The sequence below is a fragment of the Pseudomonas sp. S3_B11 genome (genome assembly GCF_054667715.1).
The window spans coordinates 5,672,557-5,903,242 of sequence record NZ_CP162749.1 but is presented as its reverse complement, the minus strand read 5'-3'; the positions used below and the strand labels follow the sequence as shown (position 1 = coordinate 5,903,242).

General features: G+C 61.2%; 180 protein-coding genes, 3 tRNA genes, 4 rRNA genes and 5 pseudogenes (2 of these 192 running past the window's edge). 110 read left to right on the top strand and 82 right to left on the bottom strand.

Annotated features, from left to right (window positions below; translation table 11 throughout):
* Positions 1–1,292, top strand: partial view of a SulP family inorganic anion transporter gene (locus AB4O22_RS26410; protein WP_003196286.1) — the 3' portion only. 277 nt of this gene lie to the left of the window's left edge; only the last 1,292 of its 1,569 coding nucleotides appear in the window; the start codon falls outside the window, past its left edge; it ends in the stop codon at positions 1,290–1,292.
* A 129-nt stretch (positions 1,293–1,421) separates the two neighbouring features.
* Here AB4O22_RS26410 and aroE read toward each other — a convergent pair whose 3' ends face one another.
* Complete coding sequence (gene aroE, locus AB4O22_RS26405) at positions 1,422–2,243, bottom strand: shikimate dehydrogenase (RefSeq protein ID WP_013691961.1); 822 nt, start codon at positions 2,241–2,243, stop codon at positions 1,422–1,424.
* A 13-nt stretch (positions 2,244–2,256) separates the two neighbouring features.
* Positions 2,257–3,171 carry an oxygen-dependent coproporphyrinogen oxidase gene (gene hemF / locus AB4O22_RS26400; RefSeq protein ID WP_003196290.1) on the bottom strand — a complete coding sequence of 305 codons (915 nt, stop codon included), beginning with the start codon at positions 3,169–3,171 and terminating at the stop codon, positions 2,257–2,259.
* 163 nt (positions 3,172–3,334) lie between these two features.
* Between hemF and AB4O22_RS26395 the strand changes: the two genes are divergently transcribed.
* Positions 3,335–4,312, top strand: a complete 978-nt coding sequence (locus tag AB4O22_RS26395) for an NADPH:quinone reductase (RefSeq protein WP_013691962.1) — start codon at positions 3,335–3,337, stop codon at positions 4,310–4,312.
* A 202-nt stretch (positions 4,313–4,514) separates the two neighbouring features.
* Here the strand turns inward: AB4O22_RS26395 and AB4O22_RS26390 are convergent, their stop codons facing one another.
* The 3 genes from AB4O22_RS26390 to AB4O22_RS26380 form a co-directional block, all read right to left on the bottom strand.
* A complete protein-coding gene (locus AB4O22_RS26390) occupies positions 4,515–5,072 on the bottom strand; it encodes an L-threonylcarbamoyladenylate synthase type 1 TsaC (RefSeq protein ID WP_003196294.1) in 558 nt (185 codons plus the stop codon).
* A gap of 61 nt (positions 5,073–5,133) precedes the next feature.
* Positions 5,134–6,228, bottom strand: a complete 1,095-nt coding sequence (gene dprA / locus AB4O22_RS26385) for a DNA-processing protein DprA (RefSeq protein ID WP_460097479.1) — start codon at positions 6,226–6,228, stop codon at positions 5,134–5,136.
* An 81-nt stretch (positions 6,229–6,309) separates the two neighbouring features.
* Entirely contained in the window at positions 6,310–7,335 is a 1,026-nt protein-coding gene (locus AB4O22_RS26380) for a LysM peptidoglycan-binding domain-containing protein (protein WP_003196298.1), read from the bottom strand.
* 169 nt (positions 7,336–7,504) lie between these two features.
* Between AB4O22_RS26380 and def the strand changes: the two genes are divergently transcribed.
* From def to AB4O22_RS26355, 5 genes are all read left to right on the top strand, one after another.
* Complete coding sequence (gene def, locus AB4O22_RS26375) at positions 7,505–8,011, top strand: peptide deformylase (RefSeq protein ID WP_003196300.1); 507 nt, start codon at positions 7,505–7,507, stop codon at positions 8,009–8,011.
* A 71-nt stretch (positions 8,012–8,082) separates the two neighbouring features.
* A complete protein-coding gene (gene fmt, locus AB4O22_RS26370; RefSeq protein ID WP_460097477.1) occupies positions 8,083–9,042 on the top strand; it encodes a methionyl-tRNA formyltransferase in 960 nt (319 codons plus the stop codon).
* Positions 9,039–10,349 carry a 16S rRNA (cytosine(967)-C(5))-methyltransferase RsmB gene (rsmB, locus tag AB4O22_RS26365; protein ID WP_460097475.1) on the top strand — a complete coding sequence of 437 codons (1,311 nt, stop codon included), beginning with the start codon at positions 9,039–9,041 and terminating at the stop codon, positions 10,347–10,349. Before fmt ends, rsmB begins: the two co-directional genes overlap by 4 nt.
* A 24-nt stretch (positions 10,350–10,373) precedes the next feature.
* On the top strand, positions 10,374–11,747 hold the full coding sequence (gene trkA, locus AB4O22_RS26360) for a Trk system potassium transporter TrkA (RefSeq protein WP_053161633.1): 1,374 nt from the start codon (positions 10,374–10,376) through the stop codon (positions 11,745–11,747).
* Between the two features lie 141 nt (positions 11,748–11,888).
* Positions 11,889–12,200 carry a tetratricopeptide repeat protein gene (locus tag AB4O22_RS26355; RefSeq protein WP_003196306.1) on the top strand — a complete coding sequence of 104 codons (312 nt, stop codon included), beginning with the start codon at positions 11,889–11,891 and terminating at the stop codon, positions 12,198–12,200.
* A 45-nt stretch (positions 12,201–12,245) separates the two neighbouring features.
* On the opposite strand, the gene AB4O22_RS26350 is transcribed toward AB4O22_RS26355, so the two are convergent.
* The 6 genes from AB4O22_RS26350 to AB4O22_RS26325 all read right to left on the bottom strand — a co-directional run bounded on the left by AB4O22_RS26350 (position 12,246) and on the right by AB4O22_RS26325 (position 20,482).
* Entirely contained in the window at positions 12,246–15,206 is a 2,961-nt protein-coding gene (locus AB4O22_RS26350) for a bpX6 domain-containing protein (protein ID WP_460097473.1), read from the bottom strand.
* Entirely contained in the window at positions 15,193–17,022 is a 1,830-nt protein-coding gene (locus AB4O22_RS26345) for a hypothetical protein (RefSeq protein WP_460105863.1), read from the bottom strand. The genes AB4O22_RS26350 and AB4O22_RS26345 overlap by 14 nt, the downstream gene beginning before the upstream one ends.
* Complete coding sequence (locus AB4O22_RS26340; protein ID WP_460097470.1) at positions 17,022–17,459, bottom strand: bpX5 domain-containing protein; 438 nt, start codon at positions 17,457–17,459, stop codon at positions 17,022–17,024. The genes AB4O22_RS26345 and AB4O22_RS26340 overlap by 1 nt, the downstream gene beginning before the upstream one ends.
* A gap of 5 nt (positions 17,460–17,464) precedes the next feature.
* Positions 17,465–18,586 (bottom strand): AAA family ATPase, encoded by a 1,122-nt coding sequence (locus tag AB4O22_RS26335; protein WP_116643504.1) that lies wholly within the window; start codon positions 18,584–18,586, stop codon positions 17,465–17,467.
* Between the two features lie 349 nt (positions 18,587–18,935).
* A complete protein-coding gene (locus tag AB4O22_RS26330; RefSeq protein ID WP_223472435.1) occupies positions 18,936–19,547 on the bottom strand; it encodes a hypothetical protein in 612 nt (203 codons plus the stop codon).
* An 89-nt stretch (positions 19,548–19,636) separates the two neighbouring features.
* A complete protein-coding gene (locus tag AB4O22_RS26325; protein ID WP_223472434.1) occupies positions 19,637–20,482 on the bottom strand; it encodes a deaminase in 846 nt (281 codons plus the stop codon).
* Between the two features lie 134 nt (positions 20,483–20,616).
* On the opposite strand from AB4O22_RS26325, the gene AB4O22_RS26320 reads away from it, so the two are divergent.
* Together AB4O22_RS26320 and AB4O22_RS26315 are read left to right on the top strand one after the other, a co-directional pair.
* Complete coding sequence (locus AB4O22_RS26320; RefSeq protein ID WP_223472433.1) at positions 20,617–21,030, top strand: hypothetical protein; 414 nt, start codon at positions 20,617–20,619, stop codon at positions 21,028–21,030.
* A 221-nt stretch (positions 21,031–21,251) separates the two neighbouring features.
* Positions 21,252–23,237 carry a M10 family metallopeptidase C-terminal domain-containing protein gene (locus tag AB4O22_RS26315; RefSeq protein ID WP_223472432.1) on the top strand — a complete coding sequence of 662 codons (1,986 nt, stop codon included), beginning with the start codon at positions 21,252–21,254 and terminating at the stop codon, positions 23,235–23,237.
* Between the two features lie 60 nt (positions 23,238–23,297).
* Here the strand turns inward: AB4O22_RS26315 and AB4O22_RS26310 are convergent, their stop codons facing one another.
* Positions 23,298–23,915, bottom strand: coding sequence for a uracil-DNA glycosylase (locus AB4O22_RS26310; protein WP_123351243.1), 618 nt, complete (start codon positions 23,913–23,915; stop codon positions 23,298–23,300).
* 68 nt (positions 23,916–23,983) lie between these two features.
* Positions 23,984–24,346 (bottom strand): DUF6124 family protein, encoded by a 363-nt coding sequence (locus tag AB4O22_RS26305; RefSeq protein WP_223472431.1) that lies wholly within the window; start codon positions 24,344–24,346, stop codon positions 23,984–23,986.
* Between the two features lie 569 nt (positions 24,347–24,915).
* On the opposite strand from AB4O22_RS26305, the gene AB4O22_RS26300 reads away from it, so the two are divergent.
* Both AB4O22_RS26300 and AB4O22_RS26295 read left to right on the top strand, forming a co-directional pair.
* Positions 24,916–26,484, top strand: coding sequence for a J domain-containing protein (locus AB4O22_RS26300; protein ID WP_460097467.1), 1,569 nt, complete (start codon positions 24,916–24,918; stop codon positions 26,482–26,484).
* A complete protein-coding gene (locus AB4O22_RS26295; RefSeq protein WP_460097465.1) occupies positions 26,481–27,494 on the top strand; it encodes a DUF3829 domain-containing protein in 1,014 nt (337 codons plus the stop codon). Before AB4O22_RS26300 ends, AB4O22_RS26295 begins: the two co-directional genes overlap by 4 nt.
* Before the next feature lie 154 nt (positions 27,495–27,648).
* Here the strand turns inward: AB4O22_RS26295 and AB4O22_RS26290 are convergent, their stop codons facing one another.
* From AB4O22_RS26290 to AB4O22_RS26270, 5 genes are read right to left on the bottom strand one after another with little or no spacing between them, the layout of a single operon-like run.
* Entirely contained in the window at positions 27,649–28,284 is a 636-nt protein-coding gene (locus AB4O22_RS26290; RefSeq protein WP_003196316.1) for an SCO family protein, read from the bottom strand.
* Positions 28,281–29,180, bottom strand: a complete 900-nt coding sequence (cyoE, locus tag AB4O22_RS26285; protein WP_069971270.1) for a heme o synthase — start codon at positions 29,178–29,180, stop codon at positions 28,281–28,283. Before cyoE ends, AB4O22_RS26290 begins: the two co-directional genes overlap by 4 nt.
* Positions 29,168–30,247, bottom strand: coding sequence for a COX15/CtaA family protein (locus AB4O22_RS26280; protein WP_003196320.1), 1,080 nt, complete (start codon positions 30,245–30,247; stop codon positions 29,168–29,170). Before AB4O22_RS26280 ends, cyoE begins: the two co-directional genes overlap by 13 nt.
* A gap of 10 nt (positions 30,248–30,257) precedes the next feature.
* On the bottom strand, positions 30,258–30,851 hold the full coding sequence (locus AB4O22_RS26275) for a hypothetical protein (RefSeq protein WP_003196322.1): 594 nt from the start codon (positions 30,849–30,851) through the stop codon (positions 30,258–30,260).
* The gene (locus AB4O22_RS26270; protein WP_028237725.1) at positions 30,817–31,554 is read right to left on the bottom strand and encodes an SURF1 family protein; all 738 of its coding nucleotides are present in this window, start codon (positions 31,552–31,554) and stop codon (positions 30,817–30,819) included. Before AB4O22_RS26270 ends, AB4O22_RS26275 begins: the two co-directional genes overlap by 35 nt.
* Before the next feature lie 70 nt (positions 31,555–31,624).
* Here AB4O22_RS26270 and AB4O22_RS26265 point away from each other — a divergent pair, with 70 nt between their 5' ends.
* Entirely contained in the window at positions 31,625–31,828 is a 204-nt protein-coding gene (locus AB4O22_RS26265) for a twin transmembrane helix small protein (protein WP_003196325.1), read from the top strand.
* Positions 31,829–31,835: 7 nt separating this feature from the next.
* On the opposite strand, the pseudogene AB4O22_RS26260 reads toward AB4O22_RS26265, so the two are convergent.
* From AB4O22_RS26260 to coxB, 4 genes and pseudogenes are all read right to left on the bottom strand, one after another.
* Positions 31,836–32,722, bottom strand: a pseudogene (locus tag AB4O22_RS26260) (cytochrome c oxidase subunit 3).
* A 24-nt stretch (positions 32,723–32,746) separates the two neighbouring features.
* Complete coding sequence (locus AB4O22_RS26255) at positions 32,747–33,298, bottom strand: cytochrome c oxidase assembly protein (RefSeq protein WP_013691983.1); 552 nt, start codon at positions 33,296–33,298, stop codon at positions 32,747–32,749.
* Positions 33,299–33,419: 121 nt separating this feature from the next.
* A complete protein-coding gene (ctaD, locus tag AB4O22_RS26250) occupies positions 33,420–35,012 on the bottom strand; it encodes a cytochrome c oxidase subunit I (protein WP_003196332.1) in 1,593 nt (530 codons plus the stop codon).
* 82 nt (positions 35,013–35,094) lie between these two features.
* Complete coding sequence (gene coxB, locus AB4O22_RS26245; RefSeq protein ID WP_214511187.1) at positions 35,095–36,222, bottom strand: cytochrome c oxidase subunit II; 1,128 nt, start codon at positions 36,220–36,222, stop codon at positions 35,095–35,097.
* Positions 36,223–36,595: 373 nt separating this feature from the next.
* Here coxB and AB4O22_RS26240 point away from each other — a divergent pair, with 373 nt between their 5' ends.
* A complete protein-coding gene (locus AB4O22_RS26240) occupies positions 36,596–37,246 on the top strand; it encodes a hypothetical protein (protein ID WP_014335872.1) in 651 nt (216 codons plus the stop codon).
* A 307-nt stretch (positions 37,247–37,553) separates the two neighbouring features.
* Here AB4O22_RS26240 and AB4O22_RS26235 read toward each other — a convergent pair whose 3' ends face one another.
* The 3 genes from AB4O22_RS26235 to AB4O22_RS26225 form a co-directional block, all read right to left on the bottom strand.
* Positions 37,554–39,080 (bottom strand): SulP family inorganic anion transporter, encoded by a 1,527-nt coding sequence (locus tag AB4O22_RS26235; RefSeq protein WP_003196339.1) that lies wholly within the window; start codon positions 39,078–39,080, stop codon positions 37,554–37,556.
* A gap of 91 nt (positions 39,081–39,171) precedes the next feature.
* Positions 39,172–39,903, bottom strand: coding sequence for a carbonic anhydrase (locus AB4O22_RS26230; RefSeq protein ID WP_003196341.1), 732 nt, complete (start codon positions 39,901–39,903; stop codon positions 39,172–39,174).
* Positions 39,904–40,105: 202 nt separating this feature from the next.
* Positions 40,106–41,164 (bottom strand): PA0069 family radical SAM protein, encoded by a 1,059-nt coding sequence (locus AB4O22_RS26225; RefSeq protein ID WP_003196342.1) that lies wholly within the window; start codon positions 41,162–41,164, stop codon positions 40,106–40,108.
* 183 nt (positions 41,165–41,347) lie between these two features.
* On the opposite strand from AB4O22_RS26225, the gene AB4O22_RS26220 reads away from it, so the two are divergent.
* On the top strand, positions 41,348–42,028 hold the full coding sequence (locus tag AB4O22_RS26220) for a phosphatase domain-containing protein (RefSeq protein WP_003196344.1): 681 nt from the start codon (positions 41,348–41,350) through the stop codon (positions 42,026–42,028).
* 3 nt (positions 42,029–42,031) lie between these two features.
* Here the strand turns inward: AB4O22_RS26220 and AB4O22_RS26215 are convergent, their stop codons facing one another.
* The 3 genes from AB4O22_RS26215 to prlC form a co-directional block, all read right to left on the bottom strand.
* The gene (locus AB4O22_RS26215; protein ID WP_223472424.1) at positions 42,032–44,020 is read right to left on the bottom strand and encodes a M3 family metallopeptidase; all 1,989 of its coding nucleotides are present in this window, start codon (positions 44,018–44,020) and stop codon (positions 42,032–42,034) included.
* A gap of 112 nt (positions 44,021–44,132) precedes the next feature.
* Complete coding sequence (locus AB4O22_RS26210; RefSeq protein WP_003196348.1) at positions 44,133–44,414, bottom strand: YheV family putative zinc ribbon protein; 282 nt, start codon at positions 44,412–44,414, stop codon at positions 44,133–44,135.
* Positions 44,411–46,489 (bottom strand): oligopeptidase A, encoded by a 2,079-nt coding sequence (gene prlC, locus AB4O22_RS26205; RefSeq protein WP_460097462.1) that lies wholly within the window; start codon positions 46,487–46,489, stop codon positions 44,411–44,413. The genes AB4O22_RS26210 and prlC overlap by 4 nt, the downstream gene beginning before the upstream one ends.
* 72 nt (positions 46,490–46,561) lie before the next feature.
* On the opposite strand from prlC, the gene AB4O22_RS26200 reads away from it, so the two are divergent.
* Positions 46,562–47,107, top strand: coding sequence for a gamma carbonic anhydrase family protein (locus AB4O22_RS26200; RefSeq protein WP_003196351.1), 546 nt, complete (start codon positions 46,562–46,564; stop codon positions 47,105–47,107).
* Positions 47,108–47,194: 87 nt separating this feature from the next.
* Complete coding sequence (locus tag AB4O22_RS26195) at positions 47,195–47,845, top strand: HAD family hydrolase (RefSeq protein WP_100263661.1); 651 nt, start codon at positions 47,195–47,197, stop codon at positions 47,843–47,845.
* Positions 47,846–48,130: 285 nt separating this feature from the next.
* Here AB4O22_RS26195 and AB4O22_RS26190 read toward each other — a convergent pair whose 3' ends face one another.
* The 5 genes from AB4O22_RS26190 to aspA all read right to left on the bottom strand — a co-directional run bounded on the left by AB4O22_RS26190 (position 48,131) and on the right by aspA (position 54,435).
* Complete coding sequence (locus AB4O22_RS26190; protein ID WP_223472422.1) at positions 48,131–48,589, bottom strand: REP-associated tyrosine transposase; 459 nt, start codon at positions 48,587–48,589, stop codon at positions 48,131–48,133.
* 127 nt (positions 48,590–48,716) lie between these two features.
* Positions 48,717–49,709, bottom strand: coding sequence for an AraC family transcriptional regulator (locus tag AB4O22_RS26185; protein WP_003196356.1), 993 nt, complete (start codon positions 49,707–49,709; stop codon positions 48,717–48,719).
* 221 nt (positions 49,710–49,930) lie between these two features.
* Positions 49,931–50,935 (bottom strand): asparaginase, encoded by a 1,005-nt coding sequence (locus AB4O22_RS26180; RefSeq protein WP_223472421.1) that lies wholly within the window; start codon positions 50,933–50,935, stop codon positions 49,931–49,933.
* A 136-nt stretch (positions 50,936–51,071) separates the two neighbouring features.
* A complete protein-coding gene (locus tag AB4O22_RS26175) occupies positions 51,072–52,523 on the bottom strand; it encodes an alanine/glycine:cation symporter family protein (protein WP_003196361.1) in 1,452 nt (483 codons plus the stop codon).
* A 487-nt stretch (positions 52,524–53,010) separates the two neighbouring features.
* Positions 53,011–54,435, bottom strand: a complete 1,425-nt coding sequence (gene aspA / locus AB4O22_RS26170) for an aspartate ammonia-lyase (protein ID WP_003196363.1) — start codon at positions 54,433–54,435, stop codon at positions 53,011–53,013.
* A 180-nt stretch (positions 54,436–54,615) separates the two neighbouring features.
* Between aspA and AB4O22_RS26165 the strand changes: the two genes are divergently transcribed.
* The 5 genes from AB4O22_RS26165 to AB4O22_RS26145 all read left to right on the top strand — a co-directional run bounded on the left by AB4O22_RS26165 (position 54,616) and on the right by AB4O22_RS26145 (position 58,338).
* Entirely contained in the window at positions 54,616–55,533 is a 918-nt protein-coding gene (locus tag AB4O22_RS26165) for a LysR substrate-binding domain-containing protein (RefSeq protein WP_003196365.1), read from the top strand.
* 241 nt (positions 55,534–55,774) lie between these two features.
* On the top strand, positions 55,775–56,266 hold the full coding sequence (purE, locus tag AB4O22_RS26160; RefSeq protein ID WP_003196369.1) for a 5-(carboxyamino)imidazole ribonucleotide mutase: 492 nt from the start codon (positions 55,775–55,777) through the stop codon (positions 56,264–56,266).
* A 12-nt stretch (positions 56,267–56,278) separates the two neighbouring features.
* Positions 56,279–57,364 (top strand): 5-(carboxyamino)imidazole ribonucleotide synthase, encoded by a 1,086-nt coding sequence (locus AB4O22_RS26155; RefSeq protein ID WP_003196370.1) that lies wholly within the window; start codon positions 56,279–56,281, stop codon positions 57,362–57,364.
* A gap of 102 nt (positions 57,365–57,466) precedes the next feature.
* Complete coding sequence (locus tag AB4O22_RS26150; protein ID WP_003196372.1) at positions 57,467–57,712, top strand: GlsB/YeaQ/YmgE family stress response membrane protein; 246 nt, start codon at positions 57,467–57,469, stop codon at positions 57,710–57,712.
* A gap of 89 nt (positions 57,713–57,801) precedes the next feature.
* A complete protein-coding gene (locus tag AB4O22_RS26145) occupies positions 57,802–58,338 on the top strand; it encodes a DUF3299 domain-containing protein (protein ID WP_013691991.1) in 537 nt (178 codons plus the stop codon).
* A 126-nt stretch (positions 58,339–58,464) separates the two neighbouring features.
* Here the strand turns inward: AB4O22_RS26145 and AB4O22_RS26140 are convergent, their stop codons facing one another.
* On the bottom strand, positions 58,465–59,364 hold the full coding sequence (locus AB4O22_RS26140) for a D-hexose-6-phosphate mutarotase (RefSeq protein ID WP_003196376.1): 900 nt from the start codon (positions 59,362–59,364) through the stop codon (positions 58,465–58,467).
* A gap of 57 nt (positions 59,365–59,421) precedes the next feature.
* Positions 59,422–59,826 carry an acyl-CoA thioesterase gene (locus AB4O22_RS26135; protein WP_003177184.1) on the bottom strand — a complete coding sequence of 135 codons (405 nt, stop codon included), beginning with the start codon at positions 59,824–59,826 and terminating at the stop codon, positions 59,422–59,424.
* Positions 59,827–60,203: 377 nt separating this feature from the next.
* On the opposite strand from AB4O22_RS26135, the gene AB4O22_RS26130 reads away from it, so the two are divergent.
* The 8 genes and pseudogenes from AB4O22_RS26130 (at position 60,204) to AB4O22_RS26095 (ending at position 71,020) form a co-directional block, all read left to right on the top strand.
* Positions 60,204–61,502 carry an MFS transporter gene (locus AB4O22_RS26130; protein ID WP_003196378.1) on the top strand — a complete coding sequence of 433 codons (1,299 nt, stop codon included), beginning with the start codon at positions 60,204–60,206 and terminating at the stop codon, positions 61,500–61,502.
* A gap of 239 nt (positions 61,503–61,741) precedes the next feature.
* Positions 61,742–62,743 (top strand): phosphate ABC transporter substrate-binding protein PstS, encoded by a 1,002-nt coding sequence (locus AB4O22_RS26125; RefSeq protein WP_003196380.1) that lies wholly within the window; start codon positions 61,742–61,744, stop codon positions 62,741–62,743.
* A 208-nt stretch (positions 62,744–62,951) separates the two neighbouring features.
* Positions 62,952–65,237 carry an ABC transporter permease subunit gene (locus AB4O22_RS26120; RefSeq protein WP_003196382.1) on the top strand — a complete coding sequence of 762 codons (2,286 nt, stop codon included), beginning with the start codon at positions 62,952–62,954 and terminating at the stop codon, positions 65,235–65,237.
* A 15-nt stretch (positions 65,238–65,252) separates the two neighbouring features.
* Complete coding sequence (gene pstA, locus AB4O22_RS26115; RefSeq protein ID WP_460097460.1) at positions 65,253–66,923, top strand: phosphate ABC transporter permease PstA; 1,671 nt, start codon at positions 65,253–65,255, stop codon at positions 66,921–66,923.
* Between the two features lie 175 nt (positions 66,924–67,098).
* A complete protein-coding gene (gene pstB, locus AB4O22_RS26110; RefSeq protein ID WP_003196386.1) occupies positions 67,099–67,932 on the top strand; it encodes a phosphate ABC transporter ATP-binding protein PstB in 834 nt (277 codons plus the stop codon).
* A 97-nt stretch (positions 67,933–68,029) separates the two neighbouring features.
* On the top strand, positions 68,030–68,791 hold the full coding sequence (phoU, locus tag AB4O22_RS26105; RefSeq protein ID WP_003196388.1) for a phosphate signaling complex protein PhoU: 762 nt from the start codon (positions 68,030–68,032) through the stop codon (positions 68,789–68,791).
* 166 nt (positions 68,792–68,957) lie between these two features.
* A pseudogene (locus tag AB4O22_RS26100) lies at positions 68,958–69,904 on the top strand (response regulator).
* Between the two features lie 219 nt (positions 69,905–70,123).
* Entirely contained in the window at positions 70,124–71,020 is an 897-nt protein-coding gene (locus AB4O22_RS26095; RefSeq protein WP_003196393.1) for a peptidoglycan DD-metalloendopeptidase family protein, read from the top strand.
* A gap of 168 nt (positions 71,021–71,188) precedes the next feature.
* Here the strand turns inward: AB4O22_RS26095 and AB4O22_RS26090 are convergent, their stop codons facing one another.
* The 3 genes from AB4O22_RS26090 to phoB form a co-directional block, all read right to left on the bottom strand.
* Positions 71,189–72,529: a hemolysin family protein gene (locus AB4O22_RS26090; RefSeq protein ID WP_003196395.1), complete on the bottom strand. Its 1,341-nt coding sequence runs from the start codon at positions 72,527–72,529 to the stop codon at positions 71,189–71,191.
* Positions 72,530–72,642: 113 nt separating this feature from the next.
* Entirely contained in the window at positions 72,643–73,929 is a 1,287-nt protein-coding gene (gene phoR, locus AB4O22_RS26085; RefSeq protein WP_209311595.1) for a phosphate regulon sensor histidine kinase PhoR, read from the bottom strand.
* Between the two features lie 81 nt (positions 73,930–74,010).
* A complete protein-coding gene (gene phoB, locus AB4O22_RS26080) occupies positions 74,011–74,700 on the bottom strand; it encodes a phosphate regulon transcriptional regulator PhoB (protein WP_003177195.1) in 690 nt (229 codons plus the stop codon).
* Positions 74,701–74,852: 152 nt separating this feature from the next.
* Between phoB and AB4O22_RS26075 the strand changes: the two genes are divergently transcribed.
* Positions 74,853–75,236: a COG4315 family predicted lipoprotein gene (locus tag AB4O22_RS26075; protein WP_460097459.1), complete on the top strand. Its 384-nt coding sequence runs from the start codon at positions 74,853–74,855 to the stop codon at positions 75,234–75,236.
* A gap of 110 nt (positions 75,237–75,346) precedes the next feature.
* On the opposite strand, the gene ubiA is transcribed toward AB4O22_RS26075, so the two are convergent.
* Together ubiA and AB4O22_RS26065 are read right to left on the bottom strand one after the other, a co-directional pair.
* Positions 75,347–76,237 (bottom strand): 4-hydroxybenzoate octaprenyltransferase, encoded by an 891-nt coding sequence (gene ubiA / locus AB4O22_RS26070; protein ID WP_460097458.1) that lies wholly within the window; start codon positions 76,235–76,237, stop codon positions 75,347–75,349.
* Entirely contained in the window at positions 76,237–76,800 is a 564-nt protein-coding gene (locus AB4O22_RS26065) for a chorismate--pyruvate lyase family protein (protein ID WP_092150700.1), read from the bottom strand. The genes ubiA and AB4O22_RS26065 overlap by 1 nt, the downstream gene beginning before the upstream one ends.
* Positions 76,801–76,975: 175 nt before the next feature.
* Between AB4O22_RS26065 and AB4O22_RS26060 the strand changes: the two genes are divergently transcribed.
* The 3 genes from AB4O22_RS26060 (at position 76,976) to AB4O22_RS26050 (ending at position 78,783) form a co-directional block, all read left to right on the top strand.
* Positions 76,976–77,143, top strand: a complete 168-nt coding sequence (locus AB4O22_RS26060) for a rubredoxin (protein WP_003177199.1) — start codon at positions 76,976–76,978, stop codon at positions 77,141–77,143.
* A gap of 24 nt (positions 77,144–77,167) precedes the next feature.
* On the top strand, positions 77,168–78,316 hold the full coding sequence (locus AB4O22_RS26055) for an NAD(P)/FAD-dependent oxidoreductase (RefSeq protein ID WP_003196408.1): 1,149 nt from the start codon (positions 77,168–77,170) through the stop codon (positions 78,314–78,316).
* 191 nt (positions 78,317–78,507) lie between these two features.
* On the top strand, positions 78,508–78,783 hold the full coding sequence (locus AB4O22_RS26050) for an HU family DNA-binding protein (RefSeq protein WP_003177201.1): 276 nt from the start codon (positions 78,508–78,510) through the stop codon (positions 78,781–78,783).
* A 140-nt stretch (positions 78,784–78,923) separates the two neighbouring features.
* On the opposite strand, the gene AB4O22_RS26045 is transcribed toward AB4O22_RS26050, so the two are convergent.
* Positions 78,924–80,015 carry an aminopeptidase gene (locus AB4O22_RS26045; RefSeq protein WP_003196410.1) on the bottom strand — a complete coding sequence of 364 codons (1,092 nt, stop codon included), beginning with the start codon at positions 80,013–80,015 and terminating at the stop codon, positions 78,924–78,926.
* Between the two features lie 58 nt (positions 80,016–80,073).
* On the opposite strand from AB4O22_RS26045, the gene AB4O22_RS26040 reads away from it, so the two are divergent.
* Positions 80,074–80,487, top strand: a complete 414-nt coding sequence (locus tag AB4O22_RS26040) for a PA0061/PA0062 family lipoprotein (protein WP_003196412.1) — start codon at positions 80,074–80,076, stop codon at positions 80,485–80,487.
* Positions 80,488–80,527: 40 nt separating this feature from the next.
* Entirely contained in the window at positions 80,528–80,953 is a 426-nt protein-coding gene (locus tag AB4O22_RS26035; protein WP_003196415.1) for a PA0061/PA0062 family lipoprotein, read from the top strand.
* A 6-nt stretch (positions 80,954–80,959) separates the two neighbouring features.
* On the opposite strand, the gene AB4O22_RS26030 is transcribed toward AB4O22_RS26035, so the two are convergent.
* Both AB4O22_RS26030 and AB4O22_RS26025 read right to left on the bottom strand, forming a co-directional pair.
* The gene (locus AB4O22_RS26030; protein WP_003196417.1) at positions 80,960–81,193 is read right to left on the bottom strand and encodes a DUF1161 domain-containing protein; all 234 of its coding nucleotides are present in this window, start codon (positions 81,191–81,193) and stop codon (positions 80,960–80,962) included.
* 149 nt (positions 81,194–81,342) lie between these two features.
* Positions 81,343–81,774 carry an OsmC family protein gene (locus AB4O22_RS26025; protein ID WP_003196419.1) on the bottom strand — a complete coding sequence of 144 codons (432 nt, stop codon included), beginning with the start codon at positions 81,772–81,774 and terminating at the stop codon, positions 81,343–81,345.
* A 239-nt stretch (positions 81,775–82,013) separates the two neighbouring features.
* Here AB4O22_RS26025 and AB4O22_RS26020 point away from each other — a divergent pair, with 239 nt between their 5' ends.
* Positions 82,014–83,015: an LLM class flavin-dependent oxidoreductase gene (locus tag AB4O22_RS26020; RefSeq protein ID WP_460097457.1), complete on the top strand. Its 1,002-nt coding sequence runs from the start codon at positions 82,014–82,016 to the stop codon at positions 83,013–83,015.
* Positions 83,016–83,069: 54 nt separating this feature from the next.
* Here the strand turns inward: AB4O22_RS26020 and AB4O22_RS26015 are convergent, their stop codons facing one another.
* Positions 83,070–83,294 carry a DUF1161 domain-containing protein gene (locus AB4O22_RS26015; RefSeq protein ID WP_003196422.1) on the bottom strand — a complete coding sequence of 75 codons (225 nt, stop codon included), beginning with the start codon at positions 83,292–83,294 and terminating at the stop codon, positions 83,070–83,072.
* Between the two features lie 115 nt (positions 83,295–83,409).
* Entirely contained in the window at positions 83,410–83,625 is a 216-nt protein-coding gene (locus AB4O22_RS26010) for a dodecin (RefSeq protein WP_003196424.1), read from the bottom strand.
* 155 nt (positions 83,626–83,780) lie between these two features.
* On the opposite strand from AB4O22_RS26010, the gene AB4O22_RS26005 reads away from it, so the two are divergent.
* Positions 83,781–84,107 (top strand): ElaB/YgaM/YqjD family protein, encoded by a 327-nt coding sequence (locus AB4O22_RS26005; RefSeq protein ID WP_003196426.1) that lies wholly within the window; start codon positions 83,781–83,783, stop codon positions 84,105–84,107.
* Here the strand turns inward: AB4O22_RS26005 and AB4O22_RS26000 are convergent.
* Positions 84,080–84,996, bottom strand: a pseudogene (locus AB4O22_RS26000) (LysR family transcriptional regulator). The gene AB4O22_RS26005 and the pseudogene AB4O22_RS26000 sit on opposite strands and share 28 nt — an antisense overlap.
* 112 nt (positions 84,997–85,108) lie before the next feature.
* Here AB4O22_RS26000 and trpB point away from each other — a divergent pair.
* Together trpB and trpA are read left to right on the top strand one after the other, a co-directional pair.
* Positions 85,109–86,341, top strand: a complete 1,233-nt coding sequence (gene trpB, locus AB4O22_RS25995; protein WP_003196431.1) for a tryptophan synthase subunit beta — start codon at positions 85,109–85,111, stop codon at positions 86,339–86,341.
* Complete coding sequence (gene trpA / locus AB4O22_RS25990; protein WP_003196433.1) at positions 86,341–87,153, top strand: tryptophan synthase subunit alpha; 813 nt, start codon at positions 86,341–86,343, stop codon at positions 87,151–87,153. Before trpB ends, trpA begins: the two co-directional genes overlap by 1 nt.
* Positions 87,154–87,236: 83 nt before the next feature.
* Here the strand turns inward: trpA and AB4O22_RS25985 are convergent, their stop codons facing one another.
* From AB4O22_RS25985 to AB4O22_RS25940, 10 genes are all read right to left on the bottom strand, one after another.
* The gene (locus AB4O22_RS25985; protein ID WP_013691997.1) at positions 87,237–89,198 is read right to left on the bottom strand and encodes a DUF7844 domain-containing protein; all 1,962 of its coding nucleotides are present in this window, start codon (positions 89,196–89,198) and stop codon (positions 87,237–87,239) included.
* Positions 89,195–89,515 (bottom strand): DUF2388 domain-containing protein, encoded by a 321-nt coding sequence (locus AB4O22_RS25980; protein ID WP_003187020.1) that lies wholly within the window; start codon positions 89,513–89,515, stop codon positions 89,195–89,197. Before AB4O22_RS25980 ends, AB4O22_RS25985 begins: the two co-directional genes overlap by 4 nt.
* A 27-nt stretch (positions 89,516–89,542) precedes the next feature.
* Positions 89,543–89,851, bottom strand: a complete 309-nt coding sequence (locus AB4O22_RS25975; RefSeq protein WP_003196438.1) for a DUF2388 domain-containing protein — start codon at positions 89,849–89,851, stop codon at positions 89,543–89,545.
* Between the two features lie 106 nt (positions 89,852–89,957).
* The gene (locus AB4O22_RS25970) at positions 89,958–90,275 is read right to left on the bottom strand and encodes a DUF2388 domain-containing protein (protein WP_003196441.1); all 318 of its coding nucleotides are present in this window, start codon (positions 90,273–90,275) and stop codon (positions 89,958–89,960) included.
* 340 nt (positions 90,276–90,615) lie between these two features.
* Positions 90,616–90,831, bottom strand: a complete 216-nt coding sequence (locus AB4O22_RS25965) for a DUF1127 domain-containing protein (protein ID WP_003187014.1) — start codon at positions 90,829–90,831, stop codon at positions 90,616–90,618.
* 319 nt (positions 90,832–91,150) lie between these two features.
* Positions 91,151–92,644: an acetyl-CoA hydrolase/transferase family protein gene (locus tag AB4O22_RS25960; RefSeq protein ID WP_223472793.1), complete on the bottom strand. Its 1,494-nt coding sequence runs from the start codon at positions 92,642–92,644 to the stop codon at positions 91,151–91,153.
* Positions 92,645–92,843: 199 nt separating this feature from the next.
* Positions 92,844–94,280, bottom strand: coding sequence for an NAD(P)(+) transhydrogenase (Re/Si-specific) subunit beta (locus tag AB4O22_RS25955; RefSeq protein WP_003196445.1), 1,437 nt, complete (start codon positions 94,278–94,280; stop codon positions 92,844–92,846).
* On the bottom strand, positions 94,280–94,603 hold the full coding sequence (locus tag AB4O22_RS25950; RefSeq protein ID WP_003196446.1) for an NAD(P) transhydrogenase subunit alpha part 2: 324 nt from the start codon (positions 94,601–94,603) through the stop codon (positions 94,280–94,282). The genes AB4O22_RS25955 and AB4O22_RS25950 overlap by 1 nt, the downstream gene beginning before the upstream one ends.
* Before the next feature lie 15 nt (positions 94,604–94,618).
* The gene (locus tag AB4O22_RS25945) at positions 94,619–95,740 is read right to left on the bottom strand and encodes a Re/Si-specific NAD(P)(+) transhydrogenase subunit alpha (protein WP_460097455.1); all 1,122 of its coding nucleotides are present in this window, start codon (positions 95,738–95,740) and stop codon (positions 94,619–94,621) included.
* Between the two features lie 434 nt (positions 95,741–96,174).
* Complete coding sequence (locus AB4O22_RS25940) at positions 96,175–97,071, bottom strand: LysR family transcriptional regulator (RefSeq protein ID WP_003196450.1); 897 nt, start codon at positions 97,069–97,071, stop codon at positions 96,175–96,177.
* 156 nt (positions 97,072–97,227) lie between these two features.
* On the opposite strand from AB4O22_RS25940, the gene AB4O22_RS25935 reads away from it, so the two are divergent.
* The 14 genes and pseudogenes from AB4O22_RS25935 to pgaD all read left to right on the top strand — a co-directional run bounded on the left by AB4O22_RS25935 (position 97,228) and on the right by pgaD (position 114,805).
* Positions 97,228–98,409 (top strand): acyl-CoA dehydrogenase, encoded by a 1,182-nt coding sequence (locus tag AB4O22_RS25935; RefSeq protein WP_460097453.1) that lies wholly within the window; start codon positions 97,228–97,230, stop codon positions 98,407–98,409.
* Positions 98,410–98,422: 13 nt separating this feature from the next.
* Complete coding sequence (locus AB4O22_RS25930) at positions 98,423–99,643, top strand: CaiB/BaiF CoA transferase family protein (protein ID WP_460097452.1); 1,221 nt, start codon at positions 98,423–98,425, stop codon at positions 99,641–99,643.
* A 629-nt stretch (positions 99,644–100,272) separates the two neighbouring features.
* Positions 100,273–101,809, top strand: a 16S ribosomal RNA gene (locus tag AB4O22_RS25925).
* Between the two features lie 123 nt (positions 101,810–101,932).
* Positions 101,933–102,009, top strand: a tRNA-Ile gene (locus AB4O22_RS25920).
* A gap of 10 nt (positions 102,010–102,019) precedes the next feature.
* Positions 102,020–102,095, top strand: a tRNA-Ala gene (locus tag AB4O22_RS25915).
* 242 nt (positions 102,096–102,337) lie between these two features.
* Positions 102,338–105,229, top strand: a 23S ribosomal RNA gene (locus tag AB4O22_RS25910).
* Positions 105,230–105,394: 165 nt separating this feature from the next.
* Positions 105,395–105,510 (top strand): 5S ribosomal RNA (rrf, locus tag AB4O22_RS25905).
* Positions 105,511–105,617: 107 nt separating this feature from the next.
* Positions 105,618–105,733: ribosomal RNA gene (rrf, locus tag AB4O22_RS25900) — 5S ribosomal RNA — on the top strand.
* Together the 16S, 23S and 5S rRNA genes with 2 tRNA genes alongside form the textbook arrangement of a ribosomal RNA operon.
* A 174-nt stretch (positions 105,734–105,907) precedes the next feature.
* Positions 105,908–106,545 (top strand): annotated as a pseudogene (locus tag AB4O22_RS25895) (NADH:ubiquinone oxidoreductase subunit N).
* Between the two features lie 158 nt (positions 106,546–106,703).
* Positions 106,704–108,209, top strand: a complete 1,506-nt coding sequence (locus AB4O22_RS25890) for a YdgA family protein (RefSeq protein WP_028237210.1) — start codon at positions 106,704–106,706, stop codon at positions 108,207–108,209.
* A 245-nt stretch (positions 108,210–108,454) separates the two neighbouring features.
* Positions 108,455–110,935 (top strand): poly-beta-1,6 N-acetyl-D-glucosamine export porin PgaA, encoded by a 2,481-nt coding sequence (pgaA, locus tag AB4O22_RS25885; RefSeq protein ID WP_460097450.1) that lies wholly within the window; start codon positions 108,455–108,457, stop codon positions 110,933–110,935.
* 12 nt (positions 110,936–110,947) lie between these two features.
* Positions 110,948–112,945 carry a poly-beta-1,6-N-acetyl-D-glucosamine N-deacetylase PgaB gene (pgaB, locus tag AB4O22_RS25880; RefSeq protein ID WP_223471953.1) on the top strand — a complete coding sequence of 666 codons (1,998 nt, stop codon included), beginning with the start codon at positions 110,948–110,950 and terminating at the stop codon, positions 112,943–112,945.
* A gap of 1 nt (position 112,946) precedes the next feature.
* Positions 112,947–114,302, top strand: a complete 1,356-nt coding sequence (pgaC, locus tag AB4O22_RS25875; RefSeq protein WP_013692003.1) for a poly-beta-1,6-N-acetyl-D-glucosamine synthase — start codon at positions 112,947–112,949, stop codon at positions 114,300–114,302.
* The gene (gene pgaD, locus AB4O22_RS25870) at positions 114,299–114,805 is read left to right on the top strand and encodes a poly-beta-1,6-N-acetyl-D-glucosamine biosynthesis protein PgaD (protein WP_223471954.1); all 507 of its coding nucleotides are present in this window, start codon (positions 114,299–114,301) and stop codon (positions 114,803–114,805) included. The genes pgaC and pgaD overlap by 4 nt, the downstream gene beginning before the upstream one ends.
* 55 nt (positions 114,806–114,860) lie before the next feature.
* Here pgaD and AB4O22_RS25865 read toward each other — a convergent pair whose 3' ends face one another.
* Positions 114,861–116,393 (bottom strand): FAD-dependent oxidoreductase, encoded by a 1,533-nt coding sequence (locus tag AB4O22_RS25865; RefSeq protein WP_460105869.1) that lies wholly within the window; start codon positions 116,391–116,393, stop codon positions 114,861–114,863.
* A gap of 139 nt (positions 116,394–116,532) precedes the next feature.
* Between AB4O22_RS25865 and AB4O22_RS25860 the strand changes: the two genes are divergently transcribed.
* The 3 genes from AB4O22_RS25860 (at position 116,533) to AB4O22_RS25850 (ending at position 118,775) form a co-directional block, all read left to right on the top strand.
* Positions 116,533–117,093 (top strand): YbhB/YbcL family Raf kinase inhibitor-like protein, encoded by a 561-nt coding sequence (locus tag AB4O22_RS25860; protein WP_003196468.1) that lies wholly within the window; start codon positions 116,533–116,535, stop codon positions 117,091–117,093.
* Between the two features lie 155 nt (positions 117,094–117,248).
* The gene (locus AB4O22_RS25855) at positions 117,249–117,422 is read left to right on the top strand and encodes a hypothetical protein (protein ID WP_164488486.1); all 174 of its coding nucleotides are present in this window, start codon (positions 117,249–117,251) and stop codon (positions 117,420–117,422) included.
* Between the two features lie 39 nt (positions 117,423–117,461).
* Entirely contained in the window at positions 117,462–118,775 is a 1,314-nt protein-coding gene (locus tag AB4O22_RS25850) for an MFS transporter (protein WP_003196471.1), read from the top strand.
* 9 nt (positions 118,776–118,784) lie between these two features.
* On the opposite strand, the gene AB4O22_RS25845 is transcribed toward AB4O22_RS25850, so the two are convergent.
* A complete protein-coding gene (locus AB4O22_RS25845) occupies positions 118,785–119,663 on the bottom strand; it encodes a LysR family transcriptional regulator (RefSeq protein WP_456006819.1) in 879 nt (292 codons plus the stop codon).
* A gap of 107 nt (positions 119,664–119,770) precedes the next feature.
* Here AB4O22_RS25845 and AB4O22_RS25840 point away from each other — a divergent pair, with 107 nt between their 5' ends.
* From AB4O22_RS25840 to AB4O22_RS25820, 5 genes are all read left to right on the top strand, one after another.
* Positions 119,771–120,772 (top strand): zinc-dependent alcohol dehydrogenase family protein, encoded by a 1,002-nt coding sequence (locus tag AB4O22_RS25840; protein ID WP_223471958.1) that lies wholly within the window; start codon positions 119,771–119,773, stop codon positions 120,770–120,772.
* Between the two features lie 103 nt (positions 120,773–120,875).
* Positions 120,876–121,457: a hypothetical protein gene (locus tag AB4O22_RS25835; protein ID WP_223471959.1), complete on the top strand. Its 582-nt coding sequence runs from the start codon at positions 120,876–120,878 to the stop codon at positions 121,455–121,457.
* 176 nt (positions 121,458–121,633) lie between these two features.
* A complete protein-coding gene (locus tag AB4O22_RS25830; RefSeq protein ID WP_223471960.1) occupies positions 121,634–123,310 on the top strand; it encodes a vWA domain-containing protein in 1,677 nt (558 codons plus the stop codon).
* Positions 123,311–123,494: 184 nt separating this feature from the next.
* Positions 123,495–124,067 carry an RNA polymerase sigma factor gene (locus AB4O22_RS25825; RefSeq protein WP_223471961.1) on the top strand — a complete coding sequence of 191 codons (573 nt, stop codon included), beginning with the start codon at positions 123,495–123,497 and terminating at the stop codon, positions 124,065–124,067.
* On the top strand, positions 124,064–124,681 hold the full coding sequence (locus AB4O22_RS25820) for a hypothetical protein (RefSeq protein WP_223471962.1): 618 nt from the start codon (positions 124,064–124,066) through the stop codon (positions 124,679–124,681). The genes AB4O22_RS25825 and AB4O22_RS25820 overlap by 4 nt, the downstream gene beginning before the upstream one ends.
* Before the next feature lie 62 nt (positions 124,682–124,743).
* Here the strand turns inward: AB4O22_RS25820 and AB4O22_RS25815 are convergent.
* Positions 124,744–124,820: transfer RNA gene (locus AB4O22_RS25815), tRNA-Arg, on the bottom strand.
* Positions 124,821–125,170: 350 nt separating this feature from the next.
* On the opposite strand from AB4O22_RS25815, the gene gabD reads away from it, so the two are divergent.
* The 3 genes from gabD to AB4O22_RS25800 all read left to right on the top strand — a co-directional run bounded on the left by gabD (position 125,171) and on the right by AB4O22_RS25800 (position 129,415).
* Complete coding sequence (gene gabD / locus AB4O22_RS25810; RefSeq protein WP_003196484.1) at positions 125,171–126,613, top strand: NADP-dependent succinate-semialdehyde dehydrogenase; 1,443 nt, start codon at positions 125,171–125,173, stop codon at positions 126,611–126,613.
* Positions 126,614–126,784: 171 nt separating this feature from the next.
* Positions 126,785–128,062: a 4-aminobutyrate--2-oxoglutarate transaminase gene (gabT, locus tag AB4O22_RS25805; protein ID WP_057450589.1), complete on the top strand. Its 1,278-nt coding sequence runs from the start codon at positions 126,785–126,787 to the stop codon at positions 128,060–128,062.
* A gap of 138 nt (positions 128,063–128,200) precedes the next feature.
* On the top strand, positions 128,201–129,415 hold the full coding sequence (locus AB4O22_RS25800) for a response regulator (RefSeq protein ID WP_003196488.1): 1,215 nt from the start codon (positions 128,201–128,203) through the stop codon (positions 129,413–129,415).
* Between the two features lie 148 nt (positions 129,416–129,563).
* On the opposite strand, the gene AB4O22_RS25795 is transcribed toward AB4O22_RS25800, so the two are convergent.
* A complete protein-coding gene (locus tag AB4O22_RS25795; protein WP_027912073.1) occupies positions 129,564–130,553 on the bottom strand; it encodes a GGDEF domain-containing protein in 990 nt (329 codons plus the stop codon).
* A gap of 286 nt (positions 130,554–130,839) precedes the next feature.
* The gene (gene desA, locus AB4O22_RS25790; protein ID WP_223471963.1) at positions 130,840–132,027 is read right to left on the bottom strand and encodes a delta-9 fatty acid desaturase DesA; all 1,188 of its coding nucleotides are present in this window, start codon (positions 132,025–132,027) and stop codon (positions 130,840–130,842) included.
* Positions 132,028–132,173: 146 nt separating this feature from the next.
* Between desA and dibA the strand changes: the two genes are divergently transcribed.
* A complete protein-coding gene (gene dibA, locus AB4O22_RS25785) occupies positions 132,174–134,081 on the top strand; it encodes a phosphodiesterase DibA (RefSeq protein ID WP_223471964.1) in 1,908 nt (635 codons plus the stop codon).
* A 377-nt stretch (positions 134,082–134,458) separates the two neighbouring features.
* Here the strand turns inward: dibA and AB4O22_RS25780 are convergent, their stop codons facing one another.
* Positions 134,459–134,842 (bottom strand): DUF6124 family protein, encoded by a 384-nt coding sequence (locus tag AB4O22_RS25780; RefSeq protein ID WP_223471965.1) that lies wholly within the window; start codon positions 134,840–134,842, stop codon positions 134,459–134,461.
* A 487-nt stretch (positions 134,843–135,329) separates the two neighbouring features.
* On the opposite strand from AB4O22_RS25780, the gene oscA reads away from it, so the two are divergent.
* From oscA to AB4O22_RS25740, 8 genes are all read left to right on the top strand, one after another.
* On the top strand, positions 135,330–135,512 hold the full coding sequence (gene oscA, locus AB4O22_RS25775; protein WP_003186967.1) for a sulfur starvation response protein OscA: 183 nt from the start codon (positions 135,330–135,332) through the stop codon (positions 135,510–135,512).
* 139 nt (positions 135,513–135,651) lie between these two features.
* Complete coding sequence (locus AB4O22_RS25770; protein WP_003196501.1) at positions 135,652–136,665, top strand: sulfate ABC transporter substrate-binding protein; 1,014 nt, start codon at positions 135,652–135,654, stop codon at positions 136,663–136,665.
* A gap of 177 nt (positions 136,666–136,842) precedes the next feature.
* The gene (gene cysT, locus AB4O22_RS25765) at positions 136,843–137,661 is read left to right on the top strand and encodes a sulfate ABC transporter permease subunit CysT (protein WP_013692011.1); all 819 of its coding nucleotides are present in this window, start codon (positions 136,843–136,845) and stop codon (positions 137,659–137,661) included.
* A 12-nt stretch (positions 137,662–137,673) separates the two neighbouring features.
* Positions 137,674–138,543 carry a sulfate ABC transporter permease subunit CysW gene (cysW, locus tag AB4O22_RS25760; RefSeq protein WP_003196505.1) on the top strand — a complete coding sequence of 290 codons (870 nt, stop codon included), beginning with the start codon at positions 137,674–137,676 and terminating at the stop codon, positions 138,541–138,543.
* A 3-nt stretch (positions 138,544–138,546) separates the two neighbouring features.
* Positions 138,547–139,536, top strand: a complete 990-nt coding sequence (locus tag AB4O22_RS25755) for a sulfate/molybdate ABC transporter ATP-binding protein (protein WP_003196507.1) — start codon at positions 138,547–138,549, stop codon at positions 139,534–139,536.
* Between the two features lie 281 nt (positions 139,537–139,817).
* Positions 139,818–141,179: a cytochrome C gene (locus AB4O22_RS25750; protein WP_460097446.1), complete on the top strand. Its 1,362-nt coding sequence runs from the start codon at positions 139,818–139,820 to the stop codon at positions 141,177–141,179.
* Positions 141,176–141,688, top strand: coding sequence for a sorbitol dehydrogenase (locus AB4O22_RS25745; RefSeq protein ID WP_415239429.1), 513 nt, complete (start codon positions 141,176–141,178; stop codon positions 141,686–141,688). Before AB4O22_RS25750 ends, AB4O22_RS25745 begins: the two co-directional genes overlap by 4 nt.
* The gene (locus AB4O22_RS25740; RefSeq protein ID WP_003196512.1) at positions 141,685–143,862 is read left to right on the top strand and encodes a GMC family oxidoreductase; all 2,178 of its coding nucleotides are present in this window, start codon (positions 141,685–141,687) and stop codon (positions 143,860–143,862) included. The genes AB4O22_RS25745 and AB4O22_RS25740 overlap by 4 nt, the downstream gene beginning before the upstream one ends.
* A 71-nt stretch (positions 143,863–143,933) precedes the next feature.
* Here the strand turns inward: AB4O22_RS25740 and AB4O22_RS25735 are convergent, their stop codons facing one another.
* Positions 143,934–144,458, bottom strand: a complete 525-nt coding sequence (locus AB4O22_RS25735; RefSeq protein ID WP_460097444.1) for an Mpo1 family 2-hydroxy fatty acid dioxygenase — start codon at positions 144,456–144,458, stop codon at positions 143,934–143,936.
* 87 nt (positions 144,459–144,545) lie between these two features.
* Here AB4O22_RS25735 and AB4O22_RS25730 point away from each other — a divergent pair, with 87 nt between their 5' ends.
* The gene (locus AB4O22_RS25730) at positions 144,546–145,232 is read left to right on the top strand and encodes a Crp/Fnr family transcriptional regulator (protein ID WP_460097443.1); all 687 of its coding nucleotides are present in this window, start codon (positions 144,546–144,548) and stop codon (positions 145,230–145,232) included.
* 66 nt (positions 145,233–145,298) lie between these two features.
* On the opposite strand, the gene AB4O22_RS25725 is transcribed toward AB4O22_RS25730, so the two are convergent.
* Positions 145,299–146,303, bottom strand: coding sequence for an AraC family transcriptional regulator (locus AB4O22_RS25725; RefSeq protein ID WP_003196518.1), 1,005 nt, complete (start codon positions 146,301–146,303; stop codon positions 145,299–145,301).
* A 100-nt stretch (positions 146,304–146,403) separates the two neighbouring features.
* On the opposite strand from AB4O22_RS25725, the gene AB4O22_RS25720 reads away from it, so the two are divergent.
* Positions 146,404–147,477, top strand: coding sequence for a fatty acid desaturase (locus tag AB4O22_RS25720; protein ID WP_053161678.1), 1,074 nt, complete (start codon positions 146,404–146,406; stop codon positions 147,475–147,477).
* Between the two features lie 127 nt (positions 147,478–147,604).
* Here AB4O22_RS25720 and AB4O22_RS25715 read toward each other — a convergent pair whose 3' ends face one another.
* The 3 genes from AB4O22_RS25715 to AB4O22_RS25705 all read right to left on the bottom strand — a co-directional run bounded on the left by AB4O22_RS25715 (position 147,605) and on the right by AB4O22_RS25705 (position 151,686).
* Positions 147,605–150,109, bottom strand: a complete 2,505-nt coding sequence (locus AB4O22_RS25715) for a TonB-dependent siderophore receptor (protein ID WP_460097441.1) — start codon at positions 150,107–150,109, stop codon at positions 147,605–147,607.
* 85 nt (positions 150,110–150,194) lie between these two features.
* Positions 150,195–151,196, bottom strand: a complete 1,002-nt coding sequence (locus AB4O22_RS25710) for a FecR domain-containing protein (RefSeq protein ID WP_460097439.1) — start codon at positions 151,194–151,196, stop codon at positions 150,195–150,197.
* A complete protein-coding gene (locus AB4O22_RS25705) occupies positions 151,186–151,686 on the bottom strand; it encodes a sigma-70 family RNA polymerase sigma factor (protein WP_003196525.1) in 501 nt (166 codons plus the stop codon). Before AB4O22_RS25705 ends, AB4O22_RS25710 begins: the two co-directional genes overlap by 11 nt.
* A 253-nt stretch (positions 151,687–151,939) precedes the next feature.
* On the opposite strand from AB4O22_RS25705, the gene AB4O22_RS25700 reads away from it, so the two are divergent.
* A complete protein-coding gene (locus AB4O22_RS25700) occupies positions 151,940–153,820 on the top strand; it encodes a methyl-accepting chemotaxis protein (RefSeq protein WP_003196528.1) in 1,881 nt (626 codons plus the stop codon).
* 165 nt (positions 153,821–153,985) lie between these two features.
* Here AB4O22_RS25700 and AB4O22_RS25695 read toward each other — a convergent pair whose 3' ends face one another.
* From AB4O22_RS25695 to AB4O22_RS25675, 5 genes are all read right to left on the bottom strand, one after another.
* Positions 153,986–154,456: an SRPBCC family protein gene (locus AB4O22_RS25695; protein ID WP_003196529.1), complete on the bottom strand. Its 471-nt coding sequence runs from the start codon at positions 154,454–154,456 to the stop codon at positions 153,986–153,988.
* Between the two features lie 32 nt (positions 154,457–154,488).
* Entirely contained in the window at positions 154,489–157,908 is a 3,420-nt protein-coding gene (locus AB4O22_RS25690) for an amino acid adenylation domain-containing protein (RefSeq protein ID WP_460097437.1), read from the bottom strand.
* 10 nt (positions 157,909–157,918) lie between these two features.
* Positions 157,919–158,851, bottom strand: a complete 933-nt coding sequence (locus tag AB4O22_RS25685) for a diiron oxygenase (protein WP_460097435.1) — start codon at positions 158,849–158,851, stop codon at positions 157,919–157,921.
* Positions 158,848–159,624 carry a DUF3050 domain-containing protein gene (locus tag AB4O22_RS25680; protein WP_003196534.1) on the bottom strand — a complete coding sequence of 259 codons (777 nt, stop codon included), beginning with the start codon at positions 159,622–159,624 and terminating at the stop codon, positions 158,848–158,850. Before AB4O22_RS25680 ends, AB4O22_RS25685 begins: the two co-directional genes overlap by 4 nt.
* Before the next feature lie 684 nt (positions 159,625–160,308).
* A complete protein-coding gene (locus AB4O22_RS25675; protein WP_003196536.1) occupies positions 160,309–161,001 on the bottom strand; it encodes a GntR family transcriptional regulator in 693 nt (230 codons plus the stop codon).
* 269 nt (positions 161,002–161,270) lie between these two features.
* Between AB4O22_RS25675 and lapG the strand changes: the two genes are divergently transcribed.
* The 5 genes from lapG (at position 161,271) to AB4O22_RS25650 (ending at position 167,956) form a co-directional block, all read left to right on the top strand.
* A complete protein-coding gene (lapG, locus tag AB4O22_RS25670; protein ID WP_371856198.1) occupies positions 161,271–161,894 on the top strand; it encodes a cysteine protease LapG in 624 nt (207 codons plus the stop codon).
* Between the two features lie 14 nt (positions 161,895–161,908).
* Complete coding sequence (lapD, locus tag AB4O22_RS25665) at positions 161,909–163,855, top strand: cyclic di-GMP receptor LapD (RefSeq protein WP_460097433.1); 1,947 nt, start codon at positions 161,909–161,911, stop codon at positions 163,853–163,855.
* Positions 163,856–164,144: 289 nt separating this feature from the next.
* Positions 164,145–165,575, top strand: coding sequence for an IS1182 family transposase (locus tag AB4O22_RS25660; RefSeq protein WP_460095985.1), 1,431 nt, complete (start codon positions 164,145–164,147; stop codon positions 165,573–165,575).
* A 757-nt stretch (positions 165,576–166,332) separates the two neighbouring features.
* Positions 166,333–167,580, top strand: coding sequence for an IS256 family transposase (locus tag AB4O22_RS25655; protein ID WP_460096091.1), 1,248 nt, complete (start codon positions 166,333–166,335; stop codon positions 167,578–167,580).
* Positions 167,581–167,629: 49 nt separating this feature from the next.
* The gene (locus AB4O22_RS25650) at positions 167,630–167,956 is read left to right on the top strand and encodes a DUF6124 family protein (RefSeq protein ID WP_460097761.1); all 327 of its coding nucleotides are present in this window, start codon (positions 167,630–167,632) and stop codon (positions 167,954–167,956) included.
* Positions 167,957–168,131: 175 nt separating this feature from the next.
* Here AB4O22_RS25650 and AB4O22_RS25645 read toward each other — a convergent pair whose 3' ends face one another.
* From AB4O22_RS25645 to AB4O22_RS25635, 3 genes are all read right to left on the bottom strand, one after another.
* Positions 168,132–168,470 (bottom strand): hypothetical protein, encoded by a 339-nt coding sequence (locus AB4O22_RS25645; protein ID WP_053161687.1) that lies wholly within the window; start codon positions 168,468–168,470, stop codon positions 168,132–168,134.
* A gap of 141 nt (positions 168,471–168,611) precedes the next feature.
* Positions 168,612–181,550: a retention module-containing protein gene (locus AB4O22_RS25640; RefSeq protein ID WP_460097431.1), complete on the bottom strand. Its 12,939-nt coding sequence runs from the start codon at positions 181,548–181,550 to the stop codon at positions 168,612–168,614.
* Between the two features lie 216 nt (positions 181,551–181,766).
* Positions 181,767–181,910, bottom strand: a complete 144-nt coding sequence (locus tag AB4O22_RS25635) for a hypothetical protein (protein ID WP_155252638.1) — start codon at positions 181,908–181,910, stop codon at positions 181,767–181,769.
* Between AB4O22_RS25635 and AB4O22_RS25630 the strand changes: the two genes are divergently transcribed.
* From AB4O22_RS25630 to AB4O22_RS25600, 7 genes are all read left to right on the top strand, one after another.
* Positions 181,909–183,258, top strand: a complete 1,350-nt coding sequence (locus AB4O22_RS25630) for a TolC family outer membrane protein (protein ID WP_003196552.1) — start codon at positions 181,909–181,911, stop codon at positions 183,256–183,258. The genes AB4O22_RS25635 and AB4O22_RS25630 overlap by 2 nt on opposite strands.
* Before the next feature lie 37 nt (positions 183,259–183,295).
* Positions 183,296–185,452, top strand: coding sequence for a type I secretion system permease/ATPase (locus tag AB4O22_RS25625; protein ID WP_003196554.1), 2,157 nt, complete (start codon positions 183,296–183,298; stop codon positions 185,450–185,452).
* Positions 185,442–186,809 (top strand): HlyD family type I secretion periplasmic adaptor subunit, encoded by a 1,368-nt coding sequence (locus AB4O22_RS25620; protein ID WP_003196556.1) that lies wholly within the window; start codon positions 185,442–185,444, stop codon positions 186,807–186,809. Before AB4O22_RS25625 ends, AB4O22_RS25620 begins: the two co-directional genes overlap by 11 nt.
* Positions 186,810–187,196: 387 nt before the next feature.
* Positions 187,197–188,099: a TauD/TfdA dioxygenase family protein gene (locus AB4O22_RS25615; protein WP_460097430.1), complete on the top strand. Its 903-nt coding sequence runs from the start codon at positions 187,197–187,199 to the stop codon at positions 188,097–188,099.
* A 37-nt stretch (positions 188,100–188,136) separates the two neighbouring features.
* On the top strand, positions 188,137–189,159 hold the full coding sequence (locus tag AB4O22_RS25610; protein ID WP_460105876.1) for an ABC transporter substrate-binding protein: 1,023 nt from the start codon (positions 188,137–188,139) through the stop codon (positions 189,157–189,159).
* Positions 189,160–189,164: 5 nt separating this feature from the next.
* The gene (locus AB4O22_RS25605; RefSeq protein ID WP_003196562.1) at positions 189,165–190,025 is read left to right on the top strand and encodes an ABC transporter ATP-binding protein; all 861 of its coding nucleotides are present in this window, start codon (positions 189,165–189,167) and stop codon (positions 190,023–190,025) included.
* A 12-nt stretch (positions 190,026–190,037) separates the two neighbouring features.
* Entirely contained in the window at positions 190,038–190,904 is an 867-nt protein-coding gene (locus tag AB4O22_RS25600; protein ID WP_223472757.1) for an ABC transporter permease, read from the top strand.
* Positions 190,905–191,059: 155 nt separating this feature from the next.
* Here AB4O22_RS25600 and AB4O22_RS25595 read toward each other — a convergent pair whose 3' ends face one another.
* A complete protein-coding gene (locus tag AB4O22_RS25595) occupies positions 191,060–191,428 on the bottom strand; it encodes a DUF6124 family protein (protein WP_460097428.1) in 369 nt (122 codons plus the stop codon).
* A 499-nt stretch (positions 191,429–191,927) separates the two neighbouring features.
* Here AB4O22_RS25595 and AB4O22_RS25590 point away from each other — a divergent pair, with 499 nt between their 5' ends.
* The 7 genes from AB4O22_RS25590 (at position 191,928) to AB4O22_RS25560 (ending at position 201,237) form a co-directional block, all read left to right on the top strand.
* The gene (locus tag AB4O22_RS25590; RefSeq protein ID WP_460097427.1) at positions 191,928–192,416 is read left to right on the top strand and encodes a cell division protein; all 489 of its coding nucleotides are present in this window, start codon (positions 191,928–191,930) and stop codon (positions 192,414–192,416) included.
* Complete coding sequence (locus tag AB4O22_RS25585; protein WP_039013433.1) at positions 192,409–193,851, top strand: TIGR01777 family oxidoreductase; 1,443 nt, start codon at positions 192,409–192,411, stop codon at positions 193,849–193,851. Before AB4O22_RS25590 ends, AB4O22_RS25585 begins: the two co-directional genes overlap by 8 nt.
* A gap of 9 nt (positions 193,852–193,860) precedes the next feature.
* Positions 193,861–196,296: an alpha/beta fold hydrolase gene (locus AB4O22_RS25580; protein ID WP_460097425.1), complete on the top strand. Its 2,436-nt coding sequence runs from the start codon at positions 193,861–193,863 to the stop codon at positions 196,294–196,296.
* Between the two features lie 243 nt (positions 196,297–196,539).
* Positions 196,540–197,316 carry an efflux RND transporter periplasmic adaptor subunit gene (locus tag AB4O22_RS25575; protein WP_460097423.1) on the top strand — a complete coding sequence of 259 codons (777 nt, stop codon included), beginning with the start codon at positions 196,540–196,542 and terminating at the stop codon, positions 197,314–197,316.
* Positions 197,313–198,632, top strand: coding sequence for an efflux RND transporter periplasmic adaptor subunit (locus AB4O22_RS25570; RefSeq protein ID WP_038858911.1), 1,320 nt, complete (start codon positions 197,313–197,315; stop codon positions 198,630–198,632). The genes AB4O22_RS25575 and AB4O22_RS25570 overlap by 4 nt, the downstream gene beginning before the upstream one ends.
* A 1-nt stretch (position 198,633) precedes the next feature.
* The gene (locus AB4O22_RS25565) at positions 198,634–200,730 is read left to right on the top strand and encodes a biotin/lipoyl-binding protein (RefSeq protein ID WP_460097421.1); all 2,097 of its coding nucleotides are present in this window, start codon (positions 198,634–198,636) and stop codon (positions 200,728–200,730) included.
* A gap of 15 nt (positions 200,731–200,745) precedes the next feature.
* Complete coding sequence (locus AB4O22_RS25560) at positions 200,746–201,237, top strand: GNAT family N-acetyltransferase (protein ID WP_460097420.1); 492 nt, start codon at positions 200,746–200,748, stop codon at positions 201,235–201,237.
* 176 nt (positions 201,238–201,413) lie between these two features.
* Here the strand turns inward: AB4O22_RS25560 and AB4O22_RS25555 are convergent, their stop codons facing one another.
* The gene (locus AB4O22_RS25555) at positions 201,414–201,725 is read right to left on the bottom strand and encodes a DUF6916 family protein (RefSeq protein WP_027912157.1); all 312 of its coding nucleotides are present in this window, start codon (positions 201,723–201,725) and stop codon (positions 201,414–201,416) included.
* Between the two features lie 46 nt (positions 201,726–201,771).
* Positions 201,772–202,359, bottom strand: coding sequence for a phage tail protein (locus AB4O22_RS25550; protein WP_460097418.1), 588 nt, complete (start codon positions 202,357–202,359; stop codon positions 201,772–201,774).
* A 307-nt stretch (positions 202,360–202,666) separates the two neighbouring features.
* On the opposite strand from AB4O22_RS25550, the gene AB4O22_RS25545 reads away from it, so the two are divergent.
* From AB4O22_RS25545 to AB4O22_RS25525, 5 genes are read left to right on the top strand one after another with little or no spacing between them, the layout of a single operon-like run.
* The gene (locus AB4O22_RS25545; RefSeq protein WP_223472749.1) at positions 202,667–203,512 is read left to right on the top strand and encodes a sulfotransferase family protein; all 846 of its coding nucleotides are present in this window, start codon (positions 202,667–202,669) and stop codon (positions 203,510–203,512) included.
* 52 nt (positions 203,513–203,564) lie between these two features.
* Positions 203,565–209,885: an Ig-like domain-containing protein gene (locus AB4O22_RS25540; RefSeq protein ID WP_460097417.1), complete on the top strand. Its 6,321-nt coding sequence runs from the start codon at positions 203,565–203,567 to the stop codon at positions 209,883–209,885.
* Positions 209,886–209,925: 40 nt separating this feature from the next.
* Positions 209,926–211,440 carry a TolC family protein gene (locus AB4O22_RS25535; protein ID WP_460097416.1) on the top strand — a complete coding sequence of 505 codons (1,515 nt, stop codon included), beginning with the start codon at positions 209,926–209,928 and terminating at the stop codon, positions 211,438–211,440.
* A gap of 12 nt (positions 211,441–211,452) precedes the next feature.
* Positions 211,453–212,238 (top strand): aspartyl/asparaginyl beta-hydroxylase domain-containing protein, encoded by a 786-nt coding sequence (locus AB4O22_RS25530; protein WP_460097415.1) that lies wholly within the window; start codon positions 211,453–211,455, stop codon positions 212,236–212,238.
* A complete protein-coding gene (locus tag AB4O22_RS25525) occupies positions 212,226–213,179 on the top strand; it encodes a sulfotransferase (RefSeq protein WP_223471188.1) in 954 nt (317 codons plus the stop codon). Before AB4O22_RS25530 ends, AB4O22_RS25525 begins: the two co-directional genes overlap by 13 nt.
* Before the next feature lie 120 nt (positions 213,180–213,299).
* Here the strand turns inward: AB4O22_RS25525 and AB4O22_RS25520 are convergent, their stop codons facing one another.
* Positions 213,300–214,061 carry a slipin family protein gene (locus tag AB4O22_RS25520; protein WP_003196596.1) on the bottom strand — a complete coding sequence of 254 codons (762 nt, stop codon included), beginning with the start codon at positions 214,059–214,061 and terminating at the stop codon, positions 213,300–213,302.
* A 1-nt stretch (position 214,062) separates the two neighbouring features.
* On the bottom strand, positions 214,063–214,587 hold the full coding sequence (locus AB4O22_RS25515) for an NfeD family protein (protein WP_223471186.1): 525 nt from the start codon (positions 214,585–214,587) through the stop codon (positions 214,063–214,065).
* Between the two features lie 148 nt (positions 214,588–214,735).
* On the opposite strand from AB4O22_RS25515, the gene AB4O22_RS25510 reads away from it, so the two are divergent.
* The 7 genes from AB4O22_RS25510 to AB4O22_RS25480 all read left to right on the top strand — a co-directional run bounded on the left by AB4O22_RS25510 (position 214,736) and on the right by AB4O22_RS25480 (position 223,673).
* Positions 214,736–214,981: a DUF2789 domain-containing protein gene (locus tag AB4O22_RS25510; RefSeq protein ID WP_223471184.1), complete on the top strand. Its 246-nt coding sequence runs from the start codon at positions 214,736–214,738 to the stop codon at positions 214,979–214,981.
* Between the two features lie 213 nt (positions 214,982–215,194).
* Entirely contained in the window at positions 215,195–215,776 is a 582-nt protein-coding gene (locus AB4O22_RS25505) for an alpha/beta hydrolase (protein WP_053185010.1), read from the top strand.
* A gap of 47 nt (positions 215,777–215,823) precedes the next feature.
* A complete protein-coding gene (locus tag AB4O22_RS25500) occupies positions 215,824–216,747 on the top strand; it encodes a sigma 54-interacting transcriptional regulator (RefSeq protein ID WP_003196603.1) in 924 nt (307 codons plus the stop codon).
* Between the two features lie 237 nt (positions 216,748–216,984).
* A complete protein-coding gene (locus tag AB4O22_RS25495) occupies positions 216,985–217,944 on the top strand; it encodes a hypothetical protein (protein WP_223471182.1) in 960 nt (319 codons plus the stop codon).
* A gap of 28 nt (positions 217,945–217,972) precedes the next feature.
* Entirely contained in the window at positions 217,973–219,355 is a 1,383-nt protein-coding gene (locus AB4O22_RS25490; RefSeq protein WP_460158234.1) for a hypothetical protein, read from the top strand.
* A complete protein-coding gene (locus tag AB4O22_RS25485) occupies positions 219,268–222,711 on the top strand; it encodes an RHS repeat domain-containing protein (RefSeq protein ID WP_460158233.1) in 3,444 nt (1,147 codons plus the stop codon). Before AB4O22_RS25490 ends, AB4O22_RS25485 begins: the two co-directional genes overlap by 88 nt.
* A gap of 179 nt (positions 222,712–222,890) precedes the next feature.
* A complete protein-coding gene (locus AB4O22_RS25480; protein ID WP_003196610.1) occupies positions 222,891–223,673 on the top strand; it encodes a MetQ/NlpA family ABC transporter substrate-binding protein in 783 nt (260 codons plus the stop codon).
* 331 nt (positions 223,674–224,004) lie between these two features.
* Here the strand turns inward: AB4O22_RS25480 and AB4O22_RS25475 are convergent, their stop codons facing one another.
* Positions 224,005–225,165, bottom strand: a complete 1,161-nt coding sequence (locus tag AB4O22_RS25475; RefSeq protein ID WP_053161696.1) for an AAA family ATPase — start codon at positions 225,163–225,165, stop codon at positions 224,005–224,007.
* A 137-nt stretch (positions 225,166–225,302) separates the two neighbouring features.
* On the opposite strand from AB4O22_RS25475, the pseudogene AB4O22_RS25470 reads away from it, so the two are divergent.
* The 3 genes and pseudogenes from AB4O22_RS25470 to AB4O22_RS25460 all read left to right on the top strand — a co-directional run.
* A pseudogene (locus AB4O22_RS25470) lies at positions 225,303–226,397 on the top strand (efflux RND transporter periplasmic adaptor subunit); the annotation flags it as partial.
* Between the two features lie 4 nt (positions 226,398–226,401).
* Entirely contained in the window at positions 226,402–227,466 is a 1,065-nt protein-coding gene (locus tag AB4O22_RS25465; protein ID WP_053161700.1) for an efflux RND transporter periplasmic adaptor subunit, read from the top strand.
* Complete coding sequence (locus tag AB4O22_RS25460; RefSeq protein WP_053161701.1) at positions 227,463–230,510, top strand: efflux RND transporter permease subunit; 3,048 nt, start codon at positions 227,463–227,465, stop codon at positions 230,508–230,510. Before AB4O22_RS25465 ends, AB4O22_RS25460 begins: the two co-directional genes overlap by 4 nt.
* Before the next feature lie 154 nt (positions 230,511–230,664).
* Here the strand turns inward: AB4O22_RS25460 and AB4O22_RS25455 are convergent, their stop codons facing one another.
* A protein-coding gene (locus AB4O22_RS25455) for a heavy metal translocating P-type ATPase (protein WP_223471179.1) crosses the window boundary here: on the bottom strand, positions 230,665–230,686 show its end. It continues 2,198 nt past the right edge of the window; only the last 22 of its 2,220 coding nucleotides appear in the window; the start codon falls outside the window, past its right edge; it ends in the stop codon at positions 230,665–230,667.

Genomic DNA, 230,686 nt, shown 5'->3' with positions numbered 1-230,686 from the left:
GTCCGCTGGCCGTCCCCGCCAGCCAGGACTACATCACCTTGATCCTGCTACTGACGGTGTTGGCGGGCATTTTTCAATGGTTGCTGGGACTGCTGCGTTTCGGTGCGCTGGTGAATTTCGTCTCGCATTCGGTGGTGCTGGGTTTCACCCTGGGCGCGGCGGTGGTGATTGCCCTGGGGCAGTTGCCGAACCTGCTGGGCCTCGACCTGCCGAACGAAGCCACGGCGTTGAGGGGGCTGCTGATGCTGGTCGACCACATCGGGGCTGTGGATAAGCCATCGCTGCTGCTGGGCTTGGGGACCCTGGTCCTGGGCGTGGTGCTCAAGCGCCTGCTGCCGCGTTGGCCGAGCCTGTTGATAACTTTAGTCATCAGCAGCCTGGTGGTCTGGTTGTGGCCGGCGATGTTCGCGCATGTGGCGTTGGTCAGTGCCTTTGCCGGGCGCCTGCCCCCGCTCACGCTGTTGCCGTTGGACCTGGAGCTGATCCTGCGCCTGCTGCCCGGGGCGGTTGCGGTGGGCATGCTCGGGCTGGTCACCAGCCTGTCCATCGCCCGCTCGCTGGCGGTACGTTCCGGGCAATTGCTCGATGCGAACCAGGAGGTGAGGGCGCAGGGGCTTTCCAACATCGTTGGCGGATTTTTCTCCGGATCATTGTCGGCCGGTTCCTTTACCCGTTCCGGCCTCAGCTATGACGCCGGGGCCTGCTCGCCCCTGGCCGGGGTGTTCTCGGCCTTGTGGGTGGCGTTGTTTGCGGTCGCCGGGGCGAACCTGATTGCGCACATTCCGATTCCGGCCATGGCCGGCAGCATTTTGTTGATCGCCTGGGGACTGGTGGACCACCGCGGTATCCGGGCGTTGTACCGCGTGAGCCGTGCCGAATTTGTGGTGATGAGCCTGACCTGCCTGGCCACGTTGCTGCTGGAGCTGCAAACCGCCATCTACGCCGGCGTACTGGCCTCGCTGTTCTTTTACCTCAAGCGCACTTCACAGCCGCGGGTGCAGCATTTTCGCGAAGGGGAGGCGGAGATCCTGCGGGTCGGCGGCTCGATCTTTTTCGGCGCCAGCCATTACCTGCAAGCGCGCCTGCAACGGTTGCAGGCGCAGCGGGTGGTAATCGATGCCCAGCAGATCAACTTCATCGATTATTCCGGGGTGGAAATGCTCCACCAGGAAGCCCGGCGCCTGCGCAGCCAGGGCCGTAGCCTGACCTTGCGCATGGCCCGGCCCCAGGTGGTGGAGGAGTTGTTGAAGCTGGAGGGGGCGCAGAAGTGCCCGATTCATTTCGAAGACTGAAAAGGTTCAGGCACACAAAATTTGGTGCAAGAGGACTTGTGGGAGCAAAGCTTGCTCGCGATGAATGCGACGCGGTCTTTTGGAAACCGAGGCGCCTGCTTCGCGAGCAAGCTTTGCTCCCACAGGAGCTTAAAGCGCCAGTTGGCGGCGCAGCTCGGCAAGTACTGGCGCGGTGTCCGGGCGTACCCCGCGCCACAGGTAGAACGCTTCACCTGCCTGTTCGGCGAGCATGCCCAGGCCATCCATCGCCACCGCCGCACCGTGTTCCTTGGCCCAACGGCAGAACGAGGTCGGTTCCTTGCCGTACATCATGTCGTAGCAAACCGTCTTGCCGGGCTCGATCAAGCTGGCGGCAATCGGCGGTACATCCCCCGACAGGCTCGCGGAGGTGGCGTTGATGACCAGGTCCACCGGTTCTTGCAGCCAGTCGAACCCGCTGGCGGAAACCGGGCCCAGGTCGGCGAACAACTCGGCCAGCAATTCGGCCTTTTCCACCGTGCGATTGGCGATGATCACCGAGGCCGGCGCTTCGGCCAGCAACGGTTCCAGGGCACCGCGCACCGCGCCGCCGGCCCCGAGCAACAGGATGCGCTTGCCCTTGAGGCTGAAGCCGGCGTTGACGGTCAGGTCCCGGACCAGCCCGGCGCCGTCGGTGTTGTCACCCAGCAGGCGACCGTCGGCCAGTTTGCTCAACGTATTGACCGCCCCGGCCCGCTGGGCCCGCTCGGTCAGGCTGTCGGCCAGGCGGAAGGCGTCTTCCTTGAACGGCACCGTGACGTTTGCCCCACGCCCCTCGCGGAAAAATTCTCGGGCGCAACCGGCGAAATCCTCCAAGGGCGCCAGCAGCGTGCTGTAGTCCAGGGTTTGCCCGGTCTGCTCGGCAAACAGGCGATGGATCAACGGCGACTTGCTGTGGCCGATCGGGTTACCCATTACAACGTAGCGGTCCATGGATAATCCTCGTTCAGGCCGTCGCCAGCCAATCGCGATCCTGCAGGAAGTACTCGGTCAGCCGCGCTTCTTCGCTGCCCGGTTCGGCTTTCCAGTCGTAGCCCCAGCGCACTTGCGGTGGCAGGGACATCAGGATCGATTCGGTACGTCCACCCGATTGCAGCCCGAACAGGGTGCCGCGGTCGTAGACCAGGTTGAATTCCACGTAGCGCCCACGACGGTATTCCTGGAATTCCCGCTGTTTGGCGGTGAACGCGTCGTGCTTGCGGCGGCGCACGATCGGCAGGTAGGCATCGATGTAGGCGTCGCCGATGGCGCGGATGAAGGCGAAGCAGGTGTCGAAATCCCACGCGTTCAGGTCGTCGAAAAACAGGCCACCGATGCCTCGGGGCTCGTTGCGATGCTTGAGGTGGAAATAGCTGTCGCACCAGGCTTTGTAGCGCGGGTACACCTCGGGGCCGAATGGCGCGCAGGCCTGCTCGGCGACACGGTGCCAATGGACGCAGTCTTCCTCGACGCCGTAGTAAGGCGTCAGGTCGAAGCCGCCACCAAACCACCAGACGGGTTCTTCGCCTTCCTTTTCGGCGATGAAGAAGCGCACGTTGGCGTGGGAGGTTGGCACGTGCGGGTTGTGCGGGTGGATCACCAGCGACACACCCAAGGCTTCGAAGCCGCGCCCGGCCAGTTCTGGCCGATGGGCGCTGGCTGAGGGTGGCAGGCCGCTGCCGAAGACGTGGGAAAAGTTGACGCCGCCCTTTTCGATCACCGTGCCGTTCTCGATCACCCGCGTGCGACCGCCACCACCGGCCGGCCGGGTCCAGGCATCTTCGACGAAGCGAGTGCCGCCGTCTTCGGTTTCCAGGGCGGTGCAGATACGGTCTTGCAGGTCGAGCAGGTAGGCTTTCACGGCCTCGGTGCGAGTGGACATGACATCACCTTGATCAGGGCTACGCTACGCGGCGTATGGCGGGCCGGTGGCAAATGGGCGCACAGGATACCACCGCACTTGCCCACACCACAGTTGACGACGGTCAAGCTTAGGAGTCCGATAGCAGGCTTGGTAAAAGTCCTGCGACAAGGAGAAAGTGAAGATGGCCAAACGTATCCAGTTCAGTTCCCACGGCGGTCCCGAAGTGCTCGAGTACGTCGATTACTCGCCTGCCGAGCCCGGCCCGCAGCAGGTGCGCGTCAGCAATAAGGCGATCGGCCTGAATTTCATCGACACTTACTACCGCAGCGGTCTTTATCCGCCACCGGCATTGCCATCGGGCCTGGGTGCCGAGGGCGCGGGCGTGGTCGAGGCGATCGGCTCGGACGTCAAGCGGTTCAAGGTCGGCGACCGAGTGGCGTACGGCAGCGGTCCGCTGGGGGCCTACAGCGATGTGCATGTGTTGCCCGAGGCCAACCTGGTTCATCTGCCCGAATCCATCAGTTTCGAACAGGCGGCCGGCGTGATGCTCAAGGGCCTGACCGTGCAATATCTGCTGCGCCAGACCTATGAACTCAAGGGCGGCGAGACCATCCTGTTCCACGCCGCTGCTGGTGGTGTGGGCTCCCTGGCCTGCCAGTGGGCCAAGGCCTTGGGCGTGAAGCTGATCGGCACCGTCAGCTCGCCGGAAAAGGCCGCCATCGCCAAAGCCCACGGCGCGTGGGCAACTATCGACTACAGCAAGGAAAACGTCGCACAGCGGGTGCTGGAATTGACTGACGGCAAGAAGGTGCCCGTGGTGTACGACGGAGTTGGCAAGGACACTTGGTTGACCTCCCTGGACAGCGTCGCCCCCCGTGGCCTGGTGGTGAGCTTCGGCAATGCTTCAGGTGCGGTGGACGGTGTGAACCTGGGGATCCTCGCGGCCAAGGGCTCGCTCTACGTCACCCGCCCGACCCTGGCGACTTACGCCAACAACGCCGAAAACCTGCAGCGCATGGCCGACGAGCTGTTCGGGATGATCAGCAGCGGCAAGATCAAAGTGGATATCAACCAGCGTTATCCACTGGCGGAAGCGGCCAAGGCTCATACCGAGTTATCGGCGCGGCGCACGACGGGGTCGACCGTTCTCCTGCCTTGAATTACAGGGTGTTTGTGATGGCCTCATCGCGGGCAAGCCATGCTCCCACAGGGTATGTTCTGTGGAAGTAGGCCATGTTCCCACAGAGTATGTTCTGTGGAAGTAGGCCATGCTCCCACAGGCCATGCTCTGTGGAGGTAGATCTCCCACAGGTTTTACTCTGTGGGAGCAAGGCTTGCCCGCGATGAACGATGACGCGGTATCAGTCCGGGCGCACGACCTTGCCAGTAGCCAGGTCGCGAATCACGCTGGGGTTCTTGCGCCCGCCCAGGTTGCCGCCCAGCACCAGGTCGATCTGCCCGCGGAAATACTGCTCGACGCGAATCCGCGTGCGCGCCGCCGGGCGTCCTTGGGGGTTGGCCGAGGTGGACACCAGCGGCCCGACCAGCGAGCACAAGTCGCGCACGGTGGGATGATCGCTGACCCGCAGGGCGACGGTGTCGTGCACCCCGGTGATCCATTCCGGCAGCAGGTTCTGGTGCGGCACCAGCCAGGTATTGGGCCCCGGCCAGGTGCTGGCCATGCGGTCCATCCAGGTATCGGGGAAGTCTTCGAACAGGAAGTCGAACTGGTGGATGTTGTCAGCCACCAGGATCAGGCCTTTGTCGGGCAGCCGCGACTTGATCGCCAGCAGGCGTTCCACCGCCTCCTCGTTCCATGGGTCACAACCCAGGCCCCAGACCGCTTCGGTTGGATAGGCAATCACCGCCCCGGCACGAATTTCTCGCGCGGCTTGTTGCACACGCCAACTGTTGACCATGAAAGATTCTCCCGCAACGCAAATAAGGCTGTGGGCAGTTTACCGATCTTCCCCATAAAACCTAGCGCGCAAACCAGCGTCCGTTGTCGCAGGTGGCGCGTCCTTCCATCTCCAGTTCGGTCAACGCCGCCAGCACTTTGGGCAAGCCCCAGCCACTGGCGTCGGCCAGCGCCTCACTGCTCAGCGGCGCGGCATGCAGCAGGCGCAGCAGCGGATGGGTCACGGGCACGGGCTCCGAGGCCGGCGGCAACCGCTGCCAACCGCGCAGCGCTTCGAGGATATGCTCGACGGTTTCCACCAGCGCCGCACCGTCGCGGATCAGTTGATGGCAGCCTCGGGCCCCGGGGTGATGGATCGATCCAGGAATGGCGTACACCTCGCGACCCTGTTCCGCCGCCAGTCGCGCGGTGATCAGTGAGCCGCTGGCGACACTGGCCTCTACCACCAGCACGCCCAGGGACAAGCCGCTGATGATCCGGTTGCGCCGCGGAAAGTTGCTGGCGTGGGGCGGTGCGTCCAACGGGAACTCCGACAACACCGCGCTGCCCTGGGCAATCATCGCGTCCGCCAGCCGACGATTGCGCTGTGGATAAAAATTTTCCAGACCGGTGCCCAACACGCCGACGGTGCGCCCGCCAACATCCAGCGCCGCCTGATGGGCCGCCGCATCGATGCCCAGGGCCAGGCCGCTGGTGATGACAAAACCGGCCCCGGCCAGGCTTCGGGAAAACGCCGCGGCAGTGTCCATGCCCGGCCGCGATGCCCGCCGACTGCCGACCATCGCCAGCTGGGGTTTTTCCAGGATCGAGGGGTCGCCAGCGACGAACAGCAGCGGCGGCGCGTCGCTGATCTGCGCCAGCAGCGCCGGGTAGTCGGGTTGGTCCCACATCAGTAAATGCTGGGCCGGACCCTCTAGCCAGGCCAATGCGTGGGCGGCGCCGTCGCGTATTTCCGGGGCGCGTCGGGCCTCGGCACACGTGGCGGGCAACCCCAGCGCCCGCCAGGCGCTGGCCGGTGCGCTGATGGCTTTGGACGCTGAGCCAAAGGCCTCCATCAGCGTCATGAAACGTTTAGGTCCCACGTCTGGCAAGCGATGCAAGCGCAGACGGGCCTCCAGTTCCGCAGGCGGAACCGAAGCAGATTCAGGCAGTGGCATGTGATCAATCCTTGATCGTTATGAGCCCCGTTCAAACGGGAACAAGCTGTGGATAACTCTGTTGGTAACTTGTGAGAACCGTTACGGATTACGGACCTTGTCGAGCACCGCCAACGAGCGCGATGCGTACAGCACCAGGCCATAGCTGAGCTTGTCGTAGGTGCGGAAAACCATCAGCAGGCCGGCGCGCTCATCGGGGATCTTCACCCGCTCGCCCGTAATGCGGTCGCGTACGGTTTCACCGGTCTTCATCACCGCCAGCACATTGCCTTCGGCCAGCCCGTCGCGCCGGCCCTTGTTCAGGGTGACCACGTCCAGCGCGCCGATCTGGGTCACGCCTCGCGGCACGTCCAGGATCAACCCGTGGATGTCCGATTTCGGCGCGCTGGGCATGAACGTCGAGTTGATCGAGCGCTCTTCGCCGCTGAACAAACGATCACCCAGGCGCACTTCCTGGGTGGTGCGTTGCAGGGCCAGGGTAGTGACATCGCCCTCGGTGGCGACCACCTCGCCGCCGCCGATGTCGTCGGCGTTGATGCCCAGGAATTCCTTGGTCTCGGGGTCGGTGTAGACCTTGCCCTGGCGAAAGATGCCGTACGCCGTCTGGTTCGCATCGAACGAGCCACGGGCAAAGACCCGATCCCCCATGCCACTGAGCACCCGTTCGGCATTGCCGGCGACGACGTAGGGGGCCTTGTTGAAATCCTCAGGCGTGTCGACGATGCGGTTGCTCAGCAGGAAGCTGTTGATGGCTTGCAGTGGAATGCTCGGGATGGCGTCGGCCACTGGCGAGCTGCGAATGCGCGGCGACAGTTTGATGGTGCCGCGCGAGGCGCCGCGATTGAGGGTCAGGCGCGGCTGGCCGTTGACGTAGACCAGCGACAGGGTGTCGCCCGGATAAATCAGGTTGGGGTTTTCGATCTGCGGGTTGGCCTGCCACAGCTCGGGCCATTTCCACGGCTCGCGCAGGTACTTGCCGGAAATGTCCCACAGCGTGTCCCCCGTCACCACCGTGTATTGCTGGGGAAAACCTTCCCGAAGTTGCACTTGCCCGTGCGCGATCCCGGCCGAGGCCAGGAGCAGCAGGGCGAGTAGTGATTTCCTCATGCGGTGAATCCCTTTATTATGTGCGTTCGCGTAAAACGCCAGAGCCCCCGTGGCTCGCTGCTTAAGGAGCTATTCTCCACAAGAGCAACGTTTTACAACGGTAGCCTGCATCCCAAGACACGCCAGGCCAGCCACCCGACTTTACCTCACACGTGCATTTATCAAGCTTATGGCCATTTTGAACATTCTCGAATTTCCGGACCCGCGCCTGCGCACTATCGCCAAACCAGTGGCCGTAGTGGACGACGAAGTGCGTCAGTTGGTCGATGACATGTTTGAAACAATGTATGAAGCGCCAGGCATCGGCCTCGCCGCGACCCAGGTCAACGTGCACAAGCGTATCGTCGTCATGGACCTCTCCGAAGACCGCAGCGAGCCGCGGGTGTTCATCAACCCCGAGTTCGAAACCCTGACCGACGAGATGGACCAATACCAGGAAGGCTGCCTCTCGGTGCCGGGCTTCTACGAAAACGTCGACCGCCCACAGAAGGTCAAGATCAAGGCCCTGGACCGTGACGGCCAGCCATATGAACTGATCGCCGAAGGCTTGCTGGCCGTGTGCATCCAGCACGAGTGTGACCACCTCAACGGCAAGTTGTTCGTGGATTACCTGTCTACCCTCAAGCGTGACCGCATCAAGAAAAAACTGGAAAAACTTCATCGCCAGAATGCTTGATGCCCCCCTTCAAAGGCTTGCCGCGGCAAGCCTTTTTCTTTTTGCGACTGCTTTGTAATTGAGAGCTACCCATGACTGAGCCACTGCGCATCGTCTTTGCCGGCACTCCCGAATTTGCCGCCGAACACCTCAAGGCCCTGCTGGCCAGCCCCCACGAAATCGTCGCGGTCTACACCCAACCGGACCGGCCGGCCGGTCGCGGGCAAAAACTGATGCCCAGCCCGGTCAAGCAACTGGCCCTGGAGCACGGTATCGAGGTGTTGCAGCCGCCGACCCTGCGCGATGCACAGGCCCAGGCCGAACTGGCGGCGCTCAAGCCAGACTTGATGGTGGTGGTCGCCTACGGCCTGATCCTGCCCCAAGTGGTGCTGGATATCCCGCGCCTGGGTTGCATCAACAGCCACGCCTCGCTGCTGCCGCGCTGGCGCGGTGCCGCGCCGATCCAGCGCGCCGTGGAAGCGGGCGATGCCGAGAGCGGCGTGACCGTGATGCGCATGGAGGCCGGCCTGGACACCGGGCCGATGCTGCTCAAGGTCAGTACGCCCATCAGCACCGACGACACCGGTGGCAGCCTGCACGACCGCCTCGCGCTGATCGGCCCGCCAGCGGTGGTCCAAGCCATTGCCGGCCTGGCCGCTGGCACCTTGGAGGGCGACGTGCAGGATGACCGCCTCGCCACTTACGCGCACAAACTGAACAAGGACGAAGCCCGCATCGACTGGAGCCGCCCAGCCGTTGAGCTGGAGCGCCTTGTACGCGCCTTCAACCCTTGGCCGATCTGCCACAGCACCTTGAACGGCGAAGCCCTGAAAGTGCTGGCGGCCAGCTGCGCCGAAGGGAAAGGCGCGCCGGGTGAAATCCTCAGCGCCAGCAAGGACGGCCTCGTCGTTGCCTGCGGTGCACAGGCGTTGTGCCTGACACGTCTGCAACTGCCCGGTGGTAAGGCGCTGGGCTTCAGCGACCTGTTCAACAGCCGCCGTGAGAAATTTGCCGTTGGCATCGTTCTCGGCCAAGCGGCGGACGCCTCATGAACCCGCGTCTGGCCGCCGCCAAGGCACTTGCCGCCGTCCTCAGTGGCAAAGCCTCCCTCAACAGTTCCCTGCCGACCCAACTGGACAAGGTCGAAGACCGTGATCGCGGTTTCACCCAGGACCTGGCGTTCGGCACCGCCCGTTGGCAGCCGCGGCTGTCGGCCCTCGCGGCGAAGCTGTTGCAGAAGCCGTTCAAGGCCGCCGATGCCGACGTCGAGGCGCTGCTGCTGGTGGGGCTCTATCAACTGCTCTACACCCGCGTCCCGGCCCACGCCGCCATCGGCGAAACCGTGGGCTGCGCCGACAAGCTGAAAAAGCCCTGGGCCAAGGCCCTGATCAATGCCGTGTTGCGCCGCGCCCAGCGGGAAAGCGAAACCCTGTTGGCCGAGCTGGAGCACGACCCGGTGGTCCGCACCGCTCACCCGCGCTGGTTGCAGAAATCCCTGAAGGCGTTCTGGCCCGAGCAATGGGAAGCCATCTGCGCGGCCAACAATGCCCACCCGCCGATGATCCTGCGGGTCAACCGTCGCCACCATACCCGCGACGCCTACCTGGCGTTGCTGGGCGAGGCGGGCATCCCGGCCGTTCCGTGCCAGTACAGCCGCGACGGCATCGTCCTGGAAACCCCGGGCGATGTGCGCGCACTGCCGGGCTTTACCGAGGGCTGGATCAGCGTCCAGGACGAAGCCGCGCAACTGGCCGCTGACCTGCTGGAACTGGCGCCCGGTCAACGGGTGTTGGACGCTTGCTGCGCGCCGGGTGGCAAGACCTGTCACATCCTCGAGGCCGAGCCGAAGCTGGCCGGCGTGGTGGCGGTGGATCTGGAAGCCAAGCGCCTGGTGCGCGTGAAGGAAAACCTCGAACGCCTCGGCCTGGAGGCCGAGCTGATCGCCGCCGATGGCCGCGACACCGCGACCTGGTGGGACGGCAAGCCGTTCCAGCGCATCCTCCTCGACGCGCCATGCTCGGCCACCGGCGTGATCCGCCGCCATCCGGACATCAAGCTTACCCGCCAGCCGGACGACATTGCGGCGCTGGCCGTGTTGCAGGGCGAACTGCTCGATGCCCTGTGGCCGACCCTGGAAGTGGGTGGCATGCTGCTCTACGCCACCTGCTCGACCTTGCCGACCGAGAACACCGAAGTGATCGAAGCCTTCCTCGCCCGCACCCCAGGCGCCCGGGAGCTGGACATTGCCAGCCAGGCCGGCCTGAAGCAGCCTCACGGCCGGCAGTTGCTGGCCCAGGAAGGCGGGCACGACGGGTTCTACTACGCCAAGCTGATCAAGATCGCCGCCGCACGCGGTTAAGACCGATTCGATAGGAGTGACTGGATGAAAATCATCATCCTCGGCGCAGGACAGGTCGGCGGTTCGCTGGCGGAACATCTGGCCAGCGAGGCCAACGACATCACCGTGGTCGACACCGACGGCGAACGCCTGCGCAACCTCGGCGACCGTCTCGACATCCGCACCGTGCAAGGTCGCGGGTCGTTGCCGACGGTGCTGCGCCAGGCCGGCGCCGACGATGCCGACATGCTCGTGGCCGTGACCAACAGCGATGAAACCAACATGGTCGCCTGCCAGGTCGCCCACACGTTGTTCCACACCCCGACCAAGATCGCCCGGGTGCGCGAAGCGTCCTACCTGACCCGCGCCGACCTGTTCGACAACGAAGCGATCCCGGTGGATGTGCTGATCAGCCCCGAGCAGGTGGTGACCAACTACATCAAGCGCCTGATCGAGCACCCCGGCGCCTTGCAGGTGATCGACTTTGCCGAAGGCAAGGCGCAACTGGTGGCGGTCAAGGCCTACTACGGCGGGCCGCTGGTGGGCCAGCAACTGCGCCAGTTGCGCGAGCACATGCCGAATGTGGATACCCGGGTCGCCGCGATTTTCCGCCGTGACCGGCCGATCCTGCCCCAGGGCGACACGGTGATCGAAGCCGACGACGAAGTGTTTTTCATCGCCGCCAAAGCGAACATTCGCGCGGTCATGAGCGAAATGCGCCGCCTGGACGAGAACTATAAACGCATCGTCATCGCCGGCGGTGGGCAGATCGGCGAGCGCCTGGCCGAAGCCATCGAAAGCCGCTACCAGGTCAAGATCATCGAGATGAACCCGGCGCGCTGCCGCTACCTCTCCGACACCCTCGACAGCACCGTGGTATTGCAGGGCAGTGCTTCGGACCGCGACCTGCTGCTGGAAGAAAACATCGCCGACGCCGACATCTTCCTGGCCCTGACCAACGACGACGAAGCCAACATCATGTCGTCGCTATTGGCCAAGCGCCTGGGGGCGAAGAAGGTCATGACCATCATCAACAACCCGGCCTACGTCGACCTGATCCAGGGCGGCGACATCGACATCGCCATCAGCCCGCAACTGGCAACCATCGGCACCTTGCTGGCCCACGTGCGCCGCGGTGACATCGTCAGCGTCCACTCCCTGCGCCGCGGCGCGGCCGAAGCCATCGAGGCAATTGCCCACGGCGATGCCAAATCCAGCAAAGTGATCGGCAAGGCCATCCGCGACATCGGCCTGCCACCGGGCACCACCATCGGCGCGATCATCCGCGACGAAGAAGTGCTGATCGCCCACGACGACACCGTGATCCAGACCGGCGACCATGTGATCCTGTTCCTGGTGGACAAAAAGCACATTCGCGATGTCGAGAAGCTGTTCCATGTGGGGTTGAGCTTCTTCTGACCACCACGGATCGTTCCCACGCTCTGCGTGGGAATGCCTCTACGGACGCTCTGCGTTCGGCTCTTGAGGGGACGCAGAGCGTCCCGGGCTGCATTCCCACGCAGAGCGTGGGAACGATCTTAGTCATGAGGAGTTTTTAAAATGCTCGACTCCCTGGAAAAAATGCTCGCCAAGGGTGTGGACAACGCCCTGCTGCGCTTCGGCCTGGGCAAGGGCTACCTCGACCTAGGCGAATTCCCCCGAGCCGCCGAACACCTCCAACGTTGCGTCGAATTCGACCCCAAATACTCGGCCGCCTGGAAACTCCTAGGCAAGGCCCACCAAGGCCAAGGCAACCTACCGGCAGCCCGCCAAGCCTGGGAACAAGGCCTGGAAGCCGCCCGAGCCCACGGCGACAAACAAGCCGAAAAAGAAATGACCGTGTTCCTCAAGAAGCTGGATCGTCACCCCTGAACGCCAAGCACCTGTGGCGAGGGAGCTTGCTTCCGCTTGAGTGCGTCACTGCACCGATAGAGTTCGAGTCATAGAGCTGGTTGTGTCGATATGCAACAGCCGGCCCTGATGGTCGAAAATTACCCATTCATTGCCCACGCAACGCAGTTGCGCATCATGCAGCGGCCAATGCAGGACGGCGCATAGCCGGTCACTGTAGCGGTGGATGAAGTGCCAGCGTGCGTCATCGTCGCCGGTTGCGTAGCACGCCACCAGCCACTGCTCGAACGAGTAGATGTGCAACGGATCGGTAAACGCTTGAATCAGGCCGGGCAAGGGATAGCGCTTGCTCGTGCCGCTCTCGTACGCCATCAGCACGGGATCGCTGTCGGCTGCGTGCTCGATCCAGAACTCAGTGGTCCGGCCTGCCGCGTTATACACCTGCCAACTGTGTTCCTGACGCCTCGCGGGCATGGAGTCGCGGCTGAGCAATCGGCGGTCGGGCAGGCGGTAATGCCAGAGCTGGAAATTGTGTGGAGTGTCCAGCAATACGGATTCGTTGCGCTCGTCGTCCCGAAGGAAGCCTATTTGCCCGGGCAGATCGCCGACGTGCCAGAGTGTTTCGAACCGGCGATCCACATCCACGACGCGCAATTGCGAGCCTCGGCCGACGGTCCAGGCCGTGCCGTCGAAATGCTTGGCGAAGGCATCCAACATCAGCACGCCCAGATCGCTGGCGCTGCGATTGACCAGATCCAGTTTGCAGATGCGCCAGACGTCGCCGCGACGCGCCAGCGCCAGCGCGACCTGCCGGCTGTGGCCCAGCACGAGGGTCTGAGCGGGCACCGGAAAGTGAAAGGCCGTCTTGCCGCTAGCTTCGACCACCGATGCGCCAGCTTCGCCCAGCGCCAGGAGGTAGCGTCCGTCAGCCAAGGGCACGGCATCGCAGAGTGTCCGGTTGCCTCTTTCTGGCGCCGTAAACGACAAGGGGGTGCTTGCCCGCTCAAGGCCCTGATTGAGAAGTCTGTTCTTGGGCAGGGCGCTGCCAGGCAGGTCCGCTTGTAGCAGTTTGTCCTTGCTCATTTTTACCAGCGCTTGAAGCTGGTTCCGGGTGAGATGAGCGTGTGGCCCGGCCTGATCACAGATCATCGCCCGTACGGTCGCGGCAGCCAGCCAGGCCAGCGCGGGACTATGGGCCTTGTGCGTCAGCAGCGCCTGGGCCAGTGTGGCGCGCTCCATGACCCGCTCGGGGTCGTCGCGCAGTTTTTCGACCCAGGTTTCGTATGTTGAGAGGGTGTCGGGAAGCAGGATCGCCCGTTTCACCAGCGCGCCGATCGCCAGGCTACCTCCTGCGGCCTCGGCGGCCAGCAGCCATTGCGTGGCGCGTTCGTGCTCTGCGGGCAGACTCCAGATCACATCCACCGCCTGCAACCACAACCCTTTTTCGGTCAGGGCCAGCGCCCATTCCAGACGCAGGCGCGCGGCAGCTTCCGGCCATTTCTTTTCGAGCAGGATGACGGCATCGGCGAACGCGTTGTCGCGCCGCGCGACTTGCAACGCTCGCTGCCAATCCCCGGCCAGGCACAGCATACGGACGATGGTCGAGGTGGGCATGTCCCAGGCCAGCGCAAGGTCAGCCGCCTGTTGATAGCGCTGGTGCTTTTCCAGATAGTCGAGCGCTTCCTGTCGTGCCCTCAACAGTTCGGCCAGGACAAACACGGCTTCCTCGATACGCCCCTCGCGATCCAGTCGCTCAAAGGACTGCCGGTAGACCTGCCTGAGGTGGGTTTCAAGATCTACCTCAAACAGCATGCTGGTGCGCGGCCCTGAATGCTGGGTGAGCGCCAGATCCTGGCGCCTGCTAGGTGTGCCGAAGGCTTGACCTGCATTGCCCTGGCCGCCGCCCAGCGGAATGGCGTGGCGCAGTGCTTCTTCCAGATCGCCGTTTTCGAACATTTCCAGCATGCGTTGCATATAAGCGGCCTGCCGCTTTCCGTACAGCGCTGACAAGCGTGAATTCTGGGTCAGGCGCGTCAGCCAGCGCCGCCACCTGGCCGGGCCACGTGGCTGGCCCGACGCCCGTGGCGGCACGGGCGGCTTTGAGGGGCGGGCAGCATTGGCGGTAGCGGAAGGAGGCGTGTTGCTTGCTGCCGAGTGTGTGCCATTGCGCCGCATCCAGGCACGCACGGCCATCAGTATCAGGGTGAAGAGCGCCGCGCCGACGACCGTCCAAACCAAGACACTGCCCAGATCGAATGTGGAGGGATCCACAGGGCGTGGCGGCTTGGCTCTCTCAGCAGTTGGGGTAGCGGTCGGCAAGTGCAGACCGTTGACCGAAAGAAACCAGTAAAGGCCAGTACCCACGGCCAGCCCAATGAAACCTGGCAGGGCGTTTTTCAACGCGTCGGTACGCTGCCGGTTGTTCGCGGGGCTGGGCGTGTGACGCGCCGCAGGTCCGCCAGGGGTGGCGGCCTGACGCTGGCGCTCCAGCAGGGCTTGCATCACCGCCTCCCGCTCGGGGCTGACCGGCGCAAGCGAGTCACCCAGGATTTCCCGTATGTCGGTCTGTACTGCCAGAGGGTCGGCTTGTGGTTCCGGCAATACGTCTTGGCAGTCGTAAGTGTCGAGTAGCGCGTACTGGCTGACGTCGATCCATTGACCGGGGGCCAGCGTAGTGGCGTCGTGCAGGTGCAGGGCATTGACCTGCGTGCCGCGTACCAGCCAGACATCGGCGTGGGCCAGGCGCTGCATTTCTTCAGGACTCAACCGGGCTGAGCAAAGCGTTCGGCCTTGGCGGATCAGTGGCCAACCCGCGAGCCCTTCACAAAGCATGGCGCGTGCCTTGGGAAAGCGCAGCAGGTCGCCGTCGGCAAAGCGTTCGGCCCTGGCGTCGGTTTGCCAGTGGGTGAATATCAACCGCGCCCGTTCCTGCTCGCTGAAGCGCTCGACGGGGAACCACAGCGCTTCGATCGGTTGATAACCGCTGAGTGCCGGACGGCGAATAGTGACTGCATCAGGTCCGGACATGGGTGTCGTCCTCCGACTGCGTTTGTGCCTGGTTGCACATGACCTGCAACACCCTGCGCTCGTCCCGGACCGCATACACCACCAGTTCCCGAGCCTTGGTCAGGGCGGCGACCAGCCCGCTCATCGGGCAAAAGCTGATCCTGGCAATGGTCTCGTTGGTGGTGAACAGCACACGTTGCTCACCCCCGCAGTACAGGGCGACGGTCTGCTGGTTGGGGCCGAGCAGGACCATGGACAGCGCCTCGTCCTCCCCAATCAACAACCCCAGGCCTTTCCAGCCGGGTGCCAGATCGATCTGTCCGGTCTGAAGGTCCGGAGCCACCATCTGCCACTGCTGCTGCTCGTCGACCAGGCGCATCCACGCGCAACCGTGGAAGGCGCGCTCCCAGCATGGACTTGCCGGGAACAGAACCTGATCGATGTCCTTCGTCGTGCCGACCACATGGCCTGTGGACTGGCTGATCCAGGAATTGAGCCGGTGGACATACAATCGACCGGCATCATGGCGCAGATAGGCCAGCGTGTTGCGATCGACCTGCGCCATGCCCACCACCTTATCGGCTATCGAGTGGGTGACACCGGGCTGGTGCGGGGTGGGCAGCTTGCCGCTGTCGACCACCCAGAAGGCCAGATGACCGTTATTGTCGAGCAGGAAAACCCTGCCGTAGGTGCCGTTGTGCAACCACACCATGGGCAGCAGCGTGGCAGTGCCCGGGGGCATCTGCAGTTGCTCACGCCCGGGTCGGGCGACGGGCTTGAGGCCAGGCATGTTCCAAAAGACCAGTTGCTCGTCGAGGCTCAGGATCGCGCCGGGCATGCGGCCCGGGAACGTGATCGCCAGTGGCGTGCTGCGGTTATTCCAGAGCGTGCGGCGAACATCGAGTGGTTTTTTCTGCCGGGGAGCGGGAAGCTTGATCACCACAAGCCCGGGCTCGTCGAGCAGTTTCAGGGCGACATGGAAGCCGCTGCTGGCAATGATCGGGGCCAGCGTCAGTGCAACCCGTGGAATGAGGGACTTGACCGCGGTGCGCGCCATCTGTCGCGCGATGTCGAACTCGCCCTTGATCAATTGCAAGGCGAGGCGCTGGTCGGGGTTGGGCAGGGCAACTTGTCGGGTGGCCCGGTCTTGCAGCGCGACCATCAGGCTGCGGCCATCGAGGCTGCGCTGTATCTGGACCCGATGAGTGCAGGAGCGGGCGTCGGTGGCGGGCAGCCGTTGGCCGACGATCCAGCGTTCGCCGCTGTCGTAATCCTGCTCCGACAGCCAGGCGCGCCAGGTGTGCCAGTGCTCATCGCTGACGGTCTGGTACGTGCGGGCGTCGAGCAGTTGCTTCAAATGCGCTGCGCTCTTGAACGCCTGCAACTGTGGCGCGTTTTGCAGGATACCCCAGCGCAGCTCGGCCCCGGCTTCGCTGGCACGGCGGGCAAGCAGGATCAGCAGCGCCAGGTGCACCAGTCGCGGCCCGCCCAGTTGCAGTGGGCCGGCGTCGAACAGCACAACGATCATGCGGTTGGCCTGATGAGTGCGATATTGCGGTGCCAGGAACAGATGTTCGCCCACTGCCGCCCTGCGCAGAAATTCGTCGGGTAGCTCATCGGCCAGCAACCACTCGCTGGCCAACAGTCGTTCATACGGACCACGGCGTTGCAGATCGCCAAGGCCGTCGGGTTCGGGTACGCCGCCCTGCTGCATGCCGCGCAAGGGGCCTAGCAGCGGATTGAGGCGTGCGAACAGATCCGCCAGCAATGGCAGCTGTTCGGGGGGAAACCATTGCAGCCAATCTCGCCAGGGTTGCAGGGATTGCGGTAATTGCATCAGCGACCTGCCCACTCATCCTGAATGCGTTGTAGGTGCCGGGTCGTGACGGGCAGGCATCGGTCGAGCGGCACCACTACCCTGGGGGCATGCCACAGCAGCAGTGGCGCGCGCGCGAATCTGCCGAGCAACGCTTGCCCCATCAGGTCCAGCGGTACTTCGGGTTCCCAGCTGGTGGGCAGCCAGAGGCCGGGTGCGGCGGGCTCGGTGCAGGCGTAATCGACGCCCTCGACCCACGGCAGGTTATCGGCATTGCCCGTGACGATCAGCACGTCACGGTTGGCAGTGGCTTGCAGGTGCGCGGTCTGGTCTTCGGGCATGCGCAGAAGCCGTGCGTGCAGGCGCGCCGCGACTTCGCCCCAGGCCACGGCAGCCTGTGGTTGTCCGGGTTCGCGCCGCACTCGCCAGTTCCAATCGATGACAGTGGCGGCGACCATGTTCGTCATGCCTGGGTTGTCAGCAGATGGGCCACTTGTCCGCGGGCCTCATGCAGACGCTGGGGAATGGTCTGGCTGTTGAAGTTGGCATCGATTTCGCGCAACAGCGCTTCCAGCAACGGGCTGGCAGGCGGTTCGCTGCGCTCCAGGTAATCCTCTGCCGTTTCAAGCAGACGATGCAGGCGAGCCATCGGTTGCAGCGTCGCTTCCTCGACGGCACTGAACAGATGGCTGTTGCTGCACTGGGCAAAAAGATCCTGCAACACCTCACGGCCGTGCTGCTGAATTTCCCGGGTCGGCAGCACGTAAAGCAGCGGCCAGAGGTCGGCTTCGCTGGCTTCCAGATGCCCGCGCAGCAAAGCCGCCGCTGCGATCAGGCGCTGGGATTTGACGATACGTCGGTCGGAGAGCTGTATACCGGCCTCCCGCAACCGGCGGATGGCCTGGGCCAGCGCTGGCCGCACCTGTGACAAATCGACATCCTTGAGCGCGTGGCCCAGCGTGTCGAGCTGAGTCAGTCCCAGCAGTTGCGGAACCGGGCGCTGCTCCGACTGCCAGCCGCCGGCCAGCATCGCTTCGAGCTGGTTGTCGGGTACTGCGTCCACGAACAGGTGCAGCAAAAAGCGATCGCCAAAGGCTGCCAGCGATTCGTCGTCGGGCAGGCCGTTCGCCGCTGCGACACAGACGCGCAAGGGACACTGGACCTGGGTGTGACCACGGCGAAAACGTCGTTCGTTGAGCACGCCAAGCAGAGTGTTGAGGATGGCCGTCGAGCCCAGGAACACTTCATCCAGAAACACAATGTCGGCTTCAGGCAGCATGCCGCTGATATCGGTTTCAACCGTGCCTTCACGCAGCTTCTTCAGATCGACCGTGCCAAACAATTCCGAAGGCTCGGTGAAGCGGCCCAGCAGGTACTCGAAGTAGCGACCGCCCATGGATTGCGCGACCCGACGCACCACGGCGCTTTTCGCCGTGCCGGGCGGGCCCACCACCAGAATGTGCTCCTGGGCGACAGCCGCCAGTACGATCAGCTCGGCCAACTGCTCGCGACCGACCAAGCCCTCGGTGGCTGCGCGAACGGCGTGACGGATCTGACTGGCGGCGAGATCGAGCGAAGCGGACATGGGGCATCTTCCTTGAGTCTGGAGGGGCACATCTTGCCTGAAGGATAGGGCGAACTGGCAAGTTCATCGGCATGCGATGCGCAAGCTTGAGGCTGTATGCGTCAGCCCTTACTGGGTATTTGGTGGAGTGTTTATGAGGAGGCGGCGGATTGAGGAGGTTGGCGGAAGGGAAAACGGGCAGATTCGCCCCGTGGCGAGGGAGCTTGCTCCCGCTTGAGTGCGAAGCACTCATAAAAAAGCCCACCTCGTTTTCAATACCAGTCCGCCAAGCAGCCAGCACACACAAAACTCTGGGGCGAGGGGGCTCATCCCGAGGTGCCTGAGTCAGAAAAATAGGCAACCCTTACCGCTAGTGATCTGAATCGCCGAGCTGGCGTCGCTTTTTGTGAAGCGCCTTCAGTACCGCATTAATGTGCCAGGTTTCCGGCCCGATAGTAATGGCACCTTGCGGGTCTGCTTGTAGCTTGATGTCTGTCGCGATGCCTTCGATGTTGAGCAGTCGCTGGGCATCCTCCAGGTGCCTGCGCTTGCCTGTAAACCACCGTCGGCCGGCCACCGACAGAAGCGAAAAGCTGTCCGGGTAGGAACACTCCAGCTTCTGCCGAAGGCTGATCAGTGCCGCTTTGCTCTCTCTAGAAAATGCCGGCATCAGTACATAACTTTCACCTGCTGCTGCACGAAGGTCGTCTTTGTCTTGCAGATACTCCTCAACGCTGAAGCAACTAGCTACCGTCTCAAGCGCACCGGATCTGACCTCTACCAAGTGGGCATTGACGCCTACATAGCAATACTCGGTCTTACCATGCACCACACAGTCCTCGGTGTTGCAGCGAATTATCCAATAGTCGCCATTCGGAGAAAGCTCGCAAGACTGGATAACAAATCGCTCCGGACCGCCGTCTCTGACCGACTCGTTATGGAGGTCGAGTACGATTGCACTGGCCTGTTGTGCGGATAACATCTGTCGGTTCTCAAATCAAAATTTCATGAGTCAAGATACAAGGTCTGAGCGAAAGGCATTGATCAGAATGATCCGTCCCCGTATTCCCGTTAATGAGGGCTATAAACGAATGGGAAATCTGCCTCGTAGATACCTCGTGCCGCTCGCACCGCGAACGGCTGTGTGATGGGCCGCACATCGCTTAACTCCCATGCGAGCCAGCCCTCCGAAAAACGGCTTGCGCATGCGGCTTGCACATCTGCGACTTCGAATGGGCGAACTGTTTTTACACGCACGATTGCAACAGCAATACCTTCGTCTTCATCACCATCGGTGTGAAGAAATCGCCCATTTTCAACAACCAAAAGATCTTCGTAAGGATTCAGGTGGGGATGCCAGCGGCGGACTTCTAGCGTTTTCTCTCCGGAAGCGATCTTGCTTCCATTAGGCCGAACAATTGATAAGGCTTTCATGGTCTTTTGCTGGTGTTCCGGCTGCCTGCGGTGCAAATAAGGCCCCATATCCCGGCGAGCCTGGCCTCCGAGCAAGCCCACGGCGACCTCTATCCCCGCTTGTCGAAGAATGGCGATACCTGCTCCGGCATTGCGTGGATCTGGATCCAGTATCGAGACATGCACGCGTGTAACCCCCGCGCTGATCAACGCCAGGGCGCATGAAGGCGTCCGACCGGCAAATGAGCAAGGTTCCAGGGTGACGTAGGCCGTCATGTCGTCGAGGCCTTGCGCCAGTTGCGAAAGCGCCATTGCTTCCGCGTGATGTTGTCCCGGCGATTGCGTGTAGCCGTTGGCGACAATGGAACCGTGACGCACGATGACACACCCTACAGGTGGATTCGGCAGGCAATCAGGCATTGCGCGTCTGCCTTGATCAATAGCTTGGCTCATGAAAAAGCGATCTGTATCGGAGAAAGCATTGTTCTTGCCGGGAAGCGACATACCTGGATCCTTGGTAGCGACAAAACCCGGTCAGGATACAGCGCTGAGCCCCATGATGCAGGAGCCTGAGGCACCATAGGTTTCTAGGAATCCAGCAGCTCGACGCAGCTCGCAAACCAAATCAGGAAGAATGAATGCCTTTTCATCGCCGCCTCAGTAGTGTCTGTCAAAGTATTGCGCACCATGCCGCGAGCAGTTTGTCGTACGTACACCCACATTTGTTGCAAGCACTTAAAGCAACCGGGGAGCCGATCGCGACGGTGGATCTACTGAGTGCGACCCCATACCCGAAGGAGCTTCGCAGTCATCCCCATCTTCCCACCGCCCTCTCTTCATTATGTGATCGTTTTGAGCAGATTTTGAAATCTGAAGGATTTTTAATATCCGACCTCAACGAGGCCAAACTATTCTTCAAACCTGATGGCCAATACAGCGGCGAATATGGTTGCGAATGCCATGCAAAGTTGCTCCACTCAAGCGGCCGTAAATACTTTGCAGCGGTCAATTGCATGGGTAAATCTATTGTTCCCCAAGTTGCCAATATCTGACCCAACCCCCTCCGGTAATGTCCTCAATCCAGTGAAAAGCGAGCTTAGCCGGAATACGCCGAGGATGATCTAGCTTCTGATCATCTAGATCGTATCGGAGACGACCATGAAACGATTCGTTGAGGACGAGATTCGAACGCAAGTGGTGCTGCTGCCGTAAATGGCAACCTGACTGAGCCGTGTCTATAGTTTTTGGCGCCAAATCTATCGGAGGCTTGGACATGAGCCAGAGCATTTCGCCCGCCGCTTCAACTGCGCAAAAAACAGGCATGGTCGCCACGACCTTATGGGGCTCGGACAAAATCGCAGGTATCGCGGTCGATCCAGACGGTGCTATCTGGCTTGGCGCTTATAGTCGCCTGGGACGAGGAGGCGAAGAGGATTCAAGCTTCACCGGCAGCCTGGTCCGGTTCAATGCCAACGGTAGCCTGGACCGCAACTTCAGTGGCGACGGTAGATCCCTGCTCCCTGTGTCGCTCGATATCGAGGACGGCGGTAATGCCGCAGTGCAGCCGGGAGGGGCCTACCTGGTGACGCACTACGTGAACATAGGCAACGCCTGGGTTTCGGGCGTAAGTCGTACTTTGGCTGATGGCAGCCTCGATACGAGTTTCGGGAACGGCGGCACCGCGACAGTGCCTTTCTACTGGAGTGACTTTGGCCAGCAAGCGTCGTTCTCTGCGCAAAGCGACGGTAGCTTTTTCGCAAGCGCAGGGTACCCCTCTGGGGAGATCTATATTGCCCGCTTCGACGCGACGGGGGCTCTGGTCTCGTCTTTTGGAGAGGCTGGGATTCTGCACCTACCAGCGACCGTTGGCATTCACCCCAGTAGCACGTTCGACGTTTCGCTGCAGGGAGACGGGAAGGTATTGGTCACGGGGCAAGATACCCTGACCCGCCTCAACCCGGACGGTACGCTGGATAGCAGCTTTGCGAACGGCGGCAGCCTGGCCCTGGATGTTCACGCAGACGCCCTCGTCATCCAGGATGACGGCAAAATCCTGCTGGCAGGCGCCTCGGGCGGCATGGCGAGCGTCATCCGACTCAACGCTGACGGCTCACTCGACACCGCTTTCGGCGATCAGGGTCGGGTCAGTTGGGGCTCGGAAAGCGCGCCTTTCGCAGTCGCCGACATGATCGTGCGGGCCGACGGCAAGCTATTGATTGGTGGAAGCCAAGGCACGAGCGCGGACGGCTATCTGGCCGCCTTGGTCCAGTTGAACCCCGACGGTCGCCTGGACCACAGCTTTGGCAATCCCGACGACGGCTATTACCACCTGGACGGTGGCCGCGATGCTGACTTCTTGCTCGGTACCGCCTCGTTCGACGATGCGATCCTTGGCGGGGCCGGTAACGATCTGCTCGACGGCCAGCAAGGTCGTGACCTGCTGACGGGCGGTGCCGGGGCCGATACCTTCCGTTACCAGTCAGTCACAGACAGTTACCGAACCGCCACCGCGGCCCATAGCGACCGAATCACTGACTTCGACCCCAGCACCGATACGCTCGACCTCGCCTCCCTGGGCTTCCTCGGGCTGGGCAACGGACACGACGGAACGCTGGCGATACGCGTCAATGAAAGCGGGACGCGGACCTACCTCAAAAGCTTCGAGGCCAACGCCGATGGGGAACGCTTCGAAGTGGTCTTCGACGGTAACTTGGGCCAAGCGCTGAATGAAACCAACCTCCTGTTTCAGCAAGCCAGGTTGACGGGCACCGAGGGGGCCGATCGTTTACAAGGCAACGCTCGCGGCGAAATCATCGAAGGGGGCGCGGGCGATGATCGCCTTTATGGAGCGCTAGGGGATGATGTATTGGTTGGCGCAGAGGGCCGGGACCAATTGGTGGGGGGCGGTAACAACGATGTGTTCCGCTTCGACGGACTGAGCGACAGCTACCGCACCGCCACCGAAAACCACACTGATCGCCTGATTGACTATACCGCGGGTGAAGACACGATCGATTTATCCGCCTTGGGCTTTACCCGGCTGGGAAATGGTTACGACGGCACGTTGGACGTGATTTTCAATGAAGCCAAGGACCTGACTTACTTGAAGAGCTACGAAGCCGATGCGTCTGGGGCTCGATTCGAGTTGAGCTTGGTAGGGGACCACTCTGGTTACGGTAACTTGAACATCATCTTCGCCGAGCCCTCGCAAGAAGAGGCCATTAAATTGGTTGGATTGGCTAATGACTTCTGGGTGTAAAACGCAAAGCTGGTTATTTCTTACTCTTTGATCGTTCCCACGCAGAGCGTGGGAACGATCTCATTGAGCCCGGCTGGCCTCCGCCCATACTCCTGGTATTAGCTCCCACATCGCCCTGTTCATATTCCGGACCTTGGGTGAAGGATGTGCAGACGCAAATATTTTTACGTTCATTGACTGCATGAACCTGGCAGCCTTTCCTGCTTGACGGCCTACCAGCACCACCGTTTTGAGTCTGGGCAGCAGCGTCAAGAGGCCTGCCAGCTCCTCTACACCAGCACGTCTCTCGCCAGCTTTTATCTTGATGGTGCCATTCCATCCGGGTATGACGTTCCACAGCACCGTTCTCTTGCGGTCGATTTCCGCCAGTTCGGAGAAGGTGAAGAACGCTTCAGCAGTTGAATCATTGTTGTTACGCGAGATAAAGCCAGAACCCTTTTGTTTCGTTTGGGGGGACGTCATGGGGCCGGGCTTTTCCAGCAAAAAGAGCATGTCCGCATCTACCCCGCCATCCATGGGGTCAAAGTCTGGAAATTCCCAGTCAGGGTGTTTGGCGCGAAGGTCCTCTACATAGGCTGTCAGTGGAGCAATGTGAGGTTCATGGAGCATATGCCGCCGCATTGCTACAAGTTCTGGGTGCCTGAAATTTCGAGGTGTATCGTGATATTCAATTGTCATGAAAACACTCAATCGTCCAAGAACCAAAACCCGACGCAAAACGTCGGGTTTTTCCGTTGGGAAAAAAACTACTGCCGCGGCTCCACGTTATCCAACACGCGATTCGCCAGCAACGAACTCAGCTCAATCAATTGCTGAATCCCCTGCGCCACATGACGCCTCGATCCCTCCAGATCAAACGCCAGGTCACTCACCATGGCATCAGCCGAAGCCAGCGTCTCGCTGAGGTTGGCGAGCAAGCATTCGTTATCGAGGCCTTTCACGACGGCGTATAGCTGCCCCGGTTTGGGGTCGTCTTGGGATTTATCCGGTTTCGGTAGCAAGTAGTGATCGAGCACACGCTTGGTGGTTTCGTCTTGCTGCTTGGCTTTGGATTTTGCGGATGTAGAAGTGGAATCTGCCTCTGGCGGATTCGGGGTAATTTTGAACATATGCTTCGGTTCCAGATGTGATGCCGACACCCCGAAGCTACTAAACAATGGGGTGGCAGCTGTACGCAGGTTAGTAGACCGGGGAACCGAAGAAGCCGGCGCGCCTGAGCGCCCTGCGTACAGCCACCATCAAGAACAGGGTAGGGCCCTGTTTGAGAAGCGCTTGTACAACTTCGATTACCTCGGGCTACTAAACCCGACCACTGATGGGCAGTGGCAGGAAGACAATAGAACCCGGGGACAAGACGCACAAGCGGGCGGATTCTGGCGTAGTTGTAGGCAAAGGCGCAAGGATGCGTAGCTTGATAGTGGGGTGTAGGTGAGGGCTGTAGGAGGGAGGTTTTTTGGCGATGCGGGTGGGGTATTTTTGCTTTGGAATCGTGTCGATTCATCGTGAGCAAGCTCGCTCCCACAGGGATCGGGGCTGTTGCTTTCTAGTCATTACCGCTGGGTTGTTGGCCAATAGCCAGCGCTGTGCCAAGGACAGATTCGCGGCAAACAGGTAAGGTGCGCTCCATTGCATCGCCCACCAGGAGGGCGATGCCGTTGTTCATGGAGTTGCACCGCACATGAGTTGCTGGAATGTCCTCGGACTGTCCCCTGATGCCGACGCCCGCACAATCAAACGCCAATACGCCGTCCTGCTGAAGAACACCCGCCCGGATGACGACCCCGAGTGTTTTCAGCGTCTGCGCGAAGCCTATGAAGAAGCGTTGAGCTGGTGCGAATGGCAGCAGGAAGATGAGCCGCTGACGTCCGTGGAGCATGCGCCCACTGTCGTCGTTGCCGAGACTCTGCAACAGCAGTATCAGCAGGCGCTGGCAAGCGGCGCCGGGCTGATGTTTGAAGTCACGCTGCTGCAACGCATCGTCGATACCCAGGAAGTCAGCCTCGATGACCGCCAATGGGCCTTTGAAACCTTCCAGTGGCTGAGCGCCGGGCAACGCCTGGAACTGCCCTGCGCGCTGATTCAATCCCTGGAGATGCAAAGCAAGGCCGCGCTGCAAAAATCCTTGCGCCGGGCCCTCGAACAGCACGACGAAGCCGGATTCCTGGACGCCTATGAGGCGCGCTTGCGTCAGCCCTGGATCGACAAGAGTCCCCATGCGCAGTGGTTCGATACCTGGTTGGCCAAGCTGCTGCTGGACAGCCGCTATTGGTCGCCGACGGTGTTTGAAGCAGTGTGCGCCGGCCAGGGCTGGCATGGCGGCAGCGACCGTACCGGCCCGCCCGACGATTGGCCGCGGCTATTGTGGCGCCAGCAAAGCCCGCAGTTCATCGTCCGGCAACGCGAGCTGGCGACCGAGCCTCCCTGCACCCCGCAGCAACGCGCTGCGCGCCTGCTGTTGGCCCCCATGACCCTGGGCCAACGCCGTGCCTTCGCCCAGCGTTTGAACGAAGACGACTGGGCCGCCTGCCAACGGCTCAGCGACGATATTTATGCCGACCACCCCACGGTGGCGGCCTCGATGCCAGGCGGCACGCCTTACTTCTGGCAAGGTTGGGAACGTACGTTCGACAGTTGGCCGCTGGTGTTGGCGACCATCGTGGGCTGCATGGTTAGCGCCCTGGTACACGCCGAATCCCTGGCAGGCAACCTGCTGCGAACCCTCGGCATCGGCCTGTTGTGGTCGATACCCATCGTGATGGGCGGCTTCGTGGGGTGGCATGTGTGGCGCCCGATGGCCCATCGGTATCGTCTGCTGGATGAGCGCCTGAGCGCCCTGCTCCCCCGGTGGCTGAGCCCAACGCGCTTGCCGCTGCTGCCGCTGCGCGACTTGCTGCCGGGCGCCGCGATGATGGCCGCAGCCGGTTATAAAATCGGCCCGGCGGCCAGCGTGACGCTGCTGCTCGTGCTGACGGCCATCGGCCTGTTCAAGCGGCACACCCTGAAAACCCACACCCCGTGGACAACCGGCAACGCCCAATGGCCAACCCGGATGATCGCCCTGGGCATCGCCGCGTGTGTGGTGCTGTATGGTGGATTGAAAATGCTCGACCTCCAATATCAGGTCAATCGCAACCAGGGTTTGCAGCAATGGACCGAGCGCCTATGCAGCCGCCTGCCCGCCACCGCACAGGAATGCCAGGCCCCCGCCACCGAGGCGCAATGGTATGGCCAGGAGGCCAGACGATGAATCCGAAATGGTTGATCTCCATCGCTCTGACATTGGGCCTGGGGTTGCTGGGCCTGGCCGGCGCCAGCAAGCAGGTGGCGCAAGTGCAACTGTGGCTCGACAAGCTCGACAGTCCCGAAACCGCCAAGGCCAGCGCCCTGGCGCCGATCATCGACTGCATGAACCGCGTCGACCGGGATTGGCGCCTGTTCTATTACGGCTACACCCACCAGCAATGGTACAGGCCCTCCATCTTCGAACAGCAGACCTACGAGTCCATGGTGCAGATGGACCGGATCCTCAAAGAGTTCGGTGACCACGACGAAGCCCTGGGCAGAGAGCTGCAAAACGATATCTGCACCCAACGCATCACCGGCAAGCTTGAGCGCCTGGAACCCGATAGCCAGTTGATCAATGCGGCCGGGCGATACGTGTTGGCCTTGCAGGACGTCACGCCGCTGACCAACTCGTTCGACTTCTACCAGCGGTCGGGTCAGACGGGCTTTCGACCGCCACAGGGCCGGGTAGCACAAGCCATGGTCATCAAGGGCGATGCCTACATGGCTGCCTCCATCGAACTGCGCACTCGCCTGGAACGCGAGGACGTGCGCCTGCGCCCTGCACAACGGGTGCTGCTGCAGGCGCGCCTTGGCCAGGACATCCACTGGCACTTGCTCAACTACATGATTGCCGCACGCACTGCGGTGGATGAGCTGGAGCAAGGGGCGTACCTCGCCACATTGACCCCAACGACCCTCGCGCCGTTGATCGACGCGGTGCAACAGGCGAGCATGCAGGGCAAGGACTATGTGCGCCTTCACCCCGGCAAGCCACGGGAAGAGTTTGCCAACGGCCTCTGGCAGACCATCACGCCGTCGGCGGACGCGTACCTGCAAGCATTGCAAAGCCTGCAGCAGCACTGGCTCGAGCGTGCGACGCCGCAGCAACTGAGTGACGACTTTGCCCTCGTCACCCGTCGCTACGACGTCTTGCTCAGCTTCTACAACAGATCGGCGCGCAGCGCCTTTTGAGTCTTCAATGAAAAGGAATAGATTTGCTGGAAATAAAAAACTGTCCCTTATTGGCTGAAAATCGCCAGAAATAAAGGGGCGGATTGTTAATTAATTCCGGTGTATTTCCTTCTCTTACAGCTTGGCAGTGGCAATTTTACAAAGGTTGCGCCCGTTATTTACGCTTGAGCATCTCCGGCAACTGCGCCACCAGTTTCTGGTTATTCAACGGCGCCCGAATAAACCCACGCTGGGTACCGTCCGGGCCAATCACGGCGAGGTTGCCGCTGTGATCGACCGTGTAGTTGGGCTTGCTAGTGTCCGCCGGGATGAACGGAATGCTCACTGCATTGGCGAGTTTCTGCAGGTCTTCGACGGAAGCGGCGGTCAGACCTATGAACTGCGGATCGAAGTAGCCCAGGTACTGCTTGAGTTGCTTGGGCGTGTCGCGGTTCGGGTCGACGCTGACCAGCACGATTTGCAACTTGGCCACAGCCTCGGGCGGCAGTTCGCTTTTGATCTGGCGCAGTTGGGCGAGGGTGGTCGGGCAGATGTCCGGGCAGAAGGTGTAGCCGAAGAACAGCAGGCTCCATTTGTCTTTCAACCCGTCCATCGCCACGGGCTGGCCGTCCTGGTCGGTCATTTTCACGTCCGGCAGGTTGCGGCTCTGGGGCAGCAGGATGATGCCGGCATCGATCAGCGCCGTCGGGTCGCCCTGGCCTTTGCCGGACAGCACCTTGTTGATGGTCAGGCCGAGGATCAGCGCGATCACGGCCACGAGAATGAAGACGGTTTTCTGGGTTCGAGTCATAGGCTCAACAGTAAGTAATGATCTACAAGCAGGGCGATGAACAGCAGGAACAAGTAATAAATAGAGTACTTGAAGGTGTTGATCGCCGCGTGCGGCCGACTGCCACGGTACAACACCACGGCCCATTGCAGAAACCTGGCGCCCAGCACCAGCGCGCAAACCAGGTACAGCATCCCGCTCATATGGATCACGAACGGCATCAGGCTCACCGCCAGCAGCACCAGGGTGTACAGCAGGATATGGATCTTGGTGTAGTGCTCGCCGTGGGTCACCGGCAGCATCGGGATGTCAGCCTTGGCGTATTCCTCCTTGCGGTGAATCGCCAGGGCCCAGAAGTGTGGCGGGGTCCAGGCGAAGATGATCAGCACCAGCAGCAGCGGTTCGGCGCTGACATGCCCGGTGGCCGCCACCCAGCCCAGCAGCGGTGGCGCCGCGCCAGCCAGGCCGCCGATGACGATGTTCTGCGGCGTCGCCCGTTTCAGGAAACCGGTGTAGACCACCGCATAACCAAGCAAGGAGGCCAGGGTCAGCCAGGCCGTCAGTGGGTTGGTGAACGCCAGCAGCAACGCTTGGCCGGCCACCGCCAGTGCCAGTGCGAAGGTCAGGGCGGCGGCGGGGGAGACTCGTCCCTCGGCCAATGGCCGTTTGTGGGTGCGGGCCATCACCGCGTCGATGCGCCGGTCCACCACATGGTTGACCGCCGCCGCGCCGCCGGCACACAGGGCGATGCCCAGGTTGCCGAACACCAGGACCGTCCACGGCACGCCGGCACGGGTGGCGAGGAACATGCCGACCAGCGAGGTGATCAGCATCAGCACCACCACTTTGGGCTTGGTCAGCTCCAGGTAATCGCGCCATATCGCTTGGCTGTGGCGTTCACCGGTCAAGGTTGCCATGGCATCTCTCCTTTTATTGTTATGGGGCTGGCGCCGTGTTTAGGCGGGTTGAACCGCCAGCGCAGCGGGACTTGATGCTTGACCCGGACCAGGCTGGTACGGGCGTGATAGTTGACCAATACCAGGGTCAGCAGCAGTGCCGCGCCCCCGGCGTTGTGGGCAACGGCCACCGGCAACGGCAGATGGAACAGCACGTTGCTGATGCCCAGGGTGATCTGCGCCGCCAGTGCGGCCAACACCAGCCCGGCCAGCCGGGTCATGCCGACAGTCTTCAATTGCCAGGCCAGCCCCAGCAGCACCACGGTCACCAGCAAGGCGCCGATGCGGTGGGTCAGGTGGATGGCGGTGCGGGCGTCGCTGTCCAGTTGCCCGCCCAGGTAGTTCGGCCCGATGTGCTGGGTCAGGTGGAAGCCGTTGGCAAAATCGGCCGGTGGCAACCATTGGCCGTGGCAGGTGGGGAAATCGATGCAGGCCACGGCGGCGTAATTGGAGCTGACCCAACCGCCGAGGGCGATCTGGCCGATCACCAGCAGCAGCCCGGCCGTGGCCCAATGTTGCAGGCGCTTGGGCACGGTCAGCGCCGGCAATACGCCGGACAAGCGCAAGGTGAGCAGAAACAGCAGGCTCAACGTCGCGAAGCCGCCGAGCAAATGCCCGGTGACCACCTGCGGCCACAGCTTGAGGGTTACGGTCCACATGCCGAACGCCGCCTGGGCGAACACCACGGCCAGCAGGAACAGCGGCAGTTTCAACGGCAGGCCCGGGTGACGACGGTTCATCCAGGCCCGGGCGGCCAACAGGGTAATCAACAGCCCCAGGGTCCCGGCAAAGTAGCGATGGACCATCTCGTTCCAGCCTTTATGGGCCTCCACCGGGGTGTCGGGGAAATGCAGCTCGGCATGGGCCAGTTGGGCTTCGCTCTTGGGCACGCTGATGAACCCGTAGCAACCGGGCCAGTCCGGGCAGCCGAGGCCGGCGTGGGTGAGCCGGGTGTAGGCGCCCAGCAGGACGACGATCAGTGCCAGCAGCGTGGCAAACAGTGCGAGGCGAAATCCAGGTTTGGCCATGTCGATGCCCTCATCCGATGTTCGACAGTTTCAGCAAGTGACGCAGGTCGTTGAGCAGGTCCTTGCCCTTGACCCGGGCGTCGTAGCGCAGCACCAGGTTGCTGTGGGGATCGATGATCCACAGTTGCGCACCGCCGGAGCCTTGGGCGCCTTTCTGGTAGGCCGGCAGGTCCAGTGGGTAGCGTTGCAACTGCGGGTATTCACGCTGCAGTTGCCCGTCATATTCGGCATCCAGCGGTTGCGCGATAGCCAAGGCGTGGCTGGCGCGGGAGGCGTCGCGGCCGAGGCCGATCTGTACCTGTCGGGCCAGGTACACCAGTTGCCGGCAATCCACCGAACATTCCTGCGGTGCGGTGACCAGGATCTGCCAGCGCTGTTCATCGGCCTGTACGCCAATCTCGGCGCGGGTCTGGCCGTTGCCGATCAGTTCGCCGTGGTAGCTGCGGCTGTCGGGCACCCAGAACTGGAATTTGTACATGCCGGTGGCCAGGATCATCGGGCCGATCACCCCGAGCACGATCAGCAGCAATTGCAGGCGTCCCTTGCGACGGTTGGGCACCACGGGCGCCTCAGACGTGTTGGTTGGATTCATGGTGTTTCCCATGGTGTCTCCCTGCGTTGTGCCATCCGAGATAAAGGAACAGGCCGAACAGTGCCGTCGCCATGGCGAACCACTGCACGGCATAGCCGAGGTGTTTTTCCGGGCCCATGGCGACCACCGGCCAATCGGTCCGGTAGGCGCCGGGGCCGCTTTGTTGGCGTAATTCATAGGTGAAGCCGCTGCGACCCAGTTCGGCCCAGAGCTTGTCCGGTTCGATGGTGGTGACCAGTCGCGGCCACGGGGCGCCCGCCGGGTCGGCGTGAAGCTGGAAGGTCGCGCCCGGTGCCACGTAGACCCAGGCCTGGAGGCTCACCGGTTGTTCCGGCGTGTTGAAGACCGGCGGGGTGCGCCGGTCAGGCCAGGGCAACCAGCCGCGATTGACCAGCAGCCACAGCCCGGTGCGGTGGTCGAGGAACGGTTGCAGCAACTCGATGCCGACCTTGCCGTCGTGCTGGCGGTTATCCAGCAGGATGCTGTGCTCGGCATCGAACTGGCCCTGCAGAGTTACGAGTCGAAAGGCCGGATCGCTGGTGTGCGCAAGCTCGGTGCTGTCCATCGGCGGCGCAACGCGGCGCTCGGCGTAATTTTCCATGAGCACACGCTTCTGTTCGCCGCGGCTCAATTGCCAGAACCCCAGGCACACCATCACCGGCACCAGCACGGCCACCACCAGCGACGGCACGATACCCGGCCGGAAGTGTTTCATGGCGCCGTCCGAAAGCCGTCGAACGGGATAGCTATACTCACGTGCATCGCGTCCCCCCGGAGTGTCCCTAATGCTAAAAGCAGCCATCGTCCTGATGCTGATTGCCACGGTTGTCAGCCTGTTCAGCGGCCTGTTTTTTCTGGTCAAGGACGACAGCAACTCCAATCGCCTGGTCATCGCCCTGGCGATTCGGGTCAGTCTGGCCGCCGTCACCGTCGGCTTGATCGCCTGGGGTTTTTTCAGCGGCCAGTTGGTATCCCACGCGCCCTGGTAGTCGTGCCTCAGAGCACGTAGACGAAGACGAACAAACCGATCCACACCACATCGACGAAGTGCCAGTACCAGCTCGCCGCCTCGAAGCCGAACTGGTGCTCGTTATCGAAGTGCCCGCGCATGATGCGCATCAGCATGACGAACAGGATGATCGTGCCGATGGTGACGTGGGCGCCGTGGAAACCGGTGAGCATGAAGAACGTCGCACCGTAGACGCCGGAGCCCAGGGTCAGGCCCAGTTCCTTGTAGGCGTGCATGTATTCTTCGGCCTGGAAGCCCAGGAAGGCGCAACCCAGCAGCACGGTGATCGCCAGCCAGATCTTCAGCGCACCGCGATGGCCTTTTTCAAGGCGTGGTGGGCAATGGTGACGGTGACGCTGGAGCTGACCAGCAGGATGGTATTGAGCAGCGGCAAGCCCCAGGGGCTGATGACTTCCTTGGGCGCCGGAAAGAGTTTCGGGTCCGGGTTGTTCAGCAACGGCCAGGCGAACTCGAAGCTCGGCCAGAGCATGTGTGACAGCCCCTTGGTGCCTTCACCCGCCAGGCCTGGCGCCGAGATGTTGCGCACATAGAACAGCGCACCGAAGAACGCGATGAAGAACATCACCTCGGAAAAGATGAACCAGCTCATGCCCCAGCGGAACGAGCGATCGAGTTGTGCGCTGTACAGCCCGGCGCGGCTTTCCTTGACCACCGCGCCGAACCAGCCGAACAGCATGTAGGCCACCAGCAGGCCGCCAATGAAAAAGATCAGCGGGCCATGGGATTCCGGGCGCGCCGCCTTCAGGTCGTTGAACCAGGTCGCCAGGCCATACACCGTGACGAACATCCCGACCGTGGCGATGATCGGCCATTTGCTCTGGGCCGGAACGTAATAGTGTTCGTGAGTTGCCATTTATTGTTCTCCTTATCGGGCACGCTATCGGTCAGTGTTTAGAGCCACCGGTGGATGACGAGCGGTGATATCGAACAGCGTGTAGGACAGCGTCAGGTGCTTCACTTCCTTGGGCATGTCCCGGTCGACGATGAAGCGCATGGGCATTTCGATGCGTTCGCCGGGTTGCAGCACTTGCTGGGTAAAACAAAAACATTCGGTCTTGTGGAAATACGCCGCCGCGGTGCTGGGCGAGATACTCGGAACCGCCTGGGCGCTCATCGGCCGGTTGGTGGGGTTGTGGGCGACGAACACCATCTCGTTCACCGCCCCCGGCTTGACCACCAGTTGGTCGCCCTTGGGGTAGAAATCCCAGACCATGTCCACCGCGTTGGTCGACAGGAACTGCACCCGCACCTGCCGCGATTCATCGACGGTCTGCTCGCCTTCGTACTGCCCGCCGGTCTTGCCGTTGATGCCGAACGCCTTGCACATCACGTCGTAGATCGGCACCAGGGCAAACCCGAAGATGAACATGGCCACCACCACCAGCAGCAGGCGGGTGACCAGTTTCTTCATCGAAATCGAATCAGCCATGGTTTCCAGTCCTCACCGGGAACCCTGTGGGAGCGAGCTTGCTCGCGATAGCGACGACTCGGTGTGTCAGATACACCGCTATCGTGAGCAAGCTCGCTCCCACACAGGTCCCATGTGTCATCTATTTCACTTCCGGCGGCGTAGTGAAGGTGTGATACGGCGCCGGCGACGGCACGCTCCACTCCAACCCTTCGGCACCATCCCAAGGCTTGGCCGGTGCGGGCGGGCCGCCTCGGATGGTCTTGATCACGATGAACAGGAAGAAGATCTGCGTGGTGCCGAACATGAACGCGCCGATGGACGAGACCATGTTGAAGTCGGCGAACTGCAGGTTGTAGTCGGGAATCCGCCGGGGCATGCCCGCCAGGCCGACGAAGTGCATCGGGAAGAACGCCATGTTCATCCCGACGAACGACAGCCAGAAGTGCAGCTTGCCGAGGGTTTCGTCGTACATGTGGCCGGTCCATTTCGGCAGCCAGTAGTAGGCCGAGGCGAAGATCCCGAAGATCGCGCCGGGCACCAGCACATAGTGGAAGTGCGCGACCACGAAGTAGGTGTCCTGGTACTGGAAGTCCGCCGGGGCGATGGCCAGCATCAGCCCGGAGAAACCACCGATGGAAAACAGGATCACGAACGCCACGGCAAACAGCATCGGCGTTTCGAAGGTCAGCGAGCCTTGCCACATGGTGCTGGCCCAGTTGAACACCTTCACCCCGGTGGGCACGGCGATCAGCAGGGTCGCGTACATGAAGAACAGCTCGCCCACCAGCGGAATGCCGACCACGAACATGTGGTGCGCCCAGACGATGAACGACAGGAACGCAATGGCGGCCGTGGCATAGACCATCGAGGTGTAGCCGAACAACGGCTTGCGCGAGAAGGCCGGGATGATCGAGCTGACGGCACCGAAGGCCGGCAGGATCATGATGTACACCTCGGGGTGGCCGAAGAACCAGAACACGTGCTGGAACAGCACCGGGTCACCGCCACCGGCGGCACTGAAGAAGCTGGTGCCGAAGTGGATGTCCATCAGCATCATCGTCACGCAGCCGGCCAGCACTGGCATCACTGCGATCAGCAGGAACGCGGTGATCAGCCAGGTCCAGACGAACAGCGGCATCTTCATCAGGGTCATGCCAGGGGCGCGCAGGTTGAGGATGGTGGCGATCACGTTGATCGCGCCCATGATCGAGCTGATGCCCATCAGGTGGATGGCGAAGATGAAGAACGTCACGCTTTCCGGCGCATAAGTGGTGGACAGCGGCGCGTAGAAGGTCCAACCGAAGTTAGGCCCGCCACCGGCTGTGAACAACGTCGACACTAGCAGCAGGAACGCGGCCGGCAACAGCCAGAAGCTGAAGTTGTTCATGCGCGGCAGGGCCATGTCCGGCGCGCCGATCATCAGCGGGATCATCCAGTTGGCCAGGCCGACGAAGGCCGGCATCACCGCGCCGAAGACCATCACCAGGCCATGCATGGTGGTCATCTGGTTGAAGAACGCCGGCTCCACGATCTGCAGACCGGGCTGGAACAGCTCGGCGCGGATCACCATGGCGAACGAGCCGCCCAACAGGAACATGGAGAACGCGAACCACAGGTACAGCGTGCCGATATCCTTGTGGTTGGTGGTCAGTACCCAGCGCATCAGGCCCTTGGCGGGGCCATGGGCGTGGTCGGCGCCGGCATGACCGTGGTCATCGATCACAGCACTCATGTCCTGTCTCCTTCGAACGAGTGGGCTGGACGGCGCGGGGCGGTGAGCCCCGACCGGTTGCGGGAACGAACGTCAGGCCGGCTCATTTGCTTTCCGCCTGTTTGAGTTCCAGCACTTCTTTAGGCGTAACCATGTCGCCCTTGTTGTTGCCCCAGGCGTTGCGTTCATAGGTCACGACTGCGGCGATATCGACTTCCGACAACTGTTTGCCGAACGCGGCCATGGCGGTGCCGGGCTTGCCGTGGTAGACGAGGCTCAGGTGATCAGCCTTGGGCCCGGTGGCGATTTTCGAGCCTTTGAGGGCCGGGAACATAGGCGGCAAGCCCTGGCCTTCGGCCTGGTGACAGGCCACGCAGGTGGTGTGGTAGATCTTGTCGCCACGTTCCTTGAGCTCGTCCAGGGTCCATTCCTTGCTGGTCAGCTCTTTAAGCTGCGCGGCTTCGGCCTTGCGTTCTCCCAGCCATTTCTCATAGTCGGGCTTGCTCTTGACCTCCACCACGATCGGCATGAAACCGTGGTCCTTGCCGCACAGCTCGGCGCACTGGCCACGGTACAGGCCGGGCTTGTCGACGCGGGTCCACGCTTCGTTGACGAAGCCTGGGATCGCATCGCGCTTGACCGCGAAGGCCGGCACCCACCAGGAGTGGATCACGTCGGCGGAGGTCACCAGAAAGCGCACCTTGGCATCGACCGGCAGCACCAGCGGCTTGTCGACCTCCAGCAGGTAGTGCTCGCCCTTGGCGCTCTGGTTATGAATTTGTTCGGCGGGGGTCGCCAGGTTGCTGAAGAACTCGACGTCCTGACCCAGGTACTTGTAGTGCCACTTCCATTGATAGCCAGTGACCTGGATATCGATGTCCGACTCGCTGGAGTCGTACATCTTGATCAGGGTGGCGGTGGCGGGAATCGCCATCAACACGAGGATCACGAAGGGCACGATGGTCCAGAGGATTTCGACGCGGGTGTTTTCGTGGAAATGCGCGGCATTCTGGCCGGTTGAGCGGCGGTGCATCATCATCGACCAGAACATGGCGCCGAAGACGATGATGCCGATGACCACACAGATCCAGAAAATGGTCATGTGCAGGTCGAACACTGCGTTGCTGATCTGTGTCGCTCCAGGCGCCATATTCACAGTCCAGGCCGCTTGTGCCTGGCTGAAAATCGACCACAACAGGAGGCCCATCCATACGTGTGGATGTCGCGTCATTGCGGGTTCCCCTTATCGTTCTTGTTATCCCGTAGGCGTAAAGCCTGCGGCAAGGGATCGGCTATTCAGACTGCTTAATTGACTCGCCGCGCCTTGCTGCACATGCAATCGGGTGTCATCAGCTAACTCCATTCCAACCCGAGTATAGACAGCACCTGCAACCTCGCAACGCGATGGCGTAAATCGTTTGAAACAGACAGGGCTTGCACTAGAGCCCGCGAATGGAGAAGGATGCGAACCTGAGTGATGGCAAATCGATATAACTGCGACGTAGCAAGGAAGAGACGGTTATGAAAAATAGGTCTTAGGAGTGTTTTTGCGCCAGCTAAGTTATGTCTTCCCTATTTCATTGCCTTTGTTTCCTGGAGTTGTCATGAACACCGCCGCATTGCGCGAGCAGATCCAAAAAGCCCAACAACACGAGGCCGAGACCGGCCAGTTGACCCGTCAGCTGGAGGCTCAGCTACCGCACCTGCACGCCGCCATTCAACTGCCGGACATCGACGCGAAGGGCGTGATGACCCGTTTTGTCACCGCTTACATCGAACAAGTGCCAGACTTGCTGGACGCCGCCAACGAGGTGGCCCGCGAAGCCGGTATCGAATCGCAGATCAAGCCGGTACTGAAAATCGCCGAACAGTTTTTCCTCCAGCCACCCAAGCTGATGGAAGGCCACGTCGGTCTGGACAGCCTGTTGGATGAAGCCTACCTGGCCCATCGGCTGGTGGAGGAGGTCAACGACCTGTACATCAAGCATTTCAGCCAACCGCTGATCCCGCTGGACATGACGGTCGCCAACCTGATCGCTCACCATTTGATCGGCGAACCGTTCGCCAACCAGCTGGACGAAGCCGTGCATCACGCCGTTGACGAAATGCTCGACGAAGACAGCTTTGCGCTGGAGTCGGTGGAGTCTTACCGGGAGAAACTCGGCAGCCCGGACACGGGCGCTGCCTGGAAGCGCTGGCCGTGCCTGTCGCGCCAGCTGGGTGTTGGGCTGGAACTGGATCAGCCGGCGGCTTGATCCAGCAGCAAAACATGAACCCCTTGTGGGAGCGGGCTTGCTCGCGAAGGCGCAGTGTCAGGCAGCATTTAGCTAACTGATCCACCGCTTTCGCGAGCAAGCCCACTCACACATTGGATCTGTGCCGCTCATGAATCGTGTGTCCTACACCCAACCCCTGTGGGAGCGAGCTTGCTCGCGATGACATTACATCAGCCACATCACAGTTGACTGATACTCCGCTATCGCGAGCAAGCTCGCTCCCACATTGGGTCTGTGGTGTTCATGAATCCTGTGCCTTACACCCAGCCCCTTTGGGAGCGAGGTGTCAGGCGGAGGCTGCGCCAACCCCTACGGTGGTACGCAACCGCCCTTCCAGCCGGCGCTTGAGCCCGCGGGATTCGATCAGCAGCTTCGAACCCTTGCTGGCATTCGCCCGGCCCCATTCTTCCAGTAGCTCCAGGCACGAGTGATCGATGTAGCTCAGGTTATTGAGCGGCACATGCACGGTCGCGCCTGTCGGTATGCTACCCAGCACCTGGGTCAGCGCCGGGACCTTGAGGAAGGTGGCTGCCCCGACCAGTCGCAGTTCCATCTCGCCTTCCTGGGGCAGGTCGATCAGGCTGATTTTCAGTCGCGAGGCTTTCCAGGCCAGTTTCGCCAGGGTCAGGCCGAAGCCGATCAGCACACCGGTCAGCAGGTCGGTGAAGATGATCGCCAGCGCCGTTGCGGCGTAGGTGAACATCGGCATCCGGCCATAGCGACCCAGGCTGCGAAACGCCTTGAGGTCCACCAGTTTGAAACCGGTGTACACCAACACCCCCGCCAGGCTCGCCACCGGAATGCTTTGCAGCACGCTGGACAGCAACAGCACGAAGAGCAACAACCACAGGCCGTGGAAAATCGTTGACATCCGCGTGGTGGCCCCGGCCTGGACGTTGGCCGAGCTGCGCACGATCACCCCAGTCATTGGCAGGGCGCCGAGCAGGCCGCAGAGCATGTTGCCGATACCTTGCGCCGACAGTTCGCGGTCGAAGTCCGCACGATCACCGCTGTGCATGCGGTCCACGGCGGCCGCCGACAGCAGGGTTTCGGCGCTGGCGATGAAGGCCACGGCGAAGGCGGCGATCAGCAGCGTCGGGTCGGCCAGGTTCAGCAGGTCCGCCGGGCGCAGCCAATCAATGGCTTCGGCGAGGTTCTCCGGGACTTCCACGCGTTTGACCTGCAAGGCCAGCATCAGGCTGGCGATGGTCGCCAGGCCGACACCGAGCAAGGCGCCGGGAATGAAGCGCAGGCTGTGGGGACGAAACTTCTCCCACAGCCACATCACCGCAATCGTCGACAAACCAAGCAGGCCGGCCTGCCAGCCGAAGGACGGCAAGGCCTGGGCCACCGCCGCCGGGAACGCCGCCAGGTTATCCAGCCCTGACGGCTTGGGCGCCGCGTCGAGCATCACATGGACCTGGGACAACACGATCAGCACGCCGATACCCGCGAGCATCCCGTACACCACCGCAGGTGCGGTGACCCGGAACCAGCAGCCGAGACGAAAGCGCCCGGCCAACAATTGCAGCAGACCGGCCAGCAGCAGGATCGGCCCGAGCATGGCGACGCCATGCTGGCGCACCAATTCGAAGACCAACACCGCCAACCCGGCGGCCGGGCCACTGACTTGCAGCTTGGAACCTGCCAGGAAACCCACTACCAGGCCACCGATGATGCCGGTGATCAGGCCTTTGGCCGGTGGCAGGCCGGAGGCGATGGCAATGCCCATGCACAAGGGCAGCGCCACCAGGAACACCACCACCGAAGCCAATAGCTCCCGTGGCAGAACAGCTTTTAATTGAGCACGCATGGCGACTCTCCCGAAGTTTTCTTCAGGCATGGCGAGGCCCTACCGCGCAAATAGCGGTAAGGCTGAACCACACAAGGATGTTTAGGAGTGGTTAGAAGCGCGCTTTGGGCGTCGCCACCGGTATCGGATGGCTGCCATCGAGCGGCAGGAAACGTCCCTGGTCCGCGTCATAGGCTTTGATCTCGCTGGTCTCGATGTTGTACACCCAGCCATGGATGAACAACTGACCATTGGCCATGCGCGATGCGACCGAGGGGTGCGTTCGCAAATGCTGCAACTGCGCGATCACGTTCTCTTCGGTGAGGATCGACATGGTCTGTTTTTCGTCGCCGCACGGACAGTTGTCGTGGACCATGGTCTTGGCCACTTCGGCGTGGCGCAGCCAGGCCTTGACCGTGGGCATTTTTTCCAGGGTATCGGGGTTGAGCACCGCGCGCATGGCGCCACAATCGGAATGGCCGCAAACGATGATGTGCTGCACGCCGAGGGCCAGCACGGCGTATTCGATGGCGGTGGAGACGCCGCCGTTCATTTGCCCATAAGGTGGAACGACGTTGCCGACGTTACGGGTCACGAACAGGTCGCCGGGGGAGCTATGGGTGATCAACTCGGGCACGATGCGCGAATCGGCGCAGGTGATGAACATCGCCCGGGGTTTCTGGGCGGTGGCGAGTTTCTTGAAGAGCTCTTCCTGTTGCGGAAAGATCTCGTGATGGAAATGCAAAAAGCCGTCAACAATATGCTGCAGCGCTGCATCGGCGGTTTCCGCCTCGGGTTGGGCTGAAGCCGACGCAGCCAACGGCTGTTTATCCTTGTCACTCATGATTCATCCTCTTTGACGTTGACGCCAGTGGCTGGTTAAAAAACATCCAGGTCGAGGTGTTCGACCCGTCAGTCACTCGCTGAACAAGGTAGCGGCCGAAACTTAACTCAAACTGAAATCGAAGGCTCTAGGACAACGATTCCAGGGGTGGCAAAACACTGGCGCAGCTCATGTCCAGTAGCCGTTCCAAGGTCAACTTTAATCAAATCAAAGACATCTGTCGGCCCGGCGGACAGAAGGCATCGCAATCAAGATTGTATCCGTCGCGGCGCTCAAGCCCCAAGCGCTTGAGGGCCTTGGCGAAACGTTGGGCCAGCAGGTCGGCGAACGGGCCTTCGCCGCGCATCCGCGCACCGAAGCGGCTGTCATACAGTTCGCCGCCGCGGCTCTGGCGGACCAGGCTCAACACATGGGCGGCGCGCTGCGGGTAGTGCGCTTGCAACCACTCCTCGAACAGCGGCGCGACTTCCAGCGGCAGGCGCAGCATGACGTACGCGGCATTCTGCGCGCCGGCGGCGTGGGCTTCGGTCAGCAGGCTCTCGATCTCGCTGTCGTTGATCATCGGGATCATCGGTGCACACAGCACTCCCACGGCAATGCCCGCCTCGCGCATGACCTTGATCGCCCGCAACCGCGCCTTGGGCGCCGCCGCGCGGGGTTCGAGAATACGCTTGAGCTCATCGTCCAGGGTGGTGAGGCTGATCATCACATGCACCAGGCGTTGTTGCGCCAGCTCGGTCAGCAGGTCCAGGTCGCGCAGGATCAGCGAACCCTTGGTGACGATGGTCACTGGATGCCGATAGCGCAGCAGCACCTCGAGAATCCGGCGGGTGATCCGTTGTTCACGCTCGATAGGCTGATAGGGATCGGTGTTGGACCCCAGCGCGATTGGCGCACATTGGTAGCCGCGCCGGGACAATTGCTCTTCCAGCACATCGGCGGCATTGGTCTTGGCGATCAGCTTCGTTTCGAAATCCAGCCCCGGTGACATGTCCCAATAGGCATGGCTGGGCCGCGCATAGCAGTAGATGCAGCCGTGTTCGCAGCCTCGGTACGGGTTGATCGAGCGGTCGAAGGGAATATCGGACGAGGTGTTGCGGGTAATGATGGTCTTGGCCATTTCGATGCGTACTTCAGTGCCTTGGGTCGGCGGGACTTCCTGATACCAGCCGTCATCTTCGGCCACCGAGCGACTCGGGGCGAAGCGGTTGTGCGGGTTGGTCGCGGTGCCGCGGCCGCGAGGCGGAAGTGAAGCTGACATGGGAGCACTCCGAAAGGCTGTATGTGCATACAGTATTCGTTGCATTCGATTAAGACCAGTGCCATTCAGCAGCCCGAATACCCGATCATCGTTCACAACGCTTTGACGTTCTCCTCACAGGCTTTTAACCGCAGCGAGCCGAAACTGTCGATCTCGCATTCCTTCGTTTTCGGTCGTCCGTGCATGCTCAAGCTCTGTTCCCGTTCACTGCTCTGCCTGGCCTTGCTCATCGGGCTGGCCGAGATCCCCGCCCAAGCGGCCGATTCCCCTGACGCGAGGCCCGCGGAATGGGCGCAGCCGGTGGAAAAGGACTACAACCTCTACCAGATGTCACCGACGCTCTACCGCAGCTCCCTGCCGGATGGCGCAGCGCTGCCCTTGCTGACCAAACTCAGGATCGGCACGGTCATCACCTTCCTGCCGGAGTCGGACAAGCGTTGGCTGTCCACCCCCGGCATCGAGCAAGTGCAGTTGCCCTATCGCACCAATCATGTCGATGACAGCGACATTCTCAGGGCTTTGCGCGCCGTCCAGGCGGCCGAAGCCAAGGGGCCGGTGCTGATGCACTGCAAGCACGGCTCGGACCGCACCGGGCTGGTCGCCGCCATGTACCGGGTGGTGGTGCAGGGTTGGAGCAAAGAGGACGCCTTGAACGAAATGACCGAAGGGGGCTTCGGTGACAGTCATCACTTCAAGGACGGGGTGCGCTACATGATGCAGGCCGATGTCGACAAACTCCGCGTGGCGCTGGCGAATGGCGATTGCAGCACCAGCGTCTTTGCCCTTTGCTCCCTGGAAAGCTGGGTCAACTCAACCACGACGACGCGTCACCTCGACCCTCAGGTTGTGCTTCCCGAGCGATGATCGCTACGTGCCCAGAAACGCCGTGATCGACTCAGACAGCGGTCGCGAATCGCCCGGCCCGAAAATCGTCTCGCGCAACGCCTGCCCGGTTTCCCGGTTGAACAGCCCGTCGCGCTTGATTCTCTGGAACACGGTTTTCGCCAATTCCCTCGACCAGGCATAGGCATAGAGCCCGGCACCATAGCCGGTCACCATGTAGTCCAGGCCATTGGGCCAGCGTTCGGTTGCAGACACCGGCAGATGCCCGACCTGCGCGCTGACTTGGTCGAATACGTGTTGGGCGGTGCGTCCATCGCCGTGGCTGCGGTGCAATTCCATGTCGAACAGCGCATCGCGCAAGAACGAGGCGCTGTCCCAACTGGTCTGGGTATGGAGGTAGACCAGCAATTGATCGGCGAGGGTGTCCGGCAAGGGCGCCCCGGTTTGGTGATGTTTCGAGACACGCAGCAGGCAGGGTTTGGCGAAGCACCATTGCTCGAACAACACCCCGGCGAATTCGGCCGTGTCCCGGGACAGTTCCGAGATGCCCGAAATTTCGCGGTATTCAGCCCGGGTCAAGACGTGATGCAAGCAATGGCCGAACTCATGAAAGAGGATGCGCAGCTGCCGATGATCCAGCAACACCGGGTTTGCGCCTGAGCCACGCGGCAACCAGCCATGCAAGACCGCGATGGGGAGCCGAGGCCGGCCTTCGGCGGTGATGCGGCGATTGCGCAGGGTGGTGGTATTGGGAAAACCGTCCTGGTTCGCCTCTGCAAACGGGTCGAAATAGAGGTAGCCCACGGTCTCGTCCCCCTCGCGGACTTCAAAAAGACGCACGTCCGGATGCCAGGTTGCGACGTCCTGGCGTTCAACGATGTTCACGCCGAACAGGTCCCTGGCGATCAGCAACAGCTGTGCAAAAGTCGACTCCAGTTCAAACCAGGCACTGGTGGCCTGCCCCGAAACCCCTGTCGTTTGCCGCCGAAGCTTTTCGGCCAGGTATTGATGATCCCAAGGCTGGAGACCGCTGAAGCCTTGCGTTGCGGCAAATTTTTCCAGTTGCTCGGTGTCCCGGGCAAATACGCTGCGCTGCTGGGCGAGTCGTTCCTGCAAGAACGACAGGACCTGTTCCGGCGACTCGGCCTGCTCCGGTTCGAGCGCCATTTGAGCGTAATTCGAATAGCCCAGTAACGTGGCGTGTTCATGGCGATCCCTGAGTAACTGCGCGAGGACTTCGCCGTTGTCGAACACGCCGGCATGGGGCCCCTGATCCGATGCGCGCGTGCTGAAGGCGACGTAGATTTGCTTGCGCAAAGCGTGATCGTCAGCGTAACGGGTGACCAGACGAAACGACTCCTCGTCGAGCATCAGCAACCAGCCCTTGCGTCCAGCCATACGCGCCTGGTCAGCCATGCGTTGTTTGAAGGACGATGGCAGGCCGCTCAACCGGGCCTCGTCGTCAAACGTTTGGCTCCAGGCTTTATTGGCCTCGTGCAAGTGTTCCAGGAACAAGTCACGGGCGCCTTGGATACGCAGTTGCAGGTCTTTCAAGTCGGCCTGTGCGGTGTGCGCCAAGCCGTTCTGGCGAAACTGCCGGAGGACCTTTGCCAGGGTTCTTTTTCTCGCTGGCGTGAAATGTCGGGCTATCGGGCTGTTTGCCAAGCGTTGATAAAGCTGGAACAGGTCGGGATGGTGTTTGAGTGACCGCTGGAAATCCTGTAGCCGTTCGCTGCAGTCCGACCAAGCCTGGATCCAGGCGTCACCTAACCTGTTCCAGCTCAGTCGCTCCAGCACATAGCCGAAGCTCTTCAAACGGGCGTGGATCTCGTCCATCGCCAGCACGAGGTCGTCCCAGGTGGGGAAGGGTGTCTGGGTCTTGATGATTTCGGCGACTTGAGCGCGGCTCTCGGCAAGAATCCGGTCAAGGGCCGGTGAAAAATGTTCGGCCTGGATCAGCGAAAAAGGGGGCAGGTCATGGGCCTGCAACAGCGGATTGGCATCGTCGGGCATGGCAGCCTTCCTCTCAGTCTGGACGTGATGAACAGTCTGCAAAGGAAGGTGTGGGTGCGGGCGGTATATATGTATCGCTTCCGGGCCGTGGGGCCCGGAAGGTGATATCGGATCATTCCGTCGGTTTTTTCTTCAACTTGGGGTTGGGGAAAAACTGCACCGCCTGAACCTTGGCGTCCGGCGCCTTGAGCGCCGAGGTATTGACCCGGGTGCCCAATTCCTTGGGCACCGACAGGCCTTGCTCGTTGAGTGTGTCGGAATAACCGCAGGCGACACATTCACGGTGCGGTACGCCGTCTTCGTTCCACATCATCAATTTGTCCGGCTCGCTGCAGGCCGGGCAGACCGCCCCGGCGATAAAGCGTCGCTTGGTAATCACAGGTCCCTCGCTCATGCTGCCGCGTCCTCGGTCAGGCCGCTGTGGCGCAAGAGTGCGTCAATCGACGGCTCACGGCCACGGAAGTCGACGAACAGCACCATCGGCTCCTGCGAGCCGCCACGGGCCAGGATCGCCTCACGGAAAGCACGCCCGGTGTCGGCGTTGAGCACGCCGTCCTCTTCGAACTTGGAGAATGCGTCGGCCGACAACACTTCCGCCCATTTGTAGCTGTAGTAGCCCGCCGCATACCCGCCGGCGAAGATGTGGGCGAAGCTGTTGGGGAAGCGGTTGTAGGCCGGTGGACGCATGACCGACACTTCGTCGCGCACGCCTTCGAGCACTTGCAGCACGCTGCGGCCATCGCCGTGGGTGGCGTGCAGCTCGAAGTCGAACAGCGAGAACTCCAACTGGCGGACCATCATCAGGCCGGACTGGAAGTTTTTCGCCGCGAGCATTTTCTCCAGCAGGTCCTGGGGCAGAGGCTCGCCGGTTTCGTAGTGGCCGGAAATCAGCGCCAGGCCTTCAGGCTCCCAGCACCAGTTTTCCATGAACTGGCTCGGCAGCTCCACGGCATCCCAGGCCACGCCGTTGATGCCGGACACGCCGGCATGTTCGACGCGGGTCAGCAGGTGGTGCAGGCCATGGCCGAATTCGTGGAACAGGGTGGTGACTTCATCGTGGGTCAGCAGCGCCGGCTTGCCGCTGTCGGCCGGGGTGAAGTTGCACACCAGGTTGGCGACCGGGCTTTGCAGGACGCCTTCGAAGGTGCGACGACGGTCGCGGGCGCCATCCATCCAGGCCCCGCCACGCTTGTTGGCGCGGGCGTAGAGGTCGAAGAAGAAGCGGCCGACGTGCTGGCCGTTTTCCTTGATTTCGAACAGGCGCACGTCCGGGTGCCAGGTGTCGAAGCCTTTCAGTTCGGCGATCTCGATGCCGTAGAGGCGTTGCACGATGGCGAACAGGCCGCCCAGTACCTTGTCGATCGGGAAGTACGCACGCAGGGCTTCCTGGGCCACGCTGTAACGCTGCTGGCGCAGTTTTTCACCGTAGAAACCGCTGTCCCAGCTTTGCAGGTCGGGGCAGCCCTGTTCGGCGGCGAAGGCTTTGAGCTGTTCCAGGTCCAGGGCAGCGAACGGTTTGCTGCGCTTGGCCAGGTCCCGCAGGAAACTGAGCACCTGATCGCTGGATTCGGCCATCTTGGTCGCCAGGCTCAACTCGGCGAAGTTGGCGAAACCGAGCAATTGGGCCAGTTCCTGACGCAGGTCGAGGATCTGTTCCATCACCGGGCCGTTGTCGTTCTGGCCGGCATTCGGGCCCTGGTCGGAGGCGCGGGTGCAGTAGGCGGCGTAGACTTCTTCACGCAGGGCGCGGTCTTCGGCGTAGGTCATCACCGCGTAATAGCTGGGGAATTCCAGGTTGATCAGCCAGCCGTCCAGCTCCTTGGCCTGGGCGGCCGCGGCCATTTGCGCCTTGGCCGAGTCGGTCAGGCCGGCGAGGGCGGCCTCGTCGGTGACGTGCTTGGTCCAGGCCTGGGTCGCGTCCAGCAGTTGATTGGAGAAGCGGCTGCCCAGTTCGGACAGTTTGCTCTGCACTTCGGCGTAACGCTTCTGCTGCTCCGGTGGCAGGTCGATACCCGACAGGCGGAAGTCACGCAGGGAGTGTTCCAGGATGGTTTTCTGCGCCACGTCGAAACCGGCGGCTTCAGGGCTGCTCGCCAGGGCTTCGAAGGCCTGGAACAACTCGCGGTTCTGGCCCAGTTCGGTGGAGTAGGCACTCAGTGCCGGCAGGCAGGCCTCGTAGGCTTCGCGCAGTTCAGGGCTGTTGCGCACGGCGTTCAAATGACTGACCGGGCTCCAGGCGGCGCCCAGGCGATCATTGAGCTCATCCATCGCCAATACCAGGCCGGCCCAGGTAGGCTGCTGGACTTGGGTCTTGAGGAACTCGGCGATGGCGGCACGGTTGTCAGCCAGGATCTGCTCGATGGCCGGTTGCACGTGCTCGGCACGGATCGCCGAGAATGGCGGCAGGTCATAGGGCTGCAAAAGAGGGTTGTTCACGCTCACGGTCGACACCTTGGCTGGAAGAAACATGGGCCCATCTTAATTACAATCGACGTTCACCGCAGCTAGCAGCGCCTATCACCGGATAAGAGAGAGCCTATCGTGACCCTTCGCACGTACCAGAACCACAGCCCGCGGCTAGCCCGGGGCGCTTTTGTCGACAGCACCGCGGTGGTGATCGGCGACGTCGAAATCGGCGAAGACAGCTCCGTCTGGCCGCTGACGGTCATACGCGGCGACATGCACCGCATCCGTATCGGTGCGCGTACCAGCGTCCAGGATGGTTGCGTGCTGCACATCACCCACGCCGGTCCGTTCAATCCCGAGGGCTTCCCGTTGCTGATCGGCGACGACGTGACCATCGCCCACAAGGTCATGCTCCATGGCTGCTCCGTGGGCAGCCGGGTCCTGATCGGCATGGGCAGCATCGTCATGGACGGCGCGGTGGTCGAAGATGATGTGATCATCGGTGCCGGCAGCCTGGTACCGCCGGGCAAACGCCTGGAAAGCGGCTTTTTATATGTGGGCAGCCCGGTGAAACAGGCCCGGCCGTTGACGGACAAGGAGCGCGCCTTCTTCACCTACAGCGCGGCGAACTACGTGAAGCTCAAGGACCTGCACCTGGCCGAAGGCTACGACCAGCCCTGACGGGTTCGCCTGCCACCTCTATTCATCGTGGCGAGGAGCTTGCTCCCGCTGGGCTGCGCAGCAGCCCCATGACTTCCAGGAACTGCAATGCATTACCAGACTGTACTCTTCGACCTCGACGGCACCCTCACCGACCCCCGCGAGGGCATCACCCGTTCGATCCAGTTCGCCTTGAGCAAACTGGGCATCGACGAACCCGACCTGACCCGCCTCGAGCATTTCATCGGCCCGCCGCTGCTACAGGCGTTCATGCAGTTTTACGACTTCGATGAAGCGAAGGCCTGGGAGGCGGTGAATTTCTATCGCGAACGCTTCAAGGTCACCGGCCTATACGAAAATCGCGTCTTCGACGGCGTGATGCCACTGCTGGAAACCTTGGGCAGCCAAGGGCGCCAGTTGTACATCGCCACTTCCAAACCCTGGGTCTTCGCCCGGGAAATCGCCCGCCACTTCGACTTCGCCCGGCACTTCAAGGTGATCTACGGCAGCGAACTGGACGGCACCCGCACCAACAAGGTCGAGTTGATTGCCCACCTGCTGGCCGAAGAAGGCCTCGACCCGACCAGCACCCTGATGATCGGCGATCGCAAGCACGACCTGATCGGCGCCCGCAGCAACGGCCTGGATGCAGCGGCGGTGGGGTATGGATTCGGCAGCCATGAAGAACTCAGCGCCGAGGGCCCGGCGTATCACTTCGAGACGGTGGATGCGTTGCATCAGGCGTTTTTGCGGGGTTAGTCATATTGCCATCGCGGGCAAGCCTTGCTCCCATAGGGCAGCGCCTTGAATGCTATGGGGGCAAGGCTTGCCCCGCCAAAAAGCAGCATCTGGAGTACCTGCGGGAGCAGGCCCCCCAAAAAGGCAGCATTTGGAATACCTGTGGAAGCAGGTTTTCTCCCCCAAAAGGCAGCATTTGGAATGCCTGTGGAAGCAGGTTTGCTCCCCCCAAAAGCAGCATTTGGAATACCTGTGGGAGCAAGGCTTGCCCGCGATGAGGCCATCATGGACGCAGCTTAAATCGAATCAGACCCATATCGCGTCCCACAATGGGTAGTCCCCAATTTTCTCAACTAAACCGGCTCGCAGCGGGTTTGCCACGACATATCGAGCGACTGTTTGCAGATCTTCCTCCTTGCGAATGGCTCGGTCATGAAATCCCTCCTGCCAAAGCGATCCTTCCCGCTGCGTCAATCGATTGAAGACAACCGTGGTCCGAGACTTTGTTCGCGCAATCAGCTTGGAGAGTTCTATACCCTGCAATTCGATCAGCCAGTGAAAATGGTCTGGCATCACCACCCAGGCCAACGAATGGGCAAATTGTTCTTTCTGAGCCTTTCGGAAGGCGTCAACCACCAAGCGTCCTGTCTCGAAGCGGCCAAAAAACGGCTCGCGGCCGCGCGTATTCACGGTCAGTAAATAGACGTGTCCAGACTGCGAATAACGTCCGAAACGCAACTGTTGGGAATGAGGCAGTGTTGTCACAAGTGATCCTCCTTGATCTGTCCTTTATTTCAAGGCTAGGACAGCAGAAGCGGATCCGACTTGGAATGTTGGAGCAGGATGTGTCTGGGCTGACGCCATCGCGGGCAAGCCTTGCTCCCACAGGGAATCAGGCCCTGAACTGGCTTGGCGCCACGCCGCTCCAGCGCACGAAGGCGTGGCGGAAGCTGGCGGTTTCGCTGAAGCCCAGTCGTTCGGCGATTCGATAGATCGGCAATTGGTCCTCGCAGAGCATCTGCTTGGCCCGTTCGAAGCGCAGTTCGTCCAGCAGTTCCTGGTAGCTGCAGCCCAGGTCCTTGAGGTGGCGGCGCAGGGTGCGCGCCGAGCAGTTCATCTGTTCGGCCAGGCCTTCCAGCCCGGGGGCGGCGTTCAGTTGGGCGTCGAGCAACTGGCGGATCCGCCCCAGCCAGGCCTGGCGTCCGGTGAACTCGGTATTCTGCCGGCGGCAACGTTCGGCCATGGCGTGATGGGTGATGGGGTCGGCCAGGGGCAAGGGTTGGTCGAGCCAGTGGCGCTCGAAGGCGAACGCGTTATCGACGCTGTCGAAGCGCACCGGGCAATCGAAGAGTGCGGCGTAGCGCGCCTGGTAATCGGGCGCCGGATGTTCGAAGCGTGCCGCACGCAAGGGTAGTGCATGACCAAGGAGGTCGTTACAGATGACCTTCAGCGAAACCATGCAGAACTCGGCATTGAACACCGCCAGGGCCGGGTTCTCCCGATAATCGCTGGCGCTGAACCAGATGTGCTGGCCGTCATCGTCCAGGTTCAGTTCGAAGAGTGTTCCCAATAGCGCCGGATAGCGCAGCGCCAGGCGCAAGGCGTCACCTAAGGTGGCACTGGTGAGCAGCGCATAGCCGAGCATGCCGTATGACGAAACGTGCATGCGCAGGCCCAGCTCCAGGCCGATGTCGCGCTTGAGGGCCACGGCGTTGGCGCAGACCTGCATCTCCTGGTTGGTGGTGATGCGCGTATCGGCCCGGCTCAGGTCCGCCGCGCTGATACCGCTGCCGGCCAGCAATGCCTCACTGGACAGCCCTTGGTTCTTGAAGGCGCTCAGTACCAGGGAGACGGCGTTGAGGGTGGTGAGGTGGGAATGAAGCATGTCCGTTTCCAGCCTGGGGAAGGCTGGAAACGGAGCAAGTTATATGCCGGATGAAAATCGAAGGTTCAACACAACCTCTAATGTGGGAGTAGACCTGTGGGAGCAAAGCTTGCTCGCGAAGAACGATGACGCGACCTTACAGTTGATCTGTGTCGCCTGCATCGCGAGCAAGCTTTGCTCCCACAAGTGTCCCCCTCCCACAGGTTTTGCAGCGTCTAAGCTCAGCTCAGCTCGCCACACAGGTCCAGCTCTACCAGCCGCCGAACCTCTTCCACTGGCAGCCCGGCGCCAATCAAGGCCTGCAACTTGCCGAACGCGGCTTCGCGGGTCATGCCGCCGCCGGACAGCACGCCAACGCCACGCAAGCGGCTGCCAGCTTCATACACGTCCAGCTCGACGCCACCTTCATGGCATTGGGTCACCGCCACGACGACCACGCCGCTGTCCCGCGCCCGCTCCAGGCTGGCGAGGAAGGCCGGGTTGTCGCTCGGCCCGGTGCCGCTGCCGTAGCATTCCAGCACCAGGCCCTGGACACCGCTGCCCAGCAGGCCATCGAGGACCTGCGCGCTGATGCCGGGAAACAGCGGCAACACTGCGATGTTTACCAGTTGCTTGGGCTGGTTGTAATTCAACTGCGCCGGCAGCGAGGAGGCTTTGACACCTCCGCCCTGGCGTTCCAGGCGCTTGAACGGGTGACGACCAAAGCTGCGCACTTTCGCGCAACGGGTTGGCGCCAGCAGCTCACCGTGGAAGTACAGGTGCACGCCCGGCGCCAGGCCCTGGCCAAGAGCGACCAGCGCGCCGCTGAGGTTTTCCCAGGCGTCGCTGTCGGTCACGCCGGCGGGCAGCATCGAGCCGGTGAAGCAGACCCGCGCATGCAGGCCCAGCAGCTGGAAGCCCATCGCTGCAGCGCTGTAGGCCAGGGTGTCGGTGCCGTGCAGGATCAGTACGCTGTCGCAGCCCTGCACATCCACGGCATCGACCACCGCTTCGCGCAGTTGCTGCCAGTAGGCCGGGGTCATGTTGGCGCTGTCGATCAGCGGCGACATTTCCCGGAAGCGCCATTGCGGGACGACGAGTTCGGGTTGGCTGTGCAGGTAATCACGCATACGCGCTTCGAAACCGGATGCCGGAGCCAGGCCGTGGGCGCTGGCCTGCATGCCGATGGTGCCGCCGGTGTAGAGCACCATGACGTGCTGGGCGGCAGGGTAGGTCGAGCCATTCATGGGGTTGTTCTCCGAGGACGAAAACGGCAGCTTGGGTTAGCTGCCACAACATAAGGCCGAGCATGACGCCGACCTCAGGCTGTGTCACGCCGGGCGCAGGGGATGCGCCCGGTTTTTTCCAAACAGCTTGTACCGATCAGCGTTGCGCTGCGGTCGCGCCAGCAACAGCGGTGTCAGGATTGGCAACCGACGCCGATGGGTTGGCAGGCCAAGCCTTGCGGTCCAGATCCAGGTCCGGGAACTTGCTGGAATCGAAGACAGGGGTCCTGATGCCGGCCGAACGTTGGTCATCGTAGTCACGCAGGATGCGCATGCCGACCTTGAACAGCAGGAACAGCGCGATCAGGTTCACGAACGCCAGCAGGGTCATGGTGATGTCGGCGAAGGCGAACACGGTGCTGAGGTTTTCGATGGCGCCCCAGAAAATCAGGACCAGGACCAGTGCACGGTAGGCGATCAGGGCCTTGCGGTTCTCACCCAGCATGAAGCGCAGGTTGTTCTCGCCCAGGTAGTAGTTGTAGAGGATCGAGGTGAACACAAACAAGGACAAGGCCACGGAGATGAATACCCGGCCCCAGTCACCCACGACGGCCGCCAGGGAGTTCTGGGTCAGGGCAATGCCGTCGCCTTCGAAGCCCGGGGTGTAGAAGCCCGACAGCAGGATCAGCAGCGCGGTGCAGGTGCAGATCACGAACGTGTCCAGGAACACGCTGAATGCCTGTACCACGCCTTGGGCTACCGGGTGCTCGACCGACGCGACAGCAGCGACGTTAGGCGCACTGCCCAGGCCGGCTTCGTTGGCGAACACGCCACGCTTGACGCCCATGACGATGGCGCTGCCGATCAGGCCGCCGAAGGCCTGGTCCAGACCAAAGGCGCTCTTGACGATGGTCGCCAGCATGCCCGGTACATGTTCGAACTGCAGCACGATCACGTAGATGGTCACGGCGATGTACGCCAGGGTCTTGACCGGTACCAGCAGGTCAGCCACCTTGGCGATGCGCTTGATCCCGCCGATGAACACCAGGCCCAGCAGCACCGCCAGGCCCAGGCCGGTGTAGGTGGTGTCGAAGCCGAAGGCGTTGTTCAGGGAGTGGGTGACGGCGTGGGCTTGCAGGCCGTTGAAGGCGAAGCCGAAGGTGACCAGCAACAGGACCGCCATGATCATGCCCAACCAGCGCTTCTGCAGGCCGTGCTGGATGTAGTAGGACGGGCCGCCACGGAACTGGCCTTCGGAGTCGCAGCGCTTGTAGAGCTGGCCGAGGGAGCACTCGAAGAAGCTGCTGGACATGCCGACCAACGCGGTCACCCACATCCAGAACACCGCACCAGGACCACCGAGGGTCACGGCGATGCCGACACCGGCGATGTTGCCCGCGCCGACACGACCGGCCAGGCTGAGCATCAAGGCCTGGAACGAGCTGAGCTGGCCAGCACTGCTCTTCAGGCTGTCACGGAACACCGCGAACATATGAAAGAAATGACGGAACTGGACGAAACGCGAGCGGATCGTGAAATAGCTCCCGAGCCCGACAATGAGCACGATCAGCACTTTCCCTGAGAGGAAGTCGTTGATGACTTCAAGCATGAGTATTCCTCGCTGTTTTTTGTTTAAGCAAATGCTGGCCATTTGGAAATATCGCGTTACATCGGTTGGTGCGCGGCCCAACAGGTGAGGCGATGTTTCGTCCCGGTCCATTTTCGCGGGTTGTTATTAGTTCGGTTTTCGCATGTTTAAGGGTCTCGCTGCAGACGACCACTCATGCGAAGAGGGGCGGCACTATACCTATCAGTGCGGTGCCCGTCTGCACAGTTGTGGTGCGTCCGACGAAACGAAACCTTTGAAACACCTGGCCTTTCGGTCAGGTTATTGTGGGGGCGAGCCTGCTCGCGTTGGCTGGCGACGCGGTTTACAACGGGCAGCGCGTCGTCGTTTATCGCGAGCAGGTTCCTTCCCACAGGTTCAGTCATCCTTTGCTGCTATCAATTAAAAAAAGGGCTTGGGGAAGATCCCCAAGCCCTCAAAAGGTGAGAGGTGTCTAGTCCCTCGACCTGGTGAGCGGTGTTCGTGTCGATCACGCTTTGAGCGGGACCAGACGCGGAGCAATCATGTTTTCCGGGCGCAGGATGTCGTCGAGCATGGCGTCGTCGAGCAAGCCTTCTTCGCGCACCAGTTCCAGCACGCCGCGTCCACTTTCCAGGGCAACACGGGCGATGCGGGTGGCGTTTTCATAGCCGATGTACGGGTTCAGGGCGGTGACCAGGCCGATCGAGTGCTCGACCAGTTCACGGCAGCGCGCTTCGTTGGCGGTGATGCCGACGATGCAGTGCTCGCGCAGCATGTCCATGGCCCGTTGCAGCAGGCGGATCGAGTCGAAGATCTTGAAGGCGATCAGCGGTTCCATCACGTTCAGTTGCAGTTGGCCGCCTTCGGCCGCGATGGTCAGGGCCAGGTCGTTGCCGATGATCTGGAATGCCACCTGGTTGACCGCCTCCGGGATCACCGGGTTGACCTTGCCGGGCATGATCGAGCTGCCTGGCTGGCGGGCTGGCAGATTGATTTCGTTGATGCCAGTGCGTGGGCCGCTGGACAGCAGGCGCAGGTCGTTGCAGATCTTCGACAGCTTGACCGCGGTGCGCTTGAGCATGCCGGAGAACAGCACAAAGGCGCCCATGTCGGAGGTGGCTTCGATCAGGTCGGCGGCCGGAACCAGCGGCTGGCCGCTGATGGTCGCCAGGCGCTGTACGGCCAGGGCCTGGTAGCGCGGGTCGGCGTTGATGCCGGTGCCGATGGCTGTGCCGCCCAGGTTCACTTCAGTGAGCAGTTCAGGCGCCAGGGTTTTCAGGCGCGCCAGGTCTTCGCTCAGGGTGGTGGCGAAGGCGCGGAATTCCTGGCCGAGGGTCATCGGCACGGCGTCTTGCAGCTGGGTGCGGCCCATTTTCAGGACGTGGCTGAATTCTTCACCTTTGGCCGCGAACGCCTGGATCAGGCTGTCGAGGCTGGCCAGCAACGCGTCGTGGCCCAGCAGCAGACCCAGGCGGATCGCGGTCGGGTAGGCGTCGTTGGTGGACTGCGCCATGTTCACGTCGTTGTTGGGGTGCAGGTACTGGTACTCGCCTTTCTGGTGGCCCATGGCCTCCAGCGCGATGTTGGCGATGACTTCGTTGGCATTCATGTTGGTCGACGTGCCAGCGCCGCCCTGGATCATGTCCACCACGAATTCTTCGTGGAAATCGCCGCGGATCAATCGTGCACAGGCTTCACTGATGGCTGCGTGCTTGGCTTCGCTGAGCTGACCCAGTTCGCGGTTGGCGTCAGCGGCGGCCTGTTTGACCATTGCCAGACCGACCACCAGCTTAGGGTAATGCGAGATCGGGACGCCGGAGAGACGGAAGTTGTTTACCGCTCGTAGGGTCTGGATGCCGTAATACGCTTGCGCTGGTACTTCGAGTACGCCAAGCAGGTCTTTTTCTGTGCGGAATGATGCAGCGGAGGACATGATAGAAATCATCTCGATAAGGACCCGGTCTGAGCCGGAACGCTGCGAATCCTAGGCTCTCAAAAAAAATAGGGCCAATGCTGTTAAGCACTGGCCTATGCATATTCGGCATAATGTCGGTGTGACGTCGGCGGTGCGACGAACGTGTGACCTGTTTTGGTGCGTGTAAGGGAGGACGTGATGAATCTTGAAAGCAAATGGCTTGAGGACTTCAGTGCCCTGGCCGCGACCCGCAGTTTCTCCCAGGCGGCCGAGCGGCGCTTCGTGACGCAACCGGCCTTCAGCCGGCGAATCCGCAGCCTCGAGGCGGCGCTGGGGCTGACCCTGGTCAACCGTTCGCGTACGCCCGTCGAGCTGACGGCCGCGGGGCAGTTGTTCCTGGTGACGGCGCGCACGGTTGTCGAGCAACTGGGTGAAGTGTTGCGCCATTTGCATCACCTGGAGGGCGGGCAGGGCGAAGTCATACAAGTGGCCGCTGCCCACTCCCTGGCGCTGGGCTTCTTTCCGCGCTGGATCGCCCAGCTGCGCAACGACGGGATGAACATCGCCACGCGGCTGGTGGCGACCAACGTCGGCGATGCCGTCCACGCCTTGCGTGAAGGGGGCTGCGACCTGATGCTGGCCTTCTACGATCCGGACTCGGCCATGCAGATGGACCCGGAGATCTTCCCGTCGCTGCACTTGGGCCAGACCGAAATGCTGCCGGTGTGCGCGGCCGATGCCGATGGCAAGCCGCTGTTCGACCTTGAGGGCGAGGCCAGCGTGCCGCTGCTGGCCTACAGCGCCGGGGCGTTCCTCGGGCGTTCGGTCAACCAGTTGTTGCGCCAGCGGGCGCTGCGGTTCACCACGATCTACGAGACGGCCATGGCCGACAGCCTCAAGAGCATGGCCCTGGAAGGCCTGGGCATCGCCTGGGTGCCGCACCTGAGCGTACGCGCCGAACTGGCCCGGGGCGAACTGGTGATCTGCGGCGGCCCGCAATGGCACGTGCCGTTGGAGATCCGCCTGTACCGCTGCGCCCTGGTGCGCAAGGCCAATGTGCGGTTGTTGTGGCGCAAGCTTGAAGGTGGCGTGGCGCAGGGTGCCGCGGGATCTTGATAGCACTGCAAACCCTGTGGGAGCGTTGCCTCAAGACTGACTTTGAGGTCAATAAAACCGCCACTTCACCGCAAATGACAGATGGTCGGCGAAAGTGCGTTTAACGCACCATTTTCGGTATACTGCCCGGCCTTCGGTCGGCTTGCCCGGCCATAATTCGTACAACAAGCCACGCCGGTTTCCTGCGTGGCTTGTTGTTTTTTGACGCGCCTGCGGGCGCCCAGAGAGAAGAGGCACGACGATGAGTGCACTGGTTGGCGTGATCATGGGCTCCAAGTCCGATTGGTCCACCCTTAGCCACACCGCCGATATGCTGGAAAAGCTCGGCATCCCTTACGAGGTGAAAGTGGTCTCCGCCCACCGTACCCCGGACCTGCTGTTCCAGTACGCCGAAGAGGCCGAGGCGCGTGGCATCGAGGTGATCATCGCCGGTGCCGGTGGCGCCGCCCATTTGCCAGGCATGTGTGCGGCCAAGACCCACCTGCCGGTGCTGGGCGTGCCGGTCCAGTCTTCGATGCTCTCGGGCGTCGATTCGTTGCTGTCGATCGTGCAGATGCCAGCCGGCATCCCGGTCGCGACCCTGGCCATCGGGAAGGCCGGCGCGATCAACGCGGCCCTGCTGTCGGCGAGCATCCTGGGCGCCAAGCACCCACAATTTCATACCGTGCTGAAAAAATTCCGCGCTGAGCAGACAGACAGCGTCCTGGACAATCCAGACCCACGCATTGCCTGAGGTTGTTGACGAATGAAGATCGGTGTAATCGGTGGCGGCCAGTTGGGTCGCATGTTGGCCCTGGCAGGTACACCGCTGGGGATGAACTTCGCTTTCCTGGACCCTGCGCCGGACGCTTGTGCCGCGGCGTTGGGTGAACACCTGCGGGCCGACTACGGCGACCAGGATCACCTGCGCCAATTGGCCGATGAAGTCGACCTGGTGACCTTCGAATTCGAAAGCGTCCCGGCCGAAACCGTGGCCTTCCTGTCCCAGTTCGTTCCGGTCTACCCGAGCGCCGAAGCCTTGCGGATCGCCCGTGACCGCTGGTTCGAAAAGAACATGTTCAAGGACCTGGGCATCCCCACGCCGGCTTTTGCCGACATCCAGTCCCAGGCCGACCTCGACGCCGCCGTCGCTGCCATCGGCCTGCCCGCCGTGCTCAAGACCCGTACCCTGGGTTACGACGGCAAGGGCCAGAAAGTCCTGCGCAAACCTGAAGACGTGGTCGGTACGTTCGCCGAACTCGGCAGCGTGGCCTGCCTGCTGGAAGGCTTCGTGCCGTTCACCGGCGAAGTCTCGCTGATCGCCGTGCGTGCCCGTGACGGTGAAATCCGTTTCTACCCGCTGGTGCACAACACTCACAAGGACGGCATCCTCAAGCTGTCCGTCGCCAGTACCGACCATCCGTTGCAGGCCCTGGCCGAGGACTATTCCAGCCGGGTACTCAAGCAGCTCGATTATGTCGGCGTGATGGCGTTCGAGTTCTTTGAAGTGGACGGCGGCCTCAAGGCCAACGAAATCGCCCCTCGGGTACACAACTCCGGGCACTGGACCACCGAAGGCGCCGAGTGCAGCCAGTTCGAAAACCACCTGCGGGCGGTCGCTGGGTTGCCGCTGGGGTCGACCGCCAAGGTCGGTGAGAGCGCGATGCTCAACTTCATCGGCAAGGTGCCGGACAGCGAGAAAGTTCTGTCGATCGCTGACTGCCATTTGCATCACTATGGCAAGGCGTTCAAGGCCGGGCGCAAGGTCGGTCACGCCAACCTGCGCTGCGCGGACCGGGCGACTTTGGCGCAGCAGATCATCAAGGTCGAGACGCTGATCGCCGAGCAATAATCCGCAACATCGGTGGAACCATTCGTCGGCTAACCTCTCTCATGGCTAAGTGCCAAAGCCTGATCGGGCTTTGGCATCGCTATCCAATCAGAGGGCAATGCCATGGGAATCATCGGAACCATTTTTATCGGCTTGATCGTTGGCCTGCTGGCACGCTTCCTGAAACCGGGCGATGACAGCATGGGCTGGATCATGACCATCCTGCTCGGTATCGGCGGTTCGTTGGCAGCCACTTACGGCGGCCAGGCCCTGGGCATCTACCAGGCCGGCCAAGGTGCTGGTTTCATCGGGGCCCTGGTGGGCGCGGTGGTATTGCTGGTGATCTACGGCCTGATCAAAAGAAACTGATCCAAATGCGACAAAGCCCTCTCTGCCTGGCGCGCAGAGGGGGCTAGAATGCCCGGCGTTGCACTTCCTACCCATTGCCGAGCCCATTCATGCGCCGTCTAGTGTTGACCCTTCTTTTGCTGGGCAGTGGCCTGGCCCATGCTGCCGAGCTGCCGGAAACCGACTGGCTCGAACTGATGCCCAAGTCGGACCAGAAAGCCCTCGAGGCCATGCCCGAAATTGACCACAACTCCCCCGAAGCCAACGGCACCTTCACCGAAAAAGGTGGCCTGAAGCAAAGCAAAGGCTTGCCGGCGGTGATGTATTCGACCAAGACCGTGGCGGCGATGAACGACAAGCACATTCGCATCGGCGGTTACCCGGTGCCGCTGGAAACCGACGCCAAGGGCCGCAGTACGCTGTTTTTCCTGGTGCCATACCCCGGCGCCTGCATCCACGTCCCGCCACCGCCGCCTAATCAGTTGGTGCTGGTGCGTTATCCCAAGGGCCTGAAGCTGGACGACATCTATACACCGCTGTGGGTGACCGGCACGCTGAAGATCGAAAAGGTCGACAACGACCTGGCGAGTGCGGCGTATGCGCTGGAGGCGGAGAAGGTGCGGGTGGTGCAGGAGGCGGATTTGTAGGTCTGGTACGAGTCCACTGTGGGAGCGAGCCTGCTCGCGATAGCGGACTGACCGTCAATATTTGCATCGACTGATACACCGCTATCGCGAGCAGGCTCGCTCCCACATTGGGGTTTGTGGTGTGGCTTAGAGCGGCTTGCTGCCGATGCTCACACCCAGGGTATGGCTGGCCTGCGGCAACAGCGTCACCACATCGTCCATCACGTTCGCCGTCTCGATGCACAGCATGCGCTGCCAGCCGTCGTCGGCCATGTCGCTGAAGGCCTTGGCGCGTTCGGTCCAGGGGTTCCAGATCACCGCCGAGCGCGAGCCGCTGCTGGTCAGCTCGATCCGGCGTTCCCACTGCGGGTCAATGATGCTCAGCTTTGGCGGGGTGTCGAGGTAGATGCGGTCGGTCTCGCCAGCAAAGTGCAGATCGCCGGCCTGGGTGACGGTTTTCCAGTCGTCCAGGGTCTCGATGTAGCTCAAGCCATCGACCCCTTCGACCTGCACGTTGCGCACGTCGCTCACGGCAAAGTAGCTGTGCAGCGCCTGGCTGAGGCTGACGGTTTCGCGGCCACGGTTATGACTGGTGAGGCGGATATGCAGTTGCTCGTCCATCACGATGGCCAGCGTCAGGTCGACCTGGTGAGGCCAGCCTGAAAGGCCGTTCTCGGGGTAGGGCAGCACGAACTCCACCTTGAGGCTTTCGCCTTCGGCTTCGATGCCCTTCAACTCCCAATCCATCGTCCGCACCAGGCCGTGGGCGGTGGCTGGGTCGTTGCTCACGCGCATGGCCTGGACGCTGTCGGGGTTGAGCGTCAGGTTGCCGAACCACGGCCAGCACACCGGCACGCCCGCGCGGATGCTCTTGCCGGCCTTGAACGTGGCCTGGTCGTTGAGCCAGATCAGCGGCGGCTGGCCGTCCACTTGATAACTGAGGATATGCGCGCCTTGTTGGGCCACCAGCAACTCGGCCTGACCGTGGCGGATGCGCCAGGCGTTCAGTTCATCCAGTTTGACGGCTTCGACGTTGGGCGTAGGCATGTTGCAAATCTCGCTCGGGAACAGGGACTGCAATGGACCGCAAAACGGCCGCCGTGTTTAACGGGCGCGCGGCGGAACCGAGCGGGTGCGACCGCTGCCGTCGATGGCGACGAAGACAAACACCGCCTCGGTCACCTTGCGCCATTCACTGGATAGCGGGTCGTCGCTCCAGACTTCGACCATCATCTGGATCGAACTGCGGCCGATTTCCAGCGCCTGGGTGTAAAAGGAAAGCTGCGCCCCCACTGCCACCGGCACGAGGAACGCCATGCGATCGATCGCCACGGTGGCCACGCGCCCGCCCGCCACTTTGCTGGCCATGGCGGTGCCGGCCAGGTCCATCTGGGACACCAGCCAGCCGCCGAAAATATCGCCGAAGCCGTTGGTCTCGCGAGGGAGCGCGGTGATTTGCAGGGCCAGGTCGCCTTGCGGGATTGGATCTTCTTGTTCGAGCTCTATCATGCCGGGGGTGCCTCTGACCCGTAACGCTGTCTTGTACTTCAGGTGAATAGCCGTCTTTGTAAAAAACGATTCAGCCCGAACATACTGCGTTCGTCACGTTTTTCGTAAAGGCGTGCCAAAGGGAAACTCTGCGAAACCGGCTGGTTCTGGTACTACACCACCAACGACGTTTTCGCACAGCAACCCCTTACAGAGTACTGCAAGGTTGCGAGTATATCGGGCGATAGACGTCGAGACGACCACTCGGTTCTGATTTTGACTATCAAATACGCACCTCTATGTGCTTTTTCGAACAATTTGCTATCGTGCCGGACCTGCCCAGGCCCCCAACCCGTGTTACCAGGGTTGCAGAACCGACTATAAGAGAAGCCCTTGCCATGACCACTGCGCCTTCGAGCACGGCGACGCCCGCACAACCCGCACGACCATTGACCCGCAACGATTACAAGACCCTGTCGCTTTCTGCCTTGGGCGGTGCGCTGGAGTTCTACGATTTCATCATTTTCGTGTTCTTTGCCACCGTGGTCGGCAAATTGTTCTTCCCTGCCGAAATGCCCGAGTGGCTGCGCTTGATGCAGACGTTCGGCATATTTGCCGCCGGTTACCTGGCCCGGCCGCTGGGCGGGATCGTCATGGCCCACTTCGGCGACCTGCTGGGGCGCAAGAAGATGTTCACCCTGAGCATTTTCATGATGGCCGTGCCGACCCTGATCATGGGCCTGCTGCCCACTTATGCACAGATCGGCATGTGGGCGCCGATCCTGCTGTTGCTGATGCGCGTGATCCAGGGCGCGGCCATCGGCGGGGAAGTGCCAGGTGCCTGGGTATTCGTTTCCGAACACGTTCCGGCGCGCCACATCGGCTATGCCTGCGGCACGCTGACTTGCGGCCTGACGGCGGGGATTTTGTTGGGTTCGCTGGTCGCTACGGCGATCAACAGCATCTATACACCGGTGGAGGTGGCCGATTACGCCTGGCGGATCCCGTTCCTGCTGGGTGGCGTGTTCGGGCTGTTTTCGGTGTATCTGCGCCGCTGGTTGCACGAAACTCCGGTGTTCGCCGAGCTGCAACTGCGCAAGGCCCTGGCCGAGGAAGTGCCGCTGCGGGCCGTGCTGCGTGATCATCGCGGCGCCATCGCCATTTCCATGCTGTTGACCTGGCTGCTGTCGGCCGGCGTCATTGTGGTCATCCTGATGACACCGACCGTGCTGCAGACGGTGTACCACTTCAGTCCGACCACCGCGTTGCAGGCCAACAGCCTGGCGATCGTGTTCTTGAGTCTAGGTTGCATCGGTGCGGGTGTGCTGGCCGATCGTTTTGGTGCTGGCCGGGTGTTTGTCTTCGGTAGCGGTTTGCTGCTGATCACGTTCTGGACCTTCTACCACTGCCTGTTCGACCACCCCGAGTGGCTGTTTCCGCTGTATGCCTTGAGTGGCTTGCTGGTAGGTACCATCGGCGCGGTGCCTTATGTCATGGTCAATGCCTTCCCGGCCGTGGTGCGTTTCAGCGGCCTGTCGTTCTCCTACAACCTGGCCTACGCAATCTTCGGCGGGTTGACGCCGATGATCGTGACCCTGCTGTTGAAAGAGAGCTCGATGGGGCCAGCGTATTACGTGGCGGCCATCTGTGGGATCGGGATTGTGGTGGGCGGTTATCTCTGGAAGAAGGGGCGCTAGGCCCGAATCTTTCACTGACTGCACTGGCCTCATCGCGAGCAAGCTCGCTCCCACAAGGGTTCTGCGTTCACCGCAAATCCCCTGTGGGAGCGAGCTTGCTCGCGATTGGGGCTGCATGAATCATCTTGTAAAACTCGATACTGGCCTTTCATCCAATTGTCATATTTCAGCCATAGAGTGTTCACACGGCTTACCGATACTTGGCCGACTTAACACACCCTATCTGCTAGGAGTAAGGCATGAAACTGAAGCGTTTGATGGCGGCAATGACGTTTGTCGCTGCTGGCGTTGCGACCGCCAGCGCGGTTGCCGCTGGTGTTGACCCGGCAATTCCGTCTTACACCAAGACCACTGGTGTATCGGGCAACCTGTCCAGCGTCGGCTCCGATACCCTGGCTAACCTGATGACCTTGTGGGCCGAGAACTACAAGAAAGAATATCCGAACGTAAACATCCAGATTCAGGCTGCCGGTTCCTCTACCGCGCCGCCCGCACTCACCGAAGGCACCTCCAACCTGGGCCCGATGAGCCGAAAGATGAAGGATAACGAGCTGCAGGCTTTCGAAACCAAATACGGTTACAAGCCTACCGCCATCCCGGTTGCCGTGGACGCCCTGGCGGTATTCGTGCACAAGGACAACCCGATCCAGCACCTGACCATGGAACAGGTCGATGCGATCTTCTCGTCGACTCGCCTGTGCGGCGCTAAAGCCGACGTGAAAACCTGGGGCGACCTGGGTGTGACCGGCGACCTGGCCAACAAGCCAGTGCAACTGTTCGGTCGTAACTCGGTATCCGGCACCTACGGCTACTTCAAGGAAGAAGCCCTATGCAAAGGCGACTACAAGCCAAACGTCAACGAACAACCAGGCTCGGCTTCGGTCGTGCAGTCGATCAGCTCTTCGCTGAACGGCGTTGGTTACTCGGGCATCGGCTACAAGACCGCCAGCGTGAAGACCGTGGCCCTGGCCAAGAAAGGCAGCACTGAGTTCATCGAAGACAGTGAAGAAAACGCCCTGAACGGCAAGTACCCGCTGTCGCGTTTCCTCTACGTTTACGTCAACAAGGCACCGAACAAGCCTCTGGCCCCGCTGGAAGCCGAGTTCGTGAAGCTGGTCCTGTCCAAGCAAGGCCAGGAAGTTGTAGTCAAGGACGGTTACATCCCGCTGCCAGCCAAAGTCGCCGCCAAGGCACTGGCTGACCTGGGTCTGTCGGAAGGCGGCAGCGTCGCCAAGAAGTAATACCTGAGCCCGGGCCGAAGTCCGGACTCCTGTGGGAGCGGGCTTGCTCGCGAAGAGGTCAGTGCATTCAACAGGGATGTTGACTGACTTTGCGAGCAAGCTGTCCCACAACCCCAAATTCCTGTCCGCTGCCGGTTTCCTCGGCGGCGGATTTGTTGCGTCACTGCATTGTCATCTTTCTGTCATACAGGATCGCTAGGGTGTGCGCATGAATGATCTGGCCAATTCCACAATGACTACGACTTCCCCTCCCAAGCGCATTGACTTCAATACGCCTGAGCTGCAACGCAAGCGCCGCATTCGCGCGCTCAAGGATCGCCTGACCCGCTGGTACGTGCTGGTCGGCGGCCTCGCCGTCCTGGCCGCCATTACGTTGATCTTCTTCTTCCTGGCCTATGTGGTGCTGCCCCTGTTCCAGGGCGCGGACCTGACCGCCAAGGACTCGATCACCCCGGCCTGGATGCAAGATGCCGGCAAACCCTTGATGATCTCCATCGAAGAGCAGAACCAAGTCGCCATGCGGGTTTCCGACAAGGGCCAGGCGCTGTTTTTCGATATCACCAGTGGTGCTGAACTGCGCCGTATCGACCTGCCGATTCCGGCCGGTGCCAGCGTGACCGCCATTGGCGAAGACCAGCCTGGCAGCCCATTGGTGGTGATCGGTCTGTCCAACGGCCAGGCCCTGGTATTCCGTCACACCTATAAGGTCAGCTACCCGGACGGCAAGAAAACCATCTCGCCTGCCGTCGAATACCCTTATGGCGAGACGCCGATCGTGTTGAACGAGCAGGGCGCGGCCCTGGAGCATGTCAGCCTCAACGCCACCGATTCGACCCTGCTGCTGGCCGGTTCCAGCGGTGCCCAACTGCAAGTGCTGTCGATCACCAGCGAAGAAAACATGATGACCGGCGAGGTCACCAGCGAGCAGACCCGCATCGATCTGCCACAGATGACCGAGCCGGTGAAGAACATCTTCGTCGACCCGCGCCAGCAATGGCTGTATGTGGTCAACGGGCGCGCCCAGGCCGATGTGTTCAGCCTGCGGGACAAGAGCCTCAACGGTCGCTACAAACTGCTCGAGAACGCCGACGCCCAAGTCACCGCCGCCACCCAGCTGGTGGGCGGAATCTCGCTGATCATCGGCGACTCCAAGGGCGGCCTGGCGCAGTGGTTCATGGCCCGCGATCCGGACGGCGAGCTGCGCTTCAAACAGATTCGTACGTTCCAGATGGGCACCACGCCGATCGTTGAAATCACCGCCGAAGAGCGTCGTAAGGGCTTCGTAGCGCTGGACGCGGCCGGCAAGCTCGGCGTATTCCACAGCACCGCCCACCGCACCTTGTTGGTGGACCAGGTGGTCGATGGCCAAGGCCTGTTCGGCATGTCGCCACGGGCCAACCGCCTGATCGTGGAGCAGGGCGGCAAGCTGCAACCGCTGACGCTGGACAACCCGCACCCGGAAGTCTCGTGGAGCGCGTTGTGGAGCAAGGTCTGGTACGAAAACTACGACGAACCCAAGTACGTCTGGCAATCGACCGCCGCCAATACCGACTTCGAACCCAAGCTGAGCCTTTCGCCGCTGACCTTCGGCACCCTGAAAGCAGCGTTCTACGCGATGCTGCTGGCGGCGCCACTGGCGGTTGCCGCAGCGATCTACACCGCCTACTTCATGGCCCCGGGCATGCGCCGCAAGGTCAAGCCGGTGATCGAGCTGATGGAAGCGATGCCGACGGTGATCCTCGGCTTCTTCGCCGGCCTGTTCCTGGCGCCGTACGTCGAAGGGCACCTGCCAGGTATTTTCAGCCTGCTGATGTTGGTGCCAATCGGCATCCTGGTCGCCGGTTTCGTCTTCAGCCGCCTGCCGGAATCCATTCGCCTGAGAGTGCCGGACGGCTGGGAAAGCGCCCTGCTGATCCCGGTGATCCTGTTCGTGGGCTGGCTCTCGCTGTACATGAGCCCGTACATGGAAGCCTGGTTCTTCGGCGGTGACATGCGCATGTGGATCTCCCATGACCTGGGCATCACCTACGACCAGCGCAACGCCCTGGTGGTCGGCCTGGCAATGGGTTTCGCGGTCATCCCGAACATCTACTCCATCGCCGAAGACGCCGTGTTCAGCGTGCCGCGCGGCCTGACCCTGGGCTCCCTGGCCCTTGGTGCGACGCCGTGGCAGACCATGACCCGCGTGGTCATCCTCACCGCCAGCCCCGGTATCTTCTCGGCGCTGATGATCGGCATGGGCCGTGCGGTGGGCGAGACCATGATCGTGCTGATGGCCACGGGTAACACGCCGGTCATGGAAATGAACCTGTTCGAAGGCCTGCGCACCCTGGCGGCCAACGTGGCGGTGGAGATGCCCGAGTCGGAAGTCGGCGGCAGCCATTACCGCGTGCTGTTCCTGTCGGCACTGGTGCTGCTGTTGTTCACCTTTGTCATGAACACCCTCGCCGAGCTGATCCGTCAGCGTCTGCGCAAGAAATATTCGTCGCTTTAAGAAAGGTAGAAGTCTGTGAAACAGAACTCCCTGAAAGGATGGTTCAAGAGCGGCGCCCCCGGTGTCTGGATCAGCGGTGGCGCGGTGTCCATCGCGGTCATCATGACCATTGGCCTGCTGGCGGTGATCACTGTACGCGGCCTGGGTCACTTCTGGCCGGCGGACCTGGTCCACGCCAACTACAACGTGCCGGGCATGCCTGAGCACCTGGTGGTCGGCGAAGTCGTGCAGAAAGAAGAAGTGCCGCGCGAGCGCCTGAAAAGCGCCGGCCTGCCGGTGCCGGACGAAGGCCCCGAGTTCATGACCCGCGAACTGATCAAGGTGGGTAACCGGGACCTGAACGGCACTGACTTCACCTGGATCGTCGGCGAGTGGCTGACCAACCAGACCACGCCGCCGGAACTGATGGCGATCGAGCGCCGTGAGTGGGGCAACTTCTACGGCTACCTGGTCAACGTCAAGGAAGACGGCAAGGTCATCGCCGAAGGCGAGGCCGCCTGGCCGCAACTGCAGGCTCGCGTACAGCGGGTCAACCAGTTGGCCGCCGAGCTCAAGACCCTGGAAAAAAGCGACATCGGTGCAATCAACGCTGGCCTGGAGCGCATCCGCCTGCACGGTCGCAAGCTGGAGCTGGACGGCAAGCTCGATGCCGCCGCCCAAGCCGACCTGGAAAGCGAGCGCGCCGAACTCAATGCCCGTTACAAGGACATCGAAGCGCGCCTGTCCGACCTGCATGCACAATTCAACCGCGACAGCCTGACTGCCCGCGATGCCAACGGCAAGGAAGTGGAGATCGGCATCGGCAAGGTGGTACATGCCTATCAACCGAACGGCATGGGCACGTTTACCAAGCTCGGTTTCTATTTCAGCAAGGTCTGGGAATTTCTCAGCGACGACCCTCGTGAGGCCAACACCGAAGGCGGCATCTTCCCGGCGATTTTCGGCACCGTGATGATGACCCTGATCATGGCGATGATCGTGACGCCGTTCGGCGTACTGGCGGCGGTTTATTTGCGTGAATACGCCCGCCAGGGCCCGATGACCCGCCTGATCCGCATCGCGGTGAACAACCTGGCCGGCGTTCCAGCCATCGTCTACGGTGTGTTTGGCTTGGGCTTCTTCGTCTACGTGCTGGGTGGTTCGGTCGACCGGCTGTTCTTCCCCGAGGCCTTGCCGGCGCCGACCTTCGGCACCCCGGGCCTGCTCTGGGCATCCTTGACCCTGGCGCTGCTGGCGGTGCCGGTGGTGATCGTGGCCACCGAGGAAGGCCTGGCGCGGATTCCGCGTACCGTGCGCGAAGGCTCCCTGGCCCTCGGCGCGACCAAGGCCGAGACCCTGTGGAAAATCGTCCTGCCCATGGCGAGCCCGGCGATGATGACCGGGATGATCCTCGCCGTGGCCCGTGCCGCCGGTGAAGTGGCGCCGTTGATGCTGGTGGGCGTGGTGAAACTGGCGCCGTCGCTGCCGCTGGACGGCAACTACCCGTACCTGCACCTGGACCAGAAGATCATGCACCTGGGCTTCCATATCTATGACGTGGGCTTCCAGAGCCCGAACGTCGAAGCGGCGCGACCGCTGGTGTACGCCACGGCGCTGTTGCTGGTGCTGGTGATCGCCACGCTCAACCTGTCGGCGGTGTGGATCCGTAACCACCTGCGCGAGAAGTACAAAGCACTGGATAGCTGATTACACATTGATTTTCTGTGGGAGCGAGCCTGCTCGCGATGGCGTCACCTCGGTTCAAAGCCAGACCGAGTCGCCTGAATCGCGAGCAGGCTCGCTCCCACACAGACACATACACAGATTGGCATGGCCGCTCAGTGGCCAACCGAACCGAATTTGTTAGCACAGGGAGCCTCCCATGCAACACGAAGCACATACACACGGCATCAACATGTCGGCCCTGGGCCGCGACAAGCAGAGCCTGGACCTGGCCCAGGAAACCGTCGCCATCGAAGTGCCCGGCCTGAGTCTGTTCTACGGCGACAAGCAGGCGCTGTATGACGTCAGCCTGAACATCCCGAAACAGCGCGTCACCGCGTTCATCGGCCCGTCGGGCTGCGGCAAGTCAACCTTGCTGCGTACCTTCAACCGCATGAATGACCTGGTGGACGGCTGCCGTGTCGAAGGGGAAATCAACCTCTACGGCAACAACATCTACCGCAAGGGCGAAGACGTGGCCGAGCTGCGTCGTCGCGTGGGCATGGTGTTCCAGAAGCCCAACCCGTTCCCGAAAACCATCTACGAGAACGTCGTCTACGGCTTGCGCATCCAGGGCATCAACAAGAAGCGCATCCTCGACGAAGCCGTGGAATGGGCGCTCAAGGGCGCGGCGTTGTGGGATGAGGTCAAGGACCGCCTGCATGATTCGGCCCTGGGCCTGTCCGGCGGTCAACAGCAACGCCTGGTGATTGCGCGCACCATCGCCGTGGAACCGGAAGTGCTGCTGCTCGACGAACCTTGCTCGGCCCTGGATCCGATCTCGACGCTGAAAGTTGAAGAACTGATCTACGAGCTCAAGTCCAAGTTCACCATCGTCATCGTGACCCACAACATGCAACAGGCGGCGCGGGTTTCCGACTACACGGCGTTCATGTACATGGGCAAACTGGTGGAGTTCGGCGACACCGACACCCTGTTCACCAATCCGGCCAAGAAACAGACCGAAGACTACATCACCGGTCGTTACGGCTAGTCGAGGCTGCTGCATAGGCGCACTGCGCTATCAGGATCAACATTTAACTGCTTGAAGCTTGCAACTTGAAGCTTGCAACTTTCGCGGAGCGAACAAGATGATTTCGAAGGAAGGCCTTACTCACCACATTTCCGCACAGTTCAACGCCGAGCTTGAGGAAGTGCGCAGTCACTTGCTGGCCATGGGCGGGCTGGTGGAAAAGCAGGTCAACGATGCGGTGACCGCGCTGATCGAGGCCGACTCCGGCCTGGCCCAGCAGGTGCGCGAAATCGATGATCAGATCAACCAGATGGAGCGCAACATCGACGAGGAGTGCCTGCGTATCCTGGCCCGTCGTCAGCCGGCGGCTTCGGACCTGCGCCTGATCATCAGCATCTCCAAGTCGGTAATCGATCTTGAGCGAATCGGCGACGAAGCCACCAAGATCGCCCGTCGTGCCATTCAGTTGTGCGAAGAAGGCGAGGCGCCGCGCGGTTATGTCGAGGTTCGCCACATTGGCGACCAGGTGCGCAACATGGTTCGCGATGCCCTGGACGCCTTTGCCCGCTTCGACGCCGACCTGGCGTTGTCGGTGGCCCAGTACGACAAGATCATCGACCGCGAATACAAGACCGCCCTGCGCGAGCTGGCGACTTACATGATGGAAGACCCACGCTCCATCTCCCGAGTGTTGAGCATCATCTGGGTGCTGCGTTCTCTGGAGCGTATCGGCGATCATGCACGCAACATCTCGGAACTTGTCATCTACCTGGTGCGCGGCACGGATGTGCGGCATTTGGGGCTCAAGCGGATGAAGCAAGAAGTTGAGGGCACCCCGTCCGAAACCGCTAATGTTCCGGGCGAAACTGACGATAAGTAAGATTGCCAAGAAAAGCGCCCGGCCTTCTGGTCGGGCTTTTTTTTGGATTTTTTTAATCGAAAGCAGCACCCCGCGAACGAAAAGTCCCGGCGTGACTGAAGGTTTTTGGCAATGTGCCATCAGTAAAAGCGGTATGCTTGCCGGGATTTTTTAGAGGTGTATCTGGATGAGTAAGGTCAGTGTGTTGGTCGTGGACGATGCTTCGTTCATTCGTGACCTGGTGAAGAAGTGCCTGCGCAACTACTTCCCGGGCGTGCGCATCGAAGACGCGGTGAACGGCAAGAAAGCCCAAGCCCTGCTGGCTCGCGAAGCGTTCGACCTGGTGTTGTGCGATTGGGAAATGCCGGAAATGTCCGGCCTGGAATTGCTGACCTGGTGCCGCCAGCAGGACAACCTCAAGGGCATGCCGTTCGTGATGGTCACCAGCCGCGGCGACAAGGAAAACGTGGTCCAGGCGATCCAGGCCGGCGTTTCCGGCTACGTCAGCAAGCCGTTCACCAACGAGCAGCTACTGACCAAGGTCAAGCAGGCCCTGCACAAGGTCGGCAAGCTCGACACGCTGATGAACAGCGCCCCGACCAAGATGAACTCGGCGTTCGGCAATGATTCCCTCAGTGCCCTGACGGGCGGCAAGGCTCCGGTTGCTGCTGTTGCTTCGGCCCCTGCCGCGAATCCTTTGCCAAGCCGGTCGCTGCTCCCGCCGCGGCTGTGGCTCCGGCCCGTGGCTTGCTCAACAGCCCTCCCGTCAAGGCACCGGTAGCCGCTGCTTCGGGGACCAACCGTGGCCAGGGCCAGTTGCGCCTGTCCAGCGGCACCCAGCAATGCGTGATCAAGGCCCTGAGCCTCAAGGAAGCATTGCTGGTGGTCAAGCGCACCGACACCCTGCCACAAGTGCTCGAAAGCGCCGTGCTGGACATGGAGCAGGGCGACAACGCTGAAACCGCTCGCCTCAACGGCTACCTGCACGCCATCGTCGCCCACGAGCAGACGCCCGACAGCGAATGGTTGCAACTGACGTTCCGCTTCGTCGACAAAGACCCGCAGAAACTCGACTACATCTCCCGCCTGATCGCTCGCGGCACCGCGCAGAAGCACTTCGTACCTGGCGCCTGATTCGGCGGTGCCGGTCAGTCCGCCATCGCGAGCAAGCTCGCTCCCACACTCGATCCAGTGAACACTGAAGATCCCTGTGGGAGCGAGCTTGCTCGCAATGGGACCATAAGTTCCAACACCGACCGCTGATCCAATTTTGAAACATCCGTCGACTACGCTGGTCCATCCCAGCTGCTAGGCTGCTGTGCAGGCCTTCATTTTTCGACAGAACCCTTACCCATGCTCGCTCCCCTGCTGTTTGCCTGTGGTCTTGTCCTGGCCTCCACCTCGGCCGTGGCCATGACGATCTACAAATCCACCGATGCCAATGGCGTGGTGTCCTATAGCGACCGCCCCAGCAAGGGCGCGCAGGTGTTCGTGTTCCGCGACCGCATGGTCGAGCGCCTGGAGCGACAGGTATTCCTCGATATCAAGAAACAGAACGGCGCGGATGCGGTGTTCGTGCGCAACGACCTGTATGCGCCAGTGGAGATCGAGTTGAGTTTCGCCGGACTGCGTAATGTGAGCGGGGCACCGAGCCGGCCGATTCGGCGGGTGCTGCCGGCGCGCAGCAACCTGCGCCTGGCGCTGCTCACGGCCACGCAGCCGGGCAGGCCGTTGGTGTATACCCCAAGGTTCGAATACTCCCTGGGCGACCCCGCAGGCGCGGCACAGGCCTATCAGTACCCGTTGCCGTGGCGTGGCGGGCCGTTCCGGCTGAGTCAGGGTGCCAACGGCCAGTACAGTCATTACGGCCCGAAGAACCGCTACGCCATGGACATTGCCATGCCCGTCGGCACGCCGATCATCGCGGCGCGGGGCGGCGTGGTCATCAAGACCGAAAACGAGCAGACCGGCCGCGGTGACGATCCTTCGGGCAACTTCGTGCGGGTGCTGCACGATGATGGGACCATGGGCGTCTACCTGCACTTGCAGAAAGGTTCGGTGAGCGTACGGGAAGGGCAGCGGGTCGGGGTGGGCACGCCGTTGGCGTTGTCGGGCAATACCGGCAACAGCTCCGGCCCGCACCTGCATTTCGTGGTGCAGCGCAATACCGGCCTGGGGCTGGTGTCGATTCCCTACCAGTTCAATCAACCGGTGGGCGACTTGCCCAACTTTGCGTTGGGCAAGCAATAGCGCCGAGGCGTGACACAAGTGCTTTTGTGGTGGAGGGATTTATCTGTGGGAGCAAGGCTTGCCCGCGATACAGGCGACGCGGTTTTTTCAGCGATCGAGTCGCCTGTATCGCGAGCAAGCTTTGCTCCCACGGCTTCGCCACAGGCTCGCCGAAAAGCGGGCTGACACTCAATCGAGCATCAACACCTTCGCCAGAATGATCTTCGGCCCTTTCATCTTCTTGATGATGATCCGCAGGCCTTCGACTTCCAGCACTTCTTCCTCTTCCGGTACGCGCTTGAGGGTTTCATAGACCAACCCGGCCAGGGTTTCGGCTTCGATGTGGTCCAGGTCGATCCCCAGCAGGCGCTCGACCTTGAACAGCGGCGTGTCGCCGCGTACCAGCAGCTTGCCCGGCTGGTAGGCCAGGATGCCGCGTTCGGCCTTGCGATGTTCGTCCTGGATGTCACCCACCAGCACTTCCAGCACGTCTTCCATGGTCAGGTAGCCGATGATATTGCCGTCGGCTTCCTCGACCAGGGCGAAGTGCGAGCCGCCCTTGCGGAACTGCTCCAGCAATTGCGACAGCGGCATGTGCCGCGACACGCGCTCCAGCGGCCGGGTCAGTTCGGCCAAGTTGAACGACTCGGGGATGTGATCCAGGGCCGCCAGTTCCAGCAGCAGGTCCTTGATGTGCAGCAGGCCGACGAACTCCTGGCGCTCGCTGTCATACACCGGATAGCGGCTGAACTTGTGGCGACGGAACATCGCCAGGATTTCCTTGAGCGGCGCATTGAACTCCAGCGTCACCAGGTCTTCCCGGGAGTTGGCCCAGTCCACCACTTCCAGCTCGCCCATTTCCACGGCCGATGCCAGCACGCGCATGCCTTGGTCGCTCGGGTCCTGGCCACGGCTGGAGTGCAGGATCAGCTTCAGTTCTTCGCGGCTGTAATGGTGTTCGTGATGCGGGCCGGGTTCGCCTTGGCCGGCGATGCGAAGAATGGCGTTGGCGCTGGCGTTGAGCAGGTAGATCGCCGGGTACATGGCCCAGTAGAACAGGTACAGCGGCACGGCGGTCCACAGCGACAGCAGCTCGGGTTTGCGAATGGCCCAGGATTTGGGCGCCAGTTCACCGACCACGATGTGCAGGTACGAAATGATGAAGAACGCGGTGAAGAACGATACGCCCTTGATCACTTCCGGCGCCTGCACGCCGACCGCGCCCAGCAACGGCTCGAGGATGTGGGCGAACGCCGGCTCGCCGACCCAGCCCAGGCCCAGGGAGGCCAGGGTGATACCCAGCTGGCACGCCGACAGGTAAGCGTCGAGCTGGCTATGGACGGTGCGCAGGATGTGCCCGCGCCAGCCGTTCTGCTCGGCAATGGCCTCGACCCGGGTCGAGCGCAGCTTGACCATGGCGAATTCGGCCGCAACGAAAAAACCGTTGAGCAAAACCAGGATCAGAGCAAAAAGAATCATGCCGAATTCGGCGAAGAGTGTGACGAGGGACAAGCCAGGGGAAGGGTCCATGATGGAGTTTTGCGGGTTCCGTATAGTCGTAGGAATTGAAAATGAGCGCCTGAAAAGGCAGGCGCAAGTCAGTCAATGTAGCGGCTGACTCGGCGATTGCCTAGGGGGCGTGCTCAATCAGCGGGGCGGGCGAGGCGTGCGCGAACCACCTGGGCCGGGGCGAAATGGCAGGTAAAGGTGCTGCCATGGCCGGGTACGCTGCTGATTTCCATGCGGGCGCGATGGCGCAGCAGGACGTGTTTGACGATGGCCAGGCCCAGCCCGGTGCCGCCGGTATTGGAGTTGCGGCTGGAGTCGACACGGTAGAAACGTTCGGTCAGGCGCGGCAGGTGTTTGCTGTCGATGCCAATGCCCGAATCGCGCACGCTCAGGTGCGCACCTTGCTCATCGCCCCACCAGCGCACATGGATCCGGCCTTGCTCCGGCGTGTATTTGACCGCGTTGAACACCAGGTTGGAAAACGCACTGCGCAGTTCCGCCTCGCTGCCTTTGAGCTGCACGGCCGCGTCGGCTTCCAGGGTGATGGTCTGCTGCTTGGCACCGGACAGTTCCTGCGCATCTTCGACAATGGTTTGCAGCAGGTCGTCGATGGGCACTGGCTGGTTGTCCGACGGGTAATCGGTGGCTTCCAGCTTCGCCAGCAGCAACAAGTCGTTGAGCAGGGTCTGCATGCGCCCGCTTTGCTGGTGCATCTGCTGCAAGGCCCGGCTCCAGCGCGGGTTCACCTCTTCGACGTTGTCGAGCAGGGTTTCCAGGTAGCCGCAGATCACCGTCAACGGCGTGCGCAGTTCATGGGAGACGTTGGCGATGAAGTCCTTGCGCATCTGTTCCAGCTGATGAATACGCGTGACGTCGCGCACCAGCATCAAGTGCTCATTGTTGCCATAGCGGGTGATGTACAGCTGGATGCGTAGCCGATCATTGGTGGGCGAAGGAATCTCCAGCGGCTCGGCGTAATTGGCCTGCTCGAAATATTCCTTGAAGCGCGGATGACGTACCAGGTTGGTCACCGGCTGGCCGCTGTCCTGTGGCGTCTTGAGGCCCAGCAGGGTCTCGGCGGCGCGGTTCCACCACTCCAGGTTGCCGTCGCTGTCGAGCATGATCACCGCGTCTTTCAGCGCTGCGGTGGACTCCTGGACCCGGTCGATCACCGCCTGCAGGCGCCCGCGAACGCGCTGGTCGCGCCGTTGCAGGTGGTAGATGCTGTCGAACACCTCACCCCACAGGCCATAGCCGTCGGGCGGTGCTTCGTCGGGTTGGTGCAGGCGCAGCCATTCATGCAGGCGCAGCAATTGCTTGAGTGTCCAGGCCAGGTAAAGCCCCAGGCCCGCGGCCAGGCTCCAACCGTAATAACCACTGATCAGGCCGATCAGCAAACAGCCGGTCACCAGCAACAACATGTGGCGAATCAGGGTGCCATGCCAGTTTTGGTTCACGTGACGCGCGTCCTTGTCAGCTTTGTCGGGCGGTAAGGGCTCGGATCAGGCCTTGGTCGAAAAACGATATCCGGTGCCGCGCACGGTTTGTACCAGATTTTCATAGGCATCGCCGAGGGCCTTGCGCAGGCGTCGGATGTGCACGTCAACGGTGCGCTCCTCGACATAGACGTTGCCGCCCCAGACCTGGTCCAGCAGTTGGCCGCGGGTGTAGGCGCGTTCCTGGTGAGTCATGAAGAATTGCAGCAGGCGGTATTCGGTCGGGCCCATTTCGGCGGGTTTGCCGTCGATGGTCACGCGGTGGCTGATCGGGTCGAGCAGCAAGCCACCGACTTCGATGGGGGCTTCGCCATCGGTCGGCCCGGCGCGTCGCAGCACGGCCTTGAGGCGCGCCACCAGCTCCCGTGGGGAAAACGGCTTGGTGATGTAGTCGTCGGCGCCGACTTCCAGGCCCTGGATCTTGTTGTCCTCTTCGCCCTTGGCGGTGAGCATGATGATCGGAATATCACCGGTCAGCTCGTCGCGCTTGAGACGCCTTGCCAGTTCGATGCCAGACGTGCCGGGCAGCATCCAGTCCAGCAGGATCAGGTCGGGCTTGCGGTCGACGATGATGGCGTGGGCCTGTTGGGAGTTTTCTGCTTCCATGCAGTCATAGCCGGCCATCTCCAACGCAACGGCGATCATCTCGCGGATGGGCGCTTCGTCGTCGACGATCAGAATGCTCCTGCCAACCATGGGGTAATCCTCTTGTCATTTAACTGTCTTGCGCCGCATTAGATAACGGAATTATTGCAGTCGTGTGACAGTTATTTCAGGGTGCGGCGGTGAAAGGGATCCTGGACTAAGCTTTTCAGTCCGAATCCTGACAACTACAAAGGAAGGTTTCCATGAAACAAATGACTGTTTCTTTCAAAGCCCTGCTGATGGCTGCTGCCCTGACGCTGCCTGGATTGGCGATGGCAGCCGATCCTGCGATGGAGAAGGACGGCATGTTCACCGACCATAAGGGCATGACGCTTTACACCTTCGCCAAGGACTCGGCCGGCAAGTCGGCGTGCAATGACAAGTGTGCCGCCAATTGGCCACCGCTGATGGCTGAGCCGGGTGATAAATCCATGGGTGACTGGACCGTGATCAAGCGTGAAGATGGCTCAATGCAGTGGGCCTATCAGGGCATGCCGCTGTACACCTTCGTGGCGGACAAGAAGGCTGGAGACATGACCGGCGACGGTAAAATGGATGGCGCCTGGAAAGTTGCCAAGGCCAAGTAATCGCTAAACACGTGTGGGAGCGAGCTTGCTCGCGAAGGCGTCTGTCAGCCGACATCATCCTTGAATGACTTACGCTTTCGCGAACAGGCTCGCCCCCACAGGTTTGAGAATCACCTCAGAGCGTAATCCAGCACGATCCCCACGAAAATCGCCAACCCGGCCCAGTGGTTGTGCAGGAACGCCTTGAAGCAGCGCATCCGGTCCCGGTCACGGGTGTACCAGAACTCCCAGGCGAAGCACGCGGCAGCGGCCACCAGCCCCAGGTGGAACCAGCCGCCCAGTTGGAATTTCGCCCCGGCCAACAGCAGGCAGCCCAAGGCCAGGCCTTGCAACGACAGGATGATCACCCGGTCGGCATCGCCAAACAGGATCGCCGTGGACTTCACGCCGATGCGCAGGTCATCGTCCCGGTCGGTCATCGCGTAATAGGTGTCGTAGCCCACCGTCCACAGCAGGTTGGCGATGTACAGCAACCAGGCGGCGGCCGGCAGATGACCGGTTTCGGCGGTGAACGCCATCGGCATGCCCCAGGAGAACGCCGCGCCGAGGACCACTTGCGGGTAGTAGGTATAGCGCTTCATGAACGGGTAGCTGAACGCCAGTGCCAGGCCACCAAGGGAGAGCAGGATGGTCGGGGCGTTGGTGCACAGCACCAGCAGGAAGCTCACGCTCATCAGCACGGCGAAGAACACCAGTGCCTCTTTTGAACTGATCTTGCCGCTCACCAGCGGGCGCTGCTCGGTGCGCTTGACGTGGCCGTCCACCTTGCGGTCGGCCCAGTCATTGATCACACAGCCGCCGGCGCGGGTCAGCACCACGCCGAGGACGAAAATCACCACGTTGGCGATGGACGGTGAGCCTTCACCGGCAATCCACAGCGCCCACAACGTCGGCCACAGCAGCAGGTAGATGCCGATGGGCTTGTCCATGCGGGTCAGTTGCACGAAGTCCCAGGCCCGCGGGTTCAGGCGGTTCAAGGATTTGAGCAGATGCACATACATCAGCAATTCTCCGAATAGGCGCGGGCGACGGTCCACAGGCGCGGCAGGAAAATTTCCGCCACCAGCACGCTCAATGCACCGCGATCGAAACGTGAACGGCGACCCCACAGCCCGCTGGCGCGCACTTCTTCCGGCAACCCGGCGTCGGGGTAATGGCAAACTTCGATGGCGCGGCGCTGGAACGCCTGGTCACAAAACAGCAACTCCCCCAGGGAACGGCTGCCCAGTTCGTCCATCTGCAAGCCGTCACCCTGCAAGGCGCTGCGCGCCGCCACGCTGCGGGCGAACACCCACGGCTGGTCGTGGCCGCGCAGGTACACCTCGCGTACCCAGCCCTCGCTGCCCTCGGCCAGGTCCAGGGCGGCGCATTCGTCGGCGCGCAATGGCTGCCAGCCTTCGAACAGCGGCGTCACGCTGAAATGGCCGTCCGACAGGCGCGTGAGGCGCCGGGTCAGGGAGCCTTCGTCGAACAGCCAGTCGAGGACACCCGCATCGGGACGAGGCGACAGCAGGGGCTGGGGCAGCCATTGGAGTGTTGGAAATATCGAATTTGTATGCGGCACAGAGGTCTTGAATGGCAGCAAATGAGGGCGCGAGCTTACCATGTCGGTCGGTGATTTTGACTGGCCCGGCCGGCTGCCCTGCTGATCGTGCTTGCATCTGTCGCAACCGATCAGTACAAAACGCCCTGAGCCGGAAAATACCGGCCAAGGCCCGACATCTTGAGGAAGTACTGGAATGAAGAAGTGGCAATGTATCGTCTGCGGCCTGATCTACAACGAAGCTGACGGCTGGCCTGACGATGGCATCGCGCCCGGCACTCGCTGGGAGGACGTACCGGCAGACTGGCTGTGCCCGGACTGCGGCGTCGGCAAAATGGATTTCGAAATGATCGAAATCAACTGATCGTTTCATCAAATGGAGAGCAACATGAGTGCACCTGTCGTTATCGTCGGTACTGGGCTGGCCGGTTACAACCTGGCCCGGGAGTTTCGCAAGCTCGATAGCGAAACCCCGCTGCTGCTGATCACCGCGGACGACGGTCGCTCGTACTCCAAACCTATGCTCTCCACAGGCTTTGGTAAAAACAAGGATGCCGACGGCCTGAGCATGGCCGAACCGGGGGCCATGGCCGAGCAACTCAAGGCCGAAGTTCGCACCCACACCCGTATCAGCGGCATCGATCCGGGCCACAAGCGGCTGTGGATCGGCGAAGAGGCGGTGAGCTACCGTGACCTGATCCTGGCCTGGGGCGCCGAAACCGTGCGCGTGCCGGTGCAGGGCGATGCGGCGGAGCTGATTTTTCCGATCAACGACCTGGAAGACTACGCACGCTTCAGGGCCGCGGCCGCTGGCAAGCGTCGGGTGTTGTTGCTTGGCGCCGGCCTGATTGGTTGCGAGTTTGCCAATGACTTGAGCCTGGGCGGCTACGAAGTGCAACTGGTGGCGCCGTGCGAGCAAGTGATGCCGACGCTGTTGCACCCGGCCGCTGCCGCAGCGGTCCAGGCCGGGTTGGAAAGCCTTGGCGCGCGTTTCCACCTGGGCCCGGTGCTCAACCGCTTGCAGAAGGTCGCCGACGGGCTGGAGGCGCACCTGTCCGACGGCCAGGTGATTGCCTGTGACCTGGTGGTCTCGGCCATCGGCCTGCGCCCACGCATCGATCTGGCAGCCGCGGCGGGCCTGGTGATCAACCGCGGCATCGTGGTCGACCGTCACCTGAAAACCTCACACGCCAACATCTACGCCCTGGGCGACTGCGCCGAGGTCGATGGCTTGAATCTGCTGTATGTCATGCCGCTGATGAGCTGCGCCCGGGCCCTGGCGCAGACCCTGGCCGGCAACCCGACGGCCGTCAGCTACGGCGCCATGCCGATTACGGTAAAAACCCCGGTGTGCCCACTGGTGGTATCGCCACCACCGCGAGGCAGCGAGGGCGTGTGGAGCGTCGAAGGGCAGGGCGCGGACATCAAGGCGCTGTGCCGCGACGCGCAAGGCAACCTGCTGGGCTACGCCCTGACAGGCACGGCGGTGATGGAGAAACTGGCTCTGAACAAGGAACTTCCACCCCTGCTGGCGTAAATACTGGTCGTTCTGTCGCAAAAACCCTACTTTTGGTCCCACAAAGGTCGCCCGGCCACTGGCGCCGTTTTCGGCAGCGTGCCATCCTCACTCCCGTCTGCCGCAGAGTAGAGCCTGCGGCGCCTTAGGGGCCGTTCCAAAGAGAACGGCACGGACATAACAACAAAAAAACCGTCAAAGGGGCTTCATTCATGCGTAAACCAGAACTCGCCGCCGCCATCGCGGAAAAAGCAGACCTCACCAAAGAACAAGCCAACCGCGTCCTTAACGCCGTCCTGGAAGAAATCACCGGCGCCCTGCACCGCAAGGACAGCGTCACCCTGGTGGGCTTCGGCACTTTCCTGCAACGCCACCGCGGCGCCCGCACTGGCAAGAACCCACAGACCGGTGAGCCGGTGAAGATCAAGGCCAGCAACACCGTTGCCTTCAAACCAGGCAAGTTCCTGAAAGACAGCGTCAACCCGTAATTGCTGCAAGTACCTCGGCCAGGGGGAAGGAAGCGGCAATCAAAAGGGCATACCGATGAATCGATATGCCCTTTTTTGTGCTGGGCTGGCCATGGCGAGGCATCCAATGTGGGAACGAGCCTGCTCGCGATGATGTCCGCCTAATCCGCGGAAGTCTTCGGCGCTGCCAACGCTTTCAAGGCCGCCTTGCGCTCATTGATCGGCAATTTGCCGAGCTTTTCCACCGCCGCATAAAACCCGACCCAGTCCCCGCCCTCCCGTCTGAACAGCGCCGCAAACGCCGGCACCCACTGGTCATACAGCCCGAACGGCAGCAACCGCGCATTGTTCAGTGGGGCATAGACCCAGGCATCGTAGCGTTTGTCGCCGCTCCATTGGGTGTCGCGCAACTGCTCATAGTCGGTGCGCAGGCGTTCGAATGCCTGTGCCTTGCGTTGGCGCATCTGTTCGGTTGGCAGGGGTTGGGTGTAGAGCTTTTCCAGGCGCTGGCGGGTGTCGAGGATCAATTGGATGAATTGGTCGCGCTGGCGCACCTGTTTGCCGTTATCCGGCGCCAGCCCTCGACTGGCTCGCCATTGCCGGCTGCCTTCCTGCTCGACGAAGGTGGCGAAGGACTCATTGAATTCGGTGTCGTCCTTTACATAAAAGCGCTGGTGCGCCAGTTCATGGAAGATCAGCGTCGCCAGGCGTTCGTCGCCCCAATGCATCATCGAACTCAGGATCGGATCGTTGAACCAGCCCAGCGTCGAGTAGGCCTCTACACCACCGATCGACACGTCCATGCCCTGCAAGCGCTGCAATGCGGCCTCGCCACGGGCGGCTCCCTGGCTGTAGTAACCGCGATAAGCCACGCAACCGGCAATGGGGAAACAATGATTTTGCGGCGCCAGGGAAAACTCTGGCGTGGTGAAGACATTCCAGACTACGAACGGTCGGCCAATGTCTGCATACAGGCGATAGCTTTTATTGTTCGGCAAATGCAGATGATCACTGGCGAACGTCCGTGCCTCACGCGCCTGGGCCAGGTGCGCCTTCAGTTGGGCATCGCGAGCAGGGTCGGCAATGACCTGGTCGATAGGCTCCCGGGCCTGCAACAACCGCAGTTGCCCACCGACGAGCTGGCTGTAATAACCGGCGCTTGTGCAACCGTTCAGTAACAAAAGCAGGAGGCCTGGAAACAAAATCCGGAAAACACGGTCGAGTAACCGATGGCTTGAATGCGGCCTGATCAATTGGAATCACCCTGGGAAGTCTGCCCACAAGACTATCTCGCTTGCCTGGAGCTTCGCTATGCGCGTGTTGATGCTGACGAGCGGCCTGTTGCTGCTGACCGGTTGTGCCGGTTTGCCTGATCCTGATCCATCCCAAGCGTGGATCGACCTGGGAAACCAGCAGGACACCGCGCTGCAAGCGCTAAAGGTCGATGACAAGACGTCCATTGACCGGCGCTATTTCGAAGTGCAACCCGGCAGCCATGAACTGACGGTGCGTTATCAATTTGCCGTCGAGCCCGGCAACATCGGCCCGGATGCCGAGCCGCTGTGGCGTGATTGCCGGTTGAACGTGAAATTCAAGGACTTCAACGCGGGCCAACGTTACCAGTTGCAAGCCGGCAGCATCGGTTTCCGGCCATGGGCCAAGCTTTACGATCGGCAACGCAAGGTGGTGGGGCAAGGTACACCGGCGGGCTGCCAACAAACTTGATTGGCGCTATGCTCAATGCCTGATTGTCAGGAAACTCACCATGCGCTTACGTCTGCTGTTACTGGCCCTGGTCTCCATGAGCGGTTGTGCAACGAGCCCGCTGCCCCAGGTCGATTCGAACATGGCGTGGATCGATTTCGCTACCCCCATGCCGGGCGGCAAAATGCTGATGGCTGAGGGCCTGGATGGCCAGCGACTGCGAGACGGACGGTTCTTTCAGGTTTCGCCGGGCAGCCACGAACTGAAAGTGCGCTTCGACTTCGAGGTGTTTAGCGGCGGTGGGCTGGGTATGCAAGCCGAACCGCAGGAGCGGCTGTGCTACATGCTCGTGCGTTATGACCATTTCGAGGCCGGCCAGCGCTATCGATTGGAAGCTCGCAACCTGGCGTTCACGCCCAGCGCTCGGCTCTATGATGCCAAGCGTCAAATCGTGGCCGAAGAGCGACAAGTCAATTGCGTTCCGTAGGGCGTCCTAGCGGTCGTTCTTCTGGTAGATGATTTTCTTCGTGCCGTTTTCGCAAGTGCCCACCACCATGTTCTGGTCGTGGACTTCGTCGTTGGTGACGATTTCCAACGTGTAGGACGACACGTTATTGGCCTGGATCTTCGCTTCGATTTCCGCTTTCAGCTCTTCGCAGGATTTGGGGGCTGCAAGGGCTGAGGCAGCGAATGCGCAACCGATGACCACCAGGGCTGATCGTTTCATGTTCGAATTCCTCATGGCAGCGCGCACTGCCTGTGCGCTGAAACTGCAGGCTTCATTCGATCATAATTGCGCCAGGGTAAACAGCTCGACCGTATTCAAGAAATCGCAGCCTTCGGCAGCGCCTGCGAAGGCTGCGACCCTCTCATGCGTCAGTTCACCAGCGTCGCATCCAAGGTGATCTGGGCGTTCAGTACCTTGGAAACCGGGCACCCTTCCTTGGCCTTCTTGCTCAGTTCGTCGAATTGCGCCTGGCTGGCGCCGGGGATTTTCGCCTTGAGTACCAACTTGACTGCCGTGATCGCGAAACCGCCATCGACCTGGTCCAGGGTCACTTCAGCGTTGGTGTCGATGCTGTCGGCCTTGAGCCCGGCATCGCCGAGGATCATCGAAAAGGCCATGGAAAAGCAGCCGGCATGGGCTGCGCCGATCAATTCCTCCGGGTTGGTGCCCTTGCCGCCTTCAAAGCGCGCCTTGAAGCCATAGGGCGCTTCGCGCAGCACACCGGTTTCCGTGGAAATGGAGCCGATACCGGTTTTCAGGTCACCTTCCCAATGAGCCGATGCTTTCTTGATGATAGCCATGTCTGCCTCCTGAAGATCCGGCGCGAGAGACGCGCCTGGGTATTTTTTTAACTGTCTGGGTTGTGAGGATAGACCGCCCGGAAAAGTTCACCTTGTCGATTAGCCGACGAATTTAGTAGGAAAATTCTTCGCAGGGATTGAAACTCGGGTATATGCCCACATTGCATGGAACACACCTTTAGAAACGGCAGGCTTTTGCCCTCGGGAAAAGCCCGGAACGCCGTTGGAGATCCCGGCCCATGACACAGCTGTCCGAAGTGAAATTCTCAACCCTCGATCTGGTGCCTGTCCGCGCCGATGGCAATGCCGCCCAGTCCTTGCGCAACTCGCTGGACCTGGCACAGCACGTGGAAAAATACGGTTATACCCGCTTCTGGGTAGCCGAACACCACAACATGGATGGTATCGCCAGCTCCGCGACGGCGGTGCTGCTGGGGTATCTGGCGGGGGGGACTTCGACCATTCGTGTCGGCTCCGGCGGCGTCATGTTGCCCAATCACGCGCCGTTGATCATCGCCGAACAGTTCGGCACGCTGGAAAGCCTCTACCCGGGTCGAATCGACCTGGGGTTGGGGCGTGCGCCCGGTTCCGACCAGATGACTGCCCGGGCGCTGCGTCGCGAGCGCTCCGGCAGCGCGGACGATTTCCCTGAAGACGTGGCCGAGCTGATGCGCTACCTCGGCCCGCGCACCCCGGACCAACGCATCATCGCCATGCCCGGCACCGGGACCAATGTGCCGGTATGGTTGCTGGGGTCGAGCCTGTTCAGTGCGCAATTGGCCGGTGAACGCGGTTTGCCCTACGCATTCGCCTCCCATTTCGCACCGCGTTACATGCACGAGGCAATTCGCATCTACCGCAACCACTTCAAGCCGTCGGCGGTGCTCGACAAGCCTTATGTGATGCTCGGCGTGCCGCTGGTGGCGGCGGACACGGATGAACAGGCCGATTACCTGGCGACGTCGGTATACCAGCGGATCCTGGCGTTGATGCGCGGCCAGAGCCTGGTGCAGCGTCCGCCGGTCGAAACCATGAACGGCCTCTGGTTGCCCCATGAGAAAGAAGCGGTTGGCGATTTCTTGGGGCTGGCCATGGTCGGCGGTCCGCAGAAGATTCGCGCCAAGCTGGAGGTGCTGATTGAGCAAACCCAGGCCGATGAGCTGATTTTCACCAGTGACCTGTATGAGCATGCCGATCGTTTGCACTCATACGAGTTGCTGGCGCAGGTCATGAAAGGCTGAATGACGCGCATAAAAAAGCCGACGCACTGCGTCGGCTTTGACGTTCGAAAAGAATCATTTTTTATAGACGATTTCTTTCGTGCCGCCCTCACAGGTGCCGACGACTTTTTGTCCGTCAGCCGCTGCGCCCTTATCGACGATTTCCAGCGAATAACCTGACACGCCCTTGCCATCCAGCTTCGCTGCGATTTCGCTTTTCAGCTCTTCGCAGGGCTTGCCGGCCGCAAACGCGCCACCGGCAAGGCTCAGCAAACCCAGGGCTACCATCAACTTTTTCATCGCTCGCACTCCATGGTCGGATCAAATAGGGCAGGTATTGGCAAAACAGAATGCGCATACCATAGCGCATCGCCATTCCCTATGGCACTCCGCCAGCGTGCAAGTTCATCGCTCCTCAGCTATTCACAATCCGGAACCCGACTTTGAGGGTGACCTGAAAGTGCGCGGCCCGGCCGTTTTCAATGTGTCCGCGGGTTTCCGTGACTTCGAACCACTCCAAGTGCTTGAGGCTTTTGCTGGCCTCGGCCAGGGCATTATTGATGGCGTCTTCAATGCTGGTGGGAGACGAACCGACCAGCTCGACTTTTTTGTAAGTGTGATGATCACTCATGAGGTTCTCCTTGGTTGTTTTTAACAGCCTAGCAGCGATTTTTCGTCATACGTGTGTCGCCGTTTACGCGCTGAAGTTCAGATTTACTGCACTTTCAGAAACGGCCGCAGTCCCAATTCACACACGCCACTCAACCACTGCAGGAGAGAGCCACCATGGCCAGCAATTCGTTACGCAAAGCCTCGTTGCAAAGCATGGAAGCGGAGATCGAGAGTCTGCTCAAGTCGTTGGAAAGCCTGAAGGACGACGCTTCGGACGAGTCGCGTAAGACCCTCAAGTCGCTCAAGGCCAATGCCGAGAACGCCCTGAAACATTCTCGCCATCTGCTCAGCGACGCGTATGAAGAGGTCAAGGTGAAAACCCGTGAAACCGGGATCGCCACACGCGACTACGCGCAGGAACATCCATGGACCACGGCCGGCGTCGCGGTCGGTGCGCTTGGTTTGCTGGCTGCTTACTTGCTGTGCAAACGCGGAGACTGAGTCGGTTGGCTCAGCTCATGCCTGAGCCACTGGGCCAATTGCCGAGCGCGTCCATCTGCGGCTCGCTTGGGTAGCCACAACGCCAGTCGCGCCGCCGTTTCATCGAAACCCCACGGCGCGACCAGGCGACCGGCACGCACGTCCTCGGCCACCAGCGGCTCGGGCGCGATCGCCACGCCAAGCCCCGCTACGGCGGCCTCCAGCAAATAATACAGATGCTCGAATCCTTGCCCGAATTTCAATGCCCGGGGATCAAGGTCGTTTTGCTGTGCCCAGGTCGGCCAGGCCTGTGGGCGGGAGGTGGTGTGCAGCAACGATTCGTCCAGCAATGCGCTGGTCGGTGCGGCCTGCAAGCGGGCGAATCCGACGTAGTGCGGGCTCATCACGGGGCCGATCCGCTCGCTCACCAGTTCATACACCTGCATGTCGGCCGGCCAGGGTGGTTCGGCGAATACCAGCAAGGCGTCCAGTCCCGGTCGCCGGGGGTCCAGGTCGCCCTCGCCGGCGGACAGGTGCAGGCGCAAGTCAGGCAGGTCGGCATTGAGCCTGCCCAGGCGGGGAATAAACCAGCGTGCCAGCAAGCTTCCCGAGCAGCCCAGGACAAACGGGGCATCGGCCGTGCTTTGCGTCAGCTCCGCGCACACGCTGCGTAACCGCTCGAACGCGTCAGTGCTGGCATCGCGCAGACGCATGCCGGCATCTGTGAGTTTCAAGCCGCGTCCATCCTTGATGAACAGGCTGACACCTAAATGCTCTTCCAGCACCTTCAGCTGTCGACTTACAGCGCCATGGGTGACGTGCAGCTGTTCGGCCGCCTGGCTTACGCTGTTCAAGCGGGCGGTGGCCTCGAAGGCGCGCAAGGCGTTGAGGGGGGAAGGTCGTGGCTCATGTTATCTGTGAGTTTTTCTGACAGGTTGTGGCGATCTTATCGGTTTTCAGTGGCGGATGTCAGGGGTAGAGTGAGCCTCATTGTCTTTCAACGCATTTGCTTGGAGCGCCCGATGACCCAGCCTACGACCCCTTTCAACCTGCGCAGCGGTCCCGATGCCAACGGCCTGTTCGGTGCGTTCGGTGGCCGCTATGTGGCCGAAACCCTGATGCCGCTGATCCTTGATCTGGCCCGCGAATACGAAGTGGCGAAGGAAGATCCGGCGTTCCTCGAAGAATTGGCCTACTTCCAGCGCGACTACGTCGGACGTCCGAGCCCGCTCTACTTCGCCGAGCGCCTGACCGAATACTGCGGCGGTGCCAAGATCTATCTCAAGCGTGAGGAGCTGAACCACACCGGCGCGCACAAGATCAACAACTGCATCGGCCAGATCCTGCTGGCGCGGCGCATGGGCAAGAAACGCATCATCGCCGAGACCGGCGCCGGCATGCACGGTGTGGCCACCGCCACGGTGGCCGCGCGTTTTGGCCTCGATTGCGTGATCTACATGGGCACCACCGACATCGAGCGCCAGCAGGCCAACGTGTTTCGCATGAAGCTGCTGGGCGCTGAAGTGATCCCAGTGGTCGCTGGCACCGGTACCCTGAAAGATGCAATGAACGAGGCCCTGCGCGACTGGGTCACCAACGTCGACAGCACGTTCTACCTGATCGGTACCGTGGCTGGCCCGCATCCGTATCCGGCGATGGTGCGTGACTTCCAGGCTGTGATCGGCAAGGAAACCCGCGAGCAGTTGCAAGCCCAGGAAGGTCGCCTGCCGGACAGCCTGGTGGCGTGCATCGGCGGTGGCTCCAACGCCATGGGCCTGTTCCACCCGTTCCTGGACGACAAGAGCGTCGAGATCATCGGCGTCGAAGCCGCCGGTTATGGCATCGAGACCGGTAAGCATGCGGCGAGCCTGAACGGCGGCGTCCCCGGTGTACTGCACGGCAACCGCACCTTCCTGTTGCAGGACGACGATGGTCAGATCATCGACGCCCATTCGATTTCCGCCGGTCTCGACTACCCCGGCATCGGTCCGGAACACGCCTGGTTGCACGACATTGGTCGCGTCCAGTACACCTCGGTGACCGACGCCGAAGCTCTGGAAGCCTTTCACAAATGCTGCCGACTGGAAGGGATCATTCCTGCATTGGAAAGCGCCCATGCCCTGGCGGAAGTGTTCAAACGCGCACCGAACCTGCCGAAGGATCACCTGATGGTGGTCAACCTGTCCGGCCGTGGCGACAAAGACATGCAAACCGTGATGCACCACATGGAACAGTCCCAGCAGGAGAAACACTGATGAGCCGCCTGCAAACCCGTTTTGCCGAACTCAAGGAACAGAACCGCGCCGCCCTGGTGACTTTCGTCACGGCTGGCGACCCGGACTACGACACCTCGCTGGCAATCCTCAAGGGCCTGCCAGCGGCCGGTGCCGATGTCATCGAGCTGGGCATGCCGTTCACCGACCCGATGGCCGACGGTCCGGCGATCCAGTTGGCGAACATTCGTGCCTTGGGCGCCCAGCAGAACCTGGCGAAAACCCTGCAGATGGTTCGTGAGTTCCGCAAAGACAACAGCGAGACGCCGTTGGTGCTGATGGGCTACTTCAACCCGATCCACCGTTATGGCGTGCAGCGTTTCATTGGCGAGGCGCTGGAATCTGGTGTGGATGGCCTGATCGTTGTGGACATGCCGCCCGAGCACAACAGCGAACTGTGCGAACCGGCCCAGGCAGCAGGCCTGGACTTCATCCGCCTGACCACGCCAACCACCGACGACGTGCGTTTGCCAACGGTGCTCAATGGTAGTTCCGGCTTTGTATATTACGTATCGGTGGCGGGTGTGACCGGTGCCGGTGCCGCGACGCTGGAGCATGTGGAAGAAGCCGTGGCGCGCTTGCGTCGCCACACCGATTTGCCGATCAGCATTGGTTTCGGTATCCGTACGCCGGAGCAGGCTGCGGCCATCGCACGATTGGCTGATGGTGTGGTGGTTGGCTCGGCGCTGATCGACCATATCGCCAATGCCGATACGTCGGAACAGGCAATCGATGGCGTGTTGAGCTTGTGTGCCGCCCTGGCCGATGGTGTGCGCAAGGCGCGTGTCAGCTGATTGTTGATCGTCCTGCAGCATGAAAAAAGGGGTTCAGAACTTGGTTCTGAACCCCTTTTTGTTATCGCTTCAAGCAGTGCACGTCAGGGCAATTCCAACCCGCCCCCGGCCTTGTGCAGTCTGCGCAAATGCTCGCCGATCGCTTTCACATTGGCCTCGCTGGCAGCAATTTCAGCGGCGCGACTCGGCTCAAGCAATGCCCGGACTTCCTTGTCCAGGTCACCTGTCAGCGTTTGAAGCTGTTTCTGGCGCAAGCTGCTTTCCGACTCCAAGCGTTGCCACTCGCTGGGTTGCGGCAAGCCATAGCCGCTGCTGCCCAGCAGTTCGGCCGGACGGCTCAGGAAGCCGCTGTTGGCGAGGATCTGCTGCAGCGTTGCATTAGCCCTTTCCATGCCGCCATTCTGCAATTCACGGGCTCCGAGATAACGCTGTTTGACTTCATCCTGGGCCAACAACAGTTGCCGACGATAACTGGCCTGTTCCAACAGCAACAGCGCCGCGCTGGTGCGCAGGTCGGCCTGTTCGAACCAGACGCGGCGTTCGGCGGCGTCCAGGGCCAGCCAGTCCTCCACCGTTTGTTGCTTGATCGGCAGATACTTCTTCAGCACATCGAACATCGCCTGGTATCGCTCGCGGAATGAGTCGAAGCGGTAGCCCAGGCGCAGGGCTTCCTTGGGATCATCCAGCACGCTGGTATCCGCCAGGCCCCGGCCCTTGAGGACTTCCAGCAAGCCGTTGGGCATGATGCTGTCCAGGCCCTTGAGCTGCTCGTTATTGCTGCCGCTGCGCAACAGCTTCAAGCTTTCCACGGCGCAGTTGTTGGACAGGAAGTAATAGTTGCCGTCGTAGCTCCAATGCATTTCGGCGGCGTGCTCGACCGTCTCCTCGATCTCGGTGCGCGACAGGTTCAGCGGCACCGACGCCAGGCTGCGCAGTTCGGTCTTGGTGTATTCATCGATCACCTGGGCCAACGGCAATACGAACAGGCGCGACGGGTATTTGCCGACCAGCCCGTCCCAACTCGATAGCTGCACATCGCCGACGAAGGCGCGGTACGACAGCACCAGGTGTTGGTCCAGATCCAGTCGGCAGTCCGGGCCACGTGGGCGACCTGGTGCGCAGATCACCAGCCGGAGCATGCTGTGGCCCCAGCGGCTCACCCAGTTCTGGTTGGCTTCGGCCAGCAGGTAATCAATGGCATAGACCCGCTCTGGATCGACCTTGCCCAGTGGTGTCTTGGCGAAGTCGTTGCCAGCATTGAGGAACGCGAACGATTTGGCGCAGGTGTCCTTGGCGGCGGGTGCCCAGCCGAAGTGTTCCTGGTAATAGCGATACAGGGCGGGACGTCGGCAGGCGTAGCTCGGGTCGAGGAGAAAGTACTCCATATTGACCGCGACGAACTCCTTGGGGCTGCTCGTTTCATAGAGGTCCGGGCTGCGGGCGACCTGGCGGTTGTGCTGTTCCCGCTCTCCGCGACGGCCGACGTATTGCGGCCAGCCGGCGAGGTCCAGCAAGCGCGGATCATCGCTGAGGGTGAAGCGGCGGTCGTTCTGGCCCCGGCATTCATCGGGAAGACCGATCAACCCGGCGCTGCTGTTGCGTCGAGTGCAACGCTGGATCAGCGCCCGCTCGGGATCTGGCCAGAGACGCGAGCGGTCATAAATGTGGGTCAGTTCGTGCAAAACGGTGGCGAGCATTTCCCGTCGTACGGTGCCATGGGGGCGACGGGTCTTTTGCGTCGCGGCGCTGCCGTCGACAAGGCTGTCGAGCAGGTTGCTATTGAGGTCCAGTTGCGACACCAGCGAGGCCTGGCCGTAGGCGTTGGCCGGCATCTGGTCGGTCCAGCCGACATCGATGCGTCGGTCCAGCCGCTCGATGAAGCGCGGCGGCAGCGCCTGCATGGCTTCATCGAGCAGCGCCTGGCTGGCCTGCTGTTGCGCCGGGCTCAGTCCTTCGACGTTGAGGTGCAGTCGCAGGCCGGCCTGGGCCATGCTGCCCGTGAGCAGCAAGACCCCGGCCGCCAGCCAGGCGGCGAACCGCCTCACAATGCGAGGATGGCTTCGGCGAGAACCTGGTCACTGGCGTCGCGGGCTTCCGGCACGCGGGTGCGCAAGGTGTCGAAGGCGGCCTCGAGATGAGCGCCACGAATTTCACCATTGCTGGCGACAAAACTGGCTGCATCGTCGTGGGCTTCGCGGACGATTTTCGAATCACGGATGGAGGTGGTGGTGTCGGAAGTGAAATCAATCGTGCGCTGGGAAGCGCGAACGATGATGTTACTGGTGGCTACCAGGGTATGTGCCTGGGCCACATCGGCCAACACCAGCAGGCCTAGGGCGGCAGCAATCAGCGGGCTACGCATGGAACGACTCCGGAGAAATAAGGATAACTATTGGACGAGAATTGCCTGTGCCAGTTCAAGGTCGCTGACGTGAAGTTTTGGCTGGGTCCGGCGCAGGTAATCCAAGGCCGATTCCAGCTGTGCACCTCGCAACTGCCCGTCGCTGGCAATGAAGGCCGCGGCGTCATCGTGAGCGGCGACGATCAGTTTATGGTCGAAGGGCGCGGAGGTCACCATGCTCGTGGCATAGACGCTGACCACCACTTGCTGGGTGGACACATCGAAGGCATGGGCCGGAACAGACCAGCAAAAAACTACGAAGAAAGACGCGATGAACAGATCTGAGTAAAAGCGCATGGGACTCGACGGTTGATGGCGAGCCTGAAGGCTAGCGCAAACCTGCGGGCCAGAGCCAGCGCTGAAACATCGGAACACCATTGGGTGCCCGATGTTTCATGTTGCATCAGATTACCAGGATGGCCTGGGCCAGCTGCGCATCGGTGGCGTTGAGCTGCGGTGCCTGCTGGCGGATGTAATCCAGGGCACTTTCCAGTTTCACACCACGGATGGCGCCTTCGCTGGCCACGAAGCTGGCGGCATCATCACGGGCGGCCTGAACGATCTTGTTGTCCCGCAGTGATGAGGTTGCATCGGAGGTCACGTCGGACGTGGCCTTGAGTGCGCCGACAATGGAGTCAGTGGTGACGATAAAGCTGCTGGCGTTGGAGTGGGCGGCTACGGCCAGCAGGGCAACTGCGCTGAGCAGGCGGAGACGGATCATGAGAAAACTCCTTGAAGGATGAGGATACCGGTGCGTGTAGCTGGAAGAGGAGACGCATGCTCGACTCGCTTCGCCACGTTCGCATCGATATTAGGACAGAACGCGTTGGGTGACAGCCTTTGCGACGGTCATCGGCAGCATGATGCCCGCATTGGGTGCTACGGCTCAAGATGAACTGTACTGGTATGTTGTTAAGATCTTGGAAACTGTTATATCTCTCCGGTCTTCCAAAAAACAGGGCCGGAAACGACAAGACCCGTCGCGGTTTCCCGCGACGGGTCTTGTTTGTTCAATTCGGTGCTGGCGGTGGACCCGGTGGGTCAGGGCCAGCGACGCTGAGTTAGCGCCAGAACGGCTTGCTCAGCTCTTCGTAACGTTGTGCTTCGCTGATACCGGCGTCAGCCAGCAGGCGCGAATCCAGACGAGCCAGTTGGTGGCGGCTGGCGATGCGGCGCTGCCACAACATCAGGTTAGCGATAACGCGAAGAGGCAGGGAAGCCTGGTTTTTTTCAGCTTTGTCTTCGAAAAACAGCTCGGAACTGAGTGTACGTTCCATGGTTGACATCCTTCCGCTTGTGGCGGGATTAGGTAGTGGTTTAACTGGTGCCCATGATCCTCTCGTTTGGCCAGTCTCTCTAGATACAGTTCACCTGTATTGTGAGAGACCAGTTAACTGTTAAAGAGCGGTGTACTGGTCAATATTGAGGCAACTGTACCTATCTGCACAGTAATGGTGCGATTTAGGTGGTTGACAGAAGTTTTGTGGGAAAAGACTGTAAGAAAACACCGGTACAGCAGTACAGTTTTTGTCGAGTCAGGCTCGGGTGACGGCCTTCAATCAAAACTGTATTTGCGATAGCGGTGATCCAGCTGTATCAGACGGCCAACATGCGCCCGGTCTCTTCGAGGTTGACGTGCCAACTCAGTGCATCGCGCAGGATGTGCGGGGTATGTCCACCCAGGGCGCAGGCTGCTTCGAAATAATCGTTCAGAGCTTGGCGGTAGGACGGGTGCACGCAGTTGTCGATGACCACTCGTGCCCGCTCCCTTGGCGCCAGGCCGCGCAGGTCGGCCAGGCCGATCTCGGTCACCAGGATGTCGACATCGTGCTCGGTATGGTCCACATGGCTGACCATCGGCACGACACTGGAAATGGCACCGCCCTTGGCAATCGACTTGGTAACGAAAATCGCCAAGTGGGCGTTGCGGGCGAAATCCCCCGAACCGCCAATGCCATTCATCATCCGAGTGCCGCAGATATGGGTGGAGTTGACGTTGCCGTACAGGTCGAACTCCAGCGCGGTATTGATACCGATGATGCCCAGGCGGCGGACGACCTCGGGATGATTGGAGATCTCCTGTGGGCGCAGGACCAGTTTGTCCTTATACCTTTCCAGATTTCCGAATACATCGGCGTTGCGTCGGCTCGACAGGGTGATAGAGCTGCCGGAGGCGAAGCTCAGCTTGCCAGCGTCGATCAAGTCAAATGTCGAGTCCTGCAGAACCTCGGAATACATGGTCAGGTCTTCGAACGGGGAATCGATCAGCCCGCACATCACGGCGTTGGCGATGTTGCCAATCCCGGCCTGCAACGGCCCGAGCTTGTTGGTCATGCGCCCAGCCGCAACTTCCTGCTTGAAGAAGTCGATCAGATGATCGGCGATGGCCTGGGTGTCGCTGTCCGGTGACGCGACGGTCGAAGGCGAGTCCCCTTGGTTGGTGATGACAATGGCGGCAATTTTTTCCGGCGGGATCGGGATAGCGAGGCTGCCAATACGGTCGTCGACTTTCACCAGGGGGATTGGGGTGCGGGTCGGGCGATAAGTCGGGATATAGATGTCGTGCAGCCCTTCCAGGTTCGGGTTGTGGGCCATGTTGATCTCGATGATCACTTGCCGGGCGAAGATGGCGAAACTGGCCGAGTTACCTACCGATGTGGTCGGTACGATATGCCCTTGCTCGGTGATGGCCACCGCTTCGATCACGGCAATGTCGGGCAGCTTGAGCTGGCCGTTGCGCAATTGTTCAACGGTTTCCGAGAGATGCTGGTCGATGAACATCACCTCGCCTGCGTTGATCGCCTTGCGCAACGTGCTGTCGACCTGGAATGGCATACGCCGCGCCAGCACGCCGGCCTCGGTGAGTTCCTTGTCGAGATCGTTACCCAGGCTCGCCCCTGTCATCAGGCTGATTTTCAGCGGAGTGACCTTGGCGCGCTCAGCCAGGGCGTGGGGCACTGCTTTCGCTTCTCCGGCGCGGGTAAAGCCGCTCATGCCGACGGTCATGCCGTCCTGAATCAACAAGGCTGCTTCGGCAGCGCTCATCACTTTATTCAATAACGAAGGCAAGCGGATGCGATCACGGTACATAGGTTGTTATCTCGGGCTGGAAAGCAAGATGCGCAGTCTAGTGAATTCGCGCGGTGCCCGACCCGCTACAAAGGTCGCATTTAAGGCCTCTATTACGGGTGTTTCAGGCAAAACATTATTACCGGATCGGTAACGTTCGGCCTTGATACAAATCAAAACGCCCCGACGAGTCGGGGCGTTGATGGCGAAGCCGTGAGTGTTATTCCACTGCTTTGACCATGTCTTCAATGACCTTCTTGGCGTCACCGAACACCATCATGGTCTTGTCGAGATAGAACAGCTCGTTGTCCAGGCCGGCATAGCCGCTGGCCATCGAGCGCTTGTTGACGATGATGGTCTTGGCCTTGAAGGCCTCGAGGATCGGCATGCCGGCAATCGGCGACTTCGGATCGTTCTTCGCCGCCGGGTTGACCACGTCGTTGGCGCCCAGTACCAGCACCACGTCGGCCTGGCCGAACTCGGAGTTGATGTCTTCCATCTCAAACACCTGGTCGTAAGGCACTTCGGCCTCGGCCAGTAGGACGTTCATGTGCCCGGGCATGCGACCGGCCACCGGGTGGATCGCGTATTTGACGGTCACGCCGTGGTGGGTCAGCTTCTCGGTCAGCTCTTTCAGCGCGTGCTGCGCTCGTGCCACCGCCAAGCCATAGCCCGGCACGATGATCACCGTGTCGGCGTTGGTCAGCAGGAAGGTCGCGTCGTCAGCCGAACCGGATTTCACCGGGCGGGCTTCTTTCGAACCGGCCGGGCCAGCAGCATCTGCTGTGTTGCCGAAACCGCCGAGCAACACGTTGAAGAACGAACGGTTCATCGCCTTGCACATGATGTACGAGAGGATCGCACCGCTCGAACCCACCAACGAACCGGCAATGATCAGCATCGAGTTGTTCAGCGAGAAACCGATACCTGCTGCGGCCCAACCGGAATAACTGTTGAGCATCGAGACCACCACCGGCATGTCCGCGCCGCCGATCGGGATGATGATCAGCACGCCCAGGACAAACGCCAGGGCCAGCATCAAGGCGAACGCGCCGAGGTTACCGGTGAACATAAAGGTCAGGCCCAGGCCCAGCGTTGCCAGGCCCAGGATCAGGTTGAGCTTGTGCTGACCACCAAACTGTACCGGTGCGCCCTGGAACAGACGGAACTTGTACTTGCCCGAGAGCTTGCCGAACGCGATCACCGAACCGGAGAAGGTAATTGCACCAATGGCTGCGCCGAGGAACAGCTCCAGGCGGTTACCCGCCGGAATCGAATCACCCAGTTGCTTGACGATGCCCAGGGATTGCGGCTCGACGACCGCTGCGACAGCAATGAACACCGCCGCCAGGCCGATCATGCTGTGCATGAACGCCACCAGCTCCGGCATCTTGGTCATCTCGACGCGCTTGGCCATGATCGAGCCAGCGGTGCCGCCGATCAGCAGGCCGACGATGACGTAGCCGATGCCGGCTGTCGCTAGCTCAGCGCCCAGCTTATAGATGAGGCCCACAGTGGTAAGCACCGCCAGCGCCATGCCGAGCATGCCGAACAGGTTGCCTCGGCGTGACGTGGTGGGGTGCGACAGGCCTTTGAGGGCCTGGATGAAGCAGATCGACGCGATCAGGTAGAGCGTCGTTACCAGGTTCATGCTCATTACTTGGGCGCCTCTTCTTTTGCGGCTTTCGGGGCTTTTTTCTTGAACATCTCAAGCATGCGGCGCGTCACCAGGAAGCCACCGAATACGTTGACCGCGGCCAGGGCCACGGCGAGGGTGCCCATGGTCTTGCCCAGAGGCGTTACGGTCAGCGCGGCAGCGAGCATGGCGCCGACGATCACGATCGCCGAAATGGCGTTGGTTACCGCCATCAACGGCGTGTGCAGCGCGGGTGTTACGTTCCAGACCACGTGATAACCGACATAAATCGCCAGCACGAAGATGATCAGGTTGTAGATACCGGGGGAGATAAGCTCTTCCATTGTCTGAATCCCTGCTTAGGCGTTTTTGCGGATGACTTGGCCGTCGCGGCACATCAGGCACGCGGCAACGATGTCGTCTTCCAGGTTCACGTCGAACTGACCTTCCTTGGTGAAGACCAGCTTCAGGAAGTCCAGCAGGTTGCGGGCGTACAGCGCCGAAGCGTCAGCCGCGACTTCACCGGCCAGGTTGGTCGGACCGCAAATGGTCACGCCATTCTCGACAACCACCTGATCGGCCACGGTCAGCGGGCAGTTACCGCCCTGGGCTGCCGCGAGATCGATGACCACCGAGCCGGGTTTCATCTGCGCGACGGTTTCGGCGCTCAGCAGCGTCGGTGCCTTGCGGCCCGGAATCAATGCGGTGGTGATGACGATGTCCGCCTGCTTGGCGCGCTCGTGCACCGCCTGGGCCTGGCGCTGCATCCAGCTGACCGGCATCGGCCGGGCGTAACCACCGACGCCGACGGCGCATTCACGCTCTTCGTCGGTTTCGTAAGGCACGTCGACGAACTTGGCGCCGAGGGATTCGATTTGTTCCTTGACCGCCGGACGCACATCCGAGGCTTCGATCACCGCGCCCAGGCGCTTGGCCGTGGCAATCGCCTGCAACCCGGCCACGCCCGCGCCGAGAATCAGCACGCGCGCCGCTTTCACGGTGCCTGCGGCGGTCATCAGCATCGGCATGAAGCGCGGGTAGTGGTGGGCGGCCAACAGTACGGCTTTATAGCCGGCAATGTTCGCTTGAGACGACAGCACATCCAGGCTTTGGGCGCGGGAGGTACGTGGCGCGGCCTCAAGGGCGAAAGCGGTGATGCCGCATTCGGCCAGCTTGGCGATGGTTTCGTTGTTGAACGGATTGAGCATGCCCACCAGAACGGTGCCGCTCTTGATCAGCGTCAGTTCGCTGTCGCTGGGGGCAACCACCTTGAGAATCAGCTCGGCCCCGAATGCATCACTGGCACTGCCAATGGTTGCGCCCGCCGCCTCATAGGCACTGTCGATAACGCTGGCCTTGATGCCGGCGCCGCTTTGAACAGTGACTTTATGGCCTTGGCCAATCAGCTTCTTGATGGTTTCCGGGGTAGCAGCAACCCGTGTTTCACCCGTTTGGGTTTCGAGGGGAACACCAATGTGCACGTCAAATCTCCTGCGTGATCTTATTGAGTAAACCCAGGCACTTCGGATGGTGCGGCTGGGGCGGCCGATCAGCACGATCCCGCCAAACCAGGCGGGGCGCGGCATTTTGCAGGCGAAAATTCAGCCCTTCAAGGGATTATGACGGGTGACGGAAAATTAACTACAAGTCACCCTGTGACCGAATGTCGCAATTATCGATCGGCATCCCTTGTAGGCCGTGCTTTCCAAGGATTCAGGTTCAAATTGACAACTTTTCCCATCGGCCAGGTGAATAGGCCCTGATGCGCTGCACAATATGGCTCAAAGCCATGTATTTAAACGCTTTGGAGACTACTGCACGGGCTTCATAACAGATTGACTGAATGCGACATAAACTTATATCTGTAGCGACCTTTGTTAGTTGACTACCTAAGTAAGTCTTAGGCTTTTTCTTTTTAATCAAGGAGATAGCTAGTGGCCTGCTTCACGAGCCAATCGCGAAAAGCTCGAAGAGAGGCGGATTCGACCTTTCGCTCTGGAATCATCAGGTAGTAGGCCTTGATGCTCGATAGCGCGCTACGGTTGGCCACGACCAGTCGTTTCTCTGCCAGCTCGCGCTGGATCAAGAAGGGTGGAATCAGCGCAATGCCCATGTCGTGCATGGCCGCTTGGGCAAGCATGGAGAATAGTTCATAACGCGGGCCTGTCAGGTCTCGTGCAATGTTCAGGTTCTGGGCATTGAACCACTGGCGCCATGCATACGGGCGAGTGGTCTGTTGGAGCAAGGGCAATTCGGCGATGGCCTCTGGTGTCAGGCTCGTCCGATCTCCCAGTAAGGTAGGGCTGCATACCGGCATCGGATTTTCGCCCATCAGTTTGTGGGATTCGGTACCGGACCAGTCCGCATCACCAAAATAGATGGCGGCGTCAAACTCTGTGTCCGCAAAGAGAAAGGGCCTTGTGCGGTTGGTCAGGTTGACGGTGACTTCCGGATGCTGCTGCTGGAAATCCTTGAGGCGTGGTAGCAGCCATTGAGTACCGAAGGTTGGAACCACGGCCAGTTCGATCACGTTCGCACCGGTGTGTCCCATCACTGAAAGAGCGTCGCGCTCGACGGCGTCCAGTTGGGTGGCGACTCGACGGCTGTAGGAAAGGCCGGCTTCGGTCAGTTTGACGCCTCGACGCGAGCGTCGGAAAAGCTCCACGCTGAGGAAGTCTTCCAGGCTGGCGATTTGTCGGCAGATCGCGCCCTGCGTAAGAGAAAGCTCGTGCGCAGCCTTGGTGAAGCTCTCATGACGTGCGGCAGCCTCGAAACTGATCAGGGCGGTGGTGCTGGGGATTTTACGGCGCATGTACGCAAGCCTCACTCAATATCGACATAAACGGGGTTTATGGCGTTTACGGAGTGAGAAATTAGCACAAGATAGTGCGCAATCCTCGTTTGCCCTTGTAGGAAAGCGCGCCTAGGATCAATCCACGATTTTCATTTAATTGGCGAGGACTCTTTCATGGCCGGTAAAGCGAGCTTCAACTGGATCGATCCATTGTTGCTGGATCAGCAGCTCACCGAAGAAGAACGCATGATCCGCGACACTGCTGAGCAGTTCGCCCAGCAGAAGCTTGCGCCGCGGGTGCTGGAAGCGTTTCGTCATGAGAAGACCGACCCGGCGATTTTCCGCGAGATGGGTGAGATCGGCCTGCTGGGGGCAACCATTCCTGAGCAGTACGGTGGCAGTGGGCTGAACTACGTCAGCTATGGCCTGATCGCTCGTGAAGTCGAGCGCGTCGATTCCGGTTATCGCTCGATGATGAGCGTGCAGTCCTCGCTGGTCATGGTGCCGATCAATGAATTCGGTACCGAGGCGCAAAAACAGAAGTATCTGCCGAAGCTGGCGTCTGGTGAATGGATCGGTTGCTTTGGGCTGACCGAGCCGAACCATGGTTCCGACCCGGGCGCGATGATTACCCGGGCGCGCAAAGTGGAGGGCGGCTACAGCCTGACGGGTAGCAAAATGTGGATCACCAACAGTCCGATCGCCGACGTCTTTGTCGTCTGGGGTAAGGACGACGCCGGCGATATCCGCGGCTTCGTGCTCGAGAAGGGCTGGAAGGGCCTGAGTGCGCCGGCCATTCACGGCAAGGTCGGGTTGCGCGCCTCGATCACTGGCGAAATCGTGATGGACAACGTATTCGTTCCAGAAGAGAACATCTTCCCGGATGTCCGTGGCCTGAGGGGCCCGTTTACCTGCCTGAACTCGGCGCGCTACGGCATCTCCTGGGGCGCCTTGGGGGCAGCTGAGTTTTGCTGGCATACCGCTCGCCAGTACACGCTGGACCGACAGCAGTTTGGGCGTCCGCTGGCTGCCAATCAGTTGATCCAGAAGAAGCTGGCCGACATGCAGACCGAAATCACGCTGGCCCTGCAGGGATGCCTGCGTCTTGGACGTATGAAAGATGAGGGCACGGCGGCGGTCGAGATCACCTCGATCATGAAGCGCAACTCCTGCGGCAAATCCCTGGATATCGCTCGTATGGCGAGGGACATGCTGGGTGGCAACGGTATTTCCGATGAGTTTGGCGTCGCTCGTCATCTCGTGAACCTGGAAGTCGTAAACACCTACGAAGGCACCCACGATGTTCATGCGCTGATCCTGGGGCGTGCGCAAACCGGTATCCAGGCGTTCTATTAATAGGGGAACGTCCATGGGCGCGCTTTCGCATCTGCGGGTATTGGATTTATCGAGGGTCCTGGCCGGGCCGTGGGCCGGACAGATCCTGGCGGACCTGGGGGCTGATGTCATCAAGGTCGAGCGTCCCGGCAATGGTGACGACACCCGCGCCTGGGGGCCGCCTTTCCTGAAGGATGCCCGAGGCGAGAACACGACCGAGGCTGCTTATTATCTGTCGGCCAATCGCAACAAGCAGTCGGTGACCATCGATTTCACGCGTCCGGAGGGGCAGCGGCTGGTGCGAGAGCTGGCGGCCAAGTCCGACATCCTGATCGAAAACTTCAAGGTTGGCGGGCTGGCGGCTTATGGTCTGGACTATGAGTCGCTAAAGGCGATCAATCCGCAATTGATCTACTGCTCAATCACTGGGTTTGGCCAGACCGGCCCTTATGCCAAGCGTGCCGGGTATGACTTCATGATTCAGGGGCTGGGGGGCTTGATGAGCCTGACCGGTCGCCCTGAGGGCGATGAGGGTGCGGGGCCGGTGAAGGTGGGGGTCGCGCTGACGGATATTCTCACGGGGCTGTATTCGACTGCTGCTATTTTGGCGGCGCTGGCGCATCGTGATCATGCCGGCGGCGGGCAGCACATCGATATGGCCTTGCTGGATGTTCAAGTGGCTTGCCTGGCCAATCAGGCGATGAATTACCTGACCACGGGCAACGCGCCGAAACGGCTGGGCAATGCACATCCGAACATCGTGCCTTATCAGGATTTTCCTACGGCCGATGGCGATTTCATCCTTACGGTGGGTAATGACGGCCAGTTCCGAAAATTTGCTGAGGTTGCCGGTCAACCGCAGTGGGCTGACGACCCGCGTTTTGCCACAAACAAGCTGCGGGTGGCGAATAGGGCGGTGTTGATTCCGTTGATTCGTCAGGCGACGGTGTTCAAGACCACAGCCGAGTGGGTGGCTCAGTTGGAGCAGGCGGGTGTGCCGTGTGGGCCAATCAACGATCTTGCCCAGGTGTTTGCCGATCCTCAGGTGCAGGCACGTGGATTGGCGATGGAATTGCCTCACGTACTGGCTGGTAGCGTGCCTCAGGTGGCGAGTCCGATTCGACTCTCCGAGACGCCGGTGGAATATCGCAATGCGCCCCCTTTATTAGGGGAGCATACGCTGGAGGTCCTGCAGCGAGTGTTGGGGCTGGACCAAGCAGCGGTGACGGCGTTCAGAGAGGCGGGGGTTCTTTGAGTCTTCTCTTCTATATAGAGGGAGGTTCTTAAGGGCAAAAGCAGCGGGTTTGCCCGTGTTGCGCAACTTATTGATAGAAAAGCGAAATTAAGGGTTGACGGCAGATTCTGGAAGTCTATAATTCGCCCCACTTCCGGCGCAGTCGAAACGGAAAACTCCTTGAGATTCAATGAGTTAAGTAAGTTTCGAGGGTGTTGGGCTTCAGTTCATCGAAGCCCGGAAGGAGCAGATAGAGCGGTGTTGTTTGGCTCTATCAGCGGTTCGATCTTCTCGGTCGAAAGCGGTGAAAAAGAGGTGTTGACAGCAGCGAGTAACGCTGTAGAATTCGCCTCCCGCTAACGAGAGATCGGAAGCGCAAGTGGTTGAAGTTGCAAAGGAAACTTTGAAAACTTCTGAAAATAACCGCTTGACAGATACACGGGGCGCTGTAGAATGCGCGCCTCGGTTGAGACGAAAGACTCAGCCAGCCGCTCTTTAACAACTGAATCAAGCAATTCGTGTGGGTGCTTGTGGAGTCAGACTGCTAGTCAACAGATTATCAGCATCACAAGTTACTCCGCGAGAAATCAAAGATGTAACCAACGATTGCTGAGCCAAGTTTAGGGTTTTCTCAAAACCCAAAGATGTTTGAACTGAAGAGTTTGATCATGGCTCAGATTGAACGCTGGCGGCAGGCCTAACACATGCAAGTCGAGCGGTAGAGAGGTGCTTGCACCTCTTGAGAGCGGCGGACGGGTGAGTAATGCCTAGGAATCTGCCTGGTAGTGGGGGATAACGCTCGGAAACGGACGCTAATACCGCATACGTCCTACGGGAGAAAGCAGGGGACCTTCGGGCCTTGCGCTATCAGATGAGCCTAGGTCGGATTAGCTAGTTGGTGGGGTAATGGCTCACCAAGGCGACGATCCGTAACTGGTCTGAGAGGATGATCAGTCACACTGGAACTGAGACACGGTCCAGACTCCTACGGGAGGCAGCAGTGGGGAATATTGGACAATGGGCGAAAGCCTGATCCAGCCATGCCGCGTGTGTGAAGAAGGTCTTCGGATTGTAAAGCACTTTAAGTTGGGAGGAAGGGCATTAACCTAATACGTTAGTGTTTTGACGTTACCGACAGAATAAGCACCGGCTAACTCTGTGCCAGCAGCCGCGGTAATACAGAGGGTGCAAGCGTTAATCGGAATTACTGGGCGTAAAGCGCGCGTAGGTGGTTCGTTAAGTTGGATGTGAAATCCCCGGGCTCAACCTGGGAACTGCATTCAAAACTGTCGAGCTAGAGTATGGTAGAGGGTGGTGGAATTTCCTGTGTAGCGGTGAAATGCGTAGATATAGGAAGGAACACCAGTGGCGAAGGCGACCACCTGGACTGATACTGACACTGAGGTGCGAAAGCGTGGGGAGCAAACAGGATTAGATACCCTGGTAGTCCACGCCGTAAACGATGTCAACTAGCCGTTGGGAGCCTTGAGCTCTTAGTGGCGCAGCTAACGCATTAAGTTGACCGCCTGGGGAGTACGGCCGCAAGGTTAAAACTCAAATGAATTGACGGGGGCCCGCACAAGCGGTGGAGCATGTGGTTTAATTCGAAGCAACGCGAAGAACCTTACCAGGCCTTGACATCCAATGAACTTTCCAGAGATGGATTGGTGCCTTCGGGAACATTGAGACAGGTGCTGCATGGCTGTCGTCAGCTCGTGTCGTGAGATGTTGGGTTAAGTCCCGTAACGAGCGCAACCCTTGTCCTTAGTTACCAGCACGTAATGGTGGGCACTCTAAGGAGACTGCCGGTGACAAACCGGAGGAAGGTGGGGATGACGTCAAGTCATCATGGCCCTTACGGCCTGGGCTACACACGTGCTACAATGGTCGGTACAGAGGGTTGCCAAGCCGCGAGGTGGAGCTAATCCCACAAAACCGATCGTAGTCCGGATCGCAGTCTGCAACTCGACTGCGTGAAGTCGGAATCGCTAGTAATCGCGAATCAGAATGTCGCGGTGAATACGTTCCCGGGCCTTGTACACACCGCCCGTCACACCATGGGAGTGGGTTGCACCAGAAGTAGCTAGTCTAACCTTCGGGAGGACGGTTACCACGGTGTGATTCATGACTGGGGTGAAGTCGTAACAAGGTAGCCGTAGGGGAACCTGCGGCTGGATCACCTCCTTAATCGACGACCGCAGCTGCTTCATGAGCTCCCACACGAATTGCTTGATTCATTGAAGAAGACGATAGAAGCAGCTTTAAGCTCCAAGCTGATAGCTCATAGCTAACAGTTACAAGCTCGAAATTGGGTCTGTAGCTCAGTTGGTTAGAGCGCACCCCTGATAAGGGTGAGGTCGGCAGTTCGAATCTGCCCAGACCCACCAATTTTGTAATGGGGCCATAGCTCAGCTGGGAGAGCGCCTGCCTTGCACGCAGGAGGTCAGCGGTTCGATCCCGCTTGGCTCCACCATAAACTGCTTCTGAAAGCTTAGAAATGAGCATTCCATCAAAGTGATGGTGAATGTTGATTTCTAGTCTTTTGATTAGATCGTTCTTTAAAAATTTGGGTATGTGATAGAAAGATAGACTGAACGTTACTTTCACTGGTAACGGATCAGGCTAAGGTAAAATTTGTGAGTTGCTCTCATGAGCAAGATCGAATTTTCGGCGAATGTCGTCTTCACAGTATAACCAGATTGCTTGGGGTTATATGGTCAAGTGAAGAAGCGCATACGGTGGATGCCTTGGCAGTCAGAGGCGATGAAAGACGTGGTAGCCTGCGAAAAGCTTCGGGGAGTCGGCAAACAGACTTTGATCCGGAGATGTCTGAATGGGGGAACCCAGCCATCATAAGATGGTTATCTTGTACTGAATACATAGGTGCAAGAGGCGAACCAGGGGAACTGAAACATCTAAGTACCCTGAGGAAAAGAAATCAACCGAGATTCCCTTAGTAGTGGCGAGCGAACGGGGACTAGCCCTTAAGCTTCTTTGATTTTAGCGGAACGCTCTGGAAAGTGCGGCCATAGTGGGTGATAGCCCTGTACGCGAAAAGATCTTAGAAGTGAAATCGAGTAGGACGGAGCACGAGAAACTTTGTCTGAATATGGGGGGACCATCCTCCAAGGCTAAATACTACTGACTGACCGATAGTGAACTAGTACCGTGAGGGAAAGGCGAAAAGAACCCCGGAGAGGGGAGTGAAATAGATCCTGAAACCGTATGCGTACAAGCAGTGGGAGCCCACTTTGTTGGGTGACTGCGTACCTTTTGTATAATGGGTCAGCGACTTATTTTCAGTGGCGAGCTTAACCGAATAGGGGAGGCGTAGCGAAAGCGAGTCTTAATAGGGCGTCTAGTCGCTGGGAATAGACCCGAAACCGGGCGATCTATCCATGGGCAGGTTGAAGGTTGGGTAACACTAACTGGAGGACCGAACCGACTACCGTTGAAAAGTTAGCGGATGACCTGTGGATCGGAGTGAAAGGCTAATCAAGCTCGGAGATAGCTGGTTCTCCTCGAAAGCTATTTAGGTAGCGCCTCATGTATCACTGTAGGGGGTAGAGCACTGTTTCGGCTAGGGGGTCATCCCGACTTACCAAACCGATGCAAACTCCGAATACCTACAAGTGCCGAGCATGGGAGACACACGGCGGGTGCTAACGTCCGTCGTGAAAAGGGAAACAACCCAGACCGTCAGCTAAGGTCCCAAAGTTATGGTTAAGTGGGAAACGATGTGGGAAGGCTTAGACAGCTAGGAGGTTGGCTTAGAAGCAGCCACCCTTTAAAGAAAGCGTAATAGCTCACTAGTCGAGTCGGCCTGCGCGGAAGATGTAACGGGGCTCAAACCATACACCGAAGCTACGGGTATCACGTAAGTGATGCGGTAGAGGAGCGTTCTGTAAGCCTGTGAAGGTGAGTTGAGAAGCTTGCTGGAGGTATCAGAAGTGCGAATGCTGACATGAGTAACGACAATGGGTGTGAAAAACACCCACGCCGAAAGACCAAGGTTTCCTGCGCAACGTTAATCGACGCAGGGTTAGTCGGTCCCTAAGGCGAGGCTGAAAAGCGTAGTCGATGGAAAACAGGTTAATATTCCTGTACTTCTGGTTATTGCGATGGAGGGACGGAGAAGGCTAGGCCAGCTTGGCGTTGGTTGTCCAAGTTTAAGGTGGTAGGCTGGAATCTTAGGTAAATCCGGGATTCCAAGGCCGAGAGCTGATGACGAGTTACCCTTTGGGTGACGAAGTGGTTGATGCCATGCTTCCAAGAAAAGCTTCTAAGCTTCAGGTAACCAGGAACCGTACCCCAAACCGACACAGGTGGTTGGGTAGAGAATACCAAGGCGCTTGAGAGAACTCGGGTGAAGGAACTAGGCAAAATGGCACCGTAACTTCGGGAGAAGGTGCGCCGGTGAGGGTGAAGCACTTGCTGCGTAAGCCCACGCCGGTCGAAGATACCAGGCCGCTGCGACTGTTTATTAAAAACACAGCACTCTGCAAACACGAAAGTGGACGTATAGGGTGTGACGCCTGCCCGGTGCCGGAAGGTTAATTGATGGGGTTAGCTAACGCGAAGCTCTTGATCGAAGCCCCGGTAAACGGCGGCCGTAACTATAACGGTCCTAAGGTAGCGAAATTCCTTGTCGGGTAAGTTCCGACCTGCACGAATGGCGTAACGATGGCGGCGCTGTCTCCACCCGAGACTCAGTGAAATTGAAATCGCTGTGAAGATGCAGTGTATCCGCGGCTAGACGGAAAGACCCCGTGAACCTTTACTATAGCTTTGCACTGGACTTTGAATTTGCTTGTGTAGGATAGGTGGGAGGCTTTGAAGCGTGGACGCCAGTTCGCGTGGAGCCATCCTTGAAATACCACCCTGGCAACTTTGAGGTTCTAACTCAGGTCCGTTATCCGGATCGAGGACAGTGTATGGTGGGTAGTTTGACTGGGGCGGTCTCCTCCTAAAGAGTAACGGAGGAGTACGAAGGTGCGCTCAGACCGGTCGGAAATCGGTCGTAGAGTATAAAGGCAAAAGCGCGCTTGACTGCGAGACAGACACGTCGAGCAGGTACGAAAGTAGGTCTTAGTGATCCGGTGGTTCTGTATGGAAGGGCCATCGCTCAACGGATAAAAGGTACTCCGGGGATAACAGGCTGATACCGCCCAAGAGTTCATATCGACGGCGGTGTTTGGCACCTCGATGTCGGCTCATCACATCCTGGGGCTGAAGCCGGTCCCAAGGGTATGGCTGTTCGCCATTTAAAGTGGTACGCGAGCTGGGTTTAGAACGTCGTGAGACAGTTCGGTCCCTATCTGCCGTGGACGTTTGAGATTTGAGAGGGGCTGCTCCTAGTACGAGAGGACCGGAGTGGACGAACCTCTGGTGTTCCGGTTGTCACGCCAGTGGCATTGCCGGGTAGCTATGTTCGGGAAAGATAACCGCTGAAAGCATCTAAGCGGGAAACTTGCCTCAAGATGAGATCTCACTGGGACCTTGAGTCCCCTGAAGGGCCGTCGAAGACTACGACGTTGATAGGCAGGGTGTGTAAGCGCTGTGAGGCGTTGAGCTAACCTGTACTAATTGCCCGTGAGGCTTGACCATATAACACCCAAGCAATTTGTAACTCCAAGCCCAAGGCAAAGAGACCAGATTGCGGTGTGTGAAGACGAAACGAACCGAAAGTTCGAATCTCACAAAACACTGAAGCTATCACATACCCAATTTGCTGAAGCGAGGCCAACTGGCCACGACTCAGCACCCGAATTTCTTGACGACCATAGAGCATTGGAACCACCTGATCCCATCCCGAACTCAGCAGTGAAACGATGCATCGCCGATGGTAGTGTGGGGTTTCCCCATGTGAGAGTAGGTCATCGTCAAGATTAAATTCCGAAACCCCTATCTGCTGACGCAGGTAGGGGTTTTGTTTTTAGTAGAAGTCATCGATTTTACCGACACGTTGTTGTTGAACGGGTTGGTCACAGAATTTCTTGACGACCATAGAGCATTGGAACCACCTGATCCCATCCCGAACTCAGCAGTGAAACGATGCATCGCCGATGGTAGTGTGGGGTTTCCCCATGTGAGAGTAGGTCATCGTCAAGATTGAATTCCCAGAACCCCTGTCTGCATCAGCAGCCAGGGGTTTTGTCGTTTTGGGCCGGTAATCGGATCAAGCCCCTGATGCCCCGGCAAACCCCCAATGCCGTTGCTATGCTGTGATAGTCGGGCTTTGGCGACCAAGGGCCCGCGACGTCACTGGTCATGGGGATTCCAATAATGAAAAACCCTTATGCTCCCGGCTTCTGGTGCGCCATTGCGGCTTTGATACTGCTTTCGGCCACTTATTTCTATGGCGTCATGCTCACTCACCAGATCGACAAAGCGCTGTTATTCCTCGATAGCGCCGCGGCGTTGATCGGCGTGATATCCATTGCAATCGTGGCCTGGGCATCGCTTCAGGGCCAGCGCATCAAGAAAAACACCTCCAACAAGGCAAGACACTGGTGCTGATTTGGGATACCAAGGTTGCGCTGCGACGTGTCGAAACGGTGTTTGACCGTTATTTCTGGGGCAGTTATTGGCAGCCTGGCCGTACGTTCCAGGAAGTCATGGGGGAGCTCACTGGTACCCCGCTGGAAAAGAGCCTGGAAGCCCTGAAAACCCAATGCGCTGCCTTGGATAAGCAAGTCACCCAGGACGGCTGGCATTGGCTCAACAACGCCCGAGAGTTGTGTGACGTGGCTAATGCCATGGCCCGTGAACGCTATCAACTGGACTTCTGCGATTCACGCGCAGACTCATCATCGGGCGCGGCAGTGATCAATCGCGATTTCGAAGTGCTGGTGTACACCTGGACGGCCCGCCTCAAGACTTTCGACCATCAGCTCGACGAGATCGAAGTCCAATATTCGTAGACTACCTCGCAAGAAAACGTTTTTACCCCTTTAAACATTGGGCCCGCAGGGGTGCCTGATGGTAATCTCCCCTCCTCTTTTACGGCGTCGAGCCACACCCTTTGCGGGTCAGGGAAGACGACGGCTTTGTTCAACCATGGATATCGATCGGGTCACTCATGAATAAATCAGCAAGCATACTTCTGGGAATCGTTGTGGCTGTCGGTGCTGTCAGTGCGGGCGGCGCCTGGTACACCGGGACCAAACTCGAAGGCGTGTTGACGAACGCTATCGCCGATAGCAACAAGCAGATGCAGACAGCCTTGGCCGGGTCTAACAGCACGGCCACCCTGGAGCTGGTTTCCATGGACCGTGGAACGTTCAGCAGCACCGCCCACTACCGCCTCAAGGGCGAGGGCGAGATCTTCGGCGGCGAGCCGGTTGAGCTGCTCTTCGTCGACCAGATCGAACACGGCCCACTGCCATTTTCGCGCCTGATAACGCTCAAATGGCTGCCAGTCATGGCCACCAGTCACACTGCCCTTGAGCGCAATCCGCTGACTGACAAGTGGTTCGCCGCCACCAAGGACCAATCGCCGCTCAAAGGTGTGGTCAACCTGGGTTACGACCAATCCATCAATGGCACCTATGAACTGCTGCCCGTGGATACCAAGCTGGATGAGCAATCCCAGCTCACCTTCTCCGGTCTTAAGATCGACCTGGCCGCCAGCGCCCAGGGACAGAAGGTCAAGGCCGACGGCTACATGGACAGCTTCAAGCTGACCACCGTTGCCGAAGACCAGACTCCGGTGCAGGTTGAGCTGAACGGCCTGACATTGGCCAGTAACCTGAGCAAAAGCTCCTACGGTTACTACATGGGTGACAACACCCTGCTGATGAGCAGCACCAAGGCCACTTTTGGTGAGCCGAAGTCGGTGCTGGGCTTGAAAAATTTCGAGATGAAGAACAGCAGCACCGAGAGCGGCACCAGCGCTTCGGGGCGCGCCGATTACAAGATCGGTGAGTTGTCGTTCAACGACAAGACCATTGGTTCGGCGCAGATGGCTGTCAGCCTGAAGAATCTGGACATCCCGGCCACCATGTCGCTGATGCAGATTTACCAGACCAAGCTGCAACCTTACGAAAAAGCTGCCGCCGAGGCCGCTGCAGCCGGTGAGCCGGCGCCAGAGCTGAGCCTGACCGAAGCTGAAGAAGCACAGGTTAAGGCCGACTTGGAGAAACTCCTGGCCGGCGCCCCGCAAGTGGCGTTGGAAAACCTGTCCTTCAACACTGCCAACGGTGAAAGCCGTGCCAGCCTGATCGTTGATCTGGCCAAGCCGCAGTCCATGGACCTGCCACCGGATGAGTTGGGCCGTCAGTTGCTCGCCCTGCTGGATTTCAACATCAAGGTTTCCAAGCCGATGCTGGTTGACCTGATGACCGTGCAGGCACAGATGGAAGGCCAGACCGATGCCAAGTTGATCGCCGATCAGGCCACTGCCACCAGCGATATGTTCAGCGCCATGGCGGTCGGTTCGGAACTGGCAACGCTTGAAGGCAACGATGTTGTCACCAAGCTGCACTACGCCAACAATCAGGTCGATTTCAACGGCCAGAAGATGACCGTTGAGCAATTCACGGCATTCGTGATGAGCAAGCTGGGTGGTGGCGTCGCCGTCCAGTAACGCGTTCGGCAACACCCCAAACCCGGCCCGTGCATGACGCATGGGCCGGGTTTTTTTACGCCTATCGATCAGCCCTGCGCCGAAATCTGTAGCGATTCTGAAGAATTGTGGCGTTCCTGAAGATGACCCGCCCGAGAGTGCAAGACTAGGCCCATTAGAGCTTGGCTGGATTCCTTTGATCCGGCTTCCTGTTTGATGGGCAAGGGGGCACTGCGACCCGGCTGGCCATGTAAGGATGCTGACGAATGCCGCGTACTGTGGGTCCTTTTATTCAACGTGGTTTGCGCCCGTTGTTTCGCGTAGCGCTGTGCAGCCAACTGTGCTGGCCGATGCTGGCGTTTGCCGATACCGCCTATGACCAGATGGTGCTCGATGCCCGTGCAGGCCATTACACGCCTGCGCTGGCTGCGTTGCGCCAGGTGCCGGCTGGCCAGGCCAGCACTGCGCAGATCAGCGACCACCTGCAGATCGCCAGTTGGGCTGGCCTCGATGCCGAGGTGGTGACGATCTATGAGACCCAGGGCCGCCATCGAGCGCTGCCTGTCCAGGCGCTGACCGCTACAGCTCGCGCCTATCGAAACCTCAAGCGTTGGGATCCGGCAGCCGAGCTGTACCGCCAGGCCTTGGTGATCGATCCCCAGAACCCCGACCTGCAACTAGGCCTGGCCTTGACCCAGGCCGACGGCGGTCAGCCCGACGAAGCCGTCACCCGCGCCAAGGCCATGGTCGCCGCCAAACCGACAGATCCGATGCGTCGACTGGCACTGGGGTATGCCCTGACCCGCGCCAACAGCCCCCACGAAGCGCTGTTCGAATACGACCAGGCCTTCACCCGCGCGGGCAACAGCCCAGAGATTGCACGCGAATACATCTACGCCCTGCAACGCGCTCGGCTGCCCGAGCCGGCGCTGCGTCTGGCGCGTCTGCAGCCGGGGTTGATCGACCGTGGCGTGCAGCGCCGCCTGGAGGGTGACGTGGCCGCCGAGCGGGTGCGCCTGGCGGACATGACCAGCCGCAGTGAACAAGAGCGCTTCGTCATTGCCGACCGTGCCCTGGCCGACTACGACAAGTTGCTCGCCACCTGGACCCCGGTGGCCGAGGCCCATGACGACGTACTCCGTTGGCGCATCGATCGCATGGGCGCTCTCAATGCCCGCGCCCGTCGGGCGGAAGTGATTGCCGAATACCAGAAGCTGATCGCCGAGGGTGTGAGCATTCCCACGTATGCCCTGCGTTGGGTGGCTTCTTCCTATCTGGAGCGGCGTGAGCCGGAAATCGCCGTCGAGCTGTACCGCCAGGTACTCGCGGCGCCGGATGCCGATCCTGCGGAGCGCTTTGAGGACAGCACCGCGCTCTACTACGCGTTGCTGGAAAGTGAAAAATCCGAAGAGGCCCGCGCACTGGCCGAAGACATGGCGAAAGCCCAGCGCCCGCGCATCGAACTCAAGGGCCTGCCGATCGGCAACCCCAACGATGAATGGATGGATGCCCAGCAACTCGCCGCCCAGGCTGGCACTTATGGCGCCGACCTGCCTTCTGCCGAAGCGCGCCTGGACACCCTGGTCAACCAAGGCCCCGGCAACACCGGCATGCGTCTGGCCCAGGCCGATCTGTACCAGGCCCGTGACTGGCCGCGTCGTTCGGAAAACCTGCTCAAGGAAGTCGAGGCCACGATCCCGCGCAACCGTGACCTGGAAATCGCCCAGGCCCGCGCAGCCATGGATTTGCAGGAATGGCGGCAGATGGATGCACTGACCGACGACGTGGTCGCCCGCTATCCGGAAAACGCCCATGCCAAACGCCTGCAACGCCAGCGCGACGTACACGACATGGCCGAACTGCGCATCGAGGCCTATACCGGCAAGAGCTATGGCGGTGGCAACGGTGACGCCGGTGCCGTCACTGGCAGCCGGGATTTTGGTATCGAGACGCTGCTCTACAGTCCGCCCATCGATGAAGACTGGCGACTGTTCGGCGGTGCCGGCTACGCCACCGGTGATTTCGAGGAAGGCACCGGCCACCACCGCTGGCAGCGCCTGGGCGTGGAACGTCGCACCCGGGACATGACCTTGGAGGCCGAGGTCTCCAATCATTCCTATGGCTCCGGCGACAAGCAGGGTGCGCGCCTGGCCGTGGCCCGGGACATCGACGATCACTGGCAGTACGGCGGGAGCCTGGATTATCTCTCGGCCAATACCCCGTTGCGGGCGCTCAACAGCGGCATTCGCTCTAACGGCGGTAGTGGTTTCGTACGCTGGCGGGCCAATGAAAGCCGCGAGTGGCGACTGGCTGTCAGCCCGTCCCATTTCAGCGATGGCAACAACCGCCTCGAAACCCAGCTGACCGGTCGCGAAGGCATCTACAGCACGCCGCGCGTGCAAGTGGAGCTGGGGCTGGAAGTGGGGGCCAGCCGCAACAGCGGTTCCAACGAAGTGCCTTATTTCAATCCGAAATCGGACTTCAGCGTCATGCCGACCGTGAGCGTCAATCACGTGTTGCACCGCCGCTACGAGACCACGTGGAGCCAGCAGTTCCAGGTCGGTGCCGGTACCTACAGCCAGCGCGATTACAGCACTGCCGCCGTGGGATTGCTCAGCTACGGCCAGCGTTTCATCTGGAACGACGTGCTGGAGGCCGGCGCCGCGCTGAGCTGGCTCAACCGCCCCTACGACGGCGATCGCGAAAGCGATCTGCGCCTGCTTGTCGACCTCACTTATCGCTTCTAGAAGAGTTTGAAGATGCCTGTCATTTCGCGATTCATCCTTCTGCTGGGGGTCTTGCTGATCAGCGCTTGTGCCCAGCAAGCCCCGGCGTTCACGCCGCCCTCACAGCGCCCGCTGGCGGCCAATGACGCCCCGTGGCCGAAAAACCATGTGCTCGGCATCGCCTACCACGATGTCGATGACCGTGACCCGGACCAGGCGCTGGTGGCCGTGCGCACCGAACGCCTGATCGAACAATTGGCGTGGCTGCGGGAAAACAACTACCAGCCGGTCACGGTGGACCAGATCATCACCGCCCGCAACGGCGGGCCGGAGCTGCCGCCGCGCGCAGTGCTGCTGAGTTTCGACGACGGCTACGCAAGCTTCTACACCCGCGTCATGCCCATCCTGCGTGCCTATAACTGGCCGGCGATCCTCGCCCCGGTCGGCAGTTGGGTGGATACGCCGCTGAATCAAACGGTGGATTTCGCCGGGGTGCCGCGCAAGCGTTCCGAGTTCCTGACCTGGGAGCAGATTCGCGAGGTTTCCAAATCGGGCCTGGTGGAAATCGCTGCCCACACCGACGCCAACCACAAAGGCGTGCTCGCCAACCCGCAAGGCAACCAGCAACCTGCCGCGACCACCCGGCGCTACGACCCCGTCACCGGTCGTTATGAGACCGAGGCCGATTTCCAGGCTCGCCTGCGCAAGGACGTGGCGGCCATTTCCGAGAAAATTCGCAAGGTCACCGGCTACAGCCCGCGCGTCTGGGTCTGGCCTTACGGTGAAGCTGATGGCACGGCGTTGCAGGTGATTGGCAGCGAGGGCTATCAACTGGCCCTGACCCTGGAAGACGGTCTCGACAGCCTGGACAACCTGATGAGCGGCCCACGCTTCCTGGTGGCGTCCGATCCGGATGGCGCCCATTTCGCCGAAAGCATCGTGTCCGTGCAGACGATTGACCCGATGCGCGTAGTGCATGTCGACCTGGATTACGTCTACGACCCGGATCCGGTGCAGCAGGAAGCCAATGTCGGCCAACTGGTCCAGCGCATTTCCGACCTGGGCGCCAATACGGTATTCCTGCAAGCCTTCGCCGACCCGAAAGGCGACGGCCTCGTGCATTCGTTGTACTTCCCCAACCGTCACCTGCCGGTACGCGCCGACCTGTTCGACCGGGTTGCATGGCAGTTGCGTACCCGGGCCAACGCCAAGGTCTATGCCTGGATGCCGGTGCTCAGTTTTGCCCTGGACGCGAAGCTTTCGCGGGTACAGCGCTGGGATCCGGAAACCGGCAAGACTGGCGTTGCCCCGGACCAGTACGTGCGTTTGTCGCCGTTCGACCCGAACGTGCGCAAGGTCATCGGCGAGATCTACCAAGACCTGGCGCGGATGAGCTCGGTGGACGGCGTTTTGTACCATGACGACGCGGTGTTCTCCGACTTCGAGGATGCCAGCCCCGCAGCCCTGAAGGTCTATGCCGCCCACGGCCTGCCGACGTCCATCGCCGCCCTGCGGGCCGATCCTGCAGCGATGCAACGCTGGACCCGCTTCAAGAGCCGCTACCTGATCGACTTCACCCATGAGCTGACCGCCAAGGTCCGGGCGATTCGTGGCCCGCAGGTGCGCACCGCGCGCAATATCTTTGCCGAACCGATGCTCAATCCGGAAAGCGAAGCCTGGTTCGCCCAGAACCTCGACGACTTCCTCGGCGCCTATGACTGGACGGCACCGATGGCCATGCCGCTGATGGAAAAGCAGACCCTCCAGCAATCCGGCCCCTGGCTCGAGCGCCTGGTGGACACCGTCAAGGCTCGCCCCGGCGCGCTCAAGCGCACGGTGTTCGAATTGCAGGCCCGGGACTGGCACAGCAAGCCGGTCAGCGACATCGGCGGCGAACAACTGGCCGACTGGATGGGGCGCCTCAAGCGCAAAGGCGTGACCAGTTTCGGCTACTACCCGGACAACTTCATCGAAGACCAGCCCGCTGTGAAAACCGTGCGGCCGGCGCTCTCCAACAAGTGGAATCCTTGACATGCTCGACAGACTGCTCGCTCTGCTGGTGCTGGCGATCGTCCTTGGGGTGCCCCTGGGCCTGATCTTCCTGGTCACCGGGCAATTCCTGATGGACTTCGTGTTCTTTTACCCGCTGTTCATGTCCGGGCTGTGGATCGCCGGCGGCCTGTATTTCTGGCTGCACTGGGAGCGCCACTGGCCGTGGAAGGACGACACCTTGCCACCGCCCTTGGCCGGCGAGCCGCTGATCAGCATCCTGATTCCATGCTTCAACGAAGGCGATAACGTCGCCGACACCATTCACGCGGCGCTGGGCCAGCATTACCCGAACATCGAAGTCATCGCCATCAACGACGGATCGAAGGACAACACAGCCCAGATGCTCGATCAGCTGGCGGCTGAAGACCCGCGCCTGCGCGTGCTGCACCTGGCAGAGAACCAGGGCAAGGCCGTGGCCCTGCGCATGGGCGCCATCGCGGCGCGCAGCGAATACCTGGTGTGCATCGACGGTGACGCGCTGCTGGCGCCGAACACCTGTGCCTACCTGGTGGCGCCTATGCTGGACAACGCCCGCCTCGGCGCGGTGACCGGCAACCCGCGAATCCGTACCCGCTCGACTCTGATAGGCCGGGTCCAGGTTGGCGAGTTCTCCTCGATCATCGGCCTGATCAAGCGCACCCAACGGGTGTTCGGGCGGATCTTCACCGTGTCCGGCGTGATCGTCGCGTTCCGGCGCACCGCCCTGCACCGGGTTGGCTACTGGAGCCCGGACATGATCACCGAAGACATCGACATCAGTTGGAAGCTGCAACTGGATCACTGGAGCATCTTCTACGAGCCGCGCGCGTTGTGCTGGATCCTCATGCCCGAAACCCTGCGCGGCCTGTGGCGGCAACGGCTGCGCTGGGCCCAGGGTGGCGCCGAGGTGTTGTTCAAGAACATCCGTGGCATCTGGCAATACCGCCACCGCTACCTGTGGCCGCTGTTGTTCGAATATTGCCTGTCCACCGGCTGGGCGTTCACGTTCCTGCTGTCGGTGATTTTCTGGGGTGTCGGCAAATTCGTCGAAATGCCGGCGGCCATCGCGGTCGATCACCTCATGCCGCCAGCCTTCACCGGGTTGTTGCTGGCGGTGGTGTGCCTGCTGCAATTCGCGGTGAGCATCCTGATTGATCGGCGGTACGAAAAAGGCCTGTGGCACATCATGTTCTGGGTGGTCTGGTACCCGTTGGTGTTCTGGCTGATCAGCCTCTTCACCACCCTGGTGAGTTTTCCAAAAGTGCTGTTCGGGCAGCATCAGAAGCGTGCGCGCTGGATCAGTCCGGATCGCGGTATCAAACCGTTCGATGATCAGGAAGAGGAAGTGATCCGATGAAAATTATCAGGACCCGGCAACGGCCTTTTCTGGTGGTCATCGATGCGTTTTTCACCGTGCTGGCGTGGGTGGGGCTGTTGTACCTGCTGGTCAATGGGCTGTGGCCGCTGTTCGCGAGCCAGGCCGGTCCGCGCCCGGGAGGGTCTGTATTCGATACCCTGGGGACCTTGCAGGTCTATGGCTGGATCGCCTTGGTCAACGCGGTGCTGTTGATTACCTGGGCGCGTTACCAACAGCGCAAAAGTCGCGGCTTCGCTCAGCGCCGGTCGCCGGCCCCGGTCGTGAATGACCAGGGCTTGAGCGCCAGTTTCAAGTTGACCGACGAACGCCTGGACACGCTGCGCCAGCCAGGCTCGAAGACTATTCACAACAACCAGGACGGCGACATCAGCCACGTCGTACCGCACTTCCACTTGCTCAGCCCCGACTTGCAGCCACCGCCCCTGGCGCCAATGGAGCGGCCACGGGTTATCCATTTGCCGGCTGATCAGTCCGTGCATTGATGCAAGCCGCGCCGGCGCTATCGCGAGCAAGCTCGCTCCCACAGGGGATTTGAGGCTAGGACGAAAAATCCCGGATCAGCCGCCATGCCTCGTCCACCGGCAATGGTTGTTTCATGCGCTGGGCCAACGCCGCCATGGACCGGCCTTCATCACAGGCCACTGCGGCGGCAACGAGGCCGTCCTTGCCCAGCAGGGCAATAAAGGGCGGATGCTCGGGCGTGCCCTTGAATTCCACTTCGTCCCAGTGCTCGGCGTGGCCAAGATAGTCGTAGCGTTTGCCGAAGTGATAGGTCCAGAAAAACGGCACGTCCAGATAGTGCTCGTCGCCGCCGAGCATGTTCGCAGCGGCAATGCGCGCCTGTTGCTGGGCCAGGCGCCAATGCTCGATGCGCTGGGGCTGGCCGTTCAGAGGGAAGGTCGCGATATCGCCGACGGCCCATAAGCCATCAGTCACTCGCATGCCCGCGTCAACGGACAGTGACTGGTCCTGTTCCCTTGGCAATGCGGCGAAGGGCTCGGTGGCCGGGCGCACGCCGACGCCGATGATCACCAGGTCCGCGGCAACGCGCTGGCCGTTGTCCAGCACCACGGCTTCGACCTTGCCCGCCCCCTCGATCTGCGCCGTTTCGCTGTCGGAGCGGTACACCACACCATTGGCCCGGTGTCGGGCCAGGATGGCCTGGCCGACGCTCTCGCTCAATTGTGCGGCGAACGGCACCGGATGCCGGGCCAGGACCGTAACGTTCAGCTCGCGCTTGCGCAGGGACGAGGCGACCTCCATGGCGATGAAACTGTCGCCGATGATCACCGCCTGTTGCCCTGGCCGGACGGTGTCGAGAATCTGCCGGGCGTGGGCGATCGAACGCAGCACGAAGACTTGCGGCAAATCGATGCCGGGCAACGCTGGCATCTTGGGTACGCCGCCAGTGGCGATGAGCGCGGCGTCGTAGTCCAGGCTTCGGCCATCGGCGAGTTGGATGTGCCGAGCGTCGGGGTCCAAATGGGTGACCTCGCCGTGAAGCCTTTCGATGCGTTGCTGGGTGAAATAAGTTTCATCGCGCAGCGGCGACGTCTCGTTGACCGCCATGTCGCCGGCCAACACATACTTGCTCAGCACCGTACGGTCGTAGCCGGCTTCGGCTTCGCGGTCGATCATCAGGATTCGCCCGCCAAAACCTTTCTCGCGCAACGCCGCCGCGCAAGCCGTGCCGGCAGCACCGGCGCCGATGATGACAAACGTGCGCGCGTCATCGGCCGGCGGGACTTTATCGGTTGGCAGTGGTTGATCGTCGACCCAGACGTCACCCTCCCGCACCTCGACGTGATAGCGCGCCAGGCTGTCGAGGGCCGGCGGTTCGCACAGGGCGCCGTCCTCAGCCCGGAACGCGGCCTTGTGCCACGGGCAAATCAGCCTTCCGTGGCACACCGCGCCCTTGGCCAGTGGTGCGCCGGCATGCGGGCATTTGCCCTGGAAGGCGCGCACCTGATCGCCGGAGCGCAACAGCAGGATGGATGTGTCGTCGATTTTGACTTCGAGGCCGCGGTCTTCACGAACGTCGGCGAAACGGGCGACTTGATGCAGAGACATGGTCATTCTCCGGCAGGCGTTTCCCTTTGGAGTCGCAGGGCCGGAACGAGTTTCAGCATAATTGTCACTGCAACCTTGGCGAAGCTGCGGCTATAGTTCGCAGGCCGTCCATGGCCAGACACGCACAAGGTGCCCCGGTATGACCCGATTGAACTCTCTCTCCCCTTGGCTGGCGGCCGTCGCCCTGGTGCTGTGCGCACAAGGGGCTGTCCAGGCCGAGGAGCGTTTTACCCTCAGCATCCCCGGCGTGTCGGACGACCGCCTCTTCACGGCGGCAGCAGCCAGTGATGCCAACACCTGTGGTGGCAAGAACATTTCTCCGGCCTTGAGCTGGAACGCCGGCCCGCCCGGCACCCTCAGCTACGCCATCGTCATGTTGGACCCGGACGGCCAAAGGGGCCAAGGTGTCGACCACTGGATCCACTACGGCATCAAGGCCTCCACGCGGCAGATTCCGGCGGGTGCCGGCACCAAGTCCTCGTTGGAGGGCATGAGCGGTATCAACAGCAAGAACACCCACGGCTACATCGGTCCTTGCCCGCCTGTCGGCGACAGCGCTCACCACTACCTGATCCAGCTTTTCGCCCTGGACCTGCCGCCGGAAGCCCTGCCCGCCGACCTCACACGCGCCCAACTGATGGAAAAAATCAAAGGTCACGTCCTGCGCAACAGCAGCGTAGTGCGCCGCTACCACCGCTGACCCGAACAGCACAAACCCCTGTGGCGAGGGAGCTTGCTCCCACTGGGCTGCGACGCAGCCCCCCACAATGGCGCTGACGCTCCGACACAACATTGGCATCACGCGCCAAAAGCGAGCACTATCGAGTCCCTGTTCACTCATGCCGGAGGATGGCGATGACGCAGAAACCCGACGGCATCGCCCGCCTCCTGAACTGCCCCACCAAGGGCGACGAGATGCGCCGGGCCATCGCCCAGAGCCGCAAGGATTTCCTGCCTGTCGACGAGGCCGAAGACGCCGAGCCAGGCCAGCCACCGGTTGAACCGGTGATTAATGATCGCGACGACTGAGCCGTCGCCCTCTCTCAAACTTATCGTTCAAATCTGCCTATGACTGCCACCCCTGTTCTACCCGGTGACCGATTCAGCCGATCCGATTACAAGACCCTGGGCCTGGCCGCCTTGGGAGGCGCGCTGGAGATCTACGATTTCATCATCTTCGTCTTCTTCGCCCTGACCCTCAGCCAGTTGTTCTTTCCGCCGGAAATGCCCGATTGGCTGCGCTTGCTGCAAAGCTTCGGGATTTTCGCCACCGGCTACCTGGCCCGGCCCCTGGGCGGCATTCTCATGGCGCACTTCGCCGATCGCCTGGGGCGCAAGCGCGTGTTCAGCCTGAGCATCCTGATGATGGCCTTGCCGTGCCTGCTCATCGGCGTGATGCCGACCTACGCGCAAATCGGTTATTTCGCACCGTTGCTGTTGCTGGCGCTGCGTATCCTCCAGGGTGCGGCGGTGGGCGGCGAGGTGCCCAGCGCCTGGGTGTTCGTGGCTGAACATGCGCCGCTGCATCATCGCGGCTATGCCCTGGGTTTCCTCCAGGCCGGCCTGACCTTCGGCTACTTGCTGGGCGCCTTGACCGCAACAGCGCTGGCGCGGATCTACACACCGGCAGAGATTCTCGATTACGCCTGGCGCCTGCCGTTCCTGCTCGGGGGCGTTTTTGGCGTGATCGGCGTCTGGCTGCGTCGTTGGCTGAGCGAAACGCCGATCTTCATGGCCCTGCAAGCCAATCGCGAAGGTGCTGCGGAACTGCCGCTGCGCACGGTCCTGCGCGACCACCGCCAGGCGTTGCTGCCCGCCGCCATCCTGACCTGCGTGCTGACTTCTGCCGTGGTGGTGTTCGTGGTCATCACCCCGACCGTGATGCAGAAAAGCTTCGGCATGACCGCCAGCCACACCTTCGCCCTGAGCAGCCTGGGCATCGTGTTCCTGAACATCGGCTGCGTCCTGGCCGGCCTCATCGTCGACCGCATCGGCGCCTGGCGCACCGTCATGCTCTACAGCCTGCTGCTGCCTGTGGGCATTGCCGTGCTCTACGCCAGCCTGATCAGCGGCAGCGCCTGGCTGGGCCTGGCCTACGCCGTGGCCGGGCTGGGTTGCGGCGTGGTCGGTGCGGTGCCTTCGGTGATGGTCAGCCTGTTCCCACCGAAGATCCGCGTGTCCGGTATCTCGCTCACCTACAACATCGCCTATGCCCTGTGGGCCAGCATGACACCGCTGATGCTGATAGCACTGGTGCCGTGGAGCCCATGGGTGTGCGTGGCCTATTGCGGGGTGATGGGGGCGGTGGGCGTGGCTGCGGCGGCGTATTTTCCAGGGCGCCATGGGAAAGCTGCGCAACCGTCATTGGCCTGTGGATCCTGATCCGGCTGTTCAAAGACGCTCGCGCAAAAAATCCACAAAGGCCCGGGTGCGTGCCGAGCGGCGTCGATCGTGACTGAACACGGCGCTGACGGGAAGCGCCAGCGGCTGGTAATCGGCAAGCACGGTGCAGACGGTTCCCTGGCGAATATCGGCAGCGAACAACCACTGCGGTGACAGCGAAACGCCCAGCCCCGACAGCACCATTTCCCGGATTGCCTCGCTGCTGTTGCAGGTAACGTTGCCCTTGATCGTGACGCTGTGCTGTCGGCCATCCTGGTCGAACCGCCAGACGTCGTAGTGCTCCAGCAGCGTGAACGCCAGACAGTTATGGCCGACCAGGTCAGCCGGTGCGAGGGGCGTGCCATGCTGTTGCAGATAGGCGGGGGAGGCGTACACCCGGCGCGGGCTGTCGCCGAGGGAAATCGCTACCAGCCCTTCGCTTTTTACCACGCCGATGCGAATGGCCAGGTCGATGTTCTCCTTCAACACATCCTCGTTCTGATCGCTTAGCCTCAAGTCGATCCGAAGCTGTGGGTGACGCGCGAGGAACTCGCCCACCAACGGCGCAATGCACAAGCGGCCGAAACTGACGGGCGCCGCCACGCGCAGAAGGCCGGCGATCTGTTCCTGGCCACTGGCGAAACTGAGCCGTGCCGCGTCCAGGCTGGCGAGTATGTCCTTGCTTTCGGCGTAGAAGCGCTGCCCCTGATCGGTCAGCGCGAGATGGCGGGTGCTGCGGGCAAACAGCGCCCCGCCCAGGTGTTGCTCCAACGCGCGGATCTGTTTGCTCACCGCCGGTTGGCCCAGGTTCAGTTCCCTGGCGACGGCCGAGAACGAGCCGCGCTCCACCACCCGCACGAACACCTGCATTGCGTCGAACAGATCCATCAGGATTTAGCCTCTGCCTGGAATAAATCCTATCCATTGTTGCTCACTTATCGGAATGCGTCTTCCCTCGCACTATGAACCTGCCCACTCATTGGAGGTTTACCGTCATGAACAACACCATGTCCGCCGCCGTTGCCGAAACCGCTCAGGCTGCGCTGATTGTCCGTTCCATCTCCCGGCCCATTCCCGGCAAAGGCCAGGTATTGATCAAGGTGCATGCCGCCGGAATCAACCCGCTGGACACCAAGATCGCGGCGGGAGGCGGGGCCCACGCACGCCAGCCGCTGCCCGCCGTATTGGGGATTGACCTGGCCGGGACGGTGGTTGAACGGGGAGAGGGCGTGAATGACTTTGCACCTGGTGACGAGGTGTTCGGCATGGCCGGCGGGATCGGCGGTGCCCAAGGCGCGCTGGCCGAATACATCGCGGTCGATGCCCGCCTGATAACGCTCAAGCCCGGCTCACTGAGCATGCGCGAAGCGGCCGCCTTGCCGCTGGCCTTCATCACGGCCTGGGAAGGCTTGGTCGATCGCGCCAACGTCCGGGCCGGGCAACAGGTGTTGATACATGGTGGGGCGGGTGGTGTCGGTCAAATGGCCGTGCAAATCGCCAAGGCCCGGGGCGCCGAGGTCTACGCCACTGGCTCAGCCAACAGCCTGGATTTCATCCGCGAACTGGGCGCGTCAGCCATCGACTACCGGACCCAGGACACCGACAGCTACGTGGGCCTGTACACCGATGGCGAAGGCTTCGACATCGTCTACGACACCGTGGGCGGCCCGACCCTGGATGCGTCTTTCAACGCGGTCAAGACCTACACCGGCCATGTGCTCAGTTGCCTCGGCTGGGGCCAGCACAGCCTTGCGCCGTTGTCGTTCCGAGGGGCGAGCTATTCCGGGGTGTTTACGTTGATGCCGCTGCTGACGGGCAAGGGGCGCGAGCATCATGGTCAGATCTTGCGGGAGGCCGCCGCTCTGGTTGAGTCAGGGCAGCTGCGGATCAAGCTGGATCAGCGCCGGTTTGGCCTGGAGCAAGTCAATGAGGCCTTTGCCCAGGTCGCCGAGGGGCGTGGGGCGGGGAAAACGGTAGTGGACATTGGGATCGAGTGAGACGGGACCGCACTTCGTCAGGGCCAAACAACTTGAGCGCGTGTTCAAACGCCGTAGAATGCAGCCGCCATTATGCCGCTACCTCTCAAGGACGAATTCAAACATGCGAGTTTTTACCCTGTTGCTGGCCCTCTGCCTTATGGCAGGTTGTGCTTCCAAGCCTGATTACTACATTTCCCCTGCGCCAGTGGCGATCCCCGAGACCGCCACCTATTGGATCGACACGTTCAACGTTGAAGTCGTCGGCAAAAACGAACGCTTCCTGCCCGACGAAAAAGTCCGTGACCAGTTACACACCGACCTGATCGTCCGCCTGCTCGACGGCAATCGTTATGCCTCCAGCAAGGAAACCGCTGACTATCTGCTGGACGTCAACGCCGTCTATGCGCGCCGTATTCAAGACACCCAAGGTGGTTTCATGAACAAGATCGTCGCCGACGGTACGTACCTGGCCAGTGTCGATTTCAATTATCAGGTCAAGGTGAAGAAGGCCGGTGTCGAAGTGCTGCACTTTGCCCAGGCCCGCCAGGGGCTGATGCCGGGTGGGGCGATCGGGCAACTTGAGGTCCTGAAAGGCATGACGGGGGCGCTGACGAACAGAGGCAACTCCGATGTCGAAGACTATTACACCAGTCATTTGAGCGGCTTCATCGCCGATGATCTGCGGGGCATTCCGTCCCGCTAACAATGCCTGCTGCAACGTGCTGGCGATTGCTCCAATCGCGGTAACGGCCTGGCCACTCTGGGGTGGCCGGCGCAGTCTTTTCAGCACATCAAAAAAATCTTTTGGTCGTTAACCCGAACCCCATGCGCCCTGCGTCTGACTCTGTGAACGGATCATTCATTCACGAGGTTCAGCCCATGTCCCGTCCACTTCCCTTTATGCGTCCTGCTGCCCAAGGCTTCGCCGTGACTTTGCTGGTGGCGTTGGCCGGTTGTGGGTTGTCTTCGTCTCGGGAGGCTGCCAAGCCGTCCGAGCCGGTAGCCGTGGCGCCTAGCGTCGTACCGCAAGGCGAGATCGCCGAAGTGCGCCAGTCGACGGTCAAGCGCATGCTCATGAAGCCGGCATCGATGCCCGCACCTAGCGTGGCGAACGATGCCATCGCCGGGAGTTACCGCACTGAGCCGCGCGAGCAGTACGAAAAACTGCCGGACAACCCCATCCATAGCGTCGCCGAAACGCCGGTCTCGACCTTCAGCGTGGATGTCGACACCGGCAGCTATGCCAATGTGCGACGTTTGCTCAATCAAGGCAGCCTGCCGCCCGAAGGTGCCGTGCGACTGGAGGAAATGGTCAATTATTTTCCGTATAGCTATGCCCTGCCCACCGACGGTTCACCCTTTGGTGTGACCACCGAGGTGGCACCATCGCCGTGGAACCCTCACACCCGCTTGTTGCGCATCGGCATCAAGGCCAGCGACCGTGCTGTGGCGGATCTGGCTCCGGCCAACCTGGTGTTCCTGGTGGATGTTTCCGGTTCCATGGACCGTCGCGAAGGCCTGCCGCTGGTCAAGAGCACGCTGAAATTGCTGGTGGACCAATTGCGCGATCAGGACCGGGTATCCCTGGTGGTCTATGCCGGCGAATCCCGGGTGGTGCTCAAGCCCACTTCGGGGCGCGACAAGGTGACAATCCGCAACGCCATCGACCAACTCGACGCCGGTGGTTCCACCGCGGGCGCCTCGGGTATCGAACTGGCCTACCAGATGGCTCGGGAGAGCTTTATCGACAAAGGCATCAACCGCATCCTGCTGGCCACCGATGGCGATTTCAACGTAGGCATCAGCGATTTCGACAGCCTCAAGCAGATGGCGGTGGACCAGCGTAAAAGCGGCGTTTCCCTGACGACGCTGGGCTTCGGTGTGGATAACTACAATGAACACCTGATGGAGCAATTGGCCGATGCTGGTGACGGCAACTACGCCTACATCGACAACCTGCTCGAAGCGCGCAAAGTCCTGGTCGACCAACTCAGCTCCACCCTGGCGGTGGTGGCGCGGGACGTGAAATTGCAGGTGGAGTTCAACCCTGCCCAGGTCAGCGAATATCGCCTGCTCGGTTATGAGAACCGCGCGTTGAAGCGTGAGGATTTCAACAACGACAAGGTCGATGCGGGCGAGATCGGCGCCGGGCATACGGTGACGGCCTTGTATGAAATTGTCCCGAAAGGCCAACCGGGCTGGTTGGAGCCGCTGCGCTATGCCAGCAAGCCCCAATCGGAGGGTAAATCAGGCGAATTGGCGATGTTGCGCGTACGCTACAAACCCGCTGAGGGCGGTAGCAGTCGATTGATCGAGCATCCGATTGCGGGCGTGCAGGACGAACACAAGGCCAGCGATGACCTGCGTTTCTCGGCTGCCGTGGCGGCCTTCGCCCAGCAGCTCAAGGGTGATGGGCGTTACACTGGGACGATGAGCTTGAAGGACACTGCGCAATTGGCGCGCTCGGCCCGTGGTGATGACCCGTTCGGGCTGCGTGCCGAGTTCGTGCAGTTGGTGGAACTGGCCCAGAGTCTCGAGCCCGCGGCCAAGCGCTGATCCCGAGCACAACGAGGACCAAAATGTGGGAGCGAGCTTGCTCGCGATGGCGGTGGATCGATCAGCATCATCATTGACTGATCCGACGTCATCGTCGGATCGCCGCCCGGAGCAGGCTCGCTCCCACAGTATTCTCTTGTCGCCTGCCAGAACTGTGTTGACCGCAAAGGAGTTCGTCACCCACATGCCCGCTGCGCTTGATTATCCCAGCGACGAATCGCTGCTGGCCCGCTACCGCAATGGCGACGGGGCTTCTTTCGAAGTCCTCTACGCCCGCCATCGGCAAGGGCTCTACCGTTTCCTGGTGTCCTTGAGCAACAAGGCCGAACTGGCCGAAGAAGTGTTCCAAGACACTTGGCTCAGCCTGATTCGCAGCACCACCCAGCCACAAGGCCGGGCGAGTTTTCGCACCTGGCTGTTCCAGATTGCCCGCAACCGCTTGATCGACCACTGGCGCAAGCATGGTGTCCACAACCCGTTGCACGACAGCTACGACGAGCAGCTTCACGTCCAACCCGACGACACCAGCAGCCCTGAGCGACAGTTGACCCTGAGTCGAGACCAGGCGCGTCTCGACGCTGCATTGCAGGCTTTGCCCGAAGATCAGCGGGAAGTCTTCCTGCTGCGCCTGCACGGCGACCTGGAGCTGCCACAGATTGCCGCCTTGACCGGCGCCCCGCTGGAAACGGTCAAGAGCCGCTTGCGTTACGCCCAGCAGAAATTGCATCGCCTGCTGGCCGAGGAGGTACCCGCATGATCGACCCCAAAAACACCCCGGCCCCCGACGATGAAGTGCTGATCGAGCACTTCCGCCAACACGCCAGCGCCGAGCCGCCGGCCTCCCTGGACGCCTTCATCCTGGCCGCTGCCCGCCGTGAAGCCCCGACGCCCGCGCCAAGCCTGTGGCAGCGCTGGCTACAGGCCTGCCAACGGCCGCGCTGGCAAATGGCATTCGCCACGGTCGCCGGCGTGGCGCTGATGATCGGCCTGGTACTGCGTTCGCCCGTGACCCACGACGAACTGTCCGCACCCGCCTCGATGGAGTTTTCCGCCGATCGGCAAGCGCCCGCCGTTGCCGCTGCACCGCCGCCGGCGATGCCCGCTCCCGCACCGATCATCCGCATGGCGCCCCAGGGCGAACTGGCCCGAGCCCCGGCAAGCCCTGACCAGGCCCTTGCGGAAAAGTCGGCGGCGAAAATGAGCAAACCCGCGCCCGCTGCACTGCCATCGTTGGAGCAAGGCTTGCTGGAAATCCTGCGTTTGCGTGAGGCGGGTGAGAGCAAGGCTGCTGATGAAAAGCTGCTGGCGCTGCATCAGCGCTTTCCCGAGGAGGACTTGCCGGCGCGGTTGGAGGCGTTGCGCAAGCGTTGAGTAAGATCAGCGCCCACAAAAAAGCCCCAGGCCTTGCGACCTGGGGCTTTTGATTCTGAAGATGGTGCACCAGGCGGGATTCGAACCCACGACCCCTGCCTTCGGAGGGCAGTACTCTATCCAGCTGAGCTACTGGTGCGACGCGGGCGCCATGATACTCATATGCATCGCGGGCGTCCATGCTGCTGATTTGCCGGTGTTTTCATAAGGCTGGGCGGGCATCGGCTACGCTGATCAGAAAAAACGGGCAAATTCGTTTTTTTCGTTCTTTTTTTCGAACAGCCTATTGTCCTTCACCCCTATCGGCCCTAGGATTCGTTTGAGATTTCAAACGCTCTTGTCTGGGTGCTGAACCGCACGTCTGTGCTTTTGTGCGTTATTTCTGTGCTTCAGCCCGGTGAATGATTTCCCTGACGGCAGCCCCCCGAGGCGCCTTTCTACAAATCTAATTCGCTCCGCGCGTGCGCGGTGCTGTTAAGGAAAGCCGACATGCAGCTTAAAGACACCCAGTTGTTCCGCCAACAAGCCTTTATCGATGGCGCTTGGGTCGATGCGGACAATGGTCAGACGATCAAGGTCACCAACCCGGCAACGGGCGAAGTGCTGGGCACTGTGCCGAAAATGGGCGCCGCCGAAACCCGCCGGGCGATTGAAGCCGCCGACAAGGCACTGCCGGCCTGGCGTGCACTGACCGCCAAGGAGCGCGCCAACAAGCTGCGCCGCTGGTACGAATTGCTGATCGAAAACCAGGACGACCTCGGTCGCCTGATGACCCTGGAACAAGGCAAGCCACTGGCCGAAGCCAAGGGCGAAATCGTCTACGCCGCCTCGTTCATCGAATGGTTTGCCGAAGAAGCCAAGCGCATCTACGGTGACGTGATTCCCGGCCACCAACCCGACAAACGCCTGATCGTGATCAAGCAGCCGATCGGCGTGACCGCAGCCATTACCCCGTGGAACTTCCCGGCCGCGATGATCACCCGCAAGGCCGGCCCGGCCCTGGCTGCCGGTTGCACCATGGTCATCAAGCCAGCTTCGCAAACCCCGTTCTCGGCCCTGGCCCTCGTGGAACTGGCGCACCGTGCCGGGATCCCGCAAGGCGTGCTGAGCGTGGTCACCGGTAGCGCCGGCGACATCGGTGGCGAGCTGACCAGCAACCCGATCGTGCGCAAGCTGTCGTTCACCGGCTCGACCGAGATCGGTCGCCAGTTGATGGCCGAATGTGCCAAGGACATCAAGAAGGTCTCCCTGGAACTGGGCGGCAACGCGCCGTTCATCGTGTTCGACGACGCGGACCTGGATAAGGCCGTCGAAGGCGCGATCATTTCCAAATACCGCAACAACGGCCAGACCTGCGTCTGCGCCAACCGCCTGTACATCCAGGATTCGGTGTACGACGCGTTTGCCGAAAAACTGAAAGTGGCGGTGGCCAAGCTCAAGATCGGCAACGGCCTGGACGATGGCACCACCACCGGTCCCTTGATCGACGGCAAAGCGGTCGCCAAGGTGCAGGAACACATCGCTGATGCCGTCAGCAAAGGCGCGACCGTGCTGTCGGGCGGCAAGGCAATGGAAGGCAACTTCTTCGAGCCGACCATCCTGACCAACGTGCCGAAGAACGCTGCAGTGGCGAAAGAAGAAACCTTCGGCCCGCTGGCACCGCTGTTCCGTTTCAAAGACGAAGCCGAAGTGATCGCGATGTCCAACGACACCGAGTTCGGCCTGGCCTCGTACTTCTATGCTCGCGACCTGGGCCGTGTGTTCCGTGTGGCCGAAGCCCTGGAATACGGCATGGTCGGCGTCAACACCGGGTTGATTTCCAACGAAGTCGCGCCATTCGGCGGCATCAAGGCTTCGGGCCTGGGCCGTGAAGGCTCCAAGTACGGCATCGAGGATTACCTGGAAATCAAATACCTCTGCCTGGGTATCTGATCTGCTTCAAGCGCAAAGGGCACGAGAGCGCTGTCCCTTTGCGCGTTTTACCCGTTCTGTTTCTTGTGGCCGGAACGCTGCGGCAGTCGATCATCGCATGCTGTCGCAGTTGCCTCCCCGCCATGTATTCCTTGAGCCACGCCGACCGATGAGCGGCGAATGAGGACTGTAATGAGCAAGACTAACGCTGACTTGATGGCCCGCCGTACCGCCGCTGTTCCACGCGGTGTTGGCCAGATTCACCCGATCTTTGCCGAATCGGCGAAGAACGCCACGGTAACCGACGTTGAAGGTCGTGAATTCATCGACTTCGCCGGCGGCATCGCCGTGCTGAACACCGGCCACGTACACCCGAAAATCATCGCCGCCGTGACCGAGCAGCTGAACAAGCTGACCCACACCTGCTTCCAGGTCCTGGCCTACGAGCCCTACGTGGAACTGTGCGAAAAAATCAACGCCAAGGTGCCGGGTGATTTCGCCAAGAAAACCCTGCTGGTGACCACCGGTTCGGAAGCGGTGGAAAACGCCGTGAAAATCGCCCGCGCCGCCACGGGCCGTGCCGGTGTGATCGCCTTCACCGGTGCTTACCACGGTCGCACCATGATGACCTTGGGCCTGACCGGTAAAGTCGTGCCGTACTCGGCCGGCATGGGCCTGATGCCCGGCGGCATCTTCCGCGCGCTTTACCCGAACGAACTGCACGGCGTGAGCATCGACGACTCCATCGCCAGCATCGAGCGTATCTTCAAGAACGACGCCGAGCCGCGTGACATCGCGGCAATCATCATCGAGCCGGTACAGGGCGAAGGTGGTTTCTACGTAGCACCCAAGGAATTCATGAAGCGCCTGCGCGCTTTGTGCGACCAGCACGGCATCCTGCTGATCGCTGACGAAGTGCAGACCGGTGCCGGCCGTACCGGCACCTTCTTCGCCATGGAGCAGATGGGCGTTGCCGCCGACCTGACCACCTTCGCCAAATCCATCGCTGGCGGCTTCCCGTTGGCCGGTGTGTGCGGCAAGGCCGAGTACATGGATGCCATCGCGCCGGGTGGCCTGGGTGGCACCTACGCCGGTAGCCCGATCGCCTGTGCGGCGGCGTTGGCGGTAATGGAAGTGTTCGAAGAAGAACACCTGCTGGACCGCTGCAAGGCGGTGGGCGAGCGTCTGGTGACCGGCCTCAAGGCGATCCAGAAGAAGTACCCGGTCATCGGTGACGTGCGTGCCCTGGGCGCGATGATCGCCGTGGAGCTGTTCGAAAACGGTGACTCCCACAAGCCGAACGCGGCAGCGGTAGCCCAAATCGTGGCCAAGGCGCGCGACAAGGGCCTGATCCTGCTGTCCTGCGGCACCTACGGCAACGTACTGCGGGTGCTGGTGCCGCTGACCGCGCCGGACGAGCAACTGGACAAAGGCCTGGCGATCCTCGAAGAGTGCTTCTCCGAACTCTGAGTGACGGTTGTGCGCTGATCCACAAAAACCCGCCTTCTGGCGGGTTTTTTCATGTGTGCGAACCTGCCCGGTGGATTTTGAGCTGTCTGGAACGGCCACCAAGGTCTAAGGTGCAAGGATGGCAAGGGAGCATGCTGCATGACTGCTGTGGATTTACCCGCTGTACCGCGTGTGTTGATCGCCGAGGCCGATCCGGCGTCCCGTGAGCTGCTTGAGCAGGTGTTGTCGGGTGTGCGCTGCGATGCTCGGGTGGACACTTGTGGCGACGGCAAAGAGGCTTTGGATTTGCTGGCGAAGCATCCCTACGATCTGGTGATCGCCGATTGGGAGCTGCCGGGGGTTGATGGCCTGGCGATTCTGCGTGGCCTTCGCCAGCAGCATCGCACCCCGCCGTTGCCGTTCATCCTGATGAGCCGACGCAACGACAGCGCCAGCGTGCGCGAGGTCTTGCCGCTGGCGCCGACCGCGTATCTGACCAAGCCCTTGAACCGGGAGAACCTGACCCAGCGTTTGCAGGGGTTGTTGGTGGGCGGTGAAGAAACCTCCAACGATGCGCCGGTTCCGGGGCCGGGGTTGACCCTGATAGCTTTTCTGGAGCGTCGGCGTGATCTGTCCGAAGGCGCGCCGCTGATGACCGATGTGCAGGTGGCAGTCAAGCGCTGCCTCAACCCCGCTGGCCTGGATCTGAAGCTGCTGGAAGAAGAGATTCGTACCGACCCGCAAATCACTGGGGTGCTGATTGCGGCGGCCAACAGCGCTGCCCAGCATCAGGGCGGCGGCCCGGTGCAGACCGTGGCCCAGGCGCTGCACCAGCTCGGCACCGGGCAAAGCATGAACCTGATTCTCGGCCTGACCCTCAAGCGCTGCGCCCGGCTCACCGTTCCCTGTCTGGCGGACTATGCCAAGCGCTACTGGGAATTGTCGCTGCACACCGCGGAGTACGCCCGGATCCTGGCGCGGCTACTGGATCTGGAACCGGAGCGTTGTTACTGCGCGGGGCTGTTACACCGCCTGGGCGACCTGGCGCTGTTGCGTTGCCTGGAGGAGTGGACCCAGGCGGGTGGCGAGTTGGATGAGTTGGAGGAAGTAGGGAGTTGCCTAGATCAATACGGCGCCGGTTTCGGCTCGGCGCTGCGCACTCGCTGGCGCCTGCCGCTGGAGCTGCGTGAGTTGATCGCGGCAGCCTATAGCCTGGGTGGTGGGGTTTATTCCCGCGAGGCACTGGTGATGAACATGGCGGCGCAGATGGCCCACCTGACCGAGCATGAAGGACTTGAAGAGCTGGCCCGGGGGCGCACGGCACGGTTGCTGAAGATCGGCTTGCCGGAGTTGATGCGGTTGCGCCGCAAGTAGCACCACCACCTAACCCCCCTGTGGGAGCGAGCTTTGTGGGAGCAAAGCTTGCTCGCGATGCAGGCAACTCGGGTTCAAGTGGACACCGAGGCGCTGCTATCGCGGGCAAGCCTTGCTCCCACAGGGGTTCAGTGGCGGGACAACTCACTCAAGCCGCGATGATGCGGTTCTTGCCCTGGCGCTTGGCTTCGTACATGGCCGCGTCGGCGCGGGCGAACAGGCTGTCGAGGCTCTGGTCGTCGGCCGTGATGCCGGTCAGGCCCTGGCTGACGGTAATACCGAAGCCCCGTTCCCCGCTGCGGAAGGCCAGGCGCTGGATCTCCCGTTGCAACCGCTCGGCCACTTGCAGCGCCATGTCCGGGGCGCAGCCGGGGAACACCGCGGCGAACTCTTCGCCGCCGATCCGCCCGAACAGGTCACCGCGCCGGAGCACGGACCGCCCGCTTTCGGCGATTCTCTGCAACACGGTATCGCCTTCCTGGTGGCCGTAGGTGTCGTTGATCACCTTGAAGTCATCGATGTCGAGCAACAGGAACGCCATGGGCATGCCTTGTAGCCGTGCCTGCTCGAATTCACGGTGGGCGCATTCGAAGAAATGCCGGCGATTGCTGCTTTGGGTCAGCACGTCGGTGGTCGCCAGGCGCTGGAGTTCGCTTTCCAGCAGCTTCTTTTCGGTGATGTCTTCGGCAATGCCCACCACAATCACCGGTTGCCCTGGCTCGGCCTTGCGGTTGATGAAGCATTTGTCGCTCAGCCAGCGGATCTGGCCGTTGCCGGCGATGATGCGGTATTCACGGTCTTCGACGGCGCCTTTGACCAATACTTCGGCCAGGCTGCGTTCGGCGTATTCCAGGTCGTCGGGGTAGATTGCGTCGCGCCATTCGTTGAAGTCAGCCAGGACCAGGCCGGCGGGGCGGCCGAAGATCCGCTCGTAGGCGGGGCTGACATACAGCACTTGGCGGGTTTCCCAGTTGAACGCCCACAGCACGGCATTGACGCTGACCAGCAACGAGCTGAACAGCTGCTCACGCTCGCTCAGGCGCGCCACTTCACCCTGGGCATGCATCAGCGCCATGAGCGTCTGGGCTGCCTCGGGCCAATGAGGTAGGGAGTAATCCTGTAGGTTCTTGTCGACCATCGGTACAAATCTCAAAGAGCATGCACTGCTGTTGGTTCGCACGCGCTTTCTCCAAAACCCGCCTGGATGGCGAAGTGCTCTTTGAGATAGGGGATTTGGGGCGAAGTTCCTTTTCAGGCGACGAAGGGCGGGGGATTTAGCCGGTCAGTTTATGGGGGCTGAACTTGTGGCCAGAGATTGCCCCCACTGGGCCTGTAGGAGCTGTCGAGCGGAGCGAGGCTGCGATCTTTCCCCTGACGCTTGAATCTCAAGCGAAAGATCAAAAGATCGCAGCCTTCGGCAGCTCCTACAGGGCCGTGGCAGGCCGTAGCGAGTAGGTCTTGAGCTGGTCGGCGAAGTCCCGCAGGGACTGGATGCCGCTGGCCTCGGCCTCGTGGACCCATTCCTTGATGGCGGCGAGCATGTCGTGGCCGTTGCTGCTGGTCTTGACCCAGATCTGCTGCAAGGCCAGGCGTTTCTCGTAGATCACCTTCAGCGCCTGGCTGTGTTCGAGCATGTTCTGGATGCGCACGTGGTGACGGTCGTCCAGCAGGCTGGTTTCCCGCGACAGCAGGCGCTTGGCCCGGTGGAACTGGTGACGCACCGAGTGATCGACCTTTTCCAGTTCCTGCTTGACCAGTGGCGCTATGACCAGCCGGCGGTACTGCGCCATGATCTGGAAACGGTTGTTGAGGATCGCCATGGCCGTGTCCATGTCCAGGTGGCCCTTGCCTTCGACCCGGTGGGCGATCGGCGCAACCCGCTGGACCTTGGCCAGGCGCAGGAAACTGAACACCCGGATCCAGGCCCAGCCCAGGTCGAACTCCCATTTGCGTACCGACAGCTTGGCCGAGTTGGGGTAGGTGTGGTGGTTGTTGTGCAGCTCTTCACCGCCGATCAGGATGCCCCAGGGCACCAGGTTGGTCGCCGCGTCGCGGCATTCGAAGTTGCGGTAGCCCACGGCATGGCCCAGGCCATTGACCACGCCGGCAGCCCACACGGGAATCCACATCATCTGGATGGCCCAGATGGTGATGCCGATGGTGCCGAACAGCAGCAGGTCGATAATGCCCATGATCGCCACGCCCAGCAGCGGGAAGCGGCTGTAGAGGTTGCGCTCGATCCAGTCGTCGGGGCAGTTCTTGCCGTAGATGCGCAGGGTTTCCGGATTTTCCGCCTCGGCGCGATACAGCTCGGCGCCTTTGCGCAGCACGGTGGACAAGCCTTTTATGACCGGGCTGTGGGGGTCGTCGACGGTTTCGCATTTGGCGTGGTGCTTGCGGTGGATGGCGGTCCACTCGCGGGTATTCTGTGCCGTGGTCAGCCACAGCCAGAAACGGAAGAAATGTTTCAGACCGGCATTGAGCTCCAGGGAGCGGTGCGCCGAATAACGGTGCAGGTAGACCGTGACGGCAATGATCGTGACGTGGGTCATCAGCAGGGTAGCTGCCACCAGTGACCAGGCCGACAAGCCAAGAAAACCTTCGTACCACATAGGCTGTAGGGCCCTCGATAAAGATAGAAACAGCCGTTGCATTATCACCGGCCCGACAGATAAAACCAGTCGGCCTTTCAGATAAGAGTGGCTGAATGTTTCTTCCTCTATAATCCCCACCTCTCTGTAGGGACATGGATGGCCGAATGCCTGCCTATCAACGCAGTGCCATGCGCGTAGCGCTGCTTTACCTTGTGTTGTCAGTCGTCTGGCTGCAGCTGATTGGTTATTTATTGAGCAGTTTCTTCGATCAATTCGCTGACAGGCAACGCTGGCTGCTGATCAACGGCTATGCCTGGGTCCTGCTCAGCGCCGGGTTGATCTTCCTGGCGCGGGCGCGGATCTCGCAATTTTTCGCCAAGGGCGAGCACGGTGCCGATCGCGAGCGTCTGCGCCAGGCTGCCGCCGTCTTCGATTGCACCCGCGAAGGGGTGTTGGTAACCGACCGCAATGGCCTGATCGTGCACGTGAACCGGGCCTTCATGGCGATCACCGGTTATGTGCGGGACGAAGTGTTGGGCCAACGCCCCAGCCTGTTCAAGTCCGGTCGCCACGGGCCGGAGTTCTATCACGACATGTTTACCTCCCTGGACAGCCTGGGGGAGTGGAGCGGCGAGATCTGGAATCGGCGTAAAAGCGGTGAGATCTACCCGCAATGGCAGACGATCCGCGTCATTCGCGACGACAGCGGCGAGGTCAGCCATTATGTCGCGGTGTTTTCTGACATCAGCGCCATCAAGGATTCCGAGCACGAGCTGGCCTACCTGGCTCATCATGACCCGCTGACAGGCTTGCCCAACCGCCTGCTGTTTTCCGATCGCACCGAGCAGGCCCTGGCGTCAGCGCAATTGCACAAGCGTGGCTGCGCTCTGTTGCTGCTGGATCTGGATCACTTCAAGAACATCAATGACAGCCTGGGTCACAACGTGGGCGATGAGTTGCTCAAAGGCGTGGCCGAGCGGTTTCGCGGGCTTTTTGCGCCAGGGGTGACCCTGGCCCGGCTCGGGGGCGACGAATTTGCGGTGCTGGTGGAAAACTGCTCGCAGCCAGGCCAGGCAGCGGCGCTGGCCCGGCGCATCCTCGATGCCTTGAAAGAGCCCCTGCGGTTCGATGACCACGCATTGTTCATCAATGCCAGCATCGGCATCAGTCTGTTTCCCGGCGATGCCCTGAGCGCCGGGCAACTGCTGCGCAATGCCGATTCGGCGTTGTTCAAGGCCAAGAGCGCCGGCCGCGACGGCTATGCCTTGTACACCGAAGAACTCACGGCCCACGCCCAGCAGCGGGTCGAGATTGCCTTCGAACTGCGTCGCGCGCTGCAGCAACAGGAGTTGCGCGTTCACTACCAGCCGGTCCACGACCTGGCGACCAGTCGTCTGATCGGTGTCGAGGCGCTGGTGCGATGGGAGCATCCCACGCGGGGGCTGGTGTCGCCGGCCGAGTTCATTCCCATTGCTGAGCGTACCGGCCTGATTGCCCAGGTCGATGCCTGGGTCATGGACCAGGCCTGTCGGCAGATGTGCCAGTGGCAACAGGCCGGCGTGGCGCTGTCGTTTGTCGCTGTCAACGTATCGAGTCGGTTGTTTGCCCGTCGTGAGTTGTATGACCAGGTCGCCCAGGTGTTGCATGACACGGGCCTGGATCCGGGTTGCCTGGAACTGGAAGTAACGGAAAGCGCGGTGATGGAAGACCCGGAGGTGGCGCTGGAGCAGATGCATCGCCTGCGGGAGCTGGGCGTGCGGCTGGCCATCGACGATTTCGGCACGGGGTATTCGTCGCTGCTGCGGCTCAAGCGTTTGCCGGTGCAGAAGCTGAAGATCGATCAGGGTTTTGTCGCGGGGTTGCCGTGGGATGAGGATGACGCGGCGATCGTCCGGGTGATCATTGCCCTGGCCCACAGCATGGGTATGCAGGTGCACGCCGAAGGCATCGAGCAGCGTGAGCAGGCGGCATTTTTGCTTGGCCAGGCTTGTGAGCTGGGGCAGGGTTACTGGTTTGGCCGGCCCGTGGCGGCGGCGCTGTTGGATTGGGATCGGGTGCCGGTTATTGCTTGATCGTCAGGGGTATTGATGTTGGTCGAGTGCATATCCGTTGCTGCGGTAACGGCTACTGGCGGTTCCGCCCTTACGGCGGGTCACTTTTTTCAGACGCCAAAAAAGTAACCATGGGCCTGTCCCGTGACAACGGACGCCAAGAAGCGGCCTAGTAGCCGACCTGGCTCTGGGTGAGACCGCGTTTCCCCTGTGGGAGCGAGCTTGCTCGCGAAGGCGTCGGTTCAGCTTGCATCATTGTTGCCTGACACTCCGCTATCGCGAGCAAGCTCGCTCCCACAGTTGTTTTGGGTTGACTGTGGTATCCGCGACAACCCAATTCCCCTGTGGGAGCGAGCTTGCTCGCGATGGCGCCGGCTCAGCTTGCCTCTATGTAGGCGCTATCCCTTGGCGCTGTGTGCCGCCATCTCCTTGGTTTCCAAATGATCCAACGCCCGCTCAACCAACAACTGCACCCCATCGGCCATGCGGCTGATCGCCAGGGCGACGCAGCGGCGTGAGTCATCCACGTCGTCAGCCAGGTCGGCGGCGATGGTGCTGATGGAGAGCAGGTCTTCGGAGGCGTTGGCGAGCAGGGTTTCGGTGTCGATGTGAGGGGTGACGATGAACAGCTTGGTGCTGTCGGGTTCGGGCGGTGAGGCGGGCTTGGGGTTGAGGTAGTAGTCGAGGGCGCGGGTGGCGGCGTCATCGAGCTTTTTTTCTTCCTGCGCTTGGACGCGGGATTTGTGGCCGTTTTGCGGCGGATTAGGTGATGGCTTGAACATAGTTGTACTCCGAAGTTTTCAGGAGCCAACACCGCTTCGCTTGCACAGTCGAGAGAGGTGGCAGCTATGCATAGGTGTGCAAGACCGGTCGGAGTACCCGGCAGACCCGAAGATCTCCCATACACAGCTGCCATAACGACTCGCGAGCATAAAAAAATGCCCGATGAATAGCCATCGACAATTGTGTCCTCCGCCGGACTTGCACGTCCGTGTCACCGTTTTTTGCGATGACGAACAGAGGTTATCCGCGCCATAGAGCGCTGCCTAGTTCATGAACAGCCCGGCGTTTTGAAGGAAATATCCGAGGGTTTGGCAGGGAAAAAGCCCCTAACCACCCCTGCCGTAGGACGTCGGCTACTTTCTGTAACTTTGGTTATATAAAAATTCTTAAATAGTCTTTTTAAGAATATCCGCACTTATCTAGTATTGCTCCCACGCCGCAAGCAGTGCCGCCCACTGCCAGGCATTCATTCAAAGGAGCAGCAGCATGAGCGCATCTCTACGTAGCGTTGACGGCCAGGACGAAGCAACCATCTTGCGCGAGATCCAGAGCGCGTTGCGCGATCTACGCTTTGGGGCAGTGGAAATCACCGTGCACAACGCGCAGGTGGTCCAGATCGAACGCAAGGAAAAATTCCGCCTGCAGCAACCGAGTCATAAGCCGTCTTGAAGAAAGACAAAAGATCGCAGCCTTCGGCGGTGCCTACGGGGGGCTGAGTGTAGGAGCTGCCGAAGGCTGCGATCTTTTTCTACAAGCCAAACGAATTTCCAGAAGCCATAAGAAAACCAGAATTCCAGGAGCTTTCACCATGTCGTCCATTCGTCGTTATGCCCTGGCCGCGCTGGCCAGTGCTGTTTTTGCCGGTTCCGCCGTCGCCAAGGATTACGAGTTGCTCAACGTGTCCTACGACCCGACGCGGGAGCTTTACCAGGATTACAACGCCGAATTCGCCAGTTTCTGGAAGAAAGCGCACCCGGACGACAGCGTGAAGATCCAGCAGTCCCACGGTGGTTCGGGCAAGCAAGGCCGGGCGGTGATCGATGGTCTGCGGGCCGACGTGGTGACCTTGGCCTTGGCCGGTGACATCGATGAAATCGCCAAGCTGGGCAAGTCCCTGCCGGCGGACTGGCAAACACGCCTGCCGGAAGCCAGCACGCCCTACACGTCCACCATCGTGTTCCTGGTGCGCAAGGGCAACCCCAAGGGCATCAAGGATTGGGGCGACCTGATCAAGAACGACGTGTCGGTCATCACCCCGAACCCGAAGACTTCCGGCGGTGCGCGCTGGAACTTCCTTGCCGCCTGGGCCTATGGCCTGAAGGCCAACGGGGGTGACGAAGCCAAGGCCAAGGAATACGTGCAGGCGCTGTTCAAGCACGTGCCGATTCTCGACACCGGTGCCCGTGGCTCGACGATTACCTTTGTCAACAACGGTCAGGGCGATGTGTTGCTGGCCTGGGAAAACGAAGCCTTCCTGGCGCTGAAAGAGGACGGTGGTGCGGACAAGTTCGACATTGTCGTGCCGTCGTTGTCGATCCTCGCCGAACCGCCCGTGGCGGTGGTGGACAAGAATGCCGAGAAAAAGGGCAACCTGGAGATCGCCGAAGCCTACCTCAAGCACTTGTACAGCCCGGCCGGCCAGGAAATCGCCGCGAAAAACTTCTATCGTCCACGGGACAAGGATGTGGCCGCCAAGTACGCCCGGCAGTTCCCGAAATTGGACCTGGTGACCATCGACAAGGACTTCGGCGGCTGGAAAAGCGCCCAACCGAAATTCTTCAACGATGGTGGCGTGTTCGACCAGATCTATCAGGCGCAGTAAGCTGAAACAAAGCTAAATCCGGACACCGAATTTGTGGCGAGGGGATTTTGTGGGAGCAAGGCTTGCCCGCGATGGATGCGATGCGGTCCTTCAGAAACCGAGTCGCCTCTATCACGGGCAAGCCTTGCTCCCACCCAGTCTTGCTTCCATGTTTAGTGTTTTTAACCAAGGACCTTTATGTCGCGTCGCATATCCCCCGTCATACCCGGCTTCGGGCTGACGCTGGGCTACACCCTGGTGTACCTCAGTCTGATTGTGCTCATACCCCTGGCGGCGATGTTCGTGCATGCCGCCCAGCTCACCTGGGAACAGTTCTGGGCGATCATTTCGGCGCCGCGTGTGCTGGCGGCCCTGAAACTCAGTTTCGGCACCGCGCTGTACGCCGCCATCATCAACGGCGTGATCGGTACGTTGCTGGCCTGGGTACTGGTGCGCTACACCTTCCCCGGTCGCAAGATCATCGACGCGATGATCGACCTGCCGTTCGCCCTGCCCACCGCCGTGGCCGGTATTGCCCTGACGGCGTTGTATGCGCCGACCGGTCTGGTCGGCCAGTTCGCCACTGACCTGGGCTTCAAGATCGCCTATACGCCGCTGGGCATCACCCTGGCGCTGACCTTCGTGACGTTGCCGTTCGTGGTGCGCACGGTGCAGCCGGTGCTGGCCGATATTCCCCGTGAAGTCGAAGAAGCCGCCGCTTGCCTCGGCGCCAAGCCATGGCAGGTGTTCCGCCACATCCTCGTGCCGGCGTTGTTGCCGGCCTGGTTGACCGGCTTCGCCCTGGCCTTTGCCCGTGGCGTGGGCGAGTACGGTTCGGTGATTTTCATCGCCGGCAACATGCCGATGAAAACCGAGATCCTGCCGCTGCTGATCATGGTCAAGCTCGACCAATACGACTACACCGGCGCCACCTCCATCGGCGTGCTGATGCTGGTGGTTTCCTTCGTCCTGTTGCTGCTGATCAACCTGCTGCAGCGGCGCATCGAAACCCCATAAGGAGGCGCGAACATGTCCCAATCGTCTATTTCCGCAGCCTCCACCAATGCCGCTCGCCGTGGCAGTGCAACGTCGCGGCGCGTGCTGATCGGCCTCGGCTGGCTGATTTTTGCGCTGTTTCTGCTGTTGCCGCTGTTCATCGTGGTGTCCCAGGGCCTGAAGCTCGGGCTGGGGGCGTTCTTCACGGCGATCTTCGAACCCGACGCACTGTCGGCGTTGAAACTCACGGTGGTTGCGGTGCTGATCTCGGTGCCGCTGAACCTGGTGTTCGGCGTCAGTGCCGCGTGGTGCGTGAGTAAGTATTCATTCCGCGGCAAGAGCATGCTGGTGACGCTGATCGACCTGCCGTTCTCGGTGTCGCCAGTGATCGCGGGCCTGGTCTACGTGCTGATGTTTGGCGCCCAGGGCTTGTTCGGGCCGTGGCTGTCGGATCACGACATCCAGATCGTGTTCGCGCTGCCGGGCATCGTCCTGGCGACCATCTTCGTCACCGTACCGTTCGTGGCCCGTGAACTGATCCCGTTGATGCAGGAGCAGGGCACCCAGGAAGAAGAGGCCGCGCGCCTGCTCGGCGCCAATGGCTGGCAGATGTTCTGGCATGTCACTGTGCCGAACATCAAGTGGGGCCTGATCTATGGCGTGGTGTTGTGCACGGCCCGGGCCATGGGCGAGTTCGGCGCGGTGTCGGTGGTGTCCGGGCACATTCGCGGGGTGACCAACACCCTGCCGCTGCACGTCGAGATCCTCTACAACGAATACAACCACGTGGCCGCGTTCGCTGTGGCGAGCCTGTTGCTGATCCTGGCGCTCTTCATCCTGCTGCTCAAGCAGTGGAGCGAAAACCGAATCAACCGCCTGCGCGCCAGCGCCGCGGAGGAATAAGTCATGTCGATCGAAGTCCGTAACGTCAGCAAGAATTTCAACGCGTTCAGGGCCCTGGACGAGATCAGCCTGGATATCCAGAGCGGCGAGCTGGTGGCGCTGCTGGGCCCGTCGGGTTGCGGCAAGACCACTCTGCTGCGGATCATCGCCGGCCTCGAAACCCCGGACCAAGGCAGCATCGTGTTCCACGGCGAGGACGTGTCCGGCCACGACGTGCGTGATCGCAACGTCGGTTTCGTGTTCCAGCATTACGCCTTGTTCCGTCACATGACGGTGTTCGACAACGTTGCCTTCGGCCTGCGCATGAAGCCGAAGAACCAGCGCCCGAACGAAAGCCAGATCGCGACCAAGGTCCACGAGCTGTTGAACATGGTGCAGCTGGACTGGCTCGCCGACCGCTACCCCGAGCAGTTGTCCGGCGGCCAGCGCCAGCGTATCGCCCTGGCCCGCGCCCTGGCGGTGGAGCCCAAGGTGTTGCTGCTGGATGAACCGTTCGGCGCCCTCGACGCCAAGGTCCGCAAGGAACTGCGCCGCTGGCTGGCGCGGCTGCACGAGGACATCAACCTGACCTCGGTGTTCGTGACCCACGACCAGGAAGAGGCCATGGAAGTCGCCGATCGGATCGTGGTGATGAACAAAGGCGTGATCGAGCAGATCGGCTCGCCCGGCGACGTCTACGAAAACCCGGCCAGCGACTTTGTGTACCACTTCCTCGGCGACTCGAACCGCCTGCACTTGGGTGAGGACCGGCATGTACTGTTCCGCCCTCACGAAGTTTCGCTGTCGCGCTCGGAGCTGGAAGACCACCACGCCGCCGAAGTGCGCGACATCCGTCCGCTCGGCGCCACCACTCGGGTGACCCTGAAGGTGGAAGGCCAGAGCGAGCTGATCGAGGCGGAAGTGGTGAAGGATCACGACAGCCTGGTGGGCCTGGCGAAGGGCGAGACGCTGTTCTTCAAGCCCAAGGTCTGGCAGAAAGTCGCCAACCTCTAAAAGCAAAAGCATCGTCGGAACGCCGCCCGGAGCAAGCTCGCTCCCACAGGGGATTTGTGTGTGACGCAGATCCATTGTGGGAGCGAGCCTGCTCGCGATGGCGTCCTCGACATTACCTCGACCTGAATCTGAATAACGACGTTTCTGTTTGCTTCAATCGGTTCTACTTCTGCACCTGTCCTTGAATCAAACCCTACCTAGACTCTGACTTGCCAGGAGGCAGTGAGAGTCCAATGACGGACCGGTGTTATCTCCTGGCGCCTGATGCCAAGGAGATGAGTATGAGAGTGGAAGTCAGTCGGCATGGCCCGCTTGGCTGTGCATTGTTAGGCGTCTTGCTGGCCCCGGCCGCCAGCGCCGCCCCCTCGTTGTCCCCCCAGATACCCTTCGATGTCACGGTGACCAAGCCCGTTTCACTGGTCAGCCTGCAAGCCAATTTCGATGAGCTGTCGTGGCAGACCTTCATCGCCCTGAGCTGGCCGGCGCTGGATAACGGCGACCCCAATACCGGCACCTCCATCGGCAAGCAGGATGGCGCCACCGTGTGGGAAAGCTGGAAAGAGAGCTACCAGATTTTCCGCGCCAAGGGCCAGGCCCCGCTGCCCTGGAATGCCCCGGCGACCCTGCCCGAAGCGTGCAAGTTGCTCAAGCCCGGTCGCCTGTTGCAGCAAATGGGCAAGGTGCCCGATGTGCTGGATGAATTTATCCAGCCCTTCGAGAGCGGCCCGCTGGTGGACCAGAACGGTACGTACACGCGCAACGAAATCGTGGTCAACCAATCGATGTTCAACGGCATCGTCGACAACGGCCTGTACAGCATTGAAGGACAGCAGGCGTTTTTCGCCGCGAAGCCGACCAATGCCGTGGCGTTCAGTTGTGGTTCCACCGAGACCAAGCAGGTCGGCGCGGTGATGGTGAAGGCGTCGTGGAAAGTACTGGGCCCCAACGACAACCGACAGGACTTTCACACCGTCGATGCGCTGGTCTACACCCCGGGCAACAACGACCCGAGCCATGGACCGATTGTCGCGGAGTCGTGCGTGTCCGAGCCGGTCGGTTTGGTGGGGTTGCACATGGTCCATAAGACCGCCAGTGCGGCGCAATGGGTCTGGTCAACCTTTGAGCATGTGAAAAACGTGCCGGAAAAAACCACGCCCGTTGCCCAGCGGACGGGGCCTTATCTGTTCTACAACGCAGCCAGCACAAGCGACATCAACCAGCCGCCACCACGGCCATGGAACCCGGCGGTCAAGGCGACGCCCTCGCAGATCGTGCGCGACGTGCCGCTCACCGAGGCCACCAAAAAACTGAACGCTACGTATCAAGGCCTGTTGCGTACGGTGAACCCGAAGAGCGTCTGGGCGAACTATCAACTGATCAGTACCCAGTGGCCGTCAGACCCGCCCAAGAACTGCCAGATATCGGCCGCCAACCCGCTGGGCAGCCCTGCGCCCTCGTTCCTGGCCAACGCCACGCTGGAGACCTACATCCAGGGCACCGTGCCCCAGGCGTCTTCCAGTTGCATGGCTTGCCATGGCAATGCGGCCACCCATGTCACCGAGTCGCCGCGTACCAGCTTCGCGGATTTCACCTATTTGCTCGAACGCGCACAGTCCACCAGTGGACAAGGAGCCAAGCAATGAGCAGCAATCTGGATAATTTCGTAGGCCTGTCATCAGCCCTTATTGGCATCTCGACGGATCGTTTGGCACCGCAGATCGACCCGGTCGGTTTGCCGCCGATCTTTCTCGATTATGTCACTGCGCGAGTTCCTTCCGACGTGCTCAACGCGCTCTTGACTCAATACGCCACCCTGGTGGCTGAGCACTTCCCGCCCGACCAGATCGCCCAGCAGATACTGAAGTTCAACATGCAACCGACGATTCCACGCACGGTACTCGCCGCGCGCTCGATCATGAAGCTGTGGTTGTTGGGCGTCTGGTATCAACCGTTCGATATGGCGCCTTTCAAGAAAGATGATTCAGCGGTGGTGTCCGATCAGGCCTACATCCACAGCTGGGCCTGGAAAATCGCTCAGGCTCACCCGATGGGCTACAGCGAATCGTTTTTTGGGTATTGGAACGGCGCGCCCTCCAGCCTTGAAGATTTGACCGGCGTATCCGCTAACGGACAGCAAGGAGCGTTGTCATGAGTACCGAACAAGCCGAAGTGGTGATCGTTGGCGCAGGCCTGGCCGGTAGCATCATTGCCTATCAGTTGAGCATGGCCGGGATTGATGTACTGGTACTCGAATCGGGGCCGGAGATACCGGTCAATCGTGCCCAGTATCTGGAGCGTTTCTATACCGCGACGCTGAAAACCCCTGAGTCCCCTTACCCACCAAGCACGACACTGGACCCACATCTCAAGGGGCCGGCCGAACTGAACGCTCCACGGGCGACCATTGCCGATCTGCTCAATGGCAACTGGAACAACCCGGCGGTCAGCTACTTGGTCCAGAAAGGCCCGATGCCCTTTACGAGCACTTACGAACGGGTGGGTGGCGGCACGACATGGCATTGGGTCGGAACCTGCCTGCGCATGGTGCCGAACGATTTTCGCCTGCGGTCCAAGTATGGCGTCGGGGTGGATTGGCCGATAGGTTATGACGATCTGCAAAGCGCCTATTGCCGGGCGGAAGCGGAAATCGGTGTGTCGGCCAACGTCGCCGACCAAGGTTATCTGGGCATGACCTTTCCCGAGGGTTATGCATTCCCGATGCGCAGCATTCCGTTGTCGCTGGTCGATGGCAGCTTTGTCACGGCTGTCACGGGACAGACGTTCGATAGCCTGCCGCTGGTAGTCAGCCCGACGCCGGCTGGGCGCAACTCCCAACCTTATGCCGGTCGCCGGGTATGCGCCGGCAATACCAACTGCACGCCGATCTGCCCGATCCAGGCCAAGTACGACGCCACTGTGACCATGAACAAAGCGTTGAATACTGGCAAGGTCCGCGTGCTTTATCGAACCGTGGCCAGCAAAGTAACCGTTGGCACTGACAGCAATATCAATGGCATCGAGTTCAAGCAATATCAGTTGGAAGATGGCCCCGTCACTGGAACCGGCGTGGCAATAGGACAACGTTATGTGATCGCCGCCCATGCGATCGAAACACCGAAACTGCTACTGCACTCCGGCGTGGCCAACAGCAGCGGGCAAGTGGGGCGCGGCCTGGCTGACCATCCCATTTATCTGGCGTGGGGGTTGATGCCCGAGGGCAAGGCGATTTTCCCCTACCGGGGACCGCTATCGACGGCCGGCATCGAAAGCCTGCGCGACGGTGCCTTTCGCAGCGATCGTGCGGCGTGGCGTATCGAGATTGGCAACGAAGGTTGGAACTGGCCGGCCGGTGATCCCTACACCACGGTCGCTGACTTTATCGATGGGAAGAACAATGGTGGCGCCAACCCGAGCAATAAATTGCTATCCGGAACGGCGTTGGTACAAAAGCTCAACGACGTCTTCACCCGCCAGTTCCGGATCGGTTTCCTGGTCGAGCAGGTCGAGGACGATCCCGACCACGCGCAATGCTACATCGTGCCCTCGACCCAATACACGGACCGGCTCGGCATCCCTCGGCCGGAAATCCACTACAACCTGTCCGAGTACACCATGAAGGGTTTCCAGCAGGCGAAAGTACTGGCGACACGCATCATCGAGGAGCTGCTCGGTGCCCAGGAGTTGACGGGCATCATCGGACCTGGATGTTTTACGTACGACAAGGTGCCCTACAGCTTCCAGGGCGCCGGCCACCTGATGGGGACTTATCGCATGGGCGATGACCCCACCAAGTCTGTGGTGGACAAGTACCAGCGCAGTTGGGACCACAAGAACCTGTTCCTGGTGGGCGATGGCGTGTTCCCCAGCACCGGCACCTCGAACCCGAGCCTGACGATTGCGGCGCTGTCGTTCCAGGCTGGGGATACGCTGGCCAATGACCTGCGGGCGGTGACGATGCAGGTCCAATCCAACGTCGCCTGGCAGGGCACTGGCGTGCAGGTCAACGGGTTGGTACCGCGACTGGTGCGCTATGTCAGTGGGCGATGGTGTGCCAGTCCGCAGGGTGGCAATGTCGATGGAAATGGCGGTTCGAGGCACATCGACTACAGCAGCTATGCCTTGCCCGGTGCCGCCGAAGGCGCCTTGATCGGTCGCGTGGGCAATGATGGCAAGCCGTTTCTGGTGGGTGACCTGGGGCAGGTTCCGGGCGACCAGCAAGGGGAACTGCAACTGTGCATCAACGATGACCTGACCGGGCAGCACGGGTCTGGCTTGAAAGATAACACCGGCGCGCTGACGATACGGGTCGAGTTTGGTGCGCTGTAAGGCTTGAGCGGTAACGGTCCAACTCCTGTGGGAGCGAGCTTGCTCCCACAGGGGAGGGTATTGCGGTGTTTTCAGGCGGCCGAGCGCTGGTTGCGCAACGCCACCGGCCCGACGCGCTCTTCGATGGCCTGCTTCAGTTCGCCGCGAAGCCCCAGCAGAAAACCCGCTTCCACTACCACAAACAGCGGCCCGACAATCAGCCCGGTGAGGTCGTCGACGAACGCCGGCTTGCGGCCTTCGTAATAGTGACCGACGAACTGGATCGCCCAACCCACCACGAACATTCCCAGGCCACTGCCCAGCCACACCAGGGTGCTTTGCGCGGCGAGCACCTGGCCCAGCCATAGCGCCAGGCCCAGCAGCACCGTCATCAACACCCCCAGGCGCAACTCCAGGCGCAGGTAGAACCAGGCACTGGCCACGGCCACCAGCAGCGCCGGCGACACGAGGACTGCGCCCACTGGCCAGCCGGGCCGTGACAGCAGCACGGCGACGGCGACGAAGATCAGCGGGATACCGATGAAATGGCTGGCGATGTTGCGCGGGTCGCGATGATAGGCGGCGTATTGACTGAGATGATCGACGAGGCTTTTCATTGTTGTTCCTCCTGAGGTGATGCCTGCATGATGCCCAGGTACCACAAGGCGTTCTGTCAGTTAGCCGACACTTGTCCCGGAGTTTCCATGAATTCGCATCCCTGGCACTCACACCTGATGGCCGGCCACTGGTACAGCCATCTGCCTGTTGAGTTACAGAATAGTCTGCTGGGCATGGCACGGGTGCGCCGCCTGCCGCCGGGGCATCGGTTGTTCCGGCGTGGCGACCCACCGTGCGGGCTGTATGCCGTGCTGGAGGGCGCGGTGCGCGTCGGTGCGGTGAACGAACAGGGCAAGGAGGCGTTGCTGAGCGTGGTAGAGGCGCCCCACTGGTTCGGTGAAATCTGCCTGTTCGATGGCCAGCCGCGCACTCATGATGCGGTGGTTGTCGGTCAATGTACGCTTCTGCACGTGCCCCAGGCGCCGTTGCTGGCATTCCTGCAAGAGCAGCCGATCCACTGGCGGCATCTTGCATTATTGATGAGCCACAAACTGCGCCTGACCTTCATCAACCTCGAACACCTGAGCCTGATGCCCGCCCCGGCCCGCGTGGCCCACCGCCTGCTGCTGATCGCCGAAGGCTACGGTGAAATCGAACCGGCGCGCCGGGTCCTGCAACTGCCCCAGGAACAACTGGCGCTGATGCTCGCGCTGTCACGCCAGACCACCAACCAGATCCTCAAGGACCTGCAGGCCCAGGGCATCCTGCACCTGGGTTACGGCGAGATCGAAATCCTCGACATCGAGCGGTTGCGGGCCCTGACCACGCCCTGAACCCGATCTGAACCTTGTGGGAGCGAGCTTGCTCGCGATTGGGGGCAATCCAGGCACTGCAAATCCCTAGCGCAACCCTTCCCGAAACTGCCCTGGCGTCATCCCGGTCCAGCGCTTGAATGCGCGGCTGAAGCTGCTGGCATCGGCAAAACCCAACAGGTAGCTGACTTCGCTCAGCGAACAATTCGGATCCCGCAGGTGCAGCAGCGCCAGATTCTCCCGGCACTCGTTGAGCAGGGCGTCGAAACGGCAGCCTTCGTCGGCCAGGTGCCGTTGCAGGCTGCGCAGGCTCAGGTGCATGGCTTGGGCGATGCGTTCGGCGCTGGGCTCGCCTTCGGGCAATTGGGCCTCGATGGCCGAACGTACCTTGCGCTCCCAGGTCAGCGGCTTGAGCTGGGCGAGGGTGCGTTCGAGCACGGTTTCGTTGTGTTCGGCCAGTTCCGGGTTGGCGTCGTCCAGATGGCTGTCGAAATCAGCGAGGTTGAACTCCAGGCAATCCTGCGCGGCGCCGAAATGCACCGGCGAGCGGAACACTTTGTGCCAGGGGCTGGGGTCCGCCGGTTCCGGGCGCCGCAGGTACACCGCCAGCGGTGCGTAATCACGGCCGAGGCGGTTGCGACAGGTGCGCACGTAAATCGCCGTGAACGCGTCGATGGCTTCAAAGGCTGGCACCGGTCGGCCCGGCGGCACCTCGAGGCTAAAGCGATAGCGGTCCTCTGCGCGGATCAGTTGGAGGGTCAGTGCATCGCTGACCACCGGGTGATAGCGCACGATCCGTTCGAACACTTCCCGCAGGCTGCCGCTCGCCACCAAGGCATAACCCAGTGCGTGAAACGTGGTGGGGCTGACGAAGCGCGACACCCGCAGGCCGATGGCCGGGTCGCCGCTGGCCTGCACGGCCAATGCCCACAGGCGGGTAGTGGCCGAGAGCGGGTAACGGGCGTTCGGGTCGTCCATCCATTGCGGGTCGAGGCCGGCCTCGACGCACAAGGCGTGGCTGTCCAGGCCCAACGCATCGAGCTGTTTGCGCAGGGCGCGGGTCCAGCTTGCAAGGGAGGTGGGTTCAGTCATGACGATTGGCGCTTGCGGTCAACAGGTTGGCGTTTACGGCTACCACCCCGTGGGACTACGCCCGGCAGGATGAGCACATCTCTAACAGAGGATGTAAGCCATGCACGGCACTTGCGCAAGCCCCGAGCGATTGAATGCACAACAACGATCGGCCCATATTCGCCAGGTGGTCCTGGCCCGGGGCGAAGAATTGCGCCAGCGCTATCCGATCCTGCGCCACCAGGATGCGTTGGGCGCGGGCATCCTGGCGTTCGCCCTGGCCGGGATGATCGGTTCGGCGCTGCTCTACATCAACGGTCACCTGGCCGGGTGGGCGTGCCTGTTGCTCAACGCGTTTTTCGCGTCCCTGACCCACGAGCTGGAACACGACCTGATCCACAGCATGTATTTTCGCAAGCAGCGCCTGCCCCACAACTTGATGATGGGCCTGGTGTGGCTGGCGCGGCCGAGCACGATCAATCCGTGGATCCGTCGCCACCTGCACCTCAACCATCACAAGGTGTCCGGCAGCGAGGCCGACATGGAAGAGCGGGCCATCACCAACGGCGAGCCCTGGGGACTGGCGCGGTTGCTGATGGTCGGGGACAACGTGATGTCGGCCTTCATCCGCCTGCTGCGGGCCAAGACCTGGGCGCACAAGCGCAGCATTCTCAAGCGTACGCTGAAGGTGTATTTCCCGCTGGCGTTGCTGCACTGGGGCGCCTGGTATGTGTTTCTCGGTTTTCATGGGGCCAACGGCATCGCCAGTCTGCTGGGGACTTCAATTGATTGGTCGTCCACAACGCTGGCGGTTATGCACGTGATCGACATCGCCGCGGTGGTGATCATCGGCCCGAACGTGTTGCGCACCTTTTGCCTGCATTTCGTCAGCTCGAACATGCACTACTACGGCGACATCGAGCCGGGCAATGTCATCCAGCAGACCCAGGTGCTCAACCCCTGGTGGCTGTGGCCGTTGCAGGCGTTCTGCTTCAACTTCGGCAGCAGTCACGGCATTCATCATTTCGTTGTGAAGGAGCCGTTCTACATTCGTCAACTGACGGTGCCGGTGGCCCACCAAGTGATGCGCGAGATGGGTGTGCGGTTCAATGATTTCGGTACATTTGGCCGGGCGAACCGGTTTGTGCGGGAAGAGGGTGTGGTGCGGGAGGAAGGGGATACGGTTCGGGTCTGATCGTTCCCATGCTCTGCGTGGGAACGCATCCCGTGACGCTCCGCGTCACACTCCAGAAGCGGAACGCGGAGCGTCCCTGGCGACGTTCCCACGCGGGAGCGTGGGAACGATCGATCTGAGGAACAGGCTAGAACTGATAACTCACCGTCGCCGCCACATTGCGCTCTTCACCCATGTAGCAATAGCTCAGGCTGGCGCACGAAGCGACGTAGGTTTCGTTGGTCAGGTTGTTCGCGTTCAGGCGCACATCCACGCCCTTCAAGCCGACCTTGCCCAGGTCATACCCCACCGACGCATCGAACAGCGTGTAGGCCGGCACCTTCATGGTGTTCTCCGCATCGGCCCAGCTGTAGCCGACATAGCGCACGCCGCCACCCAGGCGCAGGCCGTCGAGGGCGCCGCTGTCGAACTTGTAGTCAGCCCAGACCGAAGCCATGTGGCGCGGGGCCTGGGTCGGTGAGTTGCCCTTGTTATCGATGATGTCGGTGGTGGTGCTCAAGGTGCTGATCATCGATTTCGAGTATTCGATGTCGGTGAAGGTGTAGCTGCCCAGCACTTTGAATTGTTCCGTCAACTGCAGGTGCGCTTCCAGTTCCAGGCCCTGGGAGCGCACGGCCCCGACGGCGCGGTAGAAGTTTTCCTGGGGCAGTTTGGTCGCCAGGTTTTCCTGGTCGATGCGAAACAGCGAGGCGGTGTACAGGTCATCGGTGCCCGGCGGTTGGTATTTCAGGCCCAGTTCCCATTGCTTGCCATCGGTCGGCGGCAGTGGGTTGCCGGCGCTGTCGGCGTAGGAGTTCGGATTGAACGACTCGGAGTAGCTGATGTACGGCGCCAGGCCGTTGTCGAACAGGTACAGCGCCCCGGCGCGGCCCGTGAGCTTGGTGCGTTTGTCGTTGATCTCGGTGCCTTCCGGGCGGCCAGATTCGGCGATGCGGTTTTCATCCGAGGTTCGGACCCAGTCCTGGCGCAGGCCGAGGGAGAAGCGCCATTTGTCCATTTCCACCAGGTCTTGCAGATACACGCCGGTCTGCTCCAGGCGCCGCAGGTAACTGGTGGGGCTGAAGTAGGTGATGGTCGAGTTGCCGTAGGTCGGGTCTAAGGCATTGATCGGCGCGAGGCTGCCGCTGGTCCAGTCGACCACGGTTTTGCGCCGCTGGTAGTCGACCCCCATCAGCACGGTGTGTTTGGTCGCGCCGGTAAAAAATTCGGCTTGCAGCATGTTGTCGACGATGAAGGAGTGGAGCTTTTCTTCGGCGCCGGTGTAGTAGCGGTTCAGCTCGTTGCTGGTGGGCGTGGTCCAGCCATAGGCGTAGACCTGATCGTTGGTGACTTGGGAGTCCAGGTAGCGGAAGTTCTGCCGGGCGGTGAAGACATCGTTGAAACGGTGCTCGAACTGGTAGCCGAACGACTGCTGGTCGCGTTCGTAACCGTCGACGCCAGGCTCGCCTTCGAAGAAGTTTTCGGAGATCCGCCGGCCGTTGCGCTGATGCAAGGTGCCGTCGGCCGGCATGCCACCGTGGTAGCCGCCGTCGGGGTCATGCTGCAGGTAGGCTTGCAGGGTCAGCGAGGTGTCCTCGCTGAAGTCGATGTTCACCGTGGGCGCGAGGGCGAAGCGTTTTTCCTTGTTGTGGTCGAACTGGGTGTCGGAGGTGTCCGCCAGGCCGATCAGGCGATAGGTGATGCGTTTGTCGTCATCCACGGGGCCAGTGAAGTCGAAGCCCATGCCGCGTTGGCCCTGGGTACCGACCGTGGCCTGGATCTGGTGATAGGCCTCGTACTGTGGCTTCTTGCTGGTGAGCGCTACCAGGCCGCCGGGCGAGCTGCGGCCGTAGAGCACCGAGGACGGACCCTTGAGAATGTCGACCCGCTCCAGGAAGTACGGATCGACCTGCATCGAGCTGTAGGTGCCGCTGTCGCCCATGGACTTGAGGCCGTCGAGGTAGATGTTATCCACCGAGCCCTCGTTGAAACCGCGCATCGCCACGTAGTCGTAGCGATGGGTCGCACCGTAGGGGTTGGTCAGCACGCCGGGGGTGTAGCGCATGGCCTGGGACACGGTTTGCGCGCCCTGGTCGTCCATTTGTTCGCGGGTGACCACGGACACGCTCTGGGAGGTTTCGCGCAGGGCGGTACTGGTCTTGGTGGCGACCTGGCTGTGGGTGGCGTTGTAGCCTTCCATGCTGCCCAGGGCGTTACCCAGGGCGAAGCCCTTAATGTCGGTGGTCGGCAGTTCCAGCGTGCTGCCAGCGGTCTGGGTTTGCAGCACGTAGCTGCTGCCATCCTGGCTGACGGCAACCAGCCCCGAGCCGCTGAGCAGTTGGCTCAGGGCCTGGTCGGGCGAGTACTCGCCCTTGAGTCCCGGGGACTGGACGCCGCCGGTTTGCGCCGGCGTGCTTGCCAGGGTGATCCCGGCCTGGCGGGCGAACTGGTTCAGTACGTCGCTCAGTGGGCCGGGGGCGATGTTGTAGCCCTGACGGCTGGCGGTCACGCCGCTTTGTGCGGCGAGCGCGAGCATCGGCACGACGCTGACCCCAAGCGCAGTGGAGAACAGCGCTGCATGGATCGCCTGGCGCAACAGGCCCGGTTGCGCAGAGAAGCCGAAGGGGTTCTTGAGAAGCAAGCGCTCAGTCATTGTAGGTTCCGTTGGAGTCGCTGAAGGCAGATAAGGGGTGCTTACTGTCCTAGCCGGACGCCGGCCTGAAACCCGCCAAAAAAAATCAAGCCAGGCGCTGCACCGTGATCCACCAACGGGTTCGATAACGGACTTGCACGGGGAGCGTGCGTGGCAGGACGGCGAGCAATTTGTCGGTGTCCTCCAAACGAAAAACCCCCGACAAGCGCAGGTCGGCAATCGACGCCGCGCAGTTCAAATAGCCTGGGCGGTAGCGTCCTACTTCGTTGAGAAAGTCTGCCAGGCGCATGTTGCGCGTGACGATCAAGCCGTCGGCCCAGGCGCCTGCGTCCATGTCCAGCGGCGGCGCCAGGGTCGCCGTCGATGTGGTGACCAGGTAGCTTTGCCCGGCCTCGACCTGAATGGGTGTGCCATCGCTGTTTGGGTGCGAACGGATAACCACCCGGCCGCTGGTGACGCTCAAGCGTGTGCAGTCGCTGTCCTGGCGCACGACGAAGCGCCCTTCCAGGCCTTCGAACAGGCCATGGTGGCTTTGTACCCGCAGCGGGCGCCCCGGGTCGCGGCCACAGGTGACCATGATTTCGCCGCGGGCCAGGGTAATCAGGCGCTGCCGGGCGCTGAAATCCAGGTTGGCGGCGCTGTGGGTATTGAGCTCTAGCCGCGTGCCGTCCGGTAGCTGGAAGCCTCGGCGCTCACCGGTGGCGGTGGCGAAATCGGCATTCCACGGCTGCCAGCCCAGGTCCTTGCCCAGCCATGCCGCGCAGCCCACAAGTGCGACGCCCGACAACAACTTCAGGGCCTGGCGACGACTGAGGCGCTGGGCGCTGTTTTCCAGGGTATCCAGGGCGACATGAGCACCGGGCACGGCCCGCAGGTTGGAGGTCAATTCACTGTGCAGCGATTGCACCCGTTGCCAGGCCAGTTCGTGTTCCGGGTGGGCGGCGCGCCAGGTGTCGCACTGTTGGCGCAGGGTCGGGTGGGTGGTGTGATTGCGCAGGCGCAGCAGCCAGTTGATCGCCTGCCTGACCACCTGTTGCGACGGGCCGTTGCGTCGGCTCTGCAAGTGCTCCGCCGGCTCAGCTTTCATAGCGCAACACATAGCAGTGGTACAGCGCATCGGCGACGTAGCGTTCCACCGAGCGCAACGAAATGCCCATCTGTTCGGCAATCTGCTTGTACGTCAGGCCTTCGCACTGGGCCAACAGAAAGGCCCTGCGCACTTTTGGCTTGAGGCCTTCGAGCATCCTGGCGATGGCTTCGAGCAGTTCCAGAATCAGGGCCTGTGCTTCAGCACCAGGGGTTTCGGCTTCCGGCAGGTGAGCTATGGTTTCCAGGTAGGCGCGTTCGATTTCCGCTCGACGCCAATGGTCGATCACCAGGCCTTGGGCGATGGTGCGCAAAAAGGCGCGTGGGGCGCGAAGCTCCAGGCGTTCGCTACGCTGCAACAGGCGCATGAAGGTGTCTTGGGCCAGGTCCGCGGCATCGGCGGCGTTGCCCAGGCGGGTGCGCAGCCACGTATTGAGCCAGCCGTGATGACGGCTGTAGAGCGCCTGTACTGCAAACTCGGGAGATGACATGGACGCAACGGCCTGGATGTTACAAATGATAATAGGTCGCATTGTCATCAGCCGTCGGCGAATTTGCAACCACCGTTCGCTCGCCGTGTCCTCCCGTCGGCTATTTCTTCGCATCCCTAATTATTTGTACAGGTTTGCCGACAGACTTGTACGTGTGCACCAAAGTGGAGCGGATTGATAACCGCTCGCACTGTTACATGGAACGTTGCAAATCTGGAATGCACCCCCACTCCTTGCATAAGAAGCCTCATCAATGAATCTAAAGTTCAGCCACAAAATCCTTCTTGCCGCCTCTGGTGTGGTGGTCCTGGCTTTTGCCCTGTTCACGCTCTACAACGATTATTTGCAGCGCAACACCATCGGCAGCAGCCTTGAGTCGTCCATCGAGCAATCCGGCGACCTGACGGCCAGCAGCATCCAGAACTGGATGAGTGGCCGGATACTGGTACTGGAAAACCTGGCGCAAAACATCGCGCACCAGGGCGCTACTGCCGATCTGCCGGGGCTGGTCGATCAGCCGGCGCTGACCTCGAACTTCCAGTTCACTTATGTGGGCCAGGCCAACGGCGTCTTCACCCAGCGCCCGGACGCCAAAATGCCTGACGGCTACGACCCGCGTCAGCGCCCCTGGTACAAACAGGCGGTGACCGCCGATAAAACCATGCTGACCCCGCCTTACCTGGCGGCGGTGGGTGGCCTGGTGGTGACCGTTGCCCTGCCGGTGAAGCACAACGGCGAACTGCTCGGCGTGGTGGGCGGCGACCTGAGCCTGGAAACCCTGGTGAAAATCATCAACTCCGTGGACTTCGGTGGTATCGGCCATGCGTTCCTGGTCAGCGGCGACGGTCAGGTAATCGTCAGCCCGGATAAAGACCAGGTGATGAAGAACCTCAAGGACATCTACCCCGGTACCCCGGTGCGCATTGGCAAGGGTATCCAGGAGGTTGAGCTGAACGGGCAGGACCGTATCCTTTCGTTCACCCCGGTTACCGGCCTGCCGAACGCCGAGTGGTACATCGGCCTGTCGATCGACAAGGCCAAGGCCTACGCGCCGTTGAGCCAGTTCCGTACGTCTGCGCTGATTGCGATGTTTGTCGCGGTGGCGGCCATTGCGTTGCTGCTGAGCCTGTTGATCCAGGTGCTGATGCGTCCGTTGACCACCATGGGCCGTGCCATGCAGGACATCGCCCAAGGCGAAGGCGACCTGACCCGGCGCCTGGTGGTGCAGGGCAAGGATGAGTTCGCGGTGCTGGGTGGCTCGTTCAACCAGTTCGTGGAGCGGATTCACGCGTCGATCTCGGAAGTGTCTTCCGCCACTCGCCAGGTGCATGACCTGTCGCAGCGGGTGATGACCTCGTCCAACGCTTCGCTCGTCGGCTCGGATGAGCAGAGCGCTCGCACCAACAGCGTGGCTGCGGCCATCAACGAGTTGGGCGCCGCGACCCAGGAAATCGCCCGCAATGCCGCCGATGCCTCGCAACATGCCAGCGGTGCCAGCGAGCAGGCCGATGACGGTCGCCAGGTGGTGGAAAAAACCATCCAGGCCATGACCGAGCTATCGCAGAAAATCAGCCTTTCGTGCACCCAGATCGAAACCCTGAACGCCAGCACCGACAACATCGGCCACATCCTGGACGTGATCAAGGGCATCTCCCAGCAAACCAACCTGCTGGCCCTGAACGCGGCCATCGAAGCGGCCCGTGCCGGTGAAGCCGGGCGTGGTTTTGCGGTGGTGGCCGATGAAGTGCGCAACCTGGCGCATCGCACCCAGGAGTCGGCGGAAGAAATCCACAAGATGATTACCTCGCTTCAAATCGGCTCCCGTGAAGCGGTGACTACGATGAACGCCAGCCAGACGTCCAGCGAAGAAAGCGTGGAAGTGGCCAACCAGGCCGGCCTGCGACTGGTCAGCGTGACGCAGCGTATCGGTGAGATCGACGGCATGAACCAGTCGGTGGCTGCTGCGACCGAAGAGCAGACCGCTGTGGTTGAAACCCTCAACATGGACGTCAGCCACATCAACCTGCTGAACCAGCAAAGCGTGGCCAACCTCAATGAAACCCTGAAGGATTGCGATGCCTTGTCGCAACAGGCCAATCGACTGAAGCAACTGGTGGACAGCTTCAAGATCTGACCCAGTCGCAAGCCGACCCACCGCCATCGCGAGCAAGCTCGCTCCCACAGGGGACTGGCGGTGGGTCGGTATTTTGCATTCAACCCCGGAACCAAAACTGTGGGAGTGAGCCCACACACATAGGTTTGGTGGTGGACCTGAGTCTCAAGGCCACCCTGGAGCAGGTTATGCCTCGGGGAACATCCCCTGCACATTCCCCATCGCCTCATCGGCGAAGCCCTGGAGGAAATCCCGGAAGCCCGCCGGCGTGTGGGCGTCGGTGTGGTCGGCGATGATGGTCCAGGTGGCACGGCAGCGGTTGTCCGCCAGGGGTTCGACGCGCATGGCTGCCCACAGGTTGTCGATGCCCAGGGTGTTGTAGATCAGCGTCCAGGTCATGTGCATGGCCTGGTCGTCGCGGCTGTTGAGCTGTTCCACCACCAGGTTCTGCCCATCGCGGAAGAATTTCTTGCGCAGGGACCTCACACCCTCGCCGGTCATTTCGATGTGCTCCAGTGCCGGAATGAAATGGTTGAATCCGCCAAAATCACCCACCACGTCCCAGACGCGCGCCGCGTCGGCCGCGACCTCCACCGAGGTTTCGACCTGGCAGGCTTGGGGGTTTTTGATCAGGGTGTCGGGTTGAAATGCACTCATGGTCTTGCTCCTTGCTTTGGGTTGAGGGTGTTTCAGATGAAGTCGATGGCCTTGAGGTAATCGGCGCCGCGACGCAGCAGGGCCGGGGACTTTTCCGGGTAGCTGGCGCCCATCTGCCGCACGCCGGCGCGGGCGTTGTCGTGGCTGATCAGCGAGATATCGCCGATGTCTTCCTCGAAGCCGTTGAGGTAGAAACCCAATACGCCAAACAACGCGTTGTCGGCATCGACCCGAGCCAATTGCCGTTGCCACTCGGCAACGCTGACCAACGAAAATTCCCGGCCGCTGTCGCGAAACGAGGCGACGTAAGCGTCCCAGCTCAAAGGCTGCGGGTTGTGCAGGTTGAACACCGCTTGCGTCGGCTGGTAGCGGCTGGCGTGGAAGGCGATGAAGCGGGCCAGGAAATCCACCGGCATCAGGTCGAAATTGAGGGACAGCTCCGGCACCTGGCCGAGCTGGATCGAGCCTTTGAGCATCAGCATCAACCGATTTTTATGGGGCTGGCAGACCCCGGTCAGGCTGTTGAAACTGATGTTGCCGGGGCGGAACAGATTGACCGACACCCCGCGATCCCGGGCCCGTTGCAGGATCCGTTCGCCGACCCATTTGGACAGGTTGTAGCCGTTCTTGATGTAGATCGGCGGCGTCTTGGCGGCTGGCTGTTCCAGCACCTGGCCGTCGGCGTCCAGGGCACTGGAGGCGGAAAGCGTGGAGACGAAGTTGAAGATCTTCTTGCTGCGCCCTTCACACAGGCGCAGGCATTCGAAGATCGGCTCCACGTTGTCCCGCGCCAGGGACTCGTAGTCGAGCACATGGTTGACGTGGGCGGCGTTGTGCACCAGCGCGCCGAAGGTACGGTCGATGCGGGCGTAGACGTCGTCCGGCAAACCCAGTTGCGGTTGAGTAATGTCGGCGGCGTACACACTGACGCGGTCCAGGTCCAGGTGGGTCAGGTGATTGTCCTGAAGGGCTTGGGAGAAGCGCTCGGCCGCGCTTTGTTCCGCGCTCGCGCGCACCAGGCACGCGACTTCGGTGGCGCCCCAGGCCAGCAGTGCCTCGACGATGTGCACGCCGAGAAAACTGTTGGCGCCGGTCACCACCACCTTGTGCACATCGCCGCATTGGCTGATGGGCAATGGATCGAGGTTGAGCTCGGCCTCGGCATCGATGAAGGCCTGGGGGCTGAGGATCGATGCACTGTTTTGATCAGGATCGTCCAGCAACTTGGCCAAGGTCATCAGCGTCGGTGCTTCGATGAAGCGATTGATCGACAGGCTGCGGCCGAACGTCTGGCGGATGCTCAACAGCAGTCGCGACAGCAGGATCGAATGCCCACCGAGGTTGAAGAAACTTTCGTCGGTGGCGATGTCCTCGACCGGCAGTTCAAGCAGTTCGGCCCACAGTTGCTGCAGTTGTGTCTCGAGGGCGTTCTGCGGCTGCCGGCGTTGGCCGTCGACCTGCACCTGCACCGCCATGGCGAGCAAGGCCCGGCGATCGACCTTGCCGTTGCTGGTGTACGGCAGGCTCGGCAATTCGACGTAGGCGGCCGGGTGCATGTAGCTGGGCAAGCTGTTCTGCACATGCTCGCGTAACGCCTGGAGGGCGTCACCGGAGTGCTCGGGATGAACCAGGAACGCCAGGATCCGCCGCCGTTCATCGACCCCCACCGCCACTTGGCGAAACAACTGGCTATCGCGCAGGCAGTGCTCGATTTCCTCGGGCTCGACCCGAAAACCGCGGATCTTCACCTGGTTATCGCGCCGACCACACAGTTCGATGCCGTTGTCGGTCCACTGGCCGATATCACCCGTGCGATAGACCCGCAGCGTTTGCCCGGTGGGCAGCGTCAGGTCGAGGTAACGTGTCGCGGTCAGCGTCGGGTCGTTCAGATAACCCAGCCCGACGCCCGGGCCGGCGATGTACAGCTCGCCGGGAACACCCTGGGGAACCGGCTGCAACTGTTCGTCCAGGATCAGCACCCGGCCATTGGCGATGGGCACGCCGAGGTTGCGGTTGTTGTCGCCGACGCCGAACTGTCGTGTGGTCGCCAGCACCGTGGTTTCGGTCGGGCCGTAGATGTTGTGGAACTGGCATTGTGGCGCGAGCTGTTCGATCACGAACGGTTCGCAGACATCGCCACCGGTGATCAGGTGCGCCAGGCCCAACGGTGTATCAAGGGGCATGACGCTCAGCAGCGCAGGCGGCAGGAAGGCATGGCTGATGTGCTGTTGGTGAATCAACGCGACCAATTGCTGCGGATCGCGGCGCTGGTCTTCGCTGGGCACCACCAGCAGGGCGCCGTGGATGAAGGTCGGGAGGATATCCAGCAGCGACGCGTCGAAGTTGATGGTGGAAAACTGCAACGCCCGGCTGTCTCGTTGCAACGCGACGTAGTCGCCGTACCAGGCACAGAAGTGACTGAGGTTGCGGTGGCTGAGCAACACGCCCTTGGGCTGGCCGGTGGTGCCGGAGGTGTAGATCGCCACGGCTGGTTCGTCGCTGTCCACTGTGCGGCGGATCAACGAGGTCGGGATGCCGGGCTTGGGCGATGGCAGTTGCTGGACATTGAGCGTTGGCAACGACAGGTCGCCCAGATCGCTGTCGCCGTCGTGCAGCAGCAGGTCGGCCTGGGCATTTTCCAGGATGAAGCGCCGACGTTGCGCCGGGTGCTGCGGGTCCAGCGGCAGGTACACCGCCCCACAGCCCAGCACTGCCAGGATCGCCGCATACAGGTGCGCGGACTTGGGCAGGCAGACACCGATCACCAAGGGGCACTTGGCCGCGCCGCTTAGCCTCTGCAACATCGGCTCTTGCAACCTCAGCGCCAGGCGGCGCAAGGATTTGTAGTCGATGAGTTGTCCATCGACCCACAGGGCCGGTTGCGTCGCGTCGTCGAGCATGCGCTGTTCGATGCTGTGCATCACCGGCACATCGGCGGCGGCCAGCAGCCAGGGCACTGGCGGCCGATTGAGGCCGTGCTCGAACGCCAGCGGCTCCAGTGCATCGAGCCCGAGCAGAGGTTGGTCGACAGCGTCAGCGTGCACCGTCGGCCAGTGATCGAAGCAGGTGTCATCCCGGGATAACTGGCTGACCAGCCGTGCGCCGGTCTCGACCACTGTCGCCAGGGTACGCAACCGCAGGGACTGACCGTTGCCATCGCGTTGCGGCGCAATCACTTCCTGGCATAACAGCCGCTGCGCGCCGTCGCGGAATATCACCACCGGTTGCGGCAATACCTCGCCGGGTAGCGTGCGCAGCGCCACGCGGACCTGGAGGCATGAGCGGGCCTCAATGATCCTCGGTGTCGTACCGTCGTCGATCAACAGGTCGACCGCGTCGTGGTTGGCCGGCGATTGCCGATCCACGATGCCGTGGCTGTGCAGCTCCAGTTCCCGGGCCAGTTCGGCCATGGCCTGGCTGGTGCCAGGCACTGCAATTTCGAGGCGTTTCATCGAAAGGTCCTCATGGAGTCAGATAATCAGCGAGGGCGTCGCGTACGCAGGGGGACGCGAGCATCGAGCTGCTGCGGAAAAAGCGCGTGATGTTGCCCACCAACGGGTGAAAACGATTGATGGGGTAGGCCAGCGCACTGGCCTCTTCACGCAGCGACTGGCGTACCGATTCGTCGACGGGCAGGTGGGCGATCAGCTCGAAGTCGAACGCTTGCTGCAGGTCGCTCGCCAGGTACTGGACGATGAAACCGGGCATCAAGCGCGCAATCGCCGCGCGGTCCTCTTCGGGCGCGGTGCGCCAGTAAATCTGCACCAGTCGCGTCCAGAAACCGGAGTGCCGGCCCTCGTCGAGCAAGTGATCGGCCATCAGCCCCTTGATCGAGGCCTTGACCGAGTCGTCCCGGGCGAAGGCCGCCACTTCGTTGGTGACGGTGTTCTCTGCGATGGCGATGCAGATCAGTTCCACGGCGCTGAGCAGATGTTCCGGCGCCTGGGCCAGGGTCGCCGGTATCGCGCGGCTGAGTTCGATCTGCCCCGGCAACGGGATCGGTTCGATGCCGGTCATATCGATGGTCTGCTGCATGAAGTCCATCGCCACCAGCGCGTGATAATCCTCATCCACCACCACGGTCATCGCGTCGTAGCGGCAGGCGAACGGGAATTCGATGCCGAAGCGGTTCTTGGCGATGCGGCGGGCGGTGTGGTCCACCAGTTCGGTCTCGAAAATCACCACGTCCTTGATGAACTTGTAGAGGCTCTGCACCAGCACAAAGTCGCGCAATTGCGGACAGTGGCTGAGGAAGGTCTGGCTGTGCACCAGCGGCTGGCGGCTCATGGGGAAGATCAGTTTGTCGTCGTCTTCGACCCGGCGCCGTGGCCGGGTACGGATCGTCGCGCGGCTTTCCCAGGCGTCGGCGAAAGATTGGTATTCGACAGCGTTCATGGCGTCACCTGTGCAACCGGCTGGGCCATGCTCTGGCGCAAGCCATCCCACAAGGCCGCGCGGCTGTGGACAGCGGCGAGCGCGGCGACCAGTACTTCGGTTTCGCGCTGCGGGTCGCCATCGATCAGCCGGGCCAACAACTTTTCTGCCGCCGGGCCATGGTCTTCGGAATCGACTTCGATGTGCCGCTGCAGGTAATAACGAAAGGTCGGCGCCTGATCCAGGCCAATGCCCCAAGCGTCGAGCATGCGCTGGAACATCTGCGGGATGACACTCTCGCGACCATGCACGAAGGCCGCTGCCACGCTGTGGGCCGGGGCGTGCAGGGCGGTGTGCAAGGTCTGGCGGACAAACCGTGCCGCCGCCGGTTCGACCTCGACGCTGTCCAGCGCAGTTTCGGGGCTGACGCCTTCCTGTTGCAGGGTGATGAATTGCTCGATCGCGCGGGTATCGGCACCGATTTCCCGCATGGCGTCCAGGTACAGTTCGAAGTGGCTGCAATAGCCTGCGCCGGGGCGGTCATCCGACTCTTCTCCCAGCACGATTTCATTGATCAGGCGTGCCGCGTGCGGGTCGGCCGGCGGCAGCCAGGGCAGGTGGACGCAGGTGAGCTCGCGTTGCAGCCGCTTGGTCAGCGACATGAAGTCCCAGACGGCAAAGACATGGCTTTCCATAAAGCGGCGTAACAGATCGATTGATGTAATCTCGGAAAAAACCGGGTGTTGGCCAAGTTCGTGTTTTTTTAGAGATAGTTGTTCTTTGGTTGGCTGCATCGGAACGTCCTCATCAATGATATTTTGTCCGGAAGGTTGCTCGTTATTTAATTAAGGCGAGCGGGTGCCTGAACCGGAATCCATGAATTGCCCAAGGGGCTTAAGTATTCTCTTTTAATCGTAATTTCGGCTTTGGATGCCAGTATTTGCTTGGCTTGTCGCAAGTCGAAAGGGTCGCCAGTAACGCGACGAATAAAAAACTAATACATGAAACAAGTAAGCGGCAAGTACTTTTTTAATTATTTAAAGTTAGTGTTTTATTGGGCGCGAAGAGGGCTGTTAAAACTTTTTATATAAGTTTTATTTGGGCGAAGAAGCTCCTTCCGATTTAGGGGTATCAGAATCGAATAGTTCGAGTGAATGCCTCACTCGGAGCACTTCAGGGATCGGGGAGTTAAGAAGTTTTATGTTATGGGCAGGACGTCGGTCGGACATCCGATCATCCCGCCGGTTGGACGACGCTCCTTGCGTATTGGCTTCGATTCGTCTGGCCTCAGCCAGGCGTTGACTTCTTCAGGTCTGTTTTGAATCGACAAGCGCAAGAGTGAGCCCAAATCGATGGCAGTGCCATTGAACTGATGGGACGACGAGTCGCGGCCACGGCCAAGCCGCGCCGCGCAGGCGACAAGTGAGTCGGAAGGATATGTAAGAAGTTTTTACGCCGGCTGGACCGTCGAGGTGGGATCAAAGATTCGACGACTGTTCCAGGTACCGGCGCATGGTGACCGAGGCTTTTTCCAGGTGTCGCTCCAGCAATACGACGGCGTTATCGATGTCCTTGGCGCGAGCGGCGTCGAGCAGCGCGCGATGATCGTCCTGGCTCAACTTGCCCAGCCCCATGGATGACAGATGAAAGCGCAGGAAGCGCTCTTCTTCATTGAGTTCGCGCTCGATCAGGTCCAGCAGCTTGCTGTTGGGTGCCTTGTGATAAAGCGACATGTGGAACAGCCGGTTGAGCTTGCCGATCTGGGCGTGATCGGTTTCCGTTTCCAGCTGTTCGATGTACTGGGCGGCCAGTGCCAGGTCGTTGTCATCGAGCAGCGGAATGGACAGGCGCAAGGCGAACGATTCCAGGACCGAGCGCAGGGCGTAGGTTTCTACCGCATTGTTGGTGATCAACGGCGCCACCACGGCGCCCTTGTGCTGAACCACATTGAGCAGTGACTGCGCTTCGAGTTGGCGCAATGCTTCGCGCACCGGCATGCGGCTCACGCCGAACAGGTCGGCCAGTTCCTGCTGGCGCAGGGCGGTGCCGCAAGGCAGGCGTCCATCGAGGATGGCCTCGCGCAGAGACTCTTCGATGATCGAGCGAGCCTGGTCAGCCGGGATGGGTCCGTTGACCTGGATAGTGCTGAGTGGTTTGGGCTTTTGTGTCACGACAACACCTGACTGATAGTAACGACAATTGGATCCAAGCCAACGTTAGTTACAGATTGCCAAGCCGTCAAAATCTCGCGGCCCCAGTTCCTGAACTAAAGTTTAGTCTGCTTGCGGTGATTGCAACCTGCCATTGTTTTTTACCCGGCCAGGCTTCACCATCCAACGAATTTCCAACGGCCCTTTTCGGACGTATTCCCTTGGCTGCACCTTTCCCTGTTCTCAGGTCCTTGCGCTGGCTGTGTTCGGCATTGTTGCTGGCCGGCCTGATGCTGGGTGGCTTGCAGGCTGACTGGGACTTTGCGCAGATCAGCCGACGGGCGCAAGCGTTATATGGTCCCTTGGGCGAAGGTCAGCAACGGATCGACGCATGGCAGCAACTGTTGGCGACCCAGAAACAGATCCCGGAACTGGAACAGCTCAAGGTGGTGAACCTGTTTTTCAACAAACAGGTGCGCTACGTGGAAGACATCGACCTGTGGCGCGAGGTCGACTACTGGGAGACCCCGATCCAGGCCCTGTGGAAGGGCGCCGGCGATTGTGAAGACTACGCCATCGCCAAGTATTTCAGCCTGCGTCATCTCGGGGTCTCCAGTGACAAGCTGCGCATCACCTACGTCAAGGCCTTGCGGCAGAATCGTGCGCACATGGTGCTCACCTACTACGCCACGCCCGAGGCGATGCCGCTGGTACTCGACAGCCTGATCGACGGCATCCTGCCGGCCAGCCAGCGAACCGACTTGCTCCCGGTCTACTCTTTCAATGCCGAAGGGCTGTGGCTGCCGGGCGCCAAGGGCAACAAGAAAGTGGGTGACACCAAGCGCCTGTCCCGGTGGCAGGATGTGTTGAAGAAAATGCAGGCCGAAGGTTTTCCGGTCGAGACGACTAACTAGGAGCGCGCGCTCAGATGTCTTTGTTCAAACAGCTGTTGATCGCTATCTGTCTGTTCCTGGTGGTTGCCTTCAGCGGCAGCTTCATGGTCAGCCTGGAGAGTTCGCGGGCCCAGTACGTCAACCAGTTGCGCTCCCACGCCCAGGACGCGGCCACGGCGCTGGCGTTGTCGCTGACGCCGAACATCGACGACCCGGCGATGGTGGAGCTGATGGTCAGCTCGATCTTCGACAGTGGCTACTACGCCAGCATCCGCGTGGTCGACGTGGCCACCGACAAAACCCTCGTCGAGCGCACCGGCACGCCGGACGCCGGCAGCGTGCCGCAATGGTTCGTCAAGCTGATCGGCCTGGAACCGGCTGGAGGCGATGCCATCGTCAGCCGCGGCTGGGAACAGGCGGCCCGGGTCGAAGTGGTCAGCCACCCGATGTTCGCCCTCGCCAAGCTGTGGCAGAGCGCGTTGGGCAGCCTGGGTTGGCTTTTGCTGTGCGGCGCCATGAGCGCGGTGCTGGGGGCCTTGCTGCTGCGTCGTCAGCTCAAGCCGCTGGACTACATGGTGCATCAGTCCCATGCCATCGCTCGTCGCGAGTTCCTGAGCCTGCCGGAGCTGCCGCGCACGCCTGAACTGCGCCGCGTGGTGCAGGCGATGAACCAGATGGTCGAGAAGCTCAAGGCGCTGTTCCAGGAGCAGGCCGAGCGCAGCGAGAAACTGAGGGTCGAATCCTACCAGGACAACCTCACGGGCCTGGCCAACCGACGCTACTTCGAAATGCAGCTCAATGCCCGGGTGAGCAACCCGGAGCAAGCCAGTTCCGGTTATCTGCTGTTGCTGCGGGTCAAGGACCTGGCCGGTTTGAACCAGCGGTTGGGCGGGCAGCGCACCGACCAGTTGCTCCAGGCCGTGGGCGAGCAATTGCTGCGTGAATGCGCGCGGTATCCGGAAACCCACAACCTGGTCACGCGTATTCGCGGCGGGGAATTCGCGGTTCTGGCACCTGGGCTGGTGCGCGAGGAAGCGCTGCAACTGGCGCAGAACCTTGAGGCTGCGTTGGCGAGCCTGCATGCGACCGGCGCGACGGATGTGGCTTCGGTGGCCTCCATCGGGCTGGCGCCGTTTGTCCATGGCGACTCGCCGCAAGCGGTGCTGCAGCTCGGCGACCAGGCCCTGGCCCAGGCTGAAAGCCAGGGCGAACCGGGTTGGGCGTGCCTGGATCACAGTGCCTCGGCCAGCGTCGGCGACGATCACCACGCCTGGCACACGTTGCTCGACCAGGCGTTAAATCATCAGCGCTTCGAACTGTACTTCCAGCCGGTGGTGGCCGCCCAGGACACCCAGGTGGTGCTGCATTACAAAGTGCTGTCGCGGCTGCTCGACGAGCAGGGCCAGACCATCCCCGCCGGGCGGTTCCTGCCTTGGTTGGAGCGCTTTGGCTGGACTGCGCGCCTGGACCGCTTGATGCTCGAGCAGGTGCTCAGGCAAATGGCCGGGCATGAACAGTCTCTGGCGTTGAACCTGTCTTCGGCGACCTTGGCCGATCCGCAGGCGCTGAACAAGATCTTTGAGATCCTGCGGGCGCATTCCAACCTTGGGTCGCGCCTGACCCTGGAGATTGGTGAAGAGCAATTGCCGGAGCAAGCGGTGCTGGAGCAGTTGACCCGGCGTCTGCGTGAGTTGGGCTTCTCCTTGAGCCTGCAGCGTTTTGGTGGGCGGTTCAGCATGATCGGTAACTTGTCGCGGTTGGGGTTGGCTTATCTGAAGATCGATGGCAGCTATATCCGTGCGATTGACCAGGAAAGCGATAAGCGCTTGTTCATTGAGGCGATTCAGCGGGCGGCTCACAGTATCGACTTGCCGTTGATTGCTGAGCGGGTTGAGACGGAGGGGGAGTTGGCGGTGATTCGGGAGATGGGGTTGTTTGGGGTTCAGGGGCAGTTGGTGGGTGAGCCTAAGCGTTGGGGGTGAGGCGGTCTTTTATCCTTCTGACTGAGTACATATCCGTTTCTGCGGTAACGGCTGCTTATGGTTCCGCCCTGACGGCGGGTCACTTTCGAAAAGCCCGGAAGCCGGCCCAGTCGAAAGTAACCAAAGCGCTTCTGCCCCACCACTCGGTGCCTCGCCTAGGCTCGGCATGCCCTCACTCCGGCATTGCTCCGTGGGCCCGCCGCGAAGGGCCATCCATGGCCCAGAGTGTGTAAAAACTCGAAGCCAACCTTGCTATGATTCTCCCAGGACTTCATCGCAAGGGCTGCCCATGAAACGCTTCATCCAAGGTGAACACCGAGATCAAACTACCTTGCTCCCCGAGAGCTTGGACGACTACGTCAGCGACACCAATCCGGTGCGCGTTGTCGATGTCTTCGTGGATGAGCTCGACCTGATCAGCTTGGGTTTTGACAGCGCTGTCCCCGCTAAAACGGGCCGACCGGCTTACCACCCTGCAGTCATGCTGAAGATCTACATCTACGGCTATCTCAACCGTATCCAGTCAAGCCGGCGCCTTGAGCGCGAGGCGCAGCGCAACGTCGAGCTGATGTGGCTGACCGGTCGCCTGATGCCGGATTTCAAGACCATCGCCAACTTCCGCAAAGACAACGGAAAGGCCATTCGAGGAGTCTGTCGGCAGTTCGTCGTACTGTGTCAACAGCTGGGGCTTTTCTCGGAACATTTCGTTGCCATCGATGGCAGTAAATTCAAGGCGGTGAACCACCGCGACCGCAATTTCACCAGCGCCAAGCTGAAGCGCCGGATGGAAGAGATCGAATCAAGCATTGCCCGTTATCTGAAGGCGCTGGATGAGGCTGATCGGGAAGAGCACAAGTCTTCAGGGCCCAAAGGCGGCCTGGAAGAGAAAATCGCCAAATTGAAGGAGCAGATGAAGGCGCTTCAGGCGATTGAAATACAGCTTGAAGCATCGCCGGACAAACAGATCTCGCTGACCGACCCGGACGCGCGCTCGATGATGATGACGAGCGGTCATGGCATCGTGGGCTACAACGTGCAGACAGCAGTCGATACCAAACACCATTTGATCGTCGCGCACGAGGTGACCAATGTCGGTCACGACCGTGATCAGCTTAGCTCGATGGCCCAGCAGGCCCGTGAGGCGATGCAAAGCGAATCGTTGTCAGTAGTGGCGGACCGAGGGTATTACAAAAGCGCAGAAATCCTGGCCTGTCATGAGGCAGGGATCACAGCTTATGTGCCGAAAACGCTGAGCTCGCGGGCCAAATTTGATGGTCGCTTCGGCAATGACGAGTTTGTTTACGACGCGGAAAAAGATGTGTACGTCTGCCCCGCCAAGCAAGTGCTGATCTGGCGCAACGCTTACGTCGACAAGGGCAAGAAGCTGGACGTTTACTGGCACTCCAACTGCCGAGCCTGTTCGATAAAGGCGCAATGCACACCGGCCAGAGAGCGAAAAGTTCGGCGCTGGGAACATGAGGCGGTACTGGAGGAAATGCAGGCCCGGCTGAACAATGAGCCGCAGATGATGATCATCCGCAAGCGAACGGTCGAGCATCCCTTCGGGACGCTGAAGCAATGGATGGGAGCGACGCATTTTCTGACACGGCGGCTGGCTGGGGTCAGTACTGAAATGAGCTTGAATGTGCTCGCTTACAATTGGAAAAGAGTGATGAAAATCCTTGGTGCGCAGGGTCTGATGAAGGCGCTGGCGGCCTGAAAGCCTGCCGTTTTGCCCCGTTAGTCAAGCTATGAAGCCTTGCTAGCGTTCGTAGGGGCCGCTTGGAGCTACAGGAACGCTTCAGGTTTTAATCAGTTGGCCAACACCTGTCGGCACTACGTGCCGACGATGTTTTTATCGGTTTTTACACACTCTGGGCCATGGATGGCCCTTCGCGGCGGCCCACGGAGCAATGCCGGAGTGAGGGCACACCGAGCCTAAGCGAGGTGCCAAGTGGTGGGGCATGAGCGCTTTGGTTACTTTCGCGCTTTTCGAAAGTGACCCGCCGTCAGGGCGGAACCCTAAGTGGCCGTTACCGCAGAAACGGATATACACCCCCCTCTAAAAGTAAGGTCCTAGGAGATTTCCTTCGAGTTGTAGCGAACTTGGTGAACTTGTCGGGCGTCTGCCTCGTGGCTAGTCTGGGGTTGTCACTGAAAAAAACGGTGACACTGGCGTGCAAGCCGGTTAAAAGACGACGCGCAAGCGCTTTATGGCGGTTGTGCGTGGGAGATTTCTTCGTGAGAAGGATTCTGCCGGGGTTCCGTCTGCCCGGTCTTGCACACCTGCGTACAACTGCCACCTCATTTGCGTGCAAGCAAAGGGTGTCGGTTCCACTTCTACAGATGGAGCTTCACGCCATGTTCAAAGTAACTCCGAATCCGCCAGAAAACCCTGGCAACAACTCCGACAAATCCTCGAAATGGGAGTGTCAGAAATTTTGTGTTCGGGCATAACATGAGTAAGAGGTGCATGTATGCCAACCAAAAAGAAACCCCTGCGTGACCTGCCCAAAATCCCTAAAGAGCTGCTTGAGCAGTTTGGTGAGGGGCTGATGACAGCGGAAGCCATCGAGGACGCCTCGGCAGCGTTCAAGAAGGCCCTGATTGAACGAGCCTTGACCGCTGAACTCGGCCATCACTTGGGCTATCCCCCGGGCGCGCAGCGCCCGGAGGATGAAACTAATCAGCGCAATGGCAAGAGTGGAAAAACCGTTTTGACCGGAGATGGCCCGCTGCGGCTGGATATCCCACGCGACCGGGATGGCAGTTTTTCGCCCATTTTGATCCCCAAACACGAGCGCCGTTACACCGGTTTCGACGACAAGATCATCGCCATGTACGCCCGGGGCATGACGGTTCGCGAGATCAGAGCGTTTCTCCTGGAACAGTACGGCACAGATGTTTCGCACGACTTCATCAGCTCAGTCACCGACGCGGTGATGGAAGAGATCGGCGCTTGGCAGCAACGACCGCTTGAGCCGATGTACCCGGTCATCTTCTTCGACGCGCTGCGGGTCAAAATCAGGGAAGAAGGTCTGGTCCGCAATAAGGCCATCTACTTGGCCTTGGGCGTACTACCGGACGGAACCCGCGATATCTTGGGCATCTGGATCGAGACAACGGAAGGCGCCAAGTTCTGGATGAAGGTCTTCAATGACCTCAAGACACGCGGCGTCGAAGACGTGTTGATTGCCGTGACCGATGGCCTCAAAGGCATGCCAGAAGCCCTGAGCGCGGTGTTTCCTGAGACGACGTTGCAAACCTGCATCGTGCATCTGATCCGCAACAGCCTCGACTATGCAGCCTGGGACAAACGTCGGGAACTGGCCAAGGCTCTCAAACCGATCTATCAAGCGATCAACGCCGAGGCCGCCGAAGCGGCTTTGGACTCGTTCGAAAATGGGCCTTGGGGCAAACAGTACCCGACCGTCGTCGCTGCTTGGCGACGCGCCTGGGATCGAGTTATCCCGTTTTTTGTCTTCCCGCCTGCCATTCGGAAAGTGATCTATACGACCAACGCGATCGAGAGCATCAACGCTCAGTTGCGAAAGATCATCAAGACAAGAGGCCACTTCCCAACTGATGACGCTGCCACCAAATTAATCTGGCTGGGCTTGCGCAACATCACCGCAAACTGGGGCAGTGCAGCCCATGACTGGAAAAACGCCATGAATCAATTCGCGATCCTGTACGGGGACCGGTTCATCAGGCCGACGTGGTAAATGAAGGTCTGCCTAACGGCAGGCCGTCACCGGCCCGCACACAAAAAATCTGACACTCCCCTCGAAATCCAAAAAACTCGACGAAGCCGCCGAACGCGTCCTCGACTACTACCTCAATCCCAAACCCACCGATGAAGCCTCGGGAAAAACCCAAACCGCCCAACTCTTCATGGTCTCCCCAGACATCGACACCGAAACCCTCCTGGCCAATGCCTCCGAAGACTTGCTGTCCATCAGCGCCATCGCCGCCGACCTGGCTGATGACGTCGACGGCTCACGCCGCAGCGTGATCCTGGCGATCAGCCGAATGGCCGATGGGGTGCATTTGTTGGTAGAGCGGGCGATGGATCGGCTGGAGGTTCAAGCGGCGGGCTGACAGGCCTGCGGTGGATTGACCATTGCCATCGCGAGCAGGCTCGCTCCCACATTGGATCTGTGTCGAACCGAATATCGAGATCAACACCAATCAACTGTGGGAGCGAGCCTGCTCGCGATGGCGTCAGCCCAGACAACCCAAAACCCTTTAGCGAGGCAATGGGTAACTTGCAAGCCTAGATCAACCCTTTCTCATCATCATCGATCAACCGGCTCAACCCGCCCAAGGCTTCCCGGGCCTGGGTGCGGTCCATCAGCTTGGCCTGGGCTGCGGCTGGCAGGTCGGTGACACGGATGACGCCTTTGCTGGTCAGCACCTGGATCAAGTCATCGAGTACCCGGATCATCTCCAGGTCGCTTTGCTTGAGCTGCTTGAGGCTGTTTTCCACCGCCTGGTTGGCGAACCAGTCCTGGATCTCGTGGTTGTCGGCCGGCAAGGTTTCGGTGGCCTCGGCGTAAGCGGTGGCTTCTACGCGCACCAGCAGGCCTTGTGCATCGCGTTGCACATAAAACATCGGGCATCCCTCATGTATGAAGCGGCGTCATGCTGGGCAGCATAGGCCAACTGTGGGGGAGTATGGAGGGTGGAGACGAAATCGTCATCCTGGGAGCAGCCATGCACGACCGCCCTGTGAAGGGCGGTCGTGAGGGCCCGGTCAGCTGTTGTTGTGATCGACCTTGATGGTCGGGTCGCTGCCGGCGATCAACGAGTTCAGATTCACGTTCGACCAGTTGTTGCCTTCGAGCTTGATCGTCACGTCCGGGGTCGCGGCGCCGCCGTTGGCCCCATTGAACTGACCGGAGGTGCTGACCTGCAGCGACGACACGCCATCGACCGTGCTGATTTTCAGGAAGTGGTCGATGGTGCTGCCGCTTTCGCCCTGCAACAGGTCCCGCAGGTCGATCCGGTCGCCTTCGCTGGCCTTGAAGTCCTTGATCACGTCGGTGCCAGTGTCGCCGGCCTTCCAGACAAAGGTATCGCCGCCCAGGCCACCGATCAGGGTGTCATTGCCCTGGCCGCCGATCAGTGTGTCGTTACCCGTGCCACCGAGCAGGATGTCATTGCCCTTGCCACCGTCGAGCGTGTCGTTGCCACCCTGGCCGAAAATGATGTCGTTGCCGGCGCCGCCCAGCAGGGTGTCATTGCCATCATGGGCACCGGACACATCGAACGCGGTGTAGTGTTCGGTGATGTACTGGTGCACGTTGCTGGTGGTGACCTTGCTGACGTCCACGCCGTTCTGCTGGGCGACGAACGCCTGGATGGCCTGGTAGCCCTCGCCGGCAACGCCGTTGAAGCTCACCAGATCGCCGAACAGGATGTCGTTGCCGTTGCCGCCGTTGACCGTATCGGAGCCCGGCAGGGTCGCTTCGGTGTGGCCGATGATCGAGTTGGCCAGGTTGTTCGGGTCGATGTTGGTCTGCGGCGTCGAGTCCGAATCGTAGGGCTTGAGGTCGTTCAGGGTCACGTCGTTGTTCAGGCCGATGGCCTCGACGGTGCTCAGGCCCTTGAGCAGCGTGAAGCTGTCGGTCGAGCCCGCTGCCGAATCGACATAGTTCCAGTAATCGGCATAACCGGTGCCGCCCTGGTTCGACAATTCAAAGGTGCCATTGCCCTCGGCATGCACGGTGCCGACATAACTGTCGTTCCAATTCTTTCCGCTTTTGGTCGACAGGTACATCTGGCCGTTTTCGTAGATGGTGTACTTGTGCGTGCTGTCGATCGTCTGGGTGTAGTACTTGCCTACGGTGTAGTTGGCTGCGCTCAGCACATCATCGAGCTTGACGTTGCCGTACAAGGTCGGGTTGGTCTGTTCGCCGGTCTGGTAGAAGGTCGGTTTGCCGTCGGTAATGAAATACGTCAGGTTTTTCGCGCCGGTATTGTTCAAGGCCTGGGTGCTGTTGAAGAAGTTCGCCGTGGTCTTGAACACGTCTTCGTAGTTGGTGCCGCCACCGGACACCATCGAGTCGAGCACGCCTTTGAGCAGGGTCAGGGCGTCCGGGTTGTTGAGGTTGACCGCGACCGACTTGTTCACCTGGTTATCAAAGTCCGCCAGGAAGATGTTCACTGTCCCGGCGTTGCTGCCCATGCTTTGCTTGAGGGTGTTGAACACCGAGGTCAGCGAGGCCTTGGCCGCTGCGATGGACGAGTCGCTCATGCTGCCAGAGCTGTCGACCATGAAGGCGATGTTGTAGTTGACGCCCGGCACTACGGTCAGCCCGCCAATGTCGGCGACGACGATGTCGTTGCCGTCGGTGCCGGTGACGTTGTCACTGCCCGACGTGGCGGTGATGGCGTTGTAGGTCGCCGGGTACACGGTGACTGGGATCTGAGCCGTGGTGGTCGCCGATCCTCCGAGGGCTTCGGTGGAGGTGGAGGTCACGGTCAGATTGAGCTGGCCGTTGTAATAGGTCGGCGGGGTCAGGGTCAGGCTGCCCAGGTTCCAGCCACTGACCGATGCTTCGCCGTTGCCGCCCACGGTCGCGAAGTGGCCCGCGCCGTCGCTCAGCACACTCCCTTCCGGCATGCCGCCAATCTTCACGCTCAGGCTTTCGGAACCGTCGGTGTCGGTCAGGGCGGTGGTGATTTTCGACAGGTGCACGCTGGTGCCTTCGGCGCCTTCGTTGAGCTTGAAGCCGTCGTAATAACCTTCGCCGTTGGTGCCGTGCAGGTCGGAGACGGTCACGCCAGAATTCGCCAGATCGGTCACGCCGGTATAGAGCGGCACGCCGGCACTGCTCAGGTCGACCGGTGTGCTGCCGTTGACCGACAGGTTCACGTCATAGCTGCCCGGGCCGGTCTGGTTGTGGTGGTAGATGTCCAGGGTGTAGTAGCCGCTGGTGGTCGGTGTGAACGAACCGTTCAACTGGCCGCCCGCACCCCAAGTGGTGGCCGCGGCGGTTTTGCCGCCGATGGTCACCAGCAGGCTGTCGTCGCCGGTACCGCTGAAGGTGTAGGTCTTCCCGGCTTCGAGGAAGATCAGGCCCGAGGTTTTCGACGCAGTGCCCGGGTTGACGTTGCTGTCGGACTGCACGTTGGTCACGGTGCTGCTGCTGTTCGGCGTGCCGGCGGCATCGATCACCGACTTGAGCGTGCCGGACGGCGCGCCGCTGCCATCGGTGCCCAGGCCCGACAGGCCGGTCCAGACTTCCTTGATCAAACCGGTGGAGGTCACGTTGTTACCGGCCACGTTGAGGGTCGGTGCGTCGGCGACTGGGGTGATGTCGATCTTCACGGTGCTGGTATTGCCCAGCGCCTGGCCGTCGGTTGGCTGGAACTTGACCTGTGCGTAGTCGGCCTGGTTGTTACCCATGCTGCTACCAACATAACCATTGGCGCCGGATTCGTTGGCGTCCGGAGTGAAGCGCAGCTTGCCGGCGTCGATGTCAGCCTTGGTGAAGGTCTGGTTGTTGGCCACGTCTTTCCAGGTTGCACCGTCCAGATACTGCAACTTGCCATCGGCCGGCAGCTCGGTGATTTTCACACCCAGGCTGGTGGCGGAACTGTCCACGTCGCTGATGCCGAACGTCGACCAGCCGAGGACCAGTGAAGTGTCTTCGGTACCGGTGACCGCGCCGCCAGTGGCCACTGGCGCGTCGTTGACCCCGACCACGTTCACGGTGGTGGTTGCGGTGTTGGAGTAGCTCGTGCCGTCAGTCACTGTCACGGTGATGATGCGCGGTACGGTGCTCGGATCTTCGCTGTTGTTGATGAAGCTGATGTTCTTGATCTGCTGCATGTAGTCGGCCAGCGTCGCGTTGCCCGACAGCGTCAGGACGACCTTGCCGTCGGTGCTGTTGGCGTTGATGCTGATGCCGTTGACGCTGTTGCCCAGGTTCAGCGCATCGCCAGGCTGACGGTTGGTCAGCACGATGGTCGCGCCGGTCAGCATGGTGCTGTCCGGGTCAGTGATGCTCAGGTCAGTGTCGGCGATGGACACGCCCGGACCGGTGGTGCCTTCGGTGAAGGTCACCTGGTAATCGGCGCCGGTCTTGCCGCTGGAGTTGTTGGCGTCCAGGTCGAGTGCCGGTGGCGCATCGTTGTCGATGATCGAGGTACTGACGCTGCCATTGGTGCCGCTGACCGCCAGGTGCTCGAAGTTGCCACCGGTGGCCGAGTCGATCTTGACCACGAAGTTCTCGGTGCCTTCGGTGATCTTGTCGTCCAGCGTCGCCACGTTGAAGGTGGCGCTGGTAGCGTTGGCCGGGATCTTCACGGTGTAGACACCGGTGAAGTCCGTGCCATCGGCGGCGGTGCCGCTGTAGACGATCTTGAGCGTCACCTCGGTTTGCGCCGGGTTCGTCAGGCTGACGGTATAGGTGGCCGCCTGGCCTTCGGTGACCGACGTGCTGCCGGTGATGCTGACGGTGGTGTTGTCGATGGTGTCGGTGACATCGGTCGCCGCAGGCGTGGTGCTAGGAACCAGGTTCTCGAAGTTACCGCCAGTGGCTTTATCGATGCTGACTTCAACTTTGCCAGCGTCTTTGTAGACGTCGTCTTTTGGCGCATCGACGGTCACGGTGCCAGTGGTGGCGCCCGCAGCGATGTTGATTACAGCGCCGTTGCTCAAAGTCACAGTGACAGGCGAGCCAGCGGCGTTGGTTAGGGTGGCGGTGTAAACGATGGAGCCGCCTTCAGCAACAGTGTCAGTTGCCGAGAGCGTCAGGCCAGTGGTGTCCTGAGTGTCTGTGACGGTGGTTTCGGCAGGCTTGCCGTCGATGTCCAGTTTTTCGTAGTTGCCGCCCTTGGCGTCGTCGATTTTGACGCTCAGGTTATCGCCGCCTGCGAGGGCGTCGTTTGGTGTCACGAAGTTCACCGATGCGGAACTGGCGCCGACTGGGATGGTGATGGTCTGGCCGTTCGACAGGGTGATAACCAACGGAGCGTCGGTCACGGGTGCGTTGACCGAGGCGGTGTAAACCACGGTCCCACCTTCGGCCACCGTCGAAGTCGCAGTGAGCGAAACGGTGCTGGTGTCGATGGTGTCGGTGACATCAGTCACCGCAGGCGTGGTGCTCGGAACCAGGTTCTCGAAGTTACCACCAGTGGCTTTGTCGATGCTGACTTCAACTTTGCCAGCGTCTTTGTAGACGTCGTCTTTTGGCGCATCGACGGTCACGGTGCCAGTGGTGGCGCCTGCTGCGATGTTGATGACGGCGCCGTTGCTCAAGGTGACGGTCACTGGTGAGCCAGCGGCGTTGGTCAGGGTGGCGGTGTAAACGATGGAGCCGCCTTCGGCTACTTCGGTAGACGCGGACAGACTCAGGCCAGTGGTGTCCTGGGTGTCTGTGACGGTGGTGTCGGCAGGCTTGCCGTCGATGTCCAGTTTTTCGTAGTTGCCGCCCTTGGCGTCGTCGATTTTGACGCTCAGGTTATCGCCGCCTGCGAGGGCGTCGTTTGGTGTCACGAAGTTCACCGAAGCGGAGCTGGCGCCGACCGGGATGGTAATGGTCTGGCCGTTGCTCAACGTCACGACGAGCGGAGCATCAGTGACCGGTGCGTTGACCGAGGCGGTGTAAACCACGGTGCCACCTTCCGCGACGGTGGACGTTGCGGTCAGGCTCACGGTCGACGTGTCGATGGTGTCGGTAACGTCAGTCACCGCAGGCGTGGTGCTAGGAACCAGGTTCTCGAAGTTACCGCCAGTGGCTTTATCGATGCTGACTTCGACCTTGCCAGCGTCTTTGTAGACGTCGTCTTTTGGCGCATCGACGGTCACGGTGCCAGTGGTGGCGCCTGCTGCGATGTTGATGACGGCGCCGTTGCTCAAAGTCACAGTGACAGGCGAGCCAGCGGCGTTGGTCAGGGTGGCGGTGTAAACGATCGAGCCGCCTTCAGCAACGCTATCGGTTGCACTCAAGGTCAGGCCGGTAGTGTCCTGCACATCGGTAACGGTGGTGTCCGCCGGGGTGGCGTCGATGTCCAGTTTTTCGTAGTTGCCGCCCTTGGCGTCGTCGATCTTCACGCTCAGGTTATCGCCGCCCGCGAGGGCGTCGTTTGGCGTGACGAAGTTCACGGTGCCGCTGCTGGCGCCAACCGGAATGGTGATGGTCTGGCCGTTCGACAGGGTGATAACCAACGGAGCATCGGTCACGGGTGCGTTGACCGAGGCGGTGTAAACCACGGTGCCGCCTTCCGCGACGGTGGACGTTGCGGTCAGGCTGACAGTCGAGGTGTCGATGGTATCGGTAACGTCAGTCACCGCAGGCGTGGTGCTCGGAACAAGGTTCTCGAAGTTGCCGCCAGTGGCCTTGTCGATGCTGACTTCGACTTTGCCGGCGTCTTTGTAGACGTCGTCTTTTGGTGCATCGACAGTGACGGTGCCAGTGGTGGCGCCCGCAGCGATGTTGATCACCGCGCCGTTGCTCAAGGTGACGGTCACTGGCGAGCCAGCGGCGTTGGTCAGGGTGGCGGTGTAAACGATGGAACCGCCTTCGGCGACAGTGTCAGTTGCCGAGAGCGTCAGGCCAGTGGTGTCCTGGGTGTCTGTGACGATGGTATCGGCAGGCTTGCCGTCGATGTCCAGTTTTTCGTAGTTGCCGCCCTTGGCGTCATCAATCTTCACGCTCAGGTTATCGCCGCCTGCGAGGGCGTCGTTTGGCGTAACGAAGTTCACGGTGCCGCTGCTGGCGCCAACCGGGATGGTGATGGTCTGGCCGTTCGACAGGGTAATAACCAATGGAGCGTCGGTCACGGGTGCGTTAACCGAGGCGGTGTAAACCACGGTGCCGCCTTCGGCGACGGTGGACGTTGCGGTCAGGCTGACAGTCGAGGTGTCGATGGTGTCGGTGACATCAGTCACCGCAGGCGTGGTGCTCGGAACAAGGTTCTCGAAGTTGCCGCCAGTGGCTTTATCGATGCTGACTTCAACTTTGCCAGCGTCTTTGTAGACGTCGTCTTTTGGTGCATCGACGGTCACGGTGCCAGTGGTGGCGCCCGCAGCGATGTTGATCACCGCGCCGTTGCTCAAGGTGACTGTCACTGGTGAGCCAGCGGCGTTGGTCAGGGTGGCGGTGTAAACGATGGAGCCGCCTTCGGCGACAGTGTCAGTTGCCGAGAGCGTCAGGCCAGTGGTGTCCTGTACATCGGTAACGGTGGTATTCGCCGGAGTGGCGTCGATGTCCAGTTTTTCGTAATTGCCGCCCTTGGCGTCGTCGATTTTGACGCTCAGGCTGTCGCCGCCTGCGAGGGCGTCGTTCGGCGTAACGAAGTTCACCGAAGCGGAGCTGGCGCCAACCGGGATGGTGATGGTCTGGCCGTTCGACAGGGTAATAACCAACGGAGCATCGGTCACGGGTGCGTTGACCGAGGCGGTGTAAACCACGGTCCCACCTTCGGCCACCGTCGAAGTCGCTGTGAGCGAAACGGTGCTGGTGTCGATGGTGTCGGTAACGTCGGTCACCGCTGGGGTGGTACTCGGAACCAGGTTCTCGAAGTTGCCGCCAGTGGCTTTATCGATGCTGACTTCGACCTTGCCGGCGTCTTTGTAGACATCGTCTTTTGGCGCATCGACAGTGACGGTGCCAGTGGTGGCGCCCGCAGCGATGTTGATCACCGCGCCGTTGCTCAAGGTGACGGTCACTGGCGAGCCAGCGGCGTTGGTCAGGGTGGCGGTGTAAACGATGGAACCGCCTTCGGCGACAGTGTCAGTTGCCGAGAGCGTCAGGCCAGTGGTGTCCTGGGTGTCTGTGACGATGGTATCGGCAGGCTTGCCGTCGATGTCCAGTTTTTCGTAGTTGCCGCCCTTGGCGTCGTCGATCTTCACGCTCAGGTTATCGCCGCCCGCGAGGGCGTCGTTTGGCGTGACGAAGTTCACGGTGCCGCTGCTGGCGCCAACCGGAATGGTGATGGTCTGGCCGTTCGACAGGGTGATAACCAACGGAGCGTCGGTCACGGGTGCGTTGACCGAGGCGGTGTAAACCACGGTCCCACCTTCGGCCACCGTCGAAGTCGCTGTGAGCGAAACGGTGCTGGTGTCGATGGTGTCGGTAACGTCGGTCACCGCTGGGGTGGTGCTCGGAACCAGGTTCTCGAAGTTACCGCCAGTGGCTTTATCGATGCTGACTTCGACTTTACCAGCGTCTTTGTAGACGTCGTCTTTTGGCGCATCGACGGTCACGGTGCCAGTGGTGGCGCCTGCGGCGATGTTAATGACGGCGCCGTTGCTCAAGGTGACTGTCACTGGTGAGCCAGCGGCGTTGGTCAATGTTGCGGTGTAAACGATGGAGCCGCCTTCGGCGACAGTGTCAGTTGCCGAGAGCGTCAGGCCAGTGGTGTCCTGTACATCGGTAACGGTGGTATTCGCCGGAGTGGCGTCGATGTCCAGTTTTTCGTAGTTGCCGCCCTTGGCGTCGTCGATCTTCACGCTCAGGTTATCGCCGCCCGCGAGGGCGTCGTTCGGCGTAACGAAGTTCACCGAAGCGGAGCTGGCGCCAACCGGAATGGTGATGGTCTGGCCGTTGCTCAACGTCACGACGAGCGGGGCATCAGTGACCGGTGCGTTGACCGACGCCGTGTAAACCACGGTCCCACCTTCCGCGACGGTGGACGTTGCGGTCAGGCTGACAGTCGAGGTGTCGATGGTGTCGGTGACATCAGTCACCGCAGGCGTGGTGCTCGGAACCAGGTTCTCGAAGTTACCGCCAGTGGCTTTATCGATGCTGACTTCAACTTTGCCAGCGTCTTTGTAGACGTCGTCTTTTGGCGCATCGACAGTGACGGTGCCGGTGGTGGCGCCTGCGGCGATGTTGATGACGGCGCCGTTGCTCAAAGTCACAGTGACAGGCGAGCCAGCGGCGTTGGTCAGGGTGGCGGTGTAAACGATGGAGCCGCCTTCGGCGACGCTATCGGTTGCACTCAAGGTCAGGCCAGTGGTGTCCTGAGTGTCTGTGACGGTGGTTTCGGCAGGCTTGCCGTCGATGTCCAGTTTTTCGTAGTTGCCGCCCTTGGCGTCGTCGATCTTTACGCTCAGGTTATCGCCGCCCGCGAGGGCGTCGTTTGGCGTGACGAAGTTCACGGTGCCGCTGCTGGCGCCAACCGGAATGGTGATGGTCTGGCCGTTCGACAGGGTAATAACCAACGGAGCGTCGGTCACGGGTGCGTTAACCGAGGCGGTGTAAACGACAGTCCCACCTTCGGCCACAGTCGAAGTCGCAGTGAGCGAAACGGTGCTGGTGTCGATGGTGTCAGTGACATCGGTCACTGCTGGCGTGGTACTCGGAACCAGGTTCTCGAAGTTACCGCCAGTAGCCTTGTCGATGCTGACTTCAACTTTACCAGCGTCTTTGTAGACGTCGTCTTTTGGCGCATCGACGGTCACGGTGCCGGTAGTGGCGCCCGCAGCGATGTTGATCACCGCGCCGTTGCTCAAGGTGACGGTCACTGGCGAGCCAGCGGCGTTGGTCAATGTTGCGGTGTAAACGATGGAACCGCCTTCGGTGACAGTGTCAGTTGCCGAGAGCGTCAGGCCAGTGGTGTCCTGTACATCGGTAACGGTGGTATTCGCCGGAGTGGCGTCGATGTCCAGTTTTTCGTAGTTGCCGCCCTTGGCGTCGTCGATCTTCACGCTCAGGTTATCGCCGCCTGCGAGGGCGTCGTTTGGTGTCACGAAGTTCACCGAAGCGGAGCTGGCACCGACCGGAATGGTGATGGTCTGGCCGTTGCTCAACGTCACGACGAGCGGGGCATCAGTGACCGGTGCATTGACCGAGGCGGTGTACACCACGGTGCCGCCTTCGGCGACGGTGGACGTTGCGGTCAGGCTCACGGTCGAGGTGTCGATGGTATCGGTAACGTCAGTCACCGCAGGCGTGGTGCTCGGAACCAGGTTCTCGAAGTTACCGCCAGTGGCTTTATCGATGCTGACTTCAACTTTGCCAGCGTCTTTGTAGACGTCGTCTTTTGGTGCGTCGACGGTCACGGTGCCAGTGGTGGCGCCCGCAGCGATGTTGATGACGGCGCCGTTGCTCAGGGTCACAGTGACAGGTGAGCCAGCGGCGTTGGTCAGGGTGGCGGTGTAAACGATGGAGCCGCCTTCAGCAACGCTATCGGTTGCACTCAAGGTCAGGCCGGTAGTGTCCTGTACATCGGTAACGGTGGTGTCGGCAGGCTTGCCGTCGATGGCAAGGTTCTCGTAATTGCCACCCTTGGCGTCGTCGATTTTGACGCTCAGGTTATCGCCGCCTGCGAGGGCGTCGTTCGGCGTAACGAAGTTCACCGAAGCGGAGCTGGCGCCAACCGGAATGGTGATGGTCTGGCCGTTGCTCAACGTCACGACGAGCGGGGCATCAGTGACCGGTGCGTTGACCGACGCCGTGTAAACCACGGTCCCACCTTCCGCGACGGTGGACGTTGCGGTCAGGCTGACAGTCGAGGTGTCGATGGTGTCGGTGACATCAGTCACCGCAGGCGTGGTGCTCGGAACCAGGTTCTCGAAGTTACCGCCAGTGGCTTTATCGATGCTGACTTCAACTTTGCCAGCGTCTTTGTAGACGTCGTCTTTTGGCGCATCGACAGTGACGGTGCCGGTAGTGGCGCCCGCAGCGATGTTGATTACAGCGCCGTTGCTCAAGGTGACGGTCACTGGTGAGCCGGCGGCGTTGGTCAGGGTGGCGGTGTAAACGATGGAACCGCCTTCAGCTACTTCGGTAGACGCGGACAGGCTCAGGTCAGTGGTGTCCACCGAATCGGTAATCGTGGTGACCGCAGGCGCGGTGCTCGGCACCAGATTCTCGAAGTTGCCACCTGTCGCACCGGTAATGGTGGTGCTGACGGTGCTGCCGTTGTTGTAGACGTCATTAGCCGGCGTCTCGACGTTAACGGTGCCAGTGGTCTGGCCGGCGGCGATGGTGATGATCGAGCCATTGCTCAGGGTCACGGTTACGGGAGTCTGGGCCGGGTTGGTCAGCGTCGCGGTGTAAACAATCGAACCGCCTTCGGTGATGGTGTCGCTGGCGGTCAGGGTCAGGCCAGTGCTGTCCACCGAATCGGTAATCGTGGTGACCGCAGGCGTCGTGCTCGGCACCAGATTTTCGAAGTTGCCGCCGGTTGCGCCGGTGATCGTAGTGCTGACCGTGCTGCCGTTGTTATAGACGTCATTAGCTGGCGTCTCGACGTTAACGGTGCCAGTGGTCTGGCCGGCGGCGATGGTGATGACCGAGCCGTTGCTCAAGGTCACCGTCACCGGGGTCTGGGCCGGGTTGGTCAGCGTCGCGGTGTAGGTAATCTGGCCGCCTTCGGTGATGGTGTTGCTGGCGGTCAGGGTCAGGCCGGTGGTGTCGGCCGAATCGGTAATCGTAGTAACCGCAGGCGTCGTGCTCGGCACCAGATTTTCGAAGTTGCCACCGGTCGCACCGGTAATGGTGGTGCTGACCGTGCTGCCGTTGTTGTAGACGTCATTAGCCGGCGTCTCGACGTTGACGGTCCCGGTAGTCTGGCCGGCGGCGATGGTGATGACCGAGCCGTTGCTCAGGGTCACGGTCACCGGAGTCTGGGCCGGGTTGGTCAGGGTGGCGGTGTAGGTAATCTGGCCGCCTTCAGTGATGGTGTTGCTGGCCGTCAGAGTCAGGCCAGTGGTATCCGCCGAATCGGTAATCGTGGTGACTGCAGGCGCCGTGCTCGGCACCAGGTTTTCGAAGTTGCCACCGGTCGCACCGGTAATGGTGGTGCTGACCGTGCTGCCGTTGTTATAGACGTCATTGGCTGGCGTCTCGACGTTGACGGTCCCGGTAGTCTGGCCAGCAGCGATGGTAATGACCGAGCCGTTGCTCAAGGTCACCGTCACCGGGGTCTGGGCCGGGTTGGTCAGGGTGGCGGTGTAAACAATCGAACCGCCTTCGGTGATGGTGTTGCTGGCGGTCAGGGTCAGGCCAGTGCTGTCCACCGAATCGGTAATTGTGGTGACCGCAGGCGTCGTGCTCGGCACCAGATTTTCGAAGTTGCCGCCGGTTGCGCCGGTGATCGTAGTGCTGACCGTGCTGCCGTTGTTATAGACGTCATTAGCTGGCGTCTCGACGTTAACGGTGCCAGTGGTCTGGCCGGCGGCGATGGTGATGACCGAGCCGTTGCTCAGGGTCACGGTCACCGGAGTCTGGGCCGGGTTGGTCAGGGTGGCGGTGTAGGTAATCTGGCCGCCTTCGGTGATGGTGTTGCTGGCCGTCAGAGTCAGGCCAGTGGTATCCGCCGAATCGGTAATCGTGGTGACTGCAGGCGCCGTGCTCGGCACCAGGTTTTCGAAGTTGCCACCTGTCGCACCGGTAATGGTGGTGCTGACCGTGCTGCCGTTGTTATAGACGTCATTAGCTGGCGTCTCGACGTTAACGGTGCCAGTGGTCTGGCCGGCGGCGATGGTGATGACCGAGCCGTTGCTCAAGGTCACCGTCACCGGGGTCTGGGCCGGGTTGGTCAGGGTAGCGGTGTAGGTAATCTGGCCGCCTTCGGTGATGGTATTGCTGGCGGTCAGGGTCAGGCCAGTGGTGTCCACCGAATCGGTAATCGTAGTAACCGCAGGCGTCGTGCTCGGGACCAGGTTTTCGAAGTTGCCACCGGTCGCACCGGTAATGGTGGTGCTGACCGTGCTGCCGTTGTTGTAGACGTCATTAGCCGGAGTATCGACGTTAACGGTGCCGGTAGTCTGGCCGGCGGCGATGGTGATGACCGAGCCGTTGCTCAGGGTCACGGTCACCGGAGTTTGAGCCGGGTTGGTCAGGGTGGCGGTGTAGGTGATCTGGCCGCCTTCGGTGACGGTATTGCCCGCGCTCAGGGTGACGGTGGTGGTGTCGATGGTGTCGGTGATCTGGGTCACGGCCGGCGTGGTGGGCACGGTCACGGCAATGCCAGTGCCACCGGTGGTGCCAGTGACGGTCACGCTGATCTGGCTTGGGTCGTTGTAGACCGTGTCATTCGGCGCGAGTGGAACGTTGACGCTACCGGTCAGCTGACCCGCCGGGATCACGATGACCGCGCCGTTGGACAAGGTCACGGTCAAGGCGGTTTGCGGGGCCTGGGTCACGGTCGCGGTGTAGACCAGCACGCCGCCGGCTTCGGTCAGGGTCGGCGTGGCGCTCAGGGTCATCGTCGCATTGAGGACAGCGTTGGCGGTCGTATCCGTAGTATCGCCACCCAGGGTGTTGTTATCGGTGGCAGCCGCCGCAGCGAGACCTTCAGTTGGGAAACCGACAGTAGGGTCGACGCTACCAGCGGTGGCATCCAGCACCACAAAGCTGTGGCCGCCACCGGCGGCGCCGCCCGTACCTGCGGCAGTGGCGCCGGCGGCGGTGGCTTCCAGGGCGGTCGTCGGGTCGACACCCGCGGCGATGGCTTGTTGCAGCTCTTCTACCGACGGCGCGGCCTGGGCAGTGGCTTGTGCCAGGTCGGTGGAGGAGTCCGGGGCATTGGCGCTCCACTGGGTGTCGCGGCCCAGGTCCAGGGTGCGGCCATCGGCCAGATCCAATGTGACGGCGCCAGAAGGGCCAGTGTCCAACTGATCGCCCGTGTACAGGCGATCGCCTTCAATGAGTACGCGCCGGATGCCCTCTGGGGATACGACGAAAACCTGACCAACAATGCTTTTGACAACGGCAATAACACTGCTCATTGAAGACTCTCCGGGTGTCACGCTCAGTAGACTTCCATGGACCCGTCAGCTTGTAGGCTGCAGCGGTCTGGACGTACATGTTCACAAAGTAAGGTTATTTGACGCTTTTACATGTCAATATTTTGGCTGTGTTTTCTCAATTATTTTGTTTGTGCCAAACTATTGACCTTCTGCCGGCCATCCTAAACAATCGCCGAGGTAATGTCACATTGATATTTAAGCGGCGACCTGTTCTTTCAGTGCGTGTTCCAGCTCCTGTTTTGAACTTTCCGACATACGGTCATTCCGGTTGCCATCATCCGATGCAGCGCCACGTTTCGCTGTGATCCAAGACAAGTGTTTCAGGAAGAAATCCATCATGCGTCTGTACCTGTTCAAGGCTTTACCCTTTGCTCTCGCCGCCAGTTTCGTACAAGCACAAACCTTGCCGCAGGCCATGCAACAGGCGCTGGATGTCCATCCTGAAATCCAGGCTGGCGTGAACAGTCGCCTCGCGGCGGATTACCAACTCAAGGCGGCCAAGGGCGGCTACCTGCCTAGAGTGGACCTTGCAGCCGGATACGGCCGTGAAGGCACCGACAGCGTCACCACCCGGTCGGGCGGGACCAATCATTGGGAAACCCTGAACCGTAGCGAGTCGAGCCTGCGCCTGTCGCAAATGGTTTTTGACGGTTTTGCGACGTCCAGCGAAGTGGGGCGTCAGCAAGCCACCGTCAATGCCCGTGCCTACTCGTTGCTGGACGCGTCCGAGCGCACCGGGTTGACAGTGGCCCAGGTCTACCTGGACGTGCTGACCCGTCGCGAGTTCGTGCGCCTGGCCGAGGAAAACCTCAAGAGCCACGAGCGCATCTTCGACCAGATCAAGCTGCGTACTTCCCGCGGCGTGGGCAGCGGCGCCGACCTGGACCAGGCCGAAGCGCGCATGGCTCAGGCCCGCAACAACCTGATCACCGAACAAACCAACCTGGCCGATGCCGAGACCAACTACCTCAGCGCCGTTGGACAACTGCCCGATCAACTGGAACGTCCTGCTGATTTTCTGGCGTTGCTGCCGGCCAACCTGACCGAAGCCCGTGCCCAGATGCTGGAAAACAGCCCGGTGCTACGTTCGGCCGAAGCCGACATCGCCGCTGCCGAGCAGCAGTACGAAGCCGCCAAGTCGAGCTTCTACCCACGCTTCGACGCCGAGCTGGGCCGCACTGCCGACAACGACCTGGACGGCCAGAACGGTCACAACAATGAATGGCAAGCCATGCTGCGCATGCGTTTCAACCTGTATGCCGGCGGCAGCAACAAGGCGGACCTGGAATCCAAGTCGTACCTGTCCAACCAGGCCCTGGACATTCGCAACAACGCGCTGCGCCAGTTGAACGAAGAGCTGGGCCTGGCCTGGAACGCCTTGAACAACGCCAATGCCCAGGTGCCGGTCGCCCAGCAATACGTGGATCGCAGCGCTAACGTGCGCACCGCCTACCAGAAGCAGTTCAGCCTCGGCGAGCGGACCCTGCTCGACTTGCTCGACAGCGAAAACGAGCTGTTCAGCGCTTCCCGTCGCCTGGCGGAAATCAAGAATGTGCAGCTGTTCACCCAGTACCGGATCAAGGCAACCATGGGCCAGCTGTTGAAAAGCCAGGGTGTGGTCGCGCCGTTGGCATCGGTTGTGCAGAACGACATGAAGCCCAAGGTCCAGTTGCCTGGGATGAATTGAGTCCTACCACCCGTTTTAATCAGTCAGAGTGCCGAGCGTGGAATCAGAAGTCAGTCCAGTCGAACTAGTTCATGACCCGCGCACGCTGCACGACGACCCGCTGCTGGACGGCTTGCTGGCGCTCTGCATGCTGCATCAGAAGCCGGCCAGCGCGGCGATGCTCACCACCGGCCTGCCGCTGCCCAAGCAGCGGCTGAGCGTCGAATTATTGTCGCGCGCGGCGGCCCGTGCCGGTCTGCAAGGTCGGGTGCTGCAACGCAAGCTTGAGCAGATCCCGACCATCGCCATGCCAGCGCTGTTGTTGCTCAAGGACGGCCGCAGTGCCGTGCTGCTGGGCTGGGTTGGCGACGACCAGGCGCGGTTGCTGCTCAGCGAAAGCGACGGCGGTGAGGTGACCATCAGCCGTGAACTGCTGGCCGATGACTACAGCGGCAAGGTGTTCTTCGCCCAGCCGCAGCATAAATTTGACGTTAACCACGGCACGCTGATCCCTCGGGCGCGTTCGTGGTTTCGCGACACCCTCAAACGGTCCCGCTGGCTGTACGCCGATGCCATCGCGGCGAGCCTGCTGATCAACATCATCGCCATGGCCGCGCCGCTGTTCGTGATGAACGTCTACGACCGCGTGGTGCCGAACCAGGCCGAATCGACTCTGTGGGTATTGGCCGTTGGTATCACCGGCGCCTATGTCTTCGACCTGATCCTCAAGATGCTGCGCAGCCTGTGCCTGGACCTGGCGGGCAAGAAAACCGACCTGATCATCTCGGCGACGCTGTTCGAGCGCATCGTCGGCATGTCCATGAAATACCGCCCGGCGCGGGTCGGCAGCTTTGCCCAGAACATCCATGAGTTCCAGAGCCTGCGGGACTTCCTTGCTTCGCTGACCCTCACCAGCCTGATCGACCTGCCGTTCACCCTGCTGATCTTCATGGTCATCGCGATTATCGGCGGGCACCTGGTGTGGATTCCGGTGCTGGCGTTCCCGATTGCCCTGCTGATCGGCTATGCGCTGCAGAAGCCTTTGGTGGCGACCATGGAGCGAACCATGGCCTTGGGCGCCGAGCGCCAATCCAGCCTGATCGAAACCCTGGCCGGCCTGGACGCGGTGAAGGTCAACAACGCCGAGAGCGAACGCCAATACCAGTGGGAACAGACCATCGGCACCCTCAGCCGCCTCGAACTGCGGGTGAAGATGCTGTCCGGCCTGGCAATGAACATCACCTTGCTGATCCAGCAACTGGCCGGGGTGGTCATGATCGTCTTCGGCGTTTACCTGATCATCGCCGGTAGCCTGAGCATGGGTGGGCTGGTTGCCTGCTACATGCTCAGCGGTCGCGCCCTCAGCCCGTTGGCTTCGCTGTCGGGCCTGCTGACCCGCTACCAACAGGCGCGGGTGACCATGACGTCCGTCGACCAGATGATGGAGCTGCCCCAAGAGCGCAATTTCGACGAGCGCCCCCTGAGCCGCAAGGTCCTGCAGGGTGCCGTCGAATGCCGTCAGTTGAATTTCACTTATCCGAACCAGCAGAACCCCGCGCTGAAGAACATCAACCTGGTGATCAAGCCGGGCGAGAAAATCGGCATCATTGGCCGCAGCGGCTCGGGCAAGAGTTCCCTGGCCAAGTTGCTGGTGGGGCTTTACCAACCCGACGACGGCGCCTTGCTGGTGGACGGCGTGGACATCCGCCAGATCGACGTCAGCGAGCTGCGCTACAACATTGGCTACGTGCCCCAGGACATCCAGCTGCTGGCCGGTACCCTGCGGGACAACCTGACCTCCGGCGCCCGTTACGTCGAAGATGAACTGGTGCTCCAGGCCGCTGAACTGGCGGGCGTGCATGAATTTGCCCGCCTGCATCCGCAAGGCTATGAACTGCAAGTCGGTGAGCGCGGACAGAACCTGTCCGGTGGTCAGCGCCAGAACGTCGCCCTGGCCCGCGCGCTGCTGCTCAACCCGCCCATCCTGTTGTTGGACGAACCCACCAGCGCCATGGACAACACCGGTGAAGAACGCTTGAAACAGCGCTTGGCTGCCGTGGTGGAAAACAAGACCGTGTTGCTGGTGACGCACCGTGCATCCTTGCTGTCGCTGGTGGACCGCCTGTTGGTGATCGACCGTGGACAGATCCTCGCCGACGGCCCGAAAGCCGCTGTCATGGAAGCGTTGAAGAAGGGGCAGATCAGTGTTGCTTAAATCCGGTTTCAAGGGCGCGGTGGGCCGTTATTTCAAAGGTTCCGACTCGCTGCACGGCCAACCGCTGCCCGAGGTCAACAAAGCCCTGATCGAGGACGCTCCGCGGGTGGTGCGTTTGACGATCTGGGGCATCATCGGCTTCTTTGTGTTCCTGATGCTGTGGGCCAACTTCGCCGAGATCGACGAAGTGACCAAGGGCGACGGCAAGGCGATCCCATCGTCCAAGATCCAGAAGATCCAGAACCTGGAAGGCGGCATCGTCGCCGAGCTGTTCGTAAAGGAAGGGCAGATCGTCGATGCCGGCGCGTCGTTGATTCGCCTGGACGACACCCGGTTTGTCTCCAACGTCGGCGAAACCGAGGCCGATCGCCTGTCCATGCTGTTGCGGGTCGAGCGCCTGAGTGCCGAGGTCGACGACCGGCCGCTCAACTTCCCGGCCGATGTGCTCAAGGCGGTGCCGGGCCAGGCCGCCAGCGAGGAGTCGCTGTACCTCAGCCGCCGCCAGCAGTTGCACGATGAAATCGGCGGCTTGCAGGAGCAGTTGATCCAGCGCCAGCAGGAACTGCGCGAATTCGTGTCCAAGCAGGCGCAGTACCGCTCCGGCCTGGCGCTGCAACGCCAGGAAATCAACATGTCCGAGCCGCTGGTGGCACAGGGCGCGGTGTCGCCAGTGGAAGTGCTGCGGCTCAAGCGCGCCGAGGTCGAGACCCGTGGGCAACTGGACGCCACGACGTTGGCGATCCCGCGTGCCGAATCGGCGATCAAGGAAGTACAGCGCAAGATCGACGAGACCCGTGGCAAGTTCCGCAGCGAAGCCTTGACGCAGCTCAACGAAGCTCGCACCGACCTGAACAAGGCCCAGGCCACTGGCAAAGCCCTGGAAGATCGGGTGAGCCGGACCCTGGTGACGTCGCCCGTGCGCGGCATCGTCAACAAGTTGCTGGTGAACACCATCGGCGGCGTGATCCAGCCCGGCAGCGACCTGGTGGAAATCGTGCCGCTGGACGACACCATCCTGGTGGAGGCGAAAATCCGTCCTCAGGACATCGCCTTCCTGCACCCCGGCCAGGACGCCACGGTGAAATTCACCGCGTACGACTACACCATCTACGGCGGGATGAAAGCCAAGCTGGAACAGATCGGCGCCGACACCATCACCGATGAAGACAAGAAAACCACCTACTACGTCATCAAGCTGCGCACCGAACGCAGCCACCTGGGCACCGATGAAAAACCGCTGCTGATCATTCCGGGCATGGTGGCGTCGGTGGACATCATCACCGGCAAGAAAACCGTGCTCAGCTACCTGCTCAAGCCCATCATCAAGGCCCGGTCCGAGGCGTTGCACGAGCGGTAGCGCCCTGGTTGATCGTTGGTTGATCGTTCCCACGCTCCGCGTGGGAATGCCTCCTGTGACGCTCCGCGTCACGCTTTTCGGAACGCAGAGCATCCCTGGCTACATTCCCATGTGTGGGAGCAAAGCTTGCTCGCTAAACAGGCGCCTCGGATCGCGTGTTGTCTTCATCGCGGGCAAGCCTTGCTCCCACAGCGGTGCGGTGCAAAACTCCAGGTCATATCGTTATTCGTTAACGGTATTTAAATTACTGTTCTTATGCCTTTAAAGTCATCCCCCTGCGTACCTGCCGACCAATCGGCGCGCCGCACGACACAAACCAACACGGTAACGCCGTGAGTTTTGATCGATTGCGCGCCTGTTCAAGCGCGCTGTGCGTGGGAGTGATGTATGTCAGCCGTCTCTTATTCTCCAGATTCACTTATCGCGAACATTGCCCCGCAGTCGTTCGAAATCCGTCCGTTGCGCGATGCCGTAGGCGCCGAAATCGTCGGGCTGGACCTGTCCCGACCGGTCAACGACCAGGATTTCGCCCGCATCCACCGCGCACACCTGGACTATCACGTCGTGGTGTTCCGCGACCAACGCATCACCCCTGAACAACAGATCGCCTTCAGCCGCCGTTTTGGCGTGCTGCAGATCCATGTGCTCAAGCAGTTCCTGTTGGCCGGGCATCCGGAAATCCTCATCGTCTCCAACATCATCGAAAACGGCCAATCCATCGGCCTCGGCGATGCCGGCAAGTTCTGGCATTCGGACCTCTCCTATAAAGAACTGCCCAGCCTCGGCTCGATGCTCCACGCCCAGGAACTGCCGAGCGAAGGCGGCGACACGCTGTTCGCCGACATGCACAAAGCCTGGGACGCTCTGCCCGAAGCGCTGCGTAAAGCCGTGGAAGGCCGTTCGGCGGCGCACTCCTACACGGCGCGCTACAGCGAAACCAAATTCGAAGGCAACTGGCGCCCGACGCTCACGCCGGAGCAACTGGCCCAGGTCGCCGAAGTGGTGCATCCGATCGTACGCACCCACCCGGAAACCAGGCGCAAGGCGTTGTTCGTCAGCGAGGGGTTCACCACCCGCATCGTCGGTCTGCCGGAGGACGAAAGCGCAGCGCTGCTGGCCGAGCTGTATGCCCACAGCGTGCTGCCGCAGAACATCTATCGCCATCAATGGCAGCCCCATGACCTGGTGTTCTGGGACAACCGCTCGCTGATCCACTTGGCCGCCGGTTGCCCGAGTCATCTGCGCCGCAAGCTGTATCGCACCACCATCCAGGGCGACGCCCCTTTCTGATCGGCTGCGCCTCGCGCAAAGAGCCCGGAGAATCACCATGTCCAAACGCATTGCTTTTGCACCGCTGGCCGCCATCGGCCTGGGGTTCAGCTTGCTGGCCGGCAGCCTGGTCGCGCCGGCCAGCGCCCACGCCGAGGGCGAGATTCGTATCGCCGAGCAGTTCGGCATCGTTTACCTGTTGCTGAACGTGGTCCGCGATCAACAATTGATCGAAAAACACGGCAAACAGGAGGGCATCGAGATCAAGGTCGACTGGACCCAATTGTCGGGCGGCGCGGCGGTCAACGATGCGTTGCTGTCGGGCTCTATCGATATTGCCGGGGCCGGCGTTGGGCCATTGCTGACGGTCTGGGACCGCACCCGTGGCAAGCAGAACGTCAAGGCCGTGGCCTCCCTGGGCAACTTCCCTTATTACCTGTTGAGCAACAACCCGAACGTCAAGACCATCGCCGACTTCACCGAGAAGGACCGCATCGCGGTGCCGGCGGTGGGCGTTTCGGTGCAGTCGCGTTTGCTGCAATACGCCGCCGCGAAACAGTGGGGCGACAAGGACTTCAATCGCCTCGACAAGTACACCCTGGCGGTGCCGCACCCGGACGCCACGGCGGCGTTGATTGCCGGCGGCACCGAGTTGACCGGGCACTTTTCCAACCCGCCGTTCCAGGACCAGGCCCTGCAAAACCCCAACGTCCACGTGGTGCTCAATTCCTATGACGTACTCGGACCGAATTCGCCCACGGTGCTGTTTGCCACCGAGAAATTCCGCGATGAAAACCCGAAAACCTACAAGGCATTCGTCGAGGCGCTGACCGAAGCGGCCGAATTCGCTCAGAAGGATAAAGGCGCGGCGGCGGACACTTACCTGCGGGTAACCAAGGCCAAGATCGACCGGGCGACGTTGCTGAAGATCATCGACAACCCGCAGATCGAATTCACCGTCAGCCCGAAAAACACCTACCCGCTGGCCGAATTCCTCTACCGCGTCGGCGCGATCAAGAACAAACCGGCGTCGTGGGAAGATTATTTCTTCCAGGACGCCAAACCGCTGCAGGGGAGCTGATTGTCATGAACGCGCTTTTGCAAGGCCACGCGGCCAGCAACCCCACTTCCACCGGCACCGCGTTGTTGTCCGTGGATAATGTCAGCCTTGAATACCGCACCCCGCAGCGGGTGGTGCGGGCCACTCACCAAGTGAGTTTCGAAGTCGATCCGGCGGACCGTTTCGTACTGCTCGGCCCATCGGGCTGCGGCAAGTCCACTTTGCTCAAGGCCATTGGCGGCTTCATCACGCCGTGCGAAGGCGAGATTCGTTTGCAAGGCCAGACTGTCAGCGCGCCGGGACCGGATCGGATCGTGGTGTTCCAGGAGTTCGATCAACTGCCGCCCTGGAAAACCGTGAAGCAGAACGTGATGTTCGCGTTGCTGGCATCCGGCACGCTCAAGCGTCGCGAGGCCGAGGAGCGGGCACTGCACTATCTCGACAAAGTCGGCCTGGCGGCGTTTGCCGATGCCTACCCACACACCTTGTCCGGTGGGATGAAGGCCCGCGTCGCGATTGCCCGAGCGCTGGCGATGCAACCGAAAATCCTGCTGATGGACGAGCCCTTCGCCGCCCTCGATGCCCTGACCCGACGCAAGATGCAGGAAGAGTTGCTGCTGCTTTGGGAAGAGGTGCGTTTCACCCTGCTTTTCGTCACTCACTCCATCGAAGAAGCGTTGGTGGTGGGCAATCGCATCCTGCTGCTGTCACCGCACCCAGGAAGGGTACGGGCGGAAATCCACAGCCATCAATACGATCTGCACAGCCTCGGCGGCGTGGGGTTCCAGCACACGGCGCGGCGGATTCATCGGTTGCTGTTCGATGAAAGCCAGTCGCCGGAAATCGAGCGTGAGCTGGATTTCACCGACATCCGCATCGCGTATTAAGGGGAGCGTTCCATGAGCCAGTTATCGCCTGCGCGCGAAGAGTACGAAGTCGATCTGCAACCCCTGACCCACGTGCCACTGGAGCGCGAGTTGCCCTTGGGCCAGCGCCTCTGGCAACAGGGTTGGTTGCGCAAAAGCCTGATCCTGTTGCTGCTGGCGCTGGTGTGGGAGGGCGTGGCCCGATACCAGAATAACGACCTGCTGCTGCCGAGCTTCTTGCAGACCGCCAGCGCGTTGTACGACGGTTTGCTCAGCGGCGAGCTGCTGGGCAAGGTGTGGATTTCTTTGATAGTGCTGCTCAAGGGCTACCTGCTGGGGATCGTCCTGGCGTTTGGCTTGACCACGCTGGCGGTGTCGACCCAGTTCGGTCGCGACTTGCTCAGCACCCTGACGTCGATGTTCAATCCATTGCCGGCCATCGCCCTGTTGCCGCTGGCGCTCTTGTGGTTTGGCCTGGGGCAGAACAGCCTGATTTTCGTGCTGGTGCATTCGGTGCTGTGGGCACTGGCGTTGAACATGTATTCGGGGTTTCTCGGTGTGTCGGAAACGCTGCGCATGGCCGGGCGCAACTACGGGCTCAAGGGCCTGCGTTTTGTGCTGTTCATCCTGATCCCGGCGGCGCTGCCGTCGATCCTCGCCGGGCTGAAGATCGGCTGGGCCTTCGCCTGGCGTACCCTGATCGCCGCCGAGCTGGTGTTCGGCGCCACCAGCGGCAAGGGCGGCCTGGGCTGGTACATCTTCCAGAACCGCAACGAGCTGTACACCGACAAGGTCTTTGCCGGGTTGGCGGTGGTGATTCTGATCGGGTTGCTGGTGGAGAATCTGGTGTTCGACAGTCTGGAGCGGGTGACGGTGAAGCGCTGGGGGATGCAGCGTTGAGTCATTCTTGAGTGCGTGGTTGCAGGGCTGACGTCATCGCGAGCAAGCTCGCTCCCACAGTGGGGTGGTGTTGTGTCTCGATATTGGGTTCGACACAAAACCCCTGTGGGAGCGAGCTTGCTCGCGAAGGCAATCCTCAATTCACCACAGGCCTGTCAGCCCGCCGCCTGAACCTCCAGCCGATCCATCGCCCTTTCCACCAGCAAATGCACCCCATCGGCCATCCGGCTGATCGCCAGGATGACGCTGCGGCGCGAACCGTCGACATCATCGGCCAGGTCGGCGGCGATGGCGCTGATGGACAGCAGGTCTTCGGAAGCATTGGCCAGCAGGGTTTCGGTGTCGATGTCCGGGGCGACCATGAAGAGTTGGGATGCTTGGGTTTTGCCCGAGGCTTCATCGCTAGGTTTGGGGTTGAGGTAGTAGTCGGCGCGCTCGGCGGCTTCGTCGAGTTTTTTGGATTTCGAGGATTTGTCGGACGTGTTGCCAGGGTTTCCTGGCGGATTCGGAGTTACCTTGAACATGTTTTGGCTTCCTATTCAATCAGAGCCGCCCTAGCTCGCTTGCACGCGATATAAGGGTGGCAGCTATGTGAGGGTGTGCAAGACCGAGTAGGAACCACCAAAAAAACCTCGGCAGACCCGAAGGTCTCCCCACACACAGCCGCCATAAAACACGGGCACGAATGCTCATTAAATGGCTGGTGGCATTATTTGGCGTTCTTTTACCCGGACTTGCACGTCCGTGTCACCGTTTTTTCAGTGACAAACCCAGACTAGCGGTGAGCCCCCGAGCCGAACAAGTTCACCAACGTCGCCACAACTTGAAGGAAATCTCCTAGGACGTTGCTGTACGCAAGCAGCACACCGCTCCGCTGGGCTGCACTCGACAGCTCCTACACAGCTCCTACGGTCCAGAGGGCGGTGTGACATTTCGCTAAATCCCCACGCCACAATTAGCCAAGTAAAGCCCTCTCCATTTCCTTTAGACTGGCCGCCCTCAAGCAAGCCTTCAGGACATGGAATGCCACCCCCTCACAGTCCCCTTCGCAAAGCTCTGGTCGTTTGGTTATATGCCGCCGCACTGGCGCATCTGCTCGCCGGCGTCACGCTGACCTGGGCCGGTCATTCGGGCTTGCTCGACGGTTATCTGCAGAACATCGAGCAGGCGTTCTGGGGCGCCAATGCCGTGCCCGCGACGGCCCGCGCGCAACAGGTCTGGTGGCTGGCCTTGTTCGGCGCCACATTGCAGAGCTATGGGCTGTACATGCTCGCCCTCGTCCATATCGGCAATCGCCTGAAGAGCGCCATGCCGTGGGGCTGGTTAATCGCCGGCATCCTGCTCTGGGCGCCCCAGGACATGCTGATTTCCGCCCAGGCACGGGTCTGGTCCCACCTATGGTTCGACAGCCTGGCTCTGCTCGTTTTATTGCCGCCGCTGTTCTGGCTCTATCGCCACGACCGCCGCACCTCCCTGACTGACAACGCGTCGAGTGATTCAAACCATGCCTGACTTTTCACTGCTGGACTGGGCCATCACCCTGCTGATTGCCCAGGCGATCCTCGGTGCGCTGGATACCCTGTACCACCACGAACTCACCGTCGCCTTGCCCTATCGCCACAGTGCCCGGCTGGAGCTCTCCATCCACGCCCTGCGCTCGTGCTTCTACGGGATCCTGTTCCTGGGCATGGCGCACTTGGCCTTCGAGGGGACTTGGGCGATCGTCATTGCGTTGCTGTTCGCACTGGAGATCGGCCTGACGCTCTGGGATTTCGTGGTCGAGGACCGTAGCCGCAAGCTGCCCGCCATCGAGCGCATCATGCACACGGTGCTGGCGGTCAACGGCGGGGCCTTCTTCGCGCTGTACGGCGTGCAACTGGCGCAGTGGGCGAGTTTGCCCACCGGCCTGAGCGCGATCGACCTGGGCTGGCGCGGTTGGCTGCTGACATTGTTTGCCATCGGGGTCACGGTCTCGGGGATTCGCGACGGGTTGGCGGCCTTGCGCATGCAGCGCGCGGGCAAACCCGCCAACCCGTTTGCCGGTGGTGCCTACAAGCGCGTGCTGGTCACGGGTGGCACCGGGTTTATCGGCGAGACGCTGGTCAATCAATTGCTCGACGCCGGGCACACAGTCAGCGTGCTGGCTCGCGATCCATTGAAAGCGGCCTATCTGTTTGATGGCCGCGCCCGTTGCCTGCGCTCCCTGGGCAAGCTGGGTCATGACGAAACCTTCGATGTGGTGATCAACCTGGCGGGCGCACCGGTGGCCGGGCCGCGCTGGAGCCCCGCGCGCCAGGCGCAACTCATCGCCAGTCGGGTCAATACCACCGAAGCCTTGATGACCTGGTTGAAAAACGCCCGGCACAAACCGGCGCTGTGGATACAGGCGTCGGCCGTCGGTTTTTATGGCGTGCGTGACGCTAGCGAAAGTCTTGATGAAAGCGCCACCCAGGGCGATGGCTTCATGGCTGAACTCTGTGTGCGTTGGGAAGCCTCAGCCCGGCCCGCCACCGAGTTGGGTGTGCGGCAGGTGGTGATGCGCCTGGGCGTGGTGTTTGGCCCGGGCGGTGCGTTGTTGCCGTTGCTGATTCCATTTCGCCTGGGGTTTGGCGGGCGGATGGGTGACGGTCGGCAAATCATGAGTTGGGTGCACCGCGACGACGTGATCCAGGTGATCGCCCGGGCCTTTGATGACGAAAGCCTGAGTGGCACCTACAACCTGGTGGCGCCAGAAACGGTCAGTCAGGCGCTGTTCGCCGAAAGCGTCGGCAAGGTGCTCAAGCGCCCGGTGTGGTTCCACATTCCCGCCGCGCCGGTACGTGCTTTGGCAGGCGAAATGGCTCAGTTGTTTTTCGACGGCCAACGCGTGCTACCAAGTCGTCTCGTCGAGGCGGGCTATACCTTCCGTTACCCGACGCTTGACGCTGCCCTACGCGACCTGGCCTGAGGAGCGCCCATGAGCAAGCCCCGGATGTACCTGCTGGCCGGCAACGGAAGCGCCGCCGATTGGTGGGACGATGCGTTGCCGCACTTTCAACAACACGACGTGGTGCCGCTGGAGCTGCCAGGCTTTGGCAGCAATCCTCAGGCTCCCTGCGAAGACCTGACGGCCTATGCCCAAGCGTTGCTGGCGGCAACGGACAAGGGCAGCGCGATCATGGCGGTCGGGGTCAATGCTTTGCTGGTGCTGCACGCCTTGCAACGTCAGCCGGGGCATTTTTGTCGCAGTGTGTTGCTGGCGCCGGTGGGTGCTTTTTTGTGGCAACGACGGCTGCCGGCGTTGATGTCGCCGCTGCCGATTCGCAAGACCATTCACTGGCTGCTGGCGAACAAACCGACGTTGTTTGCCCACAAGTTTTCCAGCCAGTCCTGGACGCCCGCGCAGTACCAGCGCATGGGCGCCGGCTATGCTCGCTGCCGCGCCTTTGTGCCGCACTGGGACTTGGTGCGTGCCGACACCGCCTTGCCATTGCTGGAGTGGATAACCGACCCGGTCGAACTGGTGTGGGGCGATCAGGACAAGGTGCTGGGCGTCGCGCAGGCGGCGGCCTGGTCGGCCATTCTCGCCCGTGCCGATCTGACCATCAGCCTGAAACCCGGCTGGGGGCATTACCCGTGGATCGATTCACCCGCTGAATTCGCGGCGTGGCTGGAATCCGGAGAACGTGGTTTCGTCGCACATACCAAGGGTGGCCGCTTGTGTCTGGCGGCGTTGGCTGGGCAGCCGGTGCCTGCGGCGCTGTCGCTCAACGATTGTGATGATCCGCGCTTGCCAAACTTTCTGGAGAGCCTGCCGGACGCTATCTGGGCAGTGCGTTCCTCCAGTTACGGGGAGGATCAGGCCGATGCGGCCAATGCCGGCTTGAGCACCACGTTCCTGCGCGAGCCGACGCACAACGTGCCGGCGCGCATTGCCGAGTTGAGTGCGGCAGGTGTCGAGGAAGTGGTGGTGCAGCGCTTCATCACGCCACGGCTGTCCGGCATCGCATTTGTGCGTCACCTGTCCGTTGAATTGGAATGGGTCGAAGGGCATCTGGAATCGTTGGCCGATGGCAAGGTGAGCCCGGAGCGGGCGATCATTTCCCGTCTTGGTGCGGCGTGGAACAGCGATACATTCAAGCCAGTCCATGGCCTGACCGCAGACCTGCTGTGGCGTTTCCTGCAAGGCGTGCTGCGGGTCTTCCACTACGTACCCGGCGATGTTGAATGGGCCTGGGATGGCACGCAACTCTGGCTGCTGCAGTACCGACCGATCAGCGACTATGGCTGGCGCCGCCACCTGACCGCCGCCAATATCGCCGAGATCCTGCCGCCACAACCCAGCGTGTTGGTGGAGTACGCCCAGCGCCGGGCGGCGGTGAGCATTCCGGCGATCATGGCGCGTTGGGATCCGCGGGTTCTGCAAGACAACGAGCCTTTTACGGCGGTGTTTGGTGGCGCTTCGTATATCAACAACGACCTGTTTCTCGCCCGGCTGGCCGACTGGGGCATCAGCGCCAGCAGCTACGCCGGCGAGGTCGGCGGCGCGACTCCGTACCTGCCTTGGCGGCCGCTGCGTCTGCTGCGTTCGCTGCGGTTGTTCCTGCGCATGCAACGCATTGCCCGCGGGCATTTGCTGACGCTGGAAAACGGCTTGCGACGTTTTGACCGAGAGCTGCAGAAACTGACCGCACAAGGCGTAGACGGCCAGCAACTGGCCGACTGGTTTACCCGTTTCTATGTGTTCGTGGTGCAAGGCAACCTGTGCATCGCCAGTGCCTTGGCCAGCGGTGGCGGCGACTGGCTGGGCCGGCCGCCGACCGCCTATGACAATCTTGAACACAGCCCGCATCGGCTGCCCTGGGAAACCGATCCAGCGACGCCACGCCCGGCACCGACCGAACTGCCGTTGCAGACCTTCCCACAATGGCCCCTGACGATTCGCCTGGCCCATTCGACCGGTCTGCCAGGCTTGCGCGGTTACTACTTGCAGGTGCGCGAATGGTATCGCGACAACCTGATGCGGATTTTCTTTCGCTTGCATCACGCCATGCCGACGGTGGACCGGGCGCATTGGTTCGCGCCGCACCCGGACATCCGCAGCCGCGACGGCAGCTTCTGGCAGGACGGTCGTGAAGGCACCGAGCAGGCGAGTGGGTTCTTGATCTACCCAGGGCAGGCCCAAGGTATTTTGGGCCAGGACATCCTGCTGGAAGACACCCTCGACCCCGGCCGCCACGCCCACTATCAAAGCTCCCGTGCCGTGATCGCGCGCATGGGCGGACGCTTGTCCCACGGCTCGACGTTGCTGCGTGAATTGCGCAAACCTTCGGCGGTATTGCCTCAGGTGGATGTGGGGTGGTTGGGGCGTGAGGTGGTGTATTGCGATGGGGTGTTGAGGTTGGTGGAGTAGGCAGCTCGATGTCTGCCAACCACATAACCTGTGGCGAGGGGATTTATCCCCGTTAGGCTGCGTAGCAGCCTCGAAACCTGACGCCTCGGTACTTCAGGGAGATTGAATACATGCTTGGAACTGCTGCGCAGTCCAGCGGGGATAAATCCCCTCGCCACAGAGATTTCCCTCTCTTCACGGTTACTCCCTTGACGCCCCCTACCGCTGTCGTAGACTCCGCCCATCCGTCAGGGAGTAACGGTCATGCGACGTTTAAGTAGTTGGGTTGTGGGATTGACCTTTGTAGCGTGCGGTGTCCAGGCGCAAACGCCTGTAGCAGACGATCCATTGCTTGAGAGCAATGCTTCGGCCAGTGCGTCTGGCAACGAGGCTCGAGGGGTGCTTCGGGCGCGGGATCAGGCGGTGCTGGCCAGCGAGTTGGCCGGGCGTATCGTCGAGTTGCCGTTCAGTGAGGGCGAGTCGTTCAAGAAGGGCGACACCCTGGCGCGTTTCGATTGCTCGGCCTATCAGGCCCAGCTCAATGCGGCCCAGGCGGCCAGCCGTGGCGCCAGTGAGGAACTGGCGCATAACCGGCAATTGGCGGAATTGAAATCCGTCGGGCGTTTCGAGGTGTCGCGGGCCGAGGCCCGGCTCAGCGAGACCCAGGCGCAGTCCCAGGTGTACCAGGTCCAGGTCAAGCGCTGCAGCGTGATCGCACCCTTCGATGGTCAGGTGGTGGCACGCAAGGTCCAGCGTTATGAAAGCGTCGCGGCCGGCGCGCCGTTGCTGGATGTGGTCGACAACCGCACACTGGAGATCCATTTGCTGGTGCCTTCACGCTGGATGGACAGGCTCAAGCCCGGTCAGCCCTTCACGTTTATCCCCGATGAAACCGGCAAGCCGTTGCAAGCGACGGTCAAGCGCCTGGGCGCGCGCATCGATGAGGGCAGCCAGACCCTGCTGCTGGTGGCGAACGTGCCGGATGCCCGCGGCCTGCTGTCGGGCATGAGCGGCACGGCGCGTTTCGCGGAGCCCAAGTGAACGCGCCGATATCGGGCAGCGCCGAGCAGGTGTTTGCCCGCTTCCTCGACCTGGAGCGCCATACGCGGGCCGCGCGTACTCCGGCGCAATTGAGCTACAGCCTGGTCAACGACGGCCAGGCCCTGTTCGGGTTTCGCCACGCCGCGTTATTGATCGCCGGCAAGGTCCAGGCGGTGACCGGCGTCAGCACCGTGGAGCCGAATGCGCCGTTCGTGGCGTTTGTCGAGCAGGCCGTGGCGCAGTTGTTCAAACAGGGGGTGCTGAAGCAGGCCCGGGTGATTGCCGCCGATGGGGTAAGCGAATCCGTTCGGGAAGACTGGCGAAGCTTGTCGGCCGGACAAGTGTTCTGGCTGCCGTTGATCGATCATCAGGCCCAGGTGTTCGGTGGTTTGTGGCTGGCCCGCGACCTGCCTTGGACCCCGCCTGAACAAGTACTGCTGTCGCAACTGGGCGACACCTACAGCCATGCGTGGCTGGCGCTGCAACCGCGCAAGCCGTGGCGCCTGCGCTGGACTCGCAAGCGCCAGGTCGCCCTGGTGGCGGTGTTGTTGCTGGGCTTGCTGATCCCTGTGCGCCAGTCCGTGTTGGCCCCGGCCGAAGTGGTGCCGCTGGGCGGGCAGGTGGTGGCGGCGCCGTTGGATGGGGTGATCGCCGAGTTCCTGGTCAAGCCTAACCAGGCCGTCAAGAACGGTGACCTGCTGCTGCGTTTCGAAAGCACCAGCCTCAAGGCCCAGGCCGATGTGGCCGAGCGTGCGTTGGGCGTGGCCGAGGCAGAACTCAAGGCCAATTCCCAGCGCTCGTTTGCCGACGCGGAATCGAGTTCGAAGATCGACCTGCTGGCCGCCCGAGTCGAACAGAAACGCGCCGAGCGCAACTACGCGCTTGAACTGCTCAAGCGCAGCGAAGTACGCGCCGAGCGCGACGGCATCGCGGTGTTCGCCGACGCCGAGCGCTGGCTCGGCAAGCCTGTGCAGACTGGCGAGCGGCTGATGGAGATCGCCGATCCGAACCAGGCCGAGTTGCGTATTGAATTGGCGGTGGGCGACGCGATTGCCCTGGAACCCGGTGCGCAAGTGGCGTTGTTTCTCGACAGCGACCCGTTGCAGCGGCACCTGGCCTGGCTCGAGCGCTCGGCGTATGAAGCGCAGCCTACCGCCGCCGGGCAACTGGCGTATCGGTTGGATGCGCGTTTCGATGCTCAAGCGCCGCGTATCGGCCTGCGAGGTACGGCGAAGGTCTTCGGCGACCGTGCTCCGCTGGCGTTGTACCTGTTGCGTAGACCACTGGCCGGCCTGCGCCAGAGCGTAGGCCTGTAGCATGGAGCTGCCGAGCCTGCGGCCGGACCTGCAACTGTCCCCGGCGGCGCCGGACCCGGACGGTTCGCCGCAGTGGACCTTGGCCGATCCGGTGCGCGGGCGCTATTTCAAGCTTGGCGCGGCGGCGATGCGCATGTTGCGACACTGGTCCCTGGGTGATCCGGAGCAGGTGCTGCAAGCCGCGAACCGCGAGCCAGGCCTGCCACTCAATGGTGAATCGCTGGAGCAGTTGCTGGGTTTCTTGCGCGGCCATGATCTGATCAGCGCGATGGACGCGCAACAGCGCGACAGTTATCTGTTCAAGACCGCCGCGCAGCGCCAGAGCCTGTGGCAGATCCTGCTGCATCAATACCTGTTTTTTCGCATTCCGCTGTGGCGCCCGGACGCTTTTCTCAATCGTGCCTGGCCCTGGTTGGCGCGGTTCGGCCCCGGGATCCTGCGCTATGGTCTGCCGCTGACCCTGGGTGCCGGCATTTTCCTGGTGTCGCGGGACTGGCAGCGATTCATCGCGACGTTTCCGCACCTGTTCAGCCTGGGCGGTGCGCTGGCGTTCGGGACGGCGTTGCTCTTCGCCAAGCTGTGCCACGAATTCGGCCATGCCTTCATGGCCAAGCGCGCGGGCTGTCGTGTGCAAAGCATGGGTGTGGCATTCATGGTGCTGTTGCCGATGTTCTACACCGACGTCAGCGACGCCTGGCGGATCAATGATCGCCGCGCGCGGTTGCTGATCGGTGCCGGCGGAGTCCTGGCCGAGCTGGTGCTGGCGTGCATCGCGTTGCTGGCCTGGTCGCTGCTGCCCGACGGGCCGGCGCGCACCGCGGCGTTCATGCTGGCCAGCGCCACCTGGATCACCACGCTGGTCATCAACCTGAACCCCTTCATGCGCTTCGACGGGTATTTCCTGCTCAGTGATTTCTGGGCGGTGGATAACCTTCAGGGTCGTGCATTCGCCCTGTGCCGCTGGCGCCTGCGTGAAGCCTTGTTCGGTTATGGCGCGGCGGCGCCGGAACCCTGGTCGCCGAAGATGCGGCGCCGTTTGCTGGTGTGGGGCTATGGCTCCTGGTTGTGGCGGGCGTTGTTGTTTTTCGGGATTGCCCTGGCGGTCTATCACCTGTTCTTCAAGGTGCTGGGCATTTTTCTGATGATGGTGGAATTGGTGTGGTTCATTTTTATGCCCATCGTGAATGAATGGCGGCAATGGTGGAGTCGCCGTGAGCAGGCCCATGGTGTTCGGGTGCTCCTGAGCAGCCTGGTGGTGCTGGCTTTGCTGTTGGTGCTGTTGCTGCCCTGGCGCAACGCGGTGGAAGTGCCGGCCATGCTCGAGGCCGGGCGTGCCAGTGCCTTGCACGCGCCGGTGGCGGCGCGGGTCAAGCAGGTGAATGTGCGCGACGGCCAGACTGTGGCCCAGGGCGATGTGTTGATTGAGCTGGAGTCGCCGGACATGGCGTCGCGCCTGACCATCGTGCGCCGGGAAATCGAGATCCAGCAGTTGCAGATGCGCCGTCAGGCCGGGCGCAGCGAAACCGCTGCCGATGCCGGCATCATCGAACAGCGATTGGCCGAAGCGGTGGCCGAATACCGGGGCCTGATCGCCCAGCGTGAACGCCTGTTGCTGCGCGCTCCCCATGCCGGCCAGGTGCGCGACTTGTTGCCGCAACTGTCGGTAGGGCGCTGGTTGTCGCCTACGCAGGCGCTGGCGCGGGTGGTGCAGACCGATTCGCGATTGCGCGGGTACTTGACCGAAGCCGAGCTTTGGCGGGTCGAGCCGGGTGCCACGGGGCGGTTCATTGCGGACGATCCGATGCACACCTCCATTGCCGTGCAACTGAATGAAATCGACACCAACGGCGTGGCCTGGGTCGAACAGCAGGCGTTGACCTCCGACCATCACGGACCGATTGCGGTGCGCCGCGACTCGCAGCAACGGGCCGAGCCGGTGCAGGCGCAATACGGCGTGCGCCTGAGTGCGGTGGGCGATACCTCTGCCCCGGTACAACCGCTGCGTGGGGTGGCGGTGTTGCAGGGCAAGGGCGAGTCGGTGTTGGGAGCGGCCTGGCGTCGGTTGGCGGCGTTGGGTGTCAGGGAAAGCGGGTTCTAGATCTAGGGAGTGAGCATGGATTCAGTGGCGGCAGAGGGATTGGTGGTGCGTCCATCGCGGGTCGGCGATGGTCCGTTCTTGCAGGGCCTGTACCAGGCGGCGCGACCGGACCTGCAGTGGATCGACGGTGAGCACGAACAAGTGCAACAGGTGATTGCCCAGCAGTTCCAGGTGCAAGAGCAAGGGTTGGGCGAGAACTTCCCCAATGCCATGCATTACGTCGTGGAAAAGCTCGGCACCGCCATCGGTGCCTTGAGCACGGATTTCGGCCCCAATGAAATTCGCGTGCTGTACCTGGCCTTCATCCCCCAGGCGCGTGGGCAAGGTTATGGCCGGACGGTGCTGCAAGGGGTGCAGAAAGCCGCGCAACAGATCCGTTGCCCGGTGGCGACCGTGGTCTGGACCAGCAATCCCCACGCCCGTCGGCACTACCTGGCCCTGGGCTTCGAAGTACAAGAGCGCAGCCCGGCGGCGGAGCGGTTGGTCTGGTATCCGAAAGGCAACTGACCCAATCTTGCAGACACCATAAATCCCTGTGGGAGCGGGCTGTGTGGGCGCAAGGCTTGCCCGCGATGAAAACGCCGCGGTCTTTCGAGGACCGCAGCGCCCGGATCGCAAGCAAGCCTTGCTCCCACACAGCCCGCTCCGACAATAGGTTTGTTTTGAACTCGGGTTTTGTGTGATCAGTTAAACGCGATGTAGAAATACCCCAGCGCTGGATCCCGTCCCATGGGTGGCATCCGTGACACGAATACCCCCTCGATCTTGCCCAGTTCCGGCACTTCCAGCTCGCAGAGGCCGTCCACGAACGCCGTACTTTCCAGGCTGTTGAGTTCCACACTGAAGGGCATGCGCTCGGTGTTCGGCAGCTTTGCCCGAGGTGTTTCTTCGAGGGTTTCGAAGCGCACCGGCAGGCGACTGCCGTCGGGCAGGGTCAGGCTGCCGGTCTGGCCCAGCAGCGGTTGGAAATGGCGGCTATGAACCTGTTGCAGCATGTCGACACTCCAAAAGGCCGGAGGACCGCAGCCCTCCGGCGATTCATCAGTTACGGGACGGGAAGAGGCCATTCAGCGCAACGCTGAAGTTGATCGCCAGGAACGGGTTCATTATCTCCATTGGCAAACCGTTGCCCGTGGCGGAAATCGTGCCGTTAACGGTGGTGGTCACCCCCTGCAACGGCACCGGCGAGGCGCCTATCTTGTCGGAATAGATCGCCGCCGAGCCTGGCCCGGTGCCTGAGGTGCCAATGAACGAGTTGGTGGCCGTTGGGGTATTCACCGGGTTGCTGGCCGGGTTGGCCAGTTGCAGGGTGGTCGAAGCGCTGATGCCGGCGAGCGTGTGGGTGTGGTTGGGCAGGTTGTTGATCGTTGCTGTGACGTTTTCGGTGCCAGAAACTTCGCCGATGACCCGCGGAGTCAGGCCCAGGCCGTTGCCTTGCCCCAAGGCCAGGCGGCCTTGCAAGTTGGGCAGCATGAAGTTGGTGCTGCCGTTGCCTCCGTAGTACGTGCCGAGCAGGGAGAACAACGCCTGGTATTGGGAGATACCGAGTGTCTGCCCATTGCACAGCGCCCAGCCATTGGGCGCGAAGTTAAAGGCGAATGACTGGATAGTGCCCATAAATACTTCCATAGATTCCTCATCCCTTCAGATTGTTGGTATGGCTACGCCGGCAGGGTCTGGGGGGAGGAGAAGTGCGATCAGCCCTACTCCTTGATCCCTGGCCTGGTCACGCACGGCTGAGCGTAGACCGGGATGTTTGATTCTGCCGAACGAAGCAGGCGGAAAAATGTCGCGACACGGCTTAATCGATTCAGGTTCCCGAGCGTCTCTACCGTCCATCTTCTTTTATGGCTCGGGATGAATCTGATATCAAAGTACTACTAGGCGAAGATTGTTTCCTCGGCTACGCTTCGGCTACAAAGGGACTACAAACAAGGTGAATGGATTGCCGCAGTTTCACTTCATTTCCGGTCTACCGCGCTCAGGCTCGACCCTGCTTTCTGCCATTCTGTTGCAGAACCCGCGCTTTCATGCCGGCATGACCAGTCCCGTCGGTACGCTGTTCAGCAGCGTCCTGCAGCAATGCAGCGCCGGCAGCGAGTTCGGTTCGGTGATCGACACCGACTTGCGCCGCCGCCTGCTGCGCGGTCTTTTCGATTCCTACTACGCCGACAAATCCGACAAGCCGGTCATCTTCGATACGAACCGCCAGTGGTGTGCCCGCTTGCCTGCCCTGCAAGATCTGTTTCCCCAAGCCAAGACCATCGCCTGTGTGCGCAACGTCGCCTGGGTGCTCGACAGCCTGGAGCGGCTCTACCGCGCCAATCCGTTCGAAAACACCAAGCTGTTCAACGACGATGACGAGCGCAACACCGTCTACAGCCGCTGCGAAACCCTGGCCCAGCGCAACCGCCTGGTGGGGTTCGCCTGGACGGCGCTCAAAGAGGCCTATTACGGTGAGAACGCCGAGTCGCTGCTGATCGTTGATTACGATTTGTTGAGCCAGGCCCCGGAGCGGGTGATGCGCCTGGTGTACGAGTTCATCGGCGAACCCTGGTTCGAGCACGATTTCAATCACTTGACCTACGACGCACCGGCCTTCGACCAGGCACTGGGCGTTGCCGGCCTGCACAAGGTCAAGCCCAAGGTCGCGCCGCAAGCCCGGCGGACCTTGCTGCCGCCGGATCTGTTTGAAAAGTATGCCGAGTTGTCGTTCTGGCGCGATGGGTCCGCAAGCGCCGCCAATGTCATTCGTATGAAAACCGACGCCGCGATCAGCTGATTGCGGTTTTTTTCATTTGCGTGTTCAAGAAGTTCGAGTCCAGGTGATCGTCATGTGGTGGAGCAAAGGCAAATCGCGGGTAACCGAGGGCGCACAGGCCCTGGCATCGCCAATGATCATGTCCCTGGAGCCGCGAATGCTATTCGACGGCGCGGTGGCGGCAACCGTGGCCGACGCTGCTCAACCGGATGCGCATCCGACGGCCGAGGCGGCGGAGACGCCCACGGCGGACCAGCCGGCCGACACCCATGCGCCCCAGGGCCAGGTCGATGCCACCGTGGCTGCCGTGCCGGGCAAGTCTGTGGTGTTCGTCGATTCCCGGGTCAAGGATTCCGCCAGCCTGCTCGAAGGCGTGGCGCCCGGTACCCAGGTCGTGCAACTGGATGCCAGCAAGGACGGCCTGCAACAGATCGCCGATTACCTGGACACCCACCAGGGCATCAGCTCGGTGCAGATCATCGCCCACGGTAACGCCGGTGATTTGTGGCTGGGCGACAGCTACCTGTCGGCGGATAACGTCCAGGCCCGCAGCGAAGTGCTCGCGCAGATCGGCCAGGACATGAACGCCGGTGGCGATATCCTGATCTATGGCTGCTACACCGCCGAAGGCGAGCGTGGCTTGAGCCTGGTCGATTCATTGGCGCAGTTGACCGGCCGCGACGTGGCGGCGTCCAACGACCGCACCGGCCTGGGTGGCGACTGGGACCTGGAAATCGCCACCGGCAATATCGAAAGCGCCAACGTGCTGTCGGCCAATGCCATGAGCGAGTACCAGTGGGGCCTGGCCACCTGGACCGCTACCAACAACCTCAATACCGGCGTGGGCTCCCTGCGCGCCGCCCTGGCTTCCGCGCAGAACGGCGATATCGTCACGTTCAACACCAGCATGACCGTCGGGCTGACCTCGGTGCTGGTGGTCAGCAAGAACGTCACCATTGACGGCGATCTCAACAATGACAACGTGGCCGACGTGACCCTGGACGGGCAATACCGCACCCAGATCATCAACGTCACGTCTGGCACCACCGCCACCCTCGATGGCCTGGTCATTACCCGGGGCATGGTGGCAGGCAACGGTGGTAACGGCGGCGACGATGCCCTGGTGTCCCAGGGCGGCGGCATCTACAACGCCGGCACCTTGACCCTGCGCAACGTCACGGTCACCGCGAACGCCGCTTCAGGCGGTGGTGGCGGCGGCGGTGTGACGCCCCAGTACGCCGGTGGCGGCGGTGGTGGCGGTGGCGCGATCACCGGCGGTACCGGCGGCAAGGGTGGCGACACGCTCAACTCCACGGGCTCCAACGGCACGGCCGGACAGGGCGGCGCCGGTGGCGGATTCTTCAACATTGGCGGGCGTGGCGGTTCCACCACGGGTGGCGCGGGCGGTGCGGCGTATCCGGGCTACAGCACCGGCTCGGCTGGTGGCACGGCTTCCAGCGGTGGCTTGTCCATCGGCGGTGGCGGCGGCGGCGACGGGTATGACAACTTCGGCGGCGACGGCGGCGGTGCGGTGGGGGGCATCTACAACGATACCGGTGCAACCCTGCGGATCATCGGCAACTCGACCATTTCCAACAACGTCGGCGCCGGCGGTGGCGGTGGTGGCGGCGGGGCTGGCGGTAGCTATCTCCAGGCGGGTGGTGCGGGTGGTGTCGGTGTCGGCGCCATCTGGAACAAAGGCTCGATCCTGATCACCGCCGCCAACTTCGCTGCCCTGGCCGGCAACGTCGGCGGCAGCGGCGTGGGTGGGACAAGCGCTGGCAGCGCTGGCGTTTCGCCGGCGTCGGTGGCCAACGTCTACGGGGATGGCGGCACCATCAACACCAACTATGTGCCGGACGAGACGCCGCCCACCGCGACCGTCGTGGTGGCCAATACCAACCTGAACTCCGGTGGTACGTCGACGGTGACCATCACCTTTTCCGAAGCCGTCACCGGCCTTACCGCAGCGGACCTGACGGTGCAGAACGGCAGCGTCGGCACCTTGACCAGTGGCGACGGTGGCATCACCTGGACTGGTACGTTGACCGCGGCCAGCAACATCGCCGACACCACCAACATCATCACCCTGAACAACACCGGCGTCGCCGACCTGGCCGGTAATGCCGGGGTGGGCACCACCGACTCGAACAACTACATCGTCAACGACACCGTGGCGCCCACGGCGTCCATCGTGGTGAGCGACACCGCCCTCAGGATTGGCGAGACCTCCACGGTCACCATCACCTTCTCCGAGGCCGTCTCCGGTTTCACCACGGCTGACATGACTGTCGCCAACGGCTCGCTCAGCGGCCTGAGCACCAGCGACGGTGGCATCACCTGGACGGCCACCCTGACACCGGACGCTGCGATTACTGACGCTTCCAATCTGGTGGTCCTGAACAATACCGGTATTGCAGACCTGAATGGCAACGCCGGTGTCGGCACCACCAGCTCCAACAACTATGCTGTCGACACCGTTCGCCCGACCGCCACCATCGTGGTGGCCGACACCGCGTTGAGTGTCGGCGAAACTTCGCTGGTGACCATCACGTTCAGCGAGGCGGTGAGTGGTTTCACTACCGCCGACCTGACGGTTGCCAATGGCTCGGTCACCGGCCTGAGCAGCAGCGACGGTGGTATCACCTGGACCGGGACGCTCACACCAAGTGCCAGCGTCAGCGACACCACCAACCTGATCACCCTGGATAACACCGGCATTGCCGACCTGTCCGGGAACGCCGGCAGCGGGACCACCGACTCCAACAACTACGCCATCGACACCGCACGCCCGACCGCCACCATCGTGGTGGCCGATACTGCGCTGAACATCGGCGAAACATCGCTGGTGACGATTACCTTCAGCGAGGCGGTGACCGGTTTCACCCTGGCTGACCTCACCGTTGCCAATGGCTCATTGAGCGGCCTGAGCAGCAGCGACGGCGGCGTCACCTGGACCGCGACGCTCACCCCGAGCGCCAGCACCAGCGATGCCACCAACCTGATCATCCTGGCCAATACCGGTGTGGCGGACGCGGCGGGCAACACCGGCAGCGGCACCACCAGTTCCAACAACTATGCCGTCGACACCCAGCGTCCGACCGCGACTATCGTCGTGGCCGACAACGCCTTGAGCGTCGGCGAAACCTCGCTGGTGACCATCACCTTCAACGAAGCGGTGACAGGCTTTACCACCGCCGACCTGACGGTCGCCAACGGTACGATCACCGGCCTGAGCAGCGGCGACGGCGGCATCACCTGGACCGGCACGCTCACGCCAAGTGCCAGCGTCAGCGACACCACCAACCTGGTCACCCTGGATAACACCGGCATTACGGACTCAGCCGGCAACGCTGGCAGCGGGACCACCGATTCCAACAACTACGCCATCGACACCGTGCGTCCGACCGCCACCATCGTGGTCGCCGACACGGCCATCGCCGTTGGCGAAACATCGCTGGTGACGATCACCTTCAGCGAGCCCGTGACGGGTTTCACCCTGGCGGACCTGACCGTCGCCAACGGCAGCCTGAGCGGCCTGAGCACCAGCGACAACATCACTTACACCGCGACCTTCACGCCGAGCGCTGGCATCAGCGATACCACCAACCTGATCACGCTCAATAACACGGGCGTGGTGGACGGTGCGGGCAACGTCGGCAGCGGTACCACCGACTCCAACAACTACGTCGTCGACACGCTGCGCCCGACCGCCACCATCGTGGTCGCCGATACGGCGCTGAGCGTTGGCGAAACGTCGCTGGTCACCATCACCTTCTCCGAAGCGGTGACCGGTTTCGACAATTCGGACCTGAGCGTGGCCAACGGCACGTTGAGTGCCGTCAGTAGCAGTGATGGCGGCATCACCTGGACCGCCACCTTCACGCCAGCCCTCGGGGTCAGCGACACGTCCAACCTCATTGTCCTGAACAACACCGGCGTCAGCGATGCGGCGGGCAACACCGGTACCGGCACCACCAACTCCAACAACTACCAGGTCGACACCAACGTGCCCACGGCGACCATCGTGATTGCCGATACCACATTGAGCATCGGCGAGACGACGTTGGTCACCGTGACGTTCAACTCGGCGGTCAGCGGGTTCGACAACGCGGACTTGACCGTCAGCAACGGTACGCTCAGCACCATGAGCAGCACCGATGGCGGCGTCACCTGGACGGCCACCTTCACACCGAGCGCGAGTATTTCCGATACCAGCAACGTGATCACCCTGGATAACACCGGATTGATCAACGGCGCGGGCAACGCCGGTGTGGGCACCACCGACTCCAACAACTACGCCGTCGATACGGTGCGTCCAACCGCGACCATCGTCGTGGCCGACACCGCCATTGCCGCTGGCGAGACCTCGCTGGTGACCATCACCTTCAACGAGGCCGTGACGGCATTCACCAGTGCTGACCTGACGGTCGCCAACGGCGTGATCTCCGGGCTGAGCAGCAGCGATGGCGGCATCACCTGGACTGCGACCTTCACGCCGACCAGTGGCGTCACGGACACCAGCAACGTCATCTCGCTCAACAGTGGCGGCATCGTCGACTTGGCAGGCAACGTCAATGTCGGTACCACCGACTCCAACAACTACGCCGTCGATACAGTGCGCCCAACCGCCACTATCGTGCTGAGCGATTCGGTGTTGAAACCGGGTGAAACCGCGCAGGTGACCATCACCTTCAGCGAGGCGGTGACCGGTTTCAGCAACGCTGACCTGAGCGTTGCCAACGGCACCCTGAGTGCCGTCAGCAGCAGCGATGGCGGCCTGACCTGGACCGCAACCTTCATGCCGACCCTGGGCGTGACCGATGCCAGCAACCTGATCATCCTGGACAATACTGGCGTGAGCGACGCAGCTGGAAACACCGGGACCGGTACTACAGATTCGGCCAACTATGCGGTCGAGACGCAGGTGCCGACGGCCACGATCGTGGTGGCCGACAGTGCGCTGCGGGTAGGAGAAACCTCGCAGGTCACCATTACGTTCTCGGAAGCGGTGAGCGGTTTCGACAACAGCGACCTGACCATCAGCAACGGCACGCTCAGCAATGTGTCGTCCACCGACGGCGGCGTCACCTGGACGGCCACGTTCACGCCGAGCGCCAGCATCACCGACACCAGCAACCTGATCAGCCTGGACACCAGCGGCGTGGTCAACGCCTCGGGCAACAGCGGTGTCGGCGTGGTGGACTCCAACAACTACGCAATCGACACGGTTCGCCCTGGCGCCACCATCACCGTGGGCGATACCACCCTGGGCATCGGCCAGAGCACCACCGTGACTATCAGTTTCACCGAGGCGGTGTCCGGTTTCGACTTGTCGGATCTCAGTGTCGCCAATGGCGTGTTGTCCAACCTTGCCAGTAGTGACGGTGGCCTGACCTGGACCGCGACCCTGACACCTGCTGCTGGTGTCAACGATGCCACCAATCTGATCTTGCTCGACGCCAGCAATGTGCAGGACCTGGCCGGCAACTCCGGCGTGGGCATCGCGATTTCCGCCAACTACGCACTCGACGCCACCCGGCCGACGGCAACCATCGTGGTCGCCGACCCGAACCTGACAGTGGGCGAGACGACCCAGGTGACCTTCACCTTCAGCGAAGCGGTGACGGATTTTGACCTGTCGGACCTCAGCGTCACCAACGGTGAACTGACCAACCTGATCACCAGCGATGGTGGCAGGACCTGGACCGCGACGTTCACACCGACGGTGAACCTCACCGACCCGAGCAATTTCATTGCCCTGGACACCAGCAACGTCAGCGACCTGACGGGCAACGCCGGGGCCAGCGTGGCGGTATCCAACAACTATGCGATCGACACTGTGGTGCCCAACGATGTGAAGCCGCCACCGGAGTTCCTGACCGCCGACCCGGTCACGGTTATCCCGCCTTCCGAGGTGCCGTTGCAACCGATCGTCTTTACCCCGCCGACCGGCAACCTCGGTTCGCCGCTGGGCTTCCCGCCGCTGTTCGAGCAACGGGACGTGGGCGGTGGCCTGCGGCCGATCGGGGATATTTTCATCAACCATGGTGCGCTTGCGCCGAGCTATATCGCCCAGGTCTTCAGCACTGACGCCGCCGGCGACGGTAGCGGCCAGGGGTTCCTGGGCTTTGGTGGTGGTGATGGCGGGGTGTTCGGCACCAGCACGCTGTCGACCCTGTTCAACCAGGACTCCGGCTCCGAGGGCGAATCAATGGACGCCTTCGACAGCCAGTCGATGCAGGGCGGCGATGTTTCCCAAGGGCTGCGCGGGACGTTCGGGGCGCCGACCCTGGGTCAGCAACTGCAACACCTCAAGGACACTGAACAGCGTCAGGTCGGCAGCCTGGCGAGCGCGTTACAACAGGTCGGCATCAGCCAAGTGCAGGCCTGAATTCTAAAAAATATTGGGGCAGCCAGGGGCAATCCAGGGAATGAATAGAAGTCAGAAGTTATTCGGTATGAGTTTGCTGGCGTTGGTGGTGAGTGGTTGTGCGGTCACCAGCGATCCGATCGAGCGTAGCGTCAGCGAACAGCGCGCTCGAACCGACCTGCAGAATATGTACAAGGATCAGGAGCCGCTCAGCGGCCCGCTGACCCTGCACCAGGCCATGGCCCGGGCAGTGAAGTACAACCTCGAAGGCCGCTTGAAGATCATGGAGGAAGCCCTGGCCAAGCGTCAGTTGGACCTGGCCAGTTTCGACATGCTGCCGCGCATGGCCCTGGACGCCGGTTATGTGGGCCGCAACAACGTCAACGCCTCCAGCAGCCAGAGCGTGGAAACCGGCACCCAGTCCCTGGAGCCGTCGACCTCCCAGGACCGCGACCGCGAGGTGGCGGACCTGACCATGGTCTGGAACGTGCTCGATTTCGGCGTCAGCTACATGAGCGCCAAGCAGGCCGGGGACCAGCGCCTGATCGTGCAGGAGCGCCGGCGCAAGGTGATCAACACCATCGTCCAGGACGTGCGTTCAGCCTACTGGCGCGCCATGGCCGCCGAGCGCCTGCTCAAGCAGATCGACAGCCTGATGGCCCGGGTCGAGACGGCGCGGGACAATAGCCAGAGCATGAGCGAACAGCGCATTGGCGACCCGGTGCAGGCCCTGGGCTACCAGCGCTCGCTGATCCAGGCTACTCGCCAGCTCGAAGAGCAGCGTCGGGCGCTGTCCCTGGCCAAGACCGAACTGGCGACCCTGATCAACTTGCCCTTGGGCACCGAGCTGACCCTGGCGACCCAGGATGAATACGCTATCCCGGAACTCAAGGTCGACCTGGCCCGTCTCGAACAGGAAGCCCTGGCCAGCCGTCCGGAACTGCGCGAGCAGGATTACCAGACCCGCATCACCGCCGCCGAAACCCGCAAGGCCATGCTGCGCCTGCTGCCGGGGCTGGAGTTTTCCGCCGGCGGGCATTACGACAGCAACTCGTTCCTGGTGGAACAGGGCTGGGCCGACTATGGCGTGAAAGTCACCTGGAACCTGTTCAACGTGATTTCCGCCCCGGCGGCCATCGACGTGGCCAAGGCCGGTGAAGAAGTGGCGTCGGCGCGGCGCCAGGCGATGTCGATTGCCGTGTTGGCGCAGTTGTACGTGGCCAATGCCAACTATCGCGAAGCGCTGCGCCAGTTCAAGACCAGCCAGCAACTGGCGGACATCGACGGGCAGATTGTCGGTCAACTGCGCAACCGTCACGAGGCTGCCGGCATTGGCGAGCTGGATCTGATCCAGGGTGAACTGAACACCCTGCAGGCCGACCTGCGCCGGGACCTGGCCTACGCCGACCTGCGCAACGCTTATGGGCAGATCTTCGCCAGCGCCGGTCTGGACCCGCTGCCAAACGAAGTGCAATCGACCGCAGTCCAGTCGATTGCCTCGGCGCTGGCTAATCGTGAAGCAGCCTGGGCCCAAGGCGACATCACGGTGCCGACGACGGCCGCGGTGACTCAATAACCGGGCGCTGGCATGACGCGCCCGGCGTTTTCCCGGCTGCCGGTGGAGGTGAACCTGCCGTTGCTGTTGCAGGCACTGGCCGCCGTTGAAGACGAGCGCTGGCAGGGGCATTTCAACAGTGCCTATTACAGTGGCGATTGGAGCGGGGTGGCGCTGATCTCGGCGGCGGATGCCGTCACCGAGCTGTCGCCCGGGCGCGGTCAGCCCCTGCACCGCGCGCCTTGGTCAACGGATGGCCGTTGGCATGAGGCGTTGCGCGACTGGCCCCTGGAGATCGTCTCGGCCCGGCTGCTGCGGCTCGGGCCCGGCGGGTGCATCCACGAACATCGCGACTATGACCTGGACGGGCCGGACGCCGACCTGCGCCTGCACGTGCCGCTGCTCAGCTCGCCTGGCGTGGACTTCTTCCTGAATGGGCAAATCATTCCGATGACGGCGGGCGAGTGCTGGTTCCTCGACCTGGCGCGACCTCATCGAGTTGTGAATCGAAGCGCTCATTCGCGGGTTCACCTGGTGCTCGATTGTCGTCCTGGGCCTTGGCTGGCACAGCAGATTGCCGATGGGCTGCCCACCACACCCGCTGTGGGCGTCGGGCCAAGCGACTTTGTCCTTTTTCGGCAGCGTGTAGAAACGGATCCTCATCTCGCCCGAACCTTGCAGAACCTGCATGAGCCGGAAGCTTTCATTGACTCCGCGCTGGCGCTGGGGGCCGAACGAGGGCTTCATTTCACCCGGGAGGAGTTGCGGGCTGCGATGCGCACCGGTCGCCAGCAGTGGAGAGACCAATGGAAGACCTGAATCTGCATGGCTGGTTGCCGATCCGCGTATGGCAAGAGGCCGGGCAGTGGCGGGTCGATTGGTGCTGGTTCGGCGACGCGCGACTGTCGCAGCCATTCTTCGGCGACGCCGTGGAAGACGCCCTGCGCTTGCCCTTCAACCAGGCGTTCCGCCGCCAGACACCCTTGGACGTGTTCGGTCAGTGGCAACGACAAAGCCCGGGCCTGGCGCCCAGTGCGTTCATTTTCCATGCCTCCCGCTGCGGCTCGACCTTGATCAGCCAGATGCTTGCCCAATTGGACGATCACATCGTCATCTCGGAACCACCGCCTCTGGATACGTTGCTGCGCAGTGATCTGTCGTCTGCCGAGCAGTGCGTGGCGCTCAAGGGCTTGATGTCCGCCTATGGGCAGCGCCGCCGAGGCGTGGAGCAACGCCTGGTGGTCAAACTCGACGCCTGGAACATCGGTGAGCTGGCGCTGTTGCGTGAGTGTTTCCCCGACACGCCCTGGCTGTTCCTGTACCGCGACCCCTTGGAAATCGCCGTCTCCCACCTGCGGCGTCCCGGCATGCACATGGTGCCGGGAATGATCGGGGCAACGGTCCTGGACGATGGATTGCCGTTCGGCAGCCCGGAAGATTTCATCTCGCGTCGGGTGGGACGGTTGTTGGCGACGGGTTTGGAACACTGTCAGGTATTTGGCGCAATGGCGGTCAACTACACCGAACTGCCCGAGGCGATGACGGGCAGGCTGGCGGCGTTTTTCCGGCTCGATGATGAGCAATGCGGGCAAGTGTTCGCAGCGGTCGGACAGCACGCCAAGCAGCCGGCGCAAGCGTTTGTAGGCGATAGCGAGGACAAGCGCCGGGAGGCTTCGGCGTTGTTGCGTGAGCGGGTCATGCGCTGGGCGCAGGGGCCCTATGAAGCTCTCGAAACATTGCGCTATGGCGAGGGGTTCTAGGGAAACGCCGCACTTCCCCATTGTGGGAGCAAAGCTTGCTCGCGAAACAGGCGCCTCGATTTCTGAAAGACCGCATCGCCGCCATCGCGGGCCAGCCTTGCTCCCACAGTGGGCAATGCATCAAGCCTTGTTGGGCGACAACTCCGCCATCCCCTTGAGCAATTCAATCGGCAAGGGGAAGACGATGGTGGAGCTTTTATCCCCGGCGATCGAGCCCAGCGTCTGCATGTAGCGCAACTGCATGGCGCCCGGCTGGCGGCCGAGCATTTCGGCGGCCTGCATGAGTTTTTCCGAGGCTTGAAGCTCGCCTTCGGCGTGGATCACCTTGGCCCGGCGTTCCCGCTCGGCCTCGGCTTGGCGGGCGATGGCGCGGATCATCGATTCGTTGAGGTCCACGTGCTTGATCTCGACGTTCGCCACCTTGATGCCCCAGGCGTCGGTCTGGGCGTCGAGCACTTGCTGGATGTCGCCGTTCAATTGCTCGCGCTCGGCCAGCAATTGGTCCAGGTCATGCTTGCCGAGGACCGCGCGCAAGGTGGTCTGGGCCAGTTGGCTGGTGGCCATGAGGAAGTTTTCGACCTGAATGATGGCTTTCTGCGGATCGAGCACGCGGAAATACAGCACCGCGTTGACCTTCACCGAGACGTTGTCGCGGGTGATCACGTCCTGGGGCGGCACGTCGAGGACAATGGTGCGCAGGTCGACGCGGATCATCTGCTGCACCACTGGAATCAGCAGGATCAACCCCGGCCCCTTGACCTGCCAGAACCGTCCGAGCTGGAACACCACTGCCCGTTCATATTCACGCAGGATCCGGAATGTCGAAGCCGCCAACGCGATCAACAGCAACAACAGCATCGTAAAACCGATTTGCATACCCATCTCAGACTCCTTGCGAATCAGCGGGGGCCACTTCCAGCAGCAAACCCTTGCGAGTGATGACACGCACCGCTTGCCCAGGCCGCAGCGGCGTCGCGCTTACCACCTGCCAGCGTTCGCCTTCCAACTGGACCCAGCCATGATGATGATTGCCGGCCTGCAACGCGGTCACGGTCGTGACACTGCCCAACAGCGCGGCATCGCCGCTGAAAGGTCGGCGCGGTCGTGTTTTCAACGCACGGACCAACAGGACTATCAGCAGCAAAGCACTGACCAGGCCGAGGCCGAGCATCAGCGGAACCGGGACTTCGGCGTTGGTCATGATGACCGCGCCAATCACACACAGGACAATCCCGCCCAGCCCCGCGACGCCGTAATTGGGCAGGGCCGCCTCGAAGACCAGCAAGCCCACGCCAAAGGCGATCAGCCAGAAAGCCATCGGGTCGGTATATGGCAGCGCGAGGCCATCGGCACCGAACGCAGGCCCGCTGATCGCCAGCAGCGCAACCGTCAACCAGTGAATGTTCACGGGATCCTCCGCAACGTGTATTCGTCGGGACGTTATCCAAAGTCTAGTCGAGTCGAGGGTTGATTGAATTTTGATCAGTCTGGCGGTCGGCGAGGGGCTAGACTGCGGAGAAACACCCCGCCATCTCCATTATGTTCAGGAGGCCCGTATGGAAACCCCAATTCACCCTCTTTCCTCATTATTCAAGCAACTTGGCTTGCCCGATGACGCTCAGGGCATTGATCAATTTATCACCAGCCATTCACCCCTCAAGCCTGGGCTGCACCTGGCCGATGCGTTTTTCTGGAGCGAGGGCCAGCGGCAAATGTTGCGCGACGAGATCCTCGAGGATGCGGACTGGGCGGAAGTGATCGACCAGTTGGATGTGTTGTTGCGCAAGGGGCGTGGCGAGTGAGACCGACGCATTACCTGTGGGAGCGAGCTTGCTCGCGATAGCGAACGGTCGGTCAGCATGGATGTACCAGACATACCGCTATCGTGAGCAAGCTCGCTCCCACAGGTTCGAGTTAATATTCTTTTCAGGTCTTAACAAATAGCTTCTTATTCCTTAAGTAATATAGCTCTCCTCCCTATACTCGTCCGGGAACAGACACGCAGGAGAGCACCCATGCGCAACGAATCGATTCGCTACCTGATTGTGCCGGGCTGGCAAGGATCGCCGGAAAATCATTGGCAAACCCATTGGCAGAACAGCTTGCCCAACAGCGCCCGGGTCGAGCAGGCCGACTGGGTCACGCCCCGGCGTGAAGACTGGGTCGCGGCGCTGGCCGAGGCCGTGGCCGCCGACAGCACGCCAGTGATCCTGATCGCCCATAGCCTGGGTTGCATCACGGTGGCTCATTGGGCCGCCACCGCGCCGGTGCAGTTCCTGCGACAAGTCCGTGGGGCGTTGCTGGTGGCGCCGGCGGATGTCGAGCGGCCAGCCTGCGCTCCGGCGCTGCGCAACTTCGCGCCGATTCCCACTGATCTGTTGCCGTTCCCAAGTCAAGTGGTCAGCTCCGACAACGACGCCGCCGTGAGCGCCCCGCGTGCCCTGGAACTGGCGCGCAATTGGGGAGCCGAGGCCGGGATTCTGTCCGGGGCGGGGCATATCAACGTGAAGTCCGGTCACCAGCGCTGGGAGCAGGGTTTCGCTTATCTCTATCGTCTGCAAAACCGCATGGAGCATCACGCCCTGCGTCGCGCCTGAATTTTTAGCGCCCCCCGTCTCCCGGCGGTCTGGGGCGGGAGCCAGCCATGAGTTTGCATGAAACCTTCGGTCAGCCCTTGTTGACCTTTCCCGATGCGGAAAAAAGCCCCCTGAGCATTCGCGCCAAGGCGCTGGTGTTCGTCGACCCCCGTTCACGGCAGTTGCGCCAGGAATTGGAGCAACTGGCACCCCGTGCGATTTCGGTGCTGATACGCGGCGAAACCGGTAGCGGCAAGGAACTGCTGGCCCGGCATATCCATCGCGAAAGCGATCGCGGTGGATTGTTTGTATCGGTCAACTGCGGCGCTATCAGCCCGACCTACGCCGACGCCGAACTGTTCGGTTATGCCGCCGGCAGCTACAGTGGCTCGGCCAGCAGCCGGGCCGGTTGGTTCGGCTCGGCCAACGGCGGCACCCTTTACCTGGACGAAATCGGCGATTTGCCGCTGCCGATCCAGATCAAGTTGCTGGCGGCCCTGGAGAACCACGAAGTCACCCGTGTCGGCGCGCATCAGCCCAGTCCGGTGGATGTCCGCCTGGTCGCGGCCACCAGCATCGACCTGGCGCAAGCAGTGGCCGCCGGGAAATTCCATGAGCGGCTCTATCACTACCTGAGTGAAGGCCGGCTCGAATTGCCCGCCCTGCGTGAGAGAGTGGGCGATATCCTGTCATTGGCCGAGTATTTCCTGGGCATCTACAGCCAACGCCTGGGCCTGACAGTGCCGCTGATCAGCGAAGCGGCGCAACTCGCACTTGAACAGCACAGCTGGCCGGGCAATACCCGCGAACTGGAGAATGTCATTCATTTTGCGTTGTTGGTGAGCACTGGGGATTACATCTTGCCAGAACATCTCAACTTGCCAGCCCTGACGGAACCTTTGGCGGTGGTAAAGCAGATGGCTCTAACGTTAGTCAGGTCCGGCAATCATCAGCAACTGGAGCAGTTGAAAGAGTGGTTTGCTGAACTCTGATTTATCCATGTGCCCGCTGATTTTATTTAGCCCCGATGGCTGCGCCATCGGGGCGATTTGTTATGTGAGCATTAAAAGTATTGCTTTGATAAAGATTTGCTAGTCGAAAAGTTATATATATTCATATAAATAATATGTTTGATTTATCCGCTTGATTGCCTGGGGAGTGTGGCCGTTAATTGAATGGCGCAAGCAGTTTTGGCTTGCGAATTAATTAACTAAAGGTCGAGGTTTGAAATGCAGTTTGGAAATGATACGTCTGTCGTGGCAAATGCTCCTGCATGGTTCGAGTTGCAAGAGTTCAAGATTTTTTCAGTGTCGGGTGGTAACCGATTATATGGGAATGGCTATCAACAGCTGAAGGTCAGGGTAGTTGTCGCGGTGGCAGATGCGTTTCATAGAAGAGTTCCCCTGACCCAGTCCGAACTTGACTCCATCGTTTTGGTCGATGCATCGAGTGGGTTGCCTTTGTCCAAAAAAAACAGATACGGCCCGGAGGGTACCCATGCATGGGAGTACATGGAGTTCCAAGATAGTCAATTTCGCGAACTGCCTCACAACGGCCCTGTGCCTGGTTCGGTACCGCCGGGACCGTTCGTTTATGTAGTGGATTTTTATGTCAGCAGCACTTCGTATACACCTATTAGAGTGCGGCCGCGAATAACGCGGGCGGACGGCGAGATGTTCCAGTTTGATACGAAAACCGAACTGGCATCTCTTCAATTGTATTCGCTTCCCGTGGCGGTTTATCGGGCGGAACAGTATTCGCTCAATCGCACTTCGGCCCCCTACGCCTCCACCTCGCGTGACATTGAAAAGGTGGAGGTTTTTGTCTTGGAACTGATCATTGATCAGCAGCGAATTGAGTTCGTAACGGGCTTCAATATCGGCACTCATCTGCGGATAGGAAGCTCGGATCGCCGATACACAGGTTATTACCTGGTTGGCTATGGCAATGGCAGGTATATGCGAACAGGCGGGGCTCCGAGGTGGGAGCGACCTGATGCGTTGGGGAGGAGTCGCAGCGAAGAAGGGCAGGTTGCTTTGGTACTTGCCTACGGCAAACACGGGGGGGATGTGTGGGTCCGAGACCCTGTATCCAGCACGCTTATGGAATTTCAAGATATGTATGGAAATCTTCACCAACTGCGCTTGGAGCTAACCGATGATCCGCTTTTGGTCCGGATTCATCGATAAATAAAAAGACGTTTTCAAGGACGATCCCATGAGTAACTCAACCTCTCCTTCCGGGCAGCTGACTTCGGCTGCCTTCAAGTTCGATAGTTTTGTCCGTTCGGGTGTGGACCCCCGTACCGGTACCTACAGCTGCAGTGTGGCGCTGGACGCGGTGCCGGCTGAGGCAGCCGGTGGCCCGAAGGTCTCACTGACCCTTTCATACGATTGCTTCAATGATAGGAATCTGGGCCTCGGAACCGGCTGGTCTCTTCGTACCTGCAGTTACGATCAACGTCGACGTAAATTGACATTGACGAACGGAGAGACCTATCAGCTATTTATCAGCGGTGGCCAGGTAACTTTCCTTGATAAGAAGCTCGATAACCTACTCGTCACGATACAAGACAATGAAATGCTTATTAAGCACATCGATGGCAGGATTGAAATTCTTTCACGCCCCAGCGCGACCTATAACGAGTGGCTGCTGGAGCGCGAGTATTGGCCCGATGGCAAGGAAACGCTCTACCAGTATCATCTCCTGTCCGGAACGCGACAGTTGGCGACGGTCCATCATCAGCGTCGACGTGTCTTGCATATCGACTATGCCCTGAACAGCCCGGAGCCACCGTCAATTACCGTGTGGCCGGATATTCCCTCCAAGAGGCTTCAGTACCTGCTTGCGCTACGGCTTGGAGAGCTCCAGGGCATCACGCTGGTTACCGCTGAAAATACCGAGTTGAATTGGAACTTTGGCTATTCCCCGATCAATGGCTTCTTGGTGATGAGCGAAGTTCATCAGCCAAACGGTGCCCAGGAAAGTCTCACGTACAAGAGTCAGGGGCATAGGCTACCCGACGGTGCACCAGTCCCCGACATGCCGTACGTCACCCAATCGGTCATGTTTCCCGGCGGAGACCAGCCGGCGATTATCAATACATACCAGTATTCGCCTAGAAACTTCCTTGGCAATGCCTCAGGTTTTCGCTGGTCCGCTGAGCGTGACGTGCTTTATAGCGTCAGTAGCGATTATCAATACTCCTGCACTCAGATTCAGTGGATCCTTGATAGAAACGGTCGACGCGAATACTCACGAATTATTCGTACCTACAACCGCTTCCATTCGATGATTTCACAAAGGACGATCTGCGGCAGCACGATGCAACTGCGGGAGATCCAATATCACGATGTGCCCGATAAGGCTTTCAGCAATCAGCCTCCACAGTTCCAGATGCAACGCGCCGTGCATGACAGCTTTTTTTCAACACCAGCGCGACTGAGGATATGGGGCGCAGCAACGTCCGGACGGAGACCACCCGGACGTCTTATGACGTGCATGGAAACCTGTTGGAAAAAACCAGTCCATGCGGTGCCCGGGAGATTTATGAGTACTTCCCGGCACAAGGATGCGTGGATTGTCCACCCAGCCCCATAGGCGTGCCTTGTTTCCTCAAGCGCAAGTCGATACACCCTTCGCCTGATTTCGCCGCCGCACCTACCACCGTCGTTCATTACACCTACAGCCAATTGCCCTCACTGCTTGCTGGGCGTCCCTGTGTTCGGCTCGCCAGTGAAACACTCTACGAAGAGGGCATCAGCGAGCCACGGGTGGACTGTCGGTTGAAATACATCAACAACGTTAGTGACGTCTTTCATGGGCGGTTGCAGAGCAAAGTTGAAACGGTAGGTGGCGTGCGGAGCGAATATCGTTACGCCTACCAACATGAAAACGATAACGTTCGCACCGACCAGACTTTTAGCGCCCAAGGACTGAGCCATCTACGACAGGACTGGCATGACGTATGCGGATGGTTGATCAAGACCAGTGAGGCCGGTGGCTGCGTGGTCAGCATGGAATACGATTCACTGGGGCAGTTGACCCGTGAAACGGTAATGCCCGACAGCGGCCACTCTGCGTCGCGTGAGTTCATCTATCAGTCGGCGCCCGGCGGTCATGCCACCGTCACTGTCAAGGACGCCCGCGGCGGCCTGACAGTGACCCGCAGCGACGGACTGGGTCGCACCCTGAACGTCGAGAAACAGGAAGTCGATATGCCCGGCGCGCCGATGCGGGTCGTTTATGAGGCCCGATACGACGGCCTCGGTCGCCTGCAGTCGGATAAACAAATCGATTGGTTCAACGGCGAGCCGAAAACGCTGGAAACGCTTTACGACTACGACCAGTGGGGGCATCAGAACCGTACCAATCGTCGTGGGCAAGTGATCGTTCATGATGAGATCGATCCTGTGGCACGCACTCGTACCCACTGGACGGATGGTGGCGGCAAGACCTGTACATTCCTTAACGCTCTGGAGAAACCAGCGCGCGTCGAACGTATGGATCTGTCAGGCGTTGTGCGGGAGGTCACTGTCTATGACTACGATGGCTTGGGACGGTGTATCAGGCAAATCGCTTCCGACGGTGCGGTTACCCGCTACACATACGATTTGGCTGGCCGTGTGCTGAGTACGACGCTACCGGACGGTACTGTCATCGAGAAAAAGTACGCGCTGCAAAGTCAGGCTGATCACCCCACGCAAATCAGCGCGAACGGCTATGTACTGGGAACTCGTGCCTACGATGGGTTGATGCGCATTACCGACAATCAATGCGGCGGTCGCAGCGAACGAATGAGCTATGCGGGTTCCAGCAGGAACGCTTCGCGCAAGCGCACTCCCGCCGGGAAAGAGCTGCGGTTCACACTTGATCCAATGCTCGATGATTGCATCACCAGCCGCTCCGGCAGCCAGGCATCCGTCGCCACGAAGCATCGGTTTGATCCGCACACCGGCTTGCTTCAGGAAGCGGCCAATTCGCTGGTGCAGCGGCGTATGGAATATGGTCCTTCAGGCCGGCTCAGCCGAGAATCCTGGGTCACTGCGCTTGACCGGTTCGATAGTGAGCAAACCTATTCATTGATGGGTAAGCCGATTGGCCATACCGACGTCAACGGCATGGCCCGCATCTGTCTTTATGATCAAACGGGACGCCTGTCGGGCGTCACACAAGGCTCAGTCAGCGCCTCCGCTCAAGAACGCATCACCGCCACCTATTCGTACGACGCCCAAGGGCTCGTCAAGTGCATCACCGTCACCGATCCTCGATCAGGCCTTTCGATGGTCACCGATCTGGTATACGACGAGTTTGGCCGCGAAATCCTTAGACGTTCCGCCTCCTCGGCCAATGACGTCGTCGAGGTCGCCCAGTCGTTCGGCCCGGGGGATAAGCTCAGCCGGCGTACGCTCAAGTCAAACGGGGTGCTGCGTGTCGAGACGTTTGCCTATGATTTGCGGGGCCGATTGACCCGTTACGCCTGTCAAGGCCCGCAGGCGCCCGTGGACGTACAGGGCAAAATCATCACGTCGCAGGATTACACCTATGACTATCTCGATAATATCCGGCGGGTCGTCACGCGTTTCGCGGGCGGCGAGAACACCGCCACGTACCGATATGACCTGGCTGACAAAACGCAACTGAGTGCTGTTACCCACAGTCATCGCGATTATGTGTCCGCCAATTCGACCTTCCGATATGACGACGACGGCAACTTGCTCAACGACTCATGGGGTCGCCAGCTGACCTACGATGAATTGGGCCGCCTAGAGCGCGTGAGTTCGGCTGACTCAAGGTCGACATTGGCGCGCTATCGGTACGATGCTTCGGACCGGCTTCATGCCGTTGAGTTGACGGGGCAGGAGCCGTATCGCCGGTTCTACCGAGAAGAGCAGTTATCCAGCGAGGTAACGGAAAAGGGCAGTCGCAGCATCGTTCGCGAAGAACGACAGTTGTTGGCGTTGTTGCAGGGGCAAGAGACAGCGTTATTCAGAACCGATGGCTGCGGCAATGTCCTGCAAGCACTTTCTGGCGACGACAATCCCCATCACGCCTATTCGCCTTATGGCCAGCGCCAGGGGGGAGACGGGTTGGGCAGTCTGTTCGGTTTCGGCGGCGAACCGCTGGATCCGGTCACTGGCTGCTACCTGCTTGGCAATGGCTATCGGGCCTACGATCCGGTACTGATGCGATTTCATAGGCCCGACAGTTGGAGTCCGTTTGATGGCGGTGGCCTGAACCCCTATGCCTATTGCCTCGCAGACCCGATCAATCTCAGCGATCCGACCGGTCATATTTCTACCTGGGGCTGGATCAAGATCGGCCTTACTGCTGCTTTCGCGATAGCCTCTGTTGCATTCACCATTGCGACACTTGGCGCATCCGCGCCATTGGTAGGGGTGTCTTTTTCGGCTGCGGCGGCCTTGACGCTGGAGGTGGTGGGAGGCGCGGTATCGATTGCATCGGTGGTGTTGGAAGAGGCCGCTCCGGACGCCGTTGCCGCTCAAATCCTGAGCTACACCAGCCTTGCCTTGGGCGCCGTCTCCGGCGGGGCTGCGCTGGCCGGCAAATTGCTGGGAAGGGGGACATCGCTAGCCCTGCGCAAAACCGTTGATTCGCTCGGTGACGTGGTGACGCTGGGTCGCAGCAATGTGCGCGCGACACGTGCTGGCGGCTACTCCAAGGCCGCGAGCCCTTTGGTTCGGGAAGGCCAGCGCAACTTCATCGGCCTGCAAGACGATCTTGCAAACGTGCTGACGGCCAAGGATGTAGTCGGCTACGCCAATTACCCGGTTAAAGGTGTCACCTATACAATCGAGAGGGAAAAATACATTGAAAAGGCCAAAGGGTATCTTCGACAGGCGGACGAATGGTTCAGCAATCATGAGCGAGCTGAAGCCCCCGAAGATATTTACGGTGAAGTCAGGAAGCGAGGCTCGGACATCCGATTTGCATGACGAAGGTACGTGGGTATGTTTTGTCGATATGCAATATCGATATATGTACACCAATAAAAAATATTTTTAAGGCATAAAAAATATCGGTATCTTCCGCCTCACGCCAGCGATAGCACTTCGCTGGCACTCCCACGTTGGCCGTCGTCCATGACGACAGTGATATTCGATAAGGACACTGCATGAAAAAGGTTCTGTTGTTCACCGCATTGGCGGCAGCCCTGGCCTCGGGCCTGGCCCAGGCCGCGGAAAAACTGGTCGTGGCGGCCACGCCTGTACCCCACGCTGAAATCCTCGAGCTGATCAAGCCAGCCCTGGCCAAGGAAGGCGTGGACCTGGAAATCAAGGTTTTCACCGACTACGTCCAACCCAACGTGCAGGTGGATCAGAAGCGCCTGGACGCCAACTACTTCCAGACCCTGCCGTACCTGACGAACTTCAACGAAGGCAAAGGCACCCATCTGGTGACCGTGATCGGCGTTCACGTCGAACCGTTCGGCGGCTACTCGAAGAAGTACAAAAAGCTGGCTGATCTGCCAAATGGCGCGACCATCGCGTTGCCTAACGAAGGCAGCAACAGCGGCCGTGCGCTGATCCTGCTGCAGAAGGCAGGCCTGATCGAGTTGAAAGACCCGAAAAACGCGTTGGCGACCCCGAAAGACATCGCCAAGAACCCGCACAACTTCAAGTTCAAGGAACTGGAATCGGCCATGCTGCCGCGTGTGCTGGACCAGGTCGACCTGGACCTGATCAACACCAACTATGCCCTGGAAGCGGGTCTCAATCCGGCCAAGGACGCACTGGTGATCGAAGGTGCGGATTCGCCTTACGTCAACTTCCTGGTGGCCCGTCCGGACAACAAGGACAGCCCGGCCATCCAGAAACTGGCCAAGGCCCTGACCAGCCCTGAAGTGAAGGCGTTCATCGAGAAGAAATACAGCGGCGCGGTACTGCCGGCGTTCTGATTCGCGCGGTAAACCTTGTCACGGCTTCAAACGCCGACGGCTGATACAGCGTCGGCGTGATCGTTCCCCTCAGGCCACCCCGCTCTTCAACGCCCTGCGCAACGCCACCAACAATTTCACTATTTCCTGCGGTTCCAGTCGCTGCGGCACTTTTACGTCAGCCATGTTCTCTTCCTTGTGATGGTTCGGCCGGGTGAAAAACAGTGCTCCCTTGGAGGGGTACTTAAAAAATCCGTCTTTCGGCGAAAAGAAAAGTAGTCGTCTTTGTCCTTCGCGGCAAATTCGGGGTGTGGGAGCGAGTTTGCTCGCGATTCGGTTTATCAGGCGCTGGCTAGTCCGGCCAATGCCACGCTGGCTCATCCAACACCCGCTGCCCGACAATCCCGGTCTGCCCAAGCTCCTTTTCCAGCACGATGCAATTGCAACCCTCATCCTGCTCCAGGGCGGCGATCAGGCGCGTGGCGTGGGACACCACCCAGACCTGGCAATTGACTGAAGCCCGGATGATCAGCCGTGCCAAGGCCGGCAACAGATCGGGGTGCAGGCTGGTTTCCGGTTCGTTGAGCACCATCAGCGAGGGCGGTCGTGGTGTGAGCAGGGCGGCCACCAGCAACAGATAGCGCAGGGTCCCGTCCGACAGTTCGGCGGCGGACAACGGGCGCAGCAGGCCATGCTGTTGAAACGCGATCGCGAAACGTCCGCCTTGCAGTTTCTCGATGTGCAGGTGGGCACCGGGGAATGCGTCGCCGATGGCGGCATGCAAGGCCTCGACGTCACCGATTTCAAGGATGGTCTGCAGCGCGGCGGCCAGGTCGCGGCCGTCGTGGTGCAGCACTGGCGTGCGGGTGCCCAGTTGCGGTTGGCGCACCGGGGCGTCGGCATCGCTGCGAAAATGATCGTAGAAGCGCCAGCGACGAATGAACTCGCGCATCTGCAGGACCTCCGGCGAAGTACGCAGGCTGCCGACCTGGTCGAACAGGCTGTCGAAGGTCGGCGTGTGCTGGGCCAGCACATCCCAGGAGCGGCCTTCGCGGGCACGGATCATCGGCCCGTTGCGGTCCACCAGCAGGCTGGCCGGCCGAAACACCGGGCCGGCCCAGATGCATTCGCGCTTGATTTCAGGGTCCAGTGAAAATGCTGAAAGACTGGGCTCCGGCAAGCCCAGGGCGATGCAATAGCTGAAGTCCTCCCCAGCGAAGCCCAGGCGCAGGCGCTTGGTGCCCTGGCGCACAATCGCCTGGATCGGCACTTCGCCGTTACGCATGCGCCGGCTGATTTCTTCCGGCCCGGCCCAGAAGGTCGAGTCCAGTCCGCCTTCGCGGGCCAGGGCGTTGACCACTCCGCCCTGGGCTGTCTCTGCCAACAGGCGCAGGGCGCGGTACAGATTGGACTTGCCGCTGCCGTTGGGACCGGTGATCAGGTTCAGCCGACCCAGGGGGATTACCAGCTTGTTGATGGAGCGGTAATTGGCCACCGCCAGGGTCTTGAGCATGAGCAGACTCCTGCTGCAGGGGTCCATAGGAGACGATCAGTTTGCCTGATTTGTGCTCCTGTTGTATTCGTTGAACCCTGTTCTAAGCTCACAGTCGTATCGTCACTGGTACGTCCGTACAGCGCAAAGGAGTCTGCATGGCTGGTCCCCGAATCAAACTGGTAGTTGGCCTGGGCCTCTGTGCGCTGTTGGCCGGATGCGGTGATGACAAGCCTGTGGAAAAAGCCCTGCCACGGGTTTTCGTGCAGCAAGCCGTGCCCAGCGAATACGCCGCTTCTGTGACCCTGACCGGCGATGTCCAGGCACGGGTGCAGGCTGACTTGTCGTTTCGCGTGGGTGGCAAGATCATCGAACGCAAGGTCGATGTCGGCGCCCGGGTCTCGGCCCGGCAAGTGCTGGCCCGGCTCGATCCTCGGGACCTGCAGACCAACGTCGACTCCGCCGAGGCCCAGGTGGCCGCCGAGCAGGCGCGGGTCAAGCAGAGTGCGGCGGCGTTCGTGCGCCAGCAGAAACTCTTGCCCAAGGGCTACACCAGCCAGAGCGAATACGACGCCGCCCAGGCTCAACTGCGCAGCAGCCAAAGTGCGCTGACCGCTGCCCAGGCCCAACTAGCCAACGCCCGCGAACAACTGAGCTACACCGCACTGATTGCCGAGGCCCCGGGCATCATCACCGCGCGCCAGGCGGAAGTCGGGCAGGTGGTGCAGGCCACGGAGCCGATCTTCAGCCTGGCCCGGGATGGCGAACGTGACGCGGTGTTCAACATCTACGAATCGCTGTTGAGCGAACCGCCGTCGGACCCTGCGATCACCATCAGTCTGCTGGATAACCCGGCCATCAAGACCACCGGCACGGTGCGCGAGATCACCCCGGCGGTGTCTGCCCAGACCGGCACCGTGCAGGTCAAGGTCACCCTCGATGATTTACCCGAAGGCATGCACCTGGGCTCGGTGGTCAGTGCCACGGCCAAATCCGCCGGCAAGACCGCCTTCGAGCTGCCCTGGTCGGCCCTGACCAAGAACCTCAGCGACCCGGCCGTGTGGCTGGTGGACGGTGAGGGCAAGGCGCAGTTGCAGACGGTGACCGTCGGCCGTTACCTGACCGGCAAAGTCATCATCAGCGATGGCCTCAAGGGCGGTGAGAAAATCATCACCGCAGGCGGGCAATTGCTACACCCCGGCGTACGCGTCGAGATCGCTGAAAACACCTCTGAAAAAACCGGCCGGGAGCCCAGCCATGAAGCGTTTATGGATGGTCTCGGCCGGCCTCTTGCTGGCCGCCTGCTCCAAGGAAGAAGCACCACCCGAACCGGTGCGCCCGGTGTTGTCCGTTGAAGTCAGGGCCCTCGACCAGCAGGCGCTTGGGCGGTTCGCCGGGAATATCCAGGCGCGCTACGAGAGCGACGTGGGTTTCCGCGTGCCAGGACGGATCGCCAGCCGTAATGTCGACGTCGGCGCGGAGGTGAAGAAGGGCGACCTGCTTGCCACGCTCGACCCTACCGACCAGCAGAACCAGTTGCGCGCCGCCCAGGGCGATCTGGCGCGGATCGAGGCGCAGTACATCAATGCCCAGGCCAATGCCCGCCGCCAGCAGCAATTGTTCGACCGTGGCGTCGGTGCCCAGGCGCAGTTGGACATCGCCCAGACCGATTTGAAAACCACTGGCGCTTCCCTTGAACAGGCCCGGGCTTCGGTGGAACAGGCCCGCGACCAGCTCAACTACAGCGAGCTGCACACCGACCACGATGCCGTCGTCACGGCCTGGAATGCCGAAGCCGGGCAGGTTGTCACCGCCGGCCAGCAAGTGGTGACCCTGGCCCGCCCGGACATCAAGGAGGCAGTGATCGACCTGCCGGCCGGTCTGGTCGAGCGCCTGCCCGCGGACGTGGTGTTCGAGGTCGCCGCGCAATTGGACCCGAGCATCCATACCACCGCCACCGTGCGCGAGATCGAACCCCAGGCCCAGAGCGCCACCCGCACCCGCCGCGCGCGCCTGACATTGGCCGATACGCCGCCAGGCTTTCGCCTGGGCACGGCCATCAGCGTGACCCTGAGCTCGACCATCGAACCGCGCATCGAGCTTCCACTCAGCGCGTTGCAAGAGATCGACGGCAAGGCGCGGATCTGGCTGGTCGACCCGCACAGCCAGACCGTCTCGCCCCGTGACGTGCGGATTCTCGAACGTTCGGCCAGCTCCGTGCTGGTGGCCAACGGCATCAAGGCCGGCGATCGCGTGGTCAGCGCCGGGGTGAACAGTCTCCAGCCGGGGCAGAAAGTGAAACTCGACGAGGAAGCACGATGAAAGGGCCTTTCAATCTGTCCGAATGGGCCCTGCGGCATCAGTCGTTCGTCTGGTACCTGATGTTCGTGGCATTGTTGATGGGCGTGTTTTCGTACATGAACCTGGGGCGCGAAGAAGACCCATCGTTCACCATCAAGACCATGGTCATCCAGACCCGTTGGCCTGGCGCGACCCAGGAAGAAACCCTCAGGCAGGTCACCGATCGCATCGAGAAAAAACTCGAAGAGCTCGATTCCCTCGACTACGTCAAAAGCTACACCCGACCGGGAGAATCGACGGTGTTCGTGTACCTGCTCGACACCACCGGGGCCAAGGAAATCCCCGAGATCTGGTACCAGGTGCGCAAGAAGATCAACGACATTCGCGGCGATTTTCCTGACGGCCTGCAAGGGCCCGGGTTCAACGACGAGTTCGGCGATGTTTACGGTTCGGTGTACGCCTTCACTGGCGACGGCCTGTCGATGCGCCAGTTGCGCGACTACGTCGAACAGGTGCGCGCCGAGATCCATGACGTCCCGGGCCTGGGCAAGGTCGAGATGGTGGGTGAGCAGGACGAAGTGCTCTACCTGAACTTTTCCACGCGCAAACTCGCCGCCCTGGGGATCGACCAGCGCCAAGTCGTGCAAAGCCTGCAAACCCAGAACGCCGTGACCCCGGCCGGGGTCATCGACGCCGGGCCCGAGCGGATTTCCGTGCGCACGTCCGGGCAGTTCCAGTCGGAAAAAGACCTGGCCAACGTCAACCTGCGGCTCAATGACCGCTTCTATCGGCTGGCCGACATCGCCGACATCAGCCGCGGTTACGTCGACCCCGCCACACCGATGTTCCGTTTCAACGGCACGCCGGCCATCGGCCTCGCCATCGCAATGAAGAAGGGCGGCAACATCCAGGATTTCGGCAAGGCGTTGCATGCGCGCATGAGCGAGCTGACCGCTGACCTGCCGGTAGGCGTTGGCGTGCATACCGTGTCGGACCAGGCCGAAGTGGTGGAAGAGGCGGTCGGCGGCTTCACCAGTGCCTTGTTCGAGGCGGTGATCATCGTCCTGGTCGTCAGCTTCGTCAGCCTCGGCGTCCGGGCCGGACTGGTGGTGGCCTGCTCGATTCCGCTGGTGCTGGCGATGGTCTTCCTGTTCATGGAATACAGCGGCATCACCATGCAGCGGATTTCCCTCGGTGCGTTGATTATCGCCCTCGGCCTGCTGGTGGACGACGCGATGATCACCGTGGAAATGATGGTCACGCGCCTGGAAAAAGGCGACAGCAAGGACCAGGCCGCGACGTTCGCCTATACCTCGACAGCGTTCCCGATGCTCACCGGGACCCTGGTGACCGTGGCCGGTTTCGTGCCCATCGGCCTGAACGCCAGTTCCGCCGGTGAGTACACCTTCACCCTGTTCGCGGTCATCGCCGTGGCGATGCTGGTGTCATGGATCGTCGCGGTGTTGTTTGCCCCGGTGATCGGCGTGCACATCCTCAGCACCAACGTGAAACCCCACAGCGCCGAGCCGGGGCGGATCGGCCGGGCGTTCAATGGCGGCCTGCTGTGGGCGATGCGCAATCGCTGGTGGGCCATCGGCATTACCGTGCTGCTGTTCGTGCTGTCGGTGTTTTGCATGCGCTTTGTGCAGAACCAATTCTTCCCGTCCTCGGATCGGCCGGAAATCCTGGTGGACCTCAACCTGCCGCAGAACGCCTCGATGGACGAGACCCGCCGGGCGGTCGATCGCCTGGAAGCGACCCTCAAGGGCGACCCGGACATCGAGCGCTGGAGCACCTACATCGGCGAAGGCGCGATTCGCTTTTACCTGCCGCTGGACCAGCAACTGCAGAACCCGTACTACGCGCAACTGGTGATTGTCAGCAAGGGCCTGGAGTCGCGCACGGCCCTCACCGAGCGCCTGCAAAAGCGTCTGCGTGAGGATTTCGTCGGGATTGGCAGCTACGTGCAGGCCCTGGAAATGGGTCCTCCGGTGGGCCGGCCGATCCAGTACCGGGTCAGCGGCAAGGACATCGACCAGGTGCGCAAGCATGCGATCGAACTGGCCACCGAGCTGGACAAGAACTCGCACATTGGCGAAATCATTTACGACTGGAACGAACCGGGCAAGGTGCTGCGCATCGACATCGCCCAGGACAAGGCGCGGCAGCTGGGCTTGTCTTCCGATGATGTGGCCAGGCTGATGAACAGCATCGTCAGCGGCTCGCCCGTGACCCAGGTCAACGACGATATTTACCTGATCGACGTGGTCGGCCGTGCCGAAGATGCCGAGCGTGGTTCGCCGGAAACCCTGCAGAACCTGCAAATCGTCACCCCGGGCGGCATTTCGATTCCGTTGCTGGCGTTCGCCACGGTGCGCTATGAACTGGAGCAACCCTTGGTGTGGCGTCGTGACCGCAAGCCGACCATCACCATCAAGGCTGCCGTGCGCGACGAGATCCAGCCCACCGACCTGGTCAAGCAATTGCAACCGGCCATCGACAAGTTCGCTGCCGGCCTGCCAGTGGGCTACAAGGTCGCCACGGGCGGTACGGTGGAAGAGAGCAGCAAGGCCCAAGGGCCGATCGCCAGTGTCGTGCCGTTGATGCTGTTCTTGATGGCGACCTTCTTGATGATCCAGCTGCATAGCGTGCAGAAACTGTTCCTGGTGGCGAGCGTCGCGCCTCTCGGATTGATCGGCGTGGTGCTGGCGCTGGTGCCGACGGGCACGCCCATGGGCTTCGTGGCGATCCTGGGGATCCTCGCGTTGATTGGCATCATCATCCGTAACTCGGTGATCCTGGTGACCCAGATCGATGAATACGAACGTGACGGCTACGAGCCCTGGGATGCCGTGGTGGAAGCCACCGAGCACCGACGCCGACCGATCCTGCTCACGGCGGCTGCGGCGAGCCTGGGGATGATCCCGATCGCCCGGGAAGTGTTCTGGGGGCCGATGGCCTATGCGATGATCGGCGGGATCATCATCGCGACGCTACTGACGCTGCTGTTCCTGCCGGCGCTGTATGTGGCCTGGTACAAGATCCGCGAGCCGAAGCGCGATTGAGTTGGCGTTAAATCATGGGGGCTGCTGTGCAGCCCATCGCGAGCAAGCTTTGCTCCCACAGCAGATATGTGGTGATTCAAGTTCTGTCTTCACAAAGATCCAACTGTGGGAGCAAAGCTTGCTCGCGAGGCGTCCTTTCAGCCCCCTGAGCGCTTCATTTGCGCAACAACCGCAGC

Coding starts and splice junctions, on each gene's coding strand:
- aroE (WP_013691961.1), bottom strand. CDS start 2,243: ATGGACCGCTACGTTGTAATGGGTAACCCGATCGGCCACAGCAAGTCG.
- hemF (WP_003196290.1), bottom strand. CDS start 3,171: ATGTCCACTCGCACCGAGGCCGTGAAAGCCTACCTGCTCGACCTGCAA.
- AB4O22_RS26395 (WP_013691962.1), top strand. CDS start 3,335: ATGGCCAAACGTATCCAGTTCAGTTCCCACGGCGGTCCCGAAGTGCTC.
- AB4O22_RS26390 (WP_003196294.1), bottom strand. CDS start 5,072: ATGGTCAACAGTTGGCGTGTGCAACAAGCCGCGCGAGAAATTCGTGCC.
- dprA (WP_460097479.1), bottom strand. CDS start 6,228: ATGCCACTGCCTGAATCTGCTTCGGTTCCGCCTGCGGAACTGGAGGCC.
- AB4O22_RS26380 (WP_003196298.1), bottom strand. CDS start 7,335: ATGAGGAAATCACTACTCGCCCTGCTGCTCCTGGCCTCGGCCGGGATC.
- def (WP_003196300.1), top strand. CDS start 7,505: ATGGCCATTTTGAACATTCTCGAATTTCCGGACCCGCGCCTGCGCACT.
- fmt (WP_460097477.1), top strand. CDS start 8,083: ATGACTGAGCCACTGCGCATCGTCTTTGCCGGCACTCCCGAATTTGCC.
- rsmB (WP_460097475.1), top strand. CDS start 9,039: ATGAACCCGCGTCTGGCCGCCGCCAAGGCACTTGCCGCCGTCCTCAGT.
- trkA (WP_053161633.1), top strand. CDS start 10,374: ATGAAAATCATCATCCTCGGCGCAGGACAGGTCGGCGGTTCGCTGGCG.
- AB4O22_RS26355 (WP_003196306.1), top strand. CDS start 11,889: ATGCTCGACTCCCTGGAAAAAATGCTCGCCAAGGGTGTGGACAACGCC.
- AB4O22_RS26350 (WP_460097473.1), bottom strand. CDS start 15,206: ATGTCCGGACCTGATGCAGTCACTATTCGCCGTCCGGCACTCAGCGGT.
- AB4O22_RS26345 (WP_460105863.1), bottom strand. CDS start 17,022: ATGCAATTACCGCAATCCCTGCAACCCTGGCGAGATTGGCTGCAATGG.
- AB4O22_RS26340 (WP_460097470.1), bottom strand. CDS start 17,459: ATGGTCGCCGCCACTGTCATCGATTGGAACTGGCGAGTGCGGCGCGAA.
- AB4O22_RS26335 (WP_116643504.1), bottom strand. CDS start 18,586: ATGTCCGCTTCGCTCGATCTCGCCGCCAGTCAGATCCGTCACGCCGTT.
- AB4O22_RS26330 (WP_223472435.1), bottom strand. CDS start 19,547: ATGTTATCCGCACAACAGGCCAGTGCAATCGTACTCGACCTCCATAAC.
- AB4O22_RS26325 (WP_223472434.1), bottom strand. CDS start 20,482: ATGTCGCTTCCCGGCAAGAACAATGCTTTCTCCGATACAGATCGCTTT.
- AB4O22_RS26320 (WP_223472433.1), top strand. CDS start 20,617: ATGCCTTTTCATCGCCGCCTCAGTAGTGTCTGTCAAAGTATTGCGCAC.
- AB4O22_RS26315 (WP_223472432.1), top strand. CDS start 21,252: ATGAGCCAGAGCATTTCGCCCGCCGCTTCAACTGCGCAAAAAACAGGC.
- AB4O22_RS26310 (WP_123351243.1), bottom strand. CDS start 23,915: ATGACAATTGAATATCACGATACACCTCGAAATTTCAGGCACCCAGAA.
- AB4O22_RS26305 (WP_223472431.1), bottom strand. CDS start 24,346: ATGTTCAAAATTACCCCGAATCCGCCAGAGGCAGATTCCACTTCTACA.
- AB4O22_RS26300 (WP_460097467.1), top strand. CDS start 24,916: ATGAGTTGCTGGAATGTCCTCGGACTGTCCCCTGATGCCGACGCCCGC.
- AB4O22_RS26295 (WP_460097465.1), top strand. CDS start 26,481: ATGAATCCGAAATGGTTGATCTCCATCGCTCTGACATTGGGCCTGGGG.
- AB4O22_RS26290 (WP_003196316.1), bottom strand. CDS start 28,284: ATGACTCGAACCCAGAAAACCGTCTTCATTCTCGTGGCCGTGATCGCG.
- cyoE (WP_069971270.1), bottom strand. CDS start 29,180: ATGGCAACCTTGACCGGTGAACGCCACAGCCAAGCGATATGGCGCGAT.
- AB4O22_RS26280 (WP_003196320.1), bottom strand. CDS start 30,247: ATGGCCAAACCTGGATTTCGCCTCGCACTGTTTGCCACGCTGCTGGCA.
- AB4O22_RS26275 (WP_003196322.1), bottom strand. CDS start 30,851: ATGGGAAACACCATGAATCCAACCAACACGTCTGAGGCGCCCGTGGTG.
- AB4O22_RS26270 (WP_028237725.1), bottom strand. CDS start 31,554: ATGAAACACTTCCGGCCGGGTATCGTGCCGTCGCTGGTGGTGGCCGTG.
- AB4O22_RS26265 (WP_003196325.1), top strand. CDS start 31,625: ATGCTAAAAGCAGCCATCGTCCTGATGCTGATTGCCACGGTTGTCAGC.
- AB4O22_RS26255 (WP_013691983.1), bottom strand. CDS start 33,298: ATGGCTGATTCGATTTCGATGAAGAAACTGGTCACCCGCCTGCTGCTG.
- ctaD (WP_003196332.1), bottom strand. CDS start 35,012: ATGAGTGCTGTGATCGATGACCACGGTCATGCCGGCGCCGACCACGCC.
- coxB (WP_214511187.1), bottom strand. CDS start 36,222: ATGACGCGACATCCACACGTATGGATGGGCCTCCTGTTGTGGTCGATT.
- AB4O22_RS26240 (WP_014335872.1), top strand. CDS start 36,596: ATGAACACCGCCGCATTGCGCGAGCAGATCCAAAAAGCCCAACAACAC.
- AB4O22_RS26235 (WP_003196339.1), bottom strand. CDS start 39,080: ATGCGTGCTCAATTAAAAGCTGTTCTGCCACGGGAGCTATTGGCTTCG.
- AB4O22_RS26230 (WP_003196341.1), bottom strand. CDS start 39,903: ATGAGTGACAAGGATAAACAGCCGTTGGCTGCGTCGGCTTCAGCCCAA.
- AB4O22_RS26225 (WP_003196342.1), bottom strand. CDS start 41,164: ATGTCAGCTTCACTTCCGCCTCGCGGCCGCGGCACCGCGACCAACCCG.
- AB4O22_RS26220 (WP_003196344.1), top strand. CDS start 41,348: ATGCTCAAGCTCTGTTCCCGTTCACTGCTCTGCCTGGCCTTGCTCATC.
- AB4O22_RS26215 (WP_223472424.1), bottom strand. CDS start 44,020: ATGCCCGACGATGCCAATCCGCTGTTGCAGGCCCATGACCTGCCCCCT.
- AB4O22_RS26210 (WP_003196348.1), bottom strand. CDS start 44,414: ATGAGCGAGGGACCTGTGATTACCAAGCGACGCTTTATCGCCGGGGCG.
- prlC (WP_460097462.1), bottom strand. CDS start 46,489: ATGTTTCTTCCAGCCAAGGTGTCGACCGTGAGCGTGAACAACCCTCTT.
- AB4O22_RS26195 (WP_100263661.1), top strand. CDS start 47,195: ATGCATTACCAGACTGTACTCTTCGACCTCGACGGCACCCTCACCGAC.
- AB4O22_RS26185 (WP_003196356.1), bottom strand. CDS start 49,709: ATGCTTCATTCCCACCTCACCACCCTCAACGCCGTCTCCCTGGTACTG.
- AB4O22_RS26180 (WP_223472421.1), bottom strand. CDS start 50,935: ATGAATGGCTCGACCTACCCTGCCGCCCAGCACGTCATGGTGCTCTAC.
- AB4O22_RS26175 (WP_003196361.1), bottom strand. CDS start 52,523: ATGCTTGAAGTCATCAACGACTTCCTCTCAGGGAAAGTGCTGATCGTG.
- aspA (WP_003196363.1), bottom strand. CDS start 54,435: ATGTCCTCCGCTGCATCATTCCGCACAGAAAAAGACCTGCTTGGCGTA.
- AB4O22_RS26165 (WP_003196365.1), top strand. CDS start 54,616: ATGAATCTTGAAAGCAAATGGCTTGAGGACTTCAGTGCCCTGGCCGCG.
- purE (WP_003196369.1), top strand. CDS start 55,775: ATGAGTGCACTGGTTGGCGTGATCATGGGCTCCAAGTCCGATTGGTCC.
- AB4O22_RS26155 (WP_003196370.1), top strand. CDS start 56,279: ATGAAGATCGGTGTAATCGGTGGCGGCCAGTTGGGTCGCATGTTGGCC.
- AB4O22_RS26150 (WP_003196372.1), top strand. CDS start 57,467: ATGGGAATCATCGGAACCATTTTTATCGGCTTGATCGTTGGCCTGCTG.
- AB4O22_RS26145 (WP_013691991.1), top strand. CDS start 57,802: ATGCGCCGTCTAGTGTTGACCCTTCTTTTGCTGGGCAGTGGCCTGGCC.
- AB4O22_RS26140 (WP_003196376.1), bottom strand. CDS start 59,364: ATGCCTACGCCCAACGTCGAAGCCGTCAAACTGGATGAACTGAACGCC.
- AB4O22_RS26135 (WP_003177184.1), bottom strand. CDS start 59,826: ATGATAGAGCTCGAACAAGAAGATCCAATCCCGCAAGGCGACCTGGCC.
- AB4O22_RS26130 (WP_003196378.1), top strand. CDS start 60,204: ATGACCACTGCGCCTTCGAGCACGGCGACGCCCGCACAACCCGCACGA.
- AB4O22_RS26125 (WP_003196380.1), top strand. CDS start 61,742: ATGAAACTGAAGCGTTTGATGGCGGCAATGACGTTTGTCGCTGCTGGC.
- AB4O22_RS26120 (WP_003196382.1), top strand. CDS start 62,952: ATGAATGATCTGGCCAATTCCACAATGACTACGACTTCCCCTCCCAAG.
- pstB (WP_003196386.1), top strand. CDS start 67,099: ATGCAACACGAAGCACATACACACGGCATCAACATGTCGGCCCTGGGC.
- phoU (WP_003196388.1), top strand. CDS start 68,030: ATGATTTCGAAGGAAGGCCTTACTCACCACATTTCCGCACAGTTCAAC.
- AB4O22_RS26095 (WP_003196393.1), top strand. CDS start 70,124: ATGCTCGCTCCCCTGCTGTTTGCCTGTGGTCTTGTCCTGGCCTCCACC.
- AB4O22_RS26090 (WP_003196395.1), bottom strand. CDS start 72,529: ATGGACCCTTCCCCTGGCTTGTCCCTCGTCACACTCTTCGCCGAATTC.
- phoR (WP_209311595.1), bottom strand. CDS start 73,929: ATGTTGTTGCTGGTGACCGGCTGTTTGCTGATCGGCCTGATCAGTGGT.
- phoB (WP_003177195.1), bottom strand. CDS start 74,700: ATGGTTGGCAGGAGCATTCTGATCGTCGACGACGAAGCGCCCATCCGC.
- AB4O22_RS26075 (WP_460097459.1), top strand. CDS start 74,853: ATGAAACAAATGACTGTTTCTTTCAAAGCCCTGCTGATGGCTGCTGCC.
- ubiA (WP_460097458.1), bottom strand. CDS start 76,237: ATGTATGTGCATCTGCTCAAATCCTTGAACCGCCTGAACCCGCGGGCC.
- AB4O22_RS26060 (WP_003177199.1), top strand. CDS start 76,976: ATGAAGAAGTGGCAATGTATCGTCTGCGGCCTGATCTACAACGAAGCT.
- AB4O22_RS26055 (WP_003196408.1), top strand. CDS start 77,168: ATGAGTGCACCTGTCGTTATCGTCGGTACTGGGCTGGCCGGTTACAAC.
- AB4O22_RS26050 (WP_003177201.1), top strand. CDS start 78,508: ATGCGTAAACCAGAACTCGCCGCCGCCATCGCGGAAAAAGCAGACCTC.
- AB4O22_RS26040 (WP_003196412.1), top strand. CDS start 80,074: ATGCGCGTGTTGATGCTGACGAGCGGCCTGTTGCTGCTGACCGGTTGT.
- AB4O22_RS26035 (WP_003196415.1), top strand. CDS start 80,528: ATGCGCTTACGTCTGCTGTTACTGGCCCTGGTCTCCATGAGCGGTTGT.
- AB4O22_RS26030 (WP_003196417.1), bottom strand. CDS start 81,193: ATGAAACGATCAGCCCTGGTGGTCATCGGTTGCGCATTCGCTGCCTCA.
- AB4O22_RS26025 (WP_003196419.1), bottom strand. CDS start 81,774: ATGGCTATCATCAAGAAAGCATCGGCTCATTGGGAAGGTGACCTGAAA.
- AB4O22_RS26020 (WP_460097457.1), top strand. CDS start 82,014: ATGACACAGCTGTCCGAAGTGAAATTCTCAACCCTCGATCTGGTGCCT.
- AB4O22_RS26015 (WP_003196422.1), bottom strand. CDS start 83,294: ATGAAAAAGTTGATGGTAGCCCTGGGTTTGCTGAGCCTTGCCGGTGGC.
- AB4O22_RS26010 (WP_003196424.1), bottom strand. CDS start 83,625: ATGAGTGATCATCACACTTACAAAAAAGTCGAGCTGGTCGGTTCGTCT.
- AB4O22_RS26005 (WP_003196426.1), top strand. CDS start 83,781: ATGGCCAGCAATTCGTTACGCAAAGCCTCGTTGCAAAGCATGGAAGCG.
- trpB (WP_003196431.1), top strand. CDS start 85,109: ATGACCCAGCCTACGACCCCTTTCAACCTGCGCAGCGGTCCCGATGCC.
- trpA (WP_003196433.1), top strand. CDS start 86,341: ATGAGCCGCCTGCAAACCCGTTTTGCCGAACTCAAGGAACAGAACCGC.
- AB4O22_RS25980 (WP_003187020.1), bottom strand. CDS start 89,515: ATGCGTAGCCCGCTGATTGCTGCCGCCCTAGGCCTGCTGGTGTTGGCC.
- AB4O22_RS25975 (WP_003196438.1), bottom strand. CDS start 89,851: ATGCGCTTTTACTCAGATCTGTTCATCGCGTCTTTCTTCGTAGTTTTT.
- AB4O22_RS25970 (WP_003196441.1), bottom strand. CDS start 90,275: ATGATCCGTCTCCGCCTGCTCAGCGCAGTTGCCCTGCTGGCCGTAGCC.
- AB4O22_RS25965 (WP_003187014.1), bottom strand. CDS start 90,831: ATGGAACGTACACTCAGTTCCGAGCTGTTTTTCGAAGACAAAGCTGAA.
- AB4O22_RS25960 (WP_223472793.1), bottom strand. CDS start 92,644: ATGTACCGTGATCGCATCCGCTTGCCTTCGTTATTGAATAAAGTGATG.
- AB4O22_RS25955 (WP_003196445.1), bottom strand. CDS start 94,280: ATGAGCATGAACCTGGTAACGACGCTCTACCTGATCGCGTCGATCTGC.
- AB4O22_RS25950 (WP_003196446.1), bottom strand. CDS start 94,603: ATGGAAGAGCTTATCTCCCCCGGTATCTACAACCTGATCATCTTCGTG.
- AB4O22_RS25940 (WP_003196450.1), bottom strand. CDS start 97,071: ATGCGCCGTAAAATCCCCAGCACCACCGCCCTGATCAGTTTCGAGGCT.
- AB4O22_RS25935 (WP_460097453.1), top strand. CDS start 97,228: ATGGCCGGTAAAGCGAGCTTCAACTGGATCGATCCATTGTTGCTGGAT.
- AB4O22_RS25930 (WP_460097452.1), top strand. CDS start 98,423: ATGGGCGCGCTTTCGCATCTGCGGGTATTGGATTTATCGAGGGTCCTG.
- AB4O22_RS25890 (WP_028237210.1), top strand. CDS start 106,704: ATGAATAAATCAGCAAGCATACTTCTGGGAATCGTTGTGGCTGTCGGT.
- pgaA (WP_460097450.1), top strand. CDS start 108,455: ATGCCGCGTACTGTGGGTCCTTTTATTCAACGTGGTTTGCGCCCGTTG.
- pgaB (WP_223471953.1), top strand. CDS start 110,948: ATGCCTGTCATTTCGCGATTCATCCTTCTGCTGGGGGTCTTGCTGATC.
- pgaC (WP_013692003.1), top strand. CDS start 112,947: ATGCTCGACAGACTGCTCGCTCTGCTGGTGCTGGCGATCGTCCTTGGG.
- pgaD (WP_223471954.1), top strand. CDS start 114,299: ATGAAAATTATCAGGACCCGGCAACGGCCTTTTCTGGTGGTCATCGAT.
- AB4O22_RS25865 (WP_460105869.1), bottom strand. CDS start 116,393: ATGTCTCTGCATCAAGTCGCCCGTTTCGCCGACGTTCGTGAAGACCGC.
- AB4O22_RS25860 (WP_003196468.1), top strand. CDS start 116,533: ATGACCCGATTGAACTCTCTCTCCCCTTGGCTGGCGGCCGTCGCCCTG.
- AB4O22_RS25855 (WP_164488486.1), top strand. CDS start 117,249: ATGACGCAGAAACCCGACGGCATCGCCCGCCTCCTGAACTGCCCCACC.
- AB4O22_RS25850 (WP_003196471.1), top strand. CDS start 117,462: ATGACTGCCACCCCTGTTCTACCCGGTGACCGATTCAGCCGATCCGAT.
- AB4O22_RS25845 (WP_456006819.1), bottom strand. CDS start 119,663: ATGGATCTGTTCGACGCAATGCAGGTGTTCGTGCGGGTGGTGGAGCGC.
- AB4O22_RS25840 (WP_223471958.1), top strand. CDS start 119,771: ATGAACAACACCATGTCCGCCGCCGTTGCCGAAACCGCTCAGGCTGCG.
- AB4O22_RS25835 (WP_223471959.1), top strand. CDS start 120,876: ATGCGAGTTTTTACCCTGTTGCTGGCCCTCTGCCTTATGGCAGGTTGT.
- AB4O22_RS25830 (WP_223471960.1), top strand. CDS start 121,634: ATGTCCCGTCCACTTCCCTTTATGCGTCCTGCTGCCCAAGGCTTCGCC.
- AB4O22_RS25825 (WP_223471961.1), top strand. CDS start 123,495: ATGCCCGCTGCGCTTGATTATCCCAGCGACGAATCGCTGCTGGCCCGC.
- AB4O22_RS25820 (WP_223471962.1), top strand. CDS start 124,064: ATGATCGACCCCAAAAACACCCCGGCCCCCGACGATGAAGTGCTGATC.
- gabD (WP_003196484.1), top strand. CDS start 125,171: ATGCAGCTTAAAGACACCCAGTTGTTCCGCCAACAAGCCTTTATCGAT.
- gabT (WP_057450589.1), top strand. CDS start 126,785: ATGAGCAAGACTAACGCTGACTTGATGGCCCGCCGTACCGCCGCTGTT.
- AB4O22_RS25800 (WP_003196488.1), top strand. CDS start 128,201: ATGACTGCTGTGGATTTACCCGCTGTACCGCGTGTGTTGATCGCCGAG.
- AB4O22_RS25795 (WP_027912073.1), bottom strand. CDS start 130,553: ATGGTCGACAAGAACCTACAGGATTACTCCCTACCTCATTGGCCCGAG.
- desA (WP_223471963.1), bottom strand. CDS start 132,027: ATGTGGTACGAAGGTTTTCTTGGCTTGTCGGCCTGGTCACTGGTGGCA.
- dibA (WP_223471964.1), top strand. CDS start 132,174: ATGCCTGCCTATCAACGCAGTGCCATGCGCGTAGCGCTGCTTTACCTT.
- AB4O22_RS25780 (WP_223471965.1), bottom strand. CDS start 134,842: ATGTTCAAGCCATCACCTAATCCGCCGCAAAACGGCCACAAATCCCGC.
- oscA (WP_003186967.1), top strand. CDS start 135,330: ATGAGCGCATCTCTACGTAGCGTTGACGGCCAGGACGAAGCAACCATC.
- AB4O22_RS25770 (WP_003196501.1), top strand. CDS start 135,652: ATGTCGTCCATTCGTCGTTATGCCCTGGCCGCGCTGGCCAGTGCTGTT.
- cysT (WP_013692011.1), top strand. CDS start 136,843: ATGTCGCGTCGCATATCCCCCGTCATACCCGGCTTCGGGCTGACGCTG.
- cysW (WP_003196505.1), top strand. CDS start 137,674: ATGTCCCAATCGTCTATTTCCGCAGCCTCCACCAATGCCGCTCGCCGT.
- AB4O22_RS25755 (WP_003196507.1), top strand. CDS start 138,547: ATGTCGATCGAAGTCCGTAACGTCAGCAAGAATTTCAACGCGTTCAGG.
- AB4O22_RS25750 (WP_460097446.1), top strand. CDS start 139,818: ATGAGAGTGGAAGTCAGTCGGCATGGCCCGCTTGGCTGTGCATTGTTA.
- AB4O22_RS25745 (WP_415239429.1), top strand. CDS start 141,176: ATGAGCAGCAATCTGGATAATTTCGTAGGCCTGTCATCAGCCCTTATT.
- AB4O22_RS25740 (WP_003196512.1), top strand. CDS start 141,685: ATGAGTACCGAACAAGCCGAAGTGGTGATCGTTGGCGCAGGCCTGGCC.
- AB4O22_RS25735 (WP_460097444.1), bottom strand. CDS start 144,458: ATGAAAAGCCTCGTCGATCATCTCAGTCAATACGCCGCCTATCATCGC.
- AB4O22_RS25730 (WP_460097443.1), top strand. CDS start 144,546: ATGAATTCGCATCCCTGGCACTCACACCTGATGGCCGGCCACTGGTAC.
- AB4O22_RS25725 (WP_003196518.1), bottom strand. CDS start 146,303: ATGACTGAACCCACCTCCCTTGCAAGCTGGACCCGCGCCCTGCGCAAA.
- AB4O22_RS25720 (WP_053161678.1), top strand. CDS start 146,404: ATGCACGGCACTTGCGCAAGCCCCGAGCGATTGAATGCACAACAACGA.
- AB4O22_RS25715 (WP_460097441.1), bottom strand. CDS start 150,109: ATGACTGAGCGCTTGCTTCTCAAGAACCCCTTCGGCTTCTCTGCGCAA.
- AB4O22_RS25710 (WP_460097439.1), bottom strand. CDS start 151,196: ATGAAAGCTGAGCCGGCGGAGCACTTGCAGAGCCGACGCAACGGCCCG.
- AB4O22_RS25705 (WP_003196525.1), bottom strand. CDS start 151,686: ATGTCATCTCCCGAGTTTGCAGTACAGGCGCTCTACAGCCGTCATCAC.
- AB4O22_RS25700 (WP_003196528.1), top strand. CDS start 151,940: ATGAATCTAAAGTTCAGCCACAAAATCCTTCTTGCCGCCTCTGGTGTG.
- AB4O22_RS25695 (WP_003196529.1), bottom strand. CDS start 154,456: ATGAGTGCATTTCAACCCGACACCCTGATCAAAAACCCCCAAGCCTGC.
- AB4O22_RS25690 (WP_460097437.1), bottom strand. CDS start 157,908: ATGAAACGCCTCGAAATTGCAGTGCCTGGCACCAGCCAGGCCATGGCC.
- AB4O22_RS25685 (WP_460097435.1), bottom strand. CDS start 158,851: ATGAACGCTGTCGAATACCAATCTTTCGCCGACGCCTGGGAAAGCCGC.
- AB4O22_RS25680 (WP_003196534.1), bottom strand. CDS start 159,624: ATGCAGCCAACCAAAGAACAACTATCTCTAAAAAAACACGAACTTGGC.
- lapG (WP_371856198.1), top strand. CDS start 161,271: ATGCTGGGTGGCTTGCAGGCTGACTGGGACTTTGCGCAGATCAGCCGA.
- lapD (WP_460097433.1), top strand. CDS start 161,909: ATGTCTTTGTTCAAACAGCTGTTGATCGCTATCTGTCTGTTCCTGGTG.
- AB4O22_RS25660 (WP_460095985.1), top strand. CDS start 164,145: ATGAAACGCTTCATCCAAGGTGAACACCGAGATCAAACTACCTTGCTC.
- AB4O22_RS25655 (WP_460096091.1), top strand. CDS start 166,333: ATGCCAACCAAAAAGAAACCCCTGCGTGACCTGCCCAAAATCCCTAAA.
- AB4O22_RS25645 (WP_053161687.1), bottom strand. CDS start 168,470: ATGTTTTATGTGCAACGCGATGCACAAGGCCTGCTGGTGCGCGTAGAA.
- AB4O22_RS25640 (WP_460097431.1), bottom strand. CDS start 181,550: ATGAGCAGTGTTATTGCCGTTGTCAAAAGCATTGTTGGTCAGGTTTTC.
- AB4O22_RS25630 (WP_003196552.1), top strand. CDS start 181,909: ATGCGTCTGTACCTGTTCAAGGCTTTACCCTTTGCTCTCGCCGCCAGT.
- AB4O22_RS25635 (WP_155252638.1), bottom strand. CDS start 181,910: ATGATGGATTTCTTCCTGAAACACTTGTCTTGGATCACAGCGAAACGT.
- AB4O22_RS25615 (WP_460097430.1), top strand. CDS start 187,197: ATGTCAGCCGTCTCTTATTCTCCAGATTCACTTATCGCGAACATTGCC.
- AB4O22_RS25610 (WP_460105876.1), top strand. CDS start 188,137: ATGTCCAAACGCATTGCTTTTGCACCGCTGGCCGCCATCGGCCTGGGG.
- AB4O22_RS25605 (WP_003196562.1), top strand. CDS start 189,165: ATGAACGCGCTTTTGCAAGGCCACGCGGCCAGCAACCCCACTTCCACC.
- AB4O22_RS25600 (WP_223472757.1), top strand. CDS start 190,038: ATGAGCCAGTTATCGCCTGCGCGCGAAGAGTACGAAGTCGATCTGCAA.
- AB4O22_RS25595 (WP_460097428.1), bottom strand. CDS start 191,428: ATGTTCAAGGTAACTCCGAATCCGCCAGGAAACCCTGGCAACACGTCC.
- AB4O22_RS25590 (WP_460097427.1), top strand. CDS start 191,928: ATGCCACCCCCTCACAGTCCCCTTCGCAAAGCTCTGGTCGTTTGGTTA.
- AB4O22_RS25585 (WP_039013433.1), top strand. CDS start 192,409: ATGCCTGACTTTTCACTGCTGGACTGGGCCATCACCCTGCTGATTGCC.
- AB4O22_RS25580 (WP_460097425.1), top strand. CDS start 193,861: ATGAGCAAGCCCCGGATGTACCTGCTGGCCGGCAACGGAAGCGCCGCC.
- AB4O22_RS25575 (WP_460097423.1), top strand. CDS start 196,540: ATGCGACGTTTAAGTAGTTGGGTTGTGGGATTGACCTTTGTAGCGTGC.
- AB4O22_RS25565 (WP_460097421.1), top strand. CDS start 198,634: ATGGAGCTGCCGAGCCTGCGGCCGGACCTGCAACTGTCCCCGGCGGCG.
- AB4O22_RS25560 (WP_460097420.1), top strand. CDS start 200,746: ATGGATTCAGTGGCGGCAGAGGGATTGGTGGTGCGTCCATCGCGGGTC.
- AB4O22_RS25555 (WP_027912157.1), bottom strand. CDS start 201,725: ATGCTGCAACAGGTTCATAGCCGCCATTTCCAACCGCTGCTGGGCCAG.
- AB4O22_RS25550 (WP_460097418.1), bottom strand. CDS start 202,359: ATGGAAGTATTTATGGGCACTATCCAGTCATTCGCCTTTAACTTCGCG.
- AB4O22_RS25540 (WP_460097417.1), top strand. CDS start 203,565: ATGTGGTGGAGCAAAGGCAAATCGCGGGTAACCGAGGGCGCACAGGCC.
- AB4O22_RS25535 (WP_460097416.1), top strand. CDS start 209,926: ATGAATAGAAGTCAGAAGTTATTCGGTATGAGTTTGCTGGCGTTGGTG.
- AB4O22_RS25530 (WP_460097415.1), top strand. CDS start 211,453: ATGACGCGCCCGGCGTTTTCCCGGCTGCCGGTGGAGGTGAACCTGCCG.
- AB4O22_RS25525 (WP_223471188.1), top strand. CDS start 212,226: ATGGAAGACCTGAATCTGCATGGCTGGTTGCCGATCCGCGTATGGCAA.
- AB4O22_RS25520 (WP_003196596.1), bottom strand. CDS start 214,061: ATGGGTATGCAAATCGGTTTTACGATGCTGTTGTTGCTGTTGATCGCG.
- AB4O22_RS25510 (WP_223471184.1), top strand. CDS start 214,736: ATGGAAACCCCAATTCACCCTCTTTCCTCATTATTCAAGCAACTTGGC.
- AB4O22_RS25505 (WP_053185010.1), top strand. CDS start 215,195: ATGCGCAACGAATCGATTCGCTACCTGATTGTGCCGGGCTGGCAAGGA.
- AB4O22_RS25500 (WP_003196603.1), top strand. CDS start 215,824: ATGAGTTTGCATGAAACCTTCGGTCAGCCCTTGTTGACCTTTCCCGAT.
- AB4O22_RS25495 (WP_223471182.1), top strand. CDS start 216,985: ATGCAGTTTGGAAATGATACGTCTGTCGTGGCAAATGCTCCTGCATGG.
- AB4O22_RS25490 (WP_460158234.1), top strand. CDS start 217,973: ATGAGTAACTCAACCTCTCCTTCCGGGCAGCTGACTTCGGCTGCCTTC.
- AB4O22_RS25480 (WP_003196610.1), top strand. CDS start 222,891: ATGAAAAAGGTTCTGTTGTTCACCGCATTGGCGGCAGCCCTGGCCTCG.
- AB4O22_RS25475 (WP_053161696.1), bottom strand. CDS start 225,165: ATGCTCAAGACCCTGGCGGTGGCCAATTACCGCTCCATCAACAAGCTG.
- AB4O22_RS25465 (WP_053161700.1), top strand. CDS start 226,402: ATGAAGCGTTTATGGATGGTCTCGGCCGGCCTCTTGCTGGCCGCCTGC.
- AB4O22_RS25460 (WP_053161701.1), top strand. CDS start 227,463: ATGAAAGGGCCTTTCAATCTGTCCGAATGGGCCCTGCGGCATCAGTCG.